Source organism: Pseudomonas sp. CCI1.1 (assembly GCF_034348165.1).
GTDB classification, from domain to species: Bacteria; Pseudomonadota; Gammaproteobacteria; order Pseudomonadales; family Pseudomonadaceae; genus Aquipseudomonas; species Aquipseudomonas paracarnis.
This window is the reverse complement of record NZ_CP133780.1, coordinates 4,980,266-5,210,951: the sequence shown is the minus strand read 5'-3', so window position 1 is coordinate 5,210,951 and position 230,686 is coordinate 4,980,266. Positions and strand designations below refer to the sequence as shown.

The window sequence follows — 230,686 nt, the reverse complement described above, 5'->3', positions numbered from 1 at the left end:
CCCAACACCGGTAATTTGGCGGTGACCAGGTTCTTGAGGATTTCGCCCCAGCCGATCCCACGGTGGATCTTCACAAAATAAGGCTGGCCCTCGACCACCGTACGCAACGTACGGCGAGCGGCCAGCTCGCGGAACACCTGGCCTTCCAGCTTCTCGACCTCGGCGAACGCATCGCGTCCGGCCCAGAGGGTCTTGAAGGGTTCGGCTAGAATCAACTTCATCGGTTTGGCTCCGCCAGAATCAGGTCCGCAGCGTACTGCGGCATGCTAAAGAGGTCGGCCGTCTCGGCGAAGGCCAGACCATTGCGACTCCAGGTCGCACGCGCTTGTGGGTCGTCGAGCATATCGACCAGATACTGGTTGAGCTGGGTTTGCTCGAACGGCTCGTCCAACACCCGGCCGCTCTGGGCCTTGTCGATGTAGAACGCATAGCCGCACACCTGGCTCACCAGTACAGGGAGGCCGGCGACCACCGCTTCGACCAGCACCATGCCGGCCGCCTCGTTGTACGCAGGGTGAATCAACAGGTCCGCCCCCAGCAGGAAACGCGGAATATCATTGCGGCCCTTGAAGAACTGCACCTGGTCGCCCAGGCCCAGCGCCGCGCTCTGCAATTGGAATACTTTGGGGTCGTCCTGGCCGATTACAAATAGCCGGGTGCGTTTCTTCAGCCGCGAAGGCAGAGCGGCCAGCGCCTTGAGGCTGCGGTCGACGCCCTTGGTCTTGAACCCCGAACCGATCTGCACCAACAGCAGATCATCCTCGGCCAAGCCAAATTCAGCGCGGAACTCGGCGCGGATTTCGGCGGCGTTCGGCGGGGCGCGGCGGTCGCGGGCAATACCCGGTGGCAACAGGTGAAAACGCTCGGCCTGGGTGCCGTAATACTGGGTAAACAGCTGCTGCTGATGCTCAGACAACACCATGATCTGCGTCTTGGCGTTTTTATCGAACACGGCGCGCTCGTATTCGGCAAAGTGCTTGTAGCGCCCGAACCAGCGATACATCGGGTTGCGCAGGGTCTGGGCCTTGTCCTCGAACACACCGTCGGCGGCAAAGTACAGATCCAGCCCCGGCATCTTGTTGAAGCCCACCACGCGGTCCACTGGGCGCTTGGCCAGGTCGGCCTGGATCCAGGCGTAGAGCTTTTCGTTGCGACGGTGGTTGACCAAGGCCTTGACCGGCGCCACCAGCACTTCAAAGCCTGGCGGGATATCACCTTCCCAGATCAGGGTGTACACCCGAATGCTGTGGCCGCGCTGCTGGCATTCCAGGGCGATGCGCATGAAGTCGCGCTGCAGGCCACCGAAAGGGAAGTACTTGTACAGAACAAAAGCCAGTTGCATCAGTGCTGCTCCTCGGCCAGTAACAACGTGCTCAGCCGGCTTGCAACACGCTCAGGGTTCAAGCGCGTGAAGCACAGGGGCGACTCGCGGGCGATGTCGAACCGCCGCAGGTCGTCGGCAGTGGGTTGATAAGTGCACTGTTTTTGCAGGCAAGGCGCGCACGGCCAGTCGCTGGCCAAGTGAATCTGGCCTTTGCCGTAGGCACCGGTAAGGCCTGGGTTGGTGGGGCCAAACAGGGAAATGGTCGGCACGTCCAATGCCGCCGCCAAGTGGCCAAGGCCGGTGTCGACGGCCACGCAGGCACGGGCGCTCGCCAAGACACGGGCAACGCCCGCCAGGTTGAGCTTGGGCAACACTTCGGTGTTGGGCAGGCCGAGGGCCAGGCGTTCGGCCCGCGCCTTTTCGGCGGCGTTGCCCCACGGCAGCTTTACGTCCACGCCCAGGCGGCCCATGCGTTCGGCCAGCTCGCGCCAATAGGCTTCGGGCCAGTGCTTGGTGTCCCAAGTGGTGCCATGCAACAGCAATACGAACGGTTTTTTCGGCGGCAGGCCGAGCAGCTTTTCAACGCTCAGGCCGTAGTCGCCCAGGCGTTGGGGCAGGTCGTAGCCCAGGGCCACGGCAAACAGCTGGCGCAAGCGCTCCACCGCATGCTGCCCACGGGCCACGGCCAGGCGCCGGGAATAAAAGCGCGCAGCCAGGGGTTCACGCGCAGAGTCTTTGTCGAAGCCAGCGATGGGCGCCCGCACATAGCGCGTCAGCCAGGCGCTTTTGAGCAAGCCCTGGGCGTCGATCACCAGGTCATATTTGGTCGACTGCACCGCCTGCTTGAAGCGCCGCCATTCACCGCTCTTGACGGTTTGCCAGAGGTTCTTGCGCCAGCGGCGAATCGCCACCGGAATCACCTTGTCGACCGCCGGGTGCCAGGTGGGGATTTCGGCAAAGCCTTCTTCCACCACCCAGTCGAACCGAATGCCGGGAATCGCCCGCGCTGCGTCGGTGAGGGCCGGCAAGGCATGGATCACGTCGCCCAGGGATGAGGTCTTGATTACCAGAACCCGCAACTCAATGAACCTCGACCACGTCGCCCTGCAAACGCTGCAGGGCATCGGTTACCGGCTGGGGCAGCAACTGGCGCAGGCAGTTGTAGTGGCCGAAGCGGCAAGTACGGTCAAAGCACGGGCTGCAATCCAGGCCCAGGCGCACCACTTCGACCTTGTCGGCTAACGGCGGAGTGAAGCCTGGGGATGTGGAGCCGTACACGGCCACCAGCGGACGGTTCAGCGCCGCCGCCACATGCATCAGGCCGGAGTCGTTGGACACCACCGAATCGGCGCACGACAACAGGTCGATGGCCTCGGCCAGGGACGTGTCGCCACTGAGGTTCACCGCCTCTTCACGCAGACCGGGAATCAGGCGCTGACGAATGTCTTCACCCACCGAATGATCGTTCTTGGAGCCGAACAACCACACCTGCCAGCCTTCGCGGATCTTGGTTTCGGCGACTTTGGCGTAATGCTCCGACGGCCAGCGCTTGGACTCGCCAAATTCGGCGCCCGGGCACAAGGCCAATACGGGCCGATCCAGGGTCAGGCCGAACTTGGCCAGCGCCGCGTCGCGGGTCACCGGGTCGATCTGCAAGCTGGGGCGCGGGTACGGCTTGGGCAGTTCAGTGCCCGGCTCGTAGGCCAAAGCCATAAAGCGTTCGATCATCAACGGGTAACGGGCTTTATCCAGGGTGCGCACGTCGTTGAGCAGCACATAGCGAAACTCGCCGCGCCAGCCGGTGCGCTTGGGGATACCGGCAAAGTACGGCACCAGCGCCGACTTCAGCGAGTTAGGCAGCAGGATCGCCTGGTCGTACTGGCCCGCCATGGACTTGCCGATACGTCGGCGGGTCGCCAACTCAAGGGCGCCGTGGCCGAGCGGGAAGCTCAAGGCCTTACGCACCTCTGGCATGCGCTCGAGGATCGGCCGGCTCCACTCAGGGGCGAGCACGTCGATCTGGCAGTCTGGATAGCGCAGGCGCAGGCACTGAAACAGTGTCTGTGCCATCACCATGTCACCGACCCAACTGGGCCCAACGATCAGAATATTCATGTAGTTTCCACAAACGATGCGGGGAGGCCTATGCCTCCCCGCCTCGATAATAACTGTAGATCGCGGTGCGCCAGGGAGCATCTTTATGTGGGAGCTGGCTTGCCTGCGATCGCATCACCTCGGTATCCCTGATAAACCGAGGCGCCTGCATCGCGGGCAAGCCCGGCTCCCACATTAATCCGCATCCCATATGAAAATTGGCGTCGCCAATCAGTCGAGTTTCAATTTAAGCCCAGCGCCTGCCAGATTCGCATCACCTGTCGCCGCTCGTCGGCGAACTGGTCCCCGGCTACCGTACCGGCCTCGTTCTGCAAAGCCTGGCGGTGCGCGGCTGAGCGATAAGCCTTGTACACTTCACGCAGCAAATGGGCATCGGCGGCGGGCATCAGCCCGACCTGCTCCAGGCCCTCCAAAATGCGGATATTGTCGGTGTAGCGCAGCAACGATGGATGTTGCGCAGACCACGCCAAAGCCGCGTATTGCACCATAAATTCAATATCGACGATACCTCCGGCGTCCTGCTTGAGGTCGAACAGCGCCGTGGCCTCGAAGGCATTGGCGCCCCTGCCGGCAGTCGTGGCCTTGGTGCCCAGGTTGTCACGCATCTTGGCACGCATCTCGCTGACCTCCTGGCGCAGCTTCTCCAAGTCCCGCTCACGCCCCAACACGTTAGCCCGTACCTGCTCGAACGCCTGGCCCACATCCTGGCTGCCCACCAGTACCCGCGCACGGATCAGGGCCTGATGTTCCCAGGTCCAGGCTTCATTTTGTTGATAGCGATCAAACGCCCCCAGGGAACTCACCAACAAGCCCGATGCGCCGGAAGGTCGCAGGCGCATGTCCACTTCATACAGCTGGCCGGAGTTGGTCTGGGTGGTCAGCAGGTGAATGATGCGCTGGCCCAGGCGTGTAAAGAATTGTGCGCCATCGATCGGCTTGGCACCGTCCGTCTCGGCCTGGGGGTCGCCGTCATGGATAAACACCAGGTCCAGGTCCGAACCATGCCCCAGTTCGATGCCGCCGACTTTCCCATAACCGACAATGATGAACCCAGGATCGCACAGGGTGCCGTCCAGGCGCTGCGGCGAACCGTGGCGGGCGACCGTCTGGCGCCAGGCCAGGGCCAGCACTTGTTCAAGAATGGCTTCGGCCAGCCAGGTGAGGTAGTCGCTGACTTTCATCAACGGCAGGCTGCCGGCGATTTCGGAAGCGGCCACCCGCAGGCGGTGCGCCAGTTTGAAATGGCGCAAGGCCTCCATCTGCTGCTCAAGGTCATCTTCGGGAATGCGCGTGAGGCGCTCGCGCAACTCAGCGGCCAGTTCCGGCGCCAGCGGCGGCTTGAACAAGCGGCCTTCGTTGAGCAATTCATCCAGCAACAGCGGGAAACGGGTGATCTGTTCGGCGATCCACGGGCTGGCTGCGCACAATGTCAGCAGGCGACGCAGGGCGTCGGGGTTCTCGGTCAGCAACACCAGGTAGGCCGAACGCCGGGCCACGGCTTCCACCAGCGGCAACACGCGCTCCAGCACCAGGTCTGGGTTGGCATGTTCAACGGCCTGGGCCAGCAGGCGTGGGATGAACGCATCCAGGCGCTCACGCCCCAGGCGCTGCATGGCGCGCAACTGCGGGCTGGCGCGCAGGTTGGCCAAGGCCTTGAGGGCCTTGGGGGCATCGGCGAAACCGCCTTCACTCAGTTGGCGGCACGCGGCATCGTCATCCTGGGATTCCTCCCACAGTGGCAACCATTCACCGCCGACCACCAATTCGCTTTCTTCGCCCTCTTCTTCATCAGGGTCGGCAATCACTTGGCGAAAGTGCCAGTCCACACGGCCACGCCAGTACATCAGGCGCTCATGGAACGCGGCCCAGTCACTGAAGCCCAGCATAAAGGCAATGCGTGCCTGGTCTTCGGGGCTGTCCGGCAGCATTTGCGTCTGGCGGTCGGCAATCGCCTGGATCGCATGTTCGGTGTAGCGCAGGAACTCGTAACCGCTGCGCAGCTCGCTGATCACCGCTGCGGGCAAATAACCCTGGCCTTCCAGCGTGCCCAGCACGTTCAACAGCGGGCGTTGCTGCAGGCTGAGGTCGCGGCCGCCATGGATCAGCTGGAATGCCTGGGCGATAAATTCCACCTCACGAATGCCGCCCGCGCCCAGCTTGATATTGTCGGCCATGCCCTTGCGCCGCACTTCCTGCTGGATCAGTTGCTTCATGGTGCGCAGCGCTTCGATGGCCGAGAAGTCCAGATAACGGCGATAGACAAACGGGCGCAGCATGTCGAGCAGTTGCGCGCCAGCCGCCTGGTCGCCGGCCACCACCCGCGCCTTGATCATGGCGTAGCGCTCCCAGTCCCGGCCCTGGTCCTGGTAGTACTGCTCCAGCGCGTTGAAGCTGAGCACCAGGGCGCCGGCCGAACCGTAGGGACGCAGGCGCATGTCGACGCGGAAGACAAAACCGTCGACGGTCATCGGGTCCAGGGCCTTGATCAGTTTTTGACCCAGGCGAATAAAGAACTCCTGATTATCCAGGGCGCGCTTCACGCCCACCGTCTCGCCGCCTTCGGGGTAGGCGAAGATCAGGTCGATATCCGACGACAGGTTCAGCTCCACTGCACCGAGCTTGCCCATGCCGAGGATGACCATGTGCTGTGCCTCGCCGCTGCGTGCGCCGGTCGGCGTGCCGAACTGGGCGCAGTGGCGCTGGTACAGCCATTGATAGGCCTGGTCGATGCAGGCGTCGGCCATGTCGGACAGATCGCGACAGGTTTGCACCAGATCAGCCTGGCGTGTGAGGTCGCGCCAGATGATGCGCACCTGCTGGCGCGTGCGTTGGCGGCGTAGCGCACGGCCCAGTTCATCTTCTGTTTCGGCCTGTTGCACGGCACCGGCTATCTGGCTGCACAGCTCGCCGGGCGCAAAGCCGCGGTCCAGCTCGCCCCAGGCCGCCAGTTCAAGCAACATCAAAGGGTCACGAACACTCTGTTCAATGACGAAATCACTGGCGGCGCACACGCGGGCGAAGTCGGCCCACCGTTGCGGCGTCCACGCAGAAAGGCCATGATCGTCATCCAGCGCGGCCACCGCGTCACGAAATGACTGTTCGGCCCGGTTGGCGTAAGGCAACAGAATGGCCGGCAGTTCGGCCAGCGTTGGAAGGCTCATGGTCTATCCTTGATCGGCGTGTAAATGGCGTGTAGTTGTGAAGGCAAGAGCCATGCTCGGTGAAGGACTGTCGAACAAAGGTTAGAAATAGCTGAAATTAAATTAATCTTGGCAGGCAACATCAAAGTTTCACCTTTTCTTGTTCGCAATAGACCAACAATAACGATTATGCTCACCAGCAAGACCGAGCCATACGCTCAGTCTTGTGTAGTTTTACTACTCGTATATACATTCGAAAGGCTGAAATGGCCGACGATTTGTAGTAAAACTACAGGACGCCGAAGCAACCTTCGGCCATCCAAGAATTTATGTCGTCTGCCCACAAGGCCAGTCGCAAACTTCAGGCAACCGATTCTGGTAGCCTTTCCGCCCTGGAGCAAGCCATGCAAGACCTCGATCCCGTCGAAACCCAGGAATGGCTGGACGCCCTGGAATCGGTTCTCGACAAAGAAGGCGAAGACCGTGCTCACTACCTGATGACCCGTATGGGCGAACTCGCGACCCGCAGCGGCTCGCAACTGCCTTACGCCATCACTACGCCATACCGCAACACCATCCCCGTTACCCACGAAGCACGCATGCCTGGCGACCTGTTCATGGAACGCCGCATTCGCTCGCTGGTACGTTGGAACGCCATGGCGATGGTAATGCGCACGAACTTGAAAGATTCGGACCTGGGCGGTCACATCTCCAGCTTCGCTTCCAGCGCAACCCTGTATGACATCGGCTTCAACTACTTCTTCCAGGCCCCGACCGACGAACACGGCGGCGACCTGATCTACTTCCAGGGCCACACCTCGCCAGGCGTCTACGCCCGTGCGTTCATGGAAGGTCGCATCAGCGAAGAACAAATGAACAACTTCCGCCAGGAAGTCGACGGTCAGGGCCTGTCGTCCTACCCGCACCCTTGGCTGATGCCTGATTTCTGGCAGTTCCCGACCGTTTCCATGGGTCTGGGCCCAATCCAGGCGATCTACCAGGCACGCTTCATGAAGTACCTGGAAGCCCGTGGTTTCATACCCGAAGGCAAGCAGAAAGTCTGGTGCTTCCTCGGCGACGGCGAGTGCGACGAGCCGGAATCCCTGGGTGCCATTTCCCTGGCCGGCCGCGAGAAGCTCGACAACCTGATCTTCGTCATCAACTGCAACCTGCAGCGCCTCGACGGCCCGGTTCGCGGCAATGGCAAGATCATCCAGGAACTCGAAGGCGTGTTCCGCGGTGCTCAGTGGAACGTGACCAAAGTCATCTGGGGCCGCTTCTGGGACCCACTGCTGGCCAAGGACGTCGACGGTATCCTGCAGCGTCGCATGGACGAAGTCATCGACGGCGAGTACCAGAACTACAAAGCCAAAGACGGCGCGTTCGTTCGCGAGCATTTCTTCAACACGCCTGAACTCAAGGCGATGGTTGCCGACCTGTCCGACGACGAGATCTGGAAGCTCAACCGTGGCGGCCACGACCCGTACAAGGTCTACGCGGCGTACCACGAAGCGGTCAACCACAAAGAACAACCGACCGTCATCCTGGCCAAGACCATCAAGGGTTATGGCACCGGTGCCGGCGAAGCGAAGAACACCGCGCACAACACCAAGAAAGTCGATGTCGACAGCCTGAAGTTGTTCCGCGACCGCTTCGACATCCCGGTCAAGGACGAAGAGCTGGAGAACCTGCCGTTCTTCAAGCCAGAGCCAAACAGCGCCGAAGCCCGCTACCTGAGCGAGCGCCGCACTGCACTGGGCGGTTTCGTGCCACAGCGCCGCGCCAACAGCTTCAGCGTGCCGACGCCAGACCTGAGCACCCTCAAGGCTATCCTTGACGGCTCGGGCGACCGTGAAATCTCCACCACCATGGCCTTCGTGCGTATCCTCGCGCAATTGGTCAAGGACAAGGACATCGGCCCGCGCATCGTCCCGATCATCCCGGACGAAGCCCGTACCTTCGGTATGGAAGGCATGTTCCGTCAGTTGGGCATCTACTCCTCCGTCGGCCAGCTCTACGAGCCAGTCGATAAAGACCAGGTGATGTTCTACAAGGAAGACAAGAAGGGCCAGATCCTCGAAGAAGGCATCAACGAAGCGGGCGCCATGAGCTCCTTCATCGCTGCCGGTACTTCGTACTCCAGCCACAACCAGCCAATGCTGCCGTTCTACATCTTCTACTCGATGTTCGGCTTCCAGCGTATCGGCGACCTGGCCTGGGCAGCAGGCGACAGCCGTACCCGTGGCTTCCTGATCGGCGGTACCGCCGGCCGCACCACGCTGAACGGCGAAGGCCTGCAACACGAAGACGGTCACAGCCACATCCTGGCTGCCACCATCCCGAACTGCCGCACCTTTGATCCAACCTACGGCTATGAGCTGGCGGTGATCATCCAGGACGGCATGAAGAAAATGACCGAAGAGCAGCAGGACGTTTTCTACTACATCACCGTGATGAACGAGTCCTACCAGCAGCCAGCCATGCCGGCCGGTGTGGAAGAAGGCATCATCAAGGGCATGTACCTGCTCGAAGAAGACACCAAGGAAGCGGCGCACCACGTACAGCTGATGGGCTCCGGCACCATCCTGCGTGAAGTGCGTGAAGCGGCGAAGATCCTGCGCGACGAGTTCAACGTCGGTGCCGACGTATGGAGCGTCACCAGCTTCAACGAACTGCGCCGCGACGGCCTGGCCGTGGAGCGCAGCAACCGTCTGCACCCTGGCCAGAAGCCAGCCAAGAGCTACGTCGAAGAATGCCTGGCCGGCCGTAAGGGTCCAGTCATTGCCTCTACCGACTACATGAAACTGTTTGCTGAACAAATTCGCCAGTGGGTCCCGTCCAAGGAATTCAAAGTCCTGGGCACCGATGGTTTCGGCCGCAGTGACAGCCGCAAGAAGCTGCGTCACTTCTTCGAAGTCGACCGTCACTTCGTGGTGTTGGCAGCCCTGGAAGCCTTGGCTGACCGTGGTGAGATCGAACCTAAGGTGGTGGCTGACGCTATCGTCAAGTTCGGGATCAACCCGGAAAAACGCAACCCACTGGACTGCTGAGGAGATTTTTTGTGAGCGAACTCATTCGCGTACCTGACATCGGCAGCGGTGAAGGTGAAGTAATCGAGCTGTTTGTGAAGGTCGGCGACACCGTCGAAGCCGACCAGAGCATCCTGACCCTGGAGTCGGACAAAGCGAGCATGGAAATCCCTGCTCCCAAGGCCGGCGTGGTCAAGAGCCTGAAAGTGAAGCTGGGCGACCGCCTGAAAGAAGGCGACGAACTGCTGGAACTGGAAATCGAAGGCGCTGCTGATGCAGCCCCTGCGGCCGCGGCTCCGGCCGCCGCTGCACCTGCACCTGCACCTGCTGCTGAAAAGCCTGCCGCTGCCGAGGCTGCTCCAGCCCCGGCCGCCGCACCTGCCGCCGCGACCGTCCAGGACATTCACGTCCCGGACATCGGCTCGTCGGGCAAGGCCAAGATCATCGAGCTGCTGGTCAAGGTCGGCGACACCGTCGAGGCCGACCAGTCGCTGATCACCCTGGAGTCCGACAAGGCCTCCATGGAGATCCCATCGCCGGCTGCCGGCGTAGTGGAAAGCATCGCGGTCAAGCTGGAAGACGAAGTCGGCACCGGTGACTTCATCCTCAAGCTCAAAGTACAAGGTGCTGCGCCAGCCGCCGCACCAGCACCGGCTGCTGCTCCGGCGGCCAAGGCTGAAGCGGCACCTGCCGCTGCTGCCCCTGCGCCGGCCGCAAAAGCCGAAGCTGCGCCAGCCCCTGCGGCGGCTGCACCTGCGCCAAGCGGTGCCAAGGTTCACGCCGGCCCAGCCGTGCGTCAGTTGGCCCGTGAATTCGGCGTCGAGCTGAGCGCTGTTGCAGCCAGCGGCCCGCACGGCCGTGTGCTGAAGGAAGACGTGCAGGTTTACGTCAAAACCATGATGCAAAAAGCCAAGGAAGCTCCGGCTGCCGGCGGCGCTACCGGTGGTTCGGGCATTCCGCCGATCCGCACCGTGGACTTCAGCCGCTTCGGCGAAACCGAAGAAGTGCCGATGACCCGCCTGATGCAAATCGGCGCGGCAGGCCTGCATGCCAGCTGGTTGAACATCCCGCACGTGACCCAATTCGACCAGGCCGATATCACCGACCTGGAAGCGTTCCGCGTTGCGCAGAAAGCCGTGGCCGAGAAGGCCGGCGTGAAGCTGACCGTACTGCCACTGCTGCTCAAGGCCTGTGCACACCTGCTCAAGGAACTGCCGGACTTCAACAGCTCGCTGGCGCCAAGCGGCAAGGCGATCATTCGCAAGAAGTACGTGCACATCGGCTTTGCGGTCGACACCCCGGATGGCCTGCTGGTACCGGTCATCAAGAACGTCGACCAGAAGAGCCTGCTGCAGCTCGCTGGCGAAGCGGCTGCGCTGGCTGCCAAGGCCCGCGACAAGAAGCTCACCCCGGACGACATGCAGGGCGCCTGCTTCACCATCTCCAGCCTCGGCCACATTGGCGGTACTGGCTTCACGCCAATCGTCAACGCGCCGGAAGTCGCGATCCTGGGTGTGTCCAAGGCCACCATCCAGCCTGTGTGGGACGGTAAAGCGTTCCAACCCAAGCTGATGCTGCCACTGTCGCTGTCCTACGATCACCGCGTGATCAACGGCGCCGCGGCTGCGCGCTTCACCCAGCGCCTGAGCCAGTTGCTGAACGACATCCGCACCATCCTGCTGTAAGTCGCAGGGCCTTCCTGTTACCGGGAAGGTCCTTGCCACACCGATTTCCGAGCGCCACGCTCGTACCTCAACCCCGCCACTTGGCGGGGCTTTTTTTGCCTGTGTTTTTGTAGACGCGAGCTTGCTCGCGAAGATCGTCAACGATGACGCGGGTCTTCTGGATAAACGCGGTGCCCTGGCGTTTTTCGCGAGCAAGAACTAGGCGTCCCCCTCGCTCCTACAGAGAACAGGCGTGAACCATCGATCACCCCAATTACAGAAATCCCTCGCGCGGCCGATAACAGGCTTATAGCACTTAGCCTTCATCCTCTCTTGTCACTGCGTCCTGCATGATGCAACCTTGCCGCAGTCGACAGTCAAGAGGGCGTGAGCCCAGCGCAGTGCGCATTTTCCCAAGCGAGTTTCCCCATGAAAAGCCAACCCGATGTCGCCCGTATGGCGGCCGAGGTAGTGACGCAATTACCGGTGCCTTCGCGCCTCGGTATGCTGCGTTTCGAGCGGCTTAATGAGGCAAGCTGGGCCCTGCTCTACCTCGATCCCAATTGCGAACGCCAGTTCGGCCTGCCGGCGGTTGAACTCTGCGCCTTGATCGGCACGCCCTACGCCAGCCTGATGGAACCCCAGGCGCGCTACCAGTTGCACGATGCGATCCAGCAACAACTGGCCCACAGCCCCCATTATCTGGTGCGCTATACCCTGCACACCCATGACGGCCCGCTGAGCGTGCTGGAAATGGGCGAGGCCTACAAACAACACAACCGCCACCTGGTGCGCGGCTACCTGATGGTGGTCGAGGGGCTGTTCAGCGAGAACAGCGCACCCGCCCCGACGGTCGACCTGGAAAACCAGAACAGCCGCCTGCAAATTGCCCTGGAGCTCAATCAGCGAGCACAGCAGGAACAGTTGCAGCATCTGGAGCGAGTGCGCGCCCAGCAAGAACTGATCCTGCTGCTGGCGCGCCAACGCTACACCACGCCAAACTCCCTGCAAGAAGCCGCTGAACTGATCACGCGCAGCGCCTGCGACATTTACCAGATCGACTGCGCCAGCATCTGGAACCTCGAAGGCCATCACTTGGTACCGATCTCCGCCTATCACCGCGCCGATCAACAACACCACCTGCCTGAAGCCATCGATGCCAGCGGCTTCCCGGATTACCTGGAAGCCCTGCACTCCAGCCGCGCCATCGACGCCACCCACGCCATGCGCGACCCACGCACCCGGGAAATGGCTGAAAGCCTGCGCGCCAAGGACATCCACGCGATGCTCGACGCCAGCATCCGTGTCGACGGCCAGGTGGTCGGCGTGCTGTGCCTGGAACAAGGTGGCAGCCCGCGCGCCTGGCAGTCCGATGAAATCGCGTTCGCCGGCGAGTTGGCAGACCAGTTCGCCCAGGTCATCAACAACCACAACCGCCGCACTGCCACCAGCGCCTTGCACCTGTTCCAGCGCGCGGTAGAGCAAAGCGCCAACGCGTTCTTGCTGGTCAATTGCGACGGCGTGGTGGAGTACGTCAACCCCAGCTTCACCGCGATCACCCAGTACAGCGCCGAAGAAGTCCACGGCCATCGCCTGGCCCAACTGCCAGCCCTGGAGAACCTCAGCGAATTGCTGTTCGACGCGCCCTCGGCCCTGGCCAAAAGCAACAGCTGGCAAGGCGAGTTCAAGAGCCGCCGCAAGAACCTGGAACCCTACTGGGGCCAGCTGTCGATTTCCAAAGTGTATGGCGACAACCGCGAGTTGACCCACTACATCGGCATCTACGAAGACATCACCCAGACCAAGCTGGCGCAGCAGCGCATCGAACGCCTGGCCTACACCGACAACCTGACCAACCTGGGCAATCGCCCCGCGTTCATTCGCAACCTCGACGAGCGCTTTGCCCGCGACAGCGACAGCCCGATCAGCCTGCTGTTGGTGGACATCGACAACTTCAAGCGCATCAACGACAGCCTCGGCCACCAGACCGGCGACAAGTTGCTGATCAGCCTGGCGCGCCGCCTGCGCAACAGCTTGAGCAGCGGCGGCAGCCTGGCGCGTTTTGCCAGCAACGAATTCGCGGTGCTGTTGGACGACGCCGACCTTGAGACCGGCCAGCAGGTGGCCAGCCAGTTGCTGACCACCCTCGACAAGCCGATGTTCGTCGACAACCAATTGATCAGCGTCACCGGCTCCGTGGGCCTGGCCTGTGCGCCGCTGCATGGTCGCGACCCACAGACCTTGATGCGCAACGCCGGCCTGGCCCTGCACAAGGCCAAGGCCAACGGTAAACACCAGGTGCAGGTGTTCACCGAAGCCCTGAATGCCGAGGCCAGCTACAAGCTGTTCGTGGAAAACAATCTGCGCCGTGCCCTGACCCAGAACGAGCTGGACGTGTTCTACCAGCCCAAGCTATGCCTGCGCAGCGGTCGCCTGCTGGGCATGGAAGCACTGTTGCGCTGGAACCACCCGGAAAAAGGCATGATCCGCCCCGACCAGTTCATCAGCGTGGCTGAAGAAACCGGGCTGATCATCCCCATCGGTAAATGGATCGCGCGCCAGGCCTGCCGCATGAGCCGCCAATTGACGGCCGCAGGCCTGGGCAACTTGCAGGTGGCCATCAACCTGTCGCCCAAGCAATTCTCCGACCCGGACCTGGTGGCCTCGATTGCCACCATCCTCAAGGAGGAACAGCTGCCGGCCAACCTGCTGGAGCTGGAGCTGACCGAAGGCTTGCTGCTGGAAGCCACCGAAGATACGCGCCTGCAACTGGACCAGCTCAAGAGCTTTGGCCTGACCCTGGCGATGGACGACTTCGGTACCGGTTACTCGTCGCTGAGCTACTTGAAAAAATTCCCCATCGACATCATTAAGATTGATCGCAGCTTTATCCATGAAATCCCGGACAACCAGGACGACATGGAAATCACCTCGGCGGTGATCGCCATGGCCCACAACCTCAAACTCAAGGTCGTGGCCGAAGGCATCGAAACCGCTGAGCAGTTGGCGTTCCTGCGCCGGCACCGTTGCGACGTGGGCCAGGGCTACCTGTTCGACCGCCCGATCCCGGGTGCCGAGCTGATGCAGAGGCTTAAACGCTACCCGCGCGGGCCAATCGCCTGACAGCGCTGTAACACTCGGGCACACTGGCTGTCTGACAATTTACTGTTACTCAACCTGACGAGAGGACTGATCATGGTCTTGCGCTCGGAAATTCTGGTGAACAAAAACGTGCTGCCTACTCAAGAACAAGCGTTGCCTGGTCGTGAAACCCCGATGAAGTTACCGGAAACGCACTTCGTCAACGGCAACCCACTGCTGGGCCCGTTCCTGGATGACGTCGGCTTTGCGATCTTCGGCCTGGGCTGCTTCTGGGGCGCAGAACGCAAGTTCTGGCAGCGCGACGGCGTGGTCAGCACCGTGGTCGGCTACGCCGGCGGCTTCACGCCTAACCCGACTTACGAAGAAGTCTGCTCGGGCCTGACCGGCCACAGCGAAGTGGTGCTGGTGGTGTATGACCAGGCCAAGGTGAAATACGAAGACCTGCTGAAGATGTTCTGGGAACTGCACAACCCGACCCAGGGCATGCGCCAGGGCAACGACATCGGCAGCCAGTACCGCTCGGTGATCTACGCCACCACGCCGGAGCAATTGGCGGCGGCCAAAGCCAGTGCCGAGGCTTATCAGCAAGAGCTGAGCAAGGCCGGCCTGGGTGAGATCACCACGGAAATCGAAGAGGCCCCGACGGTGTACTTCGCCGAGGCGTATCACCAGCAGTACCTGGCGAAGAATCCCCAGGGTTACTGTGGGATCGGCGGCACTGGCGTGACCTGCCCGATCTAGGAAGCTACACAAACCAAAATGTGGGAGCGGGCTTGCTCGCGAAAGCGGTATATCAGTCAGCAAATTCAGTGACTGACACTCCGCTTTCGCGAGCAAGCCCGCTCCCATATTGGGTCCTGCGTTTGGATTGAGATCGGTTATTCGGCGATCAGCCAATCCATCTGCCAGCCACCCTGGGTCTGGCCCAGTTGCTTGGACAACCATGGCAGCAACTCACGCAATTCCTCTTCCAGGCCCCACGGCGGGTTGGCAATCGCCAGGCCCGAGCCGGTGAGGGTGTTGGGCGTGTCCAGCGGATGCACCAGCAACTCCACACGCAGCAGCTTCGGCGCACCGGTACCGGCCAGGTCCTGGTAGAAACGGCGCAACATGCGCTGGTCTTTCACCGGGTACCAGATCGCCGCGACCGTCTGGCGCATACGGCTGACGGCTTCCTTGAGGGACGCCGCGCAACGCTGCATTTCGTCGAGTTTTTCAAACGGCGGGTCGATCAGCATCAGCCCGCGCTTTTCCGGCACCGGCAGCAAGGCCCGTGGCACATGCCAGCCCTCGCCCAGATGCACTTTGACGCGGCGATCACCCTTCATGTTGTCCTTGAGCAGCACGCCATCTTCCGGGTGCTTCTCATTGAGCAGCACACGGTCCTGGGGCCGCGTGAGGCGGCGCGCCAGTTCCGGCGAGCCCGGGTAGTAGCGCAACTGGCCATCCGGGTTCATCTCGTGCAGCACGCGCATGTAGTCGGCGGTGAGCGGAGGCAGGTCGCTTGCGCCCCACAGGCGGGCGATGCCTTCCAGGTACTCACCGGTGCGGTTGGCCTGGTCGCCCTGCAAGTCGTACAAGCCAATGCCTGCGTGAGTGTCGAGGTAGGCGAACGGCTGTTCCTTGCGCGACATCAGGGCGATGAGGCGGGTCAAGGTCAGGTGTTTGAAGACATCGGCGTGGTTGCCGGCGTGAAAGGCGTGACGATAATTCATGGTTGCTCCTGCGCAGGGGGCGAAGTTTACCTCCTACCGACGCAAAGGTGCAGGGCCGCACGGCAGGCGGCACGGATGTCACGCTATTGCCAGGGGCTCAACTGAGTTGCGAGGCAAGGTAATCAGCCAATGCGCCATGGCTGACTTGCGGCCTGCGTACGAAGTAGGCGACCTTGTGCTGCAAGGTCGCTGGCGTAAACGCGGTGTAGAGGTCAGGGCGCTGTTCCTGGAGCCATTGCAACAGGTTGTCGACCAGCACCTGCGGTGACTGCTGGGCCATATGCATCAGCAACGATGCCGGTACCTGCCACCACGGGCTGGTTGGGGCCGCAGTGACTGATTTGGGCGCCACCGACAGCGGTTGGCCGTTGACCAGGTAGCGCTGGAACACCGGCAACACGCGCGCCGCCTCGTCGCCTAATGACTGCAACATCGGCAAAAGGTGCGCGCCGTCCCAGAAGCGCAAAAACACCGGCTGGCTTTCCGGCAAGTACACCTGGGTCAACCCCTTCAAATGCGCGATCACCACCTCCAGCGGGCTGGATGAGACCGCCAGCCAGCCCCAGTCCGACGCTTGGGTGGTGGCTATCCACTCGAGAAAAGCACTGCTCGGCTCAACGACGCCAACGTAGGGCATGACCTCCTCCCAGTCAGCGTAGGCCGTGCCCACCCAGATCGGTCGCGGCATCTTCCCCGCAGCCGTGCCTTGCCAGGTGGCGAGCGGCTTGGCGTCGCTGGCATTGCCCAGCACGGCGTACAGCTGTTCATCTGGCTGCAACGGGTAGTGCGCCAGCCAGGCATTGGGCGTCAAGGGCGCGGGCATCAGGACGCACTCCGTGCATGGGCGCCGATGTCACACTGGCCGTTCTTGCAGCGCTCGCATTCTTCGCAGAACGGCGCGCTGCGTTTGAGGCTGAACACTTGTGCACGGCTTAACGGCGCGGGAACCACGGTCAATAAAGTCTCGTTCAATCCAGGCATCAACGGTGCAGGTGTCGGAGCAGGCGCGCTGCCGAGCTGGATCGGCACACTGCTGAATATCCCGCCCGCTGACAACGTGATCGACTGCCCACCCGCCTGGATCGTCACGCTGGCACCCGCATCAATAATGATGTTTTGTCCGGCCCCCAACGCAATGGTCTGCCCGGCACGCATGTGCTGCGAACCGCCAACCACCAGATGGTCATCCTGCTCGAGCTGCGTCAAACGGTTGCCGTGGGTGATGCGCTGCTCTTCGCCCCGCAGCTCATGGCGCGACTCGCCGCCCACCTGCACGCGACGCTGGTTATCGACCTGTACCTGCTGGTCGTGCAACACATGCTGGGTCCAGTCCCGCTGGGCGCGCAGGTAGATTTCCTCAGCGCCCTTGCGGTCCTCGATACGCAGTTCGTTGTAGCCACCACCGCCAGGGCTGCTCTGGCTACGCCAGAGACTGCGGGTCTTGTCTGCGGGCAGGTCGAGGGGCACTGGCGTGGCGGCGTTGGGCAGGCACCCCACCACCAGCGGCATGTCCATGTCGCCATTGACGAACCCCACCAGCACCTCCATACCGACCCGGGGGATCAGCACCACGCCATAACGGTCATGGGCCCAGCCGCTGGCTACCCGCAGCCAGCAACTGGAATGGTCGTTGTGCTCACCGACACGATCCCAGGCCAGTTGCACCTTGACCCGGCCGTACTCGTCACAGTGGACCTCACTGTCAACCGGGCCGGTAACCACCGCGCTTTGATACCCCGATACCGTCGGGCGCGGCGGCTCCGGCAAAGGCGGACGAAAAACCGCATCCCATGGCGCGGCGACAAATGTGTTGCGATACCCCTGGCGCAGCTCCCCACCCTCTTCCTCGGTAACCGCCTCCTCCAGCACCTGGGGTTGTTTGCCTTCATGGCGCACCTGCGTCACCAGCCACAAATCATTCCAGTCCTCGCGGGGGTGCTCGCGCAACTGCAAAAACCGGCCACTGGCCAATGCCGGCTCATCGCCCTGGCCATGGGCACTGCGGTAGTCGCTGCGGTGCCGTTCCAAGCCACGCTGGGCGAGGTATCGGCCATGGGCTCGGTCGGAAAAATTGCCGGGGTAGTGCTGCGCTTCAAGCTTGGGCAAAGACTCATCGACGGCTGCGCTTTCCAGCTCGACATTGGGTTTGCGAAAGTCGTAATCGCGCAGGTTCAACGCCGTGGTCCGGGTCGCCAATTGCAAGGTGAAGCGCTTGATCCCAGGGGTATCGGCCACCATTCCCGAACCTGGCCGGTAAGGCGTGGGCTGATCCATCTGGGCAAACACCGTCTGGTCATCGCCAAACACCAGCAGATGCCCTTCGGGGGAATGCTGGAAGTGATAGTGAATCCCCAGCTCGGCACACAGGCGCTGAATGAACGCCAGGTCGCTCTCGCCGAACTGCACGCAATATTCACGCTCCGGGTAATCACCGCTCAACCGGAACTCAAAGCGATCACTGTGAATCCCCTGCCCGGCCAGCACCTGAGCAACAATCTGCGGCACCGTCTTATGCTGAAAAATACGCTGATGGCTGCTGTGCGCCAGGTACGCCAAATGCGGCGCAAGACTGAGTTGGTAACGCGTCAAGCGCCGGCCCGAGTCGCCCTGGGCTACCCGATACACCAGGCCATGAACGCCATGCCCCTGATCATCGAAGCCCAAGTACACCTGGCGATGCAGCAAGCCCTCCAGATCGATATCCGGTTGCTCGCAGACCAGCTCAAGTTCAAACCGGTAAGGCTGGCTGATGGCCTCGGTGCCGTTGAACGCGAACACCTTGAAGTCACTGGGCGACCCATCCAGGGCCAGGGTAAATGCGGGTTGGTTGGCAGGAGCGAACATCCGGTGTTTCTCTGCGAAGGGTGGGCGGCCGATTCTGCACCAGCCGTTCGCCTGGCCGAGCGCTGCCTCGGCAAATAAGTAAGGTCCTACGTGAGCACCGCTGGAATCCACGGGCATCGGCGGCTATTGCACCAATCAGCCCAGCAAAAAAAGGCCCAGCGTCCTTCGGACGTGGGCCTTTCTTGTTCGCTCAGCAGGCGTTAAACGCCCAGCGAATTACTTGTTCAAGTTGTAATCTTTTTCCGCCGCGTCAAAACGCTCGACCATACCCACCGTCGGTGCGCCCATCTTGCTCACGAAGTAGATCGCCAGGCTGGCGAAGATGAAGCCTGGGATGATTTCGTACAGGCCCAGCAATTCGAAGTGCTTCCACACGATCACGGTGATTGCGCCGACCAGGATGCCGGCCAGCGCGCCGTTGCGGGTCATGTTTTTCCAGATTACCGAGATCAGTACCACAGGGCCGAAGGCTGCACCGAAACCGGCCCAGGCGTAGCTGACCAGGCCCAGTACGCGGTTTTCCGGGTTGGCTGCCATGGCGATGGCGATCAAGGCCACGACCAGCACCATCAGGCGACCGACCCATACCAGTTCACGCTGGGACGCGCCCTTGCGCAGGAACGCCTTGTAGAAGTCTTCGGTCAGGGCGCTGGAGCACACCAGCAATTGGCAGCTCAGGGTGCTCATCACAGCCGCCAGAATGGCCGACAGCAACACACCGGCAACCCATGGGTTGAACAGGATTTTGGCCAGTTCGATAAACACACGCTCTGGGTTTTCAGTCACCGGGCCTGCTACTTCCGGGTGTGCCGAGAAGTAAGCGATACCGAAGAAGCCCACTGCCACGGTGCCGCCCAGGCACAGGATCATCCAGGTCATGGAAATACGACGCGCCTTGGCGATCGATTTCACCGAGTCCGCCGCCATGAAACGCGCAAGGATGTGCGGTTGGCCGAAGTAGCCCAGGCCCCAGCCCATCAGCGAAATAACGCCGATGAAGGTGGTGTTTTTCAGCATGTCGAAGCTGGTCGGGTCCTTGGCTTCAATGGCCAGGAAGGTGGTGTCTACGCCGCCGGTGGCCAGCAGCACGATGATCGGCGTAAGGATCAGCGCGAAGATCATCAGCGTGGCTTGTACGGTGTCGGTCCAACTGACTGCCAGGAAACCACCGATGAAGGTGTAGGCAATGGTCGCTGCAGCACCGGCCCACAGCGCGGTCTCGTAGGACATGCCGAAGGTGCTTTCGAACAGGCGGGCGCCGGCGACGATGCCGGAGGCGCAGTAGATGGTGAAGAACACCAGGATCACCACGGCGGAGATGATCCGCAGCAGGCCGCTCTTATCTTCGAAGCGGCTGGAGAAGTAATCCGGCAGGGTCAGGGCGTCGCCGTTGTGTTCGGTCTGCACCCGCAGGCGGCCGGCCACGAACAACCAGTTGAGGTAAGCACCGACGATCAGGCCGATGGCAATCCAGCTTTCCGACAGACCGGACATGTAGATCGCGCCCGGCAAGCCCATCAACAGCCAGCCACTCATGTCGGAAGCACCGGCGGACAAGGCTGTCACCACGCTACCGAGGCTGCGACCGCCCAGGATGTAATCGGAAAGGTTGTTGGTGGAGCGATAGGCCATCAGGCCGATCAGCACCATTGCTGCGATGTAGATCACGAACGTGATCAGGGTTGGATTGCTAACGCTCATAGGAGTGACGCCCTGGCTTTGTTTTTATGTAGCGACGGTCATGGGGACGGCCACCCGTGGATAACCGGATAGACGAACCTGCATGCCGCGCATTTATGACTGGCGTTTCCCCAGGAAAGCCGCCAGCCGATGAACCCACCCTGAGGGTTGGTTGCACCTTGGTGCGCGAATGCTATTCAACAAAGCAAATAAGGTGCAACCAGTTTCTGCCGATTAAGTTGCACCCAAGTATGTTTTAGGACAAACGCGCTTTTTTTGCTCCTTTTCGGAGCAAGAACAGCCGATCTCAGAAGCAAATGCACCAGCGCGGAGCGGATTCGGTCGCCTGTTTATTTTTTTCCGATCAAGCGTCGAACATTTAACCAACAAAAGGGTTGCACCCGGTTGCACCTCGGGATGGGCAAAGCTAATCTTGCCGCCAGCAGATGCCACTCGGTAGTGGCACCCATGAGGATAAAAAAATGGCAACGACCACCCTTGGGGTCAAACTCGACGACCCGACCCGCGAACGCCTGAAGGCCGCCGCGACCTCCATTGATCGTACGCCGCACTGGCTGATCAAGCAGGCGATTTTCAATTACCTGGAGAAACTCGAGGGTGGTGCAACCCTGTCCGAGCTCAATGGCTTGAGCAGCAAGGAGGCCGATGATGCCGGCGAGGTCCAGGCCGACCACGCCCACCAGTGCTTCCTTGAGTTCGCCGAGAGCATCCTGCCGCAATCGGTATTGCGTGCCGCAATCACCGCCGCTTACCGTCGCCCCGAGCCGGAAGTGGTGCCGATGCTGATCGAACAGGCGCGCCTGCCGGCACCGATGGCCGAAGCCACCAACAAGCTGGCCGCGAGCATTGCCGAAAAACTGCGCAATCAGAAGAGTGCCGGCGGCCGTGCCGGTATTGTTCAGGGCCTGCTGCAAGAATTCTCCCTGTCGTCCCAGGAAGGCGTGGCGCTGATGTGCCTGGCCGAAGCGCTGCTGCGTATCCCGGACAAAGGCACCCGCGATGCGCTGATCCGCGACAAGATCAGCACCGGCAACTGGCAGCCACACCTGGGCAACAGCCCATCGCTGTTCGTCAACGCCGCCACCTGGGGCCTGCTGCTGACTGGCAAGCTGGTGTCGACCCACAACGAAGCGGGCCTGACCTCGTCCCTGAGCCGCATCATCGGCAAGAGCGGCGAGCCGATGATCCGCAAGGGCGTCGACATGGCCATGCGCCTGATGGGCGAGCAGTTCGTCACCGGCGAAACCATCGCCGAAGCCCTGGCCAATGCGAGCAAGTTCGAAGCCAAGGGCTTCCGCTATTCCTACGACATGCTCGGTGAAGCCGCCCTCACCGAACACGACGCCCAGAAGTACCTGGCCTCGTACGAACAAGCCATTCATTCCATCGGCAAAGCCTCCCATGGCCGTGGGATCTATGAAGGCCCGGGCATCTCCATCAAGCTCTCCGCCCTGCACCCGCGCTACAGCCGTGCGCAGTACGAGCGGGTGATGGACGAGTTGTACCCGCGCCTGCTGTCGCTGACCTTGCTGGCCAAGCAGTACGACATCGGCCTGAACATCGACGCCGAAGAAGCCGACCGCCTGGAGCTGTCCCTGGACCTGCTCGAACGCCTGTGCTTCGAGCCGCAATTGACTGGCTGGAACGGCATCGGCTTTGTGATCCAGGCGTACCAGAAGCGTTGCCCGTATGTGATCGACTACGTCATCGACCTGGCCCGCCGCAGCCGCCATCGCCTGATGATCCGCCTGGTAAAAGGCGCGTACTGGGACAGCGAAATCAAGCGCGCCCAGGTCGAAGGCCTGGAAGGCTACCCGGTGTACACCCGTAAGGTGTACACCGACGTTTCCTACATTGCCTGCGCGCGCAAACTGCTGTCGGTGCCGGAAGTCATCTACCCGCAGTTCGCCACGCACAACGCCCACACCCTGTCGGCTATCTACCACATCGCCGGTCAGAACTATTACCCCGGCCAGTACGAGTTCCAGTGCCTGCACGGCATGGGTGAACCGCTGTACGAACAGGTTGTAGGCAAGGTTTCCGAAGGTAAGTTGAACCGTCCGTGCCGTGTGTACGCGCCGGTCGGTACCCACGAAACGCTGCTGGCCTATCTGGTACGCCGCCTGCTGGAAAACGGCGCCAACACCTCGTTCGTCAACCGCATCGCTGACCAGTCCATCTCGATCCAGGAACTGGTAGCCGACCCGGTGGCCAGCATCGAGCAAATGGCAACCCAGGAAGGCGGTTTCGGCCTGCCACACCCGCGCATCCCTTTGCCGCGTGACCTGTACGGCAGCGACCGCGCCAACTCGGCCGGTATCGACCTGGCCAACGAACATCGCCTGGCCTCGTTGTCCTGCGCCCTGCTCGCCACTGCTCACAACAACTGGAAAGCCGCACCGATGCTCGGTTGCGCCGCCAGCAATGAAGCGGCACAACCGGTGCTGAACCCGTCCGACCTGCGTGATGTGGTCGGCCAGGTACAGGAAGCCACCGTCGAAGACGTCGACAACGCCATCCAGTGCGCCATCAGCGCCGCGCCGATCTGGCAGGCCACCCCGCCCGCCGAACGTGCTGCCATCCTCGAACGCGCCGCCGACCTGATGGAAGGCGAGATCCAGCCGCTGATGGGCCTGCTGGCCCGTGAAGCCGGCAAGACCTTCGCCAACGCCATCGCCGAAGTGCGTGAAGCCGTGGACTTCCTGCGTTACTACGCGGTGCAGGCGCGCAACGACTTTACCAATGACGCCCACCGCCCATTGGGCCCGGTGGTGTGCATCAGCCCGTGGAACTTCCCGCTCGCCATCTTCAGCGGCCAGGTAGCTGCAGCGCTGGCTGCCGGTAACCCGGTGCTGGCCAAGCCTGCCGAGCAGACGCCGCTGGTGGCTGCCCAGGCCGTACGTATTCTGCTTGAAGCCGGTATTCCGGAAGGTGTGCTGCAATTGCTGCCAGGCCAGGGCGAAAGCGTCGGTGCCCGTCTGGTGGGTGATGATCGCGTCAAAGGCGTGATGTTCACCGGTTCCACCGAAGTGGCGCGCCTGCTGCAACGCAATGTCGCCGGTCGCCTGGATGCCCAGGGTCGCCCGATTCCGCTGATCGCCGAAACCGGTGGCCAGAACGCGATGATCGTCGATTCCTCGGCGCTGACCGAACAAGTGGTGATCGACGTCGTATCGTCGGCCTTCGACAGCGCCGGTCAACGTTGTTCGGCCCTGCGCGTACTGTGCCTGCAGGAAGATTCGGCAGACCGTGTGGTCGAAATGCTCAAGGGCGCCATGGCTGAATGCCGCCTGGGTAACCCGGAACGCCTGTCGGTCGACATCGGCCCGGTGATCGACGCCGAAGCCAAGGCCGGTATCGAGAAACACATCCAGGCCATGCGTGACAAAGGCCGCAACGTTTACCAGGTGGCGATTGCCGACGGTGAAGAGATCAAGCGCGGCACCTTCGTGATGCCGACCCTGATCGAGCTGGAAAGCTTCGACGAACTGCAACGCGAGATCTTCGGCCCGGTGCTGCACGTAGTGCGCTACAAGCGCAAAGAGATCGACCAGCTCATCGGCCAGATCAACGCTTCCGGCTACGGCCTGACCCTGGGCGTGCACACGCGCATCGACGAGACCATCGCCAAGGTGATCGACAACGTCAATGCCGGTAACGTCTACGTCAACCGCAACATTGTTGGCGCCGTGGTCGGCGTGCAGCCGTTCGGCGGCGAAGGCCTGTCGGGCACTGGCCCGAAAGCCGGTGGCCCGCTGTACCTGTACCGCTTGTTGTCGACTCGTCCTACCGATGCAATCGAGCAATCCTTCGTACGCGGCGACAAGTTGGCCGCGCCGGATGTGCGCCTGCGTGATGCCATGAGCCAATCGCTGACCGCCCTGAAAACCTGGGCCGACGGCAATAAGTTCAGTGAACTGAGCGCCCTGTGCACGCAATTCGCCGCCCAGTCGCAAAGCGGTATCACCCGCCAACTGGCCGGCCCGACCGGCGAGCGCAACAGCTACGCCATCCTGCCGCGCGAGCACGTACTGTGCCTGGCCGAAGTGGAAGGCGACCTGCTGACCCAACTGGCGGCGGTATTGGCCGTCGGTGGTTCGGCGGTATGGCCGGAAACCGAGCTGACCAAGGCCTTGTTCCCACGTCTGCCTAAAGAGATTCAGGCGAAGATCAAGCGCGTGGCTGACTGGACCAAGGACGACGTGGTGTTTGACGCCGTGCTGCATCACGGTGATTCCGACCAACTGCGTGCGGTGTGCCAGCAAGTGGCGCAGCGCGGTGGGGCGATTGTTGGGGTGCATGGCCTGTCGCAAGGCGAAACGGCGATTGCGCTGGAGCGTCTGGTGATCGAGCGTGCGTTGAGCGTAAACACCGCCGCGGCGGGTGGTAACGCCAGCCTGATGACCATCGGCTAACTGACACACCGCGGCTGATCGCGGCTGATCGTTCCCACGCTCCGCGTGGGAATGCAGCTTAAGGACGCTCTGCGTCCAGAAGCGTGACGCGGAGCGTCAAAAGAGGCGTTCCCACGCAGAGCGTGGGAACGATCTCGATGCCTCGCCAGCGTTCTGCCCTTCTATCACTTAAATCAATCTTGCTAGCCACCCTACATTCGCGCACTTAGACTCAGGCCAATTCCTTCAAAGGTACGCCGCCATGTCCGAGACGCTGCTCAGTTCCCGCAATCTGGCTTTCGAGCTGTATGAAGTCCTCGATGCCGAGGGCCTGACCCAGCGCGAGCGGTTTGCCGAGCACAACCGCGAAACTTTCGACGCTGCAATCAGCACGGCGCGCAGCATCGCCGAAAAGTACTTCGCCCCCCACAACCGCAAGAACGACGAAAACGAACCGCGTTATGAGAACGGCCAAGCGATCCTGATCCCGGAAGTCAAACCCGCCGTAGACGCCTTCCTGGAGGCCGGCTTCCTCAACGCAGCACGTAGCTTTGAAGCAGGTGGCATGCAACTGCCGACCCTGTTGTCCCAGGCCTGTTTCGCGCACTTCCAATCGGCCAACGCCGCCTCGACGTCCTACCCGTTCCTGACCATGGGCGCCGCCAACCTGATCGAAAGCTTCGGCACCGAGGAGCAGAAACAACGCTTCCTGCAGCCAATGATCGACGGGCGCTTCTTCGGCACCATGGCCCTGACCGAGCCCCATGCCGGTTCTTCCCTGTCGGACATTCGTACCCGTGCAGAACCCGCGGCTGACGGCAGTTATCGGCTCAAGGGCAACAAGATCTTTATCTCCGGTGGCGACCATTCGCTGTCGGAAAACATCGTGCATATGGTGCTGGCAAAATTGCCGGACGCTCCCGCAGGCGTGAAGGGCATTTCGCTGTTTATCGTGCCCAAGTTCCTGGTCAACGAGGACGGCAGCCTGGGCGCTCGCAACGATGTGCTGCTGGCAGGGCTGTTCCACAAGATGGGCTGGCGCGGCACCACGTCCACGGCGCTTAACTTTGGCGATAACGGCAACTGTGTCGGCTATCTGGTGGGCAAGCCGCACCAGGGGCTGAGCTGCATGTTCCAGATGATGAACGAGGCACGCATCGGCGTGGGCATGGGCGCGGTGATGCTCGGTTACGCCGGCTACCTCTACTCCCTGGACTACGCCCGCGAACGGCCCCAGGGGCGCCTGCCTGATAGTAAAGACCCGAGCACCGCACCGGTGGCGATCATCCAGCACGCCGACATCAAGCGCATGCTACTGACCCAGAAAGCCTATGTGGAAGGCGCCTTTGACCTCGGACTCTACGCGGCGCGGCTATTCGACGACACCACCACCCTGCAAACCGACACCGAGCGCAAGCAAGCCCACGAACTGCTCGACCTGCTCACGCCCATCGTCAAATCCTGGCCGTCGGAGTTCTGCCTCAAGGCCAACGAGCTGGCGATCCAGATTCTCGGCGGCCACGGCTACACCCGCGAATACCCGGTGGAGCAGTACTACCGCGACAACCGCCTGAACCCCATCCATGAAGGCACCCACGGCATCCAGTCCCTGGACCTGCTCGGGCGCAAATTGGCGCAGAACGGCGGCGCCGGTTTAAAGCAATTGATTCGCCTGATCGCCGAAACCGGAGCCCGGGCGCAAAAGCACCCTTCACTTACGGCACTGCGAGAGCCTCTGGAGCAACTGGTAAACCGGCTGCAAAGCGTCACGATTGGCCTGCTGACCGATCTCGCCCAAGGCAAGGTCAACAGCAGCCTGGCGAACTCGGCGCTGTACTTGAAAGTGTTCGGGCACACGGTGATTGGCTGGCGCTGGCTGGAACAGGCGATCCGCGCCGAAGAAGGGCTGGCCAAAGGGGAAGCGGCTGACGCGGCCTTTTATAAGGGCAAGCTCCAGGCCGCCCGGTACTTCCTGACTTGGGAAGTACCGAGCTGCCATCATGAACTGGCGATTCTGGAAGCACGCGACGATACGTGCCTGGGCATGCAAGACGAGTGGTTCTAGCCCTCAGGGCTGACCGATCACCTTGGAAATCACATCGACCGTGGCGCTGACTTGCTCTTGGTAACGGTCGAGTTCCTGCTGGTGCGCCTGTTGCATTTCAATCTGCTCGGCGCACAGGTTCAGCGCGGCCAGTACCAATAGCTTGTCACCGATCAGGGTCGGGTACTTTTTCTTGGTAACCGCCAGGGAGGCCTTGAGCATGGTCACGGCATGCATCAGGGTCTGATCTTCGCCGGCCGGTGCCTTGATCGAGTAATCCTCTCCGAGAATCGAAACGACCTTTATGCCCTCACTCATGCGCTGACAGGCCCTGCACTTACACGCTCAACCAGCGCCTGGATGCGGGCGGCGGTGGCGCCGTGCTTTTCTTCCTGTTCCATCAGGTTCAGTTGCAGGCTGTCGTTTTCGTCCTTGGCGCGGGCCAGCTCGGCCTTGAGGGATTCGTTGCTGCCCAGCAGTTCTTGATTCTGCTGTACGAGGTCGCTGACCAGTTGTTCCAATTGGCTGAGGGATGCTTCTAACATTTTGATTTCTCGGGCGTTTAAAAAGGGCGGTGACGATAAAGAAAATTCACCTTGGATGCCAGGGTTATCCCCGGCCGCGCAGCCCGATGTTGCAAGGCCGGGCCGCACTTTCGAGCCTTAGTGACTGCATTTACCCGATCTGGTTCCTGAACTCACCCAACCCCTGGTCCGATGCGACAAAAGCGCGCGCCCCCTTAAGACTTTAGTCGCAGGGCCGATAAGGCGGGCACACCTCGTCTCATGGCCGCATGGATAGCGCCTCCCCCAGGACTCCAGCATGTCTTTTCGTAATATGAATATCGCCCCGAGGGCCTTCCTTGGCTTCGCGTTTATTGGCGCCTTGATGTTGTTGCTCGGTGTGTTCGCCCTGAACCAGATGAGCAAAATTCGTGCAGCCACCGAAGACATCACCTCGGCCAGCGTGCCCAGCATTCGCGCCCTGGATGAATTCACCCAACTGACCCTGCGCCTGCGCGTGCTGTCGTACCGCTTGCTGACCAACCGCGAGCCAGATGTACAGCAAAAGACCCTGGAAGCCTTCGAACTGCGCAATCAGCAGATTCGCACAGCCCAGGACATCTACGAAAAACTGATCACCAGCACCGAAGAGCGCAGCGCTTACAACGAGTACGTGCGCTTGCTGGGTCAGTACCGCCAGATTGAAGAGCGCATGAAGAGCCTGTCTCGCGCCAATCAGGTCAACGAGCTGCGCAGCCTGCTCAACACCGAGTTGCTGGACAACTCCGAGCAGGTCAATGCGGTCTTGACCCGCTTGCTGGATATCAATAACGACGACGCCAACGCCACCAACCAGCGCGCCAAAGACCAATACGACATGGCCTTTGACCTGGTAGTAGGCCTGCTGGTGGTTGCCACGGCGCTGACCTTGCTGTTCGCCTGGCTGCTGACACGCAGCATCACCCTGCCCATCGCCCAGGCGCTAGAAGCCGCCGAAGAAGTGGCCGAAGGCAACCTGACGCGCCCGATCACCGTGGACGGCAACGACGAAGCCGGACGCCTGCTCGCGGCCATGGCCAAGATGCAACACAAACTGCGCGACACCCTGCAACGTATCGCCGGCTCCGCTACCCAGCTGGCGTCTGCCGCTGAAGAGCTGAATGCGGTCACCGACGAAAGCGCCCGTGGCCTGACCCAGCAGAACAACGAAATCGAACAGGCCGCCACTGCCGTCAACGAGATGACCAGCGCGGTGGAAGAAGTCGCACGCAACGCGGTGAGCACCTCCGAAGCCTCGCGCAACGCCACCACCTCTGCCGGCGACGGCCGCGACCTGGTGCAGGAAACCGTTAGCGCCATCGAACGCATGAGTACCGATGTGCAGGCCACAGCGTCCCTGATTGGCGATCTGGCCAATGAATCGCGGGATATCGGCAAAGTGCTGGACGTGATCCGTGGCCTGGCTGACCAGACCAACCTGCTGGCCCTGAACGCAGCGATTGAAGCTGCGCGCGCCGGCGAAGCCGGACGTGGTTTCGCCGTGGTGGCCGATGAAGTACGGGCCCTTGCCCATCGCACCCAGCAGTCCACCAGCGAGATCGAACGCATGATCGGCAGTATCCAGACGGGTACCGAACATGCAGTGGATTCGATGCGTAACAGCACCGAGCGGGCCGAATCGACACTCAACATTGCCCGAGGCGCGGGCCTGTCGCTGGACACCATCAACACGGCGATTGTGGAGATCAACGAGCGCAACCTGGTGATCGCCAGCGCGGCGGAAGAACAGGCCCAGGTGGCGCGGGAAGTGGACCGCAACCTGGTGAATATCCGTGACCTGTCGGTGCAATCGGCCACCGGCGCCAGCCAGACCAGTGCGGCGAGCGGCGAATTGTCGCGGTTGGCGGTGGACCTGAACGGGATGGTCGGAAGGTTCCGCCTCTGAAATAAGCCTTTGCTCACACCGCATACCCTGTGGGAGCTGGCTTGCCTGCGATAGCAATCTATCAGCTAACGCCCCTGGCGCCTGGCACACCGCAATCGCAGGCAAGCCAGCTCCCACATTTGATCGATGCGCAGCCACAAAAGCTTTTTGACAGCGCAGCAATTCAACAGGTTAGAATCCCTGGCACGCAGACTGCATGGTCAGTTTGCGTCCTGTCTTCCCCTGCCCTGGAGTACTGCCTTTGAATGCGACGACCATCAACAGCCTGTTCTTGATCGGCGCGTTGCTGGTGACTGCGAGCATTCTGGTGAGTTCGCTTTCGTCACGCCTGGGGATCCCCATCCTGGTGATTATCCTGGCCGTGGGCATGACCGCCGGGGTCGATGGCGGTGGCATCATTTTCGACAACTACCCGACCGCCTACCTGGTGGGCAACCTCGCCCTCGCCGTGATCCTGCTCGACGGCGGTTTGCGCACCCGGGTGGCGAGTTTCCGCGTGGCGCTGTGGCCGGCATTGTCCCTGGCCACGGTGGGGGTGTTGATTACCACCGGCCTCACGGGCATGGCCGCGGCCTGGCTGTTCGACCTCAATATCATCCAGGGCCTGCTGATTGGTGCCATTGTCGGCTCCACGGACGCCGCGGCGGTGTTCTCACTGCTGGGCGGCAAGGGCCTCAACGAGCGGGTCAGCGCCAGCCTGGAAATCGAATCGGGCAGTAACGATCCGATGGCGGTGTTCCTCACCGTCACCCTGATCGACATGCTCGCCAGCGGCCAGACCGGCCTGCACTGGAGCCTGCTCACGCACCTGATCCGCGAATTCGGCATCGGTGGCCTGGTAGGCCTGGGTGGCGGCTGGCTGATGTTGCAGCTGGTCAACCGCATCAACCTGGCCAACGGCCTGTACCCGATCCTGGTGATCGCCGGCGGCCTGTTCGTGTTTGCCCTGACCAACGCCCTGCACGGCAGCGGCTTCCTCGCCGTGTACCTGTGCGGGCTGGTGATCGGCAACCGCCCGGTGCGCAGCCGCCATGGCATTTTGCACATGCTCGACGGCATGGCCTGGCTGGCGCAGATCGGGATGTTCTTGGTGCTGGGCCTGCTGGTCACGCCTCACGACTTGCTGCCCATCGCCCTGCCCGCCCTGGGCCTGGCGCTGTGGATGATCCTGTTTGCCCGGCCGCTGTCGGTGATGGTTGGCCTGCTGCCATTCAAAGCGTTCCACGGGCGCGAAAAGGCCTTTATCGCCTGGGTCGGCCTGCGCGGCGCGGTACCGATCATCCTCGCGGTGTTCCCGCTGATGGCCGGTCTGCCCCATGCACAGCTGTACTTCAACCTGGCGTTCTTTATCGTGCTGGTCTCGCTGTTGGTGCAGGGCACCAGCCTGCCGTGGGTGGCCAAGTTGCTCAAAGTCACCGTACCGCCAGACCCGGCACCGATCTCCCGCGCAGCCCTGGAAGTGCACGTCACCAGCGAGTGGGAGCTGTTCGTCTACCGCCTCGGCGCCGAGAAATGGTGCATCGGCGCGGCCCTGCGCGAGCTGAAAATGCCCGAAGGCACGCGCATCGCCGCGCTGTTTCGTGGCCAGCAACTGCTCCATCCGTCGGGTAGTACGGTGCTGGAAGTCGACGATTTGCTCTGTGTGATCGGCCACGAACACAACCTGCCGGCTCTGGGCAAACTGTTCAGCCAGGCACCGCAACGGGGCCTCGATTTGCGCTTCTTCGGCGACTTCGTCCTCGAAGGCGACGCCCAGCTGGGCGCGGTTTCCGCCTTGTACGGGCTCAAGCTTGAGGGTATCGACCCGGACATGCCGCTGAGCCGTTTCATCACCCAGAAGGTGGGCGGTGCACCGGTAGTCGGCGACCAGGTGGAGTGGAACAACACCATCTGGACCGTCGCGGTCATGGACGGGAACAAGATTGGCAAAGTCGGCGTCAGATTCCCCGAAGGAAGTCGCCCGGGCCCCGGACTCTTCCTCTAAACTGCGGGACAACGACGCCCCGATTCTTCACTTTGCAAGACCGGTCTCTATGCCAACCCTGCGTACTTTTCTCGCCACTGCCCTGCTGGGCCTGACCCTTTGTGTTGGCAGCGTATATGCCGCCGACCCGCCCAGCGCCGAAGCCGTCCAGCAAAGCCTGGATAAACTGCCCGACCGCAAGCTGCCTGACGCCGACATGAAGGCGCTGCAGGCGACCCTGCAACAGACCCTGACCTACTTGGGCAATCAGCAGGACTACGAGCAGCGCCTGGCCGACCTCAAGCGCCAGCTGGAAGAGGCCCCGCGCCAGACCAATGAGAACCAGCGTGAGCTGGCGCGCCTCAAGGCCACCAAAATCATTCCGGTGGCCCAACGCTACGCCAGCCTGCCGGTGCCGCAGCTTGAGCAGTTATTGGTGCAACGCAGCACCCAGCAAGGCGACCTGCAAAAAGAACTGGCCGACGCCAACAGCCTGACCATCGCCGCCCAGACCCGCCCCGAGCGCGCTCAGACCGAAATCAGCAGCAGCCAGACGCGCATCCAGCAAATCAACGCGACGCTCAAGCTTGGCAAAGACAACGGCAAGCCCCTCAGCAGCGACCAGCGCAACCAGCTCAACGCCGAACTGGCGGCCCTGAATGCCTTGATTCCCCTGCGCCGCCAGGAATTGGCCGGCAACAGCCAGCTGCAAGATTTGGGCAACAGCCAGCATGACCTGATCCAGGAAAAAACCGCACGCCTGGAGCAGGAAATCCAGGACCTGCAAACCCTGATCAACCAGAAACGCCTGGCCCAGTCCCAGCAGACGGTGACCCAACAGTCCATCGAAGCGCAGAAAGCCGGGGGCAGCAGCATCCTGGCCAAGGAAAGCGCAGACAACCTGAAGCTGTCCGACTACCTGCTCAAAAGCACCGACCGCCTCAACGACCTGACCCAGAAAAACCTGCAGACCAAGCAGCAACTGGACACCGTGACCCAAAGCGATTCGGCCCTGGACGAGCAGATCAACGTGCTCAAGGGCAGCCTGCTGCTGTCCAAGATTCTCTATAAACAAAAGCAGGCCCTGCCGCGTCTGACCGTGGACAAAGACCTGGCCGACGACATCGCCAACATTCGCCTGTACCAGTTCGAGGTCAACCAACAGCGAGAGCTGATCACCTCCCCCAGCGCCTATGTGGACAACCTGCTGGCCAACCAGCCGCCAGATGAAGTCACCCCGCAACTGCGCCGCACCCTGCTGGAAGTGGCGATCACCCGCAGCGACCTGCTGGAACGCCTGAGCCGCGAACTGAGCGCACTGCTCAACGAATCCATCACCCTGCAACTGAACCAGAAACAACTGCTCAGCACCGCCAGCACCCTGCGCGCCACGCTCGACGAGCAAATGTTCTGGATCCCCAGCAACAAGCCGCTGGACACCGAATGGCTGGAAACCGTACCGGCGCACCTGAGCAAGCAGGTCACCACCCTGCCCTGGGCGTCCAGCGTCAGCGAGCTGTATGACGGCCTGACCCAACGCCCGCTGCTGTTCCTGCCGTTGCTGTTGCTGATCGGCGCGCTGCTGTGGCGGCGCAATGCGCTGTATGTGCGCCTGAAAAAGGTTCACCAGGACATCGGCCACTTCAAGCGCGACAGCCAGTGGCATACGCCGCAGGCCATCCTGATCAACATCCTGCTGGCGATGCCCGTGGCCCTGGGCCTGGCGCTGTGCGGCTACGCGTTGCAGATCGACGCCCGCGGGCAAAACGCCAACCTGGGCGCGGCCTTGCTGCAGATCGCCCAAGCCTGGCTGGTGTTCTACACCGCCTACCGCATCCTCGCGCCGGGCGGCGTGGCGGAGCTGCACTTTCGCTGGGAGAGGCCGCAGGTCGAATTCCTGCAAGGCTGGATACGCAAGCTCGGGCTGGTGGTACTGGCGTTGGTGGCCGTGGTCGCAATTGCCGAACATCAACCGGCCGCGCTGGCTGACGACGTGTTGGGTATCGCCGTGGTACTGACCTGTTACGGGCTGATGGCCTGGCTGCTGGGCCGCCTGCTGCTGAACAGCCCAACCCACGAAAAGGCCTCATTGTTTCGCAAAGCGATCGGGGTGGTGTTCACCGCCCTGCCCATCGCGCTGTTTATTGCCGTGTGCTTTGGCTATTACTACACCGCGCTGAAACTCAGTGACCGGCTGATCAACACCCTGTACCTGCTGATGTTCTGGCTGGTGATCGAAGCCACCTTCGTGCGCGGCCTGGGTGTTGCCGCACGGCGCCTGGCCTACGCCCGCGCCCTGGCCAAACGCCAGGCAGCCAAGGAGGCCGGTGACGGCGAAGCGGTGATCGAAGAGCCGACCCTGGACATCGAGCAGGTCAACGAACAGTCCATGCGCCTGATCCGCCTGGCCCTGCTCGGCGGCTTTATCGCGGCGTTGTATTGGGTGTGGTCGGACCTGATCTCGGTATTTTCCTACCTGGACAACGTCACGCTGTACGAATACACCAGCGGTACCGGTGCGAATATCAGCATGGTGCCCATCAGCATCGGCGACCTGCTGGGCGCGTCGATTATCATCGGTATCACCTTCGCCCTGGCGCGCAACCTGCCCGGCCTGCTGGAAGTGCTGGTGCTGTCCAAGCTGGACTTGGCCCAGGGCAGCGCCTACGCCACCACCACCTTGCTGTCCTACATCATTGCCGGCGTGGGCTTTGTCACCACCCTTTCCACCCTCGGTGTGAGCTGGGACAAGCTGCAATGGCTGGTGGCCGCGCTGTCGGTGGGCCTGGGTTTCGGCATGCAGGAGATCTTCGCCAACTTCATCTCCGGCATCATGATTTTGTTCGAACGCCCGGTGCGCATCGGCGACACCATTACCATCGGCAACCTGTCGGGTACGGTGAGCAAGATCCGTATTCGTGCCACCACCATTACCGACTTCGACAATAAAGACATCATTGTCCCCAACAAGACCTTCATTACCGGGCAGTTGATCAACTGGTCGCTGACCGACACCATCACTCGGGTGACCCTCAAACTCGGCGTGGACTACGGCTCCGACCTCGACTTGGTGAAGGAACTGTTACTGAAAGCCGCTCGGGAAAACCCTCGGGTCCTGAAAGAACCGGAACCCCATGTGTACTTCCTCAACTTCGGCGAAAGCACACTGGACCACGAGCTGCGCATGCACGTGCGCGACCTGGGCGACCGCAACCCGGTGCTCGACGAGGTCAACCGCTTTATCAACCGTGAGTTCAAGAAACAGCACATCAACATCTCGTTCCGGCAGATGGAGATCTACCTGAAAAACCTCCACGGCCAGGAATACAAACTGGTGCCGGCCGAGGATGAGCGCAAGACCATTGTGCAGCCCGTCGACCAGCCCGACGCCCCAGAGCCGCCTGCGGGCAAAGTGGTGGATGCGCCGGAGCCGCCACCCAGCAAACTCGACTAAATGCCCTATCCCCAGCAGAATGCTCGGACATTCTGCTGGAGATGGCCGGTGAAAGCCCTCGACGAACTGACCTTCGACAATCGCTTCGCACGCCTGGGCGATGCGTTCTCAACCCACGTTCTGCCCGAACCCCTGGACGAACCGCGCCTGGTGGTAGCGAGCAAGGCCGCCATGGCGCTGCTCGACCTCGACCCGGCCGTGGCCGAAACCTCCGTGTTTGCCGAACTGTTTGGCGGCCACAAACTGTGGGCCGAAGCCGAGCCACGGGCGATGGTGTATTCCGGGCATCAATTCGGCGGCTACACGCCGCAACTGGGCGATGGCCGCGGGTTGCTGCTGGGCGAGGTCTATAACGAGGCCGGCGAGCATTGGGATTTGCACCTCAAGGGCGCCGGGATGACGCCTTACTCGCGCATGGGCGACGGGCGGGCGGTGTTGCGCTCTTCGATTCGTGAATTCCTCGCCTCCGAAGCCCTGCATGCGCTGGGCATCCCCACCAGCCGCGCCCTGTGCGTGATCGGCTCCAGCACGCCGGTATGGCGGGAGAAACAGGAACGCGGAGCGATGGTTTTACGCCTGGCCCACAGCCATATTCGCTTCGGGCACTTCGAATATTTCTATTACACCAAGAAGCCTGAGCAACAGGCCGAACTGGCCGAGCACGTGCTGAACCTGCACTACCCAGAATGCCGCGAGCAACCCGAGCCTTACCTGGCGATGTTCCGCGAGATCGTCGAGCGCAACGCCGAAATGATCGCCAAGTGGCAGGCTTATGGTTTTTGCCACGGCGTGATGAACACCGACAACATGTCGATCCTGGGCATTACCTTCGACTTCGGGCCCTTCGCGTTTCTCGATGATTTTGACGCGCACTTCATCTGCAACCATTCCGATCATGAAGGGCGCTACTCCTTCAGCAACCAGGTGCCGATCGGGCAGTGGAACCTCAGCGCCTTGGCCCAGGCGCTCACGCCGTTTATCAGCGTTGACGCACTGAAAGAAGCCCTCGGCCTGTACCTGCCGCTGTACCAGGCGCACTACCTGGACTTGATGCGCCGCCGCCTGGGCCTGACCACCGCCGAAGACGCCGACCAGCAGTTGGTGGAGCGCTTGCTCAAGCTGATGCAGAACAGCGGCGTGGACTACACGCTGTTCTTGCGCCACCTGGGCGATGAACCCGCTGCTCTGGCCGTGGCGCGGCTACGTGATGACTTTGTCGACCTGGCCGGGTTCGACGCCTGGGCCGAGCAGTACAAGGCCCGCGTGGCGCGGGACGGGGATTACACCCAGGAACAGCGCCGTGAGCGCATGCACGCGGTCAACCCGCTATATATCCTGCGCAACTACCTGGCCCAAAACGCCATCGCCGCCGCCGAATCAGGCGACTACAGCGAAGTGCGGCGGCTGCATGACGTGCTGACCAGACCGTTTGAGGAACAAGCGGGGATGGAGCAGTACGCGCAACGACCGCCGGATTGGGGCAAGCATTTGGAGATTAGTTGTTCGTCGTAAGTCCTAAAGACGGTCGGATTATTCTGCGGTGAGTAGGCTCATCAGATCTGAGGCATACGCTGATGCTCCAGATCATAGGCCTCCACCCAGTCAGAAATGATGTCAAGTAGCCCACTCATTGGATGGTCTTCATCTTCTCCTGTGATATCGAGCAGCTCATCAATCGCCTCGACCAGGACGCCATAATCATCCTCGGTTTGGGGTTTGCGCAGCAGCGTTGCAACGTAAGGCCAATGTTCAATGGCCAGTTTTAGAGCGTGGTTCATGCTTTGTCCTTTTTTCGCGTGTTGATAAACCGCGTCGCCGACACCAGATTGAAGCCAATAGCCGCCCCCAAGGAGCCCCCGATGTCCGAATCTCTTGTAATCCCCTGCCCTCATTGCAACGGCCTCAACCGCATCCCCGGCGAACGCCTGGGTGATGCGCCCAAGTGCGGGCGCTGCAAGCAGTCGGTGTTGCTGAACAAACCCTTTGATTTGAAACAGGGTGACTATGCCAACCAGATCAAGGGCGACCTGCCGCTGCTGGTCGATGTGTGGGCCGACTGGTGCGGGCCGTGCAAGTCGTTTGCGCCGGTATTCGAACAGGCCGCCGGGCAGTTGGAAGGCAAGTGCCGGCTGGCGAAGCTGGACAGTGAGGCAAACCAGCAGCTGTCGGCTCAGCTGGGGATTCGCTCGATTCCCAGTTTGATACTGTTCAAGAACGGCCGCGAAGTGGCGCGCCAGAGTGGGGCATTTCCGTTGCCGCAGTTGATGAGTTGGTTGCGTAGCCAGGGGGTGTAAACATCCCCCTCCATCAACTCGGTCAATGTGGGAGCTGGCTTGCCTGCGATGCAGGCGACTCGGTCTGCCTGGTACACCGAGGTGATGCCATCGCAGGCAAGCCAGCTCCCACATTAGATGCATTTCATGCGTTAGGTCAGCGGGGCTTCGCGGTCCATCATCTGGCTGACCAGCATGACGCCCAGTTCGCTTAACTGGTGGATGGCCAGCGCTACGTCGCGGTGTTCGCCGGTGAGGTCGTTGGACAGGTTGAGCAGCAAGGTGCGCACCGAGGAGAAGGTTTCGTAGCTGTTGAGTACGAGGGTTTCGGTGGGGAGGTTGGGTGAAACATTGAAAAGACGGATAGACATGCATTTGTTCCCTGATAGGGCCACTACCGTTTCGCTACTAAACGAAGGGTGGAAGCTGTACGCAGGTTAGTAGACCGGGGAACAAAGCAAAGACCGGCGCACCCGAAGGTGCCCTGCGCACAGCCACCATCAGATAGGCGATAAACGCCATGCTTTTGGAGCAGGTGCACATGCTTTGGTCGGTCGGGCTACTAAACCCGATCACTGAACATTCAGCGACCGGCAAACCTTAGAGACGCCCATCCAGACGCACAAGCCGGCGGATTCTGGCGTAGCTGTAGGCAAGGTTACAAGGCACAAGCCCAATTGCCAGACCCTTCCTACATACCTTGTGGGACATATCCAACTCACCTGCCGGCATGCAATCCAAACTGTGGGAGCTGGCTTGCCTGCGATAACGGTGTTCCAGGCGACACATTGACTCAATTTGCCGCCCTCATCGCGGGCAAGCCCGGCTCCCACAGTGTTCGGTGTTGCCTGTGGGATCAGGCGTTTTCCAGCAAGTTATGCAGGTCCACAAACTGCTGCGTCAGCTTATGCCGTGGGTCCAGATGAATCAGCGGCTTGCTCTCCTGGTGCGACTCGCGCATACGCACGGAGCTGGCCAGGTACACCGGCAGTACCGGCAGCCCTTCGGCAATCAACTCATCGAGAATCTGCTGCGGCAGGCTCGCCCGGGCCTGGAACTGGTTAACCACGATGCCCTCCACTTCCAGGCCTTCGTTATGGTCGTCCTTCAATTCTTCGATCTCTGCTAGCAGGCCATACAACGCCTGGCGCGAGAAGCTGTCGCAATCGAAGGGGATCAGCACACGATCAGCGGCAATCAGCGCCGAAACCGCGTAGAAGTTCAAGGCCGGAGGCGTATCCAGGTAAATGCGGTCGTAATCCTCGCTCAGCTCATCCAGCAGTTTTCGCAGCTTGTTGATTTTGTGCTTGGCTTCGAGCTTGGGCTGCAGGTCTGCCAGCTCGGCGGTGGCGGTGATCACGTGCAGGTTGTCGAACGGCGTTTCGTAGATATCCACCTTGTTCTTCTTCGAAAACGGCCCGGAAGACAACGTCTGCTTGAAAAAATCCGCGATCCCCATGGGGATGTCGTCACCCGTCAGCCCAGTGAGGTACTGGGTTGAGTTGGCCTGTGCATCGAGGTCCACCAATAGGGTTCGATAACCTTCGCTGGCGCTGACCGCCGCCAGGTTGCAGGCGATGCTGGACTTGCCCACACCGCCTTTTTGATTGAACACCACGCGCCGCATGGAAAAACCTCCGTGTATCAATGAATCCCCCGAGTGTAGAGCGCAAAAGCGCCGGTTAGCTACCTCGTTCATCCTTGCGCGCTGTCTGGCTCACAAATGAATGGAAACCGCGTAACGATCGAGTCCGGCCTTTGATCGCCGATAATCTGCAAATTCTTCCAACTTATTTGTGATCAATAGTGAACAAACTTTCACCACTATTTGCTAGAACCCCACGGCACCGGGATAATGCGCGCCATACGGCCATTGCTCCCTGTCCCGGAATCCGGGGCCATTGGCCGCACATGGAAGCCCGCAGGGGCGGGATAACTTCTCAGTGATCAACTTCAACATCGCCCAATGGCGCGCCTGGGCTCCCGGCCTTGCGAGTGCGGACGACTGGTACGCCTGGTGCCGGGACCCGGTGTTGCCGCCTGTCAGCGAAGCGTCCCCCGATGTGTCATTTTTGCCAGCCATGCAGCGCCGCCGTCTGAGCCGGCTGGCGCGCATGGCGTTCAGCGTCGGCTGGCCGCTGGCCGAGGGCCTTGAAGACCTGCCGCTGGTGTTTATTTCCCGCCACGGCGAAACCCCGCGCACCCTGGACATCCTCAGTGACCTGGCCAACGAGCAGCCGCTGTCGCCCACTCAGTTCAGCCTGTCGGTGCATAACGCGGTGATTGGCCTGTGGTCGATCCTGCGCAATGAAACCAGCGAGATGACCGCCCTCGCCGCCGCCGGCGATGGCCTCGAACACGGCCTGCTCGAAGCCGCCGCGTTGCTCAACGAAGGCGCCGCCGCCGTATTGCTGGTGATCACCGAAGAACAACCGCCCCACGCCTACGCCAGCTGGATTAGGGATGTGCCCTTCCCCTACGCCCTCGGCCTGTTGCTCACGCCGGGCGACGAGTGGCAACTGGAACTCACCACCGGCACTGTCCAACTCACTCAAACCCAGTGGCCCCACGCCCTGAACCTGCTGCGCACCCTGCTGACCGAACAGGGCGCCTGCCAACATGCCTGGAAGAACCGAGTATGGAACTGGCAACGCAAGCCCTGACCCACAAGCCACGGCAGGCCTATTATTGGCGCCTGTTCGCCACGGCCCTCAGCTTTTGCCTGTTTGGCATCGGCGGGCTGTGCCTGCGTTTGCTGGTATTTCCGTTGCTCAGTTGCCTGCCGGGCGACGCCAGCCAGCATCAACGGCGCGCACGCCACACCATCAGTTGCCTGTTCTGGTTTTTCATTCGCCTGATGAAGGGCCTGGGCATTCTCACGTACAGCGTCGAGGGTGCCGAAAAGCTTGGCCGCCCTGGCCAGATGATCGTCGCCAACCACCCATCGCTTATCGACGTGGTGTTCCTGATCGGCCTGATGCGCCAGACCAACTGCGTGGTCAAGCAGAGCCTGTTCCAGAACCCGTTCACCCGCAGCCCGGTGCGCGATGCCGGCTATATCAGCAATGACGGCAGTGCCGACATGCTCGATGCCGCAGCCGACGCCCTGCGCGCCGGCCAGACGCTGATCATCTTTCCCGAAGGCACCCGCACCACGCCGGGCGCGGCGCCGGCCTTTCATCGCGGCGGTGCGGCCATTGCGCTGCGTGGTGCGACAATCATCACGCCAGTGGTGATCAAGGTCAGCCCCACCACCCTGACCAAGGCCGAACCCTGGTATCGCATCCCCCACCGTCGATTTCACTTCAGTTTGCGCGTGGGCGCCGATATAGAGCCACAAGCGTTTGCCGCAGTCGGGCCCGCGCCCCAGGCTTCACGCAAGCTCAACGATCACCTGCATCACTATTTCATTAAGGAGCTCGCCGAAGATGAGCGACCAACACCGCCTTGAGCACGACATAAAGACGCTGATCATCGAGGCCCTGGGCCTGGAAGACATCAGCCCCGACGATATTGGCAGCGACCAGACCCTGTTTGGCGAAGGCCTGGGCCTGGATTCGGTCGATGCGCTGGAATTGGGCCTGGCGATCCAGAAAAAATACGGCATCAAAATCGATGCCGACGCCAAGGACACCCGCAATCACTTCACCAACGTGGCCAGCCTTGCGGCGTTCGTCACGGCCCGACAGGCAGCTTGAGACCGTACCATGCAAACTCGTGACGATATCTTCAACACCCTGCGCGACGCCTTGGTGGAACTGTTTGAACTGCCCCCGGAACGCGTCACCCTCGACGCCAACCTGTACCAGGACCTGGAAATCGACAGCATCGACGCCGTGGACCTGATCGACCACATCAAGCGCCAGACCGGCAAGAAAATCGCCGCCGAAGAGTTCAAGGCGGTACGCACGGTGAACGACGTGGTAGAGGCGGTGTACCGTCTGGTCCAGCCCGCCGCATGAGCCGGCTGATCGGCCTTGGCCTGTTATTGGCGGGGCTGCTGTACCCCTTCGCCGTGTATTACGGCACCGAGCATTTTGCACCCTGGCAGTTCGGCTTGCTGCTGGGCAGCCTGTGGCTGTTGCGCGCGCTCACCGCTGCGCGGCGCCCGGGCAGCCGTTGGATGGCGGTGGTGGTGATCGTGTTTTGCCTGGCACTGGCATGGTTCGATAACCCGCAGTGGCTGCGCTGGTACCCGAGCCTGGTCAGCGGGTTCATGCTGGCGCTGTTCGGCCTGAGCCTGAAATACGGCCCGCCGATGGTCGAGCGCCTGGCACGCATGACCGACCCGCACCTGCCGCCCCACGCGGTGGTGTATACCCGCCGGGTCACCCTGGTGTGGAGTGTGTTTTTTCTCTGTAATGGCCTGCTCGCCGCCGCGCTCACCCTGTGGGCGCCGCTGAGCTGGTGGACGTTGTACAACGGCCTGATCGCCTACGGGCTGATGGGGCTGTTGTTTGCCGTGGAATGGCTGGTACGACAAAGGGTTCGAGGCCGCGTATGAAAGGGTTGAAACTTGAGCATTTGCTGCTTGAGCCACTGCAAGATCGCGGGGTGACCACCGAGCCCCTCATGAACCACGCGCAACTGTGGGAGCAGTCGCTGAGCCTGGCGGCGGGCCTGCAAGCCCGGGGTATCCGGCGCCTGGCCGTGCACCTGGAAGACGCCGGGCTGCTGGCGATTGCGCTGCTGGGCGCCTGGCGCGCAGGCGCGAGCGTGCTGCTGCCCGCCGACCTGCAACCCCAGACGCGCCAACGCTGGACCGACGCCGTGGATGCCTGGCTGGTCGAAGCCAGCGACCTGGACGCGCTGTATCAAGTGCCCTTGAGCGCCGCCGCCCTCGACCTGGACACTTGCCAACTGAGCCTGTGCACCTCCGGCTCCAGCGGCGAGCCCAAGCGCATCGACAAGTCCCTGCGCCAGTTGGCCAATGAAGTAGAGGCGCTGGAGGCCCTGTGGGGCAAAGACCTCAAGGACGCCTGCATCATCGGCAGTGTCGCCACCCAGCATATCTACGGCTTGCTGTTTCGCGTGCTGTGGCCGCTGTGCGCAGGTCGCACCTTTGTGCGCAAACAACTGGCGTTCCCCGAAGACATGCAGCGCGCCAGCCGAGAGCACCGGCAATTTGCCTGGGTGGCCAGCCCGGCGTTGCTCAAGCGCATGGGCGACAACCTCGACTGGCCGGCACTGAGCCAGGTTGCGCGAGTGTTTTCCTCCGGCGGTGCATTGCCGATTGAAGCTGCCGGCAGCCTCTACGACCGTTTACAGCAATGGCCGACGGAAATCCTCGGCAGCTCGGAAACCGGCGGCATCGCCTGGCGCCAGGGTGCGCAACCCTGGCAGCCGTTTGCCGATGTACAACTGAGCCAGGATGCCGACGGCGCTCTGCGTATCGCATCAAAATACCTGCCCGAAGGGCACATCGAACAGACTGCCGACGCTGCACGCATCCATGCCGATGGCCGTTTTGAGTTGCTGGGCCGCCTGGACCGTATCGTCAAGCTGGAAGAGAAACGCATCTCCCTGCCGATGCTCGAACAGGCGTTGATGACCCACCCGTGGGTCGCCGAAACCCGCTTGGGCGTGGCGCAGGAAAACCGCGCCTCCCTCGGCGCGCTGGTGGTGCTCAGCAGCGATGGCTTGCATGCCCTGCGCAACCAGGGCCGCCGCACGCTCACCCAAACCTTGCGCCAGCACTTGAGCCAACATTGCGAGGCCCTGGCCTTGCCGCGCCGCTGGCGCTTGCTGCGCCAACTGCCGCTGAACAGCCAGGGCAAGCTGCCTCAGGCCGATGTCGAAGCCTTGTTGCTGGCGCCTCGCCCCAAGGGCCCCGAGGTGTTGGCGCAAGTCGAAACCGAAGGTGAATGGACCTTGCAACTGAGCATCCCACCGGACCTGGCCTATTTCAGCGGGCACTTCCCGGTCACCCCAGTATTGCCGGGGGTGGTGCAGGTGGAATGGGCGTTCAACCTGGGCCAGCAATTGCTCGACCTGCCAACCCGGTTCGCCGGCATGGAAGTGCTCAAGTTCCAGCAACTGGTGCGCCCGGGCGATCACATCGAACTGCACCTGCGCTTTGATCGGGAGCGTAGCAAACTGTACTTCGCCTATCGCAATGGGGTTGCGGCGTGCTCAAGCGGGCGGATCGTGCTGGAGGCCGCGCATGCATAAGCCGGGTGAGCACTTCGTGCTCAATCGCGGGCAAACCCGCTCCCACACTGGATCAGTGTCGGCCAACAATCTTGTGTGCACAGCAAATCCAATGTGGGAGCTGGCTTGCCTGCGATGCAGGCGGCGCGGTGTATCGGTTGCCCCCCATCATGCATAACCCCTGCGCTTTAATCCCGGTGTACAACCACGAAGCCGCCGTGCCGGCCGTGGTCCACAGTGTGCTGAAGAGCGGCCTGCCCTGCCTCTTGGTGGACGATGGCAGCAGCGCCGCCTGCGCAGCAGTGCTGGCGCACCTGGCGACGCTGGACAACGTCACCCTGCTGACCCTGCCCAGCAACCAGGGCAAGGGCGCCGCCGTGATGGCCGGCTTTCGCGAGGCAGCGCGCCTGGGCTACACCCACGCCCTGCAAGTGGACGCCGATGGTCAGCACGACCTGCGCGAAGTCGAGACCTTTATCCACACCTCACGCCAGCATCCCGACGCCGTTATCTGCGGCTACCCCGAATACGACGACAGCGTGCCCAAGGGTCGCCTGTACGCACGTTACCTGACCCACGTGTGGGTGTGGATCAATACCCTGTCGCTTGAGATTCGCGACTCGATGTGCGGCTTTCGCGTGTACCCGCTGGCGCCGACCCTGGCGCTGATGGACTCGGCCTACATCGGCACGCACATGGATTTCGACTCGGACATCCTGGTACGCCTGGCCTGGCGCAACCAGCCTATGCGTTGGCTGCCCACCCAGGTGCACTACCCCGCCGACGGCCTGTCGCACTTTCGCTTGTTGCGTGACAACCTGCGCATCAGCGCCATGCACACGCGGTTGTTCTTCGGCATGCTCGTGCGCGCGCCGATGATCCTGTGGCGACGGTGGCAAGCATGAACGACAGCACCAAACATTGGGCCGACCGCGAGGAACGCGGCAGCTTCTGGCTGATGAAATTCACCGCGGTCGCGGTCAAAGTCCTCGGCCGTCGCCTATTGAGCCCGTTGCTCTACAGCATCGTCTTTTACTTCTTCCTGTTCGGCCGCACCGCACGCCACAGCGCGTGGCAATACCAGCAGCGGCTGGCGCAATGGAGCGGGCGCGATGACTTGCTGCCGAGCCACCGCACCGTCTTTGCCCAGTTCATGGCCTTCGCCGATTCGCTGCTGGACAAGCTGGACGTGTGGAACGGCAAGCTGCGCCTGGAGCAAATCGAGATCAACGACCCGGCGCAGTTGCGCAGCCAACTGCGTGGCGAGCGCGGGCAGATGCTGGTGGGTGCGCACCTGGGTAACCTGGAAGTGTGCCGCGCCCTGGCGGAAATGGGTGAACAGGTCACCATGAACGTGCTGGTGCACACCAAGCACGCCGAGCGTTTCAACCGCCTGCTGGGCGAGGCCGGCGCGACCCATTTGCGCCTGATTCAGGTGAGCGAACTGGACCCGGCCACCATGCTGCTGCTCAGCCAGCGCCTGGACGATGGCGAGTGGCTGGCGATTGCCGGCGACCGCATCCCGCTGCACGGCGGGCGTACGGTGCGCGTGGACTTCCTCGGCCATACGGCGGCATTTCCCCAAGGCCCATGGCTGCTGGCGGGCTTGCTCAAGTGCCCGGTCAATCTGCTGATGTGTCTTAAGCACCAGGGCCGCTATCGCCTGACTATCGAGCCCTTTGCCGATTTGATCGAGTGGAAGCGCAGTACCCGCGAGCAGGTCATCGCCCTGTGGACCGCCCGCTACGCCGCACGCTTGGGCCAGTTCTGCCTGCAAGCGCCCCAACAATGGTTCAACTTTTACCCTTTCTGGAAGACCGATGACGACGCCTCTTGAGCCCATCACCTTTGGTGAACGCCCCCTGCGCATCGAAGACGTGCTGGCCCTGGCCAACCGCCAGGTACCCACTCGCCTGCAGGACGATGCCGCGTACCGCCAACGCATCGCCAAGGGCGCGCAGTTCCTCGACTCGCTGCTGGACAAGGAAGGCGTGATCTACGGCGTGACCACCGGCTACGGCGACTCCTGCGTAGTGGCGGTGCCGCTGGAGCACGTCGAAGCCTTGCCGCGTCATCTGTACACCTTTCACGGTTGCGGCCTGGGCAAGTTGCTCGACGCCCAAGCCACCCGTGCCGTGCTGGCGGCGCGTTTGCAGTCGCTGTGCCATGGCGTATCGGGCGTACGCGTGGAGCTGCTGGAGCGCTTGCACGCCTTCCTCGAACACGATGTGCTGCCACTGATCCCGGAAGAAGGCTCGGTGGGTGCCAGTGGTGATCTGACGCCGCTGTCCTACGTGGCCGCGACCTTGTCCGGCGAGCGCGAGGTGCTATTCCGTGGTGAACGCCGTCCGGCGGCCGACGTTCACCGCGAGCTGGGCTGGGAGCCGTTGGTCCTGCGCCCCAAGGAAGCCCTGGCACTGATGAACGGCACCGCGGTGATGACCGGCCTGGCCTGCCTGGCCTTCGCCCGCGCCGACTACCTGCTGCACCTGGCGACGCGCATCACCGCGCTCAATGTGGTGGCGCTGCAAGGCAACCCGGAACACTTCGACGAGCGCCTCTTCGCCGCCAAGCCGCACCCAGGGCAGATGCAAGTGGCTGCGTGGCTGCGCCACGACCTGGCGATCGATGCACCGACCGCACCGCTGCATCGCTTGCAGGATCGCTATTCGCTGCGCTGCGCACCCCACGTACTCGGCGTGCTGGCCGATAGCTTGAGCTGGCTGCGCTCGTTCATCGAAATCGAGCTCAACAGCGCCAACGACAACCCGATCATCGACGCTGAAGAAGAACGCGTGCTGCATGGCGGGCACTTCTACGGTGGGCATATCGCCTTCGCCATGGACAGCCTCAAAACCCTGGTGGCCAACGTTGCCGACCTGCTCGACCGCCAGCTCGCACTGTTGGTGGACGTGCGTTACAACCATGGCCTGCCGAGCAACCTGTCGGGCGCCCCGGCTGATCGCGCGATGATCAACCATGGCTTCAAGGCCGTGCAGATCGGCACCAGCGCCTGGACCGCCGAAGCGCTGAAAAACACCATGCCGGCCAGCGTGTTCTCACGCTCTACCGAGTGCCACAACCAGGACAAGGTGAGCATGGGCACCATCGCTGCCCGCGATGCGATCCGCGTGCTGGAGTTGACCGAACAGGTGGCCGCCGCGACCCTGCTCGCCGCCAACCAGGGCGTGTGGCTGCGCGCCCAGGCCGAGGATGCCCGCCCACTGCCACCGGCACTGGCCGCGATGCACGCGGAACTGGCCCAGGACTTTGCGCCGGTCATCGAAGACCGCGCCTTGGAAGGCGAACTGCGCCTGTGCCTGCAACGCATCGCCGCGCAACACTGGAGGCTGCATGCGTAGCCCCGGCGTGTTGCACAGCGACACTGAAATCCTCGTGCCGTTTTTCGACATCGATACCATGAACGTGGTGTGGCACGGGCATTACGTGAAGTACCTTGAAGTGGCGCGCTGTGCGTTGCTGGACAAGATCGGCCATAACTACGCGGCGATGCTCGAAGCCGGCTATGCGTGGCCGGTGATCGACATGCAGCTACGCTATGTACGCGGCGCGACCTTCGGCCAGACCATCAATGTGCGCGCCAGCCTGGTGGAATGGGAGAACCGTTTGAAGGTGAACTACCTGATTACCGACCTGGCCAGCGGCGAACGCTTGACCCGCGCCAGCACCGTGCAAGTAGCGGTGGAAATCGCCAGCCGCGAAATGCAGCTGGCCTCGCCCAAAGTCTTCACCGACGCCGTAGAGAGAGCCTTGAAATGAGATCCCCTGTGGGAGCGGGCTTGCCCGCGATGGACGTTAACGATAACGCAGGTCGCCTGACGCTGCGCAGCGCCCTCAGGTTCTTCGCGGGCAAGCCCGCGCCCACATTGATCGCGTTGTTGCTGAGCTTCAGCGCCCACGCCTTCGACCTCCAGCAGTTGAGCGATCAGCTTGCCAAACCCTCCGTGATCCACGGCAACTTCACCCAGGAAAAACACCTGCGCGCCCTGCCCCAGCCATTGGTGAGCAAGGGCACCTTCGTGCTCGCCAAGGATCAAGGCCTGCTGTGGCTGTTGAAAAGCCCGCTGCAACAGGACTACCGCATTACAGCCCAGGGCATTGCCCGCCGCGATGCCAATGGCTGGCAACTACTGCCAAACAAGAGTGCCGGCGCCGAACAGAATCGTTTGTTCCTGGCAGTACTGCAGGGCGACAGCAGTGGCCTGCAGCGCGACTTCGACCTGCAACTGCAAGGCGAGGCCCAACAATGGAAGCTCACGCTGACCCCACGCTCACTGCTGCTCAAGCAAGTCTTCACCCAGATCAATATCGACGGCGGCGCACTGGTGCGCACCATTGAACTGCTGGAAACCCAAGGCGACAGCACGCTGTTGCGCATGCAGGACAATACCGCCGACCAGCCGTTGAGCAATGCGGAGCAACACGACTTTGCCCAGTGAGCGCCTGCTGCCGCGCCTGTTCCTGACCTTGCTGGTGGCCGTGCTGGCCCTGGCAGGCTGGCAGTGGCGTGATGGCGCGCCGTTGTCGGCCAACCTGATGGAACTGGTGCCCGGCAGCACGCCGGACGCCTTGGAACTGCAAGCCGAACAGCGCATGCAAGAGCCGCTCAACCGCGAAATGCTGGTACTGGTGGGGCATGCCGACCGCCAGCAAGCGGTGGCCGTGGCGCAGCAACTGGGTGAGCGTTGGCAGGCCAGCGGCCTGTTTGAAAAGGTGCAGTGGAACCTGCAAGCCGACTTGCCAGCGTTGCGCGAACAACTGCTGCGTGGGCGTTTGTCGATGCTCTCGTCCAAGGACCGCGAACAACTGATCCAGCAGCCTGAGGCGTTCATCCAGCAACGCGTGCAATCGCTGTTCGACCCCTTCACCGGTTTCAGCCTGGTACCAAGCCAGGACGATTGGCTCGGCCTGACCGGGCGCATCCAGAACAGCCAGCCGCAACACGGTGCGGTGCAAATGGACATCGGCAGCGGCGCCTTGATCGCCGATGCCGACGGCAAGAGTTGGGTGCTACTGCGAGCGCGCACTACCGGCAACGCCTTCGATATGAAGCTGCCGCTGCAAGTGGCGGACTTGCTGAAGGCCAGCCGCGAGCAAGCCGGCGCACACGGCGCGCAACTGCTCGCCGCCAGCGGTTTACTCTATGCGGCCAACGGGCAGCAGCAGGCCACGCGGGAAATGACCTGGGTCGGCGGCGGCGCCACCCTGGGCATCCTGTTATTGCTGCTGCTGGCGTTCCGACGCTGGCGGGTGCTGCTGGCGTTCGTGCCGGTACTGGTGGGCATGCTGTTTGGCGCGGTGGCATGTGTGGCGCTGTTTGGGCATATGCATGTGATGACCCTGGTGCTGGGTTCCAGCCTGATCGGCGTGGCGGTGGATTACCCACTGCACTACCTGTCCAAAAGCTGGAGCCTGCAACCCTGGCGCAGTTGGCCGGCGTTGCGCCTGACCCTGCCAGGGCTGAGCCTGAGCCTGGCCACCAGCGCTATCGGCTACCTGGCGCTGGCCTGGACGCCGTTCCCGGCGCTGACCCAGATTGCAGTGTTTTCGGCTGCCGGTTTGGTCGGTGCCTATTTGTGTGCCGTGTGCCTGTTGCCCGCGCTGCTCAAGGGCGTGGAACTGCGCCCGGCGCAATGGCCGCTGCGTGTCGCTCAAGGCCTATGGCAGCTGCGCACGGCCTTGCTCAAACGCGTGCCCAGTTCGGTACTGCTGGTGTGGGTGCTGCTGTTCTGCGCGGCGGGCCTCTGGCAACTGAACACTAAAAACGATATCCGCCAATGGATCGGTGCACCGCCGCAGTTGCTGCAGGAAGCCCAGGCCGTGGCGCGCATCACCGGGTTCCAGCCCACAAGCCAGTTTTTCCTGGTGCGGGCGGACAATCAGCAGCAGTTGCTGGAACGCCAGGCCGCCCTGGGCAAACGCTTGAACCAGTTGGTACAGATGGACAAGCTTCAGGGCTACCTGGCGCTCAATCAACTGGTCAACCTCCCCGCCGAACAACAACAGTTGCGCGAGGCGCTGAACAACCTGGCGCTACACTGGCAACCGCTACTGGACCTCGGCGTGCCCCTCAGTGCCCTGCAAGCCGAAGTGGCGCAATTGCAGGCGCTGCCTACCGCAGACATCGACGCCGCACTGCAAGGCCCGCTGGCCGAGCCGTGGCGCACGCTGTGGCTGGGCCCGGTGGACGGTGGCGTGGCGGCCATGGTCAGCCTGCAAGGCTTGAACAACCCGGCGCTGCTGCGGGTGCAGGCGCTGGACTTGCCCGGTGTGCAACTGGTCGACCGCCTGGGCGACTTGAACCGCGTATTTGCCGACACGCAGATCAGCGCTGCCGAATTGAAGTTGCTGTCTTGCGTGCTGATCGTGCTATTGCTGATTGCGCCCTTCGGCGTTGGCGGCGCCTTGCGTATCGTCGCCCTGCCGCTGCTGGCCGCGTTGTGCAGCCTGGCCAGCCTCGGTTGGCTGGGCCAGCCGCTGACTTTGTTCAGCCTGTTTGGCCTGCTGCTGGTCACGGCCATCAGCGTCGACTATGCGATTTTGATGCGCGAGCAGATCGGCGGCCCTGCCGTCAGCCTGTTGGGAACACTGCTGGCAGCGCTGACGACTTGGTTGTCGTTCGGCCTGCTGGCGGTCTCCAGTACACCGGCCGTGAGTAATTTCGGCTTGTCGGTCAGCCTGGGCCTGGCGTTCAGCTTTATGCTGGCACCCTGGGCCGGCCGGCAGAAACACGCCTTATGAATGTGATTAGCGCCTATGCGGCAAGGAGCCCTCGTGCCCACAGTTGAAATGGAACGTCGCCAGGTGGTGGTGATCGGTGCCGGGCCTTCCGGTGCCATCGCGGCCGCGCTGTTAAAGCGCAAAGGGCATGATGTATTGATCATCGAGCGCGAGCATTTCCCGCGTTTCTCGATTGGCGAAAGCCTGCTGTCGCACTGCATCGACTTTATCGAAGAAGCCGGCATGCTCGACGCTGTGCAAGCTGCAGGCTTCCAGGTAAAAACCGGCGCGGCCTTCGCCTGGGGCGAGCGCTACAGTGCCTTTGATTTCAGCGACACCTTCAGCAACGGCAAGCCCACCACCTTCCAGGTGCAGCGCGGCGAGTTCGACAAATTGCTGGCCGACCAGGCGGCACTGCAAGGCGTGGAAATCCGCTATGGCCAAACCATTGTCGGCGTGGATTTTTCTGCCGAGAGCCGGTATTTGCATGTGCGCCGCCAGAATGGCAGCGAGTACCACCTCAAGGCGAGGTTCGTGCTCGATGCCAGTGGCTATGGCCGTGTGTTGCCACGCCTGCTGGACCTGGAAGCACCGTCGAATTTCCCGCTGCGCCAGGCCGTATTCACCCACGTCGAGGACCGTATCGAACACCCAGGCTTTGACCGCAGCAAAATCCTGGTGACCACTCACCCGACCCAGCGCGATATCTGGTTCTGGACCATCCCGTTCAGTAATGGCCGTTGTTCGGTGGGCGTGGTTGCGGCCAAGGAGCATTTCGAGGGTGCCGACAGCGACCTCGACGCCTGCCTGCGCGACTTTATCGAGCAAACCCCAAGCCTGTCCGGCGTGCTGCAAAATGCCGTCTGGGACACCCCGGCGCGCACCATCGGCGGCTACTCGGCCAACGTCAAAACCCTGCACGGCCCAGGCTTTGCGCTACTGGGCAATGCGGCGGAGTTCCTCGACCCGGTGTTCTCTTCCGGCGTGACCATTGCCATGCGTTCGGCGAGCATGGCCGCAGGGGTGCTGCACCGCCAATTGAGCGGCGAAACAGTGGACTGGCAAACCGAGTTCGCCGAACCGCTCAAGCGCGGTGTCGATACCTTCCGTTGCTACGTCGAAGGCTGGTATGCGGGCACGTTCCAGGACGTGATTTTCCATCCTGGCAGTTCACCGGAGATTCGCCGCATGATCAGCTCTATCCTGGCCGGTTACGCCTGGGATGAACGCAACCCGTTTGTCAGCGAGCCGAAACGGCGCTTGCGGATGTTGTCGGATATTTGTGCGAGTGAAGCGGTATGAGCAGCCCGGGCGTCGAAAAAAACTACCTGAGTCAAAACTACGTCGAAGAAACCAAGTTCGGTTTCTGGTTCCTGCGCAGCCATACCTGGCAGCATCACGTGTTGCGCGTGGCGATCAATGACCTGCGCAGCCTGTTCAGCGAGCCGCTGCCGGTGGCGCCGGTGTTGCTGGATGCCGGTTGCGGCCAAGGCAAATCCTTCCAGTTGCTGCATCAGGTATTTGCGCCTTCGCGCCTGATCGGCCTGGATGCGGACCCTCACAGCCTGGCACTGAGCCGAGAAGAAGCCGCGCGGCTGGGCCTGGACGTCGAGCTGATCGGCAGCGACTGCGCAACCCTCAACCTAGCGGATGCCAGCGTCGATATCCTGTTCTGCCACCAGACCTTCCATCATCTGGTGGAACAACATCGCGCACTCAAGGAGTTCTATCGGGTGCTCAAGCCGGGCGGCTATCTGCTGTTTGCCGAATCCACCGAAGCCTACATCGACACCTGGGTGATTCGCTGGCTGTTTCGCCACCCGATGCATGTGCAAAAGAGCGCCGAAGAGTACTTGGAGATGCTGCGCGAGCAGGGCTTTGAGTTCGCTGCACAGAACATTTCGTACCCTTACTTGTGGTGGAGCCGTTCCAGTGACTTCGGCCTGCTGGAACGCTGGGGCCTGCGCAAGGCACCGCCCGTGGGCCAGCGCGAGGAAACCCTGGTCAACTGCGTAGCGCGTAAACCTGTGGAGAATGCGGCCCCATGATGCGCCTGCTGTTGATAAGTTGCCTGCTGCTGCTCGGCGCCTGCGCCAGCCAGGCACCGTTGCCGGAAAAAATCCCGGCCCTGGCCTTGCCGATGCAACTGCATGTGCAGCGCCTGGCGGACGGCCAGAGCCAGGACTGGCTGCTGGTGATCCAGCGCGAAGGCCGCGCGATTCGCTGGTCGATGATGGACCCGCTGGGCATTCCCCAGGCCCGGCAAAAACTGCTTGATGGGCAGTGGCAGGCCGACGGGTTGCTGCCGCCCAATCCCCAGGCACGGGAGTTGTTTGCCGCGCTGCTGTTTGCCCTGACCCCGGCTGGTGATGTGCCCGCGTTGTATCCGCACGCTCAGGCGATGGACCTGACGCGCACGCTGCCGAGCCACTGGCAAATCATCTATCAGTCTTCCGAGGTGTTCAGCGTGAACATGGCCGGCCAGCCGCTGAGTTACCGCATCACCCCGCTGGGTGTGAGCCGATGACCGCCTACCTCAATGCCCTTGGCGTGATCTGTGCCCTTGGCCGTGGCCAGGCCGAGGTCAGCCGTAACCTGTTCGCCGGCGATTGCTCAGGCATGCGCGCCGAAAGCGGCTGGGTGCCGGAGCGCGTAGTGCCGGTGGCCGCCGTACAGGGCGAGCTGGCAAGCCTGCCCCCAGAGCTGGCCGAGCAAAGCAGCCGCAATAACCAGTTGCTGCTGGAAGCGGCGCTGCAGATCAAGGATGAGATTCGTCAGGCCATCCAGACCTACGGCCCTGGCCGGGTCGGGGTTGTGCTCGGCACCAGCACCTCGGGCATTGACGAAGCCAGCCGTGGCATTGCCCATTACCTGCAAAACACGCAGTTCCCCGCTGACTACGATTACCAGCAACAGGAACTCAGCGCCCCGGCCAACTTCCTCGCCGACTGGTTGGACGTGAGCGGCCCGGCCTATGTGATTTCCACCGCCTGCACCTCCAGCGCCCGAGCATTGATGAGCGCCCAGCGCCTGTTGGACCTGGGGGTGTGCGATGCGGTGATCTGCGGCGGCGTGGACAGCCTGTGCAAGCTGACACTGAACGGGTTTACCGCGCTGGAAGCCGTGTCTGCGGAGCGCTGTAATCCGTTCTCGGTGAACCGCAACGGCATCAATATCGGTGAAGCGGCGGTGCTGTTCCTGATGAGCCGCGAGCCGGCCCCCATCGCCTTGCTGGGCAGCGGCGCCAGTTGCGACGCGCACCATATCTCTGCGCCCGAGCCCAGCGGCAAGGGCGCGTTGCTGGCCATGCGCAAGGCCCTGGCCAGTGCAAAGCTTTCGCCCGAGCAGATCGGCTACCTGAACCTGCACGGCACCGCAACCCAACACAACGACGCCATGGAAAGCCTGGCGGTCGCCAGCCTGTTTCCAGGCGGCGTCGCCTGCTCATCGACCAAGCCCATGACCGGCCACACCCTCGGCGCTGCCGGGGCACTGGAAGCCGCGTTCTGCTGGCTGAGCCTGACCCATCGCCTGCTGCCACCCCACGTATGGGACGGCCACCCCGACCCGGCGCTGCCCGCGTTGCAATGGGCGCGCAGCGGCGACAGCTTGAAAAAACCCTGCCTGATGAGCAACTCGTTTGCCTTCGGCGGTAACAATGTCAGCCTGATAATCGCAGAGGCCCCATGATCGATTGGCCACTTGCCGAACTGCTGCCCCATGCGGGCGACATGATCCTGATCGACCAGGTGCTGTCGTTCGATGAAGAGCAGATCCACACCCGCGTCACCATCAAGCCCGGCGGCCTGTTCAACCGTGCTGACGGTAGCCTGCCCGCCTGGGTCGGCATCGAGCTGATGGCGCAAAGCGTCGCCGCCTATGCCGGTTGCCATGCACGCCAGCAAGGCAAGGCCGTGGAACTCGGTTTCCTGTTGGGCACACGTAAGTTCGAGTGCAACGTGGAGCACTTTCCGGCCGGCCTCGAGCTGAATATCCACGGCCTGCGCTCCCTGGAAGACGACAACGGCATGGGCGTGTTCGAATGCCACCTCACCGGCGACGGTATCCAGGCCAGCGCGCGCTTGAACGTATTTCGACCGCCCCAGGCGGCCAACTATTTAGATGAATCGAAGGACGAAACGCCATGACTGAATCCGTACTGGTCACCGGCTCCAGCCGTGGTATCGGCCGCGCCATTGCCCTGCGCCTGGCCCAGGCCGGCCATGACATCGTGCTGCATTGCCGCAGCGGCCGTGCCGAAGCCGACGCGGTACAGCTCGAGGTCCAAGCCCTGGGGCGCGAGGCACGCGTGCTGCAGTTCGACGTGGCGGATCGCGCTGCGTGCAAAGAGATCCTTGAGGCCGATGTGGAGCAGCATGGCGCCTATTACGGCGTGGTGCTCAATGCCGGCCTGACCCGCGACGGCGCCTTTCCTGCGCTGTCGGAAGACGATTGGGATGTGGTGATGCGCACCAACCTGGATGGTTTCTACAACGTGCTGCACCCGGTGATGATGCCGATGATTCGGCGCCGCGCCGCCGGGCGTATCGTGTGTATCACCTCGGTGTCCGGGCTGATCGGCAACCGCGGCCAGGTCAACTACAGCGCCTCCAAAGCCGGCTTGATCGGTGCGGCCAAGGCGCTGGCCATTGAATTGGGCAAGCGCAAGATCACCGTCAACTGCGTGGCGCCGGGCCTGATCGACACCGCGATGCTGGATGAAAACGTGCCGGTAGAAGAACTGATGAAAATGATCCCGGCCCAACGCATGGGCACGCCGGAAGAAGTCGCTGGCGCCGTGAACTTCCTGATGTCCGCCGAAGCCGGCTATATCACGCGCCAGGTGCTGGCCGTAAACGGGGGCCTGTGCTGATGAAGCGCGTTGTCGTCACCGGCATGGCCGGCGTGACCTCCCTGGGCAGCGACTGGGACACCATCGCCGCGAACTTTCGCGCCAACCGCAGCGGCATTCGGCGCATGGATGAGTGGGACCGTTTCACCGAACTGAACACCCGCCTGGCCGGCCCTATCGACGATTTCGTCGTGCCCGCTCACTGGACGCGCAAACAACTGCGCAGCATGGGCCGCGTCTCGCGCCTGGCGGTGTGGGCGGCCGAGCAGGCGTTGCGGGACGCCGGCTTGCTGGGTGACGAGTCGATCAAGGACGGGCGCATGGGCGTGGCCTGTGGCTCGTCCACCGGCAGCACCGATGAGATCAAGGCGTTCGGCAATATGCTGCTCAACTCGGTGGCCGAGGGGCTCAATGCCAACTCCTATGTGCGCATGATGCCGCACACCACGGCGGCAAATATCAGCATCTTCTTTGGCCTCACGGGCCGGCTGATTCCTACCTCCAGCGCCTGCACCAGCGGCAGCCAGGGCATCGGCTACGCCTATGAGGCAATCAAGTTCGGGCGCCTGCCGTTGATGCTTGCGGGCGGCGCAGAAGAACTGTGCCCCACCGAAGCCATGGTGTTCGATGCGCTGTACGCCACCAGCCTGAAAAACGATGCGCCGCAAACCAGCCCTCGTCCCTACGACAGCGGCCGCGACGGCCTGGTGATCGGTGAAGGTGGCGGCATGTTGGTGCTCGAAGAGTTGGAACACGCACTCGCGCGAGGCGCGCATATTCATGCGGAGCTGGTCGGCTTCGGCAGCAACGCCGACGGCCAGCACACCACCCGCCCGGAACAGAAAACCATGCGCCGCGCCATGGAGCTGGCCCTGGAAGACGCAGGTCTTGAACCGTCCGCCATCGGCTACGTGAACGGCCATGGCACGGCTACCGATCAGGGCGACATCGCCGAAACCCTGGCCACCAGCAGCCTGTTTGGCAGCCGTATGCCGATCAGTTCGCAGAAAAGTTTCCTGGGGCACACCTTGGGCGCGTGCGGGGCGTTGGAATCGTGGTTCAGCATCGAGATGATGAACCGCGACCAGTACGTGCACACCTTCAACCTGGACGCGGTCGACCCGCAATGCGGCGAGCTGGACTACCTGCAAGGTGGCTTTCGCCAGATGCACAACGACTACGTGATGAACAACAACTTTGCCTTCGGCGGGGTCAACACCTCGTTGATCTTCCGCCGCTGGGCCTGACTTTTTAATCGATTGGAGAAAACGGAATGTCTTCCCTGCTACGCGCTGCCCTGATCACCCTGGCCCTGCTGACCACGGCTGGCTGCACCAGCAAACCCGTGCTCAACACCCAGCATGAGTTACCGGCCACAAGCCAGGTCAGCGAAGAAAAAATGAAGCAAGTGATCGTCGCCGCCCTGCAAAAACGCGAGTGGACGGTACAACGCCTGAGCCCACAACTGGTGCAGGCCGAGATCACCGTGCGCGGCCAGTTCTACGCCGCCATCGACATCCGCTACACCCGCAACAGCTACGCCATCACCTACCGCGACAGCCGCGACCTGGGCTACAAGGACGGTAAGATCCATCGCAACTACAACCGCTGGGTGAGCATGCTGGATCGGGATATTCTGGCGGGGTTGCGTACTTACAGCGTGAATGAAGCAAATACTTCGCCGCAAAACTGACCCCCTTGTGGCGAGGGAGCTTGCTCCCGCTGGACTGCGCAGCAGGCCCATTTTTTAGGGCCGCTACGCGACCCAGTGGGAGCAAGCTCCCTCGCCACAGGTTATTGAGCGGCCTTACGCGTCAACAACTCCACAAACCCTTTCGCCATTGGCGTTTGCGCGCCCTTGCGCTGCACCAGCCACACCGCCGTCACCGCCTGCGGGTCGAGCAAGGTGCGATAGACCACGCCGTCAATGCGGATGCGCTGGTAAGACGCCGGCAACACCGACACCCCCAACCCCGCCGCCACCAGGCCGATGATGGTCATTGCTTCCCCTGCTTCCTGGGCAAAGTGCGGGCTGAACCCGGCGTCGCGGGCCAGGTTGAGCAACTGCGCGTACAAGCCGCTGCCGTAACTGCGCGGGAAGAACACAAAAGGCTCCTCGGCCAATTGCTCCAGATGCAAGCCGCGCTCGCTGCCGTGGGCCAATGGGTGGCCGGCGCTCAGTACCGCGACTAATGGCTCGCGCATCAACTCGATCACGTTCAGTGAGTCGGGCAAGGGCAAAGGCCGCATCAACCCAACCTGAATCGACTCGTCCACCAGCGACTCGGCCACTTGGGTGCTGCTCATTTCTTGCAGGTTCAGATGCACCGCCGGGAATGCCTGGCGGAAGGCAAAGATCGCCTGGGGAATGCTGGCGTTGAACGGCGCAGACGAGGTGAAGCCGATCTTCAATTCACCCAGTTCCCCCAACTGCGCACGCCGCGCCACATCTGCCGCCTTGTCGACCTGGGCCAGCACCAGCCGTGCCTCTTGCAAGAACAAGCGCCCGGCCTCGCTCAGCTCGACCCGACGATTGGTACGCTCGAACAAGCGTGCGCCCAGCTCGTGTTCCAGCGCCTGTATCTGCTGGCTCAGGGGCGGCTGCGAGATGCCCAGCACCTGCGCGGCGCGGCCGAAGTGCAGCTCTTCGGCAACGGCGATGAAGTAGCGCAAATGGCGAAATTCCATGCAAGCCTCATTAGGTCGTAAAAGCTATCAAACAGGTCGAACAATATATTGGAAAGAATCATTAGCCAGCTATATTCTTTTTCGTATTGTCAGTCCTGGCAGACTTTCCTCCCCGAGGTCCCCCGTGAATCCTGCTGTTGCCCCACTTGCCCAACACACCTCGCCCTCAGCCCTTGATGACGTAGTGGCGCAGCTCAACGACGCGTACATCGAAAAAGGCACGCCGATGTTCATGCGCACCGTGCTGGCGCTGTTCTCCGGCGGGTTCGCCACCTTTGCGCTGTTGTATTGCGTGCAGCCGATGATGCCGACGCTGTCCCACGAGTTTTCCATCAATGCCGCGCAGAGCAGCCTGATTCTATCCGTCGCCACCGCGATGCTCGCCTGCGGCCTGCTGATCACCGGGCCGATATCCGACAGGCTGGGGCGCAAGCCGGTGATGGTTGCCGCGTTGTTCTGTGCGGCGCTGGCCACCATCGCCAGCGGCCTGATGCCGAGCTGGGAGGGCATCCTGTTGATGCGCGCACTGGTGGGCCTGTCCTTGAGCGGCCTGGCCGCCGTGGCCATGACCTACCTGAGCGAAGAGATCCACCCACAACACATTGGCCTGGCCATGGGTTTGTACATCGGTGGCAACGCGATTGGCGGCATGAGCGGGCGCCTGATCATCGGCGTGTTGATCGACTTCGTCAGCTGGCACACCGCAATGCTGATCATCGGTGCCCTGGCATTGATCGCCGCCACAGTGTTCTGGAGGATCCTCCCCGAGTCGCGCAACTTCCGCGCCAGCAGCCTCAAGCCGCGCAACCTGGTGGACGGCTTCGTCATGCACTTCAAGGACGCCGGCCTGCCGTGGCTGTTCCTTGAAGCCTTCCTGCTGATGGGCGCCTTCGTGACGATGTTCAACTACATCGGCTATCGCCTGCTGGCCTCACCCTATGAGCTGAGCCAGGCGGTGGTTGGCCTGTTGTCAGTGGTGTACCTGTCGGGCATCTACAGCTCGGCCAAGATTGGCTCCCTGGCCGACCGCCTCGGCCGCCGCCGAGTGCTGTGGGCCACCATCGTGCTGATGCTCGCCGGCATGGCGCTGACACTGTTCACCCCGCTGTGGTTGGTGGTGCCGGGCATGCTGATCTTCACCTTCGGCTTTTTCGGCGCCCACTCGGTCGCCAGCAGCTGGATCGGGCGCCGTGCGGTGAAAGCCAAGGGGCAAGCGTCGTCGCTGTACCTATTCTGCTACTACGTGGGGTCGAGCATTGCCGGGACGGCGGGTGGGTTCTTCTGGCACTTTGCCGGGTGGAATGGGATTGGCGGGTTTATCGTCGCGCTGCTGATTGGCGCGTTGCTGGTGGCGTTGAAGCTGGCGAAGTTGCCGCCACTGGGAAATATGCAGACCTGACGCGATTGGCTTTATGTGGGAGCTGGCTTGCCTGCGATGGCGGTGTTGAATTCGACCGCCGCCATCGCAGGCAAGCCAGCTCCCACAGTTTGTTTTGCGTTTTACTCGTGGTACTGCGCCGACAGTTCGTGCACTGCGCGCAAGAACGCACCCGCGTGCTCCGGGTTCACTTCCGGGGTGATACCGTGGCCAAGGTTGAACACGTGGCCACTGCCTTTGCCGTAGCTAGCCAGGATGCGCCCTACTTCGGCGCGGATCGCTTCTGGCTTGGCGTACAGCACGGTCGGGTCCATGTTGCCTTGCAGGGCCACCTGGTTGCCGACGCGACGGCGCGCTTCGCCGAGGTCACAGGTCCAGTCCAGGCCCAGTGCATCGGCGCCCGCGTCGGCGATGCTTTCCAGCCACAGGCCGCCGCCCTTGGTGAACATGATCACCGGCACTTTACGGCCTTCGTGTTCGCGGATCAGGCCGCTGACGATCTTGCGCATGTAGGCCAGGGAGAACTCCTGGTACGCCGCCGCCGACAGGTTGCCGCCCCAGGTGTCGAAAATCTGTACCGCTTGGGCGCCCGCCATGATCTGGCCGTTGAGGTAGGAGGTGACCGACTGCGCCAGCTTGTCCAGCAACAGGTGCATGGCTTGCGGGTTGTCGTAGAGCATGGCCTTGGTCTTGCGGAAGTCTTTCGACGAGCCGCCTTCGACCATATAGGTGGCCAGGGTCCATGGGCTGCCAGAAAAGCCGATCAGCGGCACACGGCCGTTAAGCTCGCGGCGGATGGTGCTCACGGCGTCCATCACGTAGCCCAGGTCTTTGTGTGGATCAGGGATCGGCAGGGCTTCGATATCGGCCAGGGTGCTCACGACTTTCTTGAAGCGCGGGCCTTCGCCGGTTTCGAAGTACAGGCCTTGGCCCATGGCGTCGGGGATGGTGAGGATATCGGAGAAGAGGATGGCCGCGTCCAGTTGTGGGTAGCGGTCCAGCGGCTGCATCGTGACTTCGCAGGCGAACTCCGGGTTCATGCACAGGCTCATGAAATCGCCCGCATTGGCGCGACTGGCGCGGTATTCCGGCAGGTAGCGACCGGCTTGACGCATCATCCACACCGGGGTGACGTCTACGGGTTGCTTGAGCAGGGCACGAAGGAAACGGTCGTTCTTGAGGGCAGTCATGTCGGCATCCGCAAAAAAAGTGCGGGCATTTTCTCAGAGCGCGACGCAAAAGGCACGGAATGCGCCGTGCCTTTTGTCTATCGGGTCAATTTGTCGCGGCAATGCCGCCGCAGGATCGTTCCCACGCTCCGCGTGGTAACGCCTCCTGTGACGCTCCGCGTCATGCTGTTCGGGACGCGGAGCGTCCCTGGCGGCATTCCCACGCGGAGCGTGGGAACGATCATCAGACTTGCAGGTAGTCCAGGATGCCTTCGGCGGCGTTACGGCCTTCGAAGATCGCGGTGACCACCAGGTCCGACCCGCGCACCATGTCGCCACCGGCGAAGATCTTCGGGTTGCTGGTCTGGTGCTTGTACTGGCCTTGCTCCGGGGCGACGACGCGGCCCTGGCTGTCGGTCTGGATCTCGAACTGCTCGAACCACGGTGCCGGGCTTGGGCGGAAACCGAAGGCGATGACCACGGCGTCAGCCGGGATGATTTCTTCGGAACCCGGGATCGGCTCGGGGCTGCGACGGCCACGGGCATCCGGCTCGCCGAGACGGGTCTCGACCACCTTCACACCTTCGACGCGGTCTTCACCGACGATGGCGATCGGCTGGCGGTTGTAGAGGAATTTCACGCCTTCTTCCTTGGCGTTCTTCACCTCTTTGCGCGAGCCGGGCATGTTGGCTTCGTCACGGCGATAAGCACAGGTCACCGACTTGGCGCCCTGGCGGATCGAGGTGCGGTTGCAGTCCATCGCGGTGTCGCCACCGCCCAGCACCACGACCTTCTTGCCCTTCATATCGACGAAATCTTCCGGCGACTTTTCAAAGCCCAGGTTGCGGTTGACGTTGGCGATCAGGAAGTCGAGCGCGTCATACACGCCTGGCAAGTCCTCACCGGCAAAGCCGCCCTTCATGTAAGTGTAGGTGCCCATGCCCATGAACACCGCATCGTATTCGGCGAGCAGTTGCTCCATGGTGATGTCTTTGCCGATTTCGGTATTGAGACGGAACTCGATACCCATGCCGGTGAACACTTCACGACGGTGGCTCAGTACGGTTTTTTCCAGCTTGAACTCGGGAATGCCGAAGGTCAGCAAGCCACCGATTTCCGGATTCTTGTCGAACACCACCGGAGTCACGCCGCCACGCACCAACACGTCGGCACACCCTAGGCCAGCAGGGCCCGCACCGATGATCGCGACGCGCTTGCCGGTTGGCTTGACCTTGGACATGTCCGGGCGCCAGCCCATGGCGAACGCGGTGTCGGTGATGTACTTCTCCACCGAACCGATGGTCACCGCGCCGAAGCCGTCGTTGAGGGTGCAGGCCCCTTCACACAGCCGGTCTTGCGGACACACCCGGCCGCAGACTTCCGGCAGGGTATTGGTCTGGTGAGACAGCTCGGCGGCGGCGAGGATGTTGCCCTCGGCCACCAGCTTGAGCCAGTTGGGAATGAAGTTGTGCACCGGGCACTTCCATTCGCAATACGGGTTACCGCAACCCAGGCAGCGATGGGCCTGGTCGGCCGAGTGCTGGGGTTTGAAGGGTTCGTAGATTTCCACGAACTCTTTCTTGCGTTGACGCAACAGTTTCTTCTTCGGATCTTTGCGCCCGACATCGATGAACTGGAAGTCGTTATTCAGACGTTCAGCCATGTTAAAACCTCATCAAACTGTTCAGGCGCATATCACTGCGGGTTGGCACGGATGCTGGAAAGCAACGATTTCAGGTTGGCAGCCTTGGGCTTGACCAGCCAGAAACGACGCAGGTAATCATCGAGGTTTTCGGCGAGGTTACGACCCCATTCGCTGCCGGTTTCCTCGACGTACTCGTCCAGCACGTGCTGCAAGTGGTTCCGGTAGGACTCCATGGCTTCGCCGCTGATGCGCTGGATCTCGACCAACTCGTGGTTGACCTTGTCGACGAAGGTGTTGTCCTGGTCGAGCACGTAGGCGAAACCGCCGGTCATGCCCGAACCGAAGTTGTAACCGGTCTTGCCCAGTACCGCGACAAAGCCTCCGGTCATGTACTCGCAGCAGTGATCGCCAGTACCTTCCACCACGGTGTGGGCACCGGAGTTACGCACGGCGAAACGCTCACCGGCGGTACCTGCGGCAAACAGCTTGCCACCGGTGGCGCCGTACAAGCAGGTGTTGCCAATGATGGCGCTGTCCTGGGTCTTGTACACGCTGCCAGCCGGCGGGACGATGACCAGCTTGCCGCCGGTCATGCCCTTGCCCACGTAGTCGTTGGCGTCGCCTTCCAGGTACATGTGCAGGCCGCCGGCGTTCCACACGCCGAAGCTTTGGCCCGCAGTGCCCTTGAAGCGGAAGGTGATCGGCGCTTTCGCCATGCCCTGGTTGCCGTGCTTGCGTGCGATTTCGCCGGAGATGCGTGCGCCGATGGAACGGTCGCAGTTGCAGATATCCAGGGCGAATTCGCCACCGCTGGCGTCGTTGATCGAGGAGCCGGCCATTTCGACCATTTTCTCGGCCAGCAAGCCTTTGTCGAACGGTGGGTTGCGGTCCACCTGGCAGAACTGTGGCTTGTCTGCCGGGATGTGATCGCTGCCCAACAGCGGGGTGAGGTCCAGATGTTGTTGCTTGGCGGTCTGGCCTTCGAGGATATCCAACAGGTCGGTGCGACCGATCAGCTCTTCCAGCGAACGTACGCCCAGCTTGGCCAGCCACTCACGGGTTTCTTCGGCGACGTAGGTGAAGAAATTCACCACCATGTCGACGGTGCCGATGTAGTGATCCTTGCGCAGTTTTTCGTTCTGAGTCGCTACGCCGGTAGCGCAGTTGTTCAGGTGGCAGATGCGCAGGTATTTGCAGCCCAGGGCGATCATTGGCGCGGTGCCGAAGCCGAAGCTTTCGGCGCCGAGGATCGCGGCCTTGATCACGTCGAGGCCGGTTTTCAGGCCGCCGTCGGTCTGTACTCGCACCTTGCCGCGCAGATCGTTGCCGCGCAGGGTCTGGTGGGTTTCGGCCAGGCCGAGCTCCCACGGTGCACCGGCGTATTTGATCGAGGTCAGCGGCGACGCGCCAGTGCCGCCGTCGTAGCCGGAGATGGTGATCAGGTCGGCATAGGCCTTGGCCACGCCAGCGGCAATGGTGCCGACGCCGGCTTCTGCGACCAGTTTCACCGAGACCAGGGCCTGAGGGTTGACTTGTTTGAGGTCGAAGATCAACTGCGACAAGTCTTCAATCGAGTAGATGTCATGGTGCGGCGGTGGCGAAATCAGGGTCACGCCCGGTACGGCGTAACGCAGCTTGGCGATCAGGCCGTTGACTTTGCCGCCTGGCAGTTGCCCACCCTCACCCGGCTTGGCGCCCTGGGCAACCTTGATCTGCAGCACCTCGGCATTGACCAGGTACTCGGGGGTCACACCAAAGCGGCCGGTGGCCACCTGCTTGATTTTCGAGCTTTTGAGCGTGCCGTAGCGCGCCGGGTCTTCACCGCCTTCGCCGGAGTTGGAACGCGCACCCAGGCGGTTCATGGCTTCGGCCAGGGCTTCGTGAGCTTCCGGCGACAAGGCACCCAGGGAAATACCGGCGGAGTCGAAGCGCTTGAGGATCGATTCCAGCGGCTCGACTTGGCTGATGTCCATCGGCGTGTCCAGGGTCTTCACCTTGAACAAGTCGCGGATCATCGACACCGGGCGGTTATCCACCAGGCTCGTGTATTCCTTGAACTTGGCGTAGTCGCCCTGCTGCACAGCGGCTTGCAGAGTGTTGACCACGTCGGGGTTGTAGGCATGGTATTCGCCACCGTGCACGAACTTGAGCAGGCCACCTTGCTGGATCGGCTTGCGCGCGCTCCAGGCCTCCAAGGCCAGGGCTTTTTGCTCGGCTTCGATGTCGACGAAACGCGCACCTTTGATGCGGCTCGGTACGCCACGGAAACTCAGCTCGCAGACTTCTTCGGACAGACCGATGGCTTCGAACAACTGAGCGCCACGGTACGAGGTGACCGTAGAGATACCCATCTTCGACAGGATCTTCAGCAGGCCCTTGGTGATGCCCTTGCGGTAGTTCTTGAACACCTCATAGAGGTCGCCCAGCACTTCACCGGTACGGATCAGGTCACCCAGCACTTCGTACGCGAGGAACGGGTACACCGCCGAGGCGCCGAAACCGATCAGCACCGCAAAGTGGTGCGGGTCGCGGGCGGTGGCGGTTTCCACGAGGATATTGGAGTCGCAGCGCAGGCCTTTTTCGGTCAGGCGATGGTGCACCGCGCCGGTCGCCAGGGACGCGTGGATCGGCAACTTGCCCGGCGCGATGTGGCGGTCGGTCAGTACGATCTGGGTACGGCCGGCGCGCACGGCTTCTTCAGCCTGGTCAGCAACGTTACGTACAGCCGCTTCAAGGCCCAGGCTCTCGTCGTAGTTCAGGTCGATGATCTGGCGGTCGAAGCCTGGACGCTCCAGGGTCATCAGCGAGCGCCATTTGGCCGGAGAAATGACCGGCGAGCTGAGGATCACGCGGGACGCATGCTCAGGCGATTCCTGGAAGATGTTGCGCTCGGCACCGAGGCACACTTCCAGGGACATCACGATGGCTTCGCGCAGCGGGTCGATCGGTGGGTTGGTCACCTGGGCGAACTGCTGGCGGAAATAGTCGTACGGCGTGCGCACGCGCTGGGACAGCACGGCCATTGGCGTGTCGTCACCCATGGAGCCTACGGCTTCGTAGCCTTGCTCACCGAGTGGGCGCAGCACCTGGTCGCGCTCTTCGAACGTGACCTGATACATCTTCATGTACTGCTTGAGCTGGTCGATGTCGTAGAAAGCCGAACCGTGGTCGTTGTCTTCCATGGTCGCCTGGATGCGCAGGGCGTTCTTGCGCAGCCATTGCTTGTACGGGTGACGCGACTTCAAACGGTTGTCGATGGCGTCGGTGTCGAGGATCTGTCCGGTTTCGGTGTCCACAGCCAGGATCTGGCCAGGGCCGACACGGCCTTTGGCAATCACGTCTTCAGGCTTGTAGTCCCACACGCCGATTTCCGAGGCGAGGGTGATAAAGCCATTGGTGGTGGTGACCCAACGCGCCGGGCGCAGGCCGTTACGGTCGAGCAGGCACACCGCGTAGCGGCCGTCGGTCATGACCACGCCGGCCGGGCCGTCCCACGGTTCCATGTGCATCGAGTTGTACTCGTAGAACGCACGCAGGTCCGGGTCCATGGTCTCGACGTTCTGCCACGCTGGCGGAATGATCATGCGCACGCCACGGAACAGGTCGATGCCACCGGTGACCATCAGCTCAAGCATGTTGTCCATGCTGGAGGAGTCCGAACCCACGCGGTTGACCAGCGGGCCGAGCTCTTCGAGGTCCATCAAATCGTTGGCGAACTTGGTGCGCCGGGCCTGAGCCCAGTTGCGGTTGCCGGTGATGGTGTTGATCTCGCCGTTGTGGGCGAGGAAGCGGAATGGCTGAGCCAGCGGCCATTTCGGCAAGGTGTTGGTGGAGAAGCGCTGGTGGAACACGCAGATTGCGGTTTGCAGGCGCTCATCGCTCAGGTCTGGATAGAAGGCGGTGAGGTCCGCCGGCATCATCAGGCCTTTATAAATGATGGTCTTGTGGGAAAAGCTGCAGATGTAATGGTCGGTGTCGGCGGCGTTGAGCACCGACGAACGACGACGGGAGGTGAACAGCTTGATCGCCATGTCCTGGTCGCTCAGGCCATCGCCGGCGATGAACACTTGTTCGATCTGCGGCAGGCGCTCCAGGGCCAGACGGCCGAGTACGCTGGTGTCGATGGGCACTTTGCGCCAGCCGACGATCTGCAGGCCGGCGGCAACGATCTCGCGGTTCATGTTCTCGCGAGCGGCCTCGGCTTTTACCGGGTCCTGGTTGAAAAACACCATGCCCACGGCGTACTGCTTGGGCAGTTCGACCGCAAATTGCTCTTTGGCGACAGCACGCAGGAACTGGTCGGGCTTTTGAATCAGCAAGCCACAGCCGTCACCGGTCTTGCCGTCGGCGTTGATCCCACCGCGGTGGGTCATGCAGGTCAGGGCCTCGATGGCCGTTTGCAAAAGGGTATGACTGGGTTCGCCCTGCATGTGGGCTATCAGGCCGAAACCGCAGTTATCCTTGAATTCATCGGGTTGGTACAGACCTGCTTTCATAGACACTTTCTCACCAGGCTGCCTCTTATATCGAGGCAAATTTCTTTTCAATTCAACCGGTTACCTTCCACGCCGAACGTACGCCGGCTTAGCGGGGGCAAAAGGGAGGTCATTGTACACACCGACACAGACGCTCACAAATTTAGCGACGAAATGTCGCAAATCTATGTCGCATTTATGAAAGGTTTAAAGCGATATGCTGTGCTAGTCAAAACTTTTTTAATTCTGACCGCTACGACTCAAAAGCCACTGTGACGCAGACACCACAAAGCGCGCGGTCTCGGAAGACTGCACGCACTTGCGGATTTTTTTGAGGTGCCGGGAGGGCGGCCTGGGTAAGGCCGCCGGATCTTCAGCGAGTTGCTGCCAGTTCTTGTTGAACGCTGGCAACAGTGCGAGGCCAAGGTTTACCAGCCTGAACCTTCGCTGGCAAGGCTTTGATGGCAGAATCGGCTGCGGCGCGGCTTGGGAAGCTGCCGTAGGTGATCACGTAGAGAGGCTTGCCGTTGAGCACTTTCTTGAAATAACGGTACTGGCCGCCCTGCTCTTTGACGAACGCCTGGGCGTTAGCTTCGGAGCTGGTGCCGAGGATCTGTACCACAAAGTTGCCGGTAGGCTGGCTGCTGTACCAGCTGCTGCCGGCGGCACCGGCCTTGGCCACGGTGGCGGCTGGTTTTTCAGCAGGCTTGGCGGCTGGCGCTGGAGCCGGCGCTGGTTTTGCTATCGGTGCCGGCTTGGCGGTGGCAACGGTCGGCGCAGGCGTTGGCTTGGCCGCTGGCGCTACCGGTGTGACTGGCGCTACCGGAGTGGCTGGCGTGCCAGCCGGTACGCCCGCAGGTGGCGCGGTGGTGGTCACAGTCGGCGGCGTGGCGCTGGAGCCTTCCACCGGCACTCCGTCGTCGCCTTCGGAGATGCCACCGGCTTCTTCTGCCAGCGGGCCGCGCATCACCGGTTGGCCGACCATCGGCAGGTTGGTCGGTTGGCCGGAGTTGGCAAATTCGACGTTTGGCGTGGGCTTGCCCAATGGCAACTGCGCCTGCTCAGTTGGCGCGCCGGTGGTTGTCGGTGCCTTGTTGCGACCCGGGATCAACCAGGCGGCGGCTACAGCGACCACGACAACGGCGGAAATAGCCAATACGTGCTTCTTAGGCATAGTGAACCCCATCTTTGGACGCTTGACCGCAGAGCGGCTGGCAATCATGGCTTCGATCATCGCATCGCGGGCAACCTGGTTGATGTTTCCAGGCCAGCCATCGGAGCTTTCGTGAATATCAGAGATCTGCGCAGCGGTGAAAAGTTCGATACCCGCCCCGGCGCCTTCAAGGCGTTGTGCCAGGTATTCGCGGGTTTCTTCCTCTTCGTACGGCTGCAACTCGATGACGTGGAACAGCTCCTGCTCACCACTGATCTGCTCCAGATCGGCGATCAGCGACGACTCACCGAACAGGAACACATGCGGGCGACCTTCCGGCGTGCCCGCCGCGAGCGCCAGCAGCGCTTCGAGGGCGGATTCGTCGAGCTGCTCGGCGTCATCTACCAGCAGGTAGACTTCCTGGCCGGTCAGGCCCAACTGCACCACTTGCTTGAGAATCGCGTTCGGCTCGGCATTGGAGACGTCCAACGCCTGCGCTACCTGGCGCAATACGCCGGCCGCATCACCGGCACCGCGGGCCGATACCACCACGCTCTGCACCGATTGCTTGTTGGTGCTGGCCACCAGCGCCTGGCGCAGCAAGGTCTTGCCGCTGCCCAGAGGGCCGGTGACCACCAGCAGCAACTGGCTGTAGCGCGCGAGGTGATGCAACTGCCCCAGTACCGGCTTGCGCTGGGCGGGGAAGAATTTGAAACCCGGCACCCGTGGAGCAAAGGGGTCGTGGCTCAAGTGGTAATGGCCGAGGAACGCCTCGTCGGCATGCAAACTAGTCATCGGGTCTTATTAACCTTTGAGCTGGGCCAGGGCGCGGTAATCCGCTCCCAGCGTGGCCTGTAGAATCTCTTTTGGATAATCGTCGGTCACCACGGCTTCGCCGATGTGGCGCAGCAGTACCAGTCGAAGTCGACCGTCGATCACTTTCTTGTCTATCGCCATATGTTCAAGGAAATCCGCCTCGGTCATATCCGTGGGCGGAATAACCGGCAAACCGGCGCGCTGGAACAGGCGGATACCGCGATCACGCTCTTGGGCGCTGATCCAGCCCAGGCGCTGCGACATGTCCAATGCCATCACCGTGCCAGCCGCTACGGCTTCCCCATGCAACCACACACCATAGCCCATGTGCGTTTCGATCGCATGGCCGAAGGTGTGGCCCAGGTTCAGTGTGGCCCGCACACCGGACTCGCGCTCGTCGGCATTGACTACCAGCGCCTTGGCCGCGCATGAGCGGGAAATCGCCTCGGTAAGCGCCACCTGGTCGAGGCCGCGCAAGGCGTCCATGTGCTCTTCCAGCCAGGTCAGGAACGGCTCATCGCAGATCAGCCCGTACTTGATGACTTCCGCCAGGCCGGCCGACAGCTCACGCGGTGGCAGGGTGTTGAGGGTAGCAGTGTCGATCAGCACAGCTTGGGGCTGATAGAACGCGCCGACCATGTTCTTGCCCAGCGGGTGGTTGATACCGGTCTTGCCGCCCACCGACGAATCGACCTGGGACAGCAAGGTGGTCGGCACCTGGATAAAATCCACGCCGCGCTGGTAGCAGGCCGCGGCAAAACCGGCCATGTCGCCAATCACACCGCCGCCCAGGGCGACCACAGTGGTTCGACGGTCATGGCGTGCGGTCAGCAGGCCATCAAAGATCAGTTGCAGGGTTTCCCAGTTTTTGTGGGCCTCGCCGTCAGGCAACACCACGGAGATCACCGAGTACGCCGCCAGGCTGCGGCTCAAACGCTCAAGATACAGCGGCGCGACCGTTTCGTTGGAGATGATCGCCACCTGTCGGCCGGCAATATGCGGCGCAAGCAGTTCGGGCTGGTCCAACAGACCTGCGCCAATGTGGATCGGGTAGCTGCGCTCGCCTAGATCGACCTTAAGTGTCTGCATGTGTCCCCGCGTTGAAGATGTATTGACGACCGGCACTGTCGATATCTCGACACCGCCTAGTGGCTCTACGCCATACCTTACAGGGTGATGGCGCGCCGCCGAGAATAGCGCATTTCGGGCCAGGCTTTAACGGGGTGGCAACCGTTGCAAGCGCTCGAGGATGTCGAGCACGACCATCCGAGGTGGCCGCTCATCGGTTTCCACCACCAGATCGGCGATTTCCCGGTACAGCGGATCGCGCAGCGCCAGCAGGTCACGCAGGGTTTTGGCCGGGTCGGCAGTGCGCAACAACGGGCGATTGCGATCACGGGCGGTACGGCCCACCTGCTGCTCGACCGACGCGTGCAAATACACCACTCGACCACCGGCATGCAGCGCCCGACGGTTTTCATCGCGCATGACAGCGCCACCACCGGTCGCCAATACCACGCCATCGCAGCCGCACAGCTCGGCAATCATCGCCTGCTCGCGGTCACGAAAGCCCAGCTCGCCTTCTTTATCGAAGATCCATGGGATATTGGCACCCGTGCGCAATTCAATTTCCTTGTCGGAATCTTTGAACGGCAGGCGCAGCTCTTTGGCCAGCAAACGGCCGATGGTGCTTTTTCCAGCCCCCATCGGCCCTACAAGAATCAAATTTCGCACAGAATCAACGACTCACAGCAATCGCCTGGTTATTCATGATACGCGGAGTCAGGAATACCAGCAGCTCGGATTTTTTCTCCGCCAGCACATCGCGCCGGAAAAGGCGGCCAAGATACGGCACATCGCCCAAAAATGGCACTTTATCTACCACTTTGCTCTGGGTGTTGGAGAAAACCCCGCCAATGACGATGGTCTCGCCATCCCTGACCAGAACCTTGGCGTTGACCTCGTTTTTCTTGATCGGCGGCACGTCATTGAGGCGATTCAGGTAGTCAGGCTCATCCTTGGTGACCTTGACCGCCATGATCACATGGTCGTCGGGGGTGATTTGCGGCGTGACTTCAAGCGACAGCGAAGCCTCTTTGAACGACACCGAGGTGGCGCCCTGGGAGGTGGATTCCTGGTAAGGAATCTCGGTGCCCTTGAGGATGCGTGCAGTCTCTTTGTCGGAGGTGACGACCTTGGGCTGCGAGACGATCTCACCGTTGCCGGTTTTTTCCATGGCGGTCAGCTCAAGGTCCAGCAACAGGTTGTCGGTGATATAGGCGATCCCCAGGCCCGAGGTTCCGGCCAGCGACCCCAAGTCGACAAAGGGTGAACTGGGTGGGTTTTGCGGCGGCTCGGCACCCTCCGCCGGCGGCTTGGCAATACCGCCAACGCCGCCGTTGCCGCGGGTGAGCCGCCCACCCCAGCGCACACCCAGGCTTTTGTCGTAGTCGACATTGGCCTCCACAATCCGCGCCTCGATCATGACCTGGCGTACCGGGATATCCAGCTGCGCCACGATGCGCCGCAGCTCTTCGAGCCGCTCGCCAGTCTGGTAGGCGATGATGTTGTTGGTGCGGTCATCCACCGCCACCGAACCGCGCTCATCGGTGGCGCCCTCAAAGCCGGTCACCGACTGAAACAGCTTGGCCAGGTCGGCGGCCTTGGCGTAATTGACCTGCAGCAGCTCCCGACGCAAGGGCGCCAGCTCGGCCATCTGCTTGCGCGACTCCAGCATCAACAGCTCTCGGGCAGCCAATTCATCGGCGGGCGCCACCAGCAGCACGCCCGCCTTGACTCGCTTGTCCAAGCCCTTGGTTTGCAGTACCAGGTCCAGAGCCTGGTCCCAGGGCACATCCTTGAGCCGCAGGGTGATCGAGCCCTGCACCTCATCGCTGGTCACCAGGTTGAGCCCGGCGACATCGGCGATTTGCTGCAATACCGCACGCAAGTCGATGTCTTGGAAATTCAGGGTCAGTTTGGCGCCTGTATAGCTGACCGGCGGGGCGCTGTCGGGCGGCGGCAGTTGGATAAGGTCGAGGCGATTGGGCACAGCAGCAGCCATCGGTGCCGTGAACGCTATCCATAGCACCACACCGAAGGACGAGAAGGTCCTTTTCATTGTTTGATTCCGTTATGAGTTGACGTTCAGCACAAGGGTTCGCGGGCGTTCCAGCCAGGCACCCTGTCCATCGGGAAACAGCTCCACCAGCTCGACAGCAGCGTCTTGAATGGCCGTGACCTGGCCATGGTCCGGCCCCAGGTAATCACCCACCGCCAGCCGATACACCCTGGCCCCAGCCCGCAACAAGGCAAAGGCCTGCGCACCACGGGACAACGTGCCGACCATTTCGAACTGGTCGAGACGCATACCCTCCAACAGTCCCCGTGGCCGGGTGAAATCCGGGGCAAGGGCCGGCCGGCCTGGAACGTGGGGTGCCTGCAAAGCGGGCGGCGTGAACGGGTCGCGCAAGGACGAGGGCTCGTAGACAAATTGCGGCCCTGGGTCGAGCACCTGGCGGGCCTTGCCGTTTTGCAGGGTGCTGCGATAGGTCTTGGCGAGCATGTTCAGACGCAACAAGGCACCCTGATGCCCGAGCGCAACATCCTGCACGGTAACGACCCGCGGCAACCCACCCAAGGCACTGACAAACGTCGCCAGGTCGTGGTAAACCCCGGACGCGCTTATCTGCATGGGTTGTTCGATATAAAGCTGCCGAGGCGCTTCATCCAGCACGGTGATGCCTTCGACCCACACCCCATGGGCAGCCGCCAGCCGGGCGATGTCTTCCAGCACGGCAGGCAGCTCGGACTCGCCGGGCAATTGCCCTAGAAGGCTGGCAAGGTTGTCTTCCATGCTCCGGACTTGCCGGGTGCGCAGCTCAAGGCTCGCGGCCAGGTCGGACTTTTCTGTGAGTTGCTGCTGCAGCGCCTGCTCCCGCGCCTCAAGCCCGTGCAATCGCTCCCGCTGCGGCCCCCCATGCGAAACCTCGCCTATCACCAGCACCAGGCCGGCCAGCGCACAGCCAAGCAGCACCTTGCCCGGCAGGGACCATTTAGCAGCGTTGTAAGAGAGCGTGGAAAAATCGAGCCTGGGCAGGCTCATGGTTGCGCCTCGCTGGATTCTCCCTGGCGCACCATCAGCTGAAATTCACTTTCGCCGCGCGCACCTTCGGCCTGCACGCGCTGCAGACGGGTCGAACTGGAACCCTGGGTTGGCTTGAGCTGCTGCATCAAACGGGCGATATCCTGGTTGCTTTCAGCCGTGCCGCGAATGCTGATGGTGTCGCCGTTTGCGACCACCTCATGCAGATGGACACCTTCAGGCACCGCACGCGCCAATTGCTCGAACAATCGAGCCCCGGAAGAGCGGGCATCGTGCAGGTCCTGAACCACCTTCATGCGTTCGGCCAGTTGCTGGCTTCGCTCCTGAAGATCGTCGATCGTCTTGATGCGCGAGTCCTGGGTGGCGATGTGCTCTTCCAGGCGGCTGTTGCGGCTTACCTGCCGGTCTATCGCCTGGTCGATCACTTGATCAGCCAACCACAATGCCGCGAGCGCCATGCAGGCAAACGCCAGCAATAGCATCAACAGGTATTTGCGCCTGCGCTCCGCCAGGGCCTGGCGCCAAGGCAAAAGATTGATTCGTGTCATCCAGCGAAACTCCTCAGGGCCAGCCCGCAAGCCACTCCCATCCCTTGGGCATCCAAGGCCCATTGTGCACCATCGACTCTGTGACCCGGCGTGAAGCTGGCAAAATCCTGAAGGCAAGCGCGCTGCAATGCAAACCCTTCTACATCAACCACCCGCGGCACCAGCCCCGCCAGGGCCAAAACCGCCTCGCGCGCTTCGACCTGCTCGCGCAGGCACGCCGCCAGCATCACCTCCACCCACTGTGGGCCTTGAGCCGATGGCCCTTGAACCTGAAAGTCGATGGCCACTTCATCCAATGGATAAGGGATGAACTGGTCGGCTTCCATCTGGATCTTCCAGGCCATTTCCTCGTCGCTGAGGCCTGCGTCCATGTCAATCAGCCGGGTAATTACCGACGGGCCCGCAACCGCCACGGCGGCGTACCGGGCCGAGGTACCCAGGCGCGACAGCGCCTGTTGCAGCCCCCGGCCCACACCCTCAAGGTCCAGCAGGGTGCCGTCGACCACCGCGTGGGGCGCCAGCACTTGCGTGGCGTAGCCCTGGACGCTGAAACCGCCGGATGAACGGCCCAGTTCGATCAGCTTGATGCCACTGTCATTGATATCGACCCCCAACACCGTGTCGACTTTTCGCCTGAAAAATCCCTTTCCCATAAAACTCCCCAAAACTTTCCCTGTCATACCGGCTGTCATCTCGCCTGATTGCTGCCAGGCACCTTGCATTCGGTCGGCTTGTTCAAGGCTCGCGAATGACGCCCCAAGCCGAAAAATGCTTTAATGCCCAGCGTTTTTTCCCGCTTTTTATCTGCTGCCCGGGTCGATCCATCGTTTGCCATGCATGCCCCGACGCGTAACTCTTTCTTTTCTCTGGAAATCCAAAAGCCTTGATTCGTCTGCTGAAGTTTTTCGGGTACTCCATTGTCGCCATCGTCTGCGGGCTGCTGCTCGTGTTCAGCGGGGCCTACCTCTACCTTAGTCCGGGTTTGCCCTCCGTAGAGGCCCTCAGAAGTATCCAGTTGCAGATTCCTTTGCGGGTCTACAGCAGCGATGACAAGTTGATCGCGGAGTTCGGCGAAATGCGCCGCACACCGATCCGTTTCGCCGATATTCCACCCAATTTCATCAGCGCATTGCTGTCCGCCGAAGACGATAATTTCGCCAACCACTACGGCGTAGACCCCAGCAGCCTGGTGCGTGCAGCCACACAACTGGTAAAAAGCGGACACATTCAATCGGGCGGCAGCACCATCACCATGCAGGTGGCGAAGAACTTCTTCCTCACCAGCGAGCGCAGCTTTTCCCGCAAGGCCACCGAAATCCTGTTGGCGCTGCAGATCGAACGCCAGCTGACCAAGGATGAAATCCTCGAGCTGTACGTCAACAAAATCTACTTGGGCAACCGCGCCTACGGCATCGAGGCCGCGTCCCAGGTCTATTACGGCAAGTCGATTCGTGACGCCAGCCTGGCGCAGATGGCCATGATTGCTGGCCTGCCCAAGGCACCTTCGCGCTTCAACCCGCTGGCCAACCCGGCGCGCAGCAAAGAACGCCGCGACTGGATCCTGGGCCGCATGTACAAGCTGGGCAAGATCGACCAGGCCGCTTATGAAAGCGCCGTGGCCGAGCCGCTGAATGCCAGCTATCACGTGCCGACGCCCGAAGTGAATGCACCCTATATCGCTGAAATGGCCCGCGCCGAGATGGTTGGCCGTTATGGCAGCGAGGCCTACACCGAAGGTTTCCGCGTCACCACGACGGTGCCGAGCAACTTGCAGGAAATCGCCAACCATTCGGTACATGAAGGCCTGATTACTTATGACCAGCGTCACGGCTACCGCGGTCCCGAGTCGCGCCTGCCGGGCAAGACCCTGAGTGCCTGGACCACCGAATTGAGCAAACAGCGTTCGATCAGCGGCCTGGACCCGGCCATCGTTACCCAGGTATCGAAAGACGGCATCCAAGTGCTGACCCGTTCTGGCGAAGCCCATGTAGCCTGGGACAGCATGAAGTGGGCACGCCCGTTCCTGAACACCAACAGCATGGGCGCGATGCCCAAGCAGCCCTCCGACGTGGCCCAGGTGGGTGATCTGATCCGCGTGCAACGCCAGAAGGATGACAGCCTCAAATTCAGCCAGGTGCCGCTCGCCCAGGGCGCCCTGGTGTCCCTGGACCCGCAGAACGGTGCGATCCGTGCGCTGGTCGGCGGTTTTGCCTTTGAGCAGAGCAACTACAACCGCGCTACCCAGGCCAAGCGCCAGCCAGGCTCCAGCTTCAAGCCGTTCGTCTACAGTGCGGCACTGGACAACGGCTACACCGCCGCCAGCCTGGTCAACGACGCGCCAATCGTGTTTGTCGACGAATACCTGGACAAGGTCTGGCGCCCGAAGAATGACACCAACACGTTCCTCGGCCCGATCCGTATCCGCGAGGCGCTGTACAAGTCGCGCAACCTGGTGTCGATTCGCCTGTTGCAGGCGATGGGCGTAGGCAAGACCATCGACTACATGACGCGCTTTGGCTTCGCCAAGTCGGACCTGCCGCCGAACCTGTCCCTGGCCCTGGGTACCGCAACCCTCACGCCGATGGAAATCGCCACCGGCTGGAGCACCTTTGCCAACGGCGGCTACAAGATCGCGCCTTACCTGATCGACAAGATCGAAAGCCGCAATGGCGACACCCTGTTTACTGCCAATCCTCCACGAGTACCGGGTGATGTGGTCAATGGCGTGGCGGCAACCGACGGCCTTGCGGCACCGAGCAACGGCGGTATCACCATCGAGCCGACGCCAGGCACGCCGTCGGCCGCAAACGCCAGCGCACCGGCCGAACCGCAAGCGCCAGCGGTTGCCGAGCGCATCGTGGATGGCCGTACTACCTACATCCTCAACAGCATCCTGCAAGACGTGATCAAGAAGGGCACCGGCCGCCGCGCACTGGCCCTGGGCCGCGCGGATATCGCTGGCAAGACCGGTACCACCAACGAATCCAAGGACGCCTGGTTCTCCGGCTACAACGGCGACTACGTGACCACCGTGTGGACCGGCTATGACCAGCCTGAAAGCCTGGGCCGCCGCGAGTTTGGTGGCACCGTCGCCCTGCCGATCTGGATGAGCTACATGGGCGCAGCGCTCAAGGACAAGCCGCTGCATACCCAGCCAGAGCCGGAAGGCATCCTCAGCCTGCGCATCGACCCGATCAGTGGCCGCGCAGCTTCACCGAGCACGCCGAATGCGTACTTCGAGCTGTTCAAGAGCGAAGACACACCGCCGTCGGTCAACGAACTGGGCAACGGCGCAGTGCCGGGCAGCCCACTGCCGGCGGATGAAGGCGCGCCGATCGATTTGTTCTGACCTGATCACGCTGATCGGCCGATCGTTCCCACGCTCCGCGTGGGAATGCATCCTGTGACGCTCTGCGTCACGACCTCAAAAGCAGACGCGGAGCGTCCAGGTGGGCATTCCCACGCAGAGCGTGGGAATGATCAGCCAAAGCCTCTCGTGAATCGCTACCCACAAAAAAGCCCCGACTGATCACTCAGCCGGGGCTTTTTGTTGGTGCGCTATAACGGCTTAGCCGTTGAACACATCATCCACGCTCTGCAGCGGGTAGTTCTTTGGATACGGCAGGGTAGCCACACCAGTCTCGATCGCGGCCTTGGCCACGGCATCGGAGATCAGGGTGATCAGGCGCTTATCCATTGGTTTTGGAATGATGTACTCACGACCGAATTCCAGCTTGGCGCCACCGTAGGCGTCGCACACGTCCTGAGGTACCGGCAGCTTGGCCAGTTCACGCAGGGCGTTGGCAGCGGCCACTTTCATTTCTTCGTTGATACGCTTGGCGCGAACGTCCAGGGCACCACGGAAGATGAACGGGAAGCCCAATACGTTGTTGACCTGGTTCGGGTAGTCCGAACGGCCGGTGGCCATGATCACGTCGCTGCGAGTGGCGTGGGCCAGCTCAGGAGAAATTTCCGGATCCGGGTTGGAGCAGGCGAACACGATAGGGTTCGGCGCCATGGATTTCAGGCCTTCAGCGCTCAGCAAGTTCGGGCCGGACAGGCCAACGAACACGTCGGCACCGTCGAGGGCGTCAGCCAGGGTGCGCTTGGAGGACGGATGGGCAAACATCGCCTTGTACTGGTTCAGGTCGGTACGCTCGGACTGGATCACGCCCTTGCTGTCGACCATATAGATGTTTTCCAGCTTGGCGCCCATGCTGATGATCAGCTTCATGCAGGAAATGGCCGCGGCACCGGCGCCCAGGCAGACGATTTTCGCCTCGCCCAGGGTTTTGCCAGCGATTTCCAGGGCGTTGATCATGCCGGCTGCGGTAACGATCGCGGTGCCGTGCTGGTCATCGTGGAATACCGGAATGTCGCACTGCTCGATCAGGGCCTTTTCGATCTCGAAGCACTCAGGTGCCTTGATGTCTTCCAGGTTGATGCCACCGAATGTGATGGAAATGCGCTTGACGGTGTCGATGAACGCCTGCGGGCTTTCGGAATCGACTTCGATGTCGAAAACGTCGATGCCGGCAAAGCGCTTGAACAGCACGCCCTTGCCTTCCATGACTGGCTTGGAAGCCAATGGGCCGAGGTTACCCAGGCCCAGAATCGCGGTGCCATCGGAAATCACTGCAACCAGGTTGCCTTTGCCGGTGTACTTGTACGCCAGCTCTGGGTCACGGGCGATTTCACGTACGGGTTCGGCAACACCAGGGCTGTAGGCCAGCGACAGGTCGCGGGCAGTGGCAGTGGCTTTGGTGAGCTCTACACTCAGCTTTCCTGGACGAGGATTGGCATGGTATTCGAGAGCGGCAGTTTTCAAATCAGACATATCGGCATTCCGCTTTTACTGTTGGTCGACGGACCGCCGAGGATACGCGTGTCGTAAAGTCCCTACAAGACTGGGCAGTCACAGGTGTCAAGGGCCCTGGGCTACGACTTTTGGCCAAGAGCCACGGGATACAAGGGCTCAACTGTTCACAATCGAAATAAAAAATGTCTACAATTTTTTATTCAAAGCGTCGATTTCAGCATGCGAGAGTCGGTTATTGGCAACAGCCAGCGTGCTTGGCCTTTTTTCAGGCCGCCACGGCGGGAACGATCCTGCACCCAGCCACGCGCCTCAAGGGTGCGGCCTTGCAGACCATTGAGCATGGCCGTATCGAACTGGCTGATCAGCTCGGGCGCAATGCGTAATACCAGTGAACCCTGCAGTTCAATCCAGATTCCGCCGCGATTGCGCTCGATCTTGCTGACCCGACCAGCCACCAGGGCAAACCCGGAGCGCTTGAGATTGGCCACGTTTTGCACCGGCGATTGGCGCCACAGGCCGAGCCGTGACTGGCGGGCGCTGTTTTCGGCCGCCTGCTGGCAGGCCACCAGGTCCACGTTCGGCGCCACGCCCACCTGGTACCCCAGGCCCTCGGCCAGCAGTTGCGCCTCCAGGTTCTCGCCATTGGCGCCGTAGAGGTAAGCCAGGGTGCGCCCGTAATGATCTTTGCCTTCGCGCCCCGGCACCAGGCCGACACGCCCATCACTGGCCTTGACCAACGCCTGCAGGCGCTGGCGTGCGGCGACGGCAAATGGCTCGTCTGGACGGCCCTTCTTGCCGGTTTCCGGCGCATTGAGGCCGATCATACGTACGCTGCGACCATCCTTGAGGCGTACTGTGTCGCCATCCACCACACGCTGCACCTCAACGCGGGCGATAGCTGCCGGGGCGGGGCAGAATGCATCGGCCTCAGCGGTCACCAGCCAAATTCCAGGCACAAAAAAGGCGCCCACAAGGGACGCCTTTTTCAACAGCGGGTAAAAGCCCATAAGGCTCTTGAACCTTACTCTGCTGGAGTAGCAGGCTTCTTGCCGAAAGCACCAAAGCGATCTGCGAAGCGCTGTACGCGGCCGCCGGTGTCCAGAGTTTTCTGCTTACCGGTGTAGAACGGGTGGCACTCGTTGCATACGTCAGTACCCAGTGGCTTGCACAGGTTCGAACGAGTTTCGAACTTGTTGCCGCAGCTGCAGGTGACTTGGATGGTTTCGTACGCTGGATGGATATCGGCTTTCATGGCACTTCCTCAGGCTAGCGTGCCGCCACTCGACACTATTGTCGAATACCGCACGTAATTAGGCCGCGGATTCTACCAGACCTTTTTAATCGCGCAAGCGGCGGTAATGGCCGAAAGCTCCCTTTCATCAGATATTCCTGACACACCGCCGACAATGTGGGAGCCGGGCTTGCCCGCGAAGGCGGTGTGTCAGTCACTGCATCTGTTACTGCACTAGCGCTTTCGCAGGCAAGCCAGCTCCCACAAGATCCGGTTCCAGTACTGGAGACGTGACAACCCCGGTCTGCTAGGCTCCCGCCCCTGCGCCACCGCTGCCTTAATAGATGAGACTCCTCGCGTGCCCGACGCCATTTTGCGCCTAGCCCTGCCCTCGCCCCTGCGCCGCCTGTTCGATTACCGGGCCCCGCCCGGCGTGTCGCGTGCGCAGTTGCAGCCAGGCATGCGCGTGCGCGTGCCGTTCGGGCGCAGGGAAATGATCGGCATTCTGGTGGAAGTTACCGACCACAGCGAAGTGCCTGCCGAAAAGCTCAAGCCGGCTATTGCCCTGCTCGACGCCACACCGCCGCTGCCGCCCGCGCTGTTCAAGCTGTGCCTGTGGACCGCGCAGTATTACCAACACAGCCTGGGCGATACCTTGAGCTGGGCGCTGCCGGTGCTGCTGCGCCAGGGCGAACTGGCCGAAGCGCGCCAGGAGCGTTTCTGGTCGATGGCGCCCGGCGCACGCCTCGAAGACCCGCGCATCGCCCGCGCCCCGCGCCAGCGTGAGGCCCTGGCCACCTTGGCGCAGCATCCACACGGCGTGGCCCATCAGCTATTAAGCAAGCTGATGCTGAGCAAAGACAGCCTCGACCTACTGCTGGCCAAGGGCCTGGTGCAGGTGGAAATCCGCAAGCACGCCCCGGACCCGCGCCACGAACACTGGCTGGCCCAGCCGGAGTTGCCGCTGAACCCCGAGCAACGCGCCGCGTATGAGGCGATTCGCGCCGGTTTCGACAGTTTCCACGCGTTCCTGCTGGCCGGCGTCACCGGCAGCGGCAAGACCGAAGTCTATTTGCAACTGATCCGCGAAACCCTGCAGGCGGGCAAGCAGGCACTGGTGCTGATCCCCGAGATCAACCTGGGCCCGCAGACCGTGGCGCGTTTCGAGCAACGCTTCAATGCCCGGATCGCCCTGGTGCACTCAGCGGTCAATGACCGTGAACGCCTGGAGTCGTGGCTGGCGGCGCGGGACGGCGAGGCCGACATTATTATCGGCACGCGCTCAGCACTGTTCACGCCGATGAAAAACCCCGGGCTGATCATCGTCGACGAGGAGCACGATGGCTCCTATAAACAGCAGGAAGGTTTGCGCTACCACGCCCGCGACCTCGCGCTGGTGCGCGCCCGCCAGGAAGACATCCCGATTGTGCTGGGCTCGGCCACGCCGTCCCTGGAAAGTCTGCACAACGCCTACACCGGCCGTTACGGGCTACTGCGCCTGAACGAGCGCGCCGGCGGCGCCAAACAACCGCGCTTCCTGCGCCTGGACGTGAAAAGCCGCCCGCTGGACAGCGGGATTTCCGGCCCGATGCAACAGGCCATTGGCCAGACCCTGGCCGCCGGCCAGCAAGTATTGGTATTCCTCAACCGCCGCGGCTTTGCCCCGACGCTGCTGTGCCATGACTGCGGCTGGATGTCCGGCTGCGAGCGCTGCGATGCGCGCATGACCGTGCACCAGCGCCACGGCGAGTTACGCTGCCATCACTGCGGCCATGTGGAACGGATACCGCGCCATTGCCCGCAGTGCGGCAAGGTGGACCTGCGGCCCGTGGGCGCCGGCACCGAGCGCGCCGAAGAACGCCTGGGCATTCTGTTCCCGGATTACCCGGTGCTGCGCGTCGACCGCGACAGCACGTCGCGCAAAGACGCTATGAACCAACTGTTCACCACCATCCACAAGGGCCAACCGTGCATTCTGGTGGGCACGCAGATGCTTGCCAAAGGGCATCACTTCCCACGGGTGACCCTGGTGTCGATCCTGGATGCCGATGGCGGGCTGTTCTCCGGGGATTTTCGCGCCAGCGAACGCATGGCGCAGTTGATCGTGCAGGTGGCAGGGCGCGCCGGGCGGGCCGAAGAGCCAGGCAAGGTGATTATCCAGACGCACCTGGCCGACCACCCGCTGCTGATTCAACTGACGGAACAAGGCTACTTTGCCTTCGCCGAGCAGGCCTTGAGCGAACGCCGCGCCGCCGGCCTGCCGCCCTTTGCGCACCTGGCGCTGCTGCGTGCCGAAGCCCACAAACCCGGGCAGGCCGAAGGCTTTCTTGATGAGGCCTGCAGCGCCGCCGAACGTTTATTGGGCGAACTGGCCCTCAGTGGCATCGAACTACTCGGCCCGGTGCCAGCGCCCATGGAGCGGCGCGCCGGGCGTTATCGCGCTCAGCTACTCTTGCAGGCAACCTCCCGCGCGCCGCTGCATCGACTATTAAGTCGCTGGATGCTTGAGCTGGAGCAACTGCCCAGCGGTCGGCAGGTGCGATGGTCGTTGGATGTAGACCCGGTAGATTTGTATTGAGGGTAATTACGTCATCGCAGGCAAGCCAGCCCCCACATTATGAAATATTAACCCCCCTTAAATGTGGGAGCAGGCTTGCCCGCGAAGAGGCCCGCAGGTCCGCCATATAGTCTGAACGGTTGGCAAGCCCGCCCTCGCCACGGATAATGCCCAGTTTTTCCACCTGCGCATCGCGCGCCGCCGCTTGCGGTCGAAAGAGAACACCATGAAAGACACCATTCGCCAGCTGATCCAACAAGCCCTCACCCAACTCGTCAACGAAGGTGTGTTGCCTGAAGGCCTGTCGCCGGCGATCCAGGTGGAGAACACCCGCGACAAGACCCATGGCGACTTCGCCAGCAACATCGCGATGATGCTGTCCAAGCCGGCCGGCATGAAGCCGCGTGACCTGGCAGAAAAAATCATCGCAGCCCTGCCGGCTGACGCCAGTGTCACCAAGGCCGAAATTGCCGGCCCAGGCTTTATCAACTTCTTCCAGAACACCCAGGCCCTGGCGTCGCGCCTGGATGCCGCCCTGGCCGATGCGCGCATCGGTGCACGCAAGGCCGGCGACAGCCAGCGCGTGGTCATCGACCTGTCGGCGCCGAACCTGGCCAAGGAAATGCACGTGGGCCACCTGCGCTCCACCATCATTGGCGACGGCGTGGCACGGGTGCTGGAATTCCTCGGCGACACCGTGATCCGCCAGAATCACGTGGGCGACTGGGGTACCCAGTTCGGCATGCTGATGGCCTACCTGCAGGAAAACCCGATCACCAGCAACGAGCTGGCCGACCTGGAAAACTTCTACCGCGCCGCCAAAAAGCGGTTTGACGAGTCTGAAGAGTTCGCCGACCGCGCACGGGGCCTGGTGGTCAAGCTGCAAGCCGGCGACGAAGAGTGCCTGGCGCTGTGGAACCGCTTCCGTGAAATTTCCCTGTCCCATTGCCAGGAAATCTACGAGCTGCTCAACGTGAAACTGACCATGGCCGACGTGATGGGCGAAAGCGCCTATAACGACGACCTGATCAACGTGGTCAACGACCTCAAGGCCAAAGGCCTGCTGGTCGAAAGCAACGGCGCCCAGTGCGTGTTCCTCGAAGAATTCAAGACCGCCGACGGCGAGCCGCTGCCGGTGATCATCGTCAAGGCCGATGGCGGCTACCTCTACGCCACCACTGACCTGGCCGCCGTGCGTTACCGCAGTGGCGTGCTCAAGGCTGACCGTGCGCTGTACTTCGTCGATCAGCGCCAGGCCCTGCACTTCCAGCAGGTGTTCGAAGTGGCCCGTCGCGCCGGTTTCGTCACCCACCCGATGCATATGGAGCACATGGGCTTTGGCACCATGAACGGCGCCGATGGCCGCCCCTTCAAGACCCGCGACGGCGGCACCGTGAAGCTGATCGACCTGCTGACCGAAGCCCAGGAACGTGCCTACAACCTGGTGAAGGAAAAGAACCCGGAGCTGGCCGAGGCCGACCTGCGTAATATTGCCCGCGTGGTGGGCATTGGCGCGGTGAAATACGCCGACCTGTCCAAGCACCGCACCAGCGACTACAGCTTCAACTTCGACCTGATGCTCAACTTCGAAGGCAACACCGCGCCGTACCTGCTGTACGCCTACACCCGCGTGGCCGGGGTATTTCGCAAGCTGGGCAAGGACTTCAGCGAGGTCGAGGGCCAGATCGCGCTGGACGCCGCCCACGAACAGGAACTGGCGGCCAAGCTCGCGCAATTTGGCGAAGTGCTCAACAGCGTTGGCGAAAAAGGCACGCCGCACATCCTGTGCACCTATTTGTACGAAGTGGCCGGCCTGTTCTCCAGCTTCTACGAGAACTGCCCGATCCTGACCGCCGACGACGAAGCCCAGAAACAAAGTCGCCTGCGCCTTGCCGCATTGGCTGGACGCACCCTCAAGCAAGGCCTGGAACTCTTGGGCCTGGAAACTCTGGAGCGTATGTAAGTTGGCTGCCAAGAAAAAACCTGCACCCAAGCGCGGCGCCAGCCGCTACCAGGCCCCGGCGAAGCAACCGATTCCGGGTTGGTTGTGGATGGCCATCGGCCTGACGGTCGGCGCATTTATCGTGTTTCTGATGAAGCTGGAGCCCGGCCAGGGCGATGACGTCAAGCGCGTCAAACAGGAGCAGCAAAAGGCCACGAAAATCGCCGAAGCCAACAAGACCGCGCCGAGCCCGACCGCACCGGTAAAGCCCAAGTACGACTTCTACACGCTGCTGCCGGAATCGGAAGTGATCGTGCCGCCTGACGCCGTGCCGGAAAAAACCCTGCCGACGCCACAAGTGCCGACCACGCCGGTAACCCCAGCGGAAGCGGCGAAAATCGACACGGCGCGCGCCCAGGCCGCGCTGGCCGGTATCACGCCGCCGCCAGCACCGCCGGTGGCTGCAACCAAGGCTGCGCCGGTGACCAAGTTCTTCCTGCAAGCGGGCTCGTTCCCGAAACAGGCGGATGCGGACCGTGTACGCGCACAGATCATTCTGTTGGGCCAATCGGTATCGGTTGAGTCCGGCACGGTGAAGGATGCGACTTGGTATCGCGTATTGGTGGGGCCGTTCAGCAACCGTGAACAGCTGACCTTGGCGCAAAAGCAATTGGCCGGCGCCGGGTTTAGCAACCTGTTGTTACAACAACGCCAGAGCCGCTGACGCATACCCACTGATCGTTCCCACGCTCCGCGTGGGAACGTGCCCCTTGACGCTTTGCGTCACAGAGCAGGCGCAGAGCGCCCAAGGCGGCATTACCACGCGGAGCGTGGGAACGATCACCACTCGTCCGCACTCCCTCCCTACGGTTGAAATCCCCCTCGCCACCCCCATATGAGTTTCCATCAGGGCATTTTCGCCCCGCTGCGTGGAGACTCTCCCCTTGACCACCATCGTTTCAGTACGTCGCCACGGCAAAGTTGTCATGGGCGGCGACGGCCAGGTTTCCCTGGGCAACACCGTGATGAAAGGCAACGCCAAGAAAGTGCGCCGCCTGTACCACGGCCAGGTGCTTGCCGGCTTCGCAGGCGCAACCGCCGATGCCTTTACCCTGTTCGAACGCTTCGAAGGCCAGCTTGAGAAACACCAGGGCCACCTGGTGCGCGCCGCTGTAGAGCTTGCCAAAGAATGGCGCACCGACCGCTCCCTCAGCCGCCTGGAGGCTATGCTGGCGGTTGCGAACAAAGACGCTTCCCTGATCATCACCGGCAACGGCGACGTGGTTGAACCCGAGCATGGCTTGATCGCCATGGGTTCAGGTGGCGGCTACGCCCAGGCTGCGGCCAGCGCGCTGCTGAAGAAAACCGACCTGTCGGCCCGTGAAATCGTCGAGACCGCCCTGGGCATCGCTGGCGATATCTGCGTGTTCACCAACCACAATCAGACCATTGAGGAGCAGGACCTCGCCGAATAAGCCCTAGGCTTATTCAGGCTTGAGGCCGCCAAACACTATGTCCATGACTCCCCGCGAAATCGTCCATGAACTCAACCGCCATATCATCGGCCAGGACGATGCCAAGCGCGCCGTTGCCATTGCGCTGCGTAACCGCTGGCGCCGGATGCAACTGCCAGAAGAACTGCGCGTTGAAGTAACGCCCAAGAACATCCTGATGATCGGCCCTACCGGCGTCGGCAAAACCGAGATCGCTCGGCGGCTGGCCAAACTGGCCAATGCACCGTTCATCAAGGTCGAAGCGACCAAATTCACCGAAGTTGGCTATGTGGGCCGCGATGTCGAGTCGATCATTCGTGATCTGGCTGACGCCGCCCTGAAGATGCTGCGCGAACAGGAAGTGACCAAGGTCAGCCATCGCGCCGAAGACGCCGCTGAAGAGCGCATCCTCGACGCCCTGCTGCCACCGGCACGCATGGGTTTCAACGAAGACGCCGCACCTTCGTCGGATTCCAACACCCGCCAGCTGTTCCGCAAGCGCCTGCGTGAAGGCCAGTTGGATGACAAGGAAATCGAGATCGAAGTGGCCGAAGTGTCCGGCGTGGATATCTCTGCCCCGCCTGGCATGGAAGAAATGACCAGCCAGTTGCAGAACCTGTTCGCCAACATGGGCAAGGGCAAGAAGAAAAGCCGCAAGCTCAAGGTGAAAGAAGCGCTCAAGCTGGTGCGCGACGAAGAAGCCGGGCGCCTGGTCAATGAGGAAGAACTCAAGGCCAAGGCCCTGGAAGCGGTCGAGCAACATGGCATTGTGTTTATCGATGAGATCGACAAGGTGGCCAAGCGTGGTAACTCCGGCGGCGTGGATGTGTCCCGCGAAGGCGTACAGCGCGATTTGCTGCCACTGATCGAAGGCTGCACGGTCAACACCAAGCTGGGCATGGTCAAGACTGACCACATCCTGTTTATCGCCTCCGGTGCCTTCCACCTGAGCAAGCCCAGCGACCTGGTGCCCGAACTGCAAGGCCGCCTGCCGATTCGGGTGGAGCTCAAGGCACTGACGCCGGGCGACTTCGAGCGCATCCTCAGCGAACCGCATGCCTCGCTCACCGAGCAGTACCGCGAGCTGCTGAAAACCGAAGGGCTGGGTATCGAATTCCAGGCAGACGGTATCAAGCGCCTGGCGGAGATCGCCTGGCAGGTCAATGAAAAGACCGAGAACATCGGTGCCCGTCGCCTGCATACCTTGCTTGAGCGCCTGCTTGAGGAAGTGTCGTTCAGCGCCGGCGACATGGCCGGGGCGCAGAATGGCGAAGCGATCAAGATCGATGCTGACTACGTCAACAGCCACTTGGGCGAATTGGCGCAGAACGAAGATCTGTCTCGTTATATCCTGTAAGCCTCACTCAATGTGGGAGTGGCTTGTGTGGGCGCTGGCTTGCCTGCGATAGCATCACCTCAGTGTTCCTGAAACACCGAGGTGCCGGCATCGCGGGCAAGCCCGGCTCCCACATTGGTCCCTCCCACATTTTGGGCCGGTTCCTTCAGGGTTATCTCCAATGTCGAAATTTCCTACCGCAGTAAACCTGCATAAAACCTCCAACACCCTCGGCCTTACCTACGGGCCCGACGAGGTTTACCAACTACCCGCCGAATTCCTGCGCGTGCACTCCCCTTCCGCCGAGGTCCAGGGCCACGGCAAACCCATCCTGCAATTCGGCAAGCTCAACGTCCGGTTGATCAAGCTGGAACCGGCCGGCCAGTACGCACTGAAATTGACCTTCGACGACGGTCATGACAGCGGACTGTTCACCTGGGACTACCTCTATCAGTTGGCCGTACGTCAGGACGCTTTGTGGGCCGACTACCTGGCCGAGCTCAAAGCCGCTGGTAAAACCCGCGATCCGAGTGAGTCGGTCGTGCGGCTGATGCTCTAGCTCAACGGTCTTGCTGTTTAGAGCGCATTTTCTAATTTCATCTGCTTGAATGCCCTGTCGCGTGGCCAACGATTGGCCCGCTTGCGAAAAAAAATAAACTCGGGTAACCAATGGAGCTGGCAAGTTCCCTGCATTTGACGATGCGGTATCAACGGTCACCCGAGTCGCAGTACCAGGCTGGTGTCGTGTATCGAAATTGGGTGCGCAGCAATCGCCGGTACTCGTCTTTCGGACAATGGAGCGTCGTAGATGAGTAACAAGAATAACGATGACTTGAAACGCCAGGCCTCGGAAAACACCCTGGGGTTGAACCCGATCATCGCGTTACGCAAAAAGGATTTATTGGCCTCGGCCAAGATGGTGCTGACCCAAGCCATCAAGCAACCGTTGCACAGCGTCAAGCACGTCGCCCACTTTGGCGTTGAATTGAAGAATGTGATGTTCGGCAAATCCGCACTGGTGCCCGAGGGCGACGACCGTCGCTTCAACGACCCAGCCTGGAGCCAGAACCCGCTCTACAAACGTTATTTGCAGACTTACCTGGCATGGCGCAAGGAACTTCACGACTGGATCGACGACAGCAACCTGTCGGCACAAGACATCAGCCGGGGCCACTTCGTGATCAACCTGATGACCGAAGCCATGGCCCCCACCAACAGCGCGGCCAACCCGGCGGCGGTCAAACGCTTCTTTGAAACCGGCGGTAAAAGCCTGCTCGACGGTTTGTCTCACCTGGCCAAGGACATGGTGCACAACGGCGGCATGCCCAGCCAGGTCAACATGGGCGCCTTTGAAGTCGGCAAGACCCTGGGCACCAGCGAAGGCGCGGTGGTGTTTCGCAACGACGTGCTGGAGCTGATCCAGTACAAGCCCATTACCGAGCAGGTGCATGAGCGCCCGCTGCTGGTGGTGCCGCCGCAGATCAACAAATTCTACGTCTTCGACCTGTGCCCGGATAAAAGCCTGGCGCGCTTCTGCCTGCGTAATGGCCAGCAGACCTTTATCGTCAGTTGGCGCAACCCCACCAAGGCCCAGCGCGAATGGGGGCTATCCACCTATATCGAGGCGCTGAAGGAAGCGGTCGATGTGGTCACGGCGATTACCGGCAGCAAAGACGTGAATATGCTCGGTGCCTGCTCAGGCGGCATCACCTGCACGGCGCTGCTGGGCCACTACGCGGCGCTGGGGCAGAAGAAGGTCAACGCCCTGACTCTGCTGGTGAGCGTGCTGGATACCACCCTGGACACCCAGGTGGCGCTGTTTGTCGACGAGCAGACTCTGGAAGCGGCCAAGCGCCACTCCTATCAGGCCGGCGTGCTGGAAGGTCGCGACATGGCCAAGGTCTTTGCCTGGATGCGCCCCAACGACTTGATCTGGAACTATTGGGTCAACAACTACCTGCTGGGCAACGAGCCGCCAGTGTTCGACATCCTGTTCTGGAACAACGACACCACACGCTTGCCGGCCGCGTTCCATGGCGACCTGATCGAACTGTTCAAAAACAACCCACTGGTACGGGCCAACGCCCTGGAAGTGTGCGGCACGCCCATCGACCTCAAGCAGGTCACTGCCGATATCTATTCCCTGGCCGGCACCAACGACCACATCACGCCGTGGCAGTCCTGCTACAAGTCAGCGCAGTTGTTCGGCGGCAAGGTCGAGTTTGTACTGTCCAGCAGCGGGCATATCCAGAGCATCCTCAACCCGCCGGGCAACCCCAAAGCGCGCTACCAGACCAGCGAGGGTCTGGCCGGCAGTGCGCTGGAGTGGCAAGAAAATGCGACCAAGCACACCGATTCGTGGTGGCTGCATTGGCAGGTGTGGCAGGCGGAGCGGGCGGGAAAATTGAAAAAAGCCCCGACGACATTAGGCAATAAAACCTATGCAGCCGCTGAAGCGGCGCCGGGTACCTATGTACATGAACGCTAGGCATTCTTGTGATTGAAATGAGATCAGATGTGGGAGCTGGCTTGCCTGCGATAGCAATGGGCCTGCTCACTAATCGCGGCCTGAAAGAATGCCATCGCAGGCAAGCCAGCTCCCACACTGACCGAGTTCCTACAGACCAATAGCACCACTTCACAGGGCTTGAGCATGGCGCAACCGTTCATCTTCCGTACCATCGACCTGGATGGCCAGACCATCCGCACGGCGGTACGCCCGGGCAAGCCGCACTTGACCCCGCTGCTGATCTTCAACGGCATCGGCGCCAACCTTGAGCTGGTGTTTCCGTTCGTCCAGGCCCTGGACCCGGACTTGGAAGTGATCGCCTTCGACGTGCCCGGCGTGGGCGGATCCTCGACGCCGAACCGACCCTATCGCTTCCCCGGCCTGGCCAAGCTCACCGCACGTATGCTCGATTACCTCGACTACGGCCAAGTGAATGCCGTGGGCGTGTCCTGGGGCGGAGCGCTGGCCCAGCAATTTGCGTATGACTACCCCGAGCGCTGCAAGAAATTGATCCTGGCGGCCACCGCAGCCGGGGCTTTCATGGTGCCGGGCAAGCCCAAGGTGTTGTGGCTGATGGCAAGTCCCAGGCGCTATATCCAGCCGTCCCACGTGGTGCGCATTGCACCGATGATTTATGGCGGCTCGTTCCGCCGTGATTCCAAACTGGCCGCCGAGCACGCCAGCAAAGTGCGCTCGGCCGGCAAGCTGGGTTACTACTGGCAACTGTTTGCCGGGCTGGGCTGGACCAGCATTCACTGGCTGCACAAGATCCGCCAGCCCACCCTGGTGCTGGCCGGGGACGATGACCCGCTGATCCCGCTGGTCAACATGCGCATGCTCGCCTGGCGCATCCCCAATGCGCAGTTGCACATCATCGACGACGGCCACCTGTTCCTGATCACCCGGGCCGAAGCCGTGGCGCCGATCATCATGAAGTTTCTGGAGGAGGAGCGCCTGCGTGCCGTGATACATCCGCGACCGGCGGTGTGAAGGACCACACCACCGCGCAACTTGCCAGGAACCGACTATGGTTCTGGATTGGCGTGCCTGCTTGATGACTTGACGAAGGAGTGTTGGCTCATGCGAGAAAGACCCGTGACGAACCCGGCGCCCACCCCCGCTGCGTTCATCAACGCGCAAAATGCGATCACCGGCCTGCGCGGCCGGGACTTGCTGTCGACCCTGCGTACCGTCGCCGCGCACGGCCTGCGCAACCCGGTGCACACCGCTCGCCACGCCCTGGCCCTGGGCGGCCAGCTGGGCCGTGTGCTGCTGGGTGAGACCGTGCACGAACCCAACCCCAGGGACCATCGCTTCAGCGACCCCACCTGGAAGCTCAACCCGCTGTACCGACGCAGCTTGCAAGCCTATCTGAGCTGGCAAAAACAGACACGGCAGTGGATCGATGACAGCGCCCTCAGTGACGATGATCGCGCCCGCGCGCAGTTCGCCTTCGCCCTGCTCAACGATGCCGTGTCCCCTTCCAACACCCTGCTCAACCCGCTGGCGATCAAGGAGTTGCTCAACTCCGGCGGCAACAGCGTAGTGCGTGGCGTGAGTAATTTGTTCGAAGACCTGCTGCACAACAACGGTTTGCCGCGCCAGGTCAGCAAGCACGCTTTCGAAGTGGGCAAGACCGTGGCGACCACCCCCGGTTCGGTGGTGTTTCGCAATGAGCTGCTGGAGCTGATCCAATACAAGCCCATGAGCGAAAAACAGTACGCCAAGCCACTGCTGGTGGTGCCGCCGCAAATCAACAAGTACTACATTTTCGACCTGAGCCCGGCCAACAGCTTTGTGCAATACGCGCTCAAAAACGGCCTGCAGACCTTTATGGTCAGCTGGCGTAACCCGGACGTGCGGCATCGCGAATGGGGCCTGTCCACCTACGTGGCGGCGCTGGAAGAAGCGCTCAACGTGTGCCGGGCCATCACTGGCGCCCGCGAGGTCAACCTGATGGGCGCCTGCGCCGGCGGCCTGACCATCGCCGCCCTGCAAGGCCACCTGCAAGCCAAGCGCCAGTTGCGGCGCATCTCCAGCGCCAGTTACCTGGTAAGCCTGCTCGACAGCCAGATCGACAGTCCCGCAACCCTATTCGCCGATGAACAAACTCTGGAGGCCGCCAAGCGCCGCTCCTACCAGCAAGGCGTGCTGGATGGCCGCGACATGGCCAAGGTGTTTGCCTGGATGCGCCCCAACGACTTGATCTGGAATTACTGGATCAACAATTACCTGCTGGGCAAGGAACCGCCGGCGTTCGACATCCTGTACTGGAACAACGACAACACGCGCCTGCCCGCCGCCTTGCACGGCGACCTGCTGGATTTCTTCAAGCACAACCCCCTGAGCCATCCCGGTGGGCTGGAGGTATGCGGCACACCCATCGACTTGCGCAAGGTCGCGGTGGACAGCTTCAGCGTGGCCGGCATCAACGATCACATCACGCCGTGGGACGCGGTGTACCGCTCCACGCAACTGCTGGGTGGCGAGCGGCGCTTCGTGCTGTCCAACAGCGGGCATATCCAGAGCATCCTCAACCCACCGGGTAACCCCAAGGCCAACTACGTCGAGAACCTCAAGCTGAGCAGCGACCCGCGCGCCTGGTATTACGACGCCCAGCACGTCGAAGGCAGTTGGTGGCCGCAGTGGCTGGAGTGGGTGCAAAAACGCTCCGGTGTACAACGCGAAACCCTCACCGCTCTGGGCAACCAGAATTACCCACCGATGGAAGCGGCGCCGGGCACTTACGTGCGCGTGCGATGAGCTCAAACATCACATTAAGAAGACTGGATGAAGACCCGCGACCGTATCCTTGAATGTGCCTTGCAGTTGTTCAACCACAAGGGCGAACCGAACGTGTCGACCATGGAGGTGGCCAATGAAATGGGGATCAGCCCCGGTAACCTCTACTACCACTTCCATGGCAAGGAGCCGTTGGTACTGGGGCTGTTCGAGCGCTTTCAATGCGAGCTGGCGCCGCTGCTCGACCCGCCTGCCGATGCGCAACTGGAGGCTGAGGACTACTGGCTGTTTTTGCACCTGATTGTCGAGCGCATGGCCCACTATCGCTTCCTCTTCCAGGACCTGTCGAACCTGGCCGGGCGCCTGCCGAAGCTGGCCAAGGGGATCCGCAATCTGCTTACCGCGCTCAAACGCACCCTGGCCTCCTTGTTGGCGCGGTTGAAGGCTGCGGGGCAACTGGTCAGTGACACCCAGGCACTGGGGCAGTTGGTGGAACAGATCACCATGACCCTGCTGTTCTCCCTCGATTACCAACGCGTACTGGACCGTGAAGGCGAGGTACGAGTGGTGGTGTACCAGGTCATGATGCTGGTAGCGCCGCACCTGCTGTCACCTGCACGCCAGGCCACCGAACGCTGGGCCTTGCGCTACCTGGATGATCCGCTTTGACCGGTGCTTACTCAGGCCCGCCGAATTGCTGAATGAATTTGAAAAGTTCACTGTCATTGCGCACGCCCAACTTCCGATAAGCCGATTGTTTCTGCGTACTGATAGTACTTGCACTGCGGGAGAACTTTGCCGCAATCGAACTGACTGACATGCCATCGAGAAAACAGCGCAACACTTCGCGCTCTTTGGGTGTGAGCCCGGAGGTCAATGACAGCGTCGCTGAAACATTGACCGTCGACTTCACAGTGACGAGATCAAACGCAGAGTGTTTGCCCTGTAATGTCGCCAACATACAAGGTTGTATATAAAGCCGCCCTTGAGCGACAGTTCGGATAGCCGTGATCAGCTCGGTCAGATTCTGAGTCTTACCCAGAATACCCCAACATCCAGCCTTGAGCGCCAGCGAGACTGTCGCAGGCGAATAATCCGAGGAAACGATCAATGCCCGGCACTGGCTGAAACGCCTGCCCAGCGTCTGGAGCAGACTGAGGCCGTCGATGTCTGACGGCGCCAGCACGAAGTCCATGACGACCACATCGACCCGCTGACGGGCCAGCGCCTCCAGCAGTTGCCGGCCCGTACCGTAGGAGCCGGTCACCTGAATGTCGGCCTCGGCATTCAATCCCAGTGCGATACCTTGGCGAACCATCTCGTGGTCATCCAGCAGCATGACGGTACAGATGGCCAATGGTGAAGTTGTCATAACGAGCCCCGCATAAATCAATGCAGTACTGCACGCTATAGACCAGCCTTATGCAGGGTTCAATAAGCGGACACAACAGTACTACATTTACTTACGGCAACTTCCTACAGAAACAACTGAGGAAACTTTACCCAACCAAAAATCCATACGAAAAAAACTAAACAAAACAAAACGCTTTCGAACAATCACGAACCAAAACTCGAGACTTCGCTATAGAGCGTATTCACTTTTAGATACAAATTATGCCAGCCCGCCCCATGAAAAAAATTCGACAAGAACCTCAGGCACTGCGCTTAAACCTGCGGCGGATAACTTCAATAACTCGAGATCGAAAATAGAATGAAAGCCAACGTTTTACCTGCCGTTGCAATCGCCCTGGCCTTGAGCGCCACGATGACGTCATCGGTGTACGCCGCGGACGGCGTGATCAACTTCAGTGGACTGGTGACCGACGTGACCTGCACCGTCGAAGGCGCGGCTCCGGGCACGGGGGCTGTGGTCAAGGACGTGAACCTGGGTGGCGTCTCTGCTGCACGCCTGGCCACGGCAGGCAGCCGTGCCAACCTGACCGGCTTCACCATTCGCATCGGCGCACCGGGTGAGGGCAGTTGCACCAACGGACGCACCGCCATGGTTGCCTTCGATCCGACCAGCCCGGCCATCGACGTGGCCACTGGGCGCTTGAACATTGATGGTTACGACGATCCATCGGATACCACCAACGCCAAAAACGTCCAGGTGGAGGTCACCAGCCGCAGCGGCACGCCGATCAACGTGTACACCGAAAAATCCGAAGGCGTGGTGATCGCCGATAACCAGGCAACCATCCCATTGGCTGCACAACTGTACGCCAGCGGCCCGGCCACCGAAGGCAAGGTCAACACCCGGGTCGGGTTCATGATCGAGTACGCCGAGTAAAGCGCGAGCGAGCCTGCGAAGGCGGGCTCCTCCCTGGGTAAAGAGACCAGACGATGAAAACGAAGGCCCGTCTTACATTTGTCGCCGGTGTGTCTGGTGCAATGCTGCTGTTCATACTTGCCGCCGAGGCAGGCGTCATCATCCACGGCACACGGGTGATCTACCCTGCCGAACGGCAGGAAGTGATCGTACGCCTGGAAAACAAGGGCAATCGCCCGGCATTGGTGCAAACCTGGCTGGACGACGGCGACCGATACTCAACAGCCGCCACTGCAAAAGCGCCGCTGAGTACGTCCCCCCCAATCTTCCGCATTGAGCCGCACCAGCAACAGGCGTTGCGCCTGCGCTACTCGGGCGAGCCTTTGCCTGCCGATCGTGAAAGCCTGTTTTGGCTCAACGTACTGGAAGTGCCGCCGAGTGCCGCAAAGGGTGACGAGAATAACCAGATCGAATTGGCATTTCGCACTCGCTTGCGCGTATTCCTGCGCCCGCAAGCGTTGCCTTATGCGGTGGCAAACGCAGCCTCGAAACTGCAATGGAAACTGATCGCCCACGATCACGGCTACGCCCTGCAAGCCACTAACCCGACGCCCTATCACGTCTCGCTTGCCTCTATCGAACTGCTCAGCGCCGGCCAGCGTTTTGCCAAAGCGCCGAACCAGAGCGCCAACGACAGCCTGCTGCTGCCGGCCGGCGATGTAAAACGCTTTGCGTTGCCGCTGTTGCGCGAATGTCCGCGTACCCCGGCCAAGGTTGAGTTCACCAGCGTCAGCGATTTCGGTGCCCGCGTACGGCATTCGGCAGCGCTGCCTGGCTGCACGGGATAAACCACCATGAATGTATTTTCGATTTTTGCGCAGACCACCTTGCTGACCTGCACGCTGGTGGGCGCAACGGCGCTGCAGGCGAGCGTGATCATCAACAGCACGCGCGTGGTTTATCCGCAGAACGACAAAGAGGTCACCGTCAGGCTGGAGAGCAAGAACCAGGCACCGGTATTGGTCCAGACCTGGCTGGATAATGGCGATGAGCAGTCGACGCCACAGGTGGGCGGCATTCCTTTTGTGGTGACCCCGCCCATCTTCCGTATGGAACCGGGCAAGCAACAGGTGGTGCGCGTGGCCTATACCGGCGAATCCTTGCCGACCGCACAGGAAAGCCTGTTCTGGTTCAACTTGCTGGAAGTGCCTGCGCAATCTCCAAATGCGCAACAGGGCAACCAACTGCAGCTGGCGTTTCGCTCGCGGATCAAACTGTTCTTCCGTCCGCATAACCTGCTCTACGGAGTCGAAACGGCACCCGGAAAACTGCAATGGCGACGCATCTCAAGCGCACAGGGCCAGGGCCTGGAAGTCTTCAACCCGACGCCCTATCACGTGACCTTTGAAGGCGTCGAGGTGCTGGAGTCCGGGCAACGACATGCGCGTAAAACCGCGTCGTCGGGCAGTGAAAACATGGTACTGCCCGGCGGCCGCCTGCGCTTTGAGCTGCCCACGCTCAAAGCATCGGCCAATACCGAGGCGACCGTAGAGTTCCAGACACTCGATGACTATGGCGTGAAGGCCGTCCATAGCGCCAAGGCCCCGCCATGACAGCCCCCAGAACAGACCTTCCAGCGTAGGGCGCCCTGACTGGCGCTACCACGCCCCTACTTTTTCATGTCGATGCCCACTGACGCGGGTAGGGACGCCCTATGCCGACAGTCGACCGACACCTGTTTTTCGAGAATGCTGAACATGAGTTTCAACACGCCAACCGGCGTAAAAGCACGTCATCGCTTCAAGCGGACCCTGCATAGCCTGCTGTTGATCAGCGGCGCTCAAGCCGTCAGCGCCCAGAGTGCCGAACAGGTCGAATTCAATCCGGCTTTCTTTCCGGGTGGCAAGGCGGGCTTGCAGGTCGATATCGCCAAGTTCAACCAAGGCAACGTCGTCCTGCCTGGCAGCTATCGCGCCGATGTGCACCTTAACGGCCAGTGGATCGGGCGTGAAACCCTGTCCTTTTCCAAGATCGCGGGCCATGACACCGCCCAGCTGTGCCTGGAGCCCCAGGCGCTGCTCAGGTTTGGCGTTATCGTCGATAGCGTCGAGGCAGCAGCCCTTTCCAACTGTGCCGACATCGCCAGCTACCTGCCCGGCGCCAGCAGCCAGTTCGATTCGGGTGAAAGTCGCCTCGACCTGCAAGTTCCGCAGATATACCTGGCGCGCCAGCCACGCGGCTACGTCGACCCGCAACACTGGGATGGCGGCGTGGATGCCGCGTTCGTGCGTTACAACACCAATACCTTCACCACGCGGACCGGCGGGCGCACCCAGGGCTCCAGCTACCTCGGCCTGAACACCGGCCTCAACCTGGGGGACTGGCACTGGCGCCACAACGGCAGCTACAGCCGCACCCATACCGCCTCGGGGTACCAAAGCAGCGCCACCTATGTGCAGCGGGATTTGAGTGCCTTGAAGTCCCAACTGGTGCTTGGCGAAATCTATACCCCCGGCGAACTGTTCGACAGCGTGCGTCTGCGCGGCGCCAGCCTGTCTTCCGATGACCGGATGCTGCCCGATTCACTGACCGGCTTTGCCCCGGTAGTGCGCGGGGTTGCCGAGACCAACGCACGGGTCACTGTGCGCCAACGCGGTGTGTTGCTGGATGAAGTCTCCGTCGCGCCCGGCCCGTTCGTGCTCAAGGACCTGTTCCCCACCGGTTACGGCGGCGACCTGAATGTCACCGTCACCGAAGCCGACGGTCGTACCCGTGAGTTCATCGTACCGTTTGCCGCCAACGCCAACCTGCTGCGCCCCGGCTACAGCCGCTATTCGCTGAGTGCCGGCCTGCTCGATGAAGTCGGCCTGCACCACCCGCCCAGGCTGATGCAAGCGACTTACCAGCATGGCCTGAGTAATCTGCTGACCGGTTATACCGGTGCCGTGATGGGTGAGGATTACCGTTCACAGTTGCTGGGGGCCGCGTTCAACACACCGTTGGGCGCACTTTCTCTGGACTTGACCCAGTCGAACGCGCATCTGCCAGGGCATGGTTCACGCGCGGGTCAAAGCGTACAGCTGCGCTACAGCAAGAACTTCGCGAATACGGGCACCCACTTCGCGCTGGGCGCCTACCGCTACTCCACCGAAGGCTTCTTGAGCGTGAGCGACGCAGCACACATCCGCGACCTTGCGCTGGACGGGCTCAAGCTCGACACCGTTTCGCGCCTGCGTGACCGAATGGACATCAGCCTCAACCAAAGCGTCGGCGACGGCTCGGTGTACCTGACCGGCTCCTCGCAAAACTATTGGAACCGCAACAATGGCAACCTGACGTTTACCGCCGGCTACAGCAGTACGTGGAAGGGTTTGCATTACACCGTCAGCGCGCAGCGCACCCGGGACTTGCTGAGCGAACGCGTCGACAAGCAATTGGACTTCACCGTCAGCCTGCCACTGGGCAGCGGCGCACGCTCGCCCACACTGACCACCACCGTCTACCGTGGCGATCAAAGCAGCGGCGAGCGCCTGAGCCTGGGCGGTACGCTTGGCGGGCGCAATGAATTGAGCTACGGCCTGAGCAGCAGCCGTGCTCAAGGCAGCGGCTATGCCACTAGCGCCGACATGAAATACCAGACCTCTCAAGGCGTGCTGTCGGCAAGCTACGGCCAAAGCAACGCGTACCAATCGACCTCCCTGGGCATGACCGGTGGCATCGTCGCCCACCGTGGCGGTGTGACCTTCGGCCCAGAGTTGGGCGACACCATCGGCATAGTCCAGGCTCCCGACGCCCTCGGCGCACGGATCAATGGCAACCACAGCGCGCAGATCGGCAAAAGCGGCTTCGCCGTGGTGCCGAATCTCACGCCTTACCGCCAGAACGTGGTCGAGTTGGACCCCAAGGATCTGTCCTCGGATGTCGAGCTCAAGACCGCCGCTCAGAACGTCGCGCCACGAGCCGGCTCGGTGGTGCAGTTGCAATTCGAGACCGTCAGCGGGCAGGCCATGTTGATCACGGCGCTGCGGGAGGATGGCACGCCATTGCCGTTCGGCGCGGATGTGTTCGATGAAAGCGGCGCCAGCGTCGGGATCGTTGGCCAGGGTGGCAAAGCCTTTGCGCGTGTGTCACGCGGGCAGGGGCAGTTGACGGTCAAGTGGGGCCCGGACGCCACGACCCTGTGCACCCTGCGCTATGACGTGAGCACAGGTTTCACTGCCGAGAACACCAACCGCTTGCGCCACCTGAACGCAGGTGCCTGCCAGCATGCGCCGCAAGCGCCTACCGCCAAAAGCCCCATGACAATACGGAGTTCACAATGAAGCCGTCGATCTCGCGCCTCTTGACCCTGCTGGTGCTTGGCCTGCCCATCGCGGCCCAGGCGGAGTGCGATAGCTATATGGACTCCGAGCACGGCCTTTCCCTTCCGGCCACTATTACGGTACCGGCCAACCTGCCCGATGGCAGCATCATCACCCAGCAGCCATTCAGTGGAGTGGTTCCCGGCCGTTTCTTCAATTGCCACAGCTTGACCCTCAGACAGGTCACCTCCCGCAGGTACCCGCAACTATTGCCAAGCCTGATCTATTCCACTGAGGCTCCTGGCATCGGCATCCGCATAAAAATTACCGATGCCCGAGGAGTGACCAACTTCTACGCGCTTGAAAATATTACCAATCAGCTGCCCACTGGACGCCATCCCATCTTCACCAATGCCGAGGCGATCTTCTACAAAACCGGCCCGGTGACCGGAGGGGTAGTGCCGGCGGGAAGCATCTACAAATACACAATGATGACCCGTATAGGCCAGCGCCTGGGCCGCTTTGAGCTCAACCTCAACAACTCGGTCAGGTTCGTAAGCCCTGTTGCTACCTGCAACCTTGAAGCAGGCGACGTCAACCGCTCCATCGCCCTCGACCCGGTGCAGGTCAGTGCTTTCAACAGCAGCCCCTACGCTGGCGCACACAACTTTGAGCTGACGGCCAATTGCAGCGATGCCGCCAACGTCACCTTTCGTTTTTCCGGCCCGCCCTCGCCTGAAAATGACCTGCTCTTCGCCAATACAGGCACCGCTGGAGGCGTGGCGCTGTGGCTGTATTCACGTATCAACGGAACGAATCAAACGATCCCTGCCAATGGCAGCGACAACGAACGCACGCTGGTTGTGAGCGGCAATCGCGCGGTACTGCCACTCGGCGCTGCGTACCACAAAAGCGGCACGGTCGGCCAAGGCACGCTGATCAGTACCGCTACCGTCAACATCACCTACAACTGAAACCCTGAGGATTAACGATGCGTCTCTCAATACTGCCCCTGCTATTGGCGTTCACGGCCAGCCTGGGCGCCCCTGTCGCCTTCGCTGCTACCACCGGCACCCTGACCTTCCAAGGCGTGGTCAACGCGGGCACGTGCAACCTGATCGCCGGCGATGTAAACCGCACCATCACTCTACCGCCCGTCAAAGTGTCGGACTTCGATAGTGCCGACTCCGCTGGAGAACACGATTTCGAGCTTGCCGCTGACTGCGACTCTGACGTCAAGAACGTGATCTTTCAATTCGCTGGCACACCCTCCGCCGGCAACGCAGAGCTCTTTGCCAATACGGGAACTTCGGGCGGCACCGCTCTTTGGCTGGCCAGCGCAGGCATCATCCCCGCCAACGGTACGGAGGCCCAGCGTAGCCGTACGGTTGCAACGAGCAGCAGCAAGGCGGTACTAGCGCTCAAAGCGGCTTACCACAAAACCGGCGCGGCGATTTCCCACGGCACGCTGGCCAGTGCCGTCACCGTTTCTATCACTTATAACTGATGGGCTTGGTGTAGCGCCCGCGACGCCTGATTGCTGTGGCCCATAAAAAATGCCCGACCTTTATAGGCCGGGCATTTTCTGGTCCCGCAAAAATCAGGACTGACTGGATGGCGTCGGGGTTACCGGCGTTGCAGTCGGGGTAGCAGCGGTGGGCGACGGCGCGGACACCGAATTGGCTGCAGAAGCAGTCGGAGCCGGCTTGGCCGCCACGGCAGGCTTTGGCGCTGCTGGCTTTTTCGCCGCGGCAGGTTTTTTGGCCACCGCAGGTTTTACCGCCGGTTTGGCTGCTGCTGGTTTCGCGGCGGATTTTGCCGCAGCTGGCTTGGCAGCGGGTTTGGCGGAAGCTGGCTTGGCAGCGGATTTGGCAGCAGCCGGTTTAGCCGCAGGTTTCGCTGCTGCTTTAGCAGCCGCTGGCTTGGCGGCAGGTTTGCTGGCCGGTTTGGCAGCAGCTGTTTTGGCCGCTGGCTTGGCCGCAGGTTTCGTCGCGGCTTTGGCTGGCGCCTTGGCCGCAGATTTTGCAGCCGGTTTAGCGGCAGCTTTAACCAGAGGCTTGGCAGCGGCTTTGGCTGCTGGTTTTGCAGCTGCAGTTTTGGCCGCTGGTTTTGCCGCAGGTTTTGCCGCGGCAGTCTTGGCTGGAGCCGCTTTGGCGCCAGTGAGTTTTTCGATTTGCCTGGTCAAGGTATCGACCTTGCTGTGCAACGTCTTCAACTCAGCCTTGCTAGGCACGCCCAGTCGCGAAATAGCACTGTTGAGGCGCTTGTCGAAGGTTTCTTCCAACTTGCCCCACGTGTCAGAAATGCTCGACTTGGCGGAACCGGCCGTTGCCTTGGCCGCATCAACTTTTTTCCCCACTGTACTCTTGGTCAACTTCTCGGCCTTCTCGCCGTCCTTGACCAGAGTCTCGAAGTATTTACCGCCGTCACTGCTAACCTTCGAGTACACGCCTAAACCAGCAAGCCAGATTTTGCGGGAATATTTTTCAACTTCCCCGACCCACGAGCTGCCTTCTTTCTGAGTAGTCTTTTTAACAGCCATCCCGATGTCTCCTTAGTGTTTACGCGCGACACGTTCGAGCAATGCCGTCAGCTCTTCGAGCTTAGCAGAGAGTGTCTCCACGTCATGTTTAGACGCAATGCCGATTCGATTCAAGGCACTTGCAACACGCGTGTCAAAAGCTTTTTCAACTTTATCCAGCTGAACTTCAACCAGGCTCCTGACGCCGGAGACATTACTCTTTACCTGGTCAATCTGACTGTTGGCGGCATCAAGTTGTTCAACTACAACTTTTTTACCTTTACTTTCAACATGTTGGCCGCTCTTAACCAGCTCTTTGAAGTACTCGCTGCCCTCACTGCCGACCTTCGCATAGGCACCAAGACCCGCCAGCCAGATCTTGCGGGCATAGCTTTTAACCTCACTCAGGGGAGTGGTTTGAACGTCGATTTTTTTCTTCAAAATAACTTTGGCCATGGTGCACCTCAAACAAAAAGGGGGGGAGGACGGCCCGCAGGAGTTGAGGGCTTGGGCACAAAGTAGGGTTTAAAATTAGAATCGGCACCCTAAGAGCAGCCAGGTCAGGCCAACGCTTTATCCAAGGCTTTTTCGATTTCGGACTTTATCGTGCCACTCATGGCCGACATCAACAGGCCGAGTTCGACATCGATGCGCAGTGAGTTGTCGGCCACCGCAACCGTGCCTTTAACCCCGGAGCGCTTGAGCTTCAGGGTGTCGCCAGCCCATGAAGACTCCACCCCATATTTATCCTCGAGTTTGCGCGCCAATTGCTCAGCCTTGGCCCGCGCCTGTTCTTTTCCCAGGGTATGTTCACGCTCAACGGTAATACGGGCCATTGCAATGACTCCTCTATATAACGACTCAGAACACCCGCCATGCGGCAAAAGGTCTCGATGAGCGCCTATCTTACCTGCAGCCTTGCCAAGACAAAGTAGGCCTTGGGGATTATCATGTCCCGCATTCTCTTTTGGTGACAGCGATATGACTGATCAGCGCAAAGGCAGCGATGCCGAACCCACCACTCACTTCGGCTTCAAGAACGTCCCGGAAAGCCAGAAAGCGGAAAAAGTCGCTGAGGTGTTCCACTCCGTGGCGGCCAAGTACGACCTGATGAACGATGTGCTCTCCGGCGGCATGCACCGCCTGTGGAAGCGCTTCACCATCGAGTTGTCGGGCGTACGCACCGGCAACCGGGTGCTGGACATCGCCGGTGGCACGGGCGATTTGGCGGCCAAGTTCTCCAAGCTGGTTGGCCCCACCGGCCAGGTGGTATTGGCCGATATCAACGGTTCGATGCTCAAGGTTGGCCGCGACCGCCTGCTCGACAAAGGCGTGGCCGGCAATATCGAGTTCGTTCAGGCCGATGCCGAGAAGCTGCCCTTCCCCGACAACCATTTCGACTGCGTGACCATCGCGTTCGGCCTGCGTAACGTGACTCACAAGGAAGACGCGATCCGCTCGATGCTGCGCGTACTCAAGCCGGGTGGCCGCCTGCTGGTGCTGGAATTCTCCAAGCCGACCAACGCGCTGATGTCCAAGGTCTACGACACCTATTCGTTCGCCTTCATGCCACTGATGGGCAAGCTGATCACCAACGACGCCGAGAGCTACCGCTACCTGGCCGAGTCGATCCGCATGCACCCGGACCAGGAAACCCTGAAGTCGATGATGGTGGAGGCCGGTTTCGACCGCGTGACCTACCACAACATGACGTCCGGCATCGTCGCCCTGCACCGCGGCATCAAGCCCTGATGCTGCTGCAAGGTCTTCTCGCCAGCGTCGAGCACGGCCTCAACCGTGTACTGCGCCTGGACAGCACCGCCCTGGCGCGGCTCGCGCACCTGACCGGCAAAGTCATTGCCGTCGACTGCCGAAGCCCCGCCTTGCAGCTGTTTATCCTGCCCAGCGATGAAGGCCTGCTGCTCGCCACTCAATGGGCCGCTGAGGCCGATTGCACTCTGCGTGCGCCAGCCTCAAGCCTGTTGCACCTGGCACTGAGCCGCAACAAGACCGCCATCCTCCACAGCCCCGAGGTGGAACTGGAAGGCGACAGTGCGGTGCTGATGGACCTGGCCGCCGTGCTGCAAGACCTGGAGCTGGACTGGGAATACGAACTGTCGCGCTGGATTGGCCCCGTCGCCACCCAGTTGATCAGCGGGCACCTGCGCAGCCGCTCGCGCTGGTACCAGCAAGGGTTCGCCAGCCTCAACCAGAACCTTGCCGAATACCTGAGCGAAGAATCGCGCACCCTGGTCGGGCAACGGGAAGCGCAAGCGCGCTTTCGCGAGCTCGACAAGGCCAAAATCGACCTGGAACGCCTCGAGGCCCGCTTCGAGCGCTTGAGCCGTTCCCTTGATCCAAGCGATAACGCATGAAGCTGCTCGCCGTCCGCCGTTTGTTTCGTATCCAGCGCGTCGTAATCCGCTACCGTCTCGATGACCTGCTGTTTGCCCTGCCTTTGCCATGGTTCCTGCTGGCGGTGCGTTATGTGCTGCCGTGGCGCTGGTTGCCGCGCAAACCGTCACCGTTGAGCCGTGGCGCCAGCCTGCGCCTGGCGTTGCAGGATTTGGGGCCGATCTTCATCAAGTTCGGGCAGATCCTCTCCACCCGCCGCGACCTGTTGCCCGAAGACATCGCCGACGAGCTGATGCTGCTGCAAGACCGCGTGCCGCCGTTCGATTCGCAGCAATCGATGGCGCTGATCGAAGAACAGCTGGGCCAGAAGATCAGCGAGGTGTTCAGCCGCTTCGACGTCGAGCCCCTGGCCTCAGCGTCGGTGGCGCAAGTGCACGCCGCGCAGCTCAAGACCGGCGAAGAAGTGGTGGTGAAAGTCATTCGCCCAGGCCTCAAGCCGATCATCGGCCAGGACCTGGCATGGCTGTTCATCCTGGCCCGCGCGGCCGAACGCTTCTCTGCCGATGCGCGCCTGCTGCACCCGGTGGACGTGGTCGCCGACTACGAAAAAACCATCTACGACGAACTCGACCTGCTGCGCGAAGCGGCCAACGCCAGCCAATTGCGACGCAACTTCGAAGGCTCGCAACTGTTGTACGTGCCGCAGGTGTATTGGGACTGGTGCCGGCCCAAAGTGCTGGTGATGGAGCGCATCTACGGCGTGCAGGTCACCGACCTTGCGACCCTGGCCGACCAACGCACCGACATGAAGATGCTGGCCGAGCGCGGTGTGGAAATCTTCTTCACCCAAGTGTTCCGCGACAGCTTCTTCCACGCCGACATGCACCCGGGCAACATCTTCGTCAGCACCGTCAACCCGTGGAGCCCGCAGTACATCGCCATCGACTGCGGCATCGTCGGCAGCCTCACCCCGGAAGACCAGGATTACCTGGCGCGCAACCTGTTTGCCTTCTTCAAGCGCGACTACCGTCGTGTGGCGCAGCTGCACATTGATTCGGGTTGGGTGCCGGCGGAAACCAAGCTCAACGAATTCGAAGCGGCGATCCGTACCGTCTGCGAGCCGATCTTTGAAAAACCGTTAAAAGATATTTCCTTCGGTCAGGTACTGATGCGTCTGTTCCAGACCGCGCGGCGTTTCAATATGGAAGTACAGCCGCAGTTGGTGTTGTTGCAGAAGACCCTGCTGAACATCGAAGGCCTGGGCCGCCAGCTGTACCCGGACCTCGACTTGTGGAACACCGCGCAACCCTTCCTGGAACGCTGGATGCGCGAGCGCATGAGCCCCAAAACCATGCTGGGCAACCTGCACAGCCAGTTCGAACAGCTGCCGCACCTGGCCAACATGACCCGCGACCTGCTGGAGCGCATGTCCCAGCCCCATGCCAAGGACCCTGAGCCACCGTGGCGCAAGCGCAAGGACGACTGGTTCCTGCGCCTGCTCGGCGCCGCGCACCTGGTGGGCGGTGTGATGCTGGCGATTGGTGGGCCATTGAACCAACTGGGCCACTGGCCAGCCGGCATCATGGTCGCAGTGGGTGTTTATCTGATCGTGCGTCGATAGCCCATCCGGTTATACACTGTCGCAAATTGCCGGAGCCGAACATGAAAGACTGGCTGGATGAGATCAAGTGGGACAGTGACGGCCTGGTGCCGGCCATTGCCCAGGACTACAAGACCGGGCGCGTGCTGATGATGGCCTGGATGAACCGCGAGGCCCTGAGCCTCACCGCCGCCGAGCAGCGCGCCATCTACTGGTCACGTTCGCGTGGCAAACTGTGGCGCAAGGGCGAAGAATCCGGGCACGTGCAGACCCTGCACGAGCTGCGCCTGGACTGCGATGCCGACGTGGTGATCCTCAAGGTCGAGCAGATCGGCGGCATTGCCTGCCACACTGGCCGCCACAGTTGCTTCTATCGCGTGTTCGAGAATGGCGAATGGAAGGTTGTGGAGCCGGTGCTCAAAGACCCGCACGCCATCTACCCAGCAGGACACTGAACATGAGCGATACCCTGAACCGTGTGGCCCAGGTGCTGGAAGACCGCAAAGGCGCGGATGCCGACAGCTCCTACGTCGCCAGCCTGTACCACAAGGGTCTGAACAAGATTCTGGAAAAACTCGGCGAAGAATCCGTCGAGACCATCATTGCGGCCAAGGACGCGCAAATCAGCGGTGATTACAGCGATGTAATCTATGAGACCGCAGACTTGTGGTTCCATAGCCTGGTGATGCTCGCCCAACTGGGGCAGCACCCACAGGCCGTGCTGGATGAACTGGACCGTCGCTTCGGCTTGTCCGGGCACGCCGAGAAGGCCTCGCGCCCGTCCGCCTGAATAACGTAAGACTTGAGGATTTGAAGCATGGGCATTTTTGACTGGAAACACTGGATCGTCATTCTGGTGGTGGTGGTATTGGTGTTCGGCACCAAGAAGCTCAAGAACCTGGGCACCGATGTGGGCGAGTCGATCAAGGGCTTTCGCAAAGCCATGAACGATGATGAAAAGCCAGCCGAGCCAAGCGCCAACCCGGTGCCACCGGCCCAGCCTGTTCACCCGCAGGCCAGCCAGCCGATCACCGAGCGCCGTACCTTCGACGTGCAGGCTGAAAAGGTCCAAGAGCCGACCCGCAAAGACTCGTGAGCACTGACTAATGTTTGGTATCAGCTTCTCTGAACTGCTGCTCGTCGGCCTGGTGGCCCTGCTGGTACTGGGGCCGGAACGCCTGCCCGGTGCCGCACGCACCGCCGGCTTGTGGATCGGGCGCCTCAAGCGCAGTTTCAACGCGATCAAACAGGAAGTTGAACGGGAAATCGGTGCCGACGAAATCCGTCGGCAATTGCACAACGAGCACATCCTCTCGTTGGAGCAGGAAGCCCGCAAGATTCTTTCCCCGGTGCAAGAGCCGGCCAAGCCGGTAACGCCGGTGGCCGAGCACAGCATCGCGCCAGCCCCTGTGGCCGACGCCGCACCGGCAGCGCCCGCTCCTACGACGCCCGCGCCGACGCCCGTTGCGTCGCCCGCACCCCATGACCCTACATTGCCGCCGCGAGCCCCATGAGCGCTGATAAACCGGAAAACGACCAGCATATGCCGCTGGTCTCGCACCTCACCGAGCTGCGTACCCGCCTGCTGCGTTGCGTGGCGGCGATCTTCATCATCTTTGCCGGGCTGTTCGCCTTTACCCAGCAGATCTACACCTTCGTCTCGACGCCCCTGCGCCAGTACCTGCCGGCCGGCGCGACGATGATCGCCACCGATGTGTCGTCGCCGTTCCTGACGCCCTTGAAGCTGACCATGATGGTCTCGCTGTTCCTGGCGATCCCGGTGATCCTGCATCAGATCTGGGGTTTTATCGCGCCAGGCCTGTACAAGCATGAGAAGCGCATCGCCGTGCCGTTGCTGGTGTCGAGCATCCTGCTGTTCTACACCGGCATGGCCTTCGCCTACTTTCTGGTGTTCCCACTGATCTTCAAGTTCTTCGCCGCCGCGACTCCAGCCGGTGTGGAAATGATGACCGATATCACCAGCTACCTCGATTTCGTGATGACGCTGTTCTTCGCCTTTGGCGTGGCGTTTGAAATTCCGGTAGCGGTAGTGTTGCTGGTGTGGATCGGCGTGGTCGACGTCAAGTACCTGAAGAAGATCCGCCCGTACGTGATCATCGGCTGCTTCGTGGTCGGCATGATCCTCACGCCACCGGACATCTTCTCCCAGACCTTGTTGGCCGTGCCGATGTGGATGCTGTTCGAAGTGGGCATCCTGTTCAGCGGCTTGATCAGCAAGCGTGGCGAACACCCGGATGACGCGCCTGTCGACGACGACCAGCCGCCTGCGACCCAGCCGTGAACCTGCTGCTGCTCGAAGAGGCCGACTTTATCGCGGCCGACCGCGTAGTGCTGCGCGATCGGCGCCTGGTGCATATGCAGGAGGTTCACCGCGCCGCCGTCGGTGACTCCCTGCGCGTGGGCCGGATTGGCGGGCTAATGGGCAATGCCCAACTGCTGCGCCTGGAAGCCGCTGAAGCCGAACTGCAAGTGAGCTTCGACCAACCGCCACCGAGCAAATTACCCCTGACCTTGCTGCTGGCCCTGCCCCGCCCGAAGATGCTGCGCCGGGTGTTGCAAACCGTGGCGGCCATGGGCGTGCCCAAGGTGGTGCTGGTCAACAGCTACCGCGTGGAAAAAAGCTTCTGGCAAACCCCGTTCCTGGAGCCTGAAGCGGTGCGCGAGCAATTGATCCTCGGCCTGGAACAAGCGCGGGACACGGTGCTGCCCGAGATCATTATCGAGAAACGCTTCAAGCCGTTTGTGGAAGATCGGCTGCCGGCCATGGCGGCTGGCACCCTGGGCCTGATCGGCCATCCGGGCGATTACCCCGCCTGCCCCCGAGCCCTCGAGGAACCGGTGACCCTGGCGATCGGCCCGGAAGGCGGCTGGATTCCCTATGAAGTGGACTTGCTGGCCAAGGCCGGTTTGCAGCCGGTGCAACTGGGTGCACGTATTTTGCGCGTCGAAACCGCCGTAACGGCCCTGCTCGCCCGCCTGTTCTAACCCCCCGACTGATCGTTCCCACGCTCTACGTCAGCCCTTGTGACGCAGAGCGTCACGCCATTCATTCCCACGCAGAGCGTGGGAACGATCAGCAGAGCGTGGGAACGATCATGTGCATAGCTACAGAATCTCGCGCCCGTGCCGATAGCCTTTGAATAAGTCCAAGCCTTGTTCCAGGGGAGTTCGCAGCATGTATCGTTGGTTAGCCGAGAAGTTGGGGAATGTAAGCGTCAACCGCAAGCTGAGCGTCGGCTTTGGCCTGGTATTGGTCCTGACGCTGTTGATCACCTTTACCGGCTGGACCGGCCTGGGGGATGTGATCAGCCGCGGCGACAAGCTGGGCTTCATTTCCAGCCTCAATGGCCTGACCAAAGACCTGCGCCTGGCACGTCTGGACTTCGATATGCGCCGTGGCGAGCAAGGCACGGACAAGGTCGACGGCCTGCTCGCCCACCTCGACAGCGGCCTGAAGACCGCCGCCGAGCTGATCGAGCAACCTGACGACAAAGCCCTGGTCGAGCAACAGCAGGAAGCCTTGAACCAATACAAAAAGGCCTTCGCGGCCATGGTCCAGGCGGGCCTCAAGCGTGAGGGTGCTCGCAGCAAGCTCGGCGACACTGCCGACAATGCTGTCGCCAAGATCAATGAAATCGAAAAAGCCCTGCTGCAAGGTGACAGCGTCACCCAGTTCAACAGCGTGGTGGAGCAGAGCAAGCTGATCCAGCAATCGCGCTTCCAAGTACGCGGCTACACCTACAGCGGCAAGGTCGAAGCCGAGCAACCGGCCCTGGATGCTATCGACAACGCCCTGAAGAAAATCACCGAACTGCAAGGCCAGCTGCCGGCCCAATACCAGGCCAACCTGCAAGAAGCCGGGGCTTCACTGCAAGCCTACCGCGCCGCCGTCAGCCAGTATCGCGATTCCCAGGTCGCCAGCGCGGCTGCGCTGAAAACCATGATCGCCCAAGGCGACATCCTGCTGGGCCACAGCGAAAAACTCACCGTCTCCCAGACCGCCGTGCGTGACGCAGATGCCGCGCAGGCCAAATACCTGTTGCTACTTGCCACCGTGCTGGCGCTGATCGTCGGCATCTTCGCAGCCTGGGCCATCACCCGCCAGATCGTCATCCCCCTGAACCAGACCCTCAAAGTCGCCGAGCGTGTGGCCTCCGGCGATCTGAGCCACAACCTGGAATCGGGCCGCCAGGACGAACTGGGTCAATTGCAGCGTGCCATGCAAAGCATGACCGTAGGCCTGCGCGAGTTGATCGGCGGGATCAGCGACGGTGTCACCCAGATCGCCAGCGCCGCCGAGCAGTTGTCGGCCGTGACCGAACAAACCAGCGCCGGGGTCAACAGCCAGAAGGTCGAGACCGACCAGGTGGCCACCGCCATGAACGAGATGGCGGCCACCGTGCAGGAAGTGGCGCGCAATGCCGAAGAGGCCTCGGAAGCCGCCGTGGCTGCCGACCAGCAAGCCCGTGAAGGCGACCAGGTGGTGGGTGAAGCCATCGCCCAGATCGAGCGCCTGGCTACCGAGGTGGGTAATTCCACAGTGGCCATGGGTGAACTCAAGCGCGAAAGCGACAAGATCGGCAGTGTGCTCGACGTGATCAAATCCGTGGCCCAGCAAACCAACCTGCTGGCCCTTAACGCCGCCATTGAGGCCGCGCGTGCCGGTGAGGCCGGCCGTGGCTTTGCCGTGGTGGCCGACGAGGTGCGCAGCCTGGCCCAGCGCACGCAGAAGTCCACTGAAGAGATCGAAGAGCTGATCGTCGGCCTGCAAAGTGGTACCCAGCAGGTGGCAACCATCATGGACAACAGCCGCGGGCTGACCGAGAGCAGTGTTGAGCTGACGCGCCGCGCCGGCCACGCGCTGGGCAATATCACCCGCACCGTCTCGACCATTCAGGCCATGAACTCGCAGATCGCCACCGCCGCCGAGCAACAAAGCGCCGTGGCTGAAGAGATCAACCGCAGCGTGTTGAATGTGCGCGACATCTCCGAACAAACCTCGTCGGCCAGCGAAGAAACTGCGTCCTCCAGTGCCGAACTGGCGCGCCTGGGGATCTACCTGCAGACCCTGGTTGGGCGCTTCCGGGTCTGAATTACCCTACACGGCGGCTTACCAAAGCCGCCGTAACTTGTGAAATTTCCTACGCAGTTATCAGCCCTCCACGGCCCCGAATCGAATTAGCGTTTCATGTGTTGCGAAATGCTTTCTCTGATTCGGAGGTTCACCATGTTTTCTCGGCTAACCCGCGTGCTGGTCAATGCCAGCGTCCGCCTCAAGCTCGCCCTGGGTTTTGGCCAAGTGCTGATCCTCAGTTTCCTGATCGCCGCTACGGGCTGGCAAGCCTTGAACGCCGTGCTTTACCGATCCAATAGCCTGACGACCCTGGGTCAATTGGCCGTTGACGCCGAGGCCATGCGCGCCGACCGCATCGTGTACCGCACCCTGACAGACAGCGATAGCCTGAGCAAAATGGCCGCGAAGATTGAACGGATGGACCAGCACTTGGCCGACCTATCAAACCGCCTGAAAGACCCGGCTGACCTGCAGCGACTTGAAGAAGCCAAGAGCCTTGCAAGCCACTTCAAGGCGGCACTGACGCAACTTCCGCCCCTGGTCGAACAGCGTGAGCGCATCCGCCAGGCGCTGAAAAAAGTCGCCCTGCAAGCCAGCGATACCCTCGCCCAATTTGCCAGTGACCTGCCTGATCAGAACGACGAAAAGGCCCTTGATGCCATCGAGCAACTGCGTCAGGCCATGGAGCTGGCCGAAGATCGCGCCCAGAGCCCCGCCTGGGCCGCGCAATCGCTGGCAATGTATACAGAGGCCATCGGCAAGGCCCTTGACGCCCTGGAGACCGCGCAACTGGCAGTCACAGCGCTGCCCGTGGACTCAGCACTGCTCAAGACCGACCTGGCTAACTATCGCGAGCAGTTGATCGAGCTCAAGGAAGCCCAGCTCAACGTGGAGACCGTGCAAAACCGCTTCGAACAGCAACTCGATGACCTGCGCGACAACAGTAACCAGTTGAGCCAAAGCCAGAACACCAAGCGCAACAGCGAGGCAGACCACACCCGCACATTGCTGATGAGCGTGACAGTGGCCGCCCTGGCCCTGGGCGCGCTGGCCGCCTGGTGGATCGCCCGGCAGATTGCGGTACCACTGCGGGAGATCCTTGGCGCCGCACGCCGCATTGCCGAAGGCGACCTCAGCCACGACATGGCGGTCGACCGTCGCGATGAACTCGGCCAGTTGCAGCAAAGCATCGGGCAAATGACCCGCAGCCTGCGTAGCCTGATCAGCAGTATCGGTGACAGCGCCCGGCAGATCGCCGGAGCGGCCACGCAGTTATCCACCGTCACCGAGCAGACCCGCAGCGGGCTCAACGAGCAGAAAGATGAAACCGACCAGGTGGCGACGGCAATGAATGAAATGCTCGCCACTGCCCAGGAAGTGGCGCGCCACGCCGAACGCGCCTCGCTGGCGGCCCAAGAAGCCGACCATCAGGCCGGCGCCGGTGAGCAGGTGGTCACCCAGGCTATGGAGCAGATTGGCAACCTGGCCAGTGAAATGGCGCTGTCGGGCCGTGCGATGCTCGCGCTGCAACAGGAGAGCCAGAAGATCGCCAGTGTGCTGGATGTGATCAAGTCTGTTTCTCAGCAGACCAACCTGCTGGCCCTGAACGCAGCCATTGAAGCGGCGCGTGCGGGCGCTGCCGGCCAAGGCTTTGCGGTGGTCGCCGACGAAGTGCGCAGCCTGGCCCAACGCACTCAGGAATCGGCCGAGGAGATCGAAGGGCTGATCCTCGGCCTGCATAACGGCACCCAGCAGGTGGCGGATATCATGGACAGCAGCCGTAACCTGACCGATAACAGCGTCACCCTGACCCGCGACGCCGGCGACGCCCTGATCGCCATTGCCCGCACGGTGTCGATCATCCAGGAAATGAACCCGCAGATCGCCGCCGCAGCGGAACAGCAAAGCGCTGTGGCCGAGGAGATCAACCGCAGTGTGCTGAAGGTACGGGACGTGTCGGAACAAACCGCCGCCGCCAGCGAGGAAACGGCGGCGGCGAGTGTTCAGTTGGCGAGGTTGAGCCTGGACTTGCAGACGCTGGTCGACAAATTCAAGCTCTGAAACACCGCCACTGTAGGAGCGAGCTTGCTCGCGATAAACCCAAGGCCGCCGCGTTCATTCAGGGTGCGTGGCGTTCTCGTTGACGTTTTTCGCGAGCAAGCTCGCTCCTACAGTCATAGCACCTGGCGCAGGAAGGCTTGGGCGCGTGGGTCTTTTGGCGTATTGAAGAACTCCGCCGGCGCGGCGTCTTCCAGCAATTTGCCGTGATCGAAAAACAACACCCGGTCTGCCACTTCCCGGGCAAAGCCCATCTCGTGGGTGACGCACACCATGGTCATGCCTTCCAGGGCCAGGGTCTTCATCACGTCCAGCACTTCACCGACCATTTCCGGGTCGAGGGCCGAGGTGGGCTCGTCAAACAGCATCACCTTAGGCTCCATCGCCAGGGCCCGAGCAATGGCAACCCGCTGCTGCTGGCCGCCAGACAGGCGCGATGGAAACTCGCGGGCTTTCTGCGCTATACCGACCTTTTCCAGCAGCGCCAGGGCCTTGGCCTCCCGCTCTTGCTTGCCGCGCTTGCGCACGACCTTTTGCGCCAGGCACAGGTTTTCCAGCACGGTCATGTGAGGGAACAGGTTGAAGTGCTGGAACACCATGCCGACTTCACGGCGGTAGGCATTCACGTCGGTCTTCGGGTCGGCCAGTTGCAGGCCGTCGATGCTCACCGAACCCGAGTCGAATTCCTCCAAGCCGTTAAGGCAGCGCAGAAAGGTGGACTTGCCGGAACCCGAGGGACCGATCACCACCAGCACCTCGCCCTTGGCCACTTGGGTGGTGACATGATCCACCGCGCGCACCACCTGCCCACGGGTATCGAAGACCTTTACCAGATCGCGTACTTCAATCACTTTGGGCAAGCCTCCGCTCAAGCCGGCTGGCCATCTTCGACAGCGGCAGGTTGATCAGCAGGTACAAGCCCGCCACACAAAACAGGATTTCAAACGGCGAGAACGAGGTGGTGATCACTTCGCGGCCGCTCTTGAGCAACTCGGTAATCGCGATCACCGACACCAGGGACGTGTCCTTGACCAGGCTGATAAATTGCCCGGCCAGGGGCGGCAGCACGCGCTTGAAGGCCTGCGGCAGCACCACGTGGCGCATCGACTGGCTGGCACTCAAGCCCAGGGAGCGCGCCGCTTCGTCCTGGCCACGGGTGATGGACTGCACGCCGGCGCGCACGATTTCTGCCACGTAGGCACCCGTGAACAACGACAGCGCGGCAATCCCGGCAAACTCCCGGGACAGGTTGAGCACCGTGCCGATAAAGAAATAGAAAATGAAGATCTGCACCAGCAGCGGCGTGCCCCGCACCAGCTCGACGTAGATTGTCGACAGGTCGCGCAAGGTGGGGTTTTTCGACAGCCGGCACAGCCCGGTCGCCAAGCCAATCGCCAAGCCCAGAATGCCGGACACCACCGACAGCCACAGCGTGGTCCACAAGCCCCACATCAACGGCCCCAGTGCCCATTGCCGAGTCACGCCGACCACATCGCCTTCAGCCACATCATCGCCGCGCGCCACTTGCAGGCTGTTATCGGCGACTGTGAGCTTTTGTTCCACTCCGGCGTCGTTGCGCAGGGTGACTTCGGCCATATCGCCTTTGCGCACCAACTCGACCACGGTGGAAATATCCGCGGCGCGCTGGGAGGTTTCGGCTTGATAGGCGAAGTATTGGGGGACGCGGTTCCAGCGCCACTCGTAGGACATCAACGACGTGGCGTAGTACAAGGCACCCGCCAGGCCGACCAGCACCACCACCGTCAGCAGGTGCCAGGGCCATTGGGCTTTTTTATGTTTCATTTCACTTTCCGCATAGGTGTCGCCTGATAGGCCGCCATCGCGGGCAAGCCCGCTCCCACAGGTTGATGTGTGAATACAGTCAAATGTGGGAGCTGGCTTGCCTGCGATGCAGGCAACTCGGTGTCAGGCCTTATTCCATGTCCTTGAGCCACTCGGAGCTCTTGAACCACTTGTCATGGATGCGATCGTAGGTGCCGTCGTTACGGATCTGGTGCAGGAAGTTGTTGATGAAGTTGATGCTGTCGTAATCGCCTTTCTTCAAACCGAACGCCAGAGGTTCAAAGGTGAAGGGTTCTTCCAGGAACACCAGCTTGCCGTTCCCGACCTTCTTTTCGGCCACCACGTTGTACGGTGCGTCGTAGACGAACGCATCAGCCTTGCCGTTGACCACGTCGAGCACGCCTTCCTGCTCGTTGTCGTAGCCGTGGTACTTGGCCTTGGAGATCAGCTTCTTGGCAACCATCTCACCGGTGGTGCCGAGCTTGGAGGTCAGGCGGTATTTCTCGTCGTTCAGGTCTTTGTAGGACTTGATGGTGCCTTCCAGCTCCTTGCGGATCAGCAGCGTCTGGCCGACCACGATGAAGGGTTCGCTGAAGTTCAGGCGCAGGTTGCGTTCCTGGGTCAGGGTCATGCCGCTGCCAATCATGTCGAACTTGCCGGTCAGGAAGGCCGGGATGATGCCGTCGTACCCGGTGGACACCAGCTCCAGCTTGACGCCCATGGACTTGGCCATAGCCTTGAGGATGTCCACTTCGAAACCAATGATTTCGCCGCGCTTGTCGGTCATTTCGAACGGCATGTAGGTGGGGTCCATACCGACTTTCAACGTGCCGCGCTTGACCGCCTCATCAATGGCGCCGGCCTGGGCCGCAGTGGCGGCGACCAGCGCGGTGACACCGAGCATCAGCATCGAAAGATACTTTTTCATCATCAAGACCCCTGAACGATTCTTATAAGGTGGGCGCACAGAAGGGCTGCGCCATTTCGGGGTGCGATCCTAACCCACTCGTTGTCCGCCACAAAGGTTTCACCGGTAAATGTTATCGGCGTGTGTCGCAAAACACTGACAGCGAGCCGGCCAGGCACAGAGGCAGACGCTTGCGCGCGACCTCTCGATTAGGGATTGATGTGTAAGCAGTTATGACGATCAGTCGATCTCGGCTATCCAGGCCGTGTCCCTGAACCACTTGTCATGCAGGCGATCGTAGGTGCCGTCCTGGGCGATCTGGTTGAGAAAATGGTTGATCCAATTGAGGCTGTCGTAATCGCCTTTTTTCAGGCCAAACGCCAAAGGCTCAAAGGTGAAGGGTTGCTCCAGTACCAACAAAGCACTGTTCTGCGGCCGACTCATCGCGATCAGGTTGTAGGGCGCATCATGGATAAAAGCATCGGCCTTGCCTTCAACGACCTGCCGCACGCCTTCTTCCGGGTTGGCCACACTGTTGAGCCGCGCTGATAGGAGAAAGCGCTGTGCCGCGGCTTCGCCGGTGGTGCCTTGGGTTGCAACGACGCGGTAACTGGGATCGTCCAGCTCTTCAATACTGGACACTTTCCCGCCCAGGCGCGGATGCAGTAGCACAGTCTGGCCCACCACGATAAACGAGTCACTGAAGTTGAGCTTGAGGTTGCGCTCCTGAGTGACCGTCATGCCGCTGCCAATCAGATCAAAGTTGTTCGCCATCAGCCCCGACAACAACTCCGTGTAGGGCACCGCTACCAATTCAAGCTCTACGCCCAGCGCGCGGCTCATGGCGTGGAGCAAGTCAATTTCAAAGCCGACGATGCGCCCCTGCTTATCGAGCATTTCGAAGGGCACGTTATTGGGGGTGGTGCCGACCTTAAGCACGCCGCGGTGCACAGCATTGTCCAGCGCGCCGGCGTAAAGCAGGCCTGCCTGTCCCCCCAGGAAAAAGCCCATCAGCAATGCCAAACAATACCTTTTGATCATGAATGCCCCCGTAGCGAGTCCAATTTGGGGGGCGATCCTAACCCAGCCGCAGGCACGGCAATACGCTTCGAACAAAGGTCTTTTGTTTCGAAATAACAAGGAGTTAGCGATAAAAGGAAGAGGCTAAAAACGCTGTAGGACCAACGTTTGAAACACCCCCGAAGTGAGCCTTCGGGGGTGCCTGAATCAGGCCGGCTGGGCCTGGGGCGACTGTGGTTGCAGGGGCAGCAATGGCGCGTGCGGATCGGCCTTGATCGAGGCACGCCAAGCGCCTAGCCACTCGGCGTGACCTTCGCTCCACACCTGCTCATGCAGACGAGCCAAGGCCACCGGATCGCTGAGCAAGGCCAGGCGTTCGCTGTTGTTGAGGCCAGCCGGGCCGACTTTCAACGCGTGGCGAACACGCTCCATGCGCAGGTACTCGATGGGCTCGGCCTCACGGTGCCGCGAGGTCGCCAAGGCGCAGGCCAGAGCGTTCTGCTGCGGGTCTACCACCGAACGCACAAAGCCGTCGTTGAGGGCGTGCCAACGGTTTTCGTGGGTGTACTTCTCGGTCGACAGCAGGGCCTGCGGCGGGTTGTATTCCTCAGGGATCAGGAACAGGCTCTCGTCGCGGGACTTGAGGCCCAACTTGACCCGGCTGGAAATCACCGACACCGGGATCGACAGCATCAGCGAGCCGACAATCGGCACCAGCCACCACAGGAAGCTCGGGTTCAGCCACACCACCAGCAGCGCCCACAGGAAGCCCAGCACGGTTTGCGGACCGTGGCGCTTGACCGCTTCGCTCCAGGGCGTGGAGTCGTCGTCACGTTGCGGAGAGTTCCAGGTAGCGGCCCAACCGAGGAACGCGGCGAGGACGAAACGGGTGTGGAAAATCATCCGCACCGGCGCCAGCAGCATGGAGAACAACATCTCCAGCAGCATCGACAGGGTTACCTTGAACTTGCCACCGAACTCTTTGGCGCCCTTGGCCCAGATCAAGATGATGCTGAGCAGTTTAGGCAGGAACAGCAGCACGATGGTGGTGGAGAACAGCGCCACCGCCTTGTCCGGGTGCCATTGTGGCCATAGCGGGTACAACTGGCGCGGGGCCATGAAGTACTGCGGCTCCATCAGCGTGTTCACCGCCAGCAAGGCCGTGGACAGCACCAGGAAGAAGAACCACAACGGCGCCGACAGATAAGACATCACGCCGGTCAGGAACACCGCACGGTGCACCGGGTGCATGCCTTTAACCAGGAACAGGCGGAAGTTCATCAGGTTACCGTGGCACCAGCGACGGTCACGCTTGAGTTCGTCCAGCAGGTTCGGCGGCAGTTCTTCGTAGCTGCCCGGCAGGTCGTAGGCAATCCACACGCCCCAGCCGGCACGGCGCATCAGCGCGGCTTCAACGAAGTCGTGGGAGAGGATCGCACCGGCAAACGCGCCTTTACCGGGCAGCGGCGCCAGGGCGCAGTGCTCGATAAACGGCTTCATACGGATAATGGCGTTGTGGCCCCAGTAGTGGGATTCACCCAACTGCCAGAAGTGCAGGCCAGCGGTAAACAGCGGGCCGTACACGCGAGTGGCGAACTGCTGCATGCGCGCATACAGGGTGTCCATGCCCGACGCACGCGGCGCGGTCTGGATAATCCCGGCATCCGGCGTGGCTTCCATCAGGCGCACCAGGCTGGTCAGGCACTCGCCGCTCATCACGCTATCTGCGTCGAGAACGACCATGTACTTGTAGTCACCGCCCCAACGACGGCAGAAGTCGTCGAGGTTGCCGCTCTTGCGCTTAACGCGGCGGCGACGACGGCGGTAGAAGATCTTGCCGAAGCCACCGGCTTCGCGGCATACGTCGAGCCAGGCTTGCTGTTCGGCGATGCAGATGTCGGCGTCGTTACTGTCGCTGAGCACGAAGAAATCGAAGCGATCCAGGTCACCGGTCGCGGCCACCGATTCGAACGTTGCACGCAAGCCGGCGAATACACGCGGCACGTCTTCGTTACAGATCGGCATCACCAGGGCGGTGCGCGCATCTTTCGGAATCGGCTCGTCACCGGCACTTTTACCGGAAATGCGGTATTTATCGTGACCGGTCAGCAGCTCCAGGAAGCCCATGAGCGCAGTCCAGAAACCGGCCGACACCCAGCAGAACAGAATCCCGAACATGATCAGGATGCTGGTTTGCAGCGCGTAAGGCAGTACCTGGGTAGCGGTTTGCAGCAGGGTCTGGTTGCGAATTTCGTCGAAGTCGACCAGCGACCAGCCCTGGTACGGCATGATGCCTTTCATGTACCAGCCGGCCACGATGGTCTGGCCCAGCATCAGCACCAGCAGGATGTAACGACGGATCGAGCCCACGGTACGCCAGCGCGCAGCCGGCAATACCCGCTCATCTTTCGGTGGCTTGGGCGGGTTGGTGCGGCCGGTCATCCGGCGCCAACCGCGCACCAGGATGTTGGTGCGCCAAGGCTCGGGCACCACTTTGGTCCGACGAATCGGCGGCGTGGCCTTGAGGCACACACGACCGCTGGCATCGAGCGCCAGCATCTCGGCGTCTTGCAGCTCTTCGGCGCTGTTGAGGGTCAAGCGGCGGCCGACCGACGCTTGGGCAGCGTCGGTCGGTGCGTCGAAGGTCTTGGACGACAGACGTTCGTGCAACTCGCTGAAGGACTTGCAGCCCGCCAACTCGGCGCGCTGCTCAGCCGTCATGGGTAGATGCGCCAGGTACTCGGACAGAGTCTCTGGCTTGACTTGAGAATTACTCATCGGCAGGCAACTGATAGCTCCAGGTTTCGGTCAGGACTTGCTCGGTCTTGATCGGCTCCGGTGTGGCTGGGGCAGCCTCAGGCTGTTTGGCTTCCTTGTCCTTGGCGTCTTTCTTGGCCTGCTTCTCATGCTGCTTGGCCAAGACTTTGTCGGCCTTGAGCACATGGTTGGAAACCGACTCAGGCTCAGGCTGCACGATATCCTGCACCAATGCCGCACGCATTTCGGTCGGTTTGCTTGCGTCCTTGATCTTCATACGCAGGGTCAGGCGCCAGCCTTTGGTGTGTTCGTTGTAGCGCACGCTGTTTTCAACCAGTTCAGCGTTATCACCCACGCTCACCTGGCTACGTACCGGAGCGTCCGGCAGCAGTTTCTTCAGGGACGGGCCCTCGAAATCTACCAGGTAGGCCACGCTGCCATCGGGCTGACGGATCAGGTTCGATTGCTTCACGTCACCGGTAGAACGCAGGGTCTGCTTGACCCAGGCACTGTCCGGCGAATGGAAGGCCGCGTCGTCCAATGTCCAGTGCAGACGGTAAGCCACGTCCAGCGGCTTGCCGACTTCCGGCAGCTCGGCCGGGCTCCAGAAGGCCACGATGTTGTCGTTGGTCTCATCGGCGGTCGGAATTTCGACCAGGTCGACGGAGCCTTTGCCCCAGTCACCTTCAGGCTCGATCCAGGCGCTTGGGCGCTTGTCGTAGTTGTCGTCCAGGTCTTCGTAGTGGCTGAAGTTGCGGCCACGCTGCAGCAGGCCGAACCCACGCGGGTTCTCGACGCTGAAGTTGCTGACCGACAGGTGTTTAGGGTTGTTCAGCGGACGCCAGATCCACTCGCCATTGCCGGCGTGAATCGACAGGCCGCTGGAATCGTGGAGCTCGCGACGGTAGTTGAGGACCTTGGACGGCTGGTTGGCGCCGAACAGGAACATCGAGGTCAACGGCGCAACGCCCAGCTTGCTGACCTTGTCACGCAGGTACATCTGGGATTTGACGTCCACCACGGTGTCGGTGCCAGGGCGCAGGATCAGACGATAAGCGCCAGTGGCGCGTGGCGAATCCAGTAGCGCGAAAATCACCAAATGCTTGTCACCCGGCTTTGGACGCTCGATCCAGAACTCGGTGAAACGCGGGAATTCTTCGCCAGACGGCAACGCGGTGTCGATTGCCATGCCACGGGCAGACAGGCCATACACTTGGTCCTTGCCTACGACGCGGAAATAGCTGGCGCCGAGCATGGTCATGATTTCGTCTTGCTTGTCGGCCTTGTTGATCGGGAAAAGCACACGGAAACCGGCGTAACCCAGCTGTTCGGTGGCTTTAGGATCAAATTTCACGTCGCCGAAATCGAAACGCGTCGGGTCGTACTTGATTTCGTGCACGCTATCGGCGGTGACTTCATTGATTTTCACCGGGGTGTCGAAATGCATCCCCTGGTGATAGAAGGACAGCTTGAACGGGGTGTTCTGATCGGCCCACTCGGCTTTTTCATTGCGGAAACGAATTTTCTGGTAATCCGCAAATTTCATTTCGCGGAATTCGTTCGGCAGATTGCTGCGCGGAGCTTCGTACTTCTGCCCAGCCAGCTCTTTTGCCTTGGCCGACACATCATCCAGACTGAACGCCCACAGTTGACCCGCGCCGAACAGGCAAAACAGGGCAGAGCCCGTCACCAGTGCGTTTCGTAACCGTTTGGCAGACAATTTTGGTGCATTACAGGGACTAACAATCACGAGCAACCCTCGCCGAAAACAGATCAAAAAACCAACGGCCAGCTATCTATATGCCAGGTTGGCGAGCAATGTTCCGACTCCTCTGGGGCAAAATGATTCCCCATGCGGTTGTCGGACAAGGCTCTACCTAAGTCAAAAATGGACCAAACAACGCTGATCCCCGTAGCGCGCGATTATCTAGTAGCCCGCGAGACAACGCATCAGGGACAGTGAAGTATTTGTAGCGAAACCCTGCGTTTTTAGGCATTAACGTCGTTTTTCATACATTCATGTCTGTAAGAGGAAGGTCACAGGGCCATCATTGACCAAGTGCACCTGCATATCCGCGCCAAAACGCCCCGAAGCCACCTTGCCATGCAATTGTTGCGCTTGTAACAACAAGTGCTCAAAAAGCGCCGCTCCCAGGGTCGGAGGAGCCGCTGTGGAGAAGCTGGGCCGTAGCCCGCTTTTGGTATCCGCCGCCAGGGTGAACTGCGACACCAGCAGCAAACCGCCGCCGATGTCCTTGAGGGACAGGTTCATCTTGCCCTCCTCGTCACTGAACACCCGATAGTTAAGCAGCTTGTGCAGCAGTTTGTCGGCGCTTTCGGGCGTATCTGAAGGCTCGACGGCCACCAGCACCAGCAAACCCTGGTCAATCGAGCCTACCACCTCCCCTGCGACCTCAACCCGGGCGCCACGCACCCGCTGCAACAGGCCCTTCATGCTTCTTCAGGCGGCAGGTCGAGCAGGCGCCGGGCCATTTCGCCGGTCGCACGCACCAGCGCGTCGGTGATGCCCGGCTCGGACGCCGCATGCCCGGCTTCGCGGATCACCTGCAACTCGCTGTTGGGCCAGGCCTGGTGCAACTCCCAGGCGTTATCCAGCGTGCAGATCATATCGTAGCGGCCATGGATGATGACGCCAGGCAGATGGGCGATCTTGTGCATATCGCGAATCAGCTGGTTGGGTTCCAGGAAGGAGTTGTTGGTGAAGTAATGACATTCGATACGTGCGATGGACAAGGCGCGCTGCGGCTCGGAAAACCGTTCCACATGCTGCGGGCTCGGGCACAGGCCCAACATACGGCCTTCCCAGCCCGACCAGGCTTTGGCCGCATGCATCTGGGCGATCTGGTCGTTGCCGGTCAGTCGCTTGTGGTAAGCGGCGATCATGTCGTGGCGCTCTTCCACCGGGATCGGTGCCACGTAGTCCTGCCAGTAATCGGGGAACAGGCGACTCGCGCCCTCCTGGTAGAACCAGCGAATATCCTGGGGGCGGGCAAGGAAGATGCCGCGCACGATCAGGCCGAGCACACGCTCGGGGTGGGTTTGCGCGTAGGCCAGGGCCAGGGTCGAACCCCAGGAGCCGCCGAACAGCACCCATTTGTCGATGCCCAGGTGCTCGCGGATGCGCTCAAGGTCGGCGACCAGATCCCAGGTGGTGTTGTTCTCGAGGCTGGCCCTTGGCGTGGAGCGGCCGCAGCCACGCTGGTCGAAGGTGACAATATGGTAGAGGTTCGGGTCGAAATAGCAGCGGCTCTGGGCGTCGCAACCGGAGCCGGGGCCTCCATGGATGAACACGACAGGCAAGCCTTCGGGGGAGCCACTTTCATCGACATACAGGGTGTGGGTGTCATCGACAGCCAGATCGTGCCGGGCGTAGGGTTTGATCTGCGGGTACCAAGTCTGCATTGCGTGCTCCGTAGGGTGTCGGGTTCATCCCTGGGGGGACGTCTATTATTTTGCCGTCTGGCATCATAAACCCGAATTGTGCAATGAGCATGTCCTTGAGCACTTAGACCTGTGTCAGCAGTTCGCACCTCAGATAACCGAGCAGATAGTCATACAGCCGTTCCACCTCCGGCACCTGGCCGCGTGCCCGCAAACAACCGTGGGCCAGCCCTTTGCCGGGATGGCGGTGTGTCAGTTGATAAAAGTGTTGCTGAACCACCGTTATCGCAGGCAAGCCAGCTCCCACATTTCGAGCGCATTCTCATGATAGAGCGCGGTCAAGCGGGCTTGCTCGCGAAAGCTATTGCAGCAGCACCAACAATTACCGGTAGTGCTTCTTTCCCCAAGCCAACAGCCCTTCAAGCAACTGCCTCAACACCACCCGAGTCGGCTCGGCCAAATCCGGGCGATAACGGAACGGTTCGAACTCCTCCATATAGGTGCTCTGGCACAACTCCAGCTGCACCGCGTGGATATCCTGCGCGGGGTTGCCATAATGACGGGTGATATGGCCGCCCTTGAAGCGCCCGTTCAGCACATGGGTATATTGCGGATGCTGAGCGCAGATGGCTTCCAGCTGGCTGGCTAGCTGCGGGTCGCACGCAGCGCCGTTGAAGGTACCCAAATTGAAGTCCGGCAATTTGCCGTCGAACAGGTGCGGGATCAACGAGCGGATCGAGTGCGCATCGAACAGCAACGCATAACCGAACTCGGCCTTGAGGCGTGCCAGTTCTTCTTGCAGTTGACGGTGGTACGGCCCCCAGATTTTTTGCAGGTAACTGGCCCGCTCCTCCTCGGAGGGCGTTTGCCCTTCCCGGAACAACGGCACGCCATCGAACAGCGTCTCGGGGTACAGGCCCGTCGTAGCGCCGGCATACAGCGGCGTGTTGTCGGAGGGCCGGTTGAGGTCGATGACAAACCGCGAGTACTCCGCAGCCAGGGTGCTGGCGCCCAGTTCTTCGGCAAAGTCATACAACAGCGGGATATGCCAGTCGGTATCCGGCAGGCTTTGCGCCTCGGGGATCAACCCGGCCTCCACCGCAGGGGTGAGCCGCAGGCCGGCGTGGGGCATGCTGATCAGCAGCGGTACGCGGCCTTGCTTGAATGTCAGAACCTTATCCACAACTGCATCCTCTCAAACAGTGACGTCGGCGCCGTGGCGCACAACGCGTTTATCCAGCTCGCCACCCAGCCAGTAGGCCAGGTCGGCGGGGCGGTCGATCTGCCAGGCGACAAAGTCCGCGACCTTGCCCACTTCCAGGGAGCCATGGGTATCGCCCAGGCCCAACGCGGTGGCCGCGTGTTGCGTGGCACCGGCCAGGGCTTCTTCCGGGGTCATGCGAAACAGGGTGCAGGCCATGTTCAGCATCAGCCGTACCGACAGCGCCGGTGAAGTACCGGGGTTGAGGTCGCTGGCGATGGCGATCTTCACGCCGTGCTTGCGCAGGGCCTCCATCGGCGGCAGCTGGGTTTCACGCAGGAAGTAGAACGCGCCCGGCAATAGCACGGCGACGGTACCGGCCGCAGCCATGGCGATGGCGTCTTCTTCAGTCATGAATTCCAGGTGGTCGGCCGACAACGCGTGGTAGCGCGCCGCCAGGCTTGAGCCATGCAACGAAGAGAGTTGCTCGGCGTGCAGCTTCACCGGCAGGCCAAGTTGCTGGGCGACCTTGAATACCCGCTCAACCTGCTCGGGGGAAAACGCCAGGTATTCACAGAAGGCATCGACCGCATCCACCAACCCCTCAGCGGCCAGGGCCGGCAGCATCTGGCTGCAGATGTGCTCGATGTAATCGTCGGCGCGGTCCTTGTACTCCGGCGGTAACGCGTGGGCGGCCAGGCAGGTGGCGCGCACGCTGACCGGCAGTGCTTCACCCAGGCGTCGGGCCACACGCAGCATCTTGCGTTCGTTGGCCAGGTCCAGGCCGTAGCCGGACTTGATCTCCACCGTGGTCACGCCGTCACGCAGCAAACTGCGCAGGCGCTTTTCAGCGCTCGAGAACAGCTCATCTTCGCTCGCCGCACGGGTTGCGCGCACCGTGCTGGCAATGCCGCCGCCCTTGGCCGCGATCTCGGCGTAGCTGACACCTTCGAGGCGCTGCTCGAATTCGCCACTGCGATTGCCACCAAACACCGTATGGGTGTGACAGTCGATCAGCCCGGGGGTGACCCACGCGCCTTGCAGGTCATGCACCTGGGCGTAATCCGCGGTTGGCGCCTGGCTGCGGGGGCCGACCCACTCGATGAGCGAGCCGGCAGTCACCATGGCGGCATCCTCGATGATCGAGTATTTGCCGTTGGCCATGGTTGCGACGTGGCAGTGTTGCCAAAGCGTTTTCATCAACGCCTCCCTAAGTTATCGATGAGACAAAACCGGGTCGTAATCGACCTTGGCCGTTTGCCCGGCGGCAGGCTTGACCCACAGCCAGTAGGCGATGATCAGCAGCACGATCCACACGGCGCCCACCATCAACGCCGCCTGGGTATCCGGGAAGTAACCGAGTACACCAAACACAAACAGCATGAACACAATGGCCGCTGCCGGCGCATAGGGCCAGAACGGCACCGGGAATTTCAGTTCGGCGACCTGCGCCTTGGTCATCGAGCGGCGCATGGCGACCTGGGTAAACAGGATCATCAGCCATACCCACACCGTGGCGAAGGTGGCAATCGAAGCAATCAGCAGGAACACGTTTTCCGGGATCAGGTAGTTGAGCACCACACCGCCGAGCAAAGCGGCGCCCATGACCACCACGGTCATCCATGGCACGCCTTGTTTGGACAATTGCGCGAAGCCCTTCGGCGCCTGCCCTTGTTGAGCCAGGCCGTACATCATGCGGCCGGCGCCGAAAATGTCGCTGTTAATGGCCGACACCGCCGCCGAGATCACCACAATGTTGAGGATAGTCGCCGCCGAGCCAATCCCCAGGTTGCTGAAGATCTGCACGAACGGGCTGCCCTGGCTGCCGATCTGCGGCCACGGGTAGATGGCCATCAACACGAACAGGGTCAGCACGTAAAACAACAGGATACGCAGCGGCACCGCGTTGATCGCCTTGGGGATCACCCGCTGCGGGTCCTTGGCTTCACCGGCGGTGATGCCGATGATTTCGATGCCACCAAAGGCAAACATGACCACGGCAAACGAGGCGATCAGCCCACCGATGCCGTTGGGCATGAAGCCGCCATGGGCCCACAGGTTACTCAGTCCGCTGGCCTGGGTTTCGCCCGCCGAGTGAATGCCGAACAACATGATGCCAAAGCCGCCGAGGATCATCGCCACAATGGCACCGACCTTGAGCAACGACAGCCAGAACTCCATCTCGCCAAAGACTTTGACGTTGCACAGGTTCAGGCCGCCGATCAAAAACACGATGCCCAGCACCCAGACCCAACGGGCCACTTCGGGAAACCAGAAGCCCATGTAGATGCCGAACGCGGTGACGTCGGCGAGGCAGACGATGATCATTTCAAAGGCGTAGGTCCAGCCGAGGATAAACCCGGCCATGGGCCCCAGGTAGGTGCTGGCATAGTGGCCGAAGGAGCCAGACACTGGGTTGTGCACGGCCATCTCACCGAGGGCGCGCATCACCATGAATACAGCAGCGCCGCCGATCAGGTAGGCCAGCAGCACGGCAGGGCCAGCCATTTGGATGGCGGAGGCGGAGCCATAAAACAGCCCGGTGCCGATCGCGGAACCCAGGGCCATGAAGCGAATATGTCGGGCGTTGAGCCCGCGTTTCAAACCTTTTTCTGGCTGGTGCATTTCTCGTCCCTAATTATTCTTATGAGGAGAAGATCGTTCCCACGCTCGGCGTGGGAACTCCGACCTGGACGCTCCGCGTCCGCTTTAAGAGCGGTGACGCAGAGCGTCACAGGATGCATTCCCACGCGGAGCGTGGGAATGATCAGGCACAGACCGAGTCGCGGTCAGAGACTTGGCAGCAACTTGGCCGGCACCAGCTCATTCAGGCAGCGGCTGGCGAGCAGTTCGCTGGCGGCGTTGATGTCCGGGGCGAAGAAGCGGTCCTTGTCATAGAACGCCACCTTGTCGCGCAGGATGCCACGGGCTTTTTCCAGCTTGGGCGAGGTCTTCAGGCCGTCGCGCAGGTCCAGGCCCTGGCACGCCGCGAGCCATTCCACCGCGAGGATGCCCCGGGTGTTCTCGGCCATTTCCCACAAACGCTTGCCCGCAGCCGGGGCCATGGACACGTGGTCTTCCTGGTTGGCCGAAGTCGGCAAGCTGTCGACGCTATGGGGATGGGCCAGCGCCTTGTTCTCGCTGGCGAGCGCGGCGGCGGTCACCTGGGCGATCATGAAGCCGGAGTTCACCCCGCCATTGCCCACCAGAAACGGCGGCAGTTGCGACATGTGCTTGTCCATCATCAACGAGATCCGGCGCTCGCTCAGGGAGCCGATTTCGGCAATGGCCAGCGCCATATTGTCGGCGGCCATGGCCACGGGTTCGGCGTGGAAGTTGCCACCGGAAATCACGTCACCCTCGGCGGCAAAGACCAGCGGGTTATCCGACACTGCGTTGGCTTCTACCACCAGCACCTCGGCGGCCTGGCGCAATTGAGTCAGGCACGCACCCATGACCTGCGGCTGGCAACGCAGGGAATACGGGTCTTGCACCTTGTCGCAGTTCTGGTGCGATTGGGACACCTGGCTGCTCTCACCGAGCAGGTCGCGATAGGCCGCTGCCGAGTCGATCTGGCCACGCTGGCCACGCGCTGCATGAATACGCGCATCGAACGGCGAACGCGAACCCAGTACCGCCTCCACAGTGAGGCCGCCGCAAGCGAGGGCGCCGGCGAACAGGTCTTCGCCTTCGAACAGGCCACGCAGGGCATAGGCCGTGGACACCTGGGTGCCGTTGAGCAGGGCCAGGCCTTCTTTGGCGGCCAGGGTCAGCGGCGTGAGGCCGGCGATTTTCAGCGCCTCGGTGGCTTCCAGCCATTGGCCCTTGTGGCGTGCCTTGCCTTCGCCAAGCAGTACCAGGGACATGTGCGCCAACGGCGCCAGGTCACCAGAGGCGCCGACCGAACCCTTGAGTGGGATGTGCGGGTACACCTCGGCGTTGATCAGCGCGATCAACGCGTCGATCACCTGGCGACGAATCCCGGAGAAGCCACGGCTCAGGCTGTTGACCTTGAGCACCATGACCAGTCGCACCAGCGCATCGCTGATCGGCTCACCGACGCCGGCGGCGTGGGACAGCACCAGGGAACGCTGGAGGTTTTCCAGGTCTTCGCTGGCGATGCGGGTCGAGGCCAACAGGCCAAAACCGGTGTTGATGCCATAGGCGGTGCGGTTCTCGGCGAGAATCTGCTCCACGCAGGCAACGCTGGCTTCGATCTGGGCCGAGGCGCTGTCATCCAGGCTGAGGGTTACTGGCTGCTGGTAGATGGCACGCAGTTGGGCGAGGCTCAGTTGGCCTGGAATCAGGTTTAGCGCAGTCACATTCATTCTCCTTGTGAATTGTTCTTAGGTGTTCAGTGCAAATTCGGTAATGCGGTGTCTTTAAGCAGCTGGGCAGCGGCGGCAATATCCGGCGCCAGCCAGCGGTCCTGTTCATAAGCAGGGACCACTTCGCGCAGCAAACGCCAGGCGCGGTCGGTACCGGCACCGAAGCGCTGGTCCTTGAGAAACTCGAAAGCCTGGGCCGCCAGCAGGTACTCGATGGCAAGAATCTGGGTGACGTTGACCAGCACCTGGTGCAGCTTGAGCGCGGCGTTGGTGCCCATGCTCAAGTGGTCTTCCTGCAGGCCCGAGGTGACGAAATTGTCGAGCACCGCGGGTTGCGCCAACTGGCGGTTCTGCCCGCACAAGGACGCGGCGACGTACTGCACGATCATCATCCCGGAGTTGACCCCCGGGTTGCTCACCAGGAAGGCTGGCAGGCCGCTGACATGCGGGTTGACCAGGCGGTCCAGGCGACGCTCGGCCACCGAACCGATCTCGGCCATGGCGATGGCGAGCATGTCGGCCGCCATCGCGACGGACTGCCCGTGAGGGTTGGCCTGGGACACCACGCGGTAGCTGTCTGGCGTGCCCAGCACCAGCGGGTTGTCGGTGGCGCTGTTGAGTTCGGTCTCGATCTGGCGCGTGGCGTGTTCCACCTGATCGCGGGCCGCGCCGTGAATCTGCGGGATCGAGCGAATGCTCAAGGCATCCTGGGTGCGAATACCTTTACTGCTGGCAATCACCTCACTGCCGTCGAGCAGGGCACGCAGGTTGATACCCACTTGCTGCATGCCAGGATGCGGCTTGAGAGCAATGATTTCTTCGTCAAAGGCGTCGATCTGGCCGCGCTGGGCTTCGAAGCTCATGGCACCGATCACGTCGGCCCATTGCAGCAAGTGATGTGCATCGGCCAGGGCCAGGCAGCTCAGGCCGGTCATGCACGGCGTGCCATTGACCAGGCACAGGCCGTCCTTGGCGCCGAGTACCACCGGCTGCAAACCTTCAGCCTGCAACGCGTGTTGCGCCGTGACGATCTGGCCTCGGTAGCTCACATTGCCGACGCCCAGCAGGGCCACGCCGATATGGGCCATGTGGGTCAGGTACCCCACCGAGCCTTGGGACGGCACTTGCGGGGTGATGCCGTGGTTGAGCAACGCCAGCAGCGCGTGCACCACCTGCGGATGCAGGCCGGACTTGCCATGGCTGTAGTTGATGATCGCCGCGCAGATGATCGCGCGGGTTTGCTCATCGCTGAGCACCGGGCCGACACCACAGGCATGGCTCAACAGCGTATTGCGCGACAGTTGGCTCAGTTGCTCGGTCTTGAGCGAGACGTTGCACAGCGCGCCCAGGCCGGTGTTGACACCATAGGCACGCTCGCCGCTGGTGACGATGCGCTGCACGATGGCTTGGGCATTGTCGATGCGCGCCCAGGCGTGGCCCGACAGTTCGAGCATGGCGCCGTGGCGGGCGACGGCGACCACGTCCTGCCAGCGCAGTGGGGTGTCGGCGATGATGATTGTTGTTGCCTGGGACATCGTTGACCTCTTCATAATCTCTACAGCATTGCCGGCGTCATCGCGGGCAAGCCCGGCTCCCACATTTGAACTGTGTGAACCCAATCAAATGTGGGAGCTGGCTTGCCTGCGATGGCGTCCGTCAGACCACCGCCGCCCGCCGCTGAACAAACCGGTCCACATATTCATCCGCCGGCGAATGCAGGATCTCTCGCGGCGTGCCGACCTGGATCAGCTTGCCGTCCTTGAGGATCGCAATGCGATTGCCGATGCGCACGGCCTCGTCGAGGTCGTGGGTGATGAACACGATGGTCTTGTGCAGGGTCTTTTGCAGCTCGAGCAATTGGTCTTGCATCTCGGCGCGGATCAGCGGGTCGAGGGCGCTGAAGGCTTCGTCCATCAGGATGATATCGGTGTCGGCCGCCAAGGCGCGGGCCAGGCCCACGCGCTGGCGCATACCGCCAGAAAGCTGGTGGGGATATTTGTTTTCATAGCCTTTGAGGCCCACTGTTTCGATCCAGTGCAACGCACGTTCGGCGCAGACTTGCTTGGTTTCGCCACGCACTTTCAGGCCGTAGGCAACGTTGTCGAGCACGCTCTTGTGCGGCAGCAGGCCGAAGCTCTGGAACACCATGCTGATCTTGTGCCGACGGAATTGGCGCAGGGCTTCCATGTCCAGTTGCAGGATGTCTTCGCCGTCCACCAGGATCGCGCCGCTGGTGGGGTCGATCAGGCGGTTGAAGTGGCGCACCAGGGTGGATTTGCCCGAACCCGACAAGCCCATGATCACAAAGATCTCACCGGTGCCGATGCTCAGGGACAGGTCATTGACGCCGACCACGCAACCGGTCTCGGCCAGTACCTGGTCCTTGGTCTTGCCCTGGCCGACCATGGCCAGCGCATCCTTGGCGCGTGCGCCGAAAATTTTGAAGACGTTTTTGACTTCGATTTTGCTGACAGTCGTCATTTGCTCGCCTCATGCCGTGGGCGGCCATAAGCCTGGGTAATGCGGTCGATGACCACTGCGAGAATCACGATCGCCAGCCCGGCTTCAAGGCCGCGGCCGACGTTGAGGGTCTGGATGCCGACGAGCACGTCTTCACCCAAGCCACGGGCACCGATCATCGAGGCGATCACCACCATCGACAGCGCCATCATGGTGGTCTGGTTAATCCCGGCCATGATGCTCGGCAACGCCAGCGGCAATTGCACGCCGAACAGTTGCTGCCAGCGGTTGGCGCCGAAGGCGTTGATGGCTTCCATGACTTCGCCATCGACCTGGCGAATACCCAGGTCTGTCAGGCGAATCAGCGGCGGCGCGGCGTAGATCACCGTAGCGAAAATCGCCGGGACCTTGCCCAGGCCGAACAGCATCAGCACCGGGATGAGGTACACGAAGCTGGGCATGGTTTGCATGATGTCCAGCAGCGGCATCAACACTGAACGCAGGCGATTACTGCGCGCCGAGAGGATGCCCAGGGGGATGCCGATCAACACCGAAATCACCGTGGCCACCATCATCAATGCCAGGGTTTGCATCAGCTTGTCCCACAGGCCAACCGCGCCCACCAGGAACAGCAGACCGACAATCACCGCCGTGGTCACCACCTTGCGGGTGGCGTGCCAGGCAATACCGCCGACGATGGCCAGCATCAGCCACCAGGGCGCTGCGCGCAGCAGGCCTTCCAGGTTGACGATGGCCCATAGCAGGGTGTCGGAGATGTGCCGGAACACATCGCCGTAGTGGGTGACCAGTGCGTCCACCCAACCGTTGACCCAGTCGGCGATGGAAAAGGTAAAGCTTTCAGGGAACATATCGTGCTCTCGATCCAGTGGGTTGTGGCCAGCCGCCCGGCCACCCTTGAGGGTAGCCGTGCACACTTGACCTACAAGGCCGCGTCGATTTTCTTGGCTGCGTCGTCGCTCACCCAGGCGTGCCAGACTTCAGGATGTTCCTTGAGGAATATTTTCGCCAGTTTCGGCGACTCGATCCGCTCCTTGGCCATGCGGCCCAGGTTCTGGTTCAGCAGGTCGATGGGCAGATTGACCTTTTCCAGCACGGCCACCAGTTCCGGGGCTTGCTCGTGGAAAGTCTTGGAGAGGCCGACCTTGATGCTCACGGTTTTGTCCACGCCGGGCTTTTCTTCCAGCTTGACCAGATCGACCTGGCCCATCAGCGGTGTCGGTGACCAGTAGTAGAACAGTATCGGCTCGCCACGCTTGTAGCTCGACAGCACCGCTGCATCCAGCGCCGGGCCGGTGCCCGGGCGGAAGTTGGTGTAGGTGCTTTCCAGGCCGTAGCTCTTGAGCATTTCGCTGTTGTCCAGCTCGCAAGTCCAGCCGGCCGGGCAGTTGTAGAAGCGGCCCTTGGACGGCTCTTCCTGGTCCTTGAACACCGAGGCGTACTTGGCCAGGTCGGCGATGTTTTTCAGGTCCGGCGCCTTGGCTTCCAGCTTGCGCTTGGCGTCGCCTTCGATCACATAGCGCGGCACGTACCAGCCTTCGACCGCGCCGACCACCGGAGCACCGACGCCCACGACTTTGCCGGCCTTCTCGGCTTTGTTCCAGACCTCGCTGCGACCTACCCACTCCTCGGCGAACACTTGGATGTCGTTACTGCCCAGGGCGTTTTCCATGGTGATGGAATTGCCCGGCAAGCTGTCGGTTTTGCAGTCGTAGCCTTTTTCCAGCACGGTTTGCAGGATGTCGGTGAGCAACATGCCGCTTTCCCAATTCAGGCCGGCGAATTTCACCGGTTTACCCGACTCGCACCAACCAGCCGCCTGGGCGCCGGCACTTGCCAGCACGCCAGCTGCGAACAAAGTAGCCAGCAAGGTCTTATTCATAGTCATTGTTGTGACGCTCCCAATCATGAAATGGATTACGGCAGTCAGTAGGCGTCCTGCCCTGTCCACGTCCCATCAGGCTTGTGCAGCCAGCCCGTTTGTTGTGGGTGAAGCGCCCTGCTCTTTTGGCAGGATCAGGTGATCGGGTACCGTGCCGTGCCATTTTTTTGCACACACGTAATACAGGGCCGCCGGCAGTACCAGGCCGATGATCCAGGAGATATCCACATCCCCCAGCGCGGCCACCAGGGGGCCGGTGTAGAACTTGGTAGAGATGAACGGCAACTGCACCAGCACGCCGAATACGTAGACGCTGATGCCCAGCAGGTTCCAGCGGCCGTAGCGACCGTTCGGGTCGGCCAGCGCCGGCACGTCATAACGCTCGCGGGTGATGCAGTAGTAATCCACCAGGTTGATCGCGCTCCAGGGCGTAAAGAACGCCAGCAGGAACAGGATGAACGACTTGAATGCACCGAGGAACGAATGCTGGCCGAGCAACGCGATCAGCGTGGCCGTGCCGACGATCATCAGCACAAACACCAGACGCTGCAGACGCGTGACCTCCAGACGCCCACGAAAGCCGCTGATGATAGTGGCGATGCACATGAAGCTGCCGTAGGAGTTGAGCGTCGAGATGGTGACCTTGCCGAACGCGATGCTGAAGTACAGCAACGCAGCGGTAGCCCCCGTGCCGCTCAAGCCAACGATGTACGCCACCTCGTGGCCGGCAAACTGCCCGTTGGACATGGCCGCGGCAAACACGCCGAGGACCATCGCCACTTGGGCACCGATGACCGAACCTGCGCCAGCAGCGAGAAAGGTTTTCACCGATGACGTGTGGCTCGGCAGGTAACGCGAGTAATCCGCCACGTAAGGGCCGAACGCAATCTGCCAGGAGGCCGCCAGCGACACGGCCAGCAGGAAACTGCTCCAGCTGAAGTGGCGGATCTGCAGGAGCGCGCCAACGTCGGTCTGGCTCATCAAGCGGCTGAACAGGTACACAAAGGCAACCACGCCAATCAGGCTGGCGACCCGGCCGATGAAGTGGATCACCCGGTAACCCAGCACCGTGACCAGCACGATGACACTGGCGAAGATCAGGATGCCGACGCTGTCGCTGACCCCGAACAACTGGCCCAGCGCCTGGCCCGACAGCACGGTGCCGGTGGCGGTGAAGCCCAGGTACATCAAGCACACCAACACGATCGGAATGGCCGCGCCGTACACGCCGAACTGCACCCGGCTGGAAATCATCTGCGGCAGGCCAAGCTTGGGCCCTTGCGCCGCATGCAGCGCCATGACGCCACCGCCGATCAGTTGACCGATCAGCAAGCCGATCAACGACCAGAACACATCACCGCCCAGCACCACGGCCAACGCCCCGGTGACAATCGCAGTGATCTGCAGGTTGGCACCCATCCACAGGGTGAATTGACTGAATAGACGACCATGTCTTTCCGCTTCCGGGATGTAGTCGATCGAACGTTTCTCGATCAACGGGGTGGTGTCGTTTGCAGCCATGTTGTTCAACCTCTGATGGATTGTTTTGTATGCATCTTGCTCTTCCGTGGGCGCTGGCTTGCCTGCGATAGCATCACCGCGGTCTTACTGTCAGACCGCGTCGTCTGCATCGCAGGCAAGCCAGCTCCCACAGGTACTGCGCCACCCGTTACTTGATCATCGGCAGGTTCAGGCCTTGTTCCTTGGCGCAGTCGATAGCGATCTGGTAACCCGCATCCGCATGACGCATCACCCCGGTCGCCGGGTCGTTGTGCAGCACGCGGGCAATCCGCTCGGCCGCTTCGTCAGTACCGTCGCAGACAATCACCATCCCTGAGTGCTGGGAGAAGCCCATGCCCACGCCACCACCGTGGTGCAGCGACACCCAGGTCGCGCCGCTCGCGGTATTAAGCAAGGCGTTGAGCAGCGGCCAGTCGGACACAGCATCGGAGCCGTCCTGCATGGCTTCGGTTTCGCGGTTCGGGCTGGCGACCGAGCCGGAGTCCAGGTGGTCACGGCCGATCACGACCGGCGCGGACAGCTCGCCGCTGCGCACCATTTCGTTGAACGCCAGGCCCAACTTGGCACGCTGGCCCAGGCCGACCCAGCAGATACGTGCCGGCAGACCCTGGAAGCTGATGCGCTCGCGGGCCATGTCCAGCCAGTTGTGCAGGTGGGCGTCGTCCGGGATCAGCTCTTTGACTTTGGCGTCGGTCTTGTAGATGTCCTGCGGGTCACCGGACAGCGCCGCCCAGCGGAACGGGCCGATGCCACGGCAGAACAATGGGCGGATGTAGGCCGGTACGAAACCTGGGAAGTCGAACGCGTTTTCCACGCCCTCTTCCTGGGCCATCTGGCGGATGTTGTTGCCGTAGTCGAAGGTCGGGATGCCTTGCTTCTGGAATTCGAGCATGGCTTTGACGTGGACGGCCATCGACTGCTTGGCGGCCTTGATCACGGCGGCCGGCTCGGTCTTGGCGCGAGCGCGGTATTCGTCCCAGGTCCAGCCGGCCGGCAGGTAACCGTTGAGTGGGTCGTGGGCGCTGGTCTGGTCGGTGACCATGTCCGGGCGCACGCCACGCTTGACCAGTTCCGGCAGGATCTCTGCGGCGTTGCCCAGCAGCGCGATGGAGATGGCCTTGCCTTCCTTGGTGTACTTGGCAATACGCGCCAGGGCGTCGTCGAGGTCGGTAGCCTGCTCGTCGACGTAGCGGCTGTTCAGGCGGAAGTCGATGCTGACTTGCTGGCACTCGATATTCAGCGAGCAGGCGCCGGCCAGCGTCGCGGCCAATGGCTGCGCGCCGCCCATGCCGCCGAGGCCGGCGGTGAGCACCCAACGACCGGTCAGGTTACTGTTGTAATGCTGGCGGCCGGCTTCGACGAAGGTTTCGTAGGTGCCTTGGACAATGCCTTGGCTGCCGATGTAGATCCAGCTGCCGGCAGTCATCTGGCCGTACATGGCCAGGCCCTTGGCATCCAGTTCGTTGAAATGCTCCCAACTGGCCCAGTGCGGTACCAGATTGGAGTTGGCAATCAGCACGCGCGGGGCGTTGCTGTGGGTCTTGAACACGCCGACCGGCTTACCGGATTGCACCAGCAGGGTTTCGTCGTCGTTCAGATTAGTAAGGCTCTCGACGATCTGGTCGTAGCACTCCCAGTTGCGCGCCGCGCGGCCGATACCGCCGTACACCACCAGTTCTTTGGGGTTCTCGGCCACTTGTGGGTCGAGGTTGTTCATCAGCATGCGCAGCGGCGCTTCGGTCAGCCAGCTTTTGGCGGTGAGCTTGTTACCGCGGGCGGCGCGGATTTCGACGTCACGGTATTTTGTAGGCTTGGTCACAGCTAGGACTCCTCGGCGATCGATGCGCGAACAGGGATGGTGCAAAGTCTTACGCACACATCTTTACTTGTATGTACAAGCATATGCAATCGAGCGGCCAACTTTAGCCAGGAGTGGTTGGGTTTTTTTTGCACGGGGCGTGCGAGCCTTGTAAATCAAGGCTTCAAAGCTTGATGAAATTTCTTACGGAGGTTTGTTGCAGCGCGGGGAATTTGTCACGGCAGCGAAGCTTTGCGTCACGCTGGGGCATTCGGTAACAAATTGGTGCGCGGAGTGGAAACAGATTTTGTGAACAATGCAAAAACAAAGGTGGGAGCTGGCTTGTCTGCGATAGCGGTGTGTCAGTCAGCGCATCAGCTACTGATATACCGCTATCGCAGGCAAGCCAGCTCCCACAGTTTTTAATCGCGTGCGGTCAGTTCGATGATGCAGCAGCGGCCAGTGACAGAGATATCCAGCAGGCCCGTGTTACCGTCCACTTGCAGGCAATCATGGTGGCCGAGCTTCTCGCCCAGCACCTTCACCTCATCCGCCACGCTGAACACCAGCACCGTCTGCGCGGTGCTGAAAAACTGCTGCACGCCATCCACCCACTGCAAGCGTGCGTGGTAACGCTGTGGCGAGTAGATCAGGTTGAAGTCGCGAATCGGCCCCGTGATCAAACGGCATGACACCTGGCTTTCGCCGTTGAACGCGAACGGCTGCAACGGTAACAACCCGCGCTGCTCCTCACCGTCTACGGTCAACACCATGCCGGCGCCTTTGATCACCGTAATCACGCGCTGGTAGCCGGCGAAGGTGGAAAACCCACCCGATTCGGCGATATCGGCAATCGACAAACGCCAGCCAAAACCCTCCAGGCCGGTGCCGGCGTCGCGACTGATTTCTTCGGTACTGCCGCCGCCGTTCTTCCACGGCATGCGCACGTAGTCGGCGGCGCGCCAGACGTTGATCTCACTCATTTACTGAAGCGTCCTTCGAGGCTGTGACGGGAACCGGGGTGGATCAATCGCGCCGCAGTCACCGGCTGGCGACCCGACCAGGTGCGTCGGCGAATCAACAGGCACGGCTCGCTCGGCTCGATCTGCAACAATTTGCACTCGGCGGCATCGGCGAGGATCGCCTCAACCACATGCTCGCCCTCAGTCAACGGCGCGACCTGGTTCAAATAGGCATACGGGGTTTGCTGGGTGAAGTCCTGCTGCAAGTATTCCGGCGCGACCAGGGCGTTGACGAAACGGTCTTCTATTTGCACAGGAATGTCGTTCTCGTAATGCACGATCAACGAGTGGAACACCCGCCCGCCTTCGCGCATTTCCAAGGCAACGGCGCGTTCGGAGCCGGCGGCCTCTTCGCCCAGGGTGATCACCTGGCAAGTGTGCCGATGCCCGCGGGAGGCGATTTCATCGGCGATGTTATGCACTTCAAACAGGGCTGACTGGCTTTTCGGCTCGGCAACAAACGTACCCACACCCTGCATACGCACTAGCAGGCCTTCGGCGGTCAGCTCGCGCAGGGCGCGGTTGATGGTCATGCGGCTGAAGCCCAACTGGCTGACCAGCTCGCTTTCCGACGGCACGCGGTAATGGGGCGGCCAGTTGCCGTTGAGGATCTGCTGGCTGATCATCTGTTTGACGCGGGCATACAAGGGCGCCGGACTTTCGTCCATGTGGGCAGCCAGCGAAGACTTGGCGGGCGGAGTCGGCACAGGGAATCCTTGCAGGGGAAAAAGATGCATAGATTGCCGGAGTTTACCGAGCAGGCAAACGTCTGTATATGTATATACAAATAAACACACGACCGGGGTGCCTTGATCATGTCCGCTTTCTTTGCCGAACGCGCACTGCTGCCTAATGGATGGGCCAATGATGTACGTCTTGAAGTCAGCACCGATGGCCTGCTGACAAAGGTTGAGCCCAACGCCAGTGCAGAAGGTGCGGAGCGGCTCAGGGGCCCGGTGTTGGCGGGCATGCCGAACCTGCATTCCCATGCCTTCCAGCGCGCCATGGCGGGCTTGGCCGAAGTGGCCGGCAACCCCAATGACAGCTTCTGGACCTGGCGCGACTTGATGTACCGCATGGTCGGCAAGATCAACCCCGAGCAGTTACAGATCATCGCCCGCCAGCTGTATATCGAAATGCTCAAGGCCGGCTACACCTCGGTGGCCGAGTTCCATTACGTGCACCACGATCTCAGCGGCCAGCCCTATGCCGACCGTACGGAACTGTCCCGCCAGATCAGCCAGGCGGCCGCCAGCAGCGGGATCGGCCTGACCTTGCTGCCGGTGCTCTACACCCACGCGGGCTTTGGTGGCCAAGCGCCGAATGAAGGCCAGCGACGGTTTATCAACAGCACGGAACACTACCTGGACTTGCAAGCGCGCCTGCAGCCCATTCTGGCGGCACAACCGGCGCAGCAACTGGGTCTGTGCTTCCACTCCCTGCGCGCCGTCACCCCCGAACAAATCCATACCGTGCTGGCCGCCAGTGACAAGAGCTGCCCGGTGCATATCCACATCGCCGAACAGCAAAAAGAAGTCGACGACTGCTTGGCCTGGAGCGGCAAGCGCCCGTTGCAATGGCTGTATGACAATGTCGAGGTGGATGAGCGCTGGTGCCTGGTGCACGCCACCCATGCCGATGCCGACGAAGTGACACGCATGGCCAACAGCCGAGCGATTGCCGGTTTGTGCCTGACCACGGAGGCCAACCTGGGCGATGGGATTTTTCCTGCGGTGGACTTCCTCGCCCAGGGCGGCCGCATGGGCATTGGTTCCGACAGCCATGTGTCACTGAGCGTGGTGGAAGAACTGCGTTGGCTGGAATACGGCCAGCGCCTGCGCGATCAACGGCGTAATCGGTTGTATCGCAGTGACCAACCGATGGTGGGTCGCACGCTGTTCGATGCTGCGCTGGACGGTGGCGCACAAGCGCTGGGCCAGCCGATTGGTCGACTGCAAGTGGGCAAGCGTGCGGACTGGATAGTGCTGGACGGTAGCGACCCGTACCTGGCGACGGCCAGTGAGGATGGGATTCTCAACCGCTGGCTATTTGCCGGTGGTGATCGGCAAGTGCGCGATGTACTGGTCAATGGCAAGTGGGTGGTGCGAGATGGGCATCATGCTGGCGAAGAAGACAGCAGCCGGGCATTCACCCAAGTGCTGAAGGACTTGCTGAACTAACGGCCAACCCATGACAACTGTGGGAGCTGGCTTGCCTGCGATAGCATCAACCCGGTGCAACTGATGCACCGAGGTGCCTGTATCGCAGGCAAGCCAGCTCCCACATTGGGTTGAGAGTACTCAGGATTACTGAGAGGACTTTGCCATCTGCTTGTCCGACGTACGCCAGATCAGCCGCGTGGTGTCATACCCTTGCTGTCGCGCCCTGCTCAGCAGGTCTTCGCGGGTATCGGCACTCACCGTCGGCGTGCGCGACAGGATCCACATATAGCGCCGGCTCGGGCTGCCGACGATGGCGGTCTTGTAGTCATCGCTGACATACAGCACCCAGTAGTCGCCCTTGGCAACGCCCGGCAACAGTGATGTAAACCAGTTATTGAATTCCACCCACAGCTTGTCGGTCTTGCCTGGTACCTGCGGCGTAGCCGTGCCTTTGGCCTCTTGCCACTTCCACTCAGGCGTCAGGCAGCGGTTGAACACCGACATGTCACCATCAGGCAGCAAGGTATAGCGGGCTTCGGATTGCGCACAGTTGCGCTGAAAGTACATCGGCAACCGGGCCAACTCATACCAGGTGCCCTGGTAACGCTTGAGGTTGACGTTGCTCGCAGTCTTGGGTTGCAGATCATCGCCAGAATGGCTGGCGCAGCCCGCCAAAAACAGGCTGGCGCAAAGGAACAAAACAAAACGCATCATTCTTCTTCTCCCGCAGGCTCGCGCCCCGGTTTACTTCAGGCCTTGCCCGGAAAACATCAGAACTTTGTCACCGGCGTACTGCACGCTGATAAAGCTGTTTTTATCGCCCCAGGTGCAGCTGGACATGCCCAGTGCGCCGGAACAATCGGTTGGCTTGCCCAGCAACGACTCCACCTCGGCCTTGGCCATGCCGGCTGAGAGCTTTTGGTAGTTTTCTTGGGTGACCTTGCTGCAAGCGGCTAAGAGCACGCAAAAAGCCAGCAGGGCGAGACGGCGTATAGACATGGAAAAGCTCCTGGAGAGACAAAGCAGCTGGGGTATCTGCCAGAAGCTTAGAAGGGAAAAGGGGTGTCTGGTTCCCGATGGGGGGTGCTATTTATTTTTTATGTGAACTGGCCCCTTGAACCGTGTTTTCGAGTGAAAAATCAACGCCTTTCATCAGTTGCTGTCTAGCAAAGACCAAATTAAGACTAAAATCAGTCACACCTTGAGCAGGGGTCATCCCATGAAATTTTCTTCGCAGATAAAGCCGATCAGCTACTTGAAAAGTCATACCGCCGAGATCGTCAAAACACTCACGGAAAGCCGCGAACCCCTGGTCATCACCCAAAATGGCGAAGCGAAGCTGGTGGTGATGGATGTGAAGAGTTTTGAGGAGCAGGCAGAAACCATGGCCTTGTTAAAGCTATTGGCCCTGGGCAACCGGCAGATTGAATTGGGGCAGTTTCAAGACATGGAGGACGTGTTCGCCGAGCTGGACAAGGACGACGCTCAATGACATTCAAGGTTGTGATTCTTCACTCGGCAAAACGCGACCTTAAAGATATCAAGTCATACCTCATCCGGCAGTTCTCGACATCGACCTGGCAGCAGTCCTACGACGCGATGAAACAGGCCATGCGACTGCTTGAGTCTCCCTATGCTGGCTCGATACCGCAAGAGATCGAGAAGTTGAATCTCAGCCAATATCGACAGGTTGTCTGTGGCATGAATCGGATCATCTACGAAATTCGAGACCCGATCATTTACGTCCACATCATCGCCGACACTCGGAAAAACCTGCAGGCGTTGCTGCTGAAAAACCTTATTCAATAAAAACAAAAGCCCCGAAGCGCTGAGCGCATTTCGGGGCTTTTTTGTTACCGCAAGCTCTTACTTCTTGTGATAAGCCGTCACGCGCTCAACTTCTTCCTTCGAACCCAGGAACACCGCCACACGCTGGTGCAGGCCTTCAGGCTGGAGGTCGAGGATGCGCTGGTGGCCGTCGGTAGACGCACCGCCTGCCTGTTCAACCAAAAACGACATCGGGTTGGCTTCGTACATCAGGCGCAGCTTGCCTGGCTTGGACGGCTCGCGGCTGTCGCGTGGGTACATGAACAGGCCACCACGGGTCAGGATGCGGTGCACGTCGGCAACCATCGCGGCTACCCAGCGCATGTTGAAGTTCTTCTTCAACGGGCCTTCTTCGCCTTCCATCAGCTCGTTGACGTAGCGCTTCACCGGTTCTTCCCAGTGGCGCTGGTTGGACATGTTGATGGCAAACTCCTGGGTAGAAGCAGGAATCGAAATGTCTTCGTGGGTGAGTACGAAGCTGCCCATTTCACGGTCCAGGGTGAAGCCTTTGACGCCGTCGCCCAGGGTCAGCACCAGCATGGTCTGTGGGCCGTAGATCGCGTAGCCGGCAGCAACCTGCTCGGTGCCTGGTTGCAGGAAGGCCTTTTCGTTCAGGGCTTCGTTCTGGCTCAGGTATTCGTTGGGGCAACGCAGCACCGAGAAGATGGTGCCGACCGGTGCGTTAATGTCGATGTTGGACGAACCGTCCAGTGGGTCGAATACCAGCAGGTATGCGCCCTTCGGGTATTTGCCTGGGATCTGGTAGGCATTGTCCATTTCTTCGGACGCCATGCCGGCCAGGTGGCCACCCCATTCGTTGGCTTCGAGCAGGATTTCGTTGGACAGAACGTCCAGTTTCTTCTGCACTTCGCCCTGCACGTTTTCAGTGCCCATGCTGCCCAGGACACCGCCCAGTGCGCCTTTGGAAACGGCGTGGCTGATTTCCTTGCAAGCACGCGCCACCACTTCGATAAGGAAGCGCAGATCGGCAGGCGTGTTGTTGCTGCGGGTCTGCTCGATCAAATAGCGACTCAAGGTAACGCGGGACATGGACGGCTCCGGAGAATGGGGGGCTGAAAACCCGCGCAGTTTAGCGCGAGTCGAGGCTGATTTCCTCTAATCAGAGGATTTAACGCCAATAGAGTTCACGACCAGGCTTGATGTGGGAGGGGGCTTGCCCCCGATTGCGGTCATTCAGTCAATGCATGAGTGACTGATCAACCGCTATCGGGGGCAAGCCCCCTCCCACATTTTTAACCGCGGCCGTCAGTCGAGGGCTTTCCAGATCTCGGTGGCATATTCGCGGATGGTGCGGTCCGAGCTGAACCAGCCCATGCGCGCTGTGTTGAGCACGGCCGAGCGCCACCAGGCCTTGGAGTCGTGCCAATGCGCCTCGACCCGCGCCTGGGCGTCCCAGTAGGCGTCAAAGTCGGCACACACCAGGAACCGGTCGTAGTCGATCAGCCCATCGATCAGGCCCACATAGCGGCCCGGGTCGTCCGGCGAAAACACCCCGCCACGGATCGCTTGCAGCACATCATTCAAACGATGGGAGGCAGCGATATCCGGCCCGGCGTTGAACTCGCCGGCGTGTTTGCGGGCCTCCACCTGCTGGGCACTGAGGCCAAAGATAAACATGTGCTCGGCGCCGACACGCTCGTGCATCTCCACGTTGGCGCCGTCCATGGTGCCGATGGTCAGCGCGCCGTTGAGGCCGAACTTCATGTTGCTGGTGCCGGACGCTTCGAAACCGGCGGTGGAAATCTGCTCCGACAAATCCGCTGCCGGAATGATGCTTTCCGCCAAGCTGACGTTGTAGTTGGGCAGGAACACCACCTTGAGCAGGCCGCGCACGGTCGGGTCGTTGTTGACGGTGCGGGCGATGTCGTTGGTCAGCTTGATGATCAGCTTGGCCTGGTGATAGCTGGCTGCCGCCTTGCCGGCAAAGATCTTGACCCGAGGCACCCAGTCGATGCCCGGCTCGGCACGGATCGCCTGGTACAGCGCCACGGTGTGCAGCAGGTTGAGCAGTTGGCGCTTGTATTCGTGGATGCGCTTGACCTGCACGTCGAACATCGCCGCCGGGTTGATCGCAATGCCCAGGCGCTCATGGATGATCTGCGCCAGTGCGCGCTTGCTGTGCAGGCGCTGCTCAGCGAACGCTTTGCGGAAGGCCGGTTTCTCGGCAAAGGGTTCCAACTCGATAAGACGCTGCTCGGGCTGGTCGAGAATATCCGGGCCCAGCGCTTCCACCAACATATCGGTCAACTTGGGGTTGGCCTGGTACAGCCAGCGACGGAAGGTAATGCCGTTGGTTTTGTTATTGATGCGTTCGGGGTAGAGCTTGTGCAGTTCGGAGAACACCGTGCTGCGCATCAGTTGGGTATGCAAACCGGACACGCCGTTGACGCTATGGGAGCCCAGGAACGCCAGGTTGCCCATGCGCACGCGGCGACCGTTGTCTTCTTCGATCAGCGACACAGCGCGCAAGACGTCGAAGTCGTGGATGCCCTTGGCACGCAGCGAGTCGATATGCTGGGCGTTGATCAGGTAGATGATCTGCATGTGCCGGGGCAGCATGCGTTCCATCAAACCTACCGGCCAGGTTTCCAGCGCTTCGGGCAGCAGGGTGTGGTTGGTATACGAAAGGGTCTCGACGGTGACATCCCACGCGGCTTCCCAGGGAATGTCATGCAAATCGACCAGCTGGCGCATCAACTCGGCCACGGCGATGGACGGGTGGGTGTCGTTGAGTTGGATGGCGGCGTGCTCGCCCAGGCTCAATACCGAACCGTGCATGTTCTTGTGGCGGCGCAACAAGTCCTGCAGGGACGCGGAGACGAAGAAATATTCCTGGCGCAGGCGCAGTTCCTGCCCTGCTTCGGTGCTGTCGGCCGGGTAAAGCACTCGGGAGATGCTTTCGGCGCGGGCCACTTCGGCGACGGCGCCTAAATGGTCACCTGCGTTGAAGCGCTCCAGGTGCAGGTCTTCTACGGCCCGTGCACGCCAGAGGCGCAGGGTGTTGACGCTGGCCCCGCGCCAACCGACGACCGGCGTGTCATAGGCCACGGCACGTACGGTTTCGTTGGGCGACCACACCTGGATCATCTTGCCGGAGGCGTCCGCAATGGTTTCAACGCTCCCGCCAAAGCCGATCGGGTAAATCACCTCGGCGCGCTCGAATTCCCAAGGGTTGCCGAAATCCAGCCAGCGTTCGGTCTGCTCCTGCTGCCAACCGTCGACAATGGCCTGGCGGAACAAGCCGTGTTCATAACGAATGCCGTAACCGTGGCCCGCAATGCCCAGCGTCGACATGCTTTCCATAAAGCACGCCGCCAGACGGCCCAGACCACCGTTGCCGAGCGCCGCGTCGGGCTCCAGCAGGCGGATGCGCTCCAGATCCACGCCCAGCTCCGACAGCGCTTCGCGAGCGATCTCCAGCACACCCAGGTTGCTCAGGCTGTCGTAGAGCAAGCGGCCGATGAGAAATTCCAGGGACAGGTAATAAACACGCTTCTGGCCTTTGCGATAAATACGCCGCGTGTGGTCCATCCAGTGGTCGACCATCTGGTCGCGGGCGGCCAGGGCAATGGCTTCGAACCAGTCATGGTCGAAGGCGTGATCCGGGTCCTTGCCCACCGCGTAGGTGAGTTTGGTCAAGACAGCATCGCGGAATGCGGCTACCTCTGCTTCTCGTGCAAGCGGTTCCTGAGACATCGGTGCGACCTCGGGCGAGATTGAAGGAGTTGCTAGAGCCTAGTCGGTCTGACAGACGGTAGACGTGCTGGTTCGGCAGTTTTTTAACTCATTCGCCATGGACTGAATTTGATGCAGGGGTCGTGCCCGATCGGGCAGTGGCCAAACCTTTGAGCTGAAACCTGCAAAATATTGTTCAAAAAACCACCAATCCCGGTATGATCCCGCGCCCGTATACCGCCCCACCCTGGAACCCTGATGAAGCCTCAACTGATCGCCGCCGCGGAACTCGACCGTCTAGAGACCTGGCAGAAATATTCCGCCCACATGTGCGGCGGCTGCGTGTCCAGCTGCTGCACCCTGCCGGTTGAGGTGAAGATCAAGGACCTGATCCGCATTGGCATCGTCGATGAGTTCGAGCGCGGCGATCCGCCGAAGAACATCGCCAAGCGTTTGCAGAAAGAAGGCATCGTCGAGCGGTACAACAACAAGTCCGAAATTTTTACCCTGCAGCGCATGAGCAACAACGACTGCCTGTACCTGGATCGTAAGACGCGCTTTTGCACTATTTATGACAAACGCCCGGATACGTGCCGCAACCACCCGAAAATCGGGCCGCGGCCGGGGTATTGCGCGTATAAGCCCAAGGAAGTGGTGCGCGAGACTAACTTCAAGACCCTCGACAAGTTCTAAGTTTTTGATCGTTCCCACGCTCTGCGTGGGAATGCAGCTGTGGACGCTCTGCGTCCGCTCTTGAAAGCAGGACGCGGAGCGTCCCACGCGGCGTTCCCACGCGGAGCGTGGGAACGATCACAACGGCACAGTCACCACAAAACCTGCAGGCATAAAAAAACGCCCCCGGCCTTTCGACCGGGGGCGTTTTTCATTCAGCCTGAGTTAACTCAGTTCTTGGCTTTCTTGGCAGCGCGGGTACGCTCGCCTTCGTCCAGGATCTTCTTACGCAGGCGGATCGACTTAGGCGTGACTTCGCACAGCTCGTCGTCCTGGATGAATTCCAGGGCCTGTTCCAGGGTGAAGCGAACAGGTGGAACCAGAGCGATGGTTTCGTCTTTGCCCGAAGCACGCATGTTGTCGAGCTTCTTGCCTTTGGTTGGGTTGACGCCCATGTCGTTGTCACGGCTGTTCAGACCAACGATCTGGCCGTTGTAGATCTCTTGACCGTGCTCAACGAACAGCTTGCCACGCGCCTGGAGGGTTTCCAGGGAGTAGGTCAGCGCCTTACCGGTTTCTACCGATACCAGAACACCGTTCTGACGGCCGGACATGTCGCCGGACTTCATGGTGTCGTAGCGATCGAAGATCGAGGTCAGGATGCCAGCACCGTTGGTCAGGGTCAGGAACTGGTTACGGAAACCGATCAGACCACGAGCAGGGATGTTGTATTCCAGACGCACACGGCCTTTGCCATCCGGCACCATGTTGGTCAGGTCGCCCTTACGCAGGCCCATCTCTTCCATGACCTTGCCCTGGGATTCTTCAGGGGTGTCGATGGTGACGTTTTCGAACGGTTCCTGCTTCACGCCGTCAACCTGACGGATGATCACTTCCGGACGACCAACACCCATTTCGAAGCCTTCGCGACGCATGGTTTCGATCAGTACCGAGAGGTGCAGCTCACCACGGCCGGAGACCTTGAACTTGTCAGCCGAGTCGCCTTCTTCAACGCGCAGAGCAACGTTGTACAGCAGCTCTTTGTCCAGACGCTCCTTGATGTTACGGGAGGTCACGAACTTGCCTTCTTTACCGCAGAAAGGCGAGTCGTTTACCTGGAAGGTCATGGAAACGGTTGGCTCGTCAACGGTCAGAGGCTTCATCGCCTCGACGTTGTCCGGCTGGCACAGGGTGTCGGAGATGAACAGCGAGTCCATACCGCTCACGCATACGATGTCGCCAGCGAAAGCTTCTTCAACGTCGATGCGGTGCAGGCCGTGGTGACCCATCAGCTTCAGGATACGACCGTTACGCTTCTTGCCGTCAGCGCCGATAGCAACAACCGGGGTGTTCGGCTTGACGCTACCACGAGCGATACGGCCAACGCCGATAACACCCAGGAAGCTGTTGTAGTCCAGTGCCGAGATTTGCATCTGGAACGGGCCTTCACGGTCGACTTTCGGTGCTGGTACGTTGTCGACGATCGACTGGTACAGCGGGGTCATGTCTTCAGCCATGTCGGTGTGGTCAAGACCAGCAATACCGTTCAGGGCCGAGGCGTAGATGACTTGGAAGTCCAGCTGTTCTTCGGTAGCACCCAGGTTGTCGAACAGGTCGAAGATCTGGTCCAGAACCCAGTCCGGACGCGCGCCTGGACGGTCAACCTTGTTGATGCACACGATCGGACGCAGGCCGGCTTCGAAAGCCTTCTTGGTCACGAAACGGGTTTGCGGCATAGGGCCGTCTTGAGCGTCAACCAGCAGCAGAACGGAGTCAACCATCGACATTACGCGTTCTACTTCGCCGCCGAAGTCGGCGTGGCCCGGGGTATCCACGATGTTGATGTGGTAGCCGTTCCAGTTGATAGCGGTGTTTTTAGCCAGGATGGTAATACCGCGCTCTTTTTCCTGGTCGTTGGAGTCCATCACGCGCTCGTCGTTGAGCTCGTTGCGCTCCAGGGTGCCGGATTGACGCAGGAGTTTGTCTACCAGGGTGGTTTTACCATGGTCAACGTGAGCAATGATGGCGATGTTACGTAGATTTTCGATCACTTGTGTATCTCGATCAGAGGATTCGGTGTGCTGACAGGTCGTGGCAGCGATTAACAGTAGAGTCAGGCCTTGCCGTTACAGCTTGACGGCAGAGTCGGGGGGCCGGTGACGCAGGCCACAGGCAAACAGCCCCGGGCTCTTAGCTCGGTCGATAAACGCGCACATTGGCATGCCCCTCACTGAGCAAATGGTGGGCATGCAGGCGACTCATCACGCCTTTGTCGCAATACAGCAGGTACTGACGGCTGTCATCCAGTTCCTTGAAACGCGCGTTCAATGCATAGAACGGCAGCGTTTGTACGTCGATGCCAGGAATCTCCAGCGGCTCGTCGTCGGCGGCATCCGGGTGACGGATGTCGATGATGATCTGGCCGGCCAGGGCTTCGCTGACTTCTTCGATCTGCACATCCTGGCCCAATTCGTCGATCACTCGATCGATTGGCACCAGCTTGGCGTTCTCGAGCGCACGCTCCAGAATCGCCATGTCGAATTCTTTTTCTTCATGCTCCACGCGGTGACGCTTGGCGTGGGTCTTGGGGTTCACCGAAATGACCCCGCAGTATTCAGGCATATGCTTGGCAAAGTCGGCGGTGCCGATTTGCTCGGCCAGGTCGATGATGTCCTGCTTGTGGCTGGCGATCAGCGGGCGCAGCACCAGCTTCTCGGTCACGCAATCAATGATCGACAGGTTCGGCAGCGTCTGGCTGGAAACCTGGGAAATCGCTTCGCCGGTCACCAGGGCGTCGATCTGCAATTGATCGGCGATTCGGGACGCAGCGCGCAACATCATACGCTTCAATACTACGCCCATATGACTGTTATCGACTTTGCCGAGAATTTCGCCCAGCACTTCCTCGAACGGCACGCTTACAAATAGCACGCGCTGGGAGCTGCCGTACTTCTTCCAGATAAAGTGCGCGACTTCCATCACGCCCAATTCGTGTGCACGCCCGCCCAGGTTGAAGAAGCAGAAATGGCTCATCAGGCCGCGACGCATGATCTGGTAGGCCGCCACCGTGGAATCGAAACCGCCGGACATCAATACCAGGGTCTGTTCCAGGGCACCCAGCGGGTAGCCGCCGATGCTGTTGTGCTGGCTGTGGATCACGAACAACCGTTGGTCGCGAATTTCCATGCGCACTTCAATTTGCGGCGCTTTGAGGGAAATTCCAGCGGCACCGCACTCGCGACGCAGCTTGCTGCCGACGTATTTCTCGACATCCATGGAGCTGAACGGGTGCTTGCCGGCACGCTTGCAACGCACCGAAAAAATCTTGCCTTCAAGCGCATTGCCGTAGTGCTGCTTGCACTTTTCGGTGATGTCGTCGAAGTCGCCCAGCGGGTACTCATCCACCTGCAGGAAATGCGCGATGCCCGGCATGCAGCTCAGGCGCTCGGTCATGTCCTTCAAGGCTTTGGCGTCGGTAATGCGGGTTTCCAGCTCGAGGTTGTCCCACACGCCGTTCACCACCACAGCCGGGTCCAGATCACGGAGCACGGCACGGATGTTCTTGGCCAACTGACGGATGAAACGCGTCCGTACCGGTCGGCTTTTGATGGTGATCTCGGGGAAGACTTTAACGATTAATTTCATGGAAACAGCGCGCGCCGGGCCTGCTGAAAAAGGGGGGCGCGGATTATAGCGGAAATCGCTCAAGGTTTAACCAGTTAATATGCATTGCCTACGCAATGCACCAAAACGGGTCATTTACACAAATAAACGCTACATTGCAGTGCGCGATTTATGCCGTTTTTGCCGATTGCACCGTTATAGGGGCTATTTTGAGGCAAAACGGCCATGTTGGCGCACTGGCATGCAATTTGCTCTCTTGTGAGGCAGGTTGCCTTGGCGGAGTATCCGCGCCGGCATCACCCAAATTCTAAGGGCTAACTCCACTACCCAAGCCCGAAGCCACCCGGAGGACACCATGTCGAAGTCGGTTCAACTCATCAAAGATCATGACGTTAAATGGATTGATCTGCGCTTCACGGACACAAAAGGCACTCAGCACCACGTGACCATGCCGGCTCGCGATGCGCTGGAAGATGACTTCTTCGAAGTCGGCAAGATGTTCGACGGTTCCTCCATCGCCGGCTGGAAAGGCATCGAAGCCTCCGACATGATCCTGCTGCCAGACGACAGCACCGCCGTACTCGACCCGTTCACCGAAGAGCCAACCCTGATCCTGGTGTGCGACATCATCGAGCCTTCGACCATGCAAGGCTATGACCGCGACCCACGCGCCATCGCCCACCGTGCCGAGGAATACCTGAAGTCCACCGGTATCGGCGACACCGCATTCTTCGGCCCTGAGCCAGAGTTCTTCATCTTCGACTCGGTGAAGTTCAAATCCGACATCTCCGGCTCCATGTTCAAGATTTTCTCCGAGCAAGGTTCGTGGATGTCCGACCAGGACGTGGAAGGCGGCAACAAAGGCCACCGTCCAGGCGTGAAAGGCGGCTACTTCCCAGTACCACCGTTCGACTTCGACCATGAAATCCGTACCTCCATGTGCAACGCACTGGAAGAAATGGGCCAGACCGTTGAAGTTCACCACCACGAAGTGGCGACTGCCGGCCAGAACGAAATCGGCGTGAAATTCAACACGCTGGTGAAGAAGGCTGACGAAGTTCAAACCCTGAAATACTGCGTGCACAACGTTGCCGATGCCTATGGCCGCACCGCTACCTTCATGCCTAAGCCGCTGTACGGCGATAACGGCTCGGGCATGCACGTTCACGTATCGATTTCCAAAGACGGCAAGAACACCTTCGCCGGCGAAGGCTATGCCGGCCTGTCCGATACCGCCCTGTACTTCATCGGCGGCATCATCAAGCACGGCAAGGCCCTGAACGGCTTCACCAACCCGTCGACCAACTCCTACAAGCGTCTGGTCCCAGGTTTTGAAGCGCCGGTGATGCTGGCCTACTCGGCACGCAACCGCTCCGCCTCGATCCGTATTCCTTACGTCAACAGCCCTAAAGGCCGTCGTATCGAAGCGCGCTTCCCAGACCCGGCTGCCAACCCTTACCTGGCCTTCGCCGCCCTGATGATGGCCGGCCTGGACGGTATCCAGAACAAGATCCACCCTGGCGACGCCGCCGACAAAAACTTGTACGACCTGCCGCCTGAAGAGGCCAAAGAGATCCCACAAGTGTGCGGCAGCCTGAAAGAAGCCCTGGAAGAGCTGGACAAGGGCCGTGCGTTCCTGACCAAAGGCGGCGTTTTCAGCGACGACTTCATCGACGCTTACATCGCCCTGAAAAGCGAAGAAGAAATCAAAGTACGCACCTTCGTACACCCACTGGAATACGAGCTGTACTACAGCTGCTGATCCGGTAGCGCTGCTTGAGGCAGCGTGATGAAAAAGACCTCCTTCGGGAGGTCTTTTTTTTGGTGCGCCAGGCATGGCGCGTTGCGCGCAAGCGCAACCAGCTTGGCTGTGGTGGCCACGCTGGTGACTGGGAGGTGAAAGTCCTCTACACACCCGGCAAGGGGAAGTGTTAGCCAGAGGCAAGGGTGTCGCGGGTGACTGCGAATCTGAAGGAAGCCCGAGGCAAAATGCTGGCCTGACGAACAGGAAGCGGATAGAGGCGGCGCAGCGGGGTAAGAAGGCCAAAATCTTCAAAGCCCAATACTTGCACGGAACGCTGTGACGTAGATCCGACAGGCATAAGCAGGAAGGTCGCGCGAATTACCCTGGGAGATCTGCACGTTTGCCAGTGTGCTACCGAGCGTCGAGAGGCGATGGGATGAGCGTGCAGAAGTCAGCCGAAGCCGTAGTAAGTGGCGAATAACCGCGCCACCAAGGGCCGAACAGGTTATGCCGCCAGTAGGCGTCAGAGTCTCGTTGAATACCGAAATGCAGAAATTTCTCCAAGAGAAGACTGTGACTCCGAGTCCCGGACAGAATCCGAGGATGACGGCTGACAGCGCAAAGGTATCGACGGCATCTGTGACGTGGACGAACGCGGAGCCGGACACGCTGATGGCGCGGGTGCTTGCACCGGCCAACCTCAGACGTGCGTATCAGCGCGTGGTCAGCAACAAGGGCGCGCCGGGTGCCGATGGCATGACGGTCGACGACTTGGCGGACTACGTGAATCAGTATTGGCCGATCCTCCAGAGGAGGTTGCTGGCCGGCGAATACCACCCGCAAGGTGTACGCGCCGTCGACATCCCCAAACCCAAAGGCGGCACCCGACAACTGGGCATTCCCTGCGTCGTGGATCGCCTGATCCAACAGGCACTGCTGCAACAGCTCACGCCGATCTTCGACCCGCTGTTTTCGGATTACAGCTACGGCTTCCGTCCGGGCAGAAGCGCCCACCAAGCCATCGAGACAGCCCGCGCCCATGTGGCGGCAGGGCATCGCTGGTGCGTGGAACTCGATCTTGAGAAATTCTTTGACCGGGTCAACCACGATCTCCTGATGGCGTACGTGGCGCGCCAAATCGTAGATAAACGCGTGCTCAGACTGATCCGGCGGTACCTCCAAGCCGGTGAGATGTCGGGTGGGATCGCCAGCCGACGGCAGGAAGGGACGCCGCAAGGCGGCCCGCTCTCGCCGTTGCTGTCGAACATCCTGCTCAACGAACTCGACCGCGAGCTGGAACGGCGGGGTCATCGCTTCGTGCGTTATGCCGACGATGCGAACATCTATGTGCGCAGCCCTCGTGCTGGCGAACGAGTGATGGCCAGTGTTGAGCGCTTCCTGAATCAGCGCCTGAAACTAACGCTGAATCGGGATAAGAGCCGAGTAGCCGGGTCTTGGATGTGTGATTACTTGGGTTACGGGATGAGCTGGCATCAGCAACCGAGACTGAGAGTGGCGACGATGAGCCTGGGTCGCTTGCGCGACCGGCTCAGAGAGCTGCTACGTAAAGCGCGGGGCCACAAGGTGGCGACTGTCATCGAGCGGATAAACCCCGTGCTGCGCGGATGGGCGGGCTACTTCAAGCTGAGCCAGAGCAGACGGCCACTTGAGGAATTGGACGGCTGGGTGCGTCACAAGCTTCGCTGTATCGTCTGGCGTCAATGGAAGCGGCCCTCTACGAGGGCGCGCAACTTGATACGCTTGGGACTTAATGCGGCGCGGGCGTGGAAATCGGCAGTCAATGGCCGAGGCCCATGGTGGAACTCGGGAGCGCCCCATATGAATCAGGCGTTGCCGAAGAAGCTGTGGGACCGCCTCGGGCTGGTCTCGATACTGGATACGATAAACCGACTTAACCGTATAACCTGAACCGCCGTATACGGAACCGTACGTACGGTGGTGTGAGAGGACGGCGGATGTGAATCCGCCTCCTACTCGATCCTGGGCGTTACGCTAGCCCAACTCTTCAAACCCAATCAAAGTGTGGGAGCTGGCTTGCCTGCGATAGCGCACTGCCGGCCACCTGCTGTATCACTGACACACCGCCATCGCGGGCAAGCCCGCTCCCACAGGAGATCACCTTTGAGATATCGACTTGTATTTGCCCTGCTGTTCATCAGTGCCAGTGCGAGCGCTGCGCCGCCTACGCTCGAACCCCTGCTCAACAGCATCGCCGAACGCCTTGAGATTGCCGACCAGGTAGCACTGAGCAAGTGGGACAGCCACAAGCCCGTGGAGGACAAGAAGCGCGAACAAGAGGTGATCGCCAGCGTCACTGCCCAGGCGCCGAGCTACAAGCTGGACCCGGCCGCTGCCGAGCAGTTCTTCGCCGCCCAGATCGAAGCCAACAAACTGGTGCAATATACCCACCTGTCCGACTGGCAGTTCCAGGGCAAAGCGCCCGACGACCCGCGCCCGGACCTGGTCCAGCAGATTCGCCCGCAATTGGACGCGCTGCAAAAAAGGCTGCTGCAGCAGTTGGCTGACTTCACGCCCCTGCGCACAGACCCCAAATGCCCCCAATGGCTGGCCGAGGCCGTGCACGAACCGCTGAATGATCCGCTGCGCCAGCTGGCGATGATCCGCGCCACCGCCGAGCTTTGCATCTATAAAGGTTAAAAGGACTGCAAATCCAATTAAAAATGTGGGAGCTGGCTTGCCTGCGATAACGGTGTTGAATGCACCACAGCTATCGCAGGCAAGCCAGCTCCCACACTGACTGCGATTTGCCTTCAATCTTCAGTGGCTGAACAACCTTCACAAAACCGCACTATATTGGTGCGATAGCCTGCACCCTTCTCAATTGCCCAGCCCATTTTGGTTCGAAACTTCCCGTTGAGGCTGGCAGAACGCCACAGTTTCGCGCCTGAACCCCTTATTTCAGGGCATTAGCGCTTCTTTTCGGAGCCTTGGTTTGGTTTTTGCATTTTCCTTGTATCAGCGTGTGCCTCAAGCCCGCGCCTTGCTCCAAAAGAGGTCCCGATGACCATCAGCGATGCACTGCACCGTTTGTTACTCGACAACCTGACCACCGCGACCATCCTGCTCAATGCCGACCTGCGCCTTGAGTACATGAACCCGGCGGCGGAGATGCTCCTGGCGATCAGCGGCCAGCGCAGCCATGGGCAGTTCATCAGCGAATTGTTCACCGAGTCGGCCGAAGCCTTGAGTTCGTTGCGCCAGGCCGTGGAGCAGGCACATCCGTTCACCAAGCGCGAAGCGATGCTCACCGCGCTCACCGGACAAACGTTGACCGTCGACTACGCCGTGACCCCAATCCTGAGCAATGGCGCGACCCTGCTGCTGCTCGAAGTCCACCCCCGCGACCGCCTGCTGCGCATCACCAAGGAGGAAGCGCAGCTGTCCAAGCAGGAAACCAGCAAGATGCTGGTGCGCGGCCTCGCCCATGAGATCAAAAACCCGCTAGGCGGTATTCGCGGCGCGGCACAGTTGTTGTCCCGCGAGCTGCCGGACGAGCACCTCAAGGACTACACCAACGTCATCATCGAAGAAGCCGACCGCCTGCGTAACCTGGTGGATCGCATGCTCGGCTCCAACAAGCTGCCGTCCCTGGCAATGACCAACGTGCATGAGGTGCTGGAGCGGGTCTGCCAATTGGTCGAGGCCGAAAGCCAAGGCTGCATCACCTTGGTGCGCGACTACGACCCAAGTATTCCCGACGTGTTGATCGACCGCGAACAGATGATCCAGGCGGTGCTCAACATCGTGCGCAACGCCATGCAGGCCATCAGCAGCCAGAACGAGCTGCGCCTGGGCCGCATCAGTTTGCGCACCCGTGCCCTGCGCCAGTTCACCATCGGCCATGTGCGCCATCGCCTGGTGACCAAGGTCGAGATCATCGACAACGGCCCCGGAATTCCTGCGGAGCTGCAGGAAACCATCTTTTTTCCCATGGTCAGCGGCCGCCCGGACGGTACCGGGCTGGGCCTGGCCATTACCCAGAACATCATCAGCCAGCACCAGGGCCTGATCGAATGTGAGAGCCACCCCGGCCACACCACGTTCTCGATCTTCCTGCCATTGGAACAAGGAGCCCCCACGACATGAGCCGTAGTGAAACTGTCTGGATCGTCGACGACGACCGTTCTATCCGCTGGGTCCTCGAAAAAGCCTTGCAACAAGAAGGCATGACCACCCAGAGCTTCGACAGCGCCGATGGGGTGATGAGCCGCCTGGCACGTCAACAACCGGACGTGATCATTTCCGATATCCGCATGCCTGGGGCCAGTGGCCTGGACTTGCTGGCGCGCATTCGCGAGCAGCACCCGCGCTTGCCGGTGATCATCATGACCGCCCACTCGGACCTGGACAGCGCTGTCGCGTCCTATCAGGGCGGCGCCTTTGAATACCTGCCCAAGCCATTTGACGTGGATGAGGCGGTAGCGCTGGTCAAACGCGCCAACCAGCACGCCCAGGAACAACAGAACCAGGAAGCGCCGCCGACCCTGACCCGTACTCCGGAAATCATCGGGGAAGCGCCGGCGATGCAGGAAGTGTTTCGCGCCATCGGGCGCTTGAGCCATTCCAACATCACCGTGTTGATCAACGGCGAATCGGGGACCGGTAAAGAACTGGTGGCCCACGCCCTGCACCGCCACAGCCCTCGGGCGGCCTCGCCGTTTATCGCACTGAATATGGCGGCGATTCCCAAGGATTTGATGGAGTCCGAGTTGTTCGGCCATGAAAAAGGCGCGTTCACCGGGGCAGCCAACCTGCGTCGCGGACGCTTTGAACAGGCGGACGGCGGCACACTGTTCCTCGATGAAATCGGCGACATGCCGGCCGATACTCAGACTCGCTTGCTGCGGGTGCTGGCTGACGGCGAGTTCTATCGTGTGGGCGGGCATACGCCGGTGAAGGTGGATGTGCGCATCATCGCGGCCACCCACCAGAACCTGGAAACACTGGTGCATGCGGGTAAATTCCGTGAGGACTTGTTCCACCGCCTCAACGTGATCCGCATCCACATTCCGCGCATGTCGGACCGCCGCGAAGATATCCCTACCCTCGCCCGCCATTTCCTCAGCCGCGCCGCCCTGGAGCTGGCCGTCGAGCCCAAGCTGCTCAAAAGCGAGACCGAGGAATACCTCAAGAATCTGCCGTGGCCCGGCAACGTGCGCCAGCTGGAGAACACCTGCCGCTGGATCACCGTAATGGCCTCCGGGCGCGAAGTGCACATCAGCGACCTGCCGCCGGAGCTGCTGAGCCTGCCGCAGGACTCGGCTCCCGTGACCAACTGGGAACAGGCGCTGCGCCAATGGGCCGACCAGGCCTTGGCACGCGGCCAGTCGAACCTGCTGGACAGCGCCGTGCCAGCGTTCGAGCGGATCATGATCGAGACCGCGCTCAAACACACCGCCGGCCGCCGCCGTGATGCCGCCGTGCTGCTGGGTTGGGGGCGCAATACCCTGACGCGCAAGATCAAGGAATTGGGAATGAAGGTGGATGGTGGGGATGATGACGAGGGTGATGAAGCCTGAACCCCAAGACCGCTGAAGGCCCCGTGTGGGAGCCGGGCTTGCCCGCGATGACGGTGTGTCAGTCACCCAGTATAGGGCTGACACGCCGTCATCGCAGGCAAGCCAGCTCCCACATTGGTTTTGTGCAATGCCTGCAGACTGTGCACCGCTTCAATGCACGATGAACCGGCATTGAGCACAGACCAGAAAACTCGCCTATCGCTTTTGCTACAAATTTCTTGGCAGTAGAAACAAACAAAGCCCCGTATTCCGGGGCTTTGCGCTTTTTGGCATTTTTTTCCAGCAGCAATTGCAAGTTTTGGCACGCCCCCTGCAATAACCCCAGTACTACCCAGTTTCGGGGACCTTGGTACAGGCAGGCCGAGAATCCCCTCTTTAACACCGAAGCCTCAGGCTTCACCCCGTTTTGGGAGCCCTGGTACAGGCAGGCCGGGAACTCCCTCTTTTATTGCTCTTGGAGATGGATCTCCAGCCGCCAGCGGCCATCGACCTCTGCACCGCTCCACTCCCCACGCAACGGCCGAGCCGCCACCAGGTTCAGCAGCAGGCCAGCATCGGTCTTGCGTATGCGCCAATTCACGTCCTTGTCATTGACCTTGAGCTGCCCGCTGGCAGCCTTGCCCTGGGCGTCAAACAGCAACGCCACGGTGCCGTCGATATGCTCGCCGTGCAGCTTGGGTTCGTCGTTGAACCACACCACCAAACCATCCGCCTCAGGTTCTACCTGTTGCAGCTCAAGCGGCTCGGGGGTGGTCAAGCGACCGATCATCAAGCCAATCATCAAGCCGACAATCGCCAATGAGCCCAACACCCTCGGCAATAGCTTCGGTCTCGGGTCGTCTTCGGGGGTAGAATGCAGCGCATCTTTGCCTTCGGAGCCGTGCATGTTTCACGTCATCCTTTTTCAACCAGAAATTCCGCCGAATACCGGCAACGTTATCAGGCTGTGCGCCAACAGTGGCTGCCACCTGCATTTGATCGAGCCGCTGGGCTTTGACATGGACGACAAGCGCCTGCGCCGCGCCGGGCTGGACTACCACGAGTACGCCACCCTCAAGCGCCATGCCGACCTGGCCAGTTGCCTGGAGAGCCTGGGCCACCCTCGGCTGTTCGCGTTCACCACCAAGGGCTCGCGGCCGTTTCACGATGCCAGCTTTGCCGAGGGCGATGCCTTCCTGTTCGGCCCAGAAAGCCGGGGCCTGCCGGCCGAGGTGCTCGACGCATTGCCCGATGGCCATCGCCTGCGCTTGCCGATGCGTGAAGGCTGCCGCAGCCTGAACCTGTCGAACACCGTGGCCGTCGCTGTTTACGAAGGCTGGCGACAACTGGGCTTTAAATAACACCGCATAACAAATGTGGGAGCGGGCTTGTGTGGGAGCCGGGCTTGCCCGCGATGCAGGCACCTCGGTGTGTCAGTCACACCGCAGTGATGCTATCGCAGGCAAGCCAGCTCCCACACAAGCCCGCTCCCACATTTTAGAACGGCATCGCTCAGCAAATTACTGAACGGTTGGCGCGCCTTCCTGTTGCATGCGCTGCAGCTCTTGGGCGTACAGGGCATCGAAGTTCACCGGGGCCAGCATCAGGGCCGGGAACGAACCACGGGTGACCAGGCTGTCCAGGGTCTCACGGGCATACGGGAACAGGATGTTCGGGCAGAACGCGCCCAGGGTGTGGCTCATGGACGCTTCGTCCAGGCCCTGGATCAGGAAGATACCGGCCTGTTGCACTTCAGCGATGAAAGCGACCTCTTCACCATTCTTGACGGTGACCGACAGGGTCAGCACGACTTCGTGGAAGTCGCCTTCCAGGGCTTTCTGACGGGTGTTCAGGTCCAGCGCAACGCTTGGGGTCCATTCCTGACGGAAGATCGCCGGGCTTTTCGGCGCTTCGAACGACAGGTCGCGCACGTAGATGCGCTGCAGCGAAAACTGTGGGCCTTGAGCTTCTGCTGCTTCGGTATTCTGTTGATCAGTCATCGCAGATCCTTCTTTATCTTGGGGTTCTTAAGGGGTTGGCAGTCAGACGGACAGCAGCGCATCAAGTTTACCGGCGCGCTCCAGAGCGAACAGGTCATCGCAACCACCGATATGCCGGGTGCCGATCCAGATCTGCGGGACCGACGTGCGGCCAGCCTTCTGGGCCATTTCGGCGCGCACCTGAGGCTTGCCATCAACCTTGATCTCTTCGAAGGCGACCTTCTTGCTCTGCAGCAGCTGCTTGGCTCGAATGCAAAACGGGCAATAATCGCTGGAATATACGACAACCTGGCTCATATCACTTCACCAACGGCAAGTTATCGCCACGCCAGCTGCTGATACCACCCGACAGCTTGGCGGCGGTGAAGCCGGTCTTGAGCATCTCGCGGGCGTGGGTGCCCGAGTGCTGGCCTTGGGCGTCGACCAGGATAATGGTCTTGGCCTTGTATTTTTCCAGCTCGGCCAAGCGCGCGATCAGCTTGTCCTGAGGAATGTTCAGGGCACCAACGATATGGCCGGCGGCATAATCCTTGGCCGGGCGAATATCGACGACAACGGCCTCATCCTTGTTGACCAGGGCGGTCAGCTCCGACGTGCTCAGGCTGCGACCACCGCGGCTCAGTTCATGCGCGATCAGCAGCGCCAGCAGGATGACGAAGGCACCCACGAGCAGGTAGTGGGCAGTGGCAAATGCAATCAGGTGATCAACCATCAAGGAGGTTCCAGGGCGTTAAAATGGCGGTAAGTATACACAGCCGCCAAGGAGGGCCAACCCCCGTAAAGCGGTGACGCGCTCGGAACTTCGCTTTAAACTGCCACTCCCTTTTCCATTGTCTTCCTTTATTACCGCCGCGAGAGGATCTATGACTACCACGCCTAAACCTTTGGTCCTGATAATTCTCGATGGCTTCGGACACAGTGAAAGCCACCACGACAACGCCGTGTACTCGGCCAACAAGCCCGTGCTGGACCGCCTGACTGCAACGGTTCCCAACGGTTTGATCTCAGGTTCCGGCATGGACGTGGGCCTGCCGGAGGGCCAGATGGGTAACTCGGAAGTCGGCCACATGAACCTCGGCGCCGGACGAGTGGTATATCAAGACTTCACGCGTGTGACCAAAGCGATCCGCGAGGGTGAGTTTTTCGAGAACCCGACCATCTGCGCGGCGGTCGATAAAGCCGTCGCCGCCGGTAAAGCCGTGCACTTCATGGGCCTGTTGTCGGACGGCGGCGTACATAGCCATCAGGATCACTTGGTCGCCATGGCCGAACTGGCGTTCAAGCGCGGTGCCGACAAGATCTACCTGCACGCCTTCCTCGACGGCCGCGACACACCGCCCAAAAGCGCGCAATCGTCGATCGAGCTGCTCGACGCCACCTTCGCCGCCCTGGGCAAGGGCCGCATCGCCAGCCTGGTGGGCCGTTACTTCGCCATGGACCGCGATAACCGCTGGGACCGTGTCGCCCAGGCCTACAACCTGATCGTCGAAGGCCAGGCCGAATTCAACGCGGCCACCGCCCAGGAAGGCCTGGAAGCAGCCTACGCCCGTGGCGAGAGCGATGAGTTCGTCAAGGCCACCACCATCGGCGAGCCGGTGAAGGTCGAAGACGGCGACGCCATGGTGTTCATGAACTTCCGCGCCGACCGCGCCCGTGAACTGAGCCATGTGTTCGTCGATGAAGGCTTCAAGGACTTCGAGCGCGCACGCCAGCCAAAGGTCGAGTTCGTCATGCTTACCCAATACGCCGCCAACATCCCGGCCCCGTCGGCATTCGCCCCGGGCAGCCTGGAGAACGTGCTGGGCGACTACCTGGCTAAAAACGGCAAGACCCAGCTGCGCATCGCCGAAACCGAGAAATACGCCCACGTGACGTTCTTCTTCTCCGGTGGCCGCGAAGAGCCGTTCCCCGGCGAAGAGCGCATCCTGATCCCGTCGCCAAAAGTCGCTACCTACGACTTGCAGCCGGAAATGAGCGCACCGGAAGTGACCGACAAGATCGTCGACGCCATTGATCACCAGCGTTACGACGTGATCGTCGTCAACTACGCCAACGGCGACATGGTTGGCCACAGCGGCAACCTGGAAGCGGCGGTCAAGGCCGTGGAATGCCTGGATAAATGTGTTGGCCGCATCGTCGACGCGCTGGAAAAAGTCGGCGGCGAAGCGCTGATCACCGCCGACCACGGCAACTGCGAACAGATGTCCGACGAATCCACTGGTCAGGCTCACACAGCCCACACCACCGAGCCGGTACCGTTCATCTATGTCGGCAAACGTGACCTGAAAGTGCGTGAAGGTGGCGTGCTGGCGGATGTGGCGCCGACCATGCTGAAACTGATGGGGCTGGAGCAACCGAAGGAGATGACCGGGACCTCGATCCTGGTCTGATCCAAAGTACGCCACAAAACAGTGTGGGAGCGGGCTTGCCCGCGATAGCGGCTAATCAGTCGACATCTATGTCGCTGACCCACCGCAATCGCGGGCAAGCCCGCTCCCACATTGGTTTTGTGGTGTTTGATAGATGTCTTTTTGCCATACCATCGCCACTCGGCGGCTATCTTGCCCTACCGCCCCAATTGGGCGTTTTTTTTGCAGCGCTTGGCGGGCATACTAGGCCGTCCTTTTCCCCTGGTGTCGCCCGCCTCTATGCTTCGCGCCTTGATCACCCTTGCTCTTGTCTGCCTGCTCCAACCGGCATTTGCCGATGAGCGCGCACAAACCCAACAACAGTTGGACGCTACGCGTCAGGACATTACCGAGCTGAAAAAACTGCTCGGCAAGCTCCAGGAAGAAAAATCCGGGGTGCAGAAAGACCTGCGCGGCACGGAAACCGAGATGGGCAAGCTGGAGAAGCAGGTCCAGGAGCTGCAAAAAGAACTAAAGAAGAGCGAGTCGGAACTGGAGCGACTCGACGCTGAGAAAAAAAAACTCCAGAGCGCACGCGTTGAACAGCAACGCCTGATCGCGATCCAGGCCCGTGCCGCGTACCAGAGCGGCCGCCAGGAGTACCTCAAGCTGCTGCTCAACCAGCAGAACCCGGAAAAATTCGCCCGTACCCTCACCTATTACGACTACCTGAGCCAGGCACGCCTGGCGCAATTGAAGGGGTTTAACGAAACCCTGCGCCAATTGGCCAATGTCGAGCAGGAGATTGCCGACCAGCAATCGCAACTGCTCGACCAGAAAACCGCCCTCGACACCCAGCGTGATCAGTTGGACAAGGTGCGCAAGGAACGCCAGCAGGCCCTGGCCAAGCTCAACAGCGACGTAAAAGCCCGCGACGCCAAGCTCCAGGCACGCGAGCAGGACCAGGCCGACCTGGCCAAAGTCCTCAAGACTATCGAAGAAACCCTGGCCCGCCAGGCACGCGAGGCCGAAGAAGCGCGGCAAAAAGCGCTGATCGCCCAGCAGGAAGCCGAAAAAAAGCGTCAGCGTGAGGCCGAACTGGCTGCCACCAGCGACGCTCCGGCCCCGCGCAAACCGGCGCGTGCAGCCCCTGGCCCGCTGGTTTCCAGCAGTGGCGAGTCCTTCGGTGGCCCTTTTGCTTCAGCTCGGGGCAAACTTCCATGGCCGGTTGATGGTCGATTACTGGCACGCTTTGGGGAAACCCGTGGCGATGACACCCGTGCCAAGTGGGACGGCGTGATGATCAGCGCCTCTGCCGGCAGCCAGGTCCACGCCGTGCATGGTGGGCGCGTGGTGTTCGCCGATTGGTTGCGGGGCGCCGGCTTGCTGGTGATTCTTGACCACGGTAATGGCTATTTGAGCCTTTACGGCCACAATCAGACACTACTCAAGTCGGCAGGTGATGTTGTAAAAGCCGGTGAATCCATCTCCACTGTCGGTAACAGTGGTGGCCAGGACACCCCGGCGCTGTACTTTGCTATTCGTCAGCAGGGCCGCCCGAGCGACCCTGCACAATGGTGCCGGTCCCAAGGATAGGGTCGCATCTACATTAGGAGTTCGTTCGACATGCTGCATTTGTCCCGCCTCACTTCGCTGGCCCTGACGATCGCTCTGGTGATCGGCGCGCCTCTGGCTTTTGCCGACCAGGCCGCACCGGCTGCACCTGCCATGGCTGCGACGACCAAGGCGCCATTGCCGCTGGACGAGCTGCGCACCTTTGCCGAGGTCATGGACCGGATCAAGGCAGCGTATGTCGAACCCGTAGACGACAAGGCCCTGCTGGAAAATGCCATCAAGGGCATGCTCAGCAACCTCGACCCGCACTCCGCCTACCTGGGCCCGGAAGATTTCGCCGAGCTGCAGGAAAGCACCAGTGGTGAGTTCGGCGGCCTGGGCATCGAAGTGGGCTCCGAAGACGGCCAGATCAAAGTGGTCTCGCCCATCGACGACACCCCAGCGTCCAAGGCCGGCATCCAGGCCGGCGACCTGATCGTGAAGATCAATGGCCAGCCGACCCGTGGCCAGACCATGACCGAAGCCGTCGACAAGATGCGCGGCAAGCTCGGCCAGAAGATCACCCTCACCCTGGTACGCGACGGCGGCAACCCGTTTGACGTGACCCTGGCCCGTGCGACCATCACGGTCAAGAGCGTGAAGAGCCAGTTGCTGGAGTCGGGCTACGGTTACATCCGTATCACCCAGTTCCAGGTCAAGACCGGCGACGAAGTGGCCAAGGCCCTGGCCAAGCTGCGCAAAGACAACGGCAAGAAGCTCAACGGCATCGTGCTTGACCTGCGTAACAACCCAGGCGGCGTGTTGCAGTCGGCGGTTGAAGTGGTCGACCACTTTGTCACCAAGGGCCTGATCGTTTATACCAAAGGCCGGATTGCCAACTCCGAACTGCGCTTCTCGGCCACCGGCAACGACTTGAGCGAAAACGTGCCGTTGGCGGTGCTGATCAACGGCGGCAGCGCCTCGGCCTCGGAAATCGTCGCCGGCGCCCTGCAAGACCTCAAGCGCGGCGTACTGATGGGCACCACCAGCTTCGGCAAAGGCTCGGTGCAGACCGTATTGCCGCTGAACAACGAACGCGCACTGAAGATCACCACGGCGCTGTACTACACGCCTAACGGCCGCTCGATCCAGGCCCAGGGCATCGTGCCGGACATCGAAGTACGCCGCGCCAAGATCACCAACGAGATCGATGGCGAATACTACAAAGAGGCCGATCTGCAAGGTCACCTGGGCAATGGCAACGGCGGCGCCGACCAGCCAACCGGCAGCCGCGCCAAGGCCAAGCCGATGCCCCAGGACGATGACTACCAACTGGCCCAGGCACTCAGCCTGCTCAAGGGCTTGAGCATCACCCGCAGCCGTTGATCATGCGCTTTGCCCTGATCTTCGCTGTGCTGTGCAGCCTGGCAGGGGTCGCTCAAGCGGCCCCTGCCGGCGAACCGCACAAAGCCTACCTGACGCTTATCATCGACGACCTGGGGCAAAACCTGCCTCGGGATCGTCGCGTGCTTGCGCTACCCGGCCCGGTGACCGCCGCCATCATGCCGGACACGCCCCACGCCGCCGAATTCGCCCGTGAGGCCCACAAGGCTGGCAAGATCGTGATCCTGCACATGCCTATGGACCCGGCCACCGGCCCATTCGCCTGGCACCCGGAGCTGTCCATCGAAGAACTGGGCAAGCGCCTGGACGCGGCATTTGAAGCCGTGCCCTACACCGCCGGTATCAACAACCACATGGGCAGCCGCATGACTGCACAACCGGTAGCGATGGCCTGGCTGATGGGTGAGTTGCAACGGCGTCACAAGTTCTTCGTCGACAGCCGCACCAGTGCGCAAACCGTCGCCGCCGCCGAGGCACAGAAGATCGGTTTGGCCCATGTGTCGCGGGATGTATTTCTCGATGACGAACGCACCGAGGCAGCGATTACCACGCAACTGCAGACCGCGATCAAACTGGCACATAAGCAGGGTTCGGCAGTCATGATCGGGCATCCTTACCCACAGACGCTGGCGGTGCTGGAGCGCGAATTGCCCAAGCTCAAGGCCCAGGGCGTGGAGTGGATCGATATCAAGTTGATGATCAGCGTGCGCAGTAATCGGGCGATGGCCGGGCATGGCAAGGACGGTATTTACCGTTAAGGAAGATCGCAAAGATCTACTGTGGGAGCGGGCTTGCCCGCGATGGCGGAGTGTCGGTCACACAGGTATTGGCTGATCCAATGTTATCGCGGGCAACCCCGCTCCCACATTGTTGATCATGTTCATCCTGCCGACTTCAGAGGTAACGCGCCATGATTTCGTCTATACGGCCGCTGTTGCGTAACTCATCCAATGCGGCCTGGAGCCTGGCCACCACCTCATCCGGCACGTCCTTGTTCAACGCCAGGTAAAGCTGCGCACTGTTGAACCGCAACACCGTCTTGAGCCCGTTCACCCCCACCTGCCGCGCCAGGTAACGCCCGGCAGGATCGCCGGTGGCCCACAGGTCGATCTGGCCTTCCATGAGCTTTTGCGCATTGTCCTGGTCACGCAGGGCGACCATCGGCTTGAGCCCCTGCTTGTCGAGGCTTTCGGCAATGGCGTCGCCTTTGTAGGCGCCAATCTTGTAGCGGCGCGCTTGCTCCAGGCTTTCTAGCTGAATCTTGCTGTCGGCCTTGGCCAGCATTACCCAATCATCCGGGCCGATGGGGCCGACCCATTTGAACAAGGCTTCACGGTCTGGCAGACGCGCCATCACAAACACACCGTAACCGGGTTTTTCCAGGGCGAGCTTGTAGATTCGTTCCCACGGGAAGCGCAGGGTCAGGTTGTAGGAAATGCCGGCACGCTGGAAGGTTTCGCGCATGATGTCTACGGCGATGCCTTCGATGTTCTCGTCCTTGGCGAAGTTCTTGCCGTTTTTCGCCATGTTGTAGGGCGGGAAATTTTCCGTCAGCAACACCAGGGAGGCGTCAGACGGTTGTTCGGCGTGTGCCGTAGCCGCCATGAACATGGAGGAACTGGCGAGGGCGAGCAGCAGGTGTTTGAACATGAAGGCTACCGGAATCCATGGCAAGCGCAGAGAGTGCCGCGAGCCTGCCATGGTGTCCAGCAGCGTTTAGCGCACGACGATACCGCGCGCCGCCATATAGGCCTTGGCCTCGGGCACGGTGTATTCACCAAAGTGGAAAATACTCGCCGCCAGCACCGCGCTGGCATGGCCTTCGAGCACGCCATCGGCTAAGTGTTGCAGGTTGCCGACGCCGCCCGACGCGATCACCGGGATGCCCAGGGCATCACTGATGGCGCGGGTGACGCCCAGGTCGAAACCGTTTTTCATGCCGTCCTGGTCCATGCTGGTCAGCAGGATTTCACCGGCGCCCAGGCCTTCCATCTTCATCGCCCACTCCACCGCATCCAGCCCGGTAGGCTTGCGCCCGCCATGGGTGAAGATCTCCCAGCGCGGGGTTTCGCCCGGGCCGGAAACCTTCTTGGCGTCGATGGCGACGACGATGCATTGCGAGCCGAAGTGTTGCGCGGCTTCGCCGACAAACTCAGGGTTGAACACGGCGGCGGTGTTGATCGAGACCTTGTCTGCGCCGGCATTAAGCAGGTTGCGGATGTCTTGCACCGTGCGCACACCACCGCCCACGGTCAGCGGGATAAACACCTGGCTGGCCATGCGCTCGACGGTATGCAACGTGGTATCGCGACCATCGACGCTGGCGGTGATGTCGAGAAAGGTAATCTCGTCGGCACCTTGCTCATCGTAGCGACGGGCGATTTCTACCGGGTCGCCGGCATCACGGATGTTCTCGAACTTGACGCCCTTGACCACACGACCGTTGTCGACGTCCAGGCAAGGGATGATGCGTTTGGCCAGCGCCATGGTCAGTCCTCAGCCGTTGTAGGCGTCGCAGTAAGCCTGAGCTTCGGCGACGTCCAGGGTACCTTCATAGATCGCACGGCCGGTGATGGCGCCGATAATGCCGGGAGCCTTGGCGTCCAGCAGCGACTTGATGTCACCCAGGTTGTGAATGCCGCCCGAGGCGATCACCGGAATCTTGGTGGCCGCTGCCAGGGCTGCGGTGAACGGAACGTTGCAGCCCTGCATCATGCCGTCTTTGGCGATGTCGGTATAAACGATGGCGGACACGCCGTCGGCTTCGAACTGTTTGGCCAGGTCGATCACCTGCACGGTGCTGATTTCAGCCCAGCCATCGGTGGCAACAAAGCCGTCTTTAGCATCCAGGCCGACGATAACCTTGCCGGGGAACGCGCGGCAGGCTTCGGCGACGAAGGCTGGGTCTTTCACGGCCTTGGTGCCGATGATCACGTAGCTCACGCCCGCCTTGACGTAGTGCTCGATGGTTTCCAGGGAGCGGATACCACCGCCGATCTGGATCGGCAGGTTCGGGTAGCGTTTGGCGATGGCGGTGACCACCTCGCCATTGACCGGCTGGCCTTCGAAGGCGCCGTTCAAGTCCACCAGATGCAGACGACGGCAGCCCCCTTCTACCCATTTGGCAGCCATGCTCACCGGGTCATCGGAGAACACCGTGGAATCTTCCATGCGGCCTTGGCGCAGGCGGACACAAGCGCCGTCCTTGAGATCGATAGCGGGGATAATCAGCATCTGGCAAACCTTATTCGATATTCAGCAATGCTTGGGAAATCAGGGTTTCTCAAGCGACCACAAGTCGCTTTCGATGCTTTCGAACCTTTCCTTAAGGAGCGTCTGCGTGTCGAAAACCGCCCTGTTGTAATAATGCGGCGCCACTTCGGTGGTGAACAGCTCAAGAATCTCGGCGACCTCGAACGAACCCAGCTTGAGCTCGAAGCGGTCTTCCATGAAACGTTTGATCTTGTCGGTGGCCGCACGCTCCTGCTCGGGCGTGAGGTTCAAGATCGGCGGCTTCGGTTTCTTGGCCATTACCAGCGACCATCCCAAGCGGCGAAGTTCTGCAGCAATTGCAGGCCATGGGTATGGCTCTTCTCCGGGTGGAACTGCACGGCAAAGCGCGAACCATCGGCCAGCGCGGCGGCAAAATCGACGCCGTAATGCCCGCCACCCACCACCTGGCGCGGGTTACCGGCGGCGATGTAGTAGCTGTGCACGAAGTAGAAACGCGCCATGTCCGGAATGTCGTGCCACAGCGGGTGGTCGACGGTGCGGCGCACTTCGTTCCAGCCCATGTGCGGGACTTTGAGGTGCTCGCCCTCTTCATGCAGGTCTTTGCCGAAGAACTTCACCTGGCCCGGAAACACCCCGATGCAGTCGACACCGCCGTTCTCTTCACTGCTGTCGAGCAAAGCCTGCATGCCCACGCAGATACCGAGGAAGGGGCGGTCCTGGCTGACTTCGCGCACCAGGCTGTCAAAGCCCAGGCGGCGGATCTCGGCCATGCAATCGCGAATCGCGCCAACGCCGGGGAACACCACGCGGTCGGCTTCGCGAATCACGTTGGCATCGCTGGTGATCAGCACCTTGCCGGCACCTACATGCTCAAGGGCCTTGGCCACCGAGTGCAGGTTACCCATGCCGTAATCGATAACCGCGACCGTCTGCATTACAGAACGCCCTTGGTCGACGGCATTTGCCCGCCCATGCGCTCATCGACTTCCACAGCCATGCGCAACGCGCGGCCGAAAGCCTTGAACACGGTTTCGATCTGGTGGTGAGTGTTGGTGCCGCGCAGGTTGTCGATGTGCAGGCTGACCAGTGCGTGGTTGACAAAGCCCTGGAAGAATTCCTGGAACAGGTCAACGTCAAAGCCACGGCCCACGTTCGCGCGGGTGTAAGGCACGTGCATCTGCAAACCCGGGCGGCCGGAGAAGTCGATGACCACCCGGGACAGCGCTTCATCCAACGGGACATAGGCATGGCCGTAGCGACGGATGCCTTTTTTGTCGCCGATGGCCTTGGCAAACGCCTGGCCGAGGGTGATGCCCACGTCTTCCACCATGTGGTGGTCGTCGATATGCAGGTCGCCTTTGCCGACGATATCCAGGTCGATCAGCCCGTGACGGGCGATCTGGTCCAGCATGTGCTCAAGAAAAGGTACACCGATATCGAATCGGGCCTTTCCGGTGCCATCCAGGTTGATCGAGGCTTTGATCTGGGTTTCCAGAGTGTCGCGCTCGACAGATGCCTTACGTTCGGCCATCACCAGCTCCGCAAAATCATTGGGCGAAAAAGGCAGCCATTATAGGGGCGCAGGCGCTAAACAGAAACAACGAAGGGGATAAGACTGACGAGTTGGAGCGAGGAATGTCGGGGATAGACATGTGCATACATGTGAGCATGGGCTTATGTGGGAGCTGGCTTTTGTGGGAGCTGGCTTGCCTGCGATAGCATCACTGCGAGGCAACTGGTACACCGAGGTGCCTGTATCGCAGGCAAGCCAGCTCCCACATTAGCCCGGCCCCACAGGAGCCGGGCCCACCCTTATTGCGGTGTCAGTGGAACAGTACCGCCGTCTTCTGCAGGGTAACCCACACACCCCACGCCAGCGGAATACCCACTACCAGCCACGCGGCAATCGCCAGCGGCTTGCTGGCGGCGGAGGCCTTCCACTCCAGCACGGTGGTGGCATCGGCACCTTTGTCATGGCCCAGCGCCTGTTCGGCGGCAAGTTCTGCATCAGTCATGAAGTACTTATCGGCCACCGGGCGCACCAGCAGGTTGCAGATGAAGCCCAGCACCAGCAAGCCGGCGAGGATGTACAAGGTGATGTCGTAGGCCGCGGCGCGTTCAACGCCGATGCTCAACTGGTATTCACGCAGGTAGTTCACCAGCACCGGGCCCAACACGCCCGCAGCGGCCCAGGCGGTCAACAGGCGACCGTGGATCGCGCCAACCATCTGGGTGCCGAACAGGTCGGCCAGGTAGGCCGGAACCGTGGCAAAACCACCGCCGTACATCGACAGGATGATGCAGAACGCCGCCACAAACAGCGCCACGTTGCCCAGATGCCCCAGGTTCGGGATCAGCGCGTACAGGGCAAAGCCCAGGGCGAAGAACACGAAGTAGGTATTTTTACGCCCCAGGTAGTCAGAGAACGAGGCCCAGAAGAACCGGCCACCGATGTTGAACAGGCTCAACAGGCCGGTAAAACCAGCGGCAATGGCTGCAATGGAGGCCAACTGGCCCGCATCCAATTGGCCAAATGGCACATCAACACCCAACAACTTGCCGCCGAACACTTCCTGCAGCAGCGGCGAGGCCATGCCCAAGATGCCGATACCGGCAGACACGTTCAGGCACAGCACCAGCCATACCAGGCGGAACTGCGGGGTTTTCCACGCCACATTCACATGCACGTGACGGTGAGTGATCATCGCATTGCTGGCTTTTTTCGCCGGCGCGGTCCAGCCCTCAGGCTTCCAGCCGGTCGGCGGTACGCGATACAGCAGGGCGCCACCGATCATGAACACGAAATAAATCGCCGCCATGACCACAAAGCTCTGCCATACGCCCACGCTGGTGGGCGAAGAGAAATGGCCCATCAGTGCCGCAGCCAGGGGCGCACCCACCATCGCGCCGCCGCCGAAGCCCATGATCGCCATGCCGGTCGCCATGCCGCGCTTGTCCGGGAACCACTTGATCAAGGTCGAAACGGGCGAGATATAGCCCAGGCCCAAGCCGATACCGCCAATGACCCCGGAGCCGATCCACATCAGCCAGATCTGGTGGGTATAGATACCCAAGGCCGAGATCAGTAGGCCACCACACCAGCACAGCGCCGAGACAACACCAGCCTTACGCGGCCCGGCGTGTTCCAGCCAACCGCCCCAGATCGCTGCGGAGCAGCCCAGGAAGATGAAGAACAGGGTGTAGATCCAGCCCAGCATGGAGATCGGCCAGTCGCATTGGGACGAAAAGACTTGGGCGATAAAGCTCATGTCCGGCGCGCAGGCCACCGGCGCGGTGATACCCAGCGCCTTGGACAACGGCAGCCAGAACACCGAGAAGCCGTAGGCCATGCCGATGCACAAGTGGATGGCCAGTGCGGCCGGTGGAACTAGCCAGCGGTTGAAGCCCGGCTTGGCGATGATGCGTTCCTTGGACAGGAACGCAGGCTGTGCGGCGGCATTGCCGGCCACAGTGCTAGTGCTCATTGGTGTTTCCCCCAGTTATTGGTATGCGTCCGTCAGGCGCTCTCTCCCTCGGCCTTGCACGCAAAGCGTGGCCGTTTTGTTGAGTGAAGCTCCCTTTAAGGCGCGACGTTAAGTCGCAGAAGGCGGACGAACGTGCAGAGATTAGCACCAGTGGATGACAGAAAAATCAAACTGCCACTACCTTTTTTGGATTATCTGTATTTTTCTGACGTCAAAATCCCATTTCCACGCCGGTGGATACAATGTAACGATCCGTGAACTGACGCCGGCCTTCGGGCGTTATACTCTGCGGCTAAATTTTGAATTCGACATACAAGGACTCGCCCATGAAAGCGTTCGGCAAAATCCTGGGTCTGGTACTTCTGGGGCTGTTGCTGATCATTGTGGCGCTCGGCTTTGCCCTGACCCACCTTTTCGATCCCAACGACTACAAAGAAGAAATTCGCCAGATAGCCCGCGACAAGGCCCACATCGAGCTGACGCTCAATGGCGATATCGGCTGGAGCCTTTTCCCCTGGCTGGGCCTGGAACTGCACGAGGCCAGCGTCGCGACCCTGACCGCACCCACCCAACCTTTCGCCGACTTGCAGATGCTCGGCCTGTCGGTACGCGTACTGCCACTGCTGCGCCGCGAAGTGCAGATGAGCGATGTGCGTGTCGAGGGCTTGAACCTGCGCCTGAACCGCGACAAACAGGGCCACGGCAACTGGGAAGACATCGGCAAGAACCTGCCCGACGAAACCACAGGCACCCCCGCTCCCGCGCCAGTCGAACCCGTGGCTGAAACCAAGCCGGAAAAGCCGCCGCAGCCGATCCGCCTGGACATCGACAGCCTGACCATCAACAACGCTCGTGTTGAGTACACCGATGAACAGACCGGCAAGCAATTGAGTGCCGAGAGCATCCAACTGAGCGCCGGAGCCATCCACGAAGGCGCCAGCATTCCGCTGAAACTCACGGCGTTCCTGGGTAGCAACCAGCCGCTGATGCGGGTCAAGACCGAGCTGAACGGCAACTTGCGCATCCAGCGGGCCCTCAAGCGCTACCAGTTCGAAGACATGCGCTTTAGCGGTGAAGCCACCGGCGAGCCGCTGCAAGGCAAGACCGTGAGCTTCTCTACCCAGGGCCAACTGCTGGTGGACCTGGCGGCCAACGTCGCCGAATGGACCAACCTGAAACTGGCGGCCAACCAATTGCGCGCCTTGGGCGAACTGAAAGCCAATGACCTGGACAAAACCCCGCAGATCAGCGGCGCCCTGTCGGTTGCCCAGTTTGACCTGGCCAAGTTTCTTGAGAGCATCGGCCACCCACTGCCAGCCATGGCCCCAGGTAGCCTGAGCAAGGTCGAGCTGGTGAGCCGCCTCAAGGGCACGCCCACCAGCGTCGCCCTGGAAGACCTGAACCTGAAGCTCGATGGCAGCACCTTCACCGGCCGCGTCGCCGTGGATGATTTCGCCAAGCAGTCCCTGCGTGTGCAGCTCAAAGGCGATACCTTCAATGCCGACAATTACCTGCCGACCAAATCCGAAGCCGCTAAAGGTGCAACCGCTGCACGCCAGGCCGAAGTACAGAGCAGCGAGGCCGGCGCCATGGCGGCAGGCGGCAACACACCATTGCCCGAGGCGCCGACCAAAGGTGCCTGGAGCAATGACAAACTGCTGCCGCTGACGCGCCTGCGCAGCCTGGACGTGAATGCAGACCTGACCTTTGGCGAGCTGACCCTTAGCCAATTGCCCATTCAAAATGCGGTGCTTAAAGCCTCCGGCATTGACGGGCAACTCAAGCTCGACACCCTTAGCGGCGGTCTCTACAACGGCACGTTCCAGGCCAACGGCACACTCGACGTGCGCCAGGACACGCCAGTGCTGGCCCTGCAAAGCCACATCAAGCAGGTACCTGTTGAACGCATCCTGCAGGCCCAAGGGAAAACTCCGCCGGTCAAAGGCCAGCTCACCCTCGACAGCAACCTCAGCGGCCGCGGCAACAGCCAGAAGGCCCTGATCGACAGCCTCAACGGCACCGCCAGCCTCGTGATCAACAACGGTGTGCTGCTCAATGCCAACATTGAGCAGCAACTGTGTACCGGCATCGCCCTGCTCAACCGCAAGACCCTGAGCACCACGCCAGGCGGCAAGGACACGCCCTTCCAGGAACTGCGCGGCAACCTCACGTTCCGTAACGGCGTGGCCAGCAACCCCGACCTGAAAGTGCGCATTCCTGGCCTGACGCTCAACGGCAACGGTGATGTGGATTTACGTGTGCTGGGCATGGACTACCGCGTCGGCATCATCGTTGAAGGCGACAAGCGCGACGTGCCGGACCCGGCTTGCCAGGTCGGCGCCAACTTCCAGGGCATTGAGGTACCGCTGCGTTGCCGTGGCCCGCTGGAGCTGGGCGCCAAGGCCTGCCGCCTGGACAAGGACGGCCTCGGCCAGGTCGCCCTCAAGGCGGCCGGCAATCGCCTGAACGAGAAGCTGGAAGAGAAACTCGACAAGGTTAATCCCAAGCTCAAAGACGCATTGAAAGGCCTGTTCAACCGATGAAAAACGAGCAGTTTTCACAGGCGGTGCTGGACTGGTACGACCGCCACGGCCGCCACGACCTGCCCTGGCAACAGGGCATCACGCCGTATCGGGTGTGGGTGTCGGAGATCATGCTGCAACAGACCCAGGTGAGCACCGTGCTCAATTATTTCGACCGGTTCATGGCGTCCCTGCCCACGGTCGAAGCCCTGGCCGCCGCGCCGGAAGACGAAGTGCTGCACCTGTGGACGGGCCTGGGCTACTACACCCGGGCGCGTAACCTGCAAAAAACCGCCAAGATCGTTGTCGCCGAATACGGCGGTGAGTTTCCCCGCGACGTCGAAAAGCTCACCGAGCTGCCGGGCATCGGCCTGTCCACCGCTGGCGCGATTGCCAGCCTGAGTATGGGCCTGCGCGCGCCGATCCTCGACGGCAACGTCAAACGCGTGCTGGCGCGCTTTACCGCGCAAGAGGGTTACCCTGGCGAGCCCAAGGTGGCCAAGCAGCTGTGGGCCACCGCAGAGCGCTTTACACCCCATACCCGCGTCAACGCCTACACCCAGGCAATGATGGACATGGGCGCCACGCTCTGCACCCGCAGCAAACCCAGTTGCTTGTTGTGCCCGCTGGAAAAAGGCTGCGAAGCCCACATGCTCGGCCTGGAGACGCGCTACCCGATCCCCAAGCCGCGCAAGACCATTCCGCAAAAGCGCACGCTGATGCCCATGCTGGCGAACGCCGAGGGCGCGATCCTGCTTTACCGTCGCCCGTCTACGGGCTTGTGGGGCGGCTTGTGGAGCTTGCCGGAGCTGGATGACCTGGGCGACCTTGACCACCTGGCCAACCAGCATGCACTCGCGCTGGGCAAGCATCAGGAACTGCCGGGGCTGATCCACACCTTCAGCCACTTCCAGTTGGCCATCGAACCCTGGCTGGTCCACGTCGAGGAAACCGCCCATCACGTGGCCGAGGCCGACTGGCTCTGGTATAACCTCGCCACCCCGCCGCGCCTGGGCCTTGCCGCCCCGGTGAAAAAACTGCTGAAGCGCGCGGCCGACGTATTGAACGCAGGAGTTTCGTCATGACCCGCACCGTTATGTGCCGTAAGTACAAAGAAGAACTGCCAGCCCTGGAACGTGCCCCTTTTCCGGGTGCCAAAGGCCAGGACATCTACGATAACGTTTCCGCCCAGGCGTGGGCCGACTGGCAAAAACACCAGACCCTGCTGATTAACGAAAAACGCCTGAACATGATGAACGCCGAAGACCGCAAATACCTGCAGGGCGAAATGGACAAGTTCTTTTCCGGCGAGGAATACGCCCAGGCCGAAGGCTACGTCCCACCTGCTCAATAATTGATCAAAAACCGGGGTCGGCACGTAAGCGACGGTAATAATTAAATATTTTTTGAAAACTTGCTTGACGACCCCCTGAAAAACCCGTTTAATGCGCCCCGTTGCCCAGATAGCTCAGTCGGTAGAGCAGGGGATTGAAAATCCCCGTGTCGGCGGTTCGATTCCGTCTCTGGGCACCAAAATACCGAGAAACCCCAAGGAACAATGTGTTCCTTGGGGTTTTTTATTGCCTGCGATTTAATACGACTCACGCATTTACGGACACGATGTCGCAGGAAGACGATTGAGGGTTATTTTTGGCTGGGCTCAATCGTTCAGCCTTTACCCAATTCTCCGTTGTAAGGTTTTTTCATGACCCGCTTCTTGCTTTGCACCCTATTAATACTGGCCGCCCTGCTCAGTGGGTGTGCCACGCAGTTGGACGTAGCAATCAACGCAACGCCTGATCCCGACTACCACTTTGACCGCCAGGCAACCGTGCTGGTGACCTCCACTGGCGGCAGTGATGAAAACTCGCTCAACGCCCGCTACTACTTGCGTGACATGGTCCGCGCCATGCAGGACCAGGGCTTTCGCAATGTCTTCACCGACACCACGCTGCCCAAGAACCATGCACCGATCAAAATGACCGTCACCCTGGATGTCGACAGCAAGCAGGTGACTTATCGCTATACCGCCACCGAATACGGGCAGGTGGCAAACAGCACCACCACCCAATGCAAGAAGAACAAGAAAAAGACCGACCAACTAACCTGCACCAGCACTCCAAACACCTCCTACGGCCCGGTAGGGACCTCGGAGCGCACCGGCTACACCACGCTCACCACCTTCCGGGTCACCGCTCGTGATGAAGTGAGCAGGCACACTGTGTACCTGCTAAGGGCGTCGTCCTATAACGACGACTGCCAAGCCGCCAAGGTCGAAGCCTTCCTGGTGCAGCAGGGTTTGCAGAACCTGAATTTCCAGGACCGCGTGCAGCGCAACTATACGGTCACGATGCCTGAAGGCTTCCGTTGCAAGTAATCAGCTGCTCGGCAGGCCCTTGGCTCAAGGGCCTTCTTACCTGAGCAAAAACACCATCAATGGGTTGTCATTCAAGCGCCCTTGATAGCTCGGCGCCAAGTGCTCCACCGGCGACCCCTTCAACAGCGCGGTCTCCTTGCGCGACACGATCACCCACGAGGGCCGGGGCAGCGCCGCCAATTTCTCAAGCTCGTGTCGCCCGACAAACAGCGGCTGTTCATCGTGATCCAGGTTCATCATGTAGCGCACCGCCCAGGTATCCCGTGCCAGGTCGACAAATACCAAAGGGCCCGGCTGCGCCTGGCGCAACGCCTCCACCTGGCTGACAAACCGCCGAGTATCGAATTGCAGGTCCTTGGCCGGCTCTATCACCGTCACCAGCAACAGCCATTGCGCCGCCAGGGCGATCAGACTGAGCCACACCAACCGCCATGCTCGCTGCCAGGCAATCAACGCTGCGGCTTGCAGCACCACCAGCACGCCGATCATCAACGGCAAGGAAATCTCCGGCCAGTAGCCCTGCTTGTGCCAGGCGTGTCGACACACAAACAACACAACCACGCACAACGCCGGCAGCGCCGCGACCAGCCATTCGTAGCCGCGACGCACGCCCACCAGCCAGCCTTGCGCATGCAGCAGCCCATAGGCAGCGACAGCCGCAAACATCGGCACCATCGGCAGAATGTAATAAGCGCGCTTGAAGTGCGGTACCGACAGGCCGAGCAGAATCATCAAGCCGCAGCCCCCGAACCGCACCAGCAATTGCAGGTGCTCATTGCCCCAACGCTCGGGCCAGCGATGGCGCAACGCAAACAGGGTCGCAAACGCCAGCGGCACCACCGGGAAGTAGCGGTACAAGCTCAATTGGAAGTAAAAGTAAAACGGCTCACCCGACTCATCCAGACGCCCACCGACTTGCATCTTGAAGACTTCATCGGCAAACGCATTGCCACCACTGAACCGCGCAAGCTTCATCAATAACCACCAGCACGCGGCGAGCAACACCAGGCCGACAACGCCGTGGATCAGGATCTGCCGGACACGCACCCCCGGTTTGCCCAACGCCCAATACACACACACCACCCCGCAGACTTCAATCAACCCCAGCGGCCCACGTATGGCGAAACCCAGGATGAACAACGGGAACACCGCCAGTTGCCTCAGCCGTGACCCGAGGCGTTCGCCGGTGTGCAGCAGATAGAAACTGCCCACGCATAACAACGCGACCATCTGGTCCAGGCACACCGAGCGCGACTTTTCGAGCAACTGGGCGGTGAGCAGCGTGAGCAGCATCGTCAGCAGCGACCAGGCACGGCTGTAGGGTGCCAGCAGACGATACATCAGCGCGATCACACCCGCCGAGGCGAGCGCCGTGGGCAGCACATTTGCCAAGTGGTTCGGCGCGTCGAACAAGCGGGCGAATAGATAACTGAAGATGGTTGCGGTGCCTGGGTAATCCGCATAGGGCTGGCCGTAGGTGGTGGGGAAAAGACTCGCGCCATGGCGATACATCTCCTGCAGGAACAGCGCCCAACGCCCGTCAAAACCCTGGGGCTGCTGATCCCAGATACCTACTGTGAACAAAAAGAGAGCGCCCAGGAAAATACCCAGTGACTCCAGGCGAAAACGGTTGCGGTGATCCATCGGGTGACCTGTCAGGTGGGAAGCGCTGCGTATGGTGCCGAACGCGCCCCTGAATGGCGCCTGAACAGACCTGAACATTCACGCGGTTACCGACTGGAGGGCCACACCACTGCCGGGATCAGGCGAACGTAGGCCAACTCGGCAACCAACTCGATCAGGGTCTGCAGGACCACCACCGCCGCGGCCAAGCCGCGCACATCCTCCGGCAGAGCCAGCGCCAATGGTAAAACCACCAGCGAATTACGGGTCGACGCACTGAACGTTACCGCCCGCGCCGTCAAAGCTGGCAGTGCGAACAGGCGCGCAGCCCCAATACCCATCAACGGCGCCAGCAACACAAAGGCCACGTAGACCGGAATAACTGGCAGCAACACATTGATATCCTGCATTACCGCCGTGATGTGCGAAGCGAGCACGACAAACAGCACCAACGCCATCGCCGGCACCGGCAACCACGCCCAGGCACTGTTCCAATGACTGATTATGCTCGACCGCCGCGCAAGAGTGCTGGTCAAAACCGCCAGAAGCATCGGCACCACAATCAGCCCCAAGAACGCCTCGACAAACGGCCCCGCCGCCACCACCACGGCCGATTGCTCGCCCAACATCAGCCCCAGGTATACCGGCAACAGCAGCAGTTGCAGCAACAGCAGCAGCGGGGTTGCCGCCAGCATCGACCGCGAGTCGCCCTTGCCGATATGGGTAAACACCACCACGTAGTCGATACAGGGCGTCAGCAACACCAGCAGAGCGCCCACCAGCAACGCCGGGCGCTCCACCAGGCCGCGGGTCAACCCCCACACCAGTAAAGGCACCAGGATGAAATTGGCCACCAGCAAGGCCCCCATGAAGCGCTTGTTGCCCAAGCCTTGGCGCAGCTCAAGAAAGGGTATCTGCAAAAACATCGCATACATCAGCACGGCGATGGCAGGGGTCACCCAAAGGCTGAGGCCCTGCGCCGACAAGGGCCAGAGCAGGCCAAACGTGACGGCCGCAAAGACGGCAACGAAGTAGATCGGGACCTGATGGTGTTCCAGGGTGTCACGGGTCATGGGCGGGCTCTGGTGGATCCATAGACTGTCAGCCTAAGTACCCGCGCAGATAAGGTCGAGCACTACAGCAATCATCGCCGCCCGAGAAACCCTTGGGATTTACCCCAACCTGCGCTTCAATACACCCTCTAAACCCAGACCCCAAGGACGTTAAGCCCATGGCCTCGCCAAACAAGCAGCAAAAACGCGCCCAGCGGGCAAAGACCAAGGCCAAGCAAAACCGCACCCAGCGCGCCGTGACGCACAAGCCGGATGCTTTTGCTGGCGACGACAGCCGCATCGACCTTGAGTCGGTGGATTTGACTGAACTGTTCGTCGAAATGCGTACCGCCGGCGAGATCAGCCAGCAGGCGCTGTGTGCGGTGTTCCTGGCGCACCCGTTGCTGGCGTTGGTGCTGGAGCAGGAAGGCGAAGAGGAAGCGACCGACTTTATCCTGGCGGCGCTGATCGAGTATCGGCAGTGGGCGACGGACAGCGATGATGAAGCCGCCGCATTGGCGTGGATTGAGTCGCCGCAGTTCCAGGCCGACTACGTGGCGGCGTCCCAGGCGCTGGCCAACGCCCCCGACTGACGCAAAATAAAAATGTGGGAGCGGGCTTGCTCGCGAATGCATTCTGACAGTCACTCAATTATTGACTGGTCTAGCGCATTCGCGAGCAAGCCCGCTCCCACAGTTTGAATAGCGGCGTATCAGTTAAGCGCCGCAGCCCCCACTCTTTGAGCCTTGCGACGGCTCGCCACCACCAACCCCGCCAACACCACCAGCAAGCTCAGAATCCCGGTGGCGATGATCTCGACCCGGTGCGCTTCCTGGAACAGCATGATGGTCAACGTACCGACGATAAACACCATCACCGCGTACGTCAGGCCAGGAAACAACCACATCTTGAACACGATCTTCTCGCCCGCCGCCGCACGCTTCTGACGCATGCGCAGTTGCGACACGGCAATCACCAGGTACACCAGCAACGCAATGGCGCCGGAGCTGGCCAGCAGGAATTCGAACACGGCCGCCGGGGCGACGTAGTTGGCAAATACCGCCAGGAACGCAGCGCCGGTAGACAGCAACACTGCCCAGTAAGGCGTGCCGCTCTTGTTGGTACGCTTGGCCACGGCCGGTGCGTCACCGCGACGGCCCAGGGAGAACAGCATGCGCGACGCGGTGTACAGCGCCGAGTTGAGGCAACTGGTCACGGCAACCAGCACCACCAGGTCGACAATCAGCTTGGCGTTCGGAATGCCCATGCGTTCCAGCACAGTCTGGTAGGAACCTACGGCAGCCAAGGTCGGATCGTTCCAAGGCACCAGGGAGACCACGATGAAGATCGACAACAGGTAGAACAAACCAATCCGCCAGATCACCGAATTGGTGGCCTTGGTGATTTGCTGGCCAGGGTTCTTCGATTCGGCGGCAGCGATGGTGACAATCTCGGTGCCCATGAACGAGAACATGGTGGTCAGGATTGCCGCCAACACCGCGCCCATGCCGTTGGGCATGAACCCTTGGGTATCGAACAGGTGCGAAACACCGCTGACCTGGCTGGTGGGCAAGAAGCCGAAGATCGCGGCCAGGCCGAGGATCACAAAGCCGACGATCGCAACGACTTTGATCAGCGCAAACCAGAACTCGAACTCACCGTAGTTCTTCACACTGAACAGGTTGGTTGCAGTCAGCAACAACGTAATGATTAGGGTAAACGCCCAAATCGCCACGTCGGGGAACCAGGCGTGCAGGATGGTCGCCGCTGCGTTGGCCTCCAACGGAATCACCAGCACCCAGAACCACCAGTAGAGCCAGCCAATGGTGAAACCGGCCCAGTGGCCGATTGCCCGGTCGGCATAGGTAGAGAACGAACCGGTATCGGGTGACGCAACGGCCATCTCGGCCAGCATGCGCATTACCAAGACCACCAGTGTACCGGCGGCTGCATAGGCCAACAGTACAGCCGGGCCGGCAGCAGCGATCGCATGGCCGGAGCCGACAAACAAACCGGCGCCGATGACGCCGGCAATCGACAGCATGGTGACGTGCCGCGGTTTGAGCCCCTGTTCGAGGTCATTGGAGCTTTGCGTACTACTCATTGACACACCTTTGCGAGGAATTGCGAAAACGGTTCGCCCGGCCTGCAGCCTTTCTCGTGAAAAGAATCCAACAGGGCGTTCTTTATTTTTTACGCAAGATTTGCGCCAAAATGTAACAGAGCCGCAGTTGACGCGGGCTGTAGGACAATTCGTCAGCACTCGCAAGTCATTGAGAATCATGGCATTCCGCTATAGCGTTACCGTGCGACTCACCTTCCAGCCAATCCGACGCACCAAAAACACACACAAAAAGTACGTGACGCCCCATAAACGGGCTGATATGGACCGTTTGCCCGGTTAACCCTTCCAACACCCGGCCAAAGCTGGCACCATCGCGCCCTTTTTTACGCGAAGCCTGTGGATCTTTCCGGTTCAAACGTCTGTAGGTTGTTGATGGCGCGACACGCTACTGCGCCGATGCGACACCCTGCCGCAGACCATCGGTTAACCGTCCGCAGCGCTGTTGGCTGTCATCCAAACGCTATGCTAGCTTGGCGCCTCGCCAGGAAGGCGGCCCAACAGCGAAGATCGCAACGAACACAATGAGGACCGCACATGGCCGAGGCCACGCCCGCGCTTGAAATCCGCAACTTGCACAAACGCTATGGTGAGCTTGAGGTACTCAAGGGTATCTCGCTGACCGCTCGCGACGGCGATGTGATCTCGATCCTGGGTTCCTCCGGTTCCGGCAAGTCCACCTTCCTGCGCTGCATCAACCTGCTGGAAAACCCGCACCAGGGCCAGATCCTGGTGGCCGGCGAAGAACTCAAGCTCAAGGCCGCGAAAAACGGCGAACTGATGGCCGCCGACGGCAAGCAGATCAACCGCCTGCGCAGCGAAATCGGGTTTGTGTTTCAAAACTTTAACCTGTGGCCGCACATGAGCATCCTCGACAACATCATCGAGGCCCCTCGTCGCGTGCTCGGCCAAAGCAAGGCAGAAGCCATAGAAGTGGCCGAGGCCCTGCTGGCCAAGGTCGGTATTGCCGACAAGCGCCACGCTTACCCTGCGCAACTCTCCGGCGGCCAGCAACAGCGGGCGGCGATTGCCCGCACCCTGGCGATGCAACCTAAAGTCATCCTGTTCGATGAGCCGACGTCGGCGCTTGACCCGGAAATGGTTCAGGAAGTACTTAATGTGATCCGCGCACTGGCCGAAGAAGGCCGCACCATGCTGCTGGTCACCCACGAAATGGGTTTCGCCCGTCAGGTATCCAGCGAAGTGGTGTTTTTGCACCAGGGCCTGGTCGAAGAGCAAGGATCGCCACAGCAGGTGTTTGAAAACCCGCTTTCGGCGCGCTGCAAACAATTCATGTCCAGCAACCGCTAACGGAGCAACATGCATGCAGACCTATAAGAAATTCCTTCTGGCCGCGGCCGTCTCGATGGCGTTCAGCGCCACGGCCATGGCAGAAACCTTGAAAATGGGGATCGAAGCGGCCTACCCGCCGTTCAACAATAAAGACGCCAGCGGTAACGTTGTCGGCTTCGACAAGGACATCGGCGACGCCCTGTGCGCCAAGATGAAAGTCGAGAAGTGCGAAGTGTATGTGTCCGACTGGGACGGCATCATCCCGGCCCTGAACGCCAAGAAGTTCGACTTCCTGGTGTCCTCGCTGTCGATCACCGACGAGCGTAAGCAGGCGGTTGACTTCACCGACCCGTACTATTCCAACAAGCTGCAGTTCATTGCGCCCAAAGCCACTGCGGATTTCAAGACCGACGCCACTTACCTCAAAGGCAAGGTGATCGGTGCACAGCGCGCAACGCTGGCCGGTACCTACCTGGAAGACAAGCTGCCGGACACCGAAGCCAAGCTCTACGACACACAGGAAAACGCCTACCTCGACCTGACCTCCGGTCGCCTCGACGGCATCCTGGCTGACAAGTACGTGCAGTACGAATGGCTCAAGAGCAAAGACGGCTCGGCCTATGAATTCAAAGGCGACCCGGTGGTAGAAAGCGACAAGATCGGTATCGCCGTACGCAAGGGCGACCCGCTGCGCGAGCGCCTGAACAAAGCCCTGGCAGAGATCAAGGCAGACGGCACCTACAAAAAGATCAACGACAAGTACTTCCCGTTCAGCATCGAATGATCTGAACGGCCTGCCCGGCGCGCTCCTGCGAGCGCGCTGGCTTTTAGCAATGCCTGCCGCGATATGAAAACACCATGAATTTCGATCTCTACGGATTCGGCCCGGCGCTCGCCGCCGGCGCGCTGATGACCGTCAAACTGGCGCTCACGGCCCTGTGCCTGGGGCTGGCGCTCGGCCTTGCCGGCGCCTTGGCCAAGACTTCGCCGTACAAGCCGCTGCAATGGCTGGGCGGTGCGTATTCGACCATCGTTCGCGGTATTCCCGAATTACTGTGGGTGCTGCTGATTTACTTCGGCACCGTCAATCTGATGCGTGCCCTGGGTGAGTTCTTCGGCAACCCAGACCTGTCCCTGAGTGCCTTCGCCGCTGGCGTCATCGCCCTGGGCCTGTGCTTCGGCGCCTACGCAACGGAAGTGTTCCGCGGCGCGATCCTCGCCATTCCCAAGGGGCACCGCGAAGCCGGTGTGGCGTTGGGGCTGTCGAAGTTTCGGATTTTCACCCGGCTGATCATGCCGCAGATGTGGCGCATCGCCCTGCCGGGCCTGGGTAACCTGTTCATGATCCTGATGAAAGACACCGCGCTGGTGTCGGTAATCGGCCTGGAAGAAATCATGCGCCACGCGCAAATCGGCGTGACCGTGACCAAGCAACCCTTCACCTTCTTCATGGTCGCCGCATTCATGTACCTGGGCCTGACCGTACTGGCGATGACCAGCATGCACTTCCTGGAAAAACGCGCCGCCCGCGGCTTTGCAAGGAGCACCCAATGAGCGGCGACTACAGCTGGCTATCGCACTTTGACCTGGGCCTGAACTGGGCCGTGATCATCAAGTGGCTGCCGAAGTTGGCCCAGGGCGCAACCTTGACCCTGGAGCTGGTGGCAATCGCCGTGATCGCCGGTCTGCTGCTGGCGATCCCTCTGGGCATCGCCCGCTCTTCGCGCCGCTGGTACGTGAGTGCCCTGCCCTACGGCTACATTTTCTTCTTTCGTGGCACGCCGCTGCTGGTGCAGTTGTTCCTGGTGTATTACGGCCTGGCGCAGTTCGACGCCGTGCGCAACAGCTTCATGTGGCCGTACCTGCGCGACCCGTTCTGGTGCGCCACCGCCACTATGACCCTGCACACCGCCGCCTATATCGCCGAGATCCTGCGCGGTGCGATCCAGGCCATCCCGCCGGGAGAAATCGAAGCGGCGCGGGCCCTGGGCATGTCCAAGCCCAAGACGCTGTTCTACATCATTCTGCCTCGCGCCTCGCGCATCGGCCTGCCGGCCTACAGCAACGAAGTGATCCTGATGCTCAAGGCCAGCGCCCTGGCCAGTACCGTGACCCTGCTGGAACTGACCGGCATGGCGCGGACCATCATTGCCCGCACCTACCTGCCGGTCGAAATCTTCTTTGCCGCCGGACTGTTCTACCTGCTAATGGCCTACGTGCTGGTGCGCGGCTTCAAACTGCTGGAAAAATGGCTGCGCGTCGATGCATGCCAAGGCCGTTGAGGCACGCTTCCAGGCACTGGATGCATTCCTGATCGAGCACCAAGGGCTGTGGCGACCACGGCCCTTTATTCACTTGCAGTTGCCCTGGGAAACCGAGCATCCGGAATTATCCCGGTGGCTGCGTCGGCGTTCGTTGGCCGAAGCTGAAGCCAGTCATAACCACCCCCATGACCTGCCCGCACCCGCACCGTTTCCACAGCTGGCCGCTCACGCGCTGCGCCTCGGCGCTGTGGATAAGTTACCCACGCACACCCTTGAGCCCGCTCGCCATCGCCTGAATGTCGACGTGCCCGGGCGCAAATGGCAACAGATCGAAGCCTTCGGCGCCGCGCTGACTTTTGCCCAAACGCCTGCCCACTGGCTGGACTGGTGCGCCGGCAAAGGCCACCTCGGACGTCGCCTGCTGCAACCCGGTCAACAACTGACCTGCCTGGAGTACGACCCCGCCCTCATCGCCTCCGGCCAAGCCTTGAGTGATCGCCACGACCTCCCCGCAACCCATCACCTCCAAGACGTCATGGCGGATGTCGCGATCCAGCCCGAACACACACCGGTCGCCCTGCATGCCTGCGGCGACCTGCATGTGCGCCTGCTGCAACTGGCCAGCGCCGCCGGCTGCAAACAACTGGCCCTGGCGCCCTGCTGCTACAACCGCATCACCGCCGACCGTTATCAGGCCGTCTCCGCCGCCGGGCGCGCCTCACTGCTGCAACTGTCGATTGATGACCTGGGCCTGCCCCTGAGCGAAACCGTCACCGCCGGCAACCGTGTACGCCAACAACGAGACACCTCCATGGCCAGGCGCCTGGGCTTTGACCAACTACAGCGGCAAGTGCGCGGCTGCGACGACTACCTGCCAACACCTTCCCTGCCCGCCAGTTGGCTGGATAAATCCTTTGCCGACTACTGCCAGGAACTGGCGAGCCTCAAGGGCTTATCCACAGGTGTTCAGGACTGGCAGGCCCTGGAAGCCCACGGCTGGCAGCGCCTGGCCGAAGTGCGCAACCTTGAGTTAGTGAGAGGCTTGTTTCGACGCCCATTGGAACTGTGGTTGGTATTGGACCGGGCACTGTTCATGGTGGAACAGGGCTACAACGTCGAGGTCGGCAGCTTCTGCGAACCATCGTTGACCCCTCGCAACCTGATGGTGCTGGCCGAGCGCGAATAAAGGGCAAAAAATCCTACAAGCGCCTTGTGGATAACTCTGTTGATGAATAGTTTGCAGAGGCCCTAAATATAGGCACTTCACACCCAAAGCCGGCCTGGTTATTTTTTGTTCACAAAATAAAATGCACACAAAACAGGCAGTTGCAGCGTGTTGAGAACTGCTGCGCAAAATGGCTGTTTCGGGACAACCGTTACCAACCGATTGTGCATAAGCATCTGGCGCCAGGCGCATAACGGGCTCTTTGTGCGGGCTGTTTGGCGCGTTTGGCAAGGGGTAAAGCCCGTTGTGCATCAGGTTACGAGGGGGTCTGTCCAAGGGATGCTTGAAACCTATCGATCTCGTCTACTGCATGGAGTTGGACCCGTACTTTGCACGCGCTCTTCAACCTGTGAAGACACGGGGAAAACGCCCTAATCGCGAGAAACCTCCGACTTTGCAAAAATAGTCAGAATTCAGGGGTTTACAGAACCTTTCCAATCGCTATAATCGTCGCCCTAACACGCCGGTATAGCTCAGTTGGTAGAGCAACTGACTTGTAATCAGTAGGTCCCGGGTTCGACTCCTGGTGCCGGCACCATACAAAACAAAGCCTCCACAGAAATGTGGAGGCTTTGTTGTTTCCGCATGTCCACATCCTGTCCACACCTTGCCATCCTGCAGCGCAAGCCTCATCGCGGTGAGATCGACAAATCAACCGACTACCAGGGTGGCAAATACAAAGACTGCCTTTTCGCACTCCTATTTCCAGGAGATGAGGGAGGTGATGATTGAATAGCCCAGGAACGTTGAGCAATAGCGAAGTGATGTGGTGCCTAGGCTGGCCGCCCGAAGCCCACGGAATAAAACCCCGGCCTGGACACGTCCGGGCTTTTTTACGAATGACGATCCATGCGCCCATCGCGATATGGCACTTAGCCACTTTTCCAATTGACACCCCCTCCCCACTCCGTTAAAAACCCCGCCTTGCTTGCGTTTTTATCGAGACATGGATGTTGTCCAAACCCCCGCTATTCAAATACCGCCGCTATTGGCTGGCGGTCATCATCGTGTTGCTGGCGATTCTTGATCCTTTCGGCCTGGCCAGTTCCAGCGACAGGGCGTCGGCGCAGTGGCTCAATCGCATGTTCGCCAGTCACTACCCGAGCCTTGGGCAGCAGCGGGTGGCGGTGGTGTTGATCGATGATGCCTACCTGATGCGCAATAACAGTTCATGGCCCATGCCGTATGGCGAGCAGAGTAAGTTGTTCAAGCGGTTGCTGGCGTACAAGCCCCAGGCGGTGTTTGTGGATTTGCTTTATAGCCACGACCACTCGTTCGGTGACCCTGCGCGGGGCAGTCAGTTGCTGGCGAATGTGTTTGAGCGTTATCAGCGCCAAGGCATCCCGCTGTGGCTGGCCAATACGGGGTTGATGCGCGCAGAGGCGGGCCAGGCGAATACGCTGGCGCCGTTTATGCAGGTGAGCCAGCCGGCCCTGGTGGTGTGGGAAGGCGTGGATGACAAATATCCACTGGCGATGAAGACACAGGCAGGGTTGTTGGAAACCCCTGCCATGTCGCTGTACCGGGTGTTCTGCGCCACGCAGCACTGCAAGCCGCCGCCGGTGGATGCGCAAACCACTGCTCAGCGCCAGCCCATCGCGGTGCAATGGGGGCTGAAGCTGGCGCCCGAGCAGGCACGTATCGCCGATATCCGCCACTGCGCGCCCGCGCGGCATTTTTTGCTGGATGGGGTGGCGCAGTTCTTCCAGGCGGTGTTCTGGAAACTCGATGACTCGGCCCAGGCGCGCTGCCCGTACACGCTGACGTTGTCGGCCAGTGATCTGGAAGTCAGCGACCCCGACGACCAGGCACTGGTCGCCGAGTTGCTGCGCGACCGCCTGGTGCTGGTGGGCGCCAATATTGCCTCCACTGGGGACTTGGTGGAGTCGCCGGTGCACGGCCAACTCCCCGGCGTTTACCTGCACGCCATGGCGCTGGACAACCTGATCAATACGGGCATGGACTACGACCATGAACCGGCCAATTTCCCCCACCTGCCGTTCAATTGGCTGGACCTGCTGGAGCTCGGGCTGCTGGCGTTGATCGCCGTGCTCAAGGCGCTGCACGCACGTCGCCTGGCGGGCCATCGCCCCTGGAGCCGGTGGCGTCGCCAGGAAATCTGGTTTTTTACCTCGCCATGCCCGTCGTGGCTGTTGGTGATGTCGATGTTGGCGGGGGTCAGTGTGTTGCTGAGCCTCAATGACATCACCCCGGTCAACGTGCTGGGCATTGTGTTGCTGTCGTTGGTGCTGTTCAGCGAGCGGATCGAAGCCTTCTTCGACCGCGATCGCCGAGTGCACCGCTCTGCTATCTGACTCAAGGAAACCAAGGATGAACAGAAGCCTCATCGTCTTGCTCGCCGCCCTCTTCACCCAGGGCGCCTGGGCAGAAACCCACAGTATCAAGGCGTTCCTCGCCGACCCGGTGACCGTACTGGACGAGCAAGGCAAGCAACAACGTGAGCTGGCGAAAAAGGACGCGCCCACCCAGCCCCTGCCGGTGTTGCAGTACAACCAGGCGCTGGACCTGGTGCAGGTAGAACTGGCAGGCCAGAAGGTGTGGCTGGACACCATGGATTTGCGCATCGAGCCACCGCTGAACGTCGTGGACCTGCCCTGCCAGGGCCTGACCAAAAGCCAGGCCAAGGACAGCCGCAACAACTCCACCATCGGTTTTGGTGCCGGCTGCAATCAATAAAAGGAGCGTTGCGGTGAAGGGATATCTAGTAGCAGCCAGCCTGTTGGCCAGTTCGGTGCTCAGTGGTTGCGCCACCTTGAAAGGCGCAGACCAGGCATTTCTGAACCTGGTGGGGCCCTCGACCCAGTCCCGGGTTCAGGGCCACTACGTGGACAACAGCGACGTACGCCAGTATTACAAGCTCGACCCACAACGTCAGAGCAAACAGCGCCTGAGCTACGACGGGCGTGCGGTGCCGGCCGCTGAAGCGCGCCAGCAGAACCTGGTGGATATCCCCATGCTGCAAGCCTACCTGCAGGGCATTGTCACGCGCTTGTCCAAAGGCTGGCCGGGGGAGTTGCCGCCGCTGCAGGTGAAGATCACCGACAGCTATGGCTTCGGGCCGTCGGCAGACCCTTACGGCAATCTGTTCGTGCCGCTGGGCATGCTGGACAACGTCGCCAGTGAAGATGAAATCGCCGCGATGCTTGGCCATGAAATGAGCCACGTATTGCTGCATCACCATGACCGCATGGCCGCTTTCCAGCAGCAGAAAGACATGTTCACCACCGTGGCCTCCACGGTCGCCTTGGCCACCATGGCTGCCGATACGGGCGTGGACCGCAGCTCCGGTACGATGAAACTGTTCAGTAAAGACCCGGCCGGCACCCAGAAGACCATTGGTAATACCGTGCTGTACACCGCCCTGGCCAATACCTTTTCCGATCAGGTATGGAGCACCGCCTGGGGCCGCAGCCAGGAAGACCAAGCCGACTTGCTGGGCACCGACTTGATGATCCGCGCCGGTTACGCGCCGCGAGCCGCCACCCATAGCCTGGAACGCCTCAACGACTTCCAAGGCAAGCAGAAACCCTTGCTCACGGGGTTCCTCACCGCGCGCAAGAATGCCATGCAGGATTCGCTGCAGCAGTTCAATCTCAACCAGTTCACCAAAGAGCTGGACGTGCTGGTCAAGGATGGCTTGACCACCGGCCTCACCGCGACCAGCCAATATTTCAACCGCTCACATATGTCGGCCATGGACCGCGACACCGAGCTGCGCCAGTACTTGCAACGCGAATATCGCCAGGAACGCCGCGCCCGGGTCAACCCGCAAAGCTGGGCGAAAATGAAGAGCACGCCCCAGGTCGCGAAGGCTTTGCAGGGCTATAAAGACGCGTACTTCGCGATTGATGCCCTGGAGAAAAACAAGGTGCCAGACGCTGACGCTTTCATCCGCAAGGCCCTGGCTTCGCCGGTAAAAGACCAGCCGAGCATTCGGCGCACTGCCTATACTGTGCGCCTGGCCCAAGGCAAAAACAGCGAAGCGGTGAAAGAGTTGCAGGCGATCAAGGACTGGTCCCTGGCCGGGCCTTCCACCTATGACTTGATGATCAGCTACCACCTCAAACGCGGTGACGGGCAATCGGCACTGGCGATGATCGATAAGGCAGAACGCAACCTGGGCTCGGAGGAACTGTTTATTACCGAAAAGCTGCTGGCCAACCAGCAACTGCAGAATGCGCAGCAGGTGCAAACGGTGTTGCGCAAGTGCGAGCAGTACCCGACACGCAAGGAAAACTGCAAGAAACTCGCGCCAGCCAAGGCCTAGGTAGCAGCCTCCAGGCATAAAAAAACCCCGAACCAGTCGGGGTTTTTTATGGCCTGGCATCAGGCACGACATTCGATCAATTAGAAAACGTTGATCGGGTAGTCGGCGAACAGACGGATTTCGTTACCGCCTACGTTGTACTCGCTGGCGTTGTTGGAAACGCGCAACCACGAGGCACGAGCACGCAGGCTCAGGTCTTTGGCTGGGCCGCTCTGTACCACGTACTTGAACTGGTTCCAGATTTCACGCTCGGTACCATCGCCACGGTTGGTACCGTCGTCGATGTTGGTACCGCGCACGTAGGCAATGTTGTAGGTCAGGCCCGGTACGCCGAAGGTGGCGAAGTCGATGCCGTAACCTGCTTGCCAGGAGCGCTCGTCCTTGCCGTTGAAGTCGGACCAGTAGGAGTTGGCCAGCAAGATGGTATTGCCGCCGTCGCCGATACCGCCGGCGTTGCGGTAGCCGCCGTACAGGTAGCCAGTGTCACCGGTGCTGCGCTGGTGAGCGATGGTGAAGCTGTGCGGGCCAACGGCCCACGTGGCGCCCAGGCTCCAGATTTTGTTGTCGCGCGCGTCAGCGTCTTTTTGGTTTTCCAAGGCGAAGCTGCGATCCAGCTTGGTCTTGTAGCCATTGAAGTCAAACGTCAGCGACTGCTGCTGCGGCAAGGCCAGCACGTAGTTGACGTTGACGTATTGCTTCTTCAACACGTCCTGCATGTCGGAGGCGTAAAGGGCAGCCGACAGGCTCTCGGTGAATTTGTAGCTACCACCGATATAGTCGATGCTTTTCAGGCGGCCGCTGTCGGTGCCTTCCATGCTCTTGCGCGCTTCTTTAGTGAAATGACCCGCGTCCAATTGCAGACCGGCGATTTCTTTAGAGACGATCGAAGTACCGGTGTAGGTTTCCGACAACAGGCGAGAGTTGTCGTACTGCAGCACAGGCACAGCCGGGAACTGATCACCGTACTTGAGTACAGTGTTGGAAACGCGGAACTTAACGGCAGCGCCGCCTTTGGCCAGGTCGTGCGGTGCCGAGCCTGGGTTTGGCTTGCCGTTGTCATCAAGAGTGCCGTTGCCCTGCTTGAAGAAGTCGATACCGCCGGCGCCAGCGCGACCTTTACCACCGTCCAGGCGGATAGCGTATTGGCCAATCACATCCACACCCACACCCACGGTGCCTTGGGTGAAGCCGGACTCGAACTTGCCGATGAAGCCTTGGCCCCATTCAGCTTTGTCCTGCTTGCCGTTTTTGTAGTCACGGCTGATGTAGGCGTTACGTGCTGCGATGTTCAGGTGGCTGTCTTCAACGAAACCCTTGGATTGCTCCTGGTCGTTTGCCATTGCTGTCGATGCGCTCAAAATCCCCAGAGCGATCAGACTCATCCGTTGCTTCAACATTTTCTTATATTCCTTATTACGGGTTGAGTACGCGCTGTGACACCAGGCTCCTATTGCTTTTTCTGGTGTCGACTTTGCCGGCAAAAAGAAGGCCCGCGGACGACTGAACTGCCGCAGGCCTTTTTTATTGGGATTAGTCATGGTGGTTAGCCACAGGCGTTGGGCGCAATCCTATGCGGGCGTTGAACTATGTGTCAATTTCGTGAATCGTCTGTATTTAGGCGATATTCGTCTAAGCGGCGAGCGGAGGCGCAGGGATGAAAGCCTGAAAAGCGCCTTGAATCCCCCTCGAAACACATTAAGTAACAAATCCGACAGAGCGGACGTTAGGGAATAGATAACACGCGCAAATGCAAAGCATTACCATTCGCGCACAATTTTCCTGTCACGTCATTTGGATACGCTCCCATGCCTGCCCCTCGCCTGACGCCCCTCTCCCTTGGGCTCTCTGTTCTGCTGTCTGCCGGTTTTGCCGGTGCGGCCACGGTCTTGCCTGAAACCTCGATCAGTGTGGAAGCAGACGAAGACGACCCACGGGTCAAGGAGACCAGCACCGCCACACGCACCGCGACGGCTGTTCGCTATGTGCCCCAGGCGATCGACTCAGTCAAAACCGAAAGCCTGTGCTCCTATGGCACCAACGAGCTGGGCCAGGCGTTGAGCGGTATCCCCAACGTCAGCAGCGGCGCCGATACACGCTTCGACAGCCTGCGCATACGTGGTTTCGACGCCAGCAATGACTTCTATCTGGATGGCATTCGCGACGACAGCCAGTACGTGCGCGACCTGCATAACATCGAGCGTATCGAAGTACTCAAGGGGCCGGCTGCGGTGCTTTACGGGCGAGGCGGCCAGGGCGGCATCGTCAACCGGGTGAGCAAAATGCCAACCCCAGGGCAAAAATCCAGCATCGAAGCCCAAGGCGGCAGCAACGATTTGCGCAGCCTGTATGCCGACCTGAGCACCGACCCCACCGATAACATCAGCCTGCGACTGAACATGGGCAACCAGGACAACAACAGCTTTCGCGATGGCGTCAGCGGCAACCGCCAGTTGTTCGCGCCGTCAATGAGCTGGCAGCTCACTCCAGAGCTGAACTGGCTGGTGCAATACGAATACAGCCGTTACAACCGCACCCCAGACCGTGGCATTCCGGGCGTCAACGGGCGCCCGGCGGATGTGAGCCGCAGCACCACTTACTTTGATCACGGCGATTACATCGACGATAAATCCCAGTCCCTGCGTTCCAAACTCGCCTACGAGCTCAACGCCGACTGGCAACTGCGCCACACCCTCGGCGTGTTCAAGCTCGACAGTGATTTCGACAATACCTACCAGACCGGCTATGACCCGAAAACCAACAGCGTCACCCGCCAACACTGGCAGCAGGACCTGACCACCCGCAACGTGTTCAACAACCTGGAACTGGAAGGCGGTTTCGACACCTTTGGCCTGGAACACCGCCTGCTCACCGGTATTGAGCTGGGCAGCCAGCGCCGCGATCCGAAGCTGTACTCCGCTCGGGATGGCAGAACAGTGCCGAGCCTGGACCTCAACCAACCCAATCGCCGCCTGAGCCACACCGGGAGCATGCGACTGTCGAGTAACAACCACACCGAAGTCGAAAGCCGCGCCCTTTATGTGCAGGACCAACTGCGCCTGAACGACCAGTGGCAACTGCTGGGCGGGCTGCGTTACGACCGTTTCGAAGTGGACACCACCAACAAGCTGCTCGACATCCAACAGAACGTGAAAAGCCACAGCACCAGCCCGCGAGTCGGCCTGGTGTGGACGCCCCTGGAACACCACTCGTTCTATGCTTCGTGGAGCAAGACCTTCACACCAGCTGGCGGCGGCCTGATCGGCATCACGCCGAACGCCACCGGCAACGCCAACGACCTGAGCCCGGAGCTGACCAAGCAAAAGGAAATCGGCGTGAAGAGCGACTGGTTCGACGAACGCCTGAGCACCACCCTGGCCGTGTACGAACTGGAACTCTACAACCGCCGCACCAGCGACCCGCTGGACCGCACCATTACGCTGCTCACCGGCGAGCAACGCTCACGCGGCGTGGAGCTGACCGCCACCGGCAAGATCGTCGACAACTGGTATGTGCGCGGCGGCGTGGGCCTGCAGGACGCCAAGGTCGAGAAGGACAACAATGGCTTTGAAGGCAAACGAATCAGCGACGTGGCCAAGCGCAACGCCAGCCTGTTCATCACCTGGAAACCGCAGATGGGCTGGTACGCGGAAACCGGTTTGACCCTGGTGGGTGATCGATATGCCGACAACCTCAACACCGTGGTGTTGCCGGGTTATGGCCGCTGGGACGCGCTGGCCGGGTTCCGTCAGAAAGAGTGGGACGTGAGGGCGGCGCTGAACAATATTGCCGACAAAAACTACTACGCCTCGGCGACCAGTGCGGCGCAGATTCAACCGGGGGAGCCGCGAAGCCTGGTGGTCACCGGTACCTACAGCTTCTGACACGCCTCATGTGAAACAAAGCCAGCCCCCACACTGGTTAGGCATTGCCCACAACATCAGCGCCTGGCGCAGATCCCTGGGAGCGGGCTTGCCCGCGAAAGCGGTGTGCCAGTCACTGGATGTTTAACTGAACCACCGCCATCGCAGGCAAGCCAGCTCCCACACTGGTTAGGTAGTGCCCACAACATCAGCGCCTGGCGCAGATCCCTGTGGGAGCGGGCTTGCCCGCGAAAGCGGTGTGCCAGTCACTGAATGTTTAACTGAACCACCGCCATCGCAGGCAAGCCAGCTCCCACAGTTGGTTTCAGGTGTTCTTTAGTTGCTCATTACCTCGCACAACGCCTGCACTTCATCCTCCGTGAACAACCCCAACGGGTAGCGCTCACTCATCACACTGCGCAAGTCAGACGCTTGCCTGGCCTGTCGCGAGCCGTTCGCCTTCAACCAAAGGGCCAACGCATGGATGGCGTCACCGTCGACCCGCAAAGGGTGGAACGTACGCGTGTTCATCAGGTGGACATCGGCATTCATTTCAGCGCTCTCTCCTGCTGCGTGAGCGGCTAACTTACTCAAGGTTTGTGACAGAACTACGCGGTCATCCCCCTTGGGCCACTGTAACCACAGCGATACAAGAGCTATGCCAATGTGCCCTGTTCATTGGCATACAGGCATGAAAAAGCCCGCGACCGGGCTGGGTCGCGGGCTTGCGGGGAACACTGCAAACGCGCGGTGCTCGTACGCCATCAAGGCGCTGTTACAACTGCACTCACTTTCGCTGCGGAGCTGGCTGCTGCTGGGTCAGGCAATGGATATTGCCCCCACCCAGTAACAGTTCGCGGCCCGGCACCATCACCACTTCATGCTGTGGGAAAAGGTTCTGCAGGATCTGCTTGGCCTGGTCGTCCATCGGATCATCGAAGCTCGGCGCGATGATGCCGCCGTTGACGATCAGGAAGTTGACATAGGAACCGGCCAACCGCACGGTCGGATTACGCTCCTGGCTGCCCTCAACCAGGTCTACCCCGGCGCATTCCTCCTCAGTGGCATACAGCGGACCCGGGATCGGCATTTTATGCACGATGAACGAGCGGCCCTGGGCATCGGTGCTGCTTTGCAGCACGTCCATGGCTGCGTGGCAGCGTGGGTAGTTCGGGTCTTGCGGGTCATCGGTCCAGGCCAGCAACACTTCGCCCGGGCGCACGTAGCAGCAGAAGTTATCCACATGGCCGTCGGTTTCGTCGTTGAACAGGCCATCCGGCAACCAGATGATCTTATCCACAGCCAGGTTATCGCTGAGCACCGCCTCAATAGCCGCACGATCAAGGTGTGGGTTGCGGTTGCGGTTCAACAGGCATTCTTCGGTGGTGATCAGGGTGCCTTCGCCGTCGACATGAATCGAACCGCCTTCAAGCACGAAGCCTTCAGTGCGGTAACGCGGTGCGCGCTCCATCTCGAGGATCTTGCCTCCCACTTGGGAATCGCGGCTCCACGGGGAATACAGGCCGCCGTCAAAACCACCCCAGGCGTTGAAGTCCCAGTTCACACCCCGTACTTCACCACTGCCGTTGATCACGAAAGTCGGGCCGGTGTCGCGAACCCACGCGTCGTCATTGGACATTTCCACCAGGCGGATATTGGGTACGTCCAGGCGGGCACGGGCGTTTTCGTACTGGCTGGCGGAGACCGCGACGGTCACCGGCTCAAAACGTGCGATAGCCTTGGCCACCGCCACATGGGCCGCCTGCGCAGGCTTACCGCCCAGGCGCCAGTTGTCTGGGCGCTCGGGCCAGATCATCCAGGTCTGGGTCTGGGGCGCCCATTCGGCAGGCATATGAAAGCCATCGGCGCGAGGTGTGCTGTGCAAGGTGGTCATGGCGATCAGGGCTCCGAATGGGGTGAAGGGCAACTTTATAATGGATAAAAATCGGCTTTAACAGACTAAAAACATGATAGGTGCTCGGGTCTGCAAAAAATAGCCGATAACAATCGATAAATCACAGTTGTTCATCCAGCACTTTGGACAGCATGTCCACAAAGAAGTCCACGCTGCGCCTGGACGTCACCATCGGCGGCTTGATTTTGAGGATATTCAGATAATCACCGGTAGGTTGCATGAAAATCCCCAGCTCCCGCAGGCGATCACACAACAAGGCGGTTTCTGCCGTCGCAGGTTCCAGGGTGTGGCGATCACGCACCAGTTCAAGGCCCAGATAGAAGCCCGAACCGTGCACGGCACCGACGAGTGGATGGCGATCAATCAATTCCTCCAGTCGTGCCTTGAAATGCCCGCCTACCACTTGGGCGTTTTCCCACAGCTTTTCCTCTTCCATCACGTCCAGCACTGCCATGCCGATCCGGCAACTGACCGGGCTGCCTCCCGATGACGAGAAGAAGTAACCCTCGGCCTCCAGCGCCTCGGCAATCTCTCGGCGGGTAATCACTGCGCCCAACGGCTGGCCGTTGCCCATGCCCTTGGCCATGGTAATGATGTCAGGCACCACACCCTGCTGTTCAAACCCCCAGAAGAAATGCCCCATGCGGCCGTAACCCACCTGCACTTCATCGGCGATGCACACGCCCCCCTGGGCACGCACCAAGCCATACACCTGTTGCAGGTAACCCGCTGGCAGGGAGATGCCACCGGCGTTGCCGTACACCGGTTCACAGATAAACCCGGCCAATTGACGCTGGCTCGCGGCGATTTTCGCCAGGTTATGCTCAACACTTCGTACATAGTCCGGCGCGCTGTCCGGCCCGCGGAATTCACCGCGGTAAGTATTGGGCGCGGTCACCGGGTGTACCCAATCCGGGCGGCTGCTCAAGGCCTGGGGGTTATCGGCAATCGAGGTGGACACGGCATCCGCCGCCACCGACCAGCCGTGGTAGGCCTCCAGCACGCTGAGCATGTCGCGCCCGCCGCTGTAGGCCCAGGCCAAACGAATCGCCAGGTCATTGGCCTCCGTGCCGCTGTTGACCAGGAACACCCGGTCCATGCCCTGTGGCGCCAACGCCAGCAGGCGCTCGGAGAACTCGGCAATTGCCGCATAGTGGAAGCGCGAGTTGGTGTTGAGCAACGACCATTGCCGAGCCGCCACCTCAGCCATGCGCGGGTGGCCATGGCCCAGCACGGCCACGTTGTTAAGCATGTCGAGGTAGGATCGGCCCTGCATATCGATCAGGTGGTTGCGCCAGCCGCGCTCGATACGCGGCGGGTCGGCGTAGTAGTGCTTCTGGGAGCGGGCAAAGCTGGCATCCCGCCGGGCCAGCAGGGCCTGCGGGTCCAATTCCGGCTCAGCATCACAGGCCAGGCCCAACAGCGCCGAGGGTGACGGGCACAACGCCTGCCACGCCAACGCCCGGGAAGGTGTGCAGAACAGCGGCGGCTCAAGGTCGGCGCGGCATAACTGCACAGTCAACGGCGCCTGCACCTCGCCCAGCACCTGCCCTTTGACCAGCGTTGCGCCGGGCTTGAGTGATGTTCGCACGCCCCACAGGCGCAGGCTCAGCTCACTGTCGTGCAAGCACAGCAAGCCGTCGGCACCTTCGCGCAGCGTTCCCGCAAAGGGTGCTTCCAGAACCGTGCCGTGAGGCAGGTGCAGTTCGACATGCAGGGGTAATGTCTCGGGCTCTAGGGCACTGTCGGGGCGGGTGCGCGACAAGCGGTATTGCCCATAACGACTGGCCGCCAGCCCATGCACCGTCGCCGCTTGATCCAGCAAGCGCCGATCGATGCCGGGAGTTTCCCAATTGCCAGCCTCGAAATGCGGACTGAGTACGCCCAGGTCGATCAGCGCGAACTCGCGCCCCACCAAGCCTGGCAATAAAGGCGCGAAGTCTTGGTTGGCGACGGGCGGTAATGTTTCACCGACGCTGCGCAGAATCGCCGCTTGCATGAGTTCAAAGGGCACCGACGTGGCGATATGGAAGATTTCCCACTCGTGTTCGGCGTTTTTCTTTAGATAAACGTTATCCGGGTCCAGGCATTGCTGCTGCTCACTGCTGAGCACCAACACTGCCGCGCGGGCGACGATCAACGGCCACAACACCTCCAACTCTTCGCGCTGCAACGGCGTGACCGCGTGGCAGGCCTGGATCGCCGGCAAGAGGGCAAACGGATCACCGTCGGCATGGTGCAACAGCGCCGCGCAGGTCACCGACAGGTCGGCAACTCGCCAGGTACGCACCAGATCGCCAAAATCGATCACGCCTTGTATACGCCAGTGCCGCTGGACATCACGCTGCCACACCACATTGTCATCGGTGATATCCATGTGCACCGCTTGCCACGGCAGGTGTGCCGCCAACGGCTGGACATGCGCCTCGACCTGCCTGGCCACCTGCTCCAAAGCAGCACGCTGCGGCAGGTCGGGCAAGGTTGCCAGCAGGTGGGCGATCAATGCCTGCGCGTGGCGCGGGTCCCATTGCAGGGTGCGCGCAAGGCCAGGGTGCTCGAAATCTGCCAGCGCGAGGCTCATCTGCCCGCACAGCTCACCAAAGCCTTCGATCACGGTGCGGCTCAGGTGGGGTAAATGCGTCAGGGGCTGGCCGTCGATGTAGTCCAATAGCCGCAGGTGCAGGGTTTGGCCATCGACGTTGACCGTCAGTAGATCCTCGCCCTCCACGGTCGGGATGACCTTGGGCACGCGCAGGCCGGGATGCGTGCCCAGGCTGTTGAGGGCCGCATGCTGGGCCTGGAGTTCAAGCGCGGCGTAGTCACCCCGGCAGATTTTCAGAACGAAACGGCCCCGCGTGCTGTCAATTCTGTAGTTGAGGTCTTGTTGACTGCCCAATGAGCGTAATTTGCCCGTCATTCCATAATGTCGCTCGAGCAGGTGTGCTGCCTGCTCGGGGGTTACTTGTGGGCAAGGCAAGCTGGCACGGTGGGTCAACGTGGCTAACGACATTGTGACGACCTTTGTTTTTTCAGGCGTCTATATCGCCATTGTTCAGGGGCACAAGGCAACCCCCTAGTAATACAGCGCTTGCACCACCCGGCTCGCACCACTCAAGCTATGCTTCATCCGCATAATGTCTATCTAAGGAAAGGGCCCTCCGATATGCGCATTCTCGTTACTGGCGGCGCTGGCTTTATCGGCTCAGCCCTGATCCGCCACCTGATCCAGCACACCGAGCACGAGGTGCTCAACCTGGACAAGCTGACTTACGCCGGCAACCTCGAGTCGCTGACCAGCATCGCGTCCAACAGCCGCTATGAGTTTGTTCAGGCCGATATCATCGACCAGGCCACCGTCAGCGCCGTGCTCGCACGCTTCGAACCCGATGCGATCATGCACTTGGCGGCCGAGTCCCATGTCGACCGCTCCATTGACGGCCCGTCGGATTTTATCCAGACCAATATCGTGGGCACCTACAGCCTGCTGGAAGCCACGCGCGCCTATTGGCAGAAGCTGGCAGAGCCGGCAAAAAGCGCATTCCGTTTTCACCACATATCCACTGATGAGGTGTATGGCGACCTGCACGGCGTGGACGACCTCTTCACCGAGACCACGCCTTACGCACCGAGCTCGCCGTATTCCGCGAGCAAGGCAGCGTCCGACCACCTGGTACGCGCCTGGCAGCGCACCTATGGCCTGCCGGTGCTGTTGACCAACTGCTCGAACAATTACGGGCCGTTCCATTTCCCGGAAAAATTGATCCCGTTGGTGATTCTCAACGCCCTGGCGGGCAAGCCACTGCCGGTGTATGGCGATGGTCTGCAGGTGCGTGACTGGCTGTTCGTCGAGGATCACGCCCGTGCGCTGCTCACAGTGGTCACCACTGGGGTTGTGGGCGAAACCTACAATATTGGCGGCCACAACGAACAGAAGAACATCGACGTGGTACGCGGCATCTGCGCCCTGCTGGAAGAACTGGCGCCGCAACGCCCAGCCGGCGTGGAGAAATTCACTGACCTGATCACCTTCGTCAAGGATCGCCCAGGCCACGACCAACGCTATGCCATTGACGCCAGCAAAATCGAACGCGAACTGGGCTGGGTCCCGGAAGAAACCTTCGAGACCGGCCTGCGCAAAACCGTGCAGTGGTACCTCGATAACCTGGAATGGTGCCGCAGGGTCCAGGACGGCAGTTATCAAGGTGAACGACTGGGCAATACTGACGTGAAGGATTTGATCGCATGATGAAGGGAATTGTATTGGCCGGCGGTTCCGGCACCCGTTTGCATCCCATTACCCTGGGCGTGTCCAAACAGTTGTTGCCGGTATATGACAAGCCGATGATCTACTACCCGATCTCGGTACTGATGCTGGCGGGAATCAAGGACATCCTGGTGATCTCCACACCAGTAGACTTGCCGCAATATCAGAATCTGCTGGGCGATGGCAGCCAATTCGGCGTGCGCTTCACCTACGCGGAGCAGCCTTCGCCGGATGGCTTGGCCCAGGCGTTTATCATCGGCGAAGAGTTCATTGGCGATGACCCTGTGTGCTTGATCCTGGGGGACAATATCTTCCACGGCCAGCATTTCGGCGAGCAGCTGCGCACTGCGGCGGAACGCCCCTCAGGCGCTACCGTGTTCGGTTACTGGGTCAAAGACCCTGAGCGTTTCGGTGTAATTGACTTCGATAGTGAAGGCCGCGCCCTGTCCATCGAAGAAAAACCGGCTAAGCCTAAGTCCCACTACGCCGTGACCGGCCTGTACTTCTACGACAACGACGTGATCAAGATCGCCAAGGCGGTCAAGCCGTCGCCACGCGGCGAGTTGGAGATCACCGACGTCAACAATGCCTACCTTCAGCGTGGCGATCTTCACGTTGAACGCTTCGGCCGTGGGTTCGCCTGGCTCGACACCGGCACCCATGACAGCCTGCTGGAAGCCTCGACCTACGTTCAGACCATCGAGCACCGCCAGGGCTTGAAAGTGGCCTGCCTGGAAGAGATCGCCTATGAAAATGGCTGGATCGATCGTGATTATCTGCTGGAGCGCGCCAAGTACTTTGGCAAGACCGGCTACGGCCAATACCTCTACTCGCTTGCCGGAGAGACCCAGTGAATGTAGTTGAAACCACACTACCTGGCGTACTGATCCTCGAGCCAAAGGTATTCGGCGACGAACGCGGTTTCTTCTACGAAAGTTTCAATGCGCGCGCCTTTGAAACGGCCACCGGGCTCAAGCGTAATTTCGTGCAGGATAATCACTCACGCTCGCAAAAAGGCGTGCTGCGAGGTTTGCACTATCAGCTTGAACACACTCAAGGCAAGCTGGTGCGTGTCACCTACGGTGAAGTGTTGGATGTGGCGGTCGACATCCGTCGCAGCTCACCCAACTTTGGCCAGTGGGTGGGTGTCCGTTTGTCGGCACAGAACCATCGCCAACTCTGGGTGCCGGAAGGCTTCGCCCATGGTTTCGTGGTGTTGAGTGAGTACGCAGAGTTCCTGTACAAAACCACCGACTACTACCAGCCAAGCGCCGAGCGCAGCATTCTCTGGAATGACCCGACGCTGGCCATCGACTGGGAGCTGGCCGAACCGCCGCAACTCTCCGCCAAGGATCAGGTCGGCAAACTGCTGATGGAAGCTGACCTGTTCCCATGAAAATCCTCATCACCGGCCAACACGGCCAAGTCTCCCAGGAGCTGCAACAGCGGCTCCAGGACCTGGGCGAACTCATCGTCCTGGGCCGCGACCAGCTTGATCTGGCAAACGCAGACCTTATCCGCCAACAAGTGCGCGCCCATCGCCCCGGCCTGATCATCAACGCGGCGGCCCACACCGCCGTCGATCTGGCCGAGAGCGAGCCGGACGCTGCGTTCGCCATCAATGCCATCGCCCCCCGCATCCTCGCCGAAGAAGCCAAGGCCCTGGGCATCCCGCTGATTCACTACTCGACCGACTACGTGTTTGACGGCACCAAACCTGCCCCGTACACCGAAAGCGACACGCCGAACCCATTGGGTGTCTACGGCCAGAGCAAGCTGGCGGGTGAGCAGGCGATTGCGGCTGTTGGCGGCCAGTACCTGATCTTGCGTACCAGCTGGGTCTATTCGGGCCATGGCAAGAATTTCCTGCTGACCATGCAACGCCTGCTGCAGGAAAAAGCGCAGATGCGCATCGTTGCCGACCAGATCGGTGCGCCGACCTGGGCCGGGACTATCGCCAACAGCACCCGCGTGCTGATCGAGCAGTGGCAGGCCGGTAAGGCAGGGGATTGGGGTGTTTACCACCTCACTGCCCAGGGTGAAACCTCGTGGTTCGGTTTTGCCGCGGCGATTGGCGAGCAACTGCGCGCCGAAGGCAAGGCCTGCGCCGAGCTGGAACCGATTCCTTCCAGCGCCTACCCGACCCCCGCCAAGCGCCCGCTGAACTCGCGCCTGGACTGCACGCGCCTGCAACAGCAATGGCACGTCAGCCAGCCACAATGGCAAGACGCATTGCACGAGTGTCTTGCACAGCAGCACTAGGCATAATGCGCCTGTACTCACAGGCGCGACTTCCATGACCCCACCCCTTGCGCGAAGACCCCGCTGGCGCAGCCTAGCCCTGCTGGCTCTGTGCCTGGCACCGCTGTTGTGGCCGCTGGAGCATTTGGCCGAGCGCTATTACCGCAGCGAACTGGCCGGGCAAAATCGCCAGACCCTCGACCTCTACGTCGCCAACTTGCTGGGCACCCTGCACCGCTACGAAATACTGCCGCAGATCCTCGGGGACTTACCGGCCCTGCGCACTGCATTGGGCGCGCCCCACGTCAGCACCCACCTGGTCAATGCCAACCAGTTGCTCAAGGACGTCGCCGCCCAGGCCGGGGTAGAGGTGATGTATCTGATGGACACCACCGGCAAGACCCTCGCCGCTTCCAACTGGGACAAGCAAGACAGCTTTGTGGGGCGCAACTTTTCCTTCCGTCCGTATTTCAGCGAAGCCATGGCCGGGCGCCTCGGACGGTTCTTCGGCCTGGGCACCACCTCGGCCAAGCGCGGCTACTTCTTCGCCGCCGCGGTGCGTGACGGCGATACCATCATCGGCGTGCTGGTGGTGAAGGTCGACCTGGACCACACCGAAAGCCTGTGGGGCAATACCCCGGAACAATTGCTGGTCACCGACCACAACGGCGTGGTGATCCTCACTTCGCGCCCGCAATGGCGATTCCGCGCCACGCGGCCACTGACCGCCGAAGAACGCCAGGCCATCATTGCTATCCAGCCCTACCCCACCCGCGACCCGCAGCCACTGAGCCTCAGCAGCAGCGCTTGGCTGCGCCAATCCACAGCCATCGCAGAGACCGGCTGGAACGTGGAAATCCTCGCGCCGCGCTCGCTGATCAACCGCCCGGTGCGCACGGTCGTTGCCGTGGGCGGCGCCACGTTGTTGGTGCTGATGCTGTTGCTGGGGTTGCTGATGCAGCGCCGCCGGCACTACCTGGAACGCATCGCCTTCGAAGCCAAGGCCCGCCGCGAGTTGGAAATGCGCGTGGCCGAGCGTACCAGTGACCTGGAGGGCCTGAACCGGCGCCTGAAGCAGGAAGTGCTGGAGCGCGAACACGCCCAGCAAGAACTGGTGCGCGCTCAGGACGACTTGGTCCAGGCCGGTAAACTGTCGGCGCTGGGCACCATGTCGGCGAGTATCAGCCATGAACTGAATCAGCCACTGGCGGCGATTCGCAGTTATGCCGAAAACGCCGAGATCCTGCTCGACCATGAGCGCACCAACGATGCCCGTGGCAACCTCAAGCTGATCAGCGAATTGACCGGGCGCATGGCTTCGATTATCGCCCACCTGCGTGCATTCGCCCGTCGCGACCGGCATGCGCCGGAGAGCGTGGCTTTGCAACCGGCGCTGGACGACGCCCTGGCATTGCTGGCCAAGCGTCGGCGTTCGATGGAGGTGGAGTTGATCCGCGACCTGCCAGAGGCAACCCTGTGGGTGCAGGCTGGTGAAACCCGCCTGCGCCAGGTGCTGGGTAACCTGCTGGCCAATGCCTTGGACGCCCTCACCGAAAAAGGCCCGCCACGCAAACTCTGGCTGAGTGCCGAAACCACGCCCCATGGCGTCAACTTGTATATTCGCGACAACGGCCCGGGCTTTTGCATGGAAGCCCTGGGCCGCGCCAGCGAGCCGTTCTACACCACCAAGACGCGCACCCAGGGCCTGGGCCTGGGCCTGGCGATCTGCGACACGCTGATGCGCGCCTTTGGCGGCGAACTGTTGTTCGCCAACCACAAGGAAGGCGGCGCGCTGTTAACCTTGAAATTACGTGCCGGCTCGCCGGGCGTCAGTCTGCAACCGTCCGAGGACCGCAGTGTATGAGTATCGACAACTCGATTCAGGTGGTATTGATCGACGACGATCCACACCTGCGTCAGGCCCTGTGCCAGACCCTGGACCTGGCCGGCCTGAACGTCCTGCCCCTGGGCGAAGCCGCCGGGCTCACCGCACGCCTGTCCCGAGACTGGCCGGGCGTGGTGGTCAGCGACATCCGCATGCCCGGCATGGACGGCCTGGAATTGTTGGCCGAACTGCACGGCCAGGACCCCGACCTGCCGGTGCTGCTGATCACCGGCCACGGCGACGTACCGCTGGCGGTGCAGGCCATGCGTGCCGGCGCCTATGACTTCCTGGAAAAACCCTTCGCAAGCGACGCGCTGCTCGACAGCGTGCGCCGCGCCCTGGCCCTGCGCCGGCTGGTACTGGACAACCGCAGCCTGCGCTTGGCCCTCAGCGATCGCCAGCAACTGAGCACGCGCCTGGTAGGGCACTCGCCACAGATGTTGCGCCTGCGCGAGCAAATCGGTGCGCTGGCCGCGACCAAGGCCGATGTGCTGATCCTCGGCGAAACCGGCGCTGGCAAGGAGGTCGTCGCCCGCGCCCTGCACGACCTCTCAAGCCGACGCAGCGGCCCGTTTGTGGCGATCAACGCCGGAGCACTGGCGGAATCGGTCGTGGAAAGCGAACTATTCGGCCATGAACCGGGCGCGTTTACCGGCGCGCAAAAGCGCCGCATCGGCAAGTTCGAGTTCGCTAATGGCGGCACGCTGTTCCTCGATGAAATCGAAAGCATGAGCCTGGATGTACAGGTCAAGTTGCTGCGCCTTTTACAGGAGCGCGTCGTGGAGCGCCTGGGTGGCAATCAGCTGATCCCGCTGGATATCCGCATTATCGCCGCCACCAAGGAAGACCTGCGCCAGGCCGCCGATCAGGGCCGTTTCCGTGCCGACTTGTATTACCGCCTCAATGTGGCGCCGCTGCGCATTCCCCCGCTACGGGAACGGGGTGAAGATGCGCTGATGCTGTTCCAGCACTTCGCCGACGAGGCCAGCAGCCGCCACGGCCTGCCCTTGCACGAACTGCAACCGGGCCAGCGCGCGCTGTTGCTGCGCCACAGCTGGCCGGGCAATGTGCGGGAACTGCAAAACGCCGCGGAGCGTTTCGCCCTCGGCCTGGAGTTGGCCCTGGATAACGCCCAGGACCATCCCGCCGCCGGCGTGCTGACCTCCACGCCCGGAGGCCTGAGCGAGCAAGTCGAACAGTTCGAAAAAAGCCTGATCGCCGCCGAACTGACCCGCCCCCACAGCTCCGTGCGCAGCCTCGCCGAAGCCCTGGGCGTGCCGCGCAAAACCTTGCACGACAAACTGCGCAAACACGGCCTGAACTTCGCCGACAGTGCCAGCCAGAGCGCCGATGACGAATGACATCGTCCACCTACGAAGAGGCCGCCATGAGCCGCGATAGCCGTTACCTGGAATCCATCCTTCACCATGACATCCCACTCACCCGGGAAATGGGCCTCAGGGTGCTCGACTGGCAACAGGACCAGCTGCAACTGCACCTGCCCTTGCAAGCCAATATCAACCACAAGAGCACCATGTTTGGCGGCAGCCTCTACTGCGGCGCCGTGCTGGCGGGTTGGGGTTGGCTGCACCTGAAGCTGCGTGAAGCCGGGATTGAAGACGGGCACATCGTGATTCAGGAAGGGCAGATCAGCTACCCGCTGCCGGTGACCCAGAACGCGACAGCCATTTGCGCGGCGCCGGATGAAAAGACTTGGAAGCGCTTTGTGGCGACCTATCAGCGCTATGGGCGGGCGCGGTTGGCGCTGCAGACGTGGATTGTGAATGAAGGCAGTGCAGCGCGTGCCGTCGTCTTTACCGGCCAGTACGTCTTGCACCGCTAGCAGCCATTACATAAAACAAATGTGGGAGCTGGCTTGCCTGCGATAGCGGTGGATCAGCCAATATCTGTACGACTGACACTCCGCCATCGCGGGCAAGCCCGCTCCCACATTTTGCTCTGCAGTGATCTTAAGATCTGGCCAGGGTCAGCAGCCGATCACGCCAGGCGGCCTTGGCTGGCAATGCCAGAAAGAACGGGTTCAGCAACGACTCCCGCGCCGGGTAGCTGAACGGCTTGCCATCCAACTCCAGCACTTCGCCCCCCGCCCCTTCCAATACACCCTGGGCCGCTGCGGTATCCCACTGCGACGTCGGCGCCAGGCGCGGATAACAATCGGCACTGCCCTCAGCCAGCAAACAAAACTTCAACGAGCTGCCGATATTCGCCAGTTTCAACTCGCCCAAGCCCTCGCTCAAACCATCTAACAGACGCTCCTGCTCAGGGCTGGTATGACGACGGCTGGCCACCACGGTAAAGGCTTCGCCCGCAGCCCTGGCCTGGCGCACTTGAATCTGCTTGGGCGCGGCATTGACGTCCGAACGCCAAGCCCCCAGGCCCGCGCCGCCGAAGTAGCAACGGCCAGTGGTCGGTATCGAAACCACGCCGAACACCACGCGGCCCTGTTCGATCAATGCAATATTGACGGTGAACTCTTCACTGCCAGAAATGAATTCCTTGGTGCCATCCAGAGGGTCCACCAACCACCAACGCTGCCAGCCGGCACGCACGCTCTGATCGATATCGGCGTCCTCTTCAGACAGCACTGGAATGCTTGGGTCCAGCGCGGTGAGGCCAGCGAGAATCAGATGGTGGGCAGCCAGGTCAGCAGCCGTCACGGGAGAATCATCCGCCTTGGACGTCACGGCTACCGCGGCACGCCAGTACGGCAGGATGGCTTCACCCGCCTGCCGAGCCAGTTCAATAACCGGGGCGATAAACGGGTGGCCTAAAAACAGTTCGCTCATGCGGTGAACGCTCCACGCTGGGTCAACAGGTCTCTCACCAGATACAGCGCCGCCAGGGCGCGACCTTCGCTGAATTGCTCGTTTTGCGCCAACGCCGACAGCTCACGCAGGTTAACCCGGTCTACCCGCATCGGTTCGGGCTCATCACCTTCAAGGCGCTCTTCGTAGAGATCGGTAGCCAACACCACCTGGATCTTCTGGCTCATATAGCCGGGCGACAATGACAGCTCGGTGATGTGCTCCAACTGCCGTGCGCCATAGCCGGCCTCTTCCTTGAGTTCGCGGTCTGCCGCTGCAAGCACGTCTTCGCCGGGCTCGATCAGGCCTTTGGGCAACGACAATTCATATTCGTCAGTGCCGCCGCAGTATTCTTCCACCAGCACTGCATGGTCTTCATCGATCATCGCCACAATCATCACGGCGCCGTAGCCCGTACCGCGCCCGACAAGACGCTCGTAGGTGCGCTCAACGCCATTGGAAAAGCGCAATTGCACTTCCTCCACGCGGAACAAACGGCTACTGGCGACTATTTCGCGGGCGAGGACAGTGGGTTTCTGGCGCATAAACGGCTCCTTGGCGTGATCGGGTTACTATACCGTGGCTTTTCCGATTGTCTGTGTCGGATATCTTTACTTACGTGAGACCCCACCATGCCCTCTTTGCCCTGGCACGCCATCGACACCGTTCTGCTGGACATGGACGGCACCCTGCTCGACCTGCATTACGATAACCACTTCTGGATGGAGCACCTGCCCCAGCGCTACGCCGAACTGCACGGTGTGAGCCAGGCCATGGCGGAGATGGAGCTGCAACCGCTGTTTGAGCGTAACGCCGGACAGTTGCAATGGTATTGCCTGGATTTCTGGAGCGCCGAGCTCAAGATCCCGGTGCGCGAACTCAAGCTGGAAACCGCCCACCTGATCGCCCTGCGTCCGGATGCCGATACGTTCCTGGCGGCGATCAAACAGGCCGGCAAGCGCGTGATCATGATCACCAACGCTCATCGTGATTCGCTGTCATTGAAGTTGGAACGCATTGAATTGGCGCCGTATTTCGAGCGTTTGATCAGCTCTCACGACTACGGTTTTCCCAAGGAAAACCCGCAATTCTGGCAAGCCTTGCAAGCGGATATCCACTTTGACCCGGCCCGTAGCCTCTTTATAGATGACACTTTGCCGATCTTGCGCAGCGCCCGGGATTTCGGGGTCGGTCATTTGCTGGCAGTGAAAGAGCCTGATAGCAAGAAAGGACCAAAGGACACCGCAGAATTTTTAGCAGTGGGGGATTATCGAGATCTCATTGCCGGACTTTGATCAAGTGTGGGAGGGAGCACGCCCCTTCCCACATTTTGCCCTGCGTATTACTCAGGGATGCGCAGTGTCTGGCCGGGGTAGATCTTGTCCGGGTGCGACAGCAGCGGCTTGTTAGCCTCGAAAATCTTGTTGTACTGGTTGGCATTACCGTACACCGCCAGGGAAATCGCGCTGAGGGTATCGCCCTTTTTCACTACAACGAAGCGAGCAGCGGTAACCGCAGGGCCAGTAACAGTGATCTGGTCATCCACACTTGCCACGCCGGCAATGTTACCCAGCGCCAACAGGATCTTCTCTTTCTCTTCCTGCGTGGCCACTTCACCGGTCACCGTGACCTTGTCGCCATCCACCGTGGTCTGCACGTTTGGATTACCCAGGCCCACCTTGCTCACATGCTCCTTCAACTGCTCACTCGCGTTCGCATTACCCGGCGTCAACAGGTCAACAATCTTTTCGCCGGCTTCTTTGATAAAGCTAAAAATACTCATGGTGCGCTCTCCTTGGGATTTAATTTCCAGATGCCCAAGACTAGACCAGTCCTGCCGACTTGGGTTCCAGACTGGCTAAAGACTCAAAAGTATCCAACTCACCCCTGCCTGGAATAAGCCCGACGCAAACGCCGGTGAACCTTGATCGACGCCCTCTATCAATAGATCAATACTGGCGATTAGACGTGACCCTTTGTCGCGCCTAGTCTAAACACTGATCAATCCGCCGGTGGTACTGCCCCATGAACGCCAAGCGCCCTCACTGCGCGGCGCCCGCTCTCGAATCGACCGCGCCCGTCGCTAGCCAGAGCTATCACTATTGCAATCTTGAACACACGGAAGTCGCCAGCACTGCGCTGGCCGAAGAAGTGGCGTTGGCGATTGCCTACAACGATATCAGCCAGGCGGTGATGCTGGTGACGCCTACGGACCTGGAAGACTTCATTGTAGGTTTCAGCCTCGGCAGCGGCATTATCACCGACGTTAACGACATTTATGACCTGAAAATCAGCGGTTCAGGCGCAGCCCAGTACGCTCAGGTACAGGTTTCCAGCCGTGCGTTCTGGAACCTCAAGCAGCAACGCCGCCAATTGGCAGGCACCAGCGGCTGCGGTCTATGTGGCGTGGAAGCGGTAGAACAAGCATTGCCCGACCTCCAGGTACTGCCCGGCGCACCCTTGCCGCCCGCGCAGTGGCTAGATGGCCTGCGCCAGCGTATCAGCGCATTCCAACCCCTGGGCCAGCACAGCGGCGCCGTGCATGCGGCGATTTTTATGGACAGCCAGGGTGAATTGCTGATGGGTCGCGAAGACATCGGCCGGCATAACGCCCTGGATAAGTTGATTGGTGCGTTGATCCGCCAAAAGATTCCGACCGACGGCGGCATGGCGATTGTTACCAGCCGCTGCAGCCTCGAATTGATTCAGAAAGTCTTGCGCGCGGGCATCCAGACCCTGGTCAGCCTGTCGTCGCCTACCGGCCTGGCCTTGCAATGGGCGCGCCGGCACAACCTCAACCTCATCCACCTGCCGCAAAAAAGCGCGCCACGGGTCTATAGCCCTGCGATGGAGCACCAGCCATGAGCCTTCACCACCAAGCCGACCAGACCCCAACCCCACGGTACAAGCCCTATAAAGGCCCAGCCGGTGGCTGGGGCGCTCTGATCAGTGTGGCGCAAGCCTGGCTGACCAGTGACAACGCCCTGAAAAACCTGCGCATGATGCTCAAGACCAATCAGAACGGCGGCTTCGACTGCCCGGGCTGCGCCTGGGGCGACTCGCCGGAAAGCGGCATGGTCAAGTTCTGCGAAAACGGCGCCAAGGCGGTCAACTGGGAAGCCACCAAGCGCCGCGTCGATGCGGCCTTCTTCGCCAAGCACAGCGTCACAGCGTTGCTGGAGCAAAGCGACTATTGGCTGGAATACCAGGGCCGCCTGACCGAGCCGATGCGCTATGACGCCGAGACCGATCGCTACACGCCCATCAGTTGGGAAGCCGCCTTCGACTTGGTCGGCAAGCACCTCAACGCACTGCCCAGCCCGAACATGGCCGAGTTCTACACCTCGGGCCGCGCCAGCAACGAAGCCGCCTACTTGTACCAGTTGTTCGTACGCGCCTTTGGCACCAACAACTTCCCGGACTGCTCGAACATGTGCCACGAAGCCAGCGGCGTAGCCCTGGCGCAGAGTGTCGGCGTGGGCAAAGGCACTGTGACCTTTGATGACTTCGAACATGCCGATGCCATTTTCGTCTGGGGCCAGAACCCCGGCACCAACCACCCACGCATGCTCGAGCCGCTACGCGAAGCGGTGAAACGCGGCGCTCAGGTGGTGTGTATCAACCCGCTGAAAGAGCGCGGCCTGGAGCGCTTCCAGCACCCGCAACATCCGCTGGAAATGCTCACCAACGGCGACAAGCCGACCAACACCGCCTACTTCCGCCCGGCGCTGGGTGGCGATATGGCTATCTTGCGTGGCATGGCCAAGTTCCTGCTGCTGTGGGAACGCCAAGCCCTGGCCGAAGGCAAGGAAGCGGTGTTCGACCACGACTTCCTCAACGAGCACACTGCCAACGTCCTGGAATACCTGGGTCAGATCGACGACACCTCGTGGGAGGAGATCGTCGAGCAGTCCGGCCTGACCCTGGTGGAGATCGAGCAAGCGGCACGCATGTACGCCAAAGGCAAGAATGTAATCATGTGCTGGGCGATGGGGATTACCCAGCACCGCCACTCGGTGCCGACTATCCAGGAAATCGCCAACCTGATGCTGCTGCGCGGCAATATCGGCCGCCCAGGTGCCGGGCTGTGCCCGGTGCGTGGCCACAGTAACGTACAGGGCGACCGCACCATGGGCATCAACGAACGCCCACCGGTGGCGTTTCTGGACGCGCTGGAGCGTCGTTTCCAGTTCCAGGTGCCGCGCGACAATGGCCATAACGTGGTGGAAGCAATTCACGCCATGCTTGAAGGCCGCTCCAAAGTCTTTATCGGCCTGGGCGGTAACTTTGCCCAAGCCACGCCAGACAGCACGCGCACCTTTGAAGCGCTGCGAAATTGCGACCTGACCGTGCAGATCAGCACCAAGCTCAACCGCAGCCACCTGATGCACGGTAAAGATGCGTTGATCTTGCCGTGCCTGGGCCGCACCGACATAGACATCCAGGCCGACGGCCCGCAAGCGGTGACGGTGGAAGACTCGTTCAGCATGGTCCACGGCTCCAACGGCCAACTGCAACCGCTGTCGAAACTGATGAAGTCCGAGCCGGCGATCCTGGCGGGCATTGCTGCCGCCACCCTGGGCAGCAAGCCCGTGGATTGGAACTGGCTAGTGGCCGACTACGGGCGCATCCGCGACCTGATCGCCGACACCATCCCAGGCTTCAAGGACTTCAACGAAAAGATCAAACATCCAGGCGGCTTCTATCTGGGCAACTCCGCCGGCGCACGCCGCTGGAACACCCCCTCAGGTCGCGCCAACTTCCGCCCCAACATCTTGCCCAAAGACCTGATCCATGAGCGCACCCACGCCACGGGCCGAGTGCCGGACCTGATCATGCAGTCAATGCGCTCCCATGATCAGTACAACACCACCATCTACGGCCTGGACGACCGTTATCGCGGGGTCAAAGGCCAACGTGACGTGCTGTTCGTCAACGAAGCCGACATCATCCGCCTGGGCTTCAAGCCGGGGCAGAAGGCAGACATCGTGTCGCTGTGGGAAGACGGTCGTGAGCGCCGCGTGAAGGGCTTTACGTTGCTGGCATTTGATATTCCGGCGGGGCAGGCGGCGGCTTACTACCCCGAAGTGAACCCGTTGGTGCCGTTGGAAAGCACTGGCGACGGTAGCCATACGCCAACGTCCAAGTTTGTTGCGATTCGCTTGGAAGCGGCGAGTGACAGTGGGTTGATCATGGCGCGCTCGGCCTGACTCGATCCGAGATATGTGTTGCTTGAACTAACGCTTTCGCGGGCAAGCCCGCTCCCACACTGGGATGGGTTCACCATTGAGACTGTGTGGACCGATCTGATGTGGGAGCGGGCTTGCCCGCGAAGAGGCCAGCACAAGCACCACACATTCGGCAGGCAATCGAGTAGGAGGCGGATTCACATCCGCCGTCCTCTCACACCACCGTACGTACGGTTCCGTATACGGCGGTTCAGGTTATACGGTTAAGTCGGTTTATCGTATCCAGTATCGAGACCAGCCCGAGGCGGTCCCACAGCTTCTTCGGCAACGCCTGATTCATATGGGGCGCTCCCGAGTTCCACCATGGGCCTCGGCCATTGACTGCCGATTTCCACGCCCGCGCCGCATTAAGTCCCAAGCGTATCAAGTTGCGCGCCCTCGTAGAGGGCCGCTTCCATTGACGCCAGACGATACAGCGAAGCTTGTGACGCACCCAGCCGTCCAATTCCTCAAGTGGCCGTCTGCTCTGGCTCAGCTTGAAGTAGCCCGCCCATCCGCGCAGCACGGGGTTTATCCGCTCGATGACAGTCGCCACCTTGTGGCCCCGCGCTTTACGTAGCAGCTCTCTGAGCCGGTCGCGCAAGCGACCCAGGCTCATCGTCGCCACTCTCAGTCTCGGTTGCTGATGCCAGCTCATCCCGTAACCCAAGTAATCACACATCCAAGACCCGGCTACTCGGCTCTTATCCCGATTCAGCGTTAGTTTCAGGCGCTGATTCAGGAAGCGCTCAACACTGGCCATCACTCGTTCGCCAGCACGAGGGCTGCGCACATAGATGTTCGCATCGTCGGCATAACGCACGAAGCGATGACCCCGCCGTTCCAGCTCGCGGTCGAGTTCGTTGAGCAGGATGTTCGACAGCAACGGCGAGAGCGGGCCGCCTTGCGGCGTCCCTTCCTGCCGTCGGCTGGCGATCCCACCCGACATCTCACCGGCTTGGAGGTACCGCCGGATCAGTCTGAGCACGCGTTTATCTACGATTTGGCGCGCCACGTACGCCATCAGGAGATCGTGGTTGACCCGGTCAAAGAATTTCTCAAGATCGAGTTCCACGCACCAGCGATGCCCTGCCGCCACATGGGCGCGGGCTGTCTCGATGGCTTGGTGGGCGCTTCTGCCCGGACGGAAGCCGTAGCTGTAATCCGAAAACAGCGGGTCGAAGATCGGCGTGAGCTGTTGCAGCAGTGCCTGTTGGATCAGGCGATCCACGACGCAGGGAATGCCCAGTTGTCGGGTGCCGCCTTTGGGTTTGGGGATGTCGACGGCGCGTACACCTTGCGGGTGGTATTCGCCGGCCAGCAACCTCCTCTGGAGGATCGGCCAATACTGATTCACGTAGTCCGCCAAGTCGTCGACCGTCATGCCATCGGCACCCGGCGCGCCCTTGTTGCTGACCACGCGCTGATACGCACGTCTGAGGTTGGCCGGTGCAAGCACCCGCGCCATCAGCGTGTCCGGCTCCGCGTTCGTCCACGTCACAGATGCCGTCGATACCTTTGCGCTGTCAGCCGTCATCCTCGGATTCTGTCCGGGACTCGGAGTCACAGTCTTCTCTTGGAGAAATTTCTGCATTTCGGTATTCAACGAGACTCTGACGCCTACTGGCGGCATAACCTGTTCGGCCCTTGGTGGCGCGGTTATTCGCCACTTACTACGGCTTCGGCTGACTTCTGCACGCTCATCCCATCGCCTCTCGACGCTCGGTAGCACACTGGCAAACGTGCAGATCTCCCAGGGTAATTCGCGCGACCTTCCTGCTTATGCCTGTCGGATCTACGTCACAGCGTTCCGTGCAAGTATTGGGCTTTGAAGATTTTGGCCTTCTTACCCCGCTGCGCCGCCTCTATCCGCTTCCTGTTCGTCAGGCCAGCATTTTGCCTCGGGCTTCCTTCAGATTCGCAGTCACCCGCGACACCCTTGCCTCTGGCTAACACTTCCCCTTGCCGGGTGTGTAGAGGACTTTCACCTCCCAGTCACCAGCGTGGCCACCACAGCCAAGCTGGTTGCGCTTGCGCGCAACGCGCCATGCCTGGCGCACCAAAAAAAGGCCGCTTTTGCATAAAAGCGGCCGTTCCGAAGTAGCTAAAGACCCGTAAAACGACTTAAGTTCCCCATACAAAACAGTAGCTTAGCAAATTGTATACAACCTCTGCCGCCGGTCGGATTTCGATTGTCAGCGCCTCGATACAACCTCAGGATCGCGCCGTCATCCCTTGAGGTTTCCCTGAATGAAGTTCTCCTCGATTCTCTTGTTGTCCCTTGGCCTGGTCAGTGGCGCAGCCATGGCAGGCGGCACCACCGAAGCCGGTGTAGGCGGCGCATTGGGTGGGGTTCTAGGTTCCGTTGTCGGCCAGCAGCTGGGCGGCAACACCGGTTCGACCATCGGCGCGGCCCTCGGCGGCGCAGGCGGTAGTGCAGTCGGCGCCGACAAACGCAGCCGTGGCGAAGCCGCCATTGGTGGCGCATTGGGCGCAGCCGGCGGTAACGTCGTGGGCCGCAGCGTCGGCGGCAGCACCGGCGCACTGATCGGCTCCGCGGCCGGCGGTGGCGCGGGCGGCGCGCTAGGCAACTACATGGGTAACGAAAGTGATCGCGACAACCGCCATTACCGCGATCGCGACCGTGACGATCGTCGCTACTACCGCGATGGCCACCCAGGTCGCGGCCATGCCTATGGGCATCGCAAGAACAAGCACCGTTATCGCGACTGATAAACCCGCGCTCTGACGAACACATCCGATGTGGGAGCCGGGCTTGCCCGCGATAGCAGTGAATCAGGTTTTAGACGTACTGCCTGATACTGCGCCATCGCGGGCAAGCCCGGCTCCTACATTTGGGATGCTTTGCTTATAGGTGCGTCAAACCAGCAGCCGCTGCATCGCTTCGCGCAACATTCCCGGAATCGGCACTGGCTGGTTCGAGGCTCGGTCCACAAACACATGGACAAAGCGCCCCGCCGCACACGCCTCCTGCTCGCCCGCCTTGAATACTGCCAGCTCATACTGCACCGAACTATTGCCCAGCTTGCCTACCCGCAGGCCGATTTCAATGCGCTCGGGAAAAGCAATCGAGGCGAAGTAATCGCAGGCCGAACTCACCACAAACCCCACCACCTCACCGTCATGAATATCCAGCCCGCCCTGTTCGATCAGGTAGGTATTAACGGCTGTGTCGAAGAAGCTGTAGTAGGTGACGTTATTCACATGGCCGTAGGCATCGTTGTCGTGCCAACGCGTGGTGATCGGTTGGAAGTGGCGGTAGTCGTCGCGCACAGGCGTTGAGTCAGGCATCGGCAAGTCTCATCAAAGTTGATCCAATTGAGCATGGGCCCAGTCGCGCACCTCGGCGTAGGGGTAGTCTTCCAGCGCAGCAAAACCGGGAATGCCCCGCGCCTTCAACTTGGTAAACAACGGTACGCTGATACCGCCAAGGAAACGCGTCAAACGCTCCGCATTCGGCAAGTGCCCCGTGTGCTCATGATGCCTGTGGATAAAATCACCGCACAGCCCCATGAAGTTTTTATCCACAAGCGGCGGCAGGCTCGGCGGCGCCGGCAGATGGGCGACCTGGCCGTGGCATACCGAACAATGCCCGCAACGCTGGGGTGCATTATCATCACCAAAGTAGTGCGCCAGACGCTGCCCCAGGCAGTGGTCGGTGGCGAACAGGTCGAGCATGGCGTGAATCCGCGCGACCTCCGTCACCTCATGCTGCTTGAAGCCTGTGTATAACTCGGCGCTTAACGCGTGCGGGTCGAAATGGGTGTCGAGCAAACTGTAGACCTCAGTCATCTGCTTGCTTTCGAGCTCGATCAGGCCCTGCTCCTGAAAATAATCCAGTGCCTTCACCACCCGGCTACGCTCGGCATTGTGCTGTTGATAAAGCGCATCGAAATCGACCGTCGCCCACGTTTTAGCGCGCTTGCACACCTGGATGATCGCCGCGACAAACTGCTGCCGCTCGCCGGAAAAACGCGCCAGCAAGGCTTCGGGTTCGATCAGGTATTTGAAACGGTATTCCGCATAAAACGCATAGCGCGGCGCGATCACGCCCTTGAGCTCCAACTGCACCAAGAGCGTCTTGAGCGGCAGCTCGCGAATATTGCTGTGGTCCGACAGCGACCTGAGCAGGAACTCCCACTGCCCTTCACTACGCGCGGACTGCAACTCCTCCAATACGCGAAAAATGCCGTCCTGCTCCGGCGTATCACCGTACACGAAGTTTTCCAGCACATTGAGGCTGTCGCGGTTGGCCAACACCAGGCAATCCGACGGCTGCCCGTCACGCCCTGCGCGGCCGATTTCCTGGCTGTAGTTCTCGATGGACTTGGGCAGGTCGAAGTGCACGACATTGCGGATGTCACTCTTGTCGATGCCCATGCCAAACGCGATAGTTGCGACAATGCAATTGGAACGCCCGCCCATGAAACGCTGCTGGATACCTTCGCGTTTTTCATGGGGCAGCCCCGCGTGATAAGCCTCGGCCTGAATACCGTGGCGGTTCAGATGCTCGGCAATCTGCTCGGCGGTTTTCTGCAAGGTGACGTAGACGATACTCGGCTGGTTGGCCCGCGCTTTCATCCACTCCACCAGCCTGCGGCGTTTGTCATGGCCGCTGACGGGTTCCACCAGCAGGTTGAGGTTGGGCCGATAGAAGCCCGTGGTCACTACATCTTCGGCAGCAATGGCGAACTTGGCCTGCATGTCAGCGATCACCTTGGGCGTGGCCGTGGCCGTCAGCAACAGCGCCTGAGGGATGTTGAACTGGCGCTGGTAGTCCGGCAGCTTCAAATAATCCGGGCGGAAGTTGTGGCCCCATTCGGAGATACAGTGCGCCTCGTCTACCACCAGCAACGAGATCTGCACGCTGTTCAGGAAATTACGGAAACGCTCGTTCTTCAAACGCTCCACGGAAATCATCAGAATTTTGAGCTCCCCCGACCGCGCACGGGCCATTACATCATTGGCCTCATCACGGCTCTGGGCCGAGTCGATACTGCCCGCCGAAATGCCATGGCGCTGCAGGAAACCCAATTGGTCCTGCATCAACGCCAGCAAAGGCGACACCACCAACGTCAGGTGCGGCAGCAACACGGCCGACAACTGGTAACACAAGGATTTGCCCGAGCCCGTAGGGAAAATGGCGGCGGCAGATCGCCCAGCCAGCACGGCGCTGACCGTCTCTTCCTGGCCCAAGCGAAAGTGTGGGTAACCAAAGACCTGCTGGAGGGTGTCGTGCATAAGGCTGTCACTCCATTGACCGCTGAGTTGGCTCAAAAACATAGCCCGGGAATCCCAGCGAATCGAGAAAGGTCGCAAGGAAAAAAGAGACAGGATGATACACAGGGGGAGGGATGGCTCAGGGCCGAAGTGGGACTTTTCTGAGAACGTAACAGGAAGCAGCAGATACAAATGTGGGAGCTGGCAAGCCCTCCCCCACATTTCACAACCGAGCTACAGCTGAATCAGCGGTTCTGCACCCGCTCGATCGCCGTGTCATACACCGGGTTGGCCTTTTGCTCCTTGGCCAACTGGTAATGACGCAACGCATCCGGGAACTGGCCGGCCGCTTCATAGATGCGTGCAATGTTGTAGTAGGCACCGGCACGCACGGTCGCGGCATTGGTACCGGTCGCCAGGGCGATAGCCTTGCGGTTGGCCCAGATCGACTCCGCAGTATTGCCGGCTTTCTGATACGCCAGGCCAAGGTTGCCGTAAGCCTTGCCGAAGCTGTTATCCAGCTCGATGGCTTGACGGAAGAAGTCGATGGCCTGGTCCAGGTTACCGCCCTGGTAGGCCGCTTCGCCCTTGAGGTTCAGCTTCTTCGCATCGGCCTGTACCGACGAGCTCACTGTCACGGCGGTGACGGCCACGCTGTCGTCCAGCAAAGGCTTGACCTCGTTGAGTACATCTTCGGCGCCAACTCTCACGCCGGTGAAGGTGTTGATGTCCTGGAAGTCGCCACTGCCGGTCATGCGGAACACTGTCCACAGGTTGCCCGTGCGGTTCTGCGGCACATAGTAAGTGCGTACCAGGGATTGCCCCATGTACACGAACACCTTGGCCTCACTGTTGGACAATTCGCTGGAAGTGGGAGAGCCGCTGTTGGAATAGTCGTGCACGGCATAGACGTAGCTTTCGCCGTAATGCTTTTTCTGCAGGGTGATGGTCTCCGGGCCAAAGCTATCGGTGTCATCCACGTCCAGTTCGGCGTCGGTGCCCTTTTTATTGTTGAAGAAGATGTTATTGCCAGGGAAGATCATATGGGAGTCGAGGTCACGTGGAGCCTTGCCCCAGGTCAACACCACACGCAGGCCGTCGAGATTTTCCATCACCGGGCTGATGGCATAGGTCATGCCTTTGCACGGGCACTTCACCACCAGGTTGGAATAGCCAGGCTTCTTGATGATCAGCAGGTTGCTGGCATCATCAGCCGCCTCGCTGGTCAGCGTTACCTGGCCTTGTGCGTTGGTACGGCCCACCACGTTCTGCGCGCCATTACGTTGCAGCAACACTTCGGCATCGGCGATTTTCTGGTCCTTGACCACCGCGCTGAGCACCTCAATTGGCAATTGCTCGGCTTGGACGGAAAACGCCACCGCACACAAAGACATCGCCGAGGCGACACGAAGCAAACCCATGCTTAACTCCCTTTAAGTAGTGGGCGGAATCGCCCTGCAAGATTTTGCGGTGAAACATACGCTGAAATGAGCTCGCTGGCAGATTTTTTATACAAGTTGTGACGGGCGTTTTATCCCGCCTACCGAGCTACGCATTGCGCTACAATCAAGCCTTGCTTTCCAAGAGGACGCAGCGATGAGCGAACTGACGTTTGAGCAAAAACAGGATCACTATCACAAGATCCGGCGTTCCAATTACTTGGCCAGCCTGCGCCTGGAAGGGTTCGATACCCAACCGACCGACGTCGAAAAACCCCTGCCGACACGCGAAGCCGTCCTTGCCAAGTACCGCAACACCTCTAGCTGATGCTCGGCAAATACGGGGTGGGCCAGGACCCGTACTGCTATCCCGGTAGCAGCATCCTGCGCAACCGCCTCGATTTGCTCGATGAAGCACGCCTGCACCAGGCCGAGCGGGAATTATCCGAAATCGCCGTAGGCAACCTTCCACTCTTTCCGCCGCCCTACGACCTTGATCGCCTGCAACACATTCACCGCGTCCTGTTCGGTGACATTTATGACTGGGCCGGCGAACTGCGCAGCGTCAACATCCAGAAAGGCGACACGCTGTTTTGCACCCCGGAGCGTATTCCACCGGAAGCGGCAAAAATTGTCCGGCATATGCAAGACGCCAATTGGTATGTCGGTGCGACTCAGGCTGACCTTGTGCGTCAAATCGCTGAAGCTTATGGCGACCTGAACGTCATTCATCCCTTCCGCGAGGGAAATGGACGGGCGCAGCGGATCCTGTTTGAACAGATCATCGTGAATGCGGGGTTTTCGGTGAATTGGTGGTTGGTAAAACATGCGGCCTGGATACCCGCGAATATTGATGCGGTGGCGTGTGACTATCGGGGATTGGAAGCGATTTTTGAGCGGTGTATCGGTAGGCCTCTCAGTGCCTGATCGAACTTCGAACGCCTAAACCATCTGTTTGGCTCGAAAAAAAACTCACTTTTAAGGTTCGGCTCGTCGCTGCCAATTCAGCGACCGAACAGCCACCCCGCAGCTAAACCTGTAGGAGCAAGCTCGCTCCTACAAAAAGCCTTAGGGCAAACCCGGCGCCCACATTTGCTCGGTTCAGCCAGCAAAATCGGTATCACGTCATAAATGCAGGAAGGCATTGTAAGAAACCAAAAAACGGCGCGTCGTCCGTTTCCCAAACTGCCTCAAACAGTGTCTTGCCCCTCTACAGAAAAGCCCTTTGCCTGGACGACACTAGCCCCCTCTCCCAACGCGCTCGGCATAATTTTGTGACCATCGAAAGGACTCAACACATCAGCCACTATGGCATCACCTTCACGATGATTCGCCTTGGTACTGGCAAACCGGGATTGCCAGCGTGGCTGGTGCGATGAACGAGTACATTCAGTGGATCAATTTGCTGCTCTTCTTAATACTGGCCGCTGTAATTGATAGAACAATAAGGTTGCCCCTACTCAGAAAATGGCTCGGGCTCTGCCTATTGATAACCGGTCCAATACTTCTGTTGTATGCCACGTCTTGGATCATAGGGGCACAGCTTGAAAGTCTGCCGATAGTCGCCTTTGTGACAGGCATCGGGTTGCTGAGCACCCCGAATATCTATTGCAGGGTAAACAACACTCACCCTTTGATGATTGGTCCCACCATGAACCTGTCTCCCAACTTCCCCGAAGGTCCCGTCATGCAGCAGCTCCTGCAATTGCTGCATGAAGAAATCGGCTTGCCAAAACACAAGACCATTGGCTTGCACACCTCACTGAACTTCGACCTCGGGTGCGATGGTGCTGAGGCCAAGCAATTCATGGAGGCGCTGGAGCAGGATTTTGGTGTCGACCTGGGCGACTACGACGCTTATCGTTACTTCCAGCCGCCGGTGTTCGACGTGTTCCTGAAGCGTCGCGCCAAAGGCCGTGGTGACAAGATCCCGTTGACCATCGGCATGCTCTACCTGGCGATCAAGACCCACCGCTGGGACACGCAGACGCTGGAAAACCTGAGCTGATCTGAGCAACACTGAGCACAAAATGGGGGAGCGGGCTTGCTCGCGAATACGGCGTGTCAGCCAATATTTGCGTTACTGATACATTGCATTCGCGGGCAAGCCCGCTCCCACAGTGGATCTGCGCTCATCTGACGAGCCGTATAAATAACAAGGACCTTACATGGACGTAACAATGGGCCTGCTGGCCGCTCTGCTCTGGGGCGGCACGGACTTTCTGGTGGGCCTCAACGCCCGCGCCGTTGGCGTTAAACGCGCAGTGTATTTCGGCCAAGCTCTCGGTTTTTTGATCATGACCTTCCTGCTGGTCATTTTCCCGGCCTTCCTTTTCAAATCCCTTGATGCACCGTTAAGCGTTTGGCTCCTGGGCGTCGCCGCCGCTCTGCTGACGGTGTCCGGCGCCCTTGCGCTGTCCAAAGCCTTTGCCTTGGGCAAAGCAGCCATCGTCGCGCCGCTGGTGACGTCCTATGGAGTGGTGACCACCCTGCTCTCCTGGGCCAGCGGTGAACACATCAGCCTGATACAACTGGGCTGCATCGCCCTGTGCGTGATCGGCGTTGTGCTGTCCAGCGTTCACAAGGACAACGGTACGCCTCACAACAACCCGCGCCTGTCCATTGCCTACGCCATGTTCGCCGCAACCTTGTACGGCACCAGTTTCTGGCTGCAAGGCCGCTACACACTGCCAGCGCTGGGGCCAATCACCATGTTGTGGCTGGGTTACCTGGTAGGCCTGTGCGTGCTGGTGGTAATGGTGCTGAAGATCAAGGATGGCCTGAAGATCCCGCCACTGAAAAACTGCGCGACGTTGACCGGAGCGAGCTTGATGAACCTCGGCGGTTTCTCGGCGTTTTCGTGGGGCGCAATGGCCGGCTCGGTGTCGGTGGTGACGGTGATCAGTACGCTCTCTGGAGGGATCGCGGCGATCCTGGGGTTTGTATTTTTCAAGGAGCGGTTGTCAGCGGTGCAGGTGGCAGGTGTCGTCCTGGTGCTGGTCGGTGCAGTGGTACTGCACATGGCCGACTAATCGTTCGCACATAAAAAAGCCGCCTACTTAAGAGGCGGCTTTTTTACAACCGGCGAGTCTTACAACTTAGGACCCGCCGCCTTGATCGCATCGCTGACTTCAAACTTCTTGAAGTTTTCGATGAACAGGCCAGCCAGCGCTTTCGCGGCTTCGTCGTAGGCAGCCTTGTCAGCCCAGGTGTTGCGCGGGTTCAACAGGCCGGTTTCAACGCCCGGTACGGCCAATGGCACGTCGAGGTTGATGGTGTCCAGGTGTTCGGTTTGCGCACCGATCAACGCGCCGCTCTGGATCGCTGCAATCACGCCGCGAGTGGTCGGGATGTTGAAGCGTTTACCAACGCCGTAGCCGCCGCCGGTCCAGCCGGTGTTGACCAGGTAGACCTTGGAGCCGAAACCACGGATGCGCTTGATCAGAAGCTCTGCGTATTCGCCAGCCGGACGTGGGAAGAACGGCGCGCCGAAGCAGGTGGAGAAGGTCGACTTGATGCCGCTGCCCGAACCCATTTCGGTCGAACCCACCAAAGCGGTGTAGCCGGACAGGAAGTGGTAGGCCGCCTGTTCTTCGCTGAGGATCGACACAGGCGGCAGTACGCCAGTCAGGTCGCAAGTCAGGAAGATCACCGCGTTTGGCTCGCCGCCCAGGTTCTTCTCGGAACGCTTGGCAACGTGCTCCAGCGGGTAGGCGGCACGGCTGTTCTGGGTCAGGCTGACATCGGCGTAGTCGGCGTGCTTGGCCTCGTCGATCACGACGTTTTCCAGCACCGCGCCATGCTTGATGGCTTTCCAGATAACCGGCTCGTTCTTCTCGGACAAGTCGATGCACTTGGCATAGCAACCGCCTTCGATGTTGAACACCACGCCTTCGCCCCAGCCGTGCTCGTCGTCACCGATCAGGTAACGGCTTTCGTCGGCGGACAGAGTGGTCTTGCCAGTGCCGGACAGGCCGAAGAACAGGGTCACATCGCCTGCTTCGCCGATGTTGGCGGCGCAGTGCATCGGCAGCACGTCGGCAGCCGGCAGCAGGAAGTTCTGCACCGAGAACATGGCTTTTTTCATTTCACCGGCGTAACGCATGCCGGCAATCAGTACTTTTTTCTGGGCGAAGTTGAGGATCACGCAACCGTCGGAGTTAGTGCCGTCACGCTCTGGCACGCACTCGAAGTTGGCCACGTTGAGCACTTGCCACTCTTCACGACCGGCCGGGTTGTACTGGGCCGGGTTGATGAACAGGCAACGACCGAACAGGTTCTGCCAGGCAGTCTGGGTGGTCATTTTCACGGCCAGGTAGTGGTCTTCTGCAGCCCCTACGTGAACATGGGAAACGAAATGCTCTTGCGCGTTATTGAACGCCTCGACGCGAGCCCACAGGGCATCGAACTTGTCGGCCGGGAACTTGCGGTTGATCGGGCCCCAGGCGATGGCGTCCTGGGTGGAAGGCTCTTCAACGATGAAACGGTCAACCGGCGAACGACCGGTGCGGTGACCGGTTTCTACGACCAGCGCGCCAGTATCGGCAAGCACGCCTTCACCGCGCTGCAGGGCTTCTTTGACCAGATCGTCAACACTCAGATCGGTGTATACGGCGTTATTGGCTTGCGTCATGAGGTTCCCCGTCGGCCTATGGCCGAGTGCTCCAAACGTTTTGTAGTAGAAAGTTGCGCACTACTACCGCGAAAAAAGTGGGCCGGATTATGCCAGAAAAGCCCAAAAAGAGTAGGGCCCTCCCGTCAGAACACCTCTAATCCGGCGTTTGTCAGGTGATTTACCTGTGCTTAAACGTTTTAGTGGCGGGTGTCGGAAGGGGTGTCGATGCCTGCTCCAGCGAACAATTGCGCTACATCAGCCGCATCGAACAGGTAGCGCTGGTTGCAGAACTGGCAGTCGATCTCGATATGGCCGCCATGTTCCACCACCAGGTTTTGCGCATCTTCCAGGCCCAGGCTGACCAGCGCGTTACCGGAACGCTCGCGCGAGCAACTGCAGCGAAAATGCAGGCCCTGTGCGTCGAACAGGCGCACGGCCTCTTCGTGGTAGAGGCGGTGCAGGATGGTTTCGTTGTCCAGGCCCAGCAGTTCTTCGGCCTTCAAGGTGTCGGCCAAGGCGATGATATGCCGCCAGCTTTCGGCACGATCATCCTCATCCTTGATGCGATCGGCCGGCAGTTGTTGCACCAGCAAACCACGGGCGCGCTTGCCGTCGGCGTTAAGCCAGAACTTGGTGCCCACTTGCTGGGACATAACGAAGTAGTTGGTGAAGCATTCCGACAGGGTCTGACCGTCGAGGTCGACAATACCCTGGTACCGCTGGCCCTCGGTCGGGTCGACAGTCAGTGCCAGGACGCCATTGGGCATCAGGTCGGCCAAGGTGGCATCTGCGGCAATCTGGTCAGGCTCGTAACGGGCCAGACCACGGATCTCGCGCTCGCTCGAGCACTCGATCATCAACATGGGCACTGGCCCTTCGGAACGAGCCTGCAAGATCAGCAAACCGTCGAACTTCATGGTGCCCACCAGCAGCGCCGCGGCGGCCATCAACTCGCCGAGCAATTGCGCGACCGGCTCCGGATAGGCGTGTTTGGCAAGGACTTCGGCATAGCTGAGCTCCAACGAAACCATCTCGCCGCGGGCATCGCTCTCATCGAAGATGAAGCGTTGGGTGAAGTCGGTATCCGGTAGATCAGTCATAGGTCTGGGTATCTGAAGTGATGACAAAATGATTACAAGGTTTATAAAATTAAACGCTTTAGCACCATCTTGGTGCGACTTCTCCTGAATTCAAGGAGCTGAATAGAGCGATGAGGGACAGTTTATGAACAATCCGGGTTTGTTCCAAGCCAACTGGAACCTCCGGCGATGGGCTCTTTGCAATCTACTCGCTATCGGGCTGCTGTGTTTTTGGCTGTGGCCCACGGGCCAGATGCTCTGTGTGATTTTCGACGAGTGGCTGTTTCATCTGCTCAATGGCCCATTGGCCACGAACTCGACCTGGTTGCATATATGGGCCGTGGCCAGCCTGCGGCCGTTTGATGCAGTGGTCGGCGTGATTTTGCTGGCACTGCTGATTCGCGGCGACTGGGTGTTCAAGGCCGTGCAGGTGCGCCAGGCGTTTTTTGGCTTCCTCGGCATTCTGCTGCTGTTGCTGTTTGTCCGCATGCTGTTCTCCAAACTCGCGGCGCACATGGGCTGGCAGCACAGTAGCCCGTCGATGGTCATCAGCGGCGCGATTCAAATGAGCGACTTTTTCCCAGGGCTGGAGAAAACCTGGGAATTGAAGGACCGCTCGAGCCAGAGCTTCCCCGGCGACCATGCTTCGGTGCTATTGATCTGGGCGATGTTCATGAGCGTGTTCGCCCGGCGCATCGGCCAGGTGCTGGTGATCTGGGGCCTGGCGCTGCTGTTCATGATGCCGCGGCTGGTCGCGGGCGCGCACTGGGGACAGGACGACTACATCGGTGGCGTACTGCTGGCGCTGTTGGCGTTGGGCTGGGGGTATTACACGCCGTTCGCGGCGAAGGTGTCGGGCGCTTTGTTGCGGATGACGGCGCCGCTTTTCGGGCTACTGAGCAAGTTGCCCGTTATTGGGCGGTTGAGTGTCATGCGCACAACTCCGTAACCCCCCAGGGCTAAAAGTGGGAGCGGGCTTGCTCGCGAATGCGGGGTGTCAATCAATGCATCTGTGCCTGACCCACCGTATTCGCGGGCAAGCCCGCTCCCACATTTGATCGAGTGTGCATGGGCGACTCGTGCAATCAATCGTCATTGCCGCTGCCGCGAAATTTGAATAGATCGCGGCGCTGCTTCTTGCTCGGCTTGCCGTCAGTGGTCAGGCCTGAAGCACCTGCTTTGCGCATGGCTGCAGCGTTTTCGCGCTTGGCGATGCTGGCTTCGGTCTCGGCATACAGTGCCTGCGCTTCAGGCGCGCCGCGGCGTACGATGGAAAGTGCCTGCACCACGATGGTTTTTTCATCAAACCCTGTACGAATCTGAAACTCGTCGCCGACGCGCGGCTCCTTGCCCGGTTTACAGCGCTCGCCGCGATGATGCACCTTGCCGCTCTCGATAGCGGCCTTGGCCAGAGCGCGGGTCTTATAGAACCGCGCTGCCCACAACCACTTGTCCAGCCGGACCTTCTCTTCCTCTTCCTGCTTTTGAGCCACTTGAATTCCTCGCTCTGAAAAATGTCGCAACTTTACCGTTGAAACCCTTCGACGCATAAACCCCAAGGCTCACCTAAGATACGCCAGGTAGCACCCTGTTTTCGCGAGGATACGCCGTGACCGACTTTCCCCTTTCACTCACCTCGCCCAACCAGCGGTGCGTGGGTTGCCAGCAAAGCGAGCCTCTGGGGTTCGATTTTGCGTTCGCCTACCAGCCTATCGTAGACCTGCGTGACCATTCGATCTTCGCCAACGAAGCCTTGGTGCGCGGTCCCCTGGGAGAAGGCGCGCTGTCGGTGCTGGCTCAGGTCAACGAAACCAATCGCTACCGCTTCGACCAGCGTTGCCGGACCAAGGCCATCGCCGGTGCCGCGGCCCTGGGCATGCAGACTCACCTTTCCATCAACTTCATGCCCAATGCGGTATATCGCCCGGAACTGTGTATCCGCAGCACTCTGGAGGCCGCCCGAGCGCACAATTTCCCGCTGGACCGGCTGATTTTCGAGACTCTGGAAAGCGAGCACGTAGATAACTATCGCCATTTGACGAATATTCTGCGTGAATACCGCGAATTCGGCTTCAAGACCGCCATCGACGATTTCGGCGCGGGCTATTCGGGGCTGAACCTGCTGGCCGATTTCCAACCTGACTTGATCAAGCTCGACATGGCGCTGATTCGCGATGTCGACCAGGATCGTGTCCGCCAGGTCATCGTCCGAGGGATTGTCACAATCTGTGAGCAGTTGGGGGTTACTGTCATCGCCGAAGGCATCGAAAGTGCCGGCGAGCGCGACTTCCTGTCCGACTGCGGAATATTTCTGATGCAGGGCTTCTGGTTCGCCAAGCCTGCATTCAAAGCGTTGGCTGAGGTATCTCCTCAAGCCTGGGCGAATTGACCGGTTAACCATATTGAAGACATTTGACCATTTGACCGTTGTGGGTCTGCGTGAGTGGGTGGCACTTCCCGACTTGGGAGTCGCAGGCCTGCGCGCGAAGATCGACACCGGTGCCAGTACCTCAAGCCTGCACGCCACCGATATCGAGCCCTTTGAGCGCGACGGTGAAAAGTGGGTGCGTTTTACCGCGCACCTGGGCAGCGTGGTGCAACTGCGTCACCGGCGCTGTGAAGCGCCCCTGGTGACGATGAAAACCATCAAGAGCTCCAACGGCCATGCGCAGGTGCGCTACGTGATCAGCACCACCCTGGCCCTGGGTGATCGGGTATGGCGGGTGGAGTTCACCCTCGCCTGTCGCAAAGCCATGCGTTACCGCCTGCTGCTGGGCTCCAAGGCGCTGATTGACGGCCAGCTGGTGGTCAATCCGGGCCTCAAGTACGTTCAAGACAAGCCGGTGTTCCCGGTCTCCACTATTTCTGCCCCAGGTGCTGCATGAAGATTGCTGTGCTGTCGCGAAACCCGCGTCTGTATTCTACCCGCCGCCTGGTCGAGGCCGGCACTGAACGTGGCCATGAAATGGTGGTGATCGACACGTTGCGTGCCTACATGAACATTGCCAGCCACAAGCCGCAGATCCACTACCGGGGCAAGCCCCTGGAAGGCTTTGATGCGGTGATCCCGCGTATCGGCGCTTCTGTGACGTTCTATGGCTGCGCGGTATTGCGCCAGTTTGAAATGATGGGGGTGTTTCCGCTGAATGAATCCGTGGCCATTGCACGCTCGCGGGACAAGCTGCGCTCCCTGCAACTGCTGTCGCGCCGGGGCATCGGCCTGCCGGTCACCGGTTTTGCCCACTCCCCGGATGACATTCCCGACCTGATCGAGATGGTCAATGGCGCACCGCTGGTGATCAAGGTGCTGGAAGGCACCCAGGGCATCGGCGTGGTGCTGTGTGAAACAGCAACGGCAGCGGAGTCGGTGATTGAGGCGTTCATGGGCCTCAAGCAGAACATCATGGTGCAGGAATACATCAAGGAAGCTGGCGGCGCGGACATTCGCTGCTTCGTGGTAGGCGACAAGGTGATTGCGGCGATGAAGCGCCAGGCCAAGCCCGGTGAGTTCCGCTCCAACCTTCACCGTGGTGGCAGCGCCAGCCTGATCAAGATCACCCCGGAAGAACGCATGACCGCGCTACGGGCAGCCAAGGTGATGGGGCTGAGCGTGGCGGGTGTGGACATCCTGCGCTCCAACCATGGCCCCTTGGTGATGGAAGTAAACTCATCGCCGGGCCTGGAAGGAATCGAGACCACCACCGGTAAGGATGTGGCAGGGATCATCATTCAGCATCTGGAAAAGAATGGCGGGCCGAATATGACTCGGACCAAGGGAAAGGGCTGAATACTCACATCTGCCACACGCCGCAAACCACTGTGGGAGCTGGCTTGCCTGCGATGACGCCGGTACATTCAACATCGTCGTTGAATGAACTACCGCTATCGCAGGCAAGCCAGCTCCCACATTTGCATTCATATTGCTTGTTAGACGGCGTCTCTAGGCAGCATCAACCCCAACGGCAGCCGCACCCGCGCCTCCAACCCGCCGCCTTCCCGGTTGCGCAACTCAACATTGCCGCCATGCATCGACGCAATCCGCCGCACAATCGCCAACCCCAACCCGGTGCCCTTGCCTCCTCGGGCTCGGTCGCCACGGGTGAAGGGGTTGAAGATACCTTCCAGTTCCGCCGGGTCGATTCCTGTGCCACGGTCCATCACGCTCAGCACCACGTAAGGTGCGGCACTGTCGCCAGAAACGTACGCCGCCACTTCCACATCGGAACCAGCATGGTGCAAGGCGTTGCCAATCAAGTTGTTCAGCAGGCGCTTCATCGACACCCGGCGTAATGCGAACGGCTGGATCGGCTCCAGGCGCGTGCGCACCTGCTCACCGTTCTGGTTATAGGGCGCAACCACCTCACGCACGAGCTCCGTGAGGTCGACCTCCTCGACCACCTCATCCCGCCCGTCGCGGATGAACGCCAGGAACTGGTCCAGGATGGCGTCCATGTCTTCGATGTCGCGCACCATGTCATCGGTGAGGTCGGTATGGTCACCCATCAATTCCAGGGACAAACGCAATCGCGTCAGCGGCGTGCGCAAGTCATGGGACACCCCCGCCAGCATCAACTCGCGTTCGCGCCCGGCCTGTTCGACATCTTCTGCCATCTGGTTGAAGGCGCCGTACACCTCGGTCATCTCACTGGGCGTGTCGCTGACCGGCAAGCGCACACTACGCCCCTGGCCCAGTTGGCGAGCGGCAAACACCAGGCGCTTGAGGGGTTGGTTGAGCTGGCGGACGAAGATCCACGCCGACGCCGTTGAGAGCAAGCCAATGGCCAGGAACCAACCCAACACGTTCCAGATTTTTTGCCCACGCAGCGGGTGCGGATAAAGCGGAACCTTGATCCACGCATCCCCCAGGCTTGGCGCTCGCACCCACAACGCAGGCGAAACATGCATACGAAGCCGCACCTCGGTATCGGCGCCCAATTCGGCCTGCATCTGGCGCTGGTAAATCTCGCTGTAGGGCCAATGTTGCTCGCCTTCAGGCACACCGGCGCCGTCAACTCGAGTGAGGGTCGATGCCTTGGCTACCTTTTCGCGGTTCTCAGGGTCTACCGCCCAATAACCACGCAATGTCAGGGCGACGCCATGGCTGTACTGCCGATCCACCAGCACGTCTTCGTTCATCAGCAGATAAACCAACGTGAGTGCCTTGGAAAACAGAACGACAATAAGCACCAGCCAGAGGGTGCGGGAGAAGAAACTTTGCGGGAACCACAGCGGGGTTTTCATAGATGAAAGCTGCACACCTTGCAGGAACGAGCGGTGCTCGCAGAATTGCAGACGCCGGGCATCCCGTCGACCCTCATGGGGTCAAACGCCAGGATACCCGCCCCTGCAAATCATCGGTCACTTGGTTGCGGTGCCATCCGGCACAAACACATAACCCACACCCCACACCGTCTGGATATACCGCGGCTTGGACGGGTCCGGCTCGATCATCCGGCGCAGTCGGGAAATCTGCACGTCGATGGAGCGCTCCAGTGCGTCCCATTCCCGGCCACGGGCCAGGTTCATCAGTTTGTCACGGGTCAGCGGCTGGCGAGCGTTCATGACCAAGGCCTTGAGCACTGCGAATTCACCCGTGGTGAGCATGTGCACTTCTTCACCGCGCTTGAGCTCACGGGTGGCCAGCGACAGTTCGTAGTCGCCAAAGGTGACGCTTTCGTCTTCGCTGCCCGGTGCGCCCGGTACCGCCGGTGCCTGGCGACGCAATACGGCCTTGACCCGCGCCATCAGCTCATCGGGGTTGAAAGGCTTGGCCAGGTAGTCATCAGCCCCCAGTTCCAGGCCCTTGATACGGCTCAGTTCATCGCCCTTGGCGGTGAGCATGATGATCGGGATCTGGTTGTTAGCACCGCGCAGGCGTTTACAGGCAGTAAGGCCGTCTTCGCCGGGCAGCATCAGGTCGAGTACGACCAGGTTGAAGACTTCACGCCCTAACAGACGATCCATCTGCTCGGTGTTCGGCACCGCCCGGGCGCGATAGCCCTTGGAGTTGAAAAAACGCTCCAGCAGGCTGCTCAGCCCCGGATCGTCATCAACGATGAGAATTTTTTCGCCTTCAGCAGTTTGTGCGGTGCTGCTCATTGGATGCTCCTCTTATCTCGGCGCGCATTATGGCGTAGCTGCCGTTATACGCACCGTGTGCATTGTTAGCAGATTTTTCATCTACTGCCAGCGAACCCGCGCCCTACAAGCTGCGGCGCAGTAGCCCCCAAGGGCGGAACGCTGGTTATAATGCGGCGCCTCCGTGCAGGGCAACGTCAGATCGTTACCGTTTGCTGCCGGGCTTTTTTTACCCGCTTGTCGTGACTTTTTCGATTTCGAGGGTCAATAGCCAGCCTCTTGACCCAGGCAGCGGCGCCAGTCGGGCCGCTCAACCAGCCTCGCCGAGCCTTGTTTTTACGGGCCGGCGCGCTGATTTTAAGAATTTCAGGTGGTTTTATGGACAGCATCAACAGCCGCATCGCCGAGGAACTCGGTGTACGCCCACAACAGGTCGAAGCGGCCGTCGCTCTACTGGATGAAGGCTCCACCGTGCCCTTCATCGCCCGTTACCGAAAAGAAGTAACCGGCAGCCTCGACGACACCCAACTGCGTCACCTGGAAGAGCGCCTGCGCTACCTGCGAGAACTCGACGAACGGCGTATCAGCATCCTCGCCAGCATCGAGGAACAGGGCAAGTTGACTCCTCAACTGGAACGCGACATCAAACTCGCGGATACCAAGACCCGCCTCGAAGACCTTTACCTGCCATACAAACAGAAACGTCGTACAAAGGGCCAGATCGCCCTGGAAGCCGGCCTGGGTGATTTGGCCGACGGCCTGTTCAACGACCCATCGCTGACCCCGGAAACCGAAGCCGCGCGCTTCATCGACGCGGAAAAAGGCGTCGCCGACGTCAAGGCCGCCCTCGAGGGCGCCAAGTACATCCTGATGGAGCGCTTTGCCGAAAACGCCAGCCTCCTGGAAAAACTGCGTACCTACCTCAAGCAAGAAGCCATCCTCAGCGCCCGCGTTATCGCCGGCAAAGAGGAAGAAGGCGCCAAGTTCCGCGACTATTTCGAACATGACGAGCCGCTCAAAAGCATGCCGTCCCACCGCGCCCTGGCGATTTTCCGCGGCCGCAACGAAGGCATTCTCAGCTCCGCGTTGAAAGTCGGTGACGAGTTGCCGGGCACCATGCACCCGTGCGAAGGCATGATTGGTCAACAATTCGGCATCCAGAACCAGAACCGCCCGGCGGACAAGTGGCTCGGCGAAGTGGTGCGCTGGACCTGGAAGGTCAAGCTTTACACCCATCTGGAAACCGACCTGCTGGGCGAGCTGCGCGACGGCGCCGAAACCGAGGCGATCAACGTGTTCGCCCACAACCTGCACGATCTGCTGTTGGCCGCACCGGCCGGCCCGCGCGCCACCCTGGGCCTCGACCCGGGCCTGCGCACTGGTTGCAAGGTCGCGGTGGTCGATGCCACCGGCAAGCTGCTGGACCACGCCACCGTGTACCCACACGTACCGCACAACAAGTGGGACCAGACCCTCGCGATCCTGGCCGCCCTGTGCGCCAAGCACGCGGTGGACCTGATCGCCATCGGCAACGGCACCGCCAGCCGCGAAACCGACAAGCTGGCCGCCGAGCTGATCAAAAAATACCCAGCCATGAAGATGACCAAGGTCATGGTCTCCGAAGCAGGCGCTTCGGTGTACTCGGCGTCGGAGCTGGCCTCCAAGGAATTCCCGGACCTCGATGTGTCGATCCGTGGCGCGGTGTCCATCGCCCGTCGCCTGCAAGACCCGCTGGCCGAACTGGTGAAGATCGACCCTAAATCCATCGGCGTCGGCCAGTACCAGCACGACGTGTCGCAGCTGAAACTGGCACGCGGCCTGGATGCGGTGGTGGAAGACTGCGTAAACGCCGTGGGCGTGGATGTGAACACCGCGTCCGTCGCCCTGCTGGCGCGAATCTCCGGCCTCAACGCCACCCTGGCGCAGAACATCGTCAGCCATCGCGACGAAAATGGCGCGTTCAAAACCCGTGCTGCGCTGAAAAAAGTCGCACGTCTGGGTGAAAAAACTTTTGAACAGGCTGCTGGTTTCTTACGCGTAATGAACGGTGACAACCCGCTGGACGCCTCTGCGGTTCACCCGG

The 230,686-nt window shown here is 60.9% G+C and carries 194 protein-coding genes, 2 tRNA genes and 5 pseudogenes (2 of these 201 cut by a window edge); 112 read left to right on the top strand and 89 right to left on the bottom strand.

Translation table 11 applies throughout. The annotated features are described in order from the left end of the window. The 5 genes from rfaP to glnE form a co-directional block, all read right to left on the bottom strand. Positions 1-221, bottom strand: the 5' end (the start) of a protein-coding gene (rfaP, locus tag RHM69_RS23530) for a lipopolysaccharide core heptose(I) kinase RfaP (protein WP_014716628.1). 586 nt of this gene lie to the left of the window's left edge; the window shows 221 of its 807 coding nt (coding positions 1-221); the start codon lies at positions 219-221; its stop codon lies off the left edge, out of view. After that, a complete protein-coding gene (locus tag RHM69_RS23525) occupies positions 218-1,342 on the bottom strand; it encodes a glycosyltransferase family 4 protein (protein WP_014716627.1) in 1,125 nt (374 codons plus the stop codon). Before RHM69_RS23525 ends, rfaP begins: the two co-directional genes overlap by 4 nt. After that, complete coding sequence (gene waaC, locus RHM69_RS23520) at positions 1,342-2,403, bottom strand: lipopolysaccharide heptosyltransferase I (RefSeq protein ID WP_014716626.1); 1,062 nt, start codon at positions 2,401-2,403, stop codon at positions 1,342-1,344. Before waaC ends, RHM69_RS23525 begins: the two co-directional genes overlap by 1 nt. A gap of 1 nt (position 2,404) precedes the next feature. After that, the gene (waaF, locus tag RHM69_RS23515) at positions 2,405-3,439 is read right to left on the bottom strand and encodes a lipopolysaccharide heptosyltransferase II (protein ID WP_019818313.1); all 1,035 of its coding nucleotides are present in this window, start codon (positions 3,437-3,439) and stop codon (positions 2,405-2,407) included. Positions 3,440-3,660: 221 nt separating this feature from the next. Continuing rightward, positions 3,661-6,600, bottom strand: coding sequence for a bifunctional [glutamate--ammonia ligase]-adenylyl-L-tyrosine phosphorylase/[glutamate--ammonia-ligase] adenylyltransferase (gene glnE, locus RHM69_RS23510; RefSeq protein ID WP_168223980.1), 2,940 nt, complete (start codon positions 6,598-6,600; stop codon positions 3,661-3,663). 383 nt (positions 6,601-6,983) lie between these two features. Here glnE and aceE point away from each other — a divergent pair, with 383 nt between their 5' ends. The 4 genes from aceE to msrA all read left to right on the top strand — a co-directional run bounded on the left by aceE (position 6,984) and on the right by msrA (position 15,115). Next, positions 6,984-9,629 (top strand): pyruvate dehydrogenase (acetyl-transferring), homodimeric type, encoded by a 2,646-nt coding sequence (gene aceE / locus RHM69_RS23505; protein WP_014716623.1) that lies wholly within the window; start codon positions 6,984-6,986, stop codon positions 9,627-9,629. 11 nt (positions 9,630-9,640) lie between these two features. Next, positions 9,641-11,293 (top strand): dihydrolipoyllysine-residue acetyltransferase, encoded by a 1,653-nt coding sequence (aceF, locus tag RHM69_RS23500; protein WP_137270873.1) that lies wholly within the window; start codon positions 9,641-9,643, stop codon positions 11,291-11,293. A 408-nt stretch (positions 11,294-11,701) separates the two neighbouring features. Beyond that, positions 11,702-14,395, top strand: coding sequence for a putative bifunctional diguanylate cyclase/phosphodiesterase (locus RHM69_RS23495; RefSeq protein ID WP_020301653.1), 2,694 nt, complete (start codon positions 11,702-11,704; stop codon positions 14,393-14,395). 72 nt (positions 14,396-14,467) lie between these two features. Next, on the top strand, positions 14,468-15,115 hold the full coding sequence (msrA, locus tag RHM69_RS23490) for a peptide-methionine (S)-S-oxide reductase MsrA (protein ID WP_014716620.1): 648 nt from the start codon (positions 14,468-14,470) through the stop codon (positions 15,113-15,115). 137 nt (positions 15,116-15,252) lie between these two features. Here the strand turns inward: msrA and RHM69_RS23485 are convergent, their stop codons facing one another. The 4 genes from RHM69_RS23485 to putP form a co-directional block, all read right to left on the bottom strand. Further along, positions 15,253-16,089, bottom strand: coding sequence for a 23S rRNA (adenine(2030)-N(6))-methyltransferase RlmJ (locus tag RHM69_RS23485; RefSeq protein WP_014716619.1), 837 nt, complete (start codon positions 16,087-16,089; stop codon positions 15,253-15,255). A gap of 97 nt (positions 16,090-16,186) precedes the next feature. Continuing rightward, positions 16,187-16,912, bottom strand: coding sequence for a DUF4123 domain-containing protein (locus tag RHM69_RS23480; protein WP_200599112.1), 726 nt, complete (start codon positions 16,910-16,912; stop codon positions 16,187-16,189). Next, entirely contained in the window at positions 16,912-18,933 is a 2,022-nt protein-coding gene (gene tssI, locus RHM69_RS23475; RefSeq protein WP_200599111.1) for a type VI secretion system tip protein TssI/VgrG, read from the bottom strand. The genes RHM69_RS23480 and tssI overlap by 1 nt, the downstream gene beginning before the upstream one ends. Positions 18,934-19,149: 216 nt before the next feature. Continuing rightward, on the bottom strand, positions 19,150-20,634 hold the full coding sequence (gene putP, locus RHM69_RS23470; RefSeq protein ID WP_137270870.1) for a sodium/proline symporter PutP: 1,485 nt from the start codon (positions 20,632-20,634) through the stop codon (positions 19,150-19,152). Between the two features lie 461 nt (positions 20,635-21,095). On the opposite strand from putP, the gene putA reads away from it, so the two are divergent. Continuing rightward, positions 21,096-25,049 (top strand): trifunctional transcriptional regulator/proline dehydrogenase/L-glutamate gamma-semialdehyde dehydrogenase, encoded by a 3,954-nt coding sequence (gene putA / locus RHM69_RS23465; protein ID WP_019818318.1) that lies wholly within the window; start codon positions 21,096-21,098, stop codon positions 25,047-25,049. A 241-nt stretch (positions 25,050-25,290) separates the two neighbouring features. Beyond that, positions 25,291-27,093, top strand: a complete 1,803-nt coding sequence (locus tag RHM69_RS23460; protein WP_038448593.1) for an acyl-CoA dehydrogenase — start codon at positions 25,291-25,293, stop codon at positions 27,091-27,093. A 3-nt stretch (positions 27,094-27,096) separates the two neighbouring features. Here RHM69_RS23460 and RHM69_RS23455 read toward each other — a convergent pair whose 3' ends face one another. Next, on the bottom strand, positions 27,097-27,390 hold the full coding sequence (locus tag RHM69_RS23455) for a cell division protein ZapA (protein ID WP_003187971.1): 294 nt from the start codon (positions 27,388-27,390) through the stop codon (positions 27,097-27,099). Next, positions 27,387-27,617: a hypothetical protein gene (locus tag RHM69_RS23450; protein WP_003187970.1), complete on the bottom strand. Its 231-nt coding sequence runs from the start codon at positions 27,615-27,617 to the stop codon at positions 27,387-27,389. The genes RHM69_RS23455 and RHM69_RS23450 overlap by 4 nt, the downstream gene beginning before the upstream one ends. A 277-nt stretch (positions 27,618-27,894) precedes the next feature. On the opposite strand from RHM69_RS23450, the pseudogene RHM69_RS31160 reads away from it, so the two are divergent. The 5 genes and pseudogenes from RHM69_RS31160 to selO form a co-directional block, all read left to right on the top strand. After that, positions 27,895-28,665: pseudogene (locus RHM69_RS31160) on the top strand (MCP four helix bundle domain-containing protein); the annotation flags it as partial. Next, entirely contained in the window at positions 28,648-29,520 is an 873-nt protein-coding gene (locus tag RHM69_RS31155; protein ID WP_370694794.1) for a methyl-accepting chemotaxis protein, read from the top strand. The pseudogene RHM69_RS31160 and the gene RHM69_RS31155, both read left to right, overlap by 18 nt. A gap of 241 nt (positions 29,521-29,761) precedes the next feature. Beyond that, complete coding sequence (locus RHM69_RS23440; protein WP_014716612.1) at positions 29,762-31,504, top strand: potassium/proton antiporter; 1,743 nt, start codon at positions 29,762-29,764, stop codon at positions 31,502-31,504. Between the two features lie 49 nt (positions 31,505-31,553). Next, entirely contained in the window at positions 31,554-34,937 is a 3,384-nt protein-coding gene (gene mscK / locus RHM69_RS23435; protein WP_014716611.1) for a mechanosensitive channel MscK, read from the top strand. A 48-nt stretch (positions 34,938-34,985) separates the two neighbouring features. After that, on the top strand, positions 34,986-36,449 hold the full coding sequence (selO, locus tag RHM69_RS23430) for a protein adenylyltransferase SelO (RefSeq protein WP_020301658.1): 1,464 nt from the start codon (positions 34,986-34,988) through the stop codon (positions 36,447-36,449). A gap of 41 nt (positions 36,450-36,490) precedes the next feature. Here the strand turns inward: selO and RHM69_RS23425 are convergent, their stop codons facing one another. After that, the gene (locus RHM69_RS23425; RefSeq protein WP_032904074.1) at positions 36,491-36,715 is read right to left on the bottom strand and encodes a hypothetical protein; all 225 of its coding nucleotides are present in this window, start codon (positions 36,713-36,715) and stop codon (positions 36,491-36,493) included. Between the two features lie 81 nt (positions 36,716-36,796). Here RHM69_RS23425 and trxC point away from each other — a divergent pair, with 81 nt between their 5' ends. Further along, positions 36,797-37,231: a thioredoxin TrxC gene (gene trxC / locus RHM69_RS23420; protein WP_032904075.1), complete on the top strand. Its 435-nt coding sequence runs from the start codon at positions 36,797-36,799 to the stop codon at positions 37,229-37,231. Between the two features lie 131 nt (positions 37,232-37,362). Here the strand turns inward: trxC and RHM69_RS23415 are convergent, their stop codons facing one another. Further along, positions 37,363-37,581 (bottom strand): DUF6124 family protein, encoded by a 219-nt coding sequence (locus RHM69_RS23415; RefSeq protein ID WP_014716607.1) that lies wholly within the window; start codon positions 37,579-37,581, stop codon positions 37,363-37,365. A gap of 485 nt (positions 37,582-38,066) precedes the next feature. Then, positions 38,067-38,837, bottom strand: coding sequence for a ParA family protein (locus tag RHM69_RS23410; protein ID WP_014716606.1), 771 nt, complete (start codon positions 38,835-38,837; stop codon positions 38,067-38,069). 316 nt (positions 38,838-39,153) lie between these two features. Between RHM69_RS23410 and RHM69_RS23405 the strand changes: the two genes are divergently transcribed. The 20 genes from RHM69_RS23405 (at position 39,154) to RHM69_RS23310 (ending at position 56,646) form a co-directional block, all read left to right on the top strand. Beyond that, a complete protein-coding gene (locus tag RHM69_RS23405; protein ID WP_014716605.1) occupies positions 39,154-39,873 on the top strand; it encodes a beta-ketoacyl synthase chain length factor in 720 nt (239 codons plus the stop codon). Continuing rightward, entirely contained in the window at positions 39,849-40,661 is an 813-nt protein-coding gene (locus tag RHM69_RS23400) for a lysophospholipid acyltransferase family protein (protein WP_003187953.1), read from the top strand. Before RHM69_RS23405 ends, RHM69_RS23400 begins: the two co-directional genes overlap by 25 nt. Continuing rightward, on the top strand, positions 40,639-40,908 hold the full coding sequence (locus RHM69_RS23395; RefSeq protein WP_034125597.1) for a phosphopantetheine-binding protein: 270 nt from the start codon (positions 40,639-40,641) through the stop codon (positions 40,906-40,908). Before RHM69_RS23400 ends, RHM69_RS23395 begins: the two co-directional genes overlap by 23 nt. 9 nt (positions 40,909-40,917) lie before the next feature. Continuing rightward, a complete protein-coding gene (locus RHM69_RS23390; protein WP_003187949.1) occupies positions 40,918-41,172 on the top strand; it encodes an acyl carrier protein in 255 nt (84 codons plus the stop codon). Then, entirely contained in the window at positions 41,169-41,714 is a 546-nt protein-coding gene (locus RHM69_RS23385; protein WP_014716602.1) for a membrane protein, read from the top strand. Before RHM69_RS23390 ends, RHM69_RS23385 begins: the two co-directional genes overlap by 4 nt. After that, on the top strand, positions 41,711-43,381 hold the full coding sequence (locus RHM69_RS23380) for an acyl-CoA synthetase family protein (protein WP_200599110.1): 1,671 nt from the start codon (positions 41,711-41,713) through the stop codon (positions 43,379-43,381). Before RHM69_RS23385 ends, RHM69_RS23380 begins: the two co-directional genes overlap by 4 nt. A 149-nt stretch (positions 43,382-43,530) precedes the next feature. Further along, positions 43,531-44,265 (top strand): glycosyltransferase family 2 protein, encoded by a 735-nt coding sequence (locus RHM69_RS23375; protein ID WP_014716600.1) that lies wholly within the window; start codon positions 43,531-43,533, stop codon positions 44,263-44,265. Beyond that, entirely contained in the window at positions 44,262-45,197 is a 936-nt protein-coding gene (locus tag RHM69_RS23370) for a glycosyl transferase (protein ID WP_038448578.1), read from the top strand. Before RHM69_RS23375 ends, RHM69_RS23370 begins: the two co-directional genes overlap by 4 nt. Continuing rightward, positions 45,181-46,722: an HAL/PAL/TAL family ammonia-lyase gene (locus RHM69_RS23365; protein ID WP_060767924.1), complete on the top strand. Its 1,542-nt coding sequence runs from the start codon at positions 45,181-45,183 to the stop codon at positions 46,720-46,722. The genes RHM69_RS23370 and RHM69_RS23365 overlap by 17 nt, the downstream gene beginning before the upstream one ends. Next, entirely contained in the window at positions 46,715-47,140 is a 426-nt protein-coding gene (locus tag RHM69_RS23360) for an acyl-CoA thioesterase (protein ID WP_014716597.1), read from the top strand. Before RHM69_RS23365 ends, RHM69_RS23360 begins: the two co-directional genes overlap by 8 nt. Continuing rightward, positions 47,137-47,820, top strand: a complete 684-nt coding sequence (locus RHM69_RS23355) for an outer membrane lipoprotein carrier protein LolA (protein WP_234451974.1) — start codon at positions 47,137-47,139, stop codon at positions 47,818-47,820. Before RHM69_RS23360 ends, RHM69_RS23355 begins: the two co-directional genes overlap by 4 nt. Then, a complete protein-coding gene (locus RHM69_RS23350) occupies positions 47,792-50,122 on the top strand; it encodes an MMPL family transporter (protein WP_200599109.1) in 2,331 nt (776 codons plus the stop codon). Before RHM69_RS23355 ends, RHM69_RS23350 begins: the two co-directional genes overlap by 29 nt. 33 nt (positions 50,123-50,155) lie before the next feature. Next, positions 50,156-51,403, top strand: a complete 1,248-nt coding sequence (locus tag RHM69_RS23345) for an NAD(P)/FAD-dependent oxidoreductase (protein WP_038448572.1) — start codon at positions 50,156-50,158, stop codon at positions 51,401-51,403. Beyond that, positions 51,400-52,149, top strand: coding sequence for a class I SAM-dependent methyltransferase (locus tag RHM69_RS23340; RefSeq protein WP_014716593.1), 750 nt, complete (start codon positions 51,400-51,402; stop codon positions 52,147-52,149). The genes RHM69_RS23345 and RHM69_RS23340 overlap by 4 nt, the downstream gene beginning before the upstream one ends. Further along, positions 52,146-52,628: a hypothetical protein gene (locus tag RHM69_RS23335; protein ID WP_014716592.1), complete on the top strand. Its 483-nt coding sequence runs from the start codon at positions 52,146-52,148 to the stop codon at positions 52,626-52,628. Before RHM69_RS23340 ends, RHM69_RS23335 begins: the two co-directional genes overlap by 4 nt. Then, positions 52,625-53,791 (top strand): beta-ketoacyl-[acyl-carrier-protein] synthase family protein, encoded by a 1,167-nt coding sequence (locus RHM69_RS23330; RefSeq protein WP_014716591.1) that lies wholly within the window; start codon positions 52,625-52,627, stop codon positions 53,789-53,791. The genes RHM69_RS23335 and RHM69_RS23330 overlap by 4 nt, the downstream gene beginning before the upstream one ends. Further along, positions 53,788-54,249 (top strand): hotdog family protein, encoded by a 462-nt coding sequence (locus RHM69_RS23325; protein WP_020301669.1) that lies wholly within the window; start codon positions 53,788-53,790, stop codon positions 54,247-54,249. The genes RHM69_RS23330 and RHM69_RS23325 overlap by 4 nt, the downstream gene beginning before the upstream one ends. Continuing rightward, the gene (fabG, locus tag RHM69_RS23320) at positions 54,246-54,974 is read left to right on the top strand and encodes a 3-oxoacyl-ACP reductase FabG (protein WP_014716589.1); all 729 of its coding nucleotides are present in this window, start codon (positions 54,246-54,248) and stop codon (positions 54,972-54,974) included. Before RHM69_RS23325 ends, fabG begins: the two co-directional genes overlap by 4 nt. Beyond that, positions 54,974-56,200: a beta-ketoacyl-ACP synthase gene (locus RHM69_RS23315; protein ID WP_014716588.1), complete on the top strand. Its 1,227-nt coding sequence runs from the start codon at positions 54,974-54,976 to the stop codon at positions 56,198-56,200. The genes fabG and RHM69_RS23315 overlap by 1 nt, the downstream gene beginning before the upstream one ends. A gap of 26 nt (positions 56,201-56,226) precedes the next feature. Continuing rightward, the gene (locus RHM69_RS23310) at positions 56,227-56,646 is read left to right on the top strand and encodes a hypothetical protein (RefSeq protein WP_020301670.1); all 420 of its coding nucleotides are present in this window, start codon (positions 56,227-56,229) and stop codon (positions 56,644-56,646) included. 101 nt (positions 56,647-56,747) lie between these two features. Here RHM69_RS23310 and RHM69_RS23305 read toward each other — a convergent pair whose 3' ends face one another. Further along, on the bottom strand, positions 56,748-57,641 hold the full coding sequence (locus RHM69_RS23305) for a LysR family transcriptional regulator (RefSeq protein WP_014716587.1): 894 nt from the start codon (positions 57,639-57,641) through the stop codon (positions 56,748-56,750). A 184-nt stretch (positions 57,642-57,825) separates the two neighbouring features. Here RHM69_RS23305 and RHM69_RS23300 point away from each other — a divergent pair, with 184 nt between their 5' ends. Further along, complete coding sequence (locus tag RHM69_RS23300; protein WP_416151977.1) at positions 57,826-59,040, top strand: MFS transporter; 1,215 nt, start codon at positions 57,826-57,828, stop codon at positions 59,038-59,040. 101 nt (positions 59,041-59,141) lie between these two features. Here RHM69_RS23300 and hemE read toward each other — a convergent pair whose 3' ends face one another. From hemE to pilM, 10 genes and pseudogenes are all read right to left on the bottom strand, one after another. Continuing rightward, a complete protein-coding gene (gene hemE / locus RHM69_RS23295) occupies positions 59,142-60,209 on the bottom strand; it encodes a uroporphyrinogen decarboxylase (RefSeq protein ID WP_003187922.1) in 1,068 nt (355 codons plus the stop codon). Positions 60,210-60,432: 223 nt separating this feature from the next. Continuing rightward, entirely contained in the window at positions 60,433-61,851 is a 1,419-nt protein-coding gene (locus RHM69_RS23290) for an FAD-dependent oxidoreductase (protein WP_003187920.1), read from the bottom strand. A gap of 32 nt (positions 61,852-61,883) precedes the next feature. Further along, positions 61,884-66,329, bottom strand: a complete 4,446-nt coding sequence (gene gltB, locus RHM69_RS23285) for a glutamate synthase large subunit (protein WP_019818335.1) — start codon at positions 66,327-66,329, stop codon at positions 61,884-61,886. A gap of 352 nt (positions 66,330-66,681) precedes the next feature. After that, positions 66,682-68,256, bottom strand: a complete 1,575-nt coding sequence (locus RHM69_RS23280; RefSeq protein WP_200599107.1) for an SPOR domain-containing protein — start codon at positions 68,254-68,256, stop codon at positions 66,682-66,684. Positions 68,257-68,265: 9 nt separating this feature from the next. After that, complete coding sequence (gene aroB / locus RHM69_RS23275) at positions 68,266-69,366, bottom strand: 3-dehydroquinate synthase (protein ID WP_014716582.1); 1,101 nt, start codon at positions 69,364-69,366, stop codon at positions 68,266-68,268. Positions 69,367-69,492: 126 nt separating this feature from the next. Next, positions 69,493-70,011, bottom strand: a complete 519-nt coding sequence (gene aroK / locus RHM69_RS23270) for a shikimate kinase AroK (protein ID WP_003187914.1) — start codon at positions 70,009-70,011, stop codon at positions 69,493-69,495. Positions 70,012-70,015: 4 nt separating this feature from the next. After that, positions 70,016-71,272, bottom strand: a pseudogene (locus RHM69_RS23265) (type IV pilus secretin PilQ); the annotation flags it as partial. Between the two features lie 138 nt (positions 71,273-71,410). Next, positions 71,411-72,382 carry a pilus assembly protein PilP gene (locus RHM69_RS23260; protein WP_200599106.1) on the bottom strand — a complete coding sequence of 324 codons (972 nt, stop codon included), beginning with the start codon at positions 72,380-72,382 and terminating at the stop codon, positions 71,411-71,413. After that, on the bottom strand, positions 72,379-72,930 hold the full coding sequence (locus tag RHM69_RS23255; protein ID WP_102666455.1) for a PilN domain-containing protein: 552 nt from the start codon (positions 72,928-72,930) through the stop codon (positions 72,379-72,381). Before RHM69_RS23255 ends, RHM69_RS23260 begins: the two co-directional genes overlap by 4 nt. Further along, positions 72,927-73,583 (bottom strand): type IV pilus assembly protein PilM, encoded by a 657-nt coding sequence (gene pilM / locus RHM69_RS23250; RefSeq protein ID WP_032873526.1) that lies wholly within the window; start codon positions 73,581-73,583, stop codon positions 72,927-72,929. The genes RHM69_RS23255 and pilM overlap by 4 nt, the downstream gene beginning before the upstream one ends. 233 nt (positions 73,584-73,816) lie before the next feature. Here pilM and RHM69_RS23245 point away from each other — a divergent pair, with 233 nt between their 5' ends. After that, positions 73,817-76,279: a penicillin-binding protein 1A gene (locus RHM69_RS23245; protein ID WP_370706139.1), complete on the top strand. Its 2,463-nt coding sequence runs from the start codon at positions 73,817-73,819 to the stop codon at positions 76,277-76,279. A 219-nt stretch (positions 76,280-76,498) separates the two neighbouring features. Here RHM69_RS23245 and RHM69_RS23240 read toward each other — a convergent pair whose 3' ends face one another. From RHM69_RS23240 to rpmE, 3 genes are all read right to left on the bottom strand, one after another. Beyond that, positions 76,499-77,767, bottom strand: a complete 1,269-nt coding sequence (locus tag RHM69_RS23240) for a malic enzyme-like NAD(P)-binding protein (protein ID WP_014716577.1) — start codon at positions 77,765-77,767, stop codon at positions 76,499-76,501. Positions 77,768-77,949: 182 nt separating this feature from the next. Next, positions 77,950-78,756: a thermonuclease family protein gene (locus RHM69_RS23235; RefSeq protein WP_014716576.1), complete on the bottom strand. Its 807-nt coding sequence runs from the start codon at positions 78,754-78,756 to the stop codon at positions 77,950-77,952. A gap of 14 nt (positions 78,757-78,770) precedes the next feature. After that, the gene (gene rpmE / locus RHM69_RS23230) at positions 78,771-79,001 is read right to left on the bottom strand and encodes a 50S ribosomal protein L31 (protein WP_014716575.1); all 231 of its coding nucleotides are present in this window, start codon (positions 78,999-79,001) and stop codon (positions 78,771-78,773) included. A 337-nt stretch (positions 79,002-79,338) separates the two neighbouring features. On the opposite strand from rpmE, the gene RHM69_RS23225 reads away from it, so the two are divergent. The 10 genes from RHM69_RS23225 (at position 79,339) to RHM69_RS23180 (ending at position 92,228) form a co-directional block, all read left to right on the top strand. Further along, the gene (locus tag RHM69_RS23225) at positions 79,339-81,558 is read left to right on the top strand and encodes a primosomal protein N' (RefSeq protein ID WP_200599105.1); all 2,220 of its coding nucleotides are present in this window, start codon (positions 79,339-79,341) and stop codon (positions 81,556-81,558) included. Between the two features lie 205 nt (positions 81,559-81,763). Then, positions 81,764-83,500: an arginine--tRNA ligase gene (gene argS / locus RHM69_RS23220; protein ID WP_019817938.1), complete on the top strand. Its 1,737-nt coding sequence runs from the start codon at positions 81,764-81,766 to the stop codon at positions 83,498-83,500. 1 nt (position 83,501) lies between these two features. Then, positions 83,502-84,203 carry an SPOR domain-containing protein gene (locus tag RHM69_RS23215; protein WP_322255317.1) on the top strand — a complete coding sequence of 234 codons (702 nt, stop codon included), beginning with the start codon at positions 83,502-83,504 and terminating at the stop codon, positions 84,201-84,203. Positions 84,204-84,423: 220 nt separating this feature from the next. Next, positions 84,424-84,954 (top strand): ATP-dependent protease subunit HslV, encoded by a 531-nt coding sequence (gene hslV, locus RHM69_RS23210; protein ID WP_003171209.1) that lies wholly within the window; start codon positions 84,424-84,426, stop codon positions 84,952-84,954. Between the two features lie 37 nt (positions 84,955-84,991). Beyond that, positions 84,992-86,329, top strand: a complete 1,338-nt coding sequence (gene hslU, locus RHM69_RS23205) for an ATP-dependent protease ATPase subunit HslU (RefSeq protein ID WP_003171208.1) — start codon at positions 84,992-84,994, stop codon at positions 86,327-86,329. 160 nt (positions 86,330-86,489) lie between these two features. Continuing rightward, positions 86,490-86,867 (top strand): gamma-butyrobetaine hydroxylase-like domain-containing protein, encoded by a 378-nt coding sequence (locus tag RHM69_RS23200; RefSeq protein WP_019820036.1) that lies wholly within the window; start codon positions 86,490-86,492, stop codon positions 86,865-86,867. 249 nt (positions 86,868-87,116) lie between these two features. Next, positions 87,117-88,796, top strand: a complete 1,680-nt coding sequence (gene phaC, locus RHM69_RS23195; RefSeq protein WP_200599104.1) for a class II poly(R)-hydroxyalkanoic acid synthase — start codon at positions 87,117-87,119, stop codon at positions 88,794-88,796. A gap of 165 nt (positions 88,797-88,961) precedes the next feature. After that, complete coding sequence (gene phaZ, locus RHM69_RS23190) at positions 88,962-89,807, top strand: poly(3-hydroxyalkanoate) depolymerase (RefSeq protein ID WP_019820034.1); 846 nt, start codon at positions 88,962-88,964, stop codon at positions 89,805-89,807. Positions 89,808-89,897: 90 nt separating this feature from the next. Next, the gene (phaC, locus tag RHM69_RS23185) at positions 89,898-91,580 is read left to right on the top strand and encodes a class II poly(R)-hydroxyalkanoic acid synthase (protein WP_019820033.1); all 1,683 of its coding nucleotides are present in this window, start codon (positions 89,898-89,900) and stop codon (positions 91,578-91,580) included. Positions 91,581-91,607: 27 nt separating this feature from the next. Continuing rightward, on the top strand, positions 91,608-92,228 hold the full coding sequence (locus RHM69_RS23180; RefSeq protein ID WP_020302373.1) for a TetR/AcrR family transcriptional regulator: 621 nt from the start codon (positions 91,608-91,610) through the stop codon (positions 92,226-92,228). 7 nt (positions 92,229-92,235) lie between these two features. Here RHM69_RS23180 and RHM69_RS23175 read toward each other — a convergent pair whose 3' ends face one another. Continuing rightward, on the bottom strand, positions 92,236-92,931 hold the full coding sequence (locus tag RHM69_RS23175; RefSeq protein WP_014716566.1) for a response regulator transcription factor: 696 nt from the start codon (positions 92,929-92,931) through the stop codon (positions 92,236-92,238). 339 nt (positions 92,932-93,270) lie between these two features. Here RHM69_RS23175 and RHM69_RS23170 point away from each other — a divergent pair, with 339 nt between their 5' ends. The 6 genes from RHM69_RS23170 to RHM69_RS23145 all read left to right on the top strand — a co-directional run bounded on the left by RHM69_RS23170 (position 93,271) and on the right by RHM69_RS23145 (position 99,636). After that, complete coding sequence (locus tag RHM69_RS23170) at positions 93,271-93,849, top strand: fimbrial protein (RefSeq protein ID WP_032901831.1); 579 nt, start codon at positions 93,271-93,273, stop codon at positions 93,847-93,849. A 53-nt stretch (positions 93,850-93,902) separates the two neighbouring features. Further along, positions 93,903-94,676: a molecular chaperone gene (locus RHM69_RS23165; RefSeq protein WP_197865411.1), complete on the top strand. Its 774-nt coding sequence runs from the start codon at positions 93,903-93,905 to the stop codon at positions 94,674-94,676. A gap of 6 nt (positions 94,677-94,682) precedes the next feature. Continuing rightward, on the top strand, positions 94,683-95,441 hold the full coding sequence (locus RHM69_RS23160) for a molecular chaperone (RefSeq protein ID WP_133634100.1): 759 nt from the start codon (positions 94,683-94,685) through the stop codon (positions 95,439-95,441). A gap of 144 nt (positions 95,442-95,585) precedes the next feature. Next, a complete protein-coding gene (locus RHM69_RS23155; RefSeq protein WP_200599103.1) occupies positions 95,586-98,150 on the top strand; it encodes a fimbria/pilus outer membrane usher protein in 2,565 nt (854 codons plus the stop codon). After that, positions 98,147-99,103, top strand: a complete 957-nt coding sequence (locus tag RHM69_RS23150; protein WP_014716561.1) for a fimbrial protein — start codon at positions 98,147-98,149, stop codon at positions 99,101-99,103. Before RHM69_RS23155 ends, RHM69_RS23150 begins: the two co-directional genes overlap by 4 nt. 17 nt (positions 99,104-99,120) lie before the next feature. Continuing rightward, on the top strand, positions 99,121-99,636 hold the full coding sequence (locus RHM69_RS23145) for a fimbrial protein (protein WP_014716560.1): 516 nt from the start codon (positions 99,121-99,123) through the stop codon (positions 99,634-99,636). Between the two features lie 93 nt (positions 99,637-99,729). On the opposite strand, the gene RHM69_RS23140 is transcribed toward RHM69_RS23145, so the two are convergent. The 3 genes from RHM69_RS23140 to RHM69_RS23130 all read right to left on the bottom strand — a co-directional run bounded on the left by RHM69_RS23140 (position 99,730) and on the right by RHM69_RS23130 (position 101,486). Continuing rightward, the gene (locus RHM69_RS23140) at positions 99,730-100,671 is read right to left on the bottom strand and encodes a phasin family protein (RefSeq protein ID WP_014716559.1); all 942 of its coding nucleotides are present in this window, start codon (positions 100,669-100,671) and stop codon (positions 99,730-99,732) included. 12 nt (positions 100,672-100,683) lie between these two features. Beyond that, positions 100,684-101,106, bottom strand: coding sequence for a phasin family protein (locus RHM69_RS23135; protein WP_014716558.1), 423 nt, complete (start codon positions 101,104-101,106; stop codon positions 100,684-100,686). A 104-nt stretch (positions 101,107-101,210) separates the two neighbouring features. Further along, positions 101,211-101,486, bottom strand: a complete 276-nt coding sequence (locus tag RHM69_RS23130; protein ID WP_014716557.1) for a polyhydroxyalkanoic acid system family protein — start codon at positions 101,484-101,486, stop codon at positions 101,211-101,213. A 145-nt stretch (positions 101,487-101,631) separates the two neighbouring features. On the opposite strand from RHM69_RS23130, the gene ubiE reads away from it, so the two are divergent. The 12 genes and pseudogenes from ubiE (at position 101,632) to RHM69_RS23075 (ending at position 111,761) form a co-directional block, all read left to right on the top strand. Beyond that, the gene (gene ubiE, locus RHM69_RS23125) at positions 101,632-102,402 is read left to right on the top strand and encodes a bifunctional demethylmenaquinone methyltransferase/2-methoxy-6-polyprenyl-1,4-benzoquinol methylase UbiE (RefSeq protein ID WP_003171186.1); all 771 of its coding nucleotides are present in this window, start codon (positions 101,632-101,634) and stop codon (positions 102,400-102,402) included. After that, entirely contained in the window at positions 102,402-103,025 is a 624-nt protein-coding gene (locus RHM69_RS23120) for a ubiquinone biosynthesis accessory factor UbiJ (protein ID WP_019820017.1), read from the top strand. Before ubiE ends, RHM69_RS23120 begins: the two co-directional genes overlap by 1 nt. Further along, positions 103,022-104,626, top strand: coding sequence for a ubiquinone biosynthesis regulatory protein kinase UbiB (ubiB, locus tag RHM69_RS23115; protein WP_019820016.1), 1,605 nt, complete (start codon positions 103,022-103,024; stop codon positions 104,624-104,626). The genes RHM69_RS23120 and ubiB overlap by 4 nt, the downstream gene beginning before the upstream one ends. A 41-nt stretch (positions 104,627-104,667) precedes the next feature. Beyond that, positions 104,668-105,060 (top strand): phosphoribosyl-AMP cyclohydrolase, encoded by a 393-nt coding sequence (hisI, locus tag RHM69_RS23110; protein ID WP_003187884.1) that lies wholly within the window; start codon positions 104,668-104,670, stop codon positions 105,058-105,060. Between the two features lie 2 nt (positions 105,061-105,062). Next, the gene (locus tag RHM69_RS23105; protein WP_003187881.1) at positions 105,063-105,395 is read left to right on the top strand and encodes a phosphoribosyl-ATP diphosphatase; all 333 of its coding nucleotides are present in this window, start codon (positions 105,063-105,065) and stop codon (positions 105,393-105,395) included. Positions 105,396-105,422: 27 nt separating this feature from the next. Further along, positions 105,423-105,701, top strand: a complete 279-nt coding sequence (locus RHM69_RS23100; RefSeq protein ID WP_103452087.1) for a twin-arginine translocase TatA/TatE family subunit — start codon at positions 105,423-105,425, stop codon at positions 105,699-105,701. 10 nt (positions 105,702-105,711) lie between these two features. After that, positions 105,712-106,119, top strand: a complete 408-nt coding sequence (tatB, locus tag RHM69_RS23095) for a Sec-independent protein translocase protein TatB (RefSeq protein WP_003187876.1) — start codon at positions 105,712-105,714, stop codon at positions 106,117-106,119. Then, on the top strand, positions 106,116-106,907 hold the full coding sequence (tatC, locus tag RHM69_RS23090) for a twin-arginine translocase subunit TatC (protein ID WP_003187874.1): 792 nt from the start codon (positions 106,116-106,118) through the stop codon (positions 106,905-106,907). Before tatB ends, tatC begins: the two co-directional genes overlap by 4 nt. Further along, on the top strand, positions 106,904-107,611 hold the full coding sequence (locus RHM69_RS23085) for a 16S rRNA (uracil(1498)-N(3))-methyltransferase (RefSeq protein ID WP_014716554.1): 708 nt from the start codon (positions 106,904-106,906) through the stop codon (positions 107,609-107,611). The genes tatC and RHM69_RS23085 overlap by 4 nt, the downstream gene beginning before the upstream one ends. 190 nt (positions 107,612-107,801) lie before the next feature. Then, positions 107,802-108,860: pseudogene (locus RHM69_RS31150) on the top strand (methyl-accepting chemotaxis protein); the annotation flags it as partial. Beyond that, entirely contained in the window at positions 108,846-109,718 is an 873-nt protein-coding gene (locus RHM69_RS31145; RefSeq protein ID WP_370694792.1) for a methyl-accepting chemotaxis protein, read from the top strand. The pseudogene RHM69_RS31150 and the gene RHM69_RS31145, both read left to right, overlap by 15 nt. A 135-nt stretch (positions 109,719-109,853) precedes the next feature. Then, complete coding sequence (locus RHM69_RS23075) at positions 109,854-111,761, top strand: methyl-accepting chemotaxis protein (protein WP_060767910.1); 1,908 nt, start codon at positions 109,854-109,856, stop codon at positions 111,759-111,761. Positions 111,762-111,874: 113 nt separating this feature from the next. Here the strand turns inward: RHM69_RS23075 and RHM69_RS23070 are convergent, their stop codons facing one another. From RHM69_RS23070 to hutC, 21 genes and pseudogenes are all read right to left on the bottom strand, one after another. Continuing rightward, a complete protein-coding gene (locus RHM69_RS23070) occupies positions 111,875-112,609 on the bottom strand; it encodes an amino acid ABC transporter ATP-binding protein (protein WP_060768085.1) in 735 nt (244 codons plus the stop codon). Continuing rightward, positions 112,602-113,561, bottom strand: a complete 960-nt coding sequence (locus RHM69_RS23065; RefSeq protein WP_014716550.1) for an amino acid ABC transporter permease — start codon at positions 113,559-113,561, stop codon at positions 112,602-112,604. The genes RHM69_RS23070 and RHM69_RS23065 overlap by 8 nt, the downstream gene beginning before the upstream one ends. Before the next feature lie 130 nt (positions 113,562-113,691). Beyond that, the gene (locus tag RHM69_RS23060) at positions 113,692-114,489 is read right to left on the bottom strand and encodes a transporter substrate-binding domain-containing protein (protein ID WP_032901820.1); all 798 of its coding nucleotides are present in this window, start codon (positions 114,487-114,489) and stop codon (positions 113,692-113,694) included. A gap of 219 nt (positions 114,490-114,708) precedes the next feature. Then, positions 114,709-115,509 carry a transporter substrate-binding domain-containing protein gene (locus tag RHM69_RS23055; RefSeq protein ID WP_032901819.1) on the bottom strand — a complete coding sequence of 267 codons (801 nt, stop codon included), beginning with the start codon at positions 115,507-115,509 and terminating at the stop codon, positions 114,709-114,711. 178 nt (positions 115,510-115,687) lie between these two features. Next, positions 115,688-118,266: pseudogene (mdoH, locus tag RHM69_RS23050) on the bottom strand (glucans biosynthesis glucosyltransferase MdoH); the annotation flags it as partial. Then, on the bottom strand, positions 118,259-119,995 hold the full coding sequence (locus RHM69_RS23045; RefSeq protein ID WP_014716546.1) for a glucan biosynthesis protein G: 1,737 nt from the start codon (positions 119,993-119,995) through the stop codon (positions 118,259-118,261). The pseudogene mdoH and the gene RHM69_RS23045, both read right to left, overlap by 8 nt. A 267-nt stretch (positions 119,996-120,262) precedes the next feature. Continuing rightward, positions 120,263-120,700 (bottom strand): D-aminoacyl-tRNA deacylase, encoded by a 438-nt coding sequence (dtd, locus tag RHM69_RS23040; RefSeq protein WP_014716545.1) that lies wholly within the window; start codon positions 120,698-120,700, stop codon positions 120,263-120,265. Then, positions 120,697-121,668 (bottom strand): prolyl aminopeptidase, encoded by a 972-nt coding sequence (gene pip / locus RHM69_RS23035; protein WP_014716544.1) that lies wholly within the window; start codon positions 121,666-121,668, stop codon positions 120,697-120,699. The genes dtd and pip overlap by 4 nt, the downstream gene beginning before the upstream one ends. A 103-nt stretch (positions 121,669-121,771) precedes the next feature. Next, positions 121,772-121,891: pseudogene (locus RHM69_RS23030) on the bottom strand (alpha/beta hydrolase); the annotation flags it as partial. Positions 121,892-122,029: 138 nt separating this feature from the next. Then, positions 122,030-122,830 (bottom strand): N-formylglutamate deformylase, encoded by an 801-nt coding sequence (gene hutG, locus RHM69_RS23025; protein WP_200599102.1) that lies wholly within the window; start codon positions 122,828-122,830, stop codon positions 122,030-122,032. Between the two features lie 12 nt (positions 122,831-122,842). Beyond that, positions 122,843-124,048, bottom strand: coding sequence for an imidazolonepropionase (gene hutI, locus RHM69_RS23020; RefSeq protein ID WP_014716541.1), 1,206 nt, complete (start codon positions 124,046-124,048; stop codon positions 122,843-122,845). A 15-nt stretch (positions 124,049-124,063) separates the two neighbouring features. Beyond that, positions 124,064-125,473, bottom strand: coding sequence for an amino acid permease (locus tag RHM69_RS23015; protein ID WP_014716540.1), 1,410 nt, complete (start codon positions 125,471-125,473; stop codon positions 124,064-124,066). Positions 125,474-125,637: 164 nt separating this feature from the next. Beyond that, complete coding sequence (hutH, locus tag RHM69_RS23010; RefSeq protein ID WP_020302387.1) at positions 125,638-127,176, bottom strand: histidine ammonia-lyase; 1,539 nt, start codon at positions 127,174-127,176, stop codon at positions 125,638-125,640. A 26-nt stretch (positions 127,177-127,202) separates the two neighbouring features. Beyond that, positions 127,203-128,711 carry a histidine ammonia-lyase gene (hutH, locus tag RHM69_RS23005; RefSeq protein ID WP_032901817.1) on the bottom strand — a complete coding sequence of 503 codons (1,509 nt, stop codon included), beginning with the start codon at positions 128,709-128,711 and terminating at the stop codon, positions 127,203-127,205. Positions 128,712-128,832: 121 nt separating this feature from the next. Beyond that, positions 128,833-129,657, bottom strand: a complete 825-nt coding sequence (locus RHM69_RS23000; RefSeq protein WP_014716537.1) for a quaternary amine ABC transporter ATP-binding protein — start codon at positions 129,655-129,657, stop codon at positions 128,833-128,835. Beyond that, positions 129,654-130,505 carry an ABC transporter permease gene (locus RHM69_RS22995; RefSeq protein ID WP_014716536.1) on the bottom strand — a complete coding sequence of 284 codons (852 nt, stop codon included), beginning with the start codon at positions 130,503-130,505 and terminating at the stop codon, positions 129,654-129,656. The genes RHM69_RS23000 and RHM69_RS22995 overlap by 4 nt, the downstream gene beginning before the upstream one ends. Before the next feature lie 71 nt (positions 130,506-130,576). Beyond that, positions 130,577-131,542: an ABC transporter substrate-binding protein gene (locus RHM69_RS22990; RefSeq protein ID WP_014716535.1), complete on the bottom strand. Its 966-nt coding sequence runs from the start codon at positions 131,540-131,542 to the stop codon at positions 130,577-130,579. Positions 131,543-131,611: 69 nt separating this feature from the next. Continuing rightward, complete coding sequence (locus RHM69_RS22985) at positions 131,612-133,057, bottom strand: purine-cytosine permease family protein (RefSeq protein WP_014716534.1); 1,446 nt, start codon at positions 133,055-133,057, stop codon at positions 131,612-131,614. A gap of 148 nt (positions 133,058-133,205) precedes the next feature. Beyond that, complete coding sequence (gene hutU / locus RHM69_RS22980; protein ID WP_102666464.1) at positions 133,206-134,876, bottom strand: urocanate hydratase; 1,671 nt, start codon at positions 134,874-134,876, stop codon at positions 133,206-133,208. Between the two features lie 401 nt (positions 134,877-135,277). Then, complete coding sequence (locus RHM69_RS22975; protein WP_014716532.1) at positions 135,278-135,838, bottom strand: HutD family protein; 561 nt, start codon at positions 135,836-135,838, stop codon at positions 135,278-135,280. Next, the gene (gene hutC / locus RHM69_RS22970) at positions 135,835-136,545 is read right to left on the bottom strand and encodes a histidine utilization repressor (RefSeq protein WP_224796965.1); all 711 of its coding nucleotides are present in this window, start codon (positions 136,543-136,545) and stop codon (positions 135,835-135,837) included. The genes RHM69_RS22975 and hutC overlap by 4 nt, the downstream gene beginning before the upstream one ends. Before the next feature lie 147 nt (positions 136,546-136,692). Here hutC and RHM69_RS22965 point away from each other — a divergent pair, with 147 nt between their 5' ends. Beyond that, positions 136,693-138,057: a formimidoylglutamate deiminase gene (locus RHM69_RS22965; RefSeq protein ID WP_032901814.1), complete on the top strand. Its 1,365-nt coding sequence runs from the start codon at positions 136,693-136,695 to the stop codon at positions 138,055-138,057. 126 nt (positions 138,058-138,183) lie between these two features. Here the strand turns inward: RHM69_RS22965 and RHM69_RS22960 are convergent, their stop codons facing one another. Together RHM69_RS22960 and RHM69_RS22955 are read right to left on the bottom strand one after the other, a co-directional pair. Next, a complete protein-coding gene (locus RHM69_RS22960) occupies positions 138,184-138,753 on the bottom strand; it encodes a lipocalin family protein (RefSeq protein WP_014716529.1) in 570 nt (189 codons plus the stop codon). A gap of 30 nt (positions 138,754-138,783) precedes the next feature. Further along, a complete protein-coding gene (locus tag RHM69_RS22955) occupies positions 138,784-139,038 on the bottom strand; it encodes a hypothetical protein (RefSeq protein WP_003187823.1) in 255 nt (84 codons plus the stop codon). Positions 139,039-139,258: 220 nt separating this feature from the next. Between RHM69_RS22955 and RHM69_RS22950 the strand changes: the two genes are divergently transcribed. Together RHM69_RS22950 and RHM69_RS22945 are read left to right on the top strand one after the other, a co-directional pair. Then, complete coding sequence (locus tag RHM69_RS22950; RefSeq protein ID WP_003171142.1) at positions 139,259-139,531, top strand: type II toxin-antitoxin system Phd/YefM family antitoxin; 273 nt, start codon at positions 139,259-139,261, stop codon at positions 139,529-139,531. Beyond that, positions 139,528-139,848: a type II toxin-antitoxin system RelE/ParE family toxin gene (locus tag RHM69_RS22945; RefSeq protein ID WP_060767885.1), complete on the top strand. Its 321-nt coding sequence runs from the start codon at positions 139,528-139,530 to the stop codon at positions 139,846-139,848. Before RHM69_RS22950 ends, RHM69_RS22945 begins: the two co-directional genes overlap by 4 nt. A 57-nt stretch (positions 139,849-139,905) precedes the next feature. Here the strand turns inward: RHM69_RS22945 and RHM69_RS22940 are convergent, their stop codons facing one another. Next, on the bottom strand, positions 139,906-140,916 hold the full coding sequence (locus RHM69_RS22940) for a class 1 fructose-bisphosphatase (protein ID WP_200599101.1): 1,011 nt from the start codon (positions 140,914-140,916) through the stop codon (positions 139,906-139,908). A gap of 216 nt (positions 140,917-141,132) precedes the next feature. Continuing rightward, entirely contained in the window at positions 141,133-143,583 is a 2,451-nt protein-coding gene (locus RHM69_RS22935) for a glycogen/starch/alpha-glucan phosphorylase (protein WP_020302392.1), read from the bottom strand. 237 nt (positions 143,584-143,820) lie between these two features. On the opposite strand from RHM69_RS22935, the gene RHM69_RS22930 reads away from it, so the two are divergent. After that, the gene (locus tag RHM69_RS22930; protein WP_003187815.1) at positions 143,821-144,255 is read left to right on the top strand and encodes a YkgJ family cysteine cluster protein; all 435 of its coding nucleotides are present in this window, start codon (positions 143,821-143,823) and stop codon (positions 144,253-144,255) included. A 209-nt stretch (positions 144,256-144,464) separates the two neighbouring features. Here the strand turns inward: RHM69_RS22930 and typA are convergent, their stop codons facing one another. Together typA and thiI are read right to left on the bottom strand one after the other, a co-directional pair. Continuing rightward, positions 144,465-146,285, bottom strand: a complete 1,821-nt coding sequence (typA, locus tag RHM69_RS22925; protein ID WP_014716526.1) for a translational GTPase TypA — start codon at positions 146,283-146,285, stop codon at positions 144,465-144,467. A 139-nt stretch (positions 146,286-146,424) separates the two neighbouring features. Beyond that, the gene (thiI, locus tag RHM69_RS22920) at positions 146,425-147,879 is read right to left on the bottom strand and encodes a tRNA uracil 4-sulfurtransferase ThiI (protein ID WP_014716525.1); all 1,455 of its coding nucleotides are present in this window, start codon (positions 147,877-147,879) and stop codon (positions 146,425-146,427) included. A 334-nt stretch (positions 147,880-148,213) separates the two neighbouring features. Between thiI and glnA the strand changes: the two genes are divergently transcribed. The 5 genes from glnA (at position 148,214) to ntrC (ending at position 155,163) form a co-directional block, all read left to right on the top strand. Further along, positions 148,214-149,620: a type I glutamate--ammonia ligase gene (gene glnA, locus RHM69_RS22915; protein WP_003187811.1), complete on the top strand. Its 1,407-nt coding sequence runs from the start codon at positions 148,214-148,216 to the stop codon at positions 149,618-149,620. 489 nt (positions 149,621-150,109) lie between these two features. Beyond that, the gene (gene ltrA / locus RHM69_RS22910; RefSeq protein ID WP_011805433.1) at positions 150,110-151,531 is read left to right on the top strand and encodes a group II intron reverse transcriptase/maturase; all 1,422 of its coding nucleotides are present in this window, start codon (positions 150,110-150,112) and stop codon (positions 151,529-151,531) included. A 213-nt stretch (positions 151,532-151,744) separates the two neighbouring features. Then, the gene (locus RHM69_RS22905; RefSeq protein ID WP_014716524.1) at positions 151,745-152,281 is read left to right on the top strand and encodes a chorismate mutase; all 537 of its coding nucleotides are present in this window, start codon (positions 151,745-151,747) and stop codon (positions 152,279-152,281) included. A 363-nt stretch (positions 152,282-152,644) separates the two neighbouring features. Next, positions 152,645-153,730 carry a nitrogen regulation protein NR(II) gene (gene glnL, locus RHM69_RS22900; protein ID WP_014716523.1) on the top strand — a complete coding sequence of 362 codons (1,086 nt, stop codon included), beginning with the start codon at positions 152,645-152,647 and terminating at the stop codon, positions 153,728-153,730. Continuing rightward, on the top strand, positions 153,727-155,163 hold the full coding sequence (gene ntrC / locus RHM69_RS22895; RefSeq protein ID WP_003187806.1) for a nitrogen regulation protein NR(I): 1,437 nt from the start codon (positions 153,727-153,729) through the stop codon (positions 155,161-155,163). Before glnL ends, ntrC begins: the two co-directional genes overlap by 4 nt. Positions 155,164-155,608: 445 nt before the next feature. On the opposite strand, the gene RHM69_RS22890 is transcribed toward ntrC, so the two are convergent. After that, a complete protein-coding gene (locus RHM69_RS22890) occupies positions 155,609-156,049 on the bottom strand; it encodes a hypothetical protein (protein ID WP_014716521.1) in 441 nt (146 codons plus the stop codon). Here RHM69_RS22890 and RHM69_RS22885 point away from each other — a divergent pair. Further along, a complete protein-coding gene (locus tag RHM69_RS22885) occupies positions 156,048-156,503 on the top strand; it encodes a tRNA (cytidine(34)-2'-O)-methyltransferase (RefSeq protein ID WP_003171120.1) in 456 nt (151 codons plus the stop codon). The two genes, RHM69_RS22890 and RHM69_RS22885, sit on opposite strands and share 2 nt — an antisense overlap. Before the next feature lie 159 nt (positions 156,504-156,662). Here the strand turns inward: RHM69_RS22885 and secB are convergent, their stop codons facing one another. Genes secB through RHM69_RS22870 form a run of 3 tightly spaced genes read right to left on the bottom strand, consistent with a single transcriptional unit; the run spans position 156,663 to position 157,854 of the window. After that, on the bottom strand, positions 156,663-157,142 hold the full coding sequence (secB, locus tag RHM69_RS22880; protein ID WP_014716520.1) for a protein-export chaperone SecB: 480 nt from the start codon (positions 157,140-157,142) through the stop codon (positions 156,663-156,665). A 42-nt stretch (positions 157,143-157,184) separates the two neighbouring features. Further along, positions 157,185-157,439 (bottom strand): glutaredoxin 3, encoded by a 255-nt coding sequence (grxC, locus tag RHM69_RS22875; RefSeq protein WP_019819989.1) that lies wholly within the window; start codon positions 157,437-157,439, stop codon positions 157,185-157,187. A gap of 1 nt (position 157,440) precedes the next feature. Next, complete coding sequence (locus RHM69_RS22870; RefSeq protein WP_003187796.1) at positions 157,441-157,854, bottom strand: rhodanese-like domain-containing protein; 414 nt, start codon at positions 157,852-157,854, stop codon at positions 157,441-157,443. A 151-nt stretch (positions 157,855-158,005) separates the two neighbouring features. Between RHM69_RS22870 and gpmI the strand changes: the two genes are divergently transcribed. From gpmI to RHM69_RS22850, 4 genes are all read left to right on the top strand, one after another. Next, positions 158,006-159,532: a 2,3-bisphosphoglycerate-independent phosphoglycerate mutase gene (gene gpmI / locus RHM69_RS22865; protein WP_102667043.1), complete on the top strand. Its 1,527-nt coding sequence runs from the start codon at positions 158,006-158,008 to the stop codon at positions 159,530-159,532. Between the two features lie 258 nt (positions 159,533-159,790). Next, the gene (locus RHM69_RS22860; RefSeq protein ID WP_019819986.1) at positions 159,791-161,086 is read left to right on the top strand and encodes a murein hydrolase activator EnvC family protein; all 1,296 of its coding nucleotides are present in this window, start codon (positions 159,791-159,793) and stop codon (positions 161,084-161,086) included. A 30-nt stretch (positions 161,087-161,116) separates the two neighbouring features. After that, positions 161,117-162,430, top strand: coding sequence for a S41 family peptidase (locus RHM69_RS22855; RefSeq protein WP_020302395.1), 1,314 nt, complete (start codon positions 161,117-161,119; stop codon positions 162,428-162,430). 2 nt (positions 162,431-162,432) lie between these two features. Continuing rightward, the gene (locus tag RHM69_RS22850) at positions 162,433-163,206 is read left to right on the top strand and encodes a divergent polysaccharide deacetylase family protein (RefSeq protein ID WP_019819983.1); all 774 of its coding nucleotides are present in this window, start codon (positions 162,433-162,435) and stop codon (positions 163,204-163,206) included. A gap of 136 nt (positions 163,207-163,342) precedes the next feature. On the opposite strand, the gene RHM69_RS22845 is transcribed toward RHM69_RS22850, so the two are convergent. From RHM69_RS22845 to RHM69_RS22815, 7 genes are all read right to left on the bottom strand, one after another. Continuing rightward, positions 163,343-164,098, bottom strand: coding sequence for a substrate-binding periplasmic protein (locus RHM69_RS22845; RefSeq protein ID WP_069868907.1), 756 nt, complete (start codon positions 164,096-164,098; stop codon positions 163,343-163,345). 66 nt (positions 164,099-164,164) lie between these two features. Then, the gene (gene hisF / locus RHM69_RS22840; protein ID WP_003187786.1) at positions 164,165-164,935 is read right to left on the bottom strand and encodes an imidazole glycerol phosphate synthase subunit HisF; all 771 of its coding nucleotides are present in this window, start codon (positions 164,933-164,935) and stop codon (positions 164,165-164,167) included. 9 nt (positions 164,936-164,944) lie between these two features. Then, positions 164,945-165,682 (bottom strand): 1-(5-phosphoribosyl)-5-[(5-phosphoribosylamino)methylideneamino]imidazole-4-carboxamide isomerase, encoded by a 738-nt coding sequence (hisA, locus tag RHM69_RS22835; protein WP_003187784.1) that lies wholly within the window; start codon positions 165,680-165,682, stop codon positions 164,945-164,947. A 39-nt stretch (positions 165,683-165,721) separates the two neighbouring features. Continuing rightward, entirely contained in the window at positions 165,722-165,979 is a 258-nt protein-coding gene (locus RHM69_RS22830; protein WP_014716514.1) for a DUF2164 domain-containing protein, read from the bottom strand. After that, the gene (gene hisH, locus RHM69_RS22825) at positions 165,979-166,617 is read right to left on the bottom strand and encodes an imidazole glycerol phosphate synthase subunit HisH (RefSeq protein WP_014716513.1); all 639 of its coding nucleotides are present in this window, start codon (positions 166,615-166,617) and stop codon (positions 165,979-165,981) included. Before hisH ends, RHM69_RS22830 begins: the two co-directional genes overlap by 1 nt. Continuing rightward, positions 166,617-167,213 (bottom strand): imidazoleglycerol-phosphate dehydratase HisB, encoded by a 597-nt coding sequence (gene hisB / locus RHM69_RS22820; protein ID WP_003187781.1) that lies wholly within the window; start codon positions 167,211-167,213, stop codon positions 166,617-166,619. The genes hisH and hisB overlap by 1 nt, the downstream gene beginning before the upstream one ends. 292 nt (positions 167,214-167,505) lie before the next feature. Further along, entirely contained in the window at positions 167,506-169,167 is a 1,662-nt protein-coding gene (locus RHM69_RS22815; RefSeq protein ID WP_019819976.1) for an OFA family MFS transporter, read from the bottom strand. 326 nt (positions 169,168-169,493) lie between these two features. Between RHM69_RS22815 and RHM69_RS22810 the strand changes: the two genes are divergently transcribed. From RHM69_RS22810 to RHM69_RS22790, 5 genes are all read left to right on the top strand, one after another. Further along, a complete protein-coding gene (locus tag RHM69_RS22810) occupies positions 169,494-171,710 on the top strand; it encodes an AsmA family protein (protein WP_069868904.1) in 2,217 nt (738 codons plus the stop codon). Next, positions 171,707-172,774 (top strand): A/G-specific adenine glycosylase, encoded by a 1,068-nt coding sequence (mutY, locus tag RHM69_RS22805; protein ID WP_200599100.1) that lies wholly within the window; start codon positions 171,707-171,709, stop codon positions 172,772-172,774. The genes RHM69_RS22810 and mutY overlap by 4 nt, the downstream gene beginning before the upstream one ends. Beyond that, the gene (locus RHM69_RS22800) at positions 172,771-173,043 is read left to right on the top strand and encodes an oxidative damage protection protein (protein ID WP_014716509.1); all 273 of its coding nucleotides are present in this window, start codon (positions 172,771-172,773) and stop codon (positions 173,041-173,043) included. Before mutY ends, RHM69_RS22800 begins: the two co-directional genes overlap by 4 nt. A 103-nt stretch (positions 173,044-173,146) precedes the next feature. Next, positions 173,147-173,222, top strand: a tRNA-Phe gene (locus RHM69_RS22795). A 172-nt stretch (positions 173,223-173,394) separates the two neighbouring features. Beyond that, on the top strand, positions 173,395-174,066 hold the full coding sequence (locus tag RHM69_RS22790) for a hypothetical protein (RefSeq protein WP_200599099.1): 672 nt from the start codon (positions 173,395-173,397) through the stop codon (positions 174,064-174,066). Positions 174,067-174,102: 36 nt separating this feature from the next. On the opposite strand, the gene RHM69_RS22785 is transcribed toward RHM69_RS22790, so the two are convergent. Together RHM69_RS22785 and RHM69_RS22780 are read right to left on the bottom strand one after the other, a co-directional pair. Beyond that, positions 174,103-175,710 carry an ArnT family glycosyltransferase gene (locus tag RHM69_RS22785; RefSeq protein WP_200599098.1) on the bottom strand — a complete coding sequence of 536 codons (1,608 nt, stop codon included), beginning with the start codon at positions 175,708-175,710 and terminating at the stop codon, positions 174,103-174,105. An 86-nt stretch (positions 175,711-175,796) separates the two neighbouring features. Then, complete coding sequence (locus tag RHM69_RS22780; protein ID WP_200599097.1) at positions 175,797-176,762, bottom strand: arsenic resistance protein; 966 nt, start codon at positions 176,760-176,762, stop codon at positions 175,797-175,799. A gap of 158 nt (positions 176,763-176,920) precedes the next feature. On the opposite strand from RHM69_RS22780, the gene RHM69_RS22775 reads away from it, so the two are divergent. Further along, positions 176,921-177,334, top strand: coding sequence for a hypothetical protein (locus RHM69_RS22775; RefSeq protein ID WP_200599096.1), 414 nt, complete (start codon positions 176,921-176,923; stop codon positions 177,332-177,334). Positions 177,335-177,453: 119 nt separating this feature from the next. Here RHM69_RS22775 and gabP read toward each other — a convergent pair whose 3' ends face one another. Then, positions 177,454-178,845 carry a GABA permease gene (gabP, locus tag RHM69_RS22770; RefSeq protein WP_020302403.1) on the bottom strand — a complete coding sequence of 464 codons (1,392 nt, stop codon included), beginning with the start codon at positions 178,843-178,845 and terminating at the stop codon, positions 177,454-177,456. A 555-nt stretch (positions 178,846-179,400) separates the two neighbouring features. Here gabP and RHM69_RS22765 point away from each other — a divergent pair. The 9 genes from RHM69_RS22765 to RHM69_RS22725 all read left to right on the top strand — a co-directional run bounded on the left by RHM69_RS22765 (position 179,401) and on the right by RHM69_RS22725 (position 187,933). Further along, the gene (locus RHM69_RS22765) at positions 179,401-180,174 is read left to right on the top strand and encodes an ABC transporter ATP-binding protein (protein ID WP_010213906.1); all 774 of its coding nucleotides are present in this window, start codon (positions 179,401-179,403) and stop codon (positions 180,172-180,174) included. Positions 180,175-180,187: 13 nt separating this feature from the next. Then, entirely contained in the window at positions 180,188-180,940 is a 753-nt protein-coding gene (locus tag RHM69_RS22760; RefSeq protein WP_014716503.1) for an ABC transporter substrate-binding protein, read from the top strand. A gap of 74 nt (positions 180,941-181,014) precedes the next feature. Further along, entirely contained in the window at positions 181,015-181,710 is a 696-nt protein-coding gene (locus RHM69_RS22755; protein WP_102666659.1) for an ABC transporter permease, read from the top strand. A 38-nt stretch (positions 181,711-181,748) separates the two neighbouring features. After that, positions 181,749-182,438 carry an ABC transporter permease gene (locus RHM69_RS22750; RefSeq protein WP_032803763.1) on the top strand — a complete coding sequence of 230 codons (690 nt, stop codon included), beginning with the start codon at positions 181,749-181,751 and terminating at the stop codon, positions 182,436-182,438. Beyond that, on the top strand, positions 182,419-183,606 hold the full coding sequence (locus tag RHM69_RS22745) for a methyltransferase (protein ID WP_102666660.1): 1,188 nt from the start codon (positions 182,419-182,421) through the stop codon (positions 183,604-183,606). The genes RHM69_RS22750 and RHM69_RS22745 overlap by 20 nt, the downstream gene beginning before the upstream one ends. Before the next feature lie 501 nt (positions 183,607-184,107). Next, positions 184,108-184,183, top strand: a tRNA-Thr gene (locus tag RHM69_RS22740). 412 nt (positions 184,184-184,595) lie between these two features. Beyond that, positions 184,596-185,960 (top strand): CHASE2 domain-containing protein, encoded by a 1,365-nt coding sequence (locus tag RHM69_RS22735; protein WP_200599095.1) that lies wholly within the window; start codon positions 184,596-184,598, stop codon positions 185,958-185,960. A 16-nt stretch (positions 185,961-185,976) separates the two neighbouring features. Then, the gene (locus tag RHM69_RS22730; protein WP_014716500.1) at positions 185,977-186,342 is read left to right on the top strand and encodes a hypothetical protein; all 366 of its coding nucleotides are present in this window, start codon (positions 185,977-185,979) and stop codon (positions 186,340-186,342) included. Between the two features lie 13 nt (positions 186,343-186,355). Then, positions 186,356-187,933, top strand: coding sequence for a M48 family metallopeptidase (locus tag RHM69_RS22725; RefSeq protein ID WP_032901798.1), 1,578 nt, complete (start codon positions 186,356-186,358; stop codon positions 187,931-187,933). Positions 187,934-188,013: 80 nt separating this feature from the next. Here the strand turns inward: RHM69_RS22725 and RHM69_RS22720 are convergent, their stop codons facing one another. Then, positions 188,014-189,330 (bottom strand): OprD family porin, encoded by a 1,317-nt coding sequence (locus RHM69_RS22720; protein ID WP_014716498.1) that lies wholly within the window; start codon positions 189,328-189,330, stop codon positions 188,014-188,016. Between the two features lie 408 nt (positions 189,331-189,738). On the opposite strand from RHM69_RS22720, the gene RHM69_RS22715 reads away from it, so the two are divergent. Next, the gene (locus tag RHM69_RS22715) at positions 189,739-191,814 is read left to right on the top strand and encodes a TonB-dependent receptor (protein ID WP_200599094.1); all 2,076 of its coding nucleotides are present in this window, start codon (positions 189,739-189,741) and stop codon (positions 191,812-191,814) included. 315 nt (positions 191,815-192,129) lie between these two features. Here the strand turns inward: RHM69_RS22715 and RHM69_RS22710 are convergent, their stop codons facing one another. From RHM69_RS22710 to RHM69_RS22700, 3 genes are all read right to left on the bottom strand, one after another. Then, positions 192,130-192,345: a hypothetical protein gene (locus tag RHM69_RS22710; RefSeq protein ID WP_014716496.1), complete on the bottom strand. Its 216-nt coding sequence runs from the start codon at positions 192,343-192,345 to the stop codon at positions 192,130-192,132. 235 nt (positions 192,346-192,580) lie between these two features. Next, a complete protein-coding gene (aguA, locus tag RHM69_RS22705) occupies positions 192,581-193,687 on the bottom strand; it encodes an agmatine deiminase (protein WP_200599093.1) in 1,107 nt (368 codons plus the stop codon). Between the two features lie 121 nt (positions 193,688-193,808). Next, positions 193,809-196,718, bottom strand: a complete 2,910-nt coding sequence (locus RHM69_RS22700; protein WP_200599092.1) for an aminotransferase — start codon at positions 196,716-196,718, stop codon at positions 193,809-193,811. Between the two features lie 153 nt (positions 196,719-196,871). On the opposite strand from RHM69_RS22700, the gene rfbB reads away from it, so the two are divergent. Genes rfbB through RHM69_RS22665 form a run of 7 tightly spaced genes read left to right on the top strand, consistent with a single transcriptional unit; the run spans position 196,872 to position 203,941 of the window. After that, positions 196,872-197,954 (top strand): dTDP-glucose 4,6-dehydratase, encoded by a 1,083-nt coding sequence (gene rfbB, locus RHM69_RS22695; RefSeq protein ID WP_200599091.1) that lies wholly within the window; start codon positions 196,872-196,874, stop codon positions 197,952-197,954. After that, complete coding sequence (rfbA, locus tag RHM69_RS22690) at positions 197,951-198,826, top strand: glucose-1-phosphate thymidylyltransferase RfbA (protein ID WP_072434731.1); 876 nt, start codon at positions 197,951-197,953, stop codon at positions 198,824-198,826. The genes rfbB and rfbA overlap by 4 nt, the downstream gene beginning before the upstream one ends. Then, positions 198,823-199,368, top strand: coding sequence for a dTDP-4-dehydrorhamnose 3,5-epimerase (gene rfbC / locus RHM69_RS22685; RefSeq protein ID WP_054922633.1), 546 nt, complete (start codon positions 198,823-198,825; stop codon positions 199,366-199,368). Before rfbA ends, rfbC begins: the two co-directional genes overlap by 4 nt. After that, on the top strand, positions 199,365-200,234 hold the full coding sequence (gene rfbD, locus RHM69_RS22680) for a dTDP-4-dehydrorhamnose reductase (protein ID WP_073451980.1): 870 nt from the start codon (positions 199,365-199,367) through the stop codon (positions 200,232-200,234). The genes rfbC and rfbD overlap by 4 nt, the downstream gene beginning before the upstream one ends. A gap of 34 nt (positions 200,235-200,268) precedes the next feature. Beyond that, entirely contained in the window at positions 200,269-202,077 is a 1,809-nt protein-coding gene (locus RHM69_RS22675; protein WP_200599090.1) for a sensor histidine kinase, read from the top strand. Further along, a complete protein-coding gene (locus RHM69_RS22670) occupies positions 202,074-203,459 on the top strand; it encodes a sigma-54-dependent transcriptional regulator (protein ID WP_014716488.1) in 1,386 nt (461 codons plus the stop codon). The genes RHM69_RS22675 and RHM69_RS22670 overlap by 4 nt, the downstream gene beginning before the upstream one ends. A 26-nt stretch (positions 203,460-203,485) precedes the next feature. Further along, positions 203,486-203,941: a YiiD C-terminal domain-containing protein gene (locus tag RHM69_RS22665; RefSeq protein WP_200599125.1), complete on the top strand. Its 456-nt coding sequence runs from the start codon at positions 203,486-203,488 to the stop codon at positions 203,939-203,941. 127 nt (positions 203,942-204,068) lie between these two features. On the opposite strand, the gene cysQ is transcribed toward RHM69_RS22665, so the two are convergent. Both cysQ and nudE read right to left on the bottom strand, forming a co-directional pair. Further along, positions 204,069-204,905: a 3'(2'),5'-bisphosphate nucleotidase CysQ gene (gene cysQ / locus RHM69_RS22660; protein ID WP_200599089.1), complete on the bottom strand. Its 837-nt coding sequence runs from the start codon at positions 204,903-204,905 to the stop codon at positions 204,069-204,071. Further along, positions 204,902-205,468, bottom strand: a complete 567-nt coding sequence (gene nudE / locus RHM69_RS22655) for an ADP compounds hydrolase NudE (RefSeq protein ID WP_014716485.1) — start codon at positions 205,466-205,468, stop codon at positions 204,902-204,904. Before nudE ends, cysQ begins: the two co-directional genes overlap by 4 nt. A gap of 87 nt (positions 205,469-205,555) precedes the next feature. Between nudE and yrfG the strand changes: the two genes are divergently transcribed. Beyond that, positions 205,556-206,218: a GMP/IMP nucleotidase gene (gene yrfG, locus RHM69_RS22650; RefSeq protein ID WP_014716484.1), complete on the top strand. Its 663-nt coding sequence runs from the start codon at positions 205,556-205,558 to the stop codon at positions 206,216-206,218. Between the two features lie 47 nt (positions 206,219-206,265). Here the strand turns inward: yrfG and lysM are convergent, their stop codons facing one another. Further along, positions 206,266-206,706, bottom strand: coding sequence for a peptidoglycan-binding protein LysM (lysM, locus tag RHM69_RS22645; RefSeq protein ID WP_003187704.1), 441 nt, complete (start codon positions 206,704-206,706; stop codon positions 206,266-206,268). A 242-nt stretch (positions 206,707-206,948) separates the two neighbouring features. On the opposite strand from lysM, the gene fdhD reads away from it, so the two are divergent. Continuing rightward, positions 206,949-207,788, top strand: coding sequence for a formate dehydrogenase accessory sulfurtransferase FdhD (fdhD, locus tag RHM69_RS22640; protein ID WP_200599088.1), 840 nt, complete (start codon positions 206,949-206,951; stop codon positions 207,786-207,788). Continuing rightward, positions 207,785-210,133, top strand: a complete 2,349-nt coding sequence (locus tag RHM69_RS22635; RefSeq protein ID WP_020302413.1) for an FdhF/YdeP family oxidoreductase — start codon at positions 207,785-207,787, stop codon at positions 210,131-210,133. Before fdhD ends, RHM69_RS22635 begins: the two co-directional genes overlap by 4 nt. A gap of 229 nt (positions 210,134-210,362) precedes the next feature. Here the strand turns inward: RHM69_RS22635 and ltrA (RHM69_RS22630) are convergent, their stop codons facing one another. Beyond that, positions 210,363-211,784, bottom strand: coding sequence for a group II intron reverse transcriptase/maturase (gene ltrA / locus RHM69_RS22630; RefSeq protein WP_011805433.1), 1,422 nt, complete (start codon positions 211,782-211,784; stop codon positions 210,363-210,365). A 617-nt stretch (positions 211,785-212,401) separates the two neighbouring features. On the opposite strand from ltrA (RHM69_RS22630), the gene RHM69_RS22625 reads away from it, so the two are divergent. Continuing rightward, the gene (locus RHM69_RS22625; protein ID WP_014716482.1) at positions 212,402-212,884 is read left to right on the top strand and encodes a glycine zipper domain-containing protein; all 483 of its coding nucleotides are present in this window, start codon (positions 212,402-212,404) and stop codon (positions 212,882-212,884) included. 147 nt (positions 212,885-213,031) lie between these two features. Here RHM69_RS22625 and RHM69_RS22620 read toward each other — a convergent pair whose 3' ends face one another. From RHM69_RS22620 to RHM69_RS22610, 3 genes are all read right to left on the bottom strand, one after another. Further along, positions 213,032-213,463, bottom strand: coding sequence for an acyl-CoA thioesterase (locus RHM69_RS22620; protein WP_003187697.1), 432 nt, complete (start codon positions 213,461-213,463; stop codon positions 213,032-213,034). Between the two features lie 12 nt (positions 213,464-213,475). Continuing rightward, positions 213,476-215,413, bottom strand: coding sequence for a RecQ family ATP-dependent DNA helicase (locus tag RHM69_RS22615; RefSeq protein ID WP_014716481.1), 1,938 nt, complete (start codon positions 215,411-215,413; stop codon positions 213,476-213,478). A 224-nt stretch (positions 215,414-215,637) separates the two neighbouring features. Then, entirely contained in the window at positions 215,638-216,813 is a 1,176-nt protein-coding gene (locus RHM69_RS22610) for a tetratricopeptide repeat protein (RefSeq protein ID WP_102666668.1), read from the bottom strand. Positions 216,814-216,988: 175 nt separating this feature from the next. On the opposite strand from RHM69_RS22610, the gene RHM69_RS22605 reads away from it, so the two are divergent. The 4 genes from RHM69_RS22605 to RHM69_RS22590 all read left to right on the top strand — a co-directional run bounded on the left by RHM69_RS22605 (position 216,989) and on the right by RHM69_RS22590 (position 219,863). Next, entirely contained in the window at positions 216,989-217,159 is a 171-nt protein-coding gene (locus RHM69_RS22605) for a YhfG family protein (RefSeq protein WP_020302417.1), read from the top strand. After that, positions 217,159-217,758: a putative adenosine monophosphate-protein transferase Fic gene (locus RHM69_RS22600; protein WP_020302418.1), complete on the top strand. Its 600-nt coding sequence runs from the start codon at positions 217,159-217,161 to the stop codon at positions 217,756-217,758. The genes RHM69_RS22605 and RHM69_RS22600 overlap by 1 nt, the downstream gene beginning before the upstream one ends. 724 nt (positions 217,759-218,482) lie before the next feature. Continuing rightward, positions 218,483-218,839 (top strand): DUF1493 family protein, encoded by a 357-nt coding sequence (locus RHM69_RS22595; RefSeq protein WP_014716478.1) that lies wholly within the window; start codon positions 218,483-218,485, stop codon positions 218,837-218,839. 160 nt (positions 218,840-218,999) lie between these two features. Next, entirely contained in the window at positions 219,000-219,863 is an 864-nt protein-coding gene (locus tag RHM69_RS22590; protein WP_014716477.1) for an EamA family transporter, read from the top strand. Positions 219,864-219,922: 59 nt separating this feature from the next. On the opposite strand, the gene RHM69_RS22585 is transcribed toward RHM69_RS22590, so the two are convergent. Both RHM69_RS22585 and hslO read right to left on the bottom strand, forming a co-directional pair. After that, entirely contained in the window at positions 219,923-221,464 is a 1,542-nt protein-coding gene (locus tag RHM69_RS22585; protein ID WP_005783824.1) for a phosphoenolpyruvate carboxykinase, read from the bottom strand. Positions 221,465-221,643: 179 nt separating this feature from the next. Beyond that, positions 221,644-222,546, bottom strand: a complete 903-nt coding sequence (gene hslO, locus RHM69_RS22580; RefSeq protein WP_020302421.1) for an Hsp33 family molecular chaperone HslO — start codon at positions 222,544-222,546, stop codon at positions 221,644-221,646. Positions 222,547-222,670: 124 nt separating this feature from the next. On the opposite strand from hslO, the gene RHM69_RS22575 reads away from it, so the two are divergent. Further along, positions 222,671-223,474 carry a phosphatase PAP2 family protein gene (locus RHM69_RS22575; protein WP_020302422.1) on the top strand — a complete coding sequence of 268 codons (804 nt, stop codon included), beginning with the start codon at positions 222,671-222,673 and terminating at the stop codon, positions 223,472-223,474. A gap of 136 nt (positions 223,475-223,610) precedes the next feature. Here the strand turns inward: RHM69_RS22575 and RHM69_RS22570 are convergent, their stop codons facing one another. Then, a complete protein-coding gene (locus RHM69_RS22570; protein ID WP_003236026.1) occupies positions 223,611-224,018 on the bottom strand; it encodes an RNA-binding S4 domain-containing protein in 408 nt (135 codons plus the stop codon). Positions 224,019-224,134: 116 nt separating this feature from the next. Between RHM69_RS22570 and RHM69_RS22565 the strand changes: the two genes are divergently transcribed. Genes RHM69_RS22565 through rimK form a run of 3 tightly spaced genes read left to right on the top strand, consistent with a single transcriptional unit; the run spans position 224,135 to position 226,312 of the window. Further along, on the top strand, positions 224,135-224,914 hold the full coding sequence (locus RHM69_RS22565) for an EAL domain-containing protein (RefSeq protein WP_014716474.1): 780 nt from the start codon (positions 224,135-224,137) through the stop codon (positions 224,912-224,914). A gap of 46 nt (positions 224,915-224,960) precedes the next feature. Further along, the gene (locus tag RHM69_RS22560; protein WP_169856571.1) at positions 224,961-225,410 is read left to right on the top strand and encodes an ATP-dependent zinc protease; all 450 of its coding nucleotides are present in this window, start codon (positions 224,961-224,963) and stop codon (positions 225,408-225,410) included. Beyond that, positions 225,407-226,312, top strand: a complete 906-nt coding sequence (gene rimK / locus RHM69_RS22555; RefSeq protein ID WP_003187674.1) for a 30S ribosomal protein S6--L-glutamate ligase — start codon at positions 225,407-225,409, stop codon at positions 226,310-226,312. The genes RHM69_RS22560 and rimK overlap by 4 nt, the downstream gene beginning before the upstream one ends. 140 nt (positions 226,313-226,452) lie before the next feature. Here rimK and RHM69_RS22550 read toward each other — a convergent pair whose 3' ends face one another. Both RHM69_RS22550 and ompR read right to left on the bottom strand, forming a co-directional pair. Further along, a complete protein-coding gene (locus tag RHM69_RS22550) occupies positions 226,453-227,766 on the bottom strand; it encodes an ATP-binding protein (RefSeq protein WP_014716473.1) in 1,314 nt (437 codons plus the stop codon). 117 nt (positions 227,767-227,883) lie between these two features. Next, positions 227,884-228,624 (bottom strand): two-component system response regulator OmpR, encoded by a 741-nt coding sequence (gene ompR, locus RHM69_RS22545; RefSeq protein ID WP_003187669.1) that lies wholly within the window; start codon positions 228,622-228,624, stop codon positions 227,884-227,886. Positions 228,625-228,981: 357 nt separating this feature from the next. Here ompR and RHM69_RS22540 point away from each other — a divergent pair, with 357 nt between their 5' ends. Beyond that, positions 228,982-230,686 carry the 5' portion of a Tex family protein gene (locus RHM69_RS22540; protein WP_014716472.1) on the top strand. Its footprint extends 620 nt past the window's final position, so only the first 1,705 of its 2,325 coding nucleotides appear in the window; it begins with the start codon at positions 228,982-228,984; the stop codon falls past the right edge of the window.

Bases quoted from the DNA above. Each gene is read 5' to 3' on its own strand.
- RHM69_RS23525 (WP_014716627.1), bottom strand. From the start codon at position 1,342: ATGCAACTGGCTTTTGTTCTGTACAAGTACTTCCCTTTCGGTGGCCTG.
- waaF (WP_019818313.1), bottom strand. From the start codon at position 3,439: ATGAATATTCTGATCGTTGGGCCCAGTTGGGTCGGTGACATGGTGATG.
- glnE (WP_168223980.1), bottom strand. From the start codon at position 6,600: ATGAGCCTTCCAACGCTGGCCGAACTGCCGGCCATTCTGTTGCCTTAC.
- aceE (WP_014716623.1), top strand. From the start codon at position 6,984: ATGCAAGACCTCGATCCCGTCGAAACCCAGGAATGGCTGGACGCCCTG.
- RHM69_RS23495 (WP_020301653.1), top strand. From the start codon at position 11,702: ATGAAAAGCCAACCCGATGTCGCCCGTATGGCGGCCGAGGTAGTGACG.
- msrA (WP_014716620.1), top strand. From the start codon at position 14,468: ATGGTCTTGCGCTCGGAAATTCTGGTGAACAAAAACGTGCTGCCTACT.
- RHM69_RS23485 (WP_014716619.1), bottom strand. From the start codon at position 16,089: ATGAATTATCGTCACGCCTTTCACGCCGGCAACCACGCCGATGTCTTC.
- RHM69_RS23480 (WP_200599112.1), bottom strand. From the start codon at position 16,912: ATGCCCGCGCCCTTGACGCCCAATGCCTGGCTGGCGCACTACCCGTTG.
- tssI (WP_200599111.1), bottom strand. From the start codon at position 18,933: ATGTTCGCTCCTGCCAACCAACCCGCATTTACCCTGGCCCTGGATGGG.
- putP (WP_137270870.1), bottom strand. From the start codon at position 20,634: ATGAGCGTTAGCAATCCAACCCTGATCACGTTCGTGATCTACATCGCA.
- putA (WP_019818318.1), top strand. From the start codon at position 21,096: ATGGCAACGACCACCCTTGGGGTCAAACTCGACGACCCGACCCGCGAA.
- RHM69_RS23460 (WP_038448593.1), top strand. From the start codon at position 25,291: ATGTCCGAGACGCTGCTCAGTTCCCGCAATCTGGCTTTCGAGCTGTAT.
- RHM69_RS23455 (WP_003187971.1), bottom strand. From the start codon at position 27,390: ATGAGTGAGGGCATAAAGGTCGTTTCGATTCTCGGAGAGGATTACTCG.
- RHM69_RS23450 (WP_003187970.1), bottom strand. From the start codon at position 27,617: ATGTTAGAAGCATCCCTCAGCCAATTGGAACAACTGGTCAGCGACCTC.
- RHM69_RS31155 (WP_370694794.1), top strand. From the start codon at position 28,648: ATGGCCAAGATGCAACACAAACTGCGCGACACCCTGCAACGTATCGCC.
- mscK (WP_014716611.1), top strand. From the start codon at position 31,554: ATGCCAACCCTGCGTACTTTTCTCGCCACTGCCCTGCTGGGCCTGACC.
- RHM69_RS23425 (WP_032904074.1), bottom strand. From the start codon at position 36,715: ATGAACCACGCTCTAAAACTGGCCATTGAACATTGGCCTTACGTTGCA.
- trxC (WP_032904075.1), top strand. From the start codon at position 36,797: ATGTCCGAATCTCTTGTAATCCCCTGCCCTCATTGCAACGGCCTCAAC.
- RHM69_RS23415 (WP_014716607.1), bottom strand. From the start codon at position 37,581: ATGTCTATCCGTCTTTTCAATGTTTCACCCAACCTCCCCACCGAAACC.
- RHM69_RS23410 (WP_014716606.1), bottom strand. From the start codon at position 38,837: ATGCGGCGCGTGGTGTTCAATCAAAAAGGCGGTGTGGGCAAGTCCAGC.
- RHM69_RS23400 (WP_003187953.1), top strand. From the start codon at position 39,849: ATGGAACTGGCAACGCAAGCCCTGACCCACAAGCCACGGCAGGCCTAT.
- RHM69_RS23395 (WP_034125597.1), top strand. From the start codon at position 40,639: ATGAGCGACCAACACCGCCTTGAGCACGACATAAAGACGCTGATCATC.
- RHM69_RS23390 (WP_003187949.1), top strand. From the start codon at position 40,918: ATGCAAACTCGTGACGATATCTTCAACACCCTGCGCGACGCCTTGGTG.
- RHM69_RS23385 (WP_014716602.1), top strand. From the start codon at position 41,169: ATGAGCCGGCTGATCGGCCTTGGCCTGTTATTGGCGGGGCTGCTGTAC.
- RHM69_RS23380 (WP_200599110.1), top strand. From the start codon at position 41,711: ATGAAAGGGTTGAAACTTGAGCATTTGCTGCTTGAGCCACTGCAAGAT.
- RHM69_RS23375 (WP_014716600.1), top strand. From the start codon at position 43,531: ATGCATAACCCCTGCGCTTTAATCCCGGTGTACAACCACGAAGCCGCC.
- RHM69_RS23370 (WP_038448578.1), top strand. From the start codon at position 44,262: ATGAACGACAGCACCAAACATTGGGCCGACCGCGAGGAACGCGGCAGC.
- RHM69_RS23365 (WP_060767924.1), top strand. From the start codon at position 45,181: ATGACGACGCCTCTTGAGCCCATCACCTTTGGTGAACGCCCCCTGCGC.
- RHM69_RS23360 (WP_014716597.1), top strand. From the start codon at position 46,715: ATGCGTAGCCCCGGCGTGTTGCACAGCGACACTGAAATCCTCGTGCCG.
- RHM69_RS23355 (WP_234451974.1), top strand. From the start codon at position 47,137: ATGAGATCCCCTGTGGGAGCGGGCTTGCCCGCGATGGACGTTAACGAT.
- RHM69_RS23350 (WP_200599109.1), top strand. From the start codon at position 47,792: ATGCGGAGCAACACGACTTTGCCCAGTGAGCGCCTGCTGCCGCGCCTG.
- RHM69_RS23340 (WP_014716593.1), top strand. From the start codon at position 51,400: ATGAGCAGCCCGGGCGTCGAAAAAAACTACCTGAGTCAAAACTACGTC.
- RHM69_RS23335 (WP_014716592.1), top strand. From the start codon at position 52,146: ATGATGCGCCTGCTGTTGATAAGTTGCCTGCTGCTGCTCGGCGCCTGC.
- RHM69_RS23330 (WP_014716591.1), top strand. From the start codon at position 52,625: ATGACCGCCTACCTCAATGCCCTTGGCGTGATCTGTGCCCTTGGCCGT.
- RHM69_RS23325 (WP_020301669.1), top strand. From the start codon at position 53,788: ATGATCGATTGGCCACTTGCCGAACTGCTGCCCCATGCGGGCGACATG.
- fabG (WP_014716589.1), top strand. From the start codon at position 54,246: ATGACTGAATCCGTACTGGTCACCGGCTCCAGCCGTGGTATCGGCCGC.
- RHM69_RS23315 (WP_014716588.1), top strand. From the start codon at position 54,974: ATGAAGCGCGTTGTCGTCACCGGCATGGCCGGCGTGACCTCCCTGGGC.
- RHM69_RS23310 (WP_020301670.1), top strand. From the start codon at position 56,227: ATGTCTTCCCTGCTACGCGCTGCCCTGATCACCCTGGCCCTGCTGACC.
- RHM69_RS23305 (WP_014716587.1), bottom strand. From the start codon at position 57,641: ATGGAATTTCGCCATTTGCGCTACTTCATCGCCGTTGCCGAAGAGCTG.
- hemE (WP_003187922.1), bottom strand. From the start codon at position 60,209: ATGACTGCCCTCAAGAACGACCGTTTCCTTCGTGCCCTGCTCAAGCAA.
- RHM69_RS23290 (WP_003187920.1), bottom strand. From the start codon at position 61,851: ATGGCTGAACGTCTGAATAACGACTTCCAGTTCATCGATGTCGGGCGC.
- gltB (WP_019818335.1), bottom strand. From the start codon at position 66,329: ATGAAAGCAGGTCTGTACCAACCCGATGAATTCAAGGATAACTGCGGT.
- RHM69_RS23280 (WP_200599107.1), bottom strand. From the start codon at position 68,256: ATGACTAGTTTGCATGCCGACGAGGCGTTCCTCGGCCATTACCACTTG.
- aroB (WP_014716582.1), bottom strand. From the start codon at position 69,366: ATGCAGACACTTAAGGTCGATCTAGGCGAGCGCAGCTACCCGATCCAC.
- RHM69_RS23260 (WP_200599106.1), bottom strand. From the start codon at position 72,382: ATGAGCCTGCCCAGGCTCGATTTTTCCACGCTCTCTTACAACGCTGCT.
- RHM69_RS23255 (WP_102666455.1), bottom strand. From the start codon at position 72,930: ATGACACGAATCAATCTTTTGCCTTGGCGCCAGGCCCTGGCGGAGCGC.
- pilM (WP_032873526.1), bottom strand. From the start codon at position 73,583: ATGGGAAAGGGATTTTTCAGGCGAAAAGTCGACACGGTGTTGGGGGTC.
- RHM69_RS23240 (WP_014716577.1), bottom strand. From the start codon at position 77,767: ATGTCTGATTTGAAAACTGCCGCTCTCGAATACCATGCCAATCCTCGT.
- RHM69_RS23235 (WP_014716576.1), bottom strand. From the start codon at position 78,756: ATGGGCTTTTACCCGCTGTTGAAAAAGGCGTCCCTTGTGGGCGCCTTT.
- rpmE (WP_014716575.1), bottom strand. From the start codon at position 79,001: ATGAAAGCCGATATCCATCCAGCGTACGAAACCATCCAAGTCACCTGC.
- argS (WP_019817938.1), top strand. From the start codon at position 81,764: ATGAAAGACACCATTCGCCAGCTGATCCAACAAGCCCTCACCCAACTC.
- hslU (WP_003171208.1), top strand. From the start codon at position 84,992: ATGTCCATGACTCCCCGCGAAATCGTCCATGAACTCAACCGCCATATC.
- RHM69_RS23200 (WP_019820036.1), top strand. From the start codon at position 86,490: ATGTCGAAATTTCCTACCGCAGTAAACCTGCATAAAACCTCCAACACC.
- phaC (WP_200599104.1), top strand. From the start codon at position 87,117: ATGAGTAACAAGAATAACGATGACTTGAAACGCCAGGCCTCGGAAAAC.
- phaZ (WP_019820034.1), top strand. From the start codon at position 88,962: ATGGCGCAACCGTTCATCTTCCGTACCATCGACCTGGATGGCCAGACC.
- phaC (WP_019820033.1), top strand. From the start codon at position 89,898: ATGCGAGAAAGACCCGTGACGAACCCGGCGCCCACCCCCGCTGCGTTC.
- RHM69_RS23180 (WP_020302373.1), top strand. From the start codon at position 91,608: ATGAAGACCCGCGACCGTATCCTTGAATGTGCCTTGCAGTTGTTCAAC.
- RHM69_RS23175 (WP_014716566.1), bottom strand. From the start codon at position 92,931: ATGACAACTTCACCATTGGCCATCTGTACCGTCATGCTGCTGGATGAC.
- RHM69_RS23170 (WP_032901831.1), top strand. From the start codon at position 93,271: ATGAAAGCCAACGTTTTACCTGCCGTTGCAATCGCCCTGGCCTTGAGC.
- RHM69_RS23165 (WP_197865411.1), top strand. From the start codon at position 93,903: ATGAAAACGAAGGCCCGTCTTACATTTGTCGCCGGTGTGTCTGGTGCA.
- RHM69_RS23160 (WP_133634100.1), top strand. From the start codon at position 94,683: ATGAATGTATTTTCGATTTTTGCGCAGACCACCTTGCTGACCTGCACG.
- RHM69_RS23155 (WP_200599103.1), top strand. From the start codon at position 95,586: ATGAGTTTCAACACGCCAACCGGCGTAAAAGCACGTCATCGCTTCAAG.
- RHM69_RS23150 (WP_014716561.1), top strand. From the start codon at position 98,147: ATGAAGCCGTCGATCTCGCGCCTCTTGACCCTGCTGGTGCTTGGCCTG.
- RHM69_RS23145 (WP_014716560.1), top strand. From the start codon at position 99,121: ATGCGTCTCTCAATACTGCCCCTGCTATTGGCGTTCACGGCCAGCCTG.
- RHM69_RS23140 (WP_014716559.1), bottom strand. From the start codon at position 100,671: ATGGCTGTTAAAAAGACTACTCAGAAAGAAGGCAGCTCGTGGGTCGGG.
- RHM69_RS23135 (WP_014716558.1), bottom strand. From the start codon at position 101,106: ATGGCCAAAGTTATTTTGAAGAAAAAAATCGACGTTCAAACCACTCCC.
- RHM69_RS23130 (WP_014716557.1), bottom strand. From the start codon at position 101,486: ATGGCCCGTATTACCGTTGAGCGTGAACATACCCTGGGAAAAGAACAG.
- ubiE (WP_003171186.1), top strand. From the start codon at position 101,632: ATGACTGATCAGCGCAAAGGCAGCGATGCCGAACCCACCACTCACTTC.
- RHM69_RS23120 (WP_019820017.1), top strand. From the start codon at position 102,402: ATGCTGCTGCAAGGTCTTCTCGCCAGCGTCGAGCACGGCCTCAACCGT.
- ubiB (WP_019820016.1), top strand. From the start codon at position 103,022: ATGAAGCTGCTCGCCGTCCGCCGTTTGTTTCGTATCCAGCGCGTCGTA.
- hisI (WP_003187884.1), top strand. From the start codon at position 104,668: ATGAAAGACTGGCTGGATGAGATCAAGTGGGACAGTGACGGCCTGGTG.
- RHM69_RS23105 (WP_003187881.1), top strand. From the start codon at position 105,063: ATGAGCGATACCCTGAACCGTGTGGCCCAGGTGCTGGAAGACCGCAAA.
- RHM69_RS23100 (WP_103452087.1), top strand. From the start codon at position 105,423: ATGGGCATTTTTGACTGGAAACACTGGATCGTCATTCTGGTGGTGGTG.
- tatB (WP_003187876.1), top strand. From the start codon at position 105,712: ATGTTTGGTATCAGCTTCTCTGAACTGCTGCTCGTCGGCCTGGTGGCC.
- tatC (WP_003187874.1), top strand. From the start codon at position 106,116: ATGAGCGCTGATAAACCGGAAAACGACCAGCATATGCCGCTGGTCTCG.
- RHM69_RS31145 (WP_370694792.1), top strand. From the start codon at position 108,846: ATGCAAAGCATGACCGTAGGCCTGCGCGAGTTGATCGGCGGGATCAGC.
- RHM69_RS23075 (WP_060767910.1), top strand. From the start codon at position 109,854: ATGTTTTCTCGGCTAACCCGCGTGCTGGTCAATGCCAGCGTCCGCCTC.
- RHM69_RS23065 (WP_014716550.1), bottom strand. From the start codon at position 113,561: ATGAAACATAAAAAAGCCCAATGGCCCTGGCACCTGCTGACGGTGGTG.
- RHM69_RS23060 (WP_032901820.1), bottom strand. From the start codon at position 114,489: ATGAAAAAGTATCTTTCGATGCTGATGCTCGGTGTCACCGCGCTGGTC.
- RHM69_RS23055 (WP_032901819.1), bottom strand. From the start codon at position 115,509: ATGATCAAAAGGTATTGTTTGGCATTGCTGATGGGCTTTTTCCTGGGG.
- dtd (WP_014716545.1), bottom strand. From the start codon at position 120,700: ATGAAGGGCCTGTTGCAGCGGGTGCGTGGCGCCCGGGTTGAGGTCGCA.
- pip (WP_014716544.1), bottom strand. From the start codon at position 121,668: ATGCAGACTTGGTACCCGCAGATCAAACCCTACGCCCGGCACGATCTG.
- hutI (WP_014716541.1), bottom strand. From the start codon at position 124,048: ATGAAAACGCTTTGGCAACACTGCCACGTCGCAACCATGGCCAACGGC.
- RHM69_RS23015 (WP_014716540.1), bottom strand. From the start codon at position 125,473: ATGCACCAGCCAGAAAAAGGTTTGAAACGCGGGCTCAACGCCCGACAT.
- hutH (WP_020302387.1), bottom strand. From the start codon at position 127,176: ATGAATGTGACTGCGCTAAACCTGATTCCAGGCCAACTGAGCCTCGCC.
- hutH (WP_032901817.1), bottom strand. From the start codon at position 128,711: ATGTCCCAGGCAACAACAATCATCATCGCCGACACCCCACTGCGCTGG.
- RHM69_RS23000 (WP_014716537.1), bottom strand. From the start codon at position 129,657: ATGACGACTGTCAGCAAAATCGAAGTCAAAAACGTCTTCAAAATTTTC.
- RHM69_RS22995 (WP_014716536.1), bottom strand. From the start codon at position 130,505: ATGTTCCCTGAAAGCTTTACCTTTTCCATCGCCGACTGGGTCAACGGT.
- RHM69_RS22990 (WP_014716535.1), bottom strand. From the start codon at position 131,542: ATGACTATGAATAAGACCTTGCTGGCTACTTTGTTCGCAGCTGGCGTG.
- RHM69_RS22985 (WP_014716534.1), bottom strand. From the start codon at position 133,057: ATGGCTGCAAACGACACCACCCCGTTGATCGAGAAACGTTCGATCGAC.
- RHM69_RS22975 (WP_014716532.1), bottom strand. From the start codon at position 135,838: ATGAGTGAGATCAACGTCTGGCGCGCCGCCGACTACGTGCGCATGCCG.
- hutC (WP_224796965.1), bottom strand. From the start codon at position 136,545: ATGGACGAAAGTCCGGCGCCCTTGTATGCCCGCGTCAAACAGATGATC.
- RHM69_RS22965 (WP_032901814.1), top strand. From the start codon at position 136,693: ATGTCCGCTTTCTTTGCCGAACGCGCACTGCTGCCTAATGGATGGGCC.
- RHM69_RS22960 (WP_014716529.1), bottom strand. From the start codon at position 138,753: ATGATGCGTTTTGTTTTGTTCCTTTGCGCCAGCCTGTTTTTGGCGGGC.
- RHM69_RS22955 (WP_003187823.1), bottom strand. From the start codon at position 139,038: ATGTCTATACGCCGTCTCGCCCTGCTGGCTTTTTGCGTGCTCTTAGCC.
- RHM69_RS22950 (WP_003171142.1), top strand. From the start codon at position 139,259: ATGAAATTTTCTTCGCAGATAAAGCCGATCAGCTACTTGAAAAGTCAT.
- RHM69_RS22945 (WP_060767885.1), top strand. From the start codon at position 139,528: ATGACATTCAAGGTTGTGATTCTTCACTCGGCAAAACGCGACCTTAAA.
- RHM69_RS22940 (WP_200599101.1), bottom strand. From the start codon at position 140,916: ATGTCCCGCGTTACCTTGAGTCGCTATTTGATCGAGCAGACCCGCAGC.
- RHM69_RS22935 (WP_020302392.1), bottom strand. From the start codon at position 143,583: ATGTCTCAGGAACCGCTTGCACGAGAAGCAGAGGTAGCCGCATTCCGC.
- RHM69_RS22930 (WP_003187815.1), top strand. From the start codon at position 143,821: ATGAAGCCTCAACTGATCGCCGCCGCGGAACTCGACCGTCTAGAGACC.
- thiI (WP_014716525.1), bottom strand. From the start codon at position 147,879: ATGAAATTAATCGTTAAAGTCTTCCCCGAGATCACCATCAAAAGCCGA.
- glnA (WP_003187811.1), top strand. From the start codon at position 148,214: ATGTCGAAGTCGGTTCAACTCATCAAAGATCATGACGTTAAATGGATT.
- ltrA (WP_011805433.1), top strand. From the start codon at position 150,110: ATGCCGCCAGTAGGCGTCAGAGTCTCGTTGAATACCGAAATGCAGAAA.
- glnL (WP_014716523.1), top strand. From the start codon at position 152,645: ATGACCATCAGCGATGCACTGCACCGTTTGTTACTCGACAACCTGACC.
- ntrC (WP_003187806.1), top strand. From the start codon at position 153,727: ATGAGCCGTAGTGAAACTGTCTGGATCGTCGACGACGACCGTTCTATC.
- RHM69_RS22885 (WP_003171120.1), top strand. From the start codon at position 156,048: ATGTTTCACGTCATCCTTTTTCAACCAGAAATTCCGCCGAATACCGGC.
- RHM69_RS22890 (WP_014716521.1), bottom strand. From the start codon at position 156,049: ATGCACGGCTCCGAAGGCAAAGATGCGCTGCATTCTACCCCCGAAGAC.
- secB (WP_014716520.1), bottom strand. From the start codon at position 157,142: ATGACTGATCAACAGAATACCGAAGCAGCAGAAGCTCAAGGCCCACAG.
- grxC (WP_019819989.1), bottom strand. From the start codon at position 157,439: ATGAGCCAGGTTGTCGTATATTCCAGCGATTATTGCCCGTTTTGCATT.
- RHM69_RS22870 (WP_003187796.1), bottom strand. From the start codon at position 157,854: ATGGTTGATCACCTGATTGCATTTGCCACTGCCCACTACCTGCTCGTG.
- gpmI (WP_102667043.1), top strand. From the start codon at position 158,006: ATGACTACCACGCCTAAACCTTTGGTCCTGATAATTCTCGATGGCTTC.
- RHM69_RS22860 (WP_019819986.1), top strand. From the start codon at position 159,791: ATGCTTCGCGCCTTGATCACCCTTGCTCTTGTCTGCCTGCTCCAACCG.
- RHM69_RS22855 (WP_020302395.1), top strand. From the start codon at position 161,117: ATGCTGCATTTGTCCCGCCTCACTTCGCTGGCCCTGACGATCGCTCTG.
- RHM69_RS22850 (WP_019819983.1), top strand. From the start codon at position 162,433: ATGCGCTTTGCCCTGATCTTCGCTGTGCTGTGCAGCCTGGCAGGGGTC.
- RHM69_RS22845 (WP_069868907.1), bottom strand. From the start codon at position 164,098: ATGTTCAAACACCTGCTGCTCGCCCTCGCCAGTTCCTCCATGTTCATG.
- hisF (WP_003187786.1), bottom strand. From the start codon at position 164,935: ATGGCGCTGGCCAAACGCATCATCCCTTGCCTGGACGTCGACAACGGT.
- hisA (WP_003187784.1), bottom strand. From the start codon at position 165,682: ATGCTGATTATCCCCGCTATCGATCTCAAGGACGGCGCTTGTGTCCGC.
- RHM69_RS22830 (WP_014716514.1), bottom strand. From the start codon at position 165,979: ATGGCCAAGAAACCGAAGCCGCCGATCTTGAACCTCACGCCCGAGCAG.
- hisH (WP_014716513.1), bottom strand. From the start codon at position 166,617: ATGCAGACGGTCGCGGTTATCGATTACGGCATGGGTAACCTGCACTCG.
- hisB (WP_003187781.1), bottom strand. From the start codon at position 167,213: ATGGCCGAACGTAAGGCATCTGTCGAGCGCGACACTCTGGAAACCCAG.
- RHM69_RS22815 (WP_019819976.1), bottom strand. From the start codon at position 169,167: ATGAGCACTAGCACTGTGGCCGGCAATGCCGCCGCACAGCCTGCGTTC.
- RHM69_RS22810 (WP_069868904.1), top strand. From the start codon at position 169,494: ATGAAAGCGTTCGGCAAAATCCTGGGTCTGGTACTTCTGGGGCTGTTG.
- mutY (WP_200599100.1), top strand. From the start codon at position 171,707: ATGAAAAACGAGCAGTTTTCACAGGCGGTGCTGGACTGGTACGACCGC.
- RHM69_RS22800 (WP_014716509.1), top strand. From the start codon at position 172,771: ATGACCCGCACCGTTATGTGCCGTAAGTACAAAGAAGAACTGCCAGCC.
- RHM69_RS22790 (WP_200599099.1), top strand. From the start codon at position 173,395: ATGACCCGCTTCTTGCTTTGCACCCTATTAATACTGGCCGCCCTGCTC.
- RHM69_RS22785 (WP_200599098.1), bottom strand. From the start codon at position 175,710: ATGGATCACCGCAACCGTTTTCGCCTGGAGTCACTGGGTATTTTCCTG.
- RHM69_RS22780 (WP_200599097.1), bottom strand. From the start codon at position 176,762: ATGACCCGTGACACCCTGGAACACCATCAGGTCCCGATCTACTTCGTT.
- RHM69_RS22775 (WP_200599096.1), top strand. From the start codon at position 176,921: ATGGCCTCGCCAAACAAGCAGCAAAAACGCGCCCAGCGGGCAAAGACC.
- gabP (WP_020302403.1), bottom strand. From the start codon at position 178,845: ATGAGTAGTACGCAAAGCTCCAATGACCTCGAACAGGGGCTCAAACCG.
- RHM69_RS22765 (WP_010213906.1), top strand. From the start codon at position 179,401: ATGGCCGAGGCCACGCCCGCGCTTGAAATCCGCAACTTGCACAAACGC.
- RHM69_RS22760 (WP_014716503.1), top strand. From the start codon at position 180,188: ATGCAGACCTATAAGAAATTCCTTCTGGCCGCGGCCGTCTCGATGGCG.
- RHM69_RS22755 (WP_102666659.1), top strand. From the start codon at position 181,015: ATGAATTTCGATCTCTACGGATTCGGCCCGGCGCTCGCCGCCGGCGCG.
- RHM69_RS22745 (WP_102666660.1), top strand. From the start codon at position 182,419: ATGCATGCCAAGGCCGTTGAGGCACGCTTCCAGGCACTGGATGCATTC.
- RHM69_RS22735 (WP_200599095.1), top strand. From the start codon at position 184,596: ATGTTGTCCAAACCCCCGCTATTCAAATACCGCCGCTATTGGCTGGCG.
- RHM69_RS22730 (WP_014716500.1), top strand. From the start codon at position 185,977: ATGAACAGAAGCCTCATCGTCTTGCTCGCCGCCCTCTTCACCCAGGGC.
- RHM69_RS22720 (WP_014716498.1), bottom strand. From the start codon at position 189,330: ATGTTGAAGCAACGGATGAGTCTGATCGCTCTGGGGATTTTGAGCGCA.
- RHM69_RS22715 (WP_200599094.1), top strand. From the start codon at position 189,739: ATGCCTGCCCCTCGCCTGACGCCCCTCTCCCTTGGGCTCTCTGTTCTG.
- RHM69_RS22710 (WP_014716496.1), bottom strand. From the start codon at position 192,345: ATGAATGCCGATGTCCACCTGATGAACACGCGTACGTTCCACCCTTTG.
- aguA (WP_200599093.1), bottom strand. From the start codon at position 193,687: ATGACCACCTTGCACAGCACACCTCGCGCCGATGGCTTTCATATGCCT.
- RHM69_RS22700 (WP_200599092.1), bottom strand. From the start codon at position 196,718: ATGTCGTTAGCCACGTTGACCCACCGTGCCAGCTTGCCTTGCCCACAA.
- rfbB (WP_200599091.1), top strand. From the start codon at position 196,872: ATGCGCATTCTCGTTACTGGCGGCGCTGGCTTTATCGGCTCAGCCCTG.
- rfbA (WP_072434731.1), top strand. From the start codon at position 197,951: ATGATGAAGGGAATTGTATTGGCCGGCGGTTCCGGCACCCGTTTGCAT.
- rfbD (WP_073451980.1), top strand. From the start codon at position 199,365: ATGAAAATCCTCATCACCGGCCAACACGGCCAAGTCTCCCAGGAGCTG.
- RHM69_RS22675 (WP_200599090.1), top strand. From the start codon at position 200,269: ATGACCCCACCCCTTGCGCGAAGACCCCGCTGGCGCAGCCTAGCCCTG.
- RHM69_RS22670 (WP_014716488.1), top strand. From the start codon at position 202,074: ATGAGTATCGACAACTCGATTCAGGTGGTATTGATCGACGACGATCCA.
- RHM69_RS22665 (WP_200599125.1), top strand. From the start codon at position 203,486: ATGAGCCGCGATAGCCGTTACCTGGAATCCATCCTTCACCATGACATC.
- cysQ (WP_200599089.1), bottom strand. From the start codon at position 204,905: ATGAGCGAACTGTTTTTAGGCCACCCGTTTATCGCCCCGGTTATTGAA.
- nudE (WP_014716485.1), bottom strand. From the start codon at position 205,468: ATGCGCCAGAAACCCACTGTCCTCGCCCGCGAAATAGTCGCCAGTAGC.
- yrfG (WP_014716484.1), top strand. From the start codon at position 205,556: ATGCCCTCTTTGCCCTGGCACGCCATCGACACCGTTCTGCTGGACATG.
- lysM (WP_003187704.1), bottom strand. From the start codon at position 206,706: ATGAGTATTTTTAGCTTTATCAAAGAAGCCGGCGAAAAGATTGTTGAC.
- fdhD (WP_200599088.1), top strand. From the start codon at position 206,949: ATGAACGCCAAGCGCCCTCACTGCGCGGCGCCCGCTCTCGAATCGACC.
- RHM69_RS22635 (WP_020302413.1), top strand. From the start codon at position 207,785: ATGAGCCTTCACCACCAAGCCGACCAGACCCCAACCCCACGGTACAAG.
- ltrA (WP_011805433.1), bottom strand. From the start codon at position 211,784: ATGCCGCCAGTAGGCGTCAGAGTCTCGTTGAATACCGAAATGCAGAAA.
- RHM69_RS22625 (WP_014716482.1), top strand. From the start codon at position 212,402: ATGAAGTTCTCCTCGATTCTCTTGTTGTCCCTTGGCCTGGTCAGTGGC.
- RHM69_RS22620 (WP_003187697.1), bottom strand. From the start codon at position 213,463: ATGCCTGACTCAACGCCTGTGCGCGACGACTACCGCCACTTCCAACCG.
- RHM69_RS22615 (WP_014716481.1), bottom strand. From the start codon at position 215,413: ATGCACGACACCCTCCAGCAGGTCTTTGGTTACCCACACTTTCGCTTG.
- RHM69_RS22610 (WP_102666668.1), bottom strand. From the start codon at position 216,813: ATGGGTTTGCTTCGTGTCGCCTCGGCGATGTCTTTGTGTGCGGTGGCG.
- RHM69_RS22605 (WP_020302417.1), top strand. From the start codon at position 216,989: ATGAGCGAACTGACGTTTGAGCAAAAACAGGATCACTATCACAAGATC.
- RHM69_RS22600 (WP_020302418.1), top strand. From the start codon at position 217,159: ATGCTCGGCAAATACGGGGTGGGCCAGGACCCGTACTGCTATCCCGGT.
- RHM69_RS22595 (WP_014716478.1), top strand. From the start codon at position 218,483: ATGAACCTGTCTCCCAACTTCCCCGAAGGTCCCGTCATGCAGCAGCTC.
- RHM69_RS22590 (WP_014716477.1), top strand. From the start codon at position 219,000: ATGGACGTAACAATGGGCCTGCTGGCCGCTCTGCTCTGGGGCGGCACG.
- RHM69_RS22585 (WP_005783824.1), bottom strand. From the start codon at position 221,464: ATGACGCAAGCCAATAACGCCGTATACACCGATCTGAGTGTTGACGAT.
- hslO (WP_020302421.1), bottom strand. From the start codon at position 222,546: ATGACTGATCTACCGGATACCGACTTCACCCAACGCTTCATCTTCGAT.
- RHM69_RS22575 (WP_020302422.1), top strand. From the start codon at position 222,671: ATGAACAATCCGGGTTTGTTCCAAGCCAACTGGAACCTCCGGCGATGG.
- rimK (WP_003187674.1), top strand. From the start codon at position 225,407: ATGAAGATTGCTGTGCTGTCGCGAAACCCGCGTCTGTATTCTACCCGC.
- RHM69_RS22550 (WP_014716473.1), bottom strand. From the start codon at position 227,766: ATGAAAACCCCGCTGTGGTTCCCGCAAAGTTTCTTCTCCCGCACCCTC.
- ompR (WP_003187669.1), bottom strand. From the start codon at position 228,624: ATGAGCAGCACCGCACAAACTGCTGAAGGCGAAAAAATTCTCATCGTT.